Raw genomic sequence first — 230,686 nt, forward strand, 5'->3', positions numbered from 1 at the left:
GTCGATGCCGGAGGAGGGCACGTCGGCGTGCAGGGTGCGCGGCAGGACGCCGTGCCGCATCGCCTGCACCATCTTGATCACCCCGCCGACGCCCGCCGCGGCCTGCGTGTGACCGATGTTGGACTTCAGGGAGCCCAGCCACAGCGGCAGATCCGCCCCGCGGTCCTGCCCGTACGCGGCCATCAGCGCCTGCGCCTCGATCGGGTCGCCCAGCCTGGTGCCCGTGCCGTGCGCCTCCACCGCGTCCACGTCGGCGGCGGTCAGCCCGGCGGCATCCAGGGCCTGCCGGATGACCCGCTGCTGGGAGGGGCCGTTGGGGGCGGTCAGGCCGTTGCTGGCGCCGTCCTGGTTGACGGCGGAGCCGCGGACGACGGCCAGGACGCGGTGTCCGTTCGCCACGGCGTCCGAGAGCCGTTCCACGAGCAGCATGCCGACGCCTTCGGCGAAGCCGGTGCCGTCCGCGCCCTCGGCGAAGGACTTGCAGCGGCCGTCGACGGCCAGCCCGCCCTGCTTCATGAAGTCGAGGAACATCACGGGCGTGGACATGACCGTCGCACCGCCCGCGAGGGCCATCGTGCACTCGCCGCGCCGCAGGGCCTGTACCGCCAGGTGCAGGGCGACCAGGGAGGAGGAGCAGGCGGTGTCCACGGTCACCGCCGGGCCTTCCAGGCCCAGCGTGTACGCGATCCGGCCCGTGGCCACGCTGCCCGCGCTGCCGTTGACCAGGTAGCCCCGGAGCTCCTCGGGGACCTCGCCGGCGCCCGTCCCGTAGTCGTGGTACATCAGCCCGGCGAAGACGCCGATCCGCTGCCCCTTCACCGACAGCGGGTCGATGCCCGCCCGCTCGAACGCCTCCCACGAGGTCTCCAGCAGCAGCCGCTGCTGGGGGTCCATGGCCTGCGCCTCGCGCGGGGAGATCCCGAAGAAGTCCGCGTCGAAGCGGTCCGCGTCGTACAGGAACCCGCCCACCGGGTCGTGCCCGGTGGGCGAGTAGGCCGCGCCGACGTTCCAGCCGCGGTCGGCGGGGAAGGCCGACATCCCGTCCCCGCCGGAGGCGACGAGCTCCCACAGCTCCTCGGGCGAGGTGACACCGCCGGGGAAGCGGCAGCCCATCCCCACGATGGCGACCGGCTCGCCCGCCGCGGCCTCCGCCTCCCGCAGGCGCCGCCGCGTCTCCTGGAGATCGGCGGTCGCCTTGCGGAGGTAAGTGCGGAGCTTCTCCTCGGTGTCTGCCATCGCGGAGCCGATCCCCGTTCCTGTAGTAGCCGTCGTCCGGGCCGGCTACACGTCGCTGTCGATCAGGGCGAACAGCTCGTCGTCGCTGGCGGATTCGATGCTCACCGGGGTGTCTGGATTCTCACTTGAATCGGCCGAGAGGATCGAGAAGGAAGCCGTCGAGACCGCCGTGGGATCCGCTCCGGATCCGGCGTACTTCGCCGCCAGCTCCCGAAGCCGGGCCACGATGCGCGACCGGTCCCCGTCCGTACCGGAAACGGAGGACAGCAGGTCGTCGGCCAGGCCGAGGCCGGCCAGCACCCGGTCGGCGGACGGCCGCCTGCTGCGGGCCAGCTCCTGGCCCAGGTGCGCGGCGAGCGCCAGCGGCGTCGGGTGGTCGAAGGCGAGGGTCGCCGACAGCCGCAGCCCCGTGGCTCGATTCATTCGGTTGCGGAGCTCCACCGCGCTCAGCGAGTCGAACCCGAGGGCCTTGAAGGCCTGTTCCGGTTCGATCTGCGCCGCCGAGGCGTGCCCGAGCACCGCGGCGACCTGCCCGACGACCAGCTCCACCAGCCGCTCCGTCCGCTCGGCCTCCGGGAGGCCCGCCAGCCGGTCGGCCAGCGCGGGACCGGCCGCCTCCGGCGCGGCCCCGCCGGACCCGGCCGCGCCGAGCCCCGCCCCGTCGGCCGCCGCCCGGCGGGCCGGGACGCGCACCAGGCCGCGCAGCAGCGCCGGCAGGGTGCCGGCCGCCGCCCGCTCCCGCAGGGCCGCGGTCTCGAGTCGCAGCGCCAGCACCAGGGACTCCCCGGTGCCGTGGGCGGCGTCGAAGAAGGCCAGGCCCTGCGCGGAGGACATCTCGGCGATGCCCGCCCGGCCGAGCCGGCGCACGGCCGTCTCGTCCAGGTGCCCGGTCATCGCGCTGCGCTCCGCCCAGAATCCCCAGGCCACGGACGTGCCCGGCAGGCCGGACGCCCGCCGGTGCGCGGCGAGCGCGTCGAGGAAGACGTTCGCCGCCGCGTAGTGCGCCTGCCCGGAGGTGCCGAAGGTGCCGGCGGCCCCGGAGAACAGGACGAACTCCGCCAGGTCCAGGTCGCGGGTGAGCTCGTGCAGGTGCAGTGCCGCGTCCACCTTCGGGCGCAGCACGGCGTCCGCCCGCTCCCCGGTGAGGGAGGTCAGCACCCCGTCGTCGAGGACCCCGGCGGCATGGATCACCGCCGTCAGCGGCTGCGCCGCCGGTACGGAGGCCAGCACGGAGGCCAGCGCGGCCCGGTCGGCGGTGTCGCAGGCGACGACGGTGGCCGTGGCCCCCGACCCGGCGAGCTCGTCGACCAGTTCGCGGGCGCCGGGCGCGTCCGGGCCCGACCGGGTGGTCAGCAGCAGGTGCCGCACCCCGTACGAGGCCACCAGGTGGCGGGCGACGAGCCGGCCGAGGGTGCCGGTGCCGCCGGTGATCAGGACGGTGCCCTCGGGGCCGTAGCCGGCGCTCTCGCGTCCGCCGGCCGGGCCGTCGAGGCGGGCCAGACGGGCGGCGCGCACCGCGTCCCCGCGCACCGCGAGCTGCGGCTCGTCCCCGCCGGCCGCCGCCGACAGGGCGGCGGACAGGGCGCCGGGGGAGGCCCCGGCGGTGTCCACGAGGACGATCCGGCCCGGGTTCTCGGTCTGCGCGGAGCGCAGCAGCCCCCACACCGGGGCGTGCACGAGGTCCCGTACGGGCTCGTCCGCGCCGGCCGCCACGGCTCCTTCGGTGACGACCACCAGCCGGGCCCCGGCCAGCCGTTCGTCCGCCAGCCAGTCCTGGAGCAGGCCGAGGGCCGTGCGGACCGCCGCCCGTACGGCGTCCGCCGTGACCGGGCCGGCCAGGGGAGGCAGCGGCAGCAGCACCGCGTCCGGTACGGGCGCGCCCGCGCCGAGCGCGTCCCGCAGGGCGGGCAGGCCGGAGTACCGGGCGGGCCGGGCGGCGCCGGCGGCGGCGACCGCCTGCGCCAGGGCCCCGGCGGTGTCCTCGTCCCCGAGCAGCGCCCAGGCCGTGCCGGGTTCCGCCTGCGCGGGACCGGACGGGCTCCAGTCCAGCCGGTACAGCGGGTCGGCGGTGCGGTCGTCGCGCAGCTGGGCGTCCGTCACCTCGCGCAGGACCAGGCTGTCCACGGAGACGACGAGCCGCCCGTCCCGGTCGGTGAGGGTCACCTTGACCCCGTCCTGCCCGGCCGGGGTCAGCCGGGCCCGGACGGCGCCCGCCCCGGTACGGGCCAGCCGTACGCCCGTCCAGGCGAAGGGCAGCCGGCGGCGGCCCCCGCCCTGGAGGAACGTGCCGTGCAGGGCCGCGTCGAACAGCGCCGGGTGCAGGCCGAACGCGCCCGCACCGCCGGGCAGTTCCGCCGGCAGCTCCACCTCGGCGAAGACCTCCTCGCCGCTGCGCCAGGCGGCGCGCAGCCCGCGGAAGGCGGGGCCGTACTGGTAGCCGGCCCCGTCGAAGGCCCCGTACAGGGCGTCGAGGTCCACCGGCTCGGCGCCGTCCGGCAACCAGCCGGTGTCGGGGGCTTCGCCGCCGTCCGCCTCCGGGGTCAGGACGCCGGTGGCGTGCCGCAGCCACGGCCCGTCGGCGTCCGCGCCGAGGCGCGAGTACACCGCGAGGGTGCGCCGGCCGTCCCCGTCCGGGGCGCCGACCGCCAGGTGCAGCTCCACGGAGCCCTGCTCGGGCAGCAGCAGCGGGTTCTCCAGGGTGAGTTCCTCCACGGCCGGGCAGCCCGCCCGCTCGCCGGCGTGCAGCGCCAGCTCCACGAAGGCCGTCCCCGGCAGCAGCAGCGTCCCCGAGACCCCGTGGTCGGCGAGCCAGCCGTGGGTACGCGTGGACAGCCGGCCGGTCAGGGCCAGTCCGCCCGAGTCCGGCAGGGCACCGAGCGCGCCCAGCAGCGGGTGCCCGGCCGGGGCCAGGCCCAGCGCGGCGGCCGCCTCGGCGGGGGAGCCGCCGCGGGAGGTGTCGAGCCACAGCCGCTGCCGCTGGAACGGGTACGTCGGCAGCCCGGCGTGCGCCGCCCCGCCGGGGCCGGCCGGGAACAGGCTCGCCCGGTCCACGGTGCCGCCCTGCACGTGGAGTTCGGCCAGGGAGGCCAGCAGCCGGGCCCGGCCGCCCTCGCCCCGGCGCAACGAGCCCACCGCGACGACGGGGGCGCCCGCGTCGGCGGCGGTGTCCTGCACCCCGGAGACCAGCACCGGGTGCGGGCTGACCTCGACGAAGAACCGGTGGCCGTGCTCCAGCAGCAGCCGGGTGGCCCGTTCGAACTGCACGGTGCCGCGCAGGTTCTCGTACCAGTAGTCGCCGGTCAGCCGGGTGGTGTCGACCGGTTCGCCGGTGACCGTCGAGTAGAACGGGATGTCGGCCGCCTTCGCGGTGACCGGGGCGAGCAGCGCGGCGAGTTCCGCGCGGATCTCCTCCACGTAGGGGGAGTGGGAGGCGTAGTCGACGGGGATGCGGCGGGCCCGCACGCCGTCGCGTTCGCACGCCGTCAGCAGCTCCTCCAGGGCCGTGGTCTCACCCGCGACGACCGTGGACGCCGGGCCGTTGACCGTGGCCACCGCCAGGACGTCGGCGCGGTCCGCGATCAGCGCGGCCACCTCGGCGGCCGGCCGGGACACCGACACCATCCCCCCGCGCCCGGCGATCGCCCCCAGGGCCCGGCTGCGCAGGGCCACCACCCGGGCGGCGTCCTCCAGGGAGAGCGCGCCCGCCACGCAGGCGGCGGCGATCTCGCCCTGGGAGTGGCCGACCACCGCGTCCGGGTGGACGCCGTGGGAGCGCCACAGCGCGGCCAGGGAGACCATCACGGCGAACAGCACGGGCTGGACCACGTCCACCCGCTCCAGCGGCGGCGCCCCCTCGGCCCCGCGCAGCACCGCGGTCAGAGACCAGTCGGTGAAGGCGCCCAGGGCCTCCTCGCACTCCGCGATCCGGGCGGCGAACACCGGCGACTCCTCCAGCAGCCGCGCGGCCATGCCCGCCCACTGCGCGCCCTGCCCGGGGAAGACGAACACGGTGCCGCCGTCGGCGGCCTGACCCCGCAGCAGCCCCGGCGCGTCCTCCTCGCCCGCGGCCAGGGCCGCCAGCGCGCCCCGGATCCCCTCCGGGTCCGCGGCCGTGACCGCCGCCCGGTGCTCGAACGCGGTGCGCGCCGTGGCCAGCGCGTGCGCCACCTGGGCCGCCGGCTGCCCCGGGTGCGCGTCGAGGTGCGCCGACAGCCGGGCCGCCTGCTCGCGCAGGGCCGCCTCGGAGCGCCCGTACAGCAGCCACGGCACCCCCTCGCCGCCCGCGGCGGGCCGGGACCCGCCGGCGGGGACGTACTGCTCCAGGACGGCGTGCGCGTTGGTGCCGCTGATGCCGAAGGCCGACACCCCGGCCCGGCGCGGGCCCGGACCCTCCGGCCAGGCGATGGTCCGCGCCAGCGGCCGGACCGCGCCCGAGGACCAGTCCACGTGGGAGGAAGGCGCGTCGTGGTGCAGGATCGCGGGCAGCAGCCCGTGTTCCATCGCCAGCACCGTCTTGATCACCCCGGCCACGCCGGCCGCGGCCTGCGGGTGCGCGATGTTCGACTTCAGCGAGCCCACCCACAGCGGGCGGTCAGCGTCACGGCCCTGCCCGTACGTGGCCAGCAGCGCCTGCGCCTCGATCGGGTCGCCCAGCCGCGTGCCCGTGCCGTGCGCCTCGACCATGTCCACGTCCGAGGCGTCCAGGCCCGCGTTGGCGAGGGCCTGCCGGATCACCCGCTGCTGCGCGGGACCGCTGGGCGCCGCCAGCCCGTTGCTCGCGCCGTCCTGGTTCACCGCCGAACCCCGGATCACGGCCAGCACCTTGTGCCCGTTGGCCTCCGCGTCGGAAAGCCGCTCCAGCACCACCATGCCGGCGCCCTCGCCCCAGCCGATGCCGTCGGCCGCGTCCGAGAACGGCTTGCAGCGGCTGTCGGGCGCCAGCCCGCGCTGCCGGCTGAACTCGATGAACATGCCCGGCGCCGCCATGATCGTGACCCCGCCCGCCAGCGCCAGCCGGCACTCGCCGTCCCGCAGGGCCTGCGCCGCCATGTGCACGGTCACCAGGGAGGACGAGCAGGCCGTGTCCACCGTGTACGAGGGGCCCTCCAGGCCCAGCACGTAGCTGATCCGGCCCGACACCACACTGGAGTGCTTGCCCGTCACCAGGTAGCCCTCGAAGCCCTCCGGCGCCTCGTGCAGCCGGGAGCCGTAGTCCTGGTAGCACATGCCGGCGAACACGCCCGTGGGGCTGCCGTGCAGGGTCGACGGGTCGATGCCCGCCCGCTCCAGCGCCTCGTACGACACCTGGAGCAGCACCCGCTGCTGCGGGTCCATGGCCTGTGCCTCGCGCGGGGAGATCCCGAAGAACGCCGGGTCGAAGTCGGCGGCGTCGTACAGGAACCCGCCCTCGCGGGAGTAGCTCTTGCCCGCCGCCTCCGGGTCCGGGTCGTACAGGTCCTCCAGGTCCCAGCCGCGGTCCTCGGGCAGGACGGACACCGCGTCCCGCTCGCCCGCCAGCAGCTCCCAGAACTCCTCCGGGGTGCTCACCCCGCCCGGGAAGCGGCAGCCGATGCCGACGATCGCGATCGGGTCGTCGTCGTGCCGCGAAGCCGCCGCGACCCCGGGGGCCGCCTCCCCGGCGGGCCGCTCCTGCGCGTCGTCCACCAGCAGGGTGCGCAGGAACGCGGCGAGGGCGTTCGGCGTCGGGTTGTCGAACAGCAACGTGGTCGGCAGCCGCAGACCGGTGGCGGCGGCGAGGCGGTTGCGCATCTGGACGACCGTCAGGGAGTCGAAGCCCGCCTCCTTGAACGCCCGCCCGGGTGCGACCGCCTCCGCCGAGGCGTGCCCGAGGACGACGGCGGCCTGCGCGCGCACCAGGTCCAGCACGGCCCGGTGCTGCTCGGCGGCCGTCAGCCCGGCCAGGCTCGACGCCAGTTCCGGCCGGTCGTCCGCCGCCGCGCTCCGGGCGCCGGCCAGCGCCGTACGGGCCTCCGCGATCTCGGCGAGCAGCGGGCTCGGCCGGGTCGCCGCGTAGCGGGGGGTGAAGACCTCCCAGTCGATGTCGGCGATCACGGGCGCGGCCTGCGCCCCGGCGACCGCCGGGGCCAGCGCGCGCACCGCCTGCTCGGCGGGCATGCCCGGGAACCCGGCGCGCCGGGTGTGCTCCCCGGCCGCGCCGGCCATCCCGCCGCCGTCCCACACGCCCCAGGCCACCGAGGTGGCGGGCAGGCCCTGGGCGCGGCGCAGCCCGGCGAGGGCGTCGAGGGAGGCGTTGGCGGCCGCGTAGGCGGCCTGGCCGCCGTTGCCGACGACGCCCATGACGGAGGAGAACAGGACGAACGCGTCCAGCTCCAGGTCCTTGGTCAGCTCGTGCAGGTGCAGCGCGGCCGTCACCTTCGGCCGCAGTACGCCGGCCAGCCCGGCCGGGGTCAGCGACTCGATCACCGCGTCGCCGAGGGCGCCCGCGGTGTGCAGGACGGCGGTCAGCGGCTCGTCGGCCGGGACCGTCGCCAGCACGGCCTCCAGGGCCGCCCGGTCGGCGGCGTCGCAGGCGTGGACGGTGGCGGGGACGCCGAGTCCGGCGAGTTCGGCGAGAAGTTCGGCGGCGCCGGGGGCGCCGGGCCCGCGGCGGCTGGTCAGCAGGAGCCGGCCGGCGCCGTTCGCGGCGAGCCAGCGGGCGAAGCGGGCGCCCAGGGCGCCGGTGCCGCCGGTGACCAGGACCGTGCCGCGCGGCTTCCAGGAGCCGCCGTCGCCGCCCGCCGTACGCACCAGGCGGCGGCCGAGGACCCCCGAGGCCCGCACCGCGACCTGGTCCTCACCCTCCCCGGCGGCCAGTACACCGCTCAGCCGGCGCAGCGCCGGCCCGTCGAGCTCCTCCGGCAGGTCGACCAACCCGCCCCAGCGGTCCGGGTGTTCCAGCCCGACGACCGCACCGAACCCCCACAGCTGCGCCTGCTCCGCGTCCGGCGCCGGATCCCCGGCGGCGGTGGCCACCGCCGAGCGGGTCGCCACCCACAGCGGAGCATCCACCCCGGCCCGCCCGAGCGCCCGCACCAGCGCCAGGGTGCCCGCCAGCGCGGCCGGCACCTCCGGGTGCTCCGGGTGGCTCCCGGACGCCAGCCCCAGCAGGGACAGCACCCCCTCCGGCCGCCCCGGCTCCCCGAGCGCCCCGGCCAGCTCCTCCGGGTCCGCGTCCGGGCCGACGGGCAGCAGGGACACCTCGGCGCCCCGGCCCAGCAGTTCCTCCCGCACCCGGGTGACGTCCGCCTCCGCGGCGCCCCCGTCCGGCACCGCCAGCAGCCAGGTCCCCCGCAGCGCCGGCCGGGCCGTGTCCCGCACCGGACGCCAGGCCACCCCGTAGCGGCGGCCGTCCGCCGCGGACCGCTCGCGCCCCGCCTCCCGCCACGCCGACAGCAGCGGCAGCAGCTCCTCCACCCGGGCCGCGTCGGCGCCCAGCGCCTCGCCCAGGGCCGAGCCGTCGCCGCGCTCCACCGCGGCCCACAGCTCCGCCTCGCGCGGGTCGGCGGACCCGGTGCCCCGGGCGGCGGGCGCCGCCTCGGGCCAGAACCGCTCGCGCTGGAAGGCGTACGTGGGCAGCTCCACCCGGCGCGCCCCGCCGAACAGCGGGCTCCAGTCCACCGCGACCCCGCCGGTCTGCGCCTCGGCGAGCGAGAGCAGGAACCGGCCGGTGCCGCCCTCGCCCCGGCGCAGCGTCCCCAGCACCAGGGCGTCCGGCCCGTCGCCGCCCGCGCCCGCGGACTCGACGGTCTCCTGGATCCCGGTGGTGATCACCGGATGCGGGCTGACCTCGACGAACACGTCGTGGCCGGTGCCCAGCAGCAGCCGGGTGGCCTCCTCGAAGCGCACGGTGCCGCGCAGGTTCTCGTACCAGTACTCGCCCGTGAGGCGGGTGGTGTCGATGGGCTCTCCGGTGACGGTGGAGCAGAAGGGGATCTCCGAGGCCCGAGGGGTCACGGGGGCCAGCAGCCGGGCCAGTTCCTCCCGGATCTCCTCCACGTGGTGGGAGTGCGAGGCGTAGTCGACGGGGACCCGGCGCGCCCGGATCCCGTCCCGCTCCGCCCGCTCCATCAGCTCGTCCAGGGCCGCCGAGTCACCCGAGACCACCGTCGACAGGGGCCCGTTGACGGCGGCCACGCCGATCCGCCCGTCCCACCGCGCGACCAGCGACCGGGCCCCGTCGACGGGCAGCGGCAGGAATACCATCCCGCCGCGCCCGGCGAGGGCGCCGAGCGCCCGGCTGCGCAGGGCCACGACCAGGGCGGCGTCCTCCAGGGAGAGCGCGCCCGCCACGCAGGCGGCGGCGATCTCGCCCTGGGAGTGGCCGACCACCGCGTCCGGGTGCACCCCGTGCGCCCGCCACAGGGCCGCGAGGGAGACCATCACGGCGAACAGCACGGGCTGGACCACGTCCACCCGCTCCAGCCAGGCCCCCTCGGTGTCCCGCAGGACCTCCGTCAGGGACCAGTCGGTGTGCGGGGCGAGCGCCTTCCCGCACTCGGCGATCCGGGCGGCGAACACCGGCGACTCGTCCATCAGCCGCGCGGCCATGCCCAGCCACTGCGAGCCCTGCCCCGGGAACACGAACACCGTCCGCCGCCCGGCCGTGGCACGACCGGTCACCACCCGCGCGTCGGCCTCGCCCCGGGCCAGCGCGTCCAGGGCCTCCAGCAGCTCCGCCCGGTCCGCGCCGACCACCACGGCCCGGTGCTCCAGCGCGGCGCGCGAGAACACCAGCGAGGCCCCGACCTCGGCGAGACCCAGCCCGGGAGCGGCCTCCACATGGGCGTGCAGCCGGGCCGCCTGCGCCCGCAGCGCCTCACCGCCGTGCGCCGACACCGGCCACGCCACGGCCGGGGGCGCGGGGACGCCGGCGACGGGAGCCCCGGGGGCCCCGGGCGTCTCGGGCGTCTCGGGGGCTTCGGGGGCCTGCTCCAGGATCAGGTGCGCGTTGGTCCCGCTGATGCCGAACGAGGACACCGCCGCGCGGCGCGCGGCACCGGTCCCGGGCCAGGCGACGGCCTCGGTCAGCAGCTCCACGCCGCCCGCCGACCAGTCCACGTGCGGGGTCGGCTCGTCCACGTGCAGGGTCTTGGGGAGCACCCCGTGCCGCAGCGCCTCCACCATCTTGATCACACCGGCCACGCCGGCCGCCGCCTGCGCGTGCCCGATGTTCGACTTGAGGGAGCCCAGCCACAGCGGCTCACCGCCCTCGCGGCCCTGCCCGTACGTGGCGAGCAGCGCCTGCGCCTCGATCGGGTCCCCCAGCTTCGTCCCCGTGCCGTGCGCCTCGACGGCGTCGACCTCGGCGGCGCTCAGGCCCGCGTCGGCCAGGGCCCGGCGGATGACGCGCTGCTGGGAGGGGCCGTTGGGGGCGGTGAGGCCGTTGCTGGCGCCGTCCTGGTTCACGGCCGAGCCGCGGACCACGGCCAGCACCGGGTGTCCGTTCGCCACCGCGTCCGACAGCCGCTCCAGCACCACCAGGCCGACGCCCTCGGCCCAGCCGGTGCCGTCGGCGGCCGCCGCGAACGCCTTGCAGCGGCCGTCCGCCGACAGCCCGCGCTGCCGGCTGAACTCCACGAACATGCCCGGCGTGGACAGCACCGTCGCCCCGCCCGCCAGGGCCATCGACACCTCGCCGCGCCGCACCGCCTGCGCCGCCAGGTGCAGCGCGACCAGCGAGGAGGAGCAGGCGGTGTCGACGGTGAGGGCCGCGCCCTCGAAGCCGTACGTGTAGGAGATGCGGCCCGAGGCCACGCTCGGGGTGCCGCCGGTCAGGGCGTAGCCCTCGGAGCCGTCCGACACCTCGTGCAGCCGGGACCCGTACTCCTGCGCCGTCGCCCCCACGTAGACGCCGGTGTTGCTGCCGCGCAGGGTGGACACGTCGATCCCGGCCCGCTCCAGGGCCTCCCAGGAGACCTCCAGCAGCAGCCGCTGCTGGGGCTCCATCGCGGCGGCCTCGCGGGGGGAGATGCCGAAGGCGGCGGCGTCGAAGCGGGTGGCGTCGTAGAGGAAGCCGCCCGAACGGGTGTACGTGGTGCCGGGGTTCGCCGGGTCCTCGTCGTAAAGGCCCTCCAGGTCCCAGCCGCGGTCGGCGGGGAAGCCGGAGATGGCGTCCGTGCCCTCGGAGACCAGGTTCCACAGGTCCTCGGGGGAGTTGACGCCGCCGGGCAGGCGGCAGGCCATCCCGACGATCACGACCGGGTCGTCGTCCTCCGGGCCGGCGGCGGTCCCGGGCGCCGGGGCCGGGGCGGTCTCCGCGGCGGGGGCGAACAGCTCGTCCGCGAGGTGGTGGCCGACGGCGGCCGAGGTCGGGTGGTCGAAGAGGAGCGTCGCGGGCAGGGGCAGCCCGGTCGCCGACGCGAGGGAGCCGCGCAGCTCGACGGCGGTCAGGGAGTCCAGCCCCAGGGACTTGAAGCTGTGCGCGGGGTCGATCCGGTGCGGGCCCGCGTACTCCAGCAGCGCGGCCGCGTGCGCACGGACCAGGTCGGTGAGCTCGCGCACCCGGTCGGCGTGGGCAAGGGGAGCCAGCCGCTCGCGCAGCGGATGCCCGGGCGCCGCCGCCGTCCCTGCGGCGGCCTCGTCGGCATCGGGTGCCGCGGCCCGGCGGGCGCCCTCCGCAGCCGCACCGGCGCCCTCCGCAGCCGCACCGGCGCCCTCCGCCGCCGTCGGGGCCGGGGTCCGGCCCGGACCCGAAGCCGGCGTCCGGGCCTGGTCCTGGGCCGGCTTCCCCGTGTGGCCTTGGGCTTGGGCGGCGGCCTCCCGGCCCTCACCGGCGACCGGGGTCCGGGCCGGTGCCTGGGCCGCAGCCGCAGCCGCAGCCGCAGCCGAGGTCGGTGCCGGTGCCGGTGCCTGGGCCGCAGCCTGGGCCTGGGCCTGGGCCTGGGCCTGGGCCGCAGCCGGAGCCTGGGCCGCAGCCGGGGCCGGAGCCGGGGCCGGAGCCGGGCCCGGGGCGGGTCCGTTCGGGGTGGCGTTGAGCCAGTGGCGTTCGCGCTGGAAGGCGTACGTCGGCAGGTCGCGGGCGGCCGGGCCGGCGGGGACGCCGAGCGGGAGTGCGGCGAGGGCGCCGTGGGCGTACAGGCCCGCGGTCGCCGTGAGCAGCGCCCGCGCCTCGTCGCCCTGGCGCCGCAGGGCGGGCACCAGGACGGCGGCGGCCTCGTCGGCGAGGCAGGCGCGGGCCATGGCGGTCAGTACGCCGTCGGGCCCCAACTCCAGGAAGGCGGTGGCGCCTTCGGACTCCAGCGTCCGGACGGCGTCGTGGAAGCGGACGGCTTCGCGGACGTGGCTGACCCAGTAGTCCGGGTGCGCGACCTCGTCCGTGACGAGGCCGCCGGTCAGGGCGGAGACGAAGGGGATGGCGGGCCGGCGGAAGTCCAGGCCCGCGACGGCGGCGCGGAACTCGTCCAGCATCGGGTCCATCAGCGGGGAGTGGAAGGCGTGACTGACCCGCAGCGCCTTGGACTTCACGTCCAGCTCGGCCAGCCGCCCGATCACCCCGGAGACCGCCTCCCGGGCCCCCGAGACGACGACGGCCTCCGGCCCGTTGACGGCGGCGATCGCCGTCCCCGGCACCAGCAGCGGCGTCACCCGCTCCTCGGCCGCCTGGACGGAGACCATGACCCCGCCCTCGGGCAGGGCCTCCATCAGCCGGCCCCGCGCGCCGACCAGTACGGCCGCGTCCTTCAGCGACAGCACCCCGGCGACGTGCGCGGCGGCGATCTCGCCCACCGAGTGCCCGCCGACGAACTCCGGGACCACACCCCAGGACTCCACCAGCCGGTACAGGGCCACCTCGACGGCGAACAGCGCCGGCTGCGCGGTCCCGGTCCGGTTCAGGGCCTCGGCGTCCTCCCCGAAGACCACCTCCCTCAGCCCGCCGCCCAGCTCCGCGCACACCGCGTCGAAGGCCTGCGCGAAGACGGGGAACGCCTCGTACAGCCCCCGGCCCATGCCGAGCCGCTGGCTGCCCTGCCCGGCGAACAGCACGGCCAGGCCCCCCGCCCCCCGCCCCGCGCGGCCCCGCACCAGGCCCGCCGCCCGCTGGTCCCGGGCCAGCGCGTCCAGCCCCCGGGCCAGCTCCTCGCGGTCGGCGGCGACGACCACCGCCCGGTGTTCGAAGGCCGTACGGGTGCCGGCCAGGGCCCGGCTCAGCCCGGCCGGCCCGGCGGCGGCCGCCGCGTCCCCGTCCAGCCAGTCGCGCAGCCGCAGCGCCTGCGCGCGCAGCGCCTCCGGCGTGGTGCCGGAGACCGTGTACGGGAGCGGGTGCGCGGCCGGTGCCTCCGGCGCGGCCGCCGGGACCTCGCGCGGGGCCTCCTCCAGCACCACGTGGCAGTTCGTCCCGCCCATCCCGAACGAGCTGACGCCGGCCACGAGCGGCCGGTCCGGCTCCGCCCACGGCCGCAGCCCGGTCACCACCTCCAGCCGCAGCTCCTCCAGCGGGATGTCCGGGTTCGGCGTCTCGAAGTGCAGGCTCGGCGGCAGCGTGCGCCGGCCCAGGCTCAGCAGGGTCTTGAGCAGGCCCGCGATACCGGCGGCGCCCTCCAGGTGCCCGATGTTCGTCTTCACCGAGCCGACGAGCAGCGGCCGCCCGGCCGGCCGGCCGGCCCCGAGGACCGCGCCCAGCGCGGCCGCCTCCACCGGGTCCCCGACCGCCGTCCCCGTGCCGTGCAGCTCCACGTACTGGACCGCGAGCGGGTCGACGCCGGCCCGCTCGTAGGCGCGGCGGAGCACGTCCTCCTGGCCCTCGCGGCTGGGCGCGGTCAGGCCCTCGCCCCCGCCGTCGTTGTTGACGGCGCTGCCCGCGATGACGCCGAGCACCCGATCGCCGTCGGCCAGCGCCCGCGCGAGGGGCTTGAGGACGACGACGCCGCCGCCCTCGCCGCGGACGAACCCGTTGGCGCGGGCGTCGAAGGTGAAGCAGCGGCCGTCGGGGGACAGTCCGCCGAACTTGGCCGCCGTGACGGTGCTCTCCGGGGCGAGCGCCAGGTTGACCCCGCCGACGAGGGCCACGCTCGACTCGCCGGTGCGCAGGCTCTCGCAGGCCAGGTGCACGGCGACGAGCGAGGAGGACTGGCCGGTGTCCACGGTCAGGCTAGGGCCGCGCAGCCCCAGCAGGTACGACAGCCGGTTGGCGAGGACGCTGCGGTGCAGGCCGGTGATGGTGTGCCGGCCGATCGACTCCGGGCCGAGCCGGTGGGAGAGGGTGGCGTAGTCGTCCCACATGGCGCCGACGAACACCCCGGCGTGCTCCCCGCGCAGCGCCGACGGAACGATCCCGGCGTGCTCCAGGGCCTCCCAGGCCAGCTCCAGGACGAGGCGCTGCTGCGGGTCCATGGCGGCGGCCTCGCGCGGGGAGATCCCGAAGAACGCCGGGTCGAAGGCGTCCACGCGGTCGAGGTGGCCGCCCCAGCGGCTGTTGGTGCGGCCGGGCGCGGCGGGGTCCGGGTCGTAGAAGACGGCGGGGTCCAGGCGGTCCGCGGGGACGGGGGTGACGGCGTCGGTCCCGTCCCCGAGCAGCCGCCACAGGGCCTCGGGGTCCGGGGCCTGTGGCAGACGGCAGGAGAGGCCGATGACCGCGATCCGGCTGTCGGCGGGTACCGCACCGCCGTTCGGGAGGGAACCGGGCGTGTGCTCAGCCATCTCAGCCATCGTCTTCTTTTCACCCATCCGTAGTGCGCGAGGTCGTGCGGGGGAGATGCTGCGCACCGCGGGTGGAGGCGGACTCAAGAGCGGCTGAATCAGGCCGCGCCCCGCGCTCAGGCGGTGCCGGTCAGCTCGCCCACGTAGTCCTCGCCCGCGATCGGCGCCCCGACCAGCGCGTAGGGGACGCCGAGGGCGTCCGCGAGCTCTTCGGCGTGCGGTTCCAGCCGTGCGCAGAGCCGGTCGAGGAGGGCGGGGACGCCCCGTACCTCGTCCGCGTCCAGCAGCCCCTCGGCCAGGTACCAGCCGTCGTGTTCGGCGAGCTGTTCCAGCGCGTGCAGCGCCAGCAGGTCCCGCAGGACCGCGGCCGCCTCCGGCCCGCTGACGGGATCGGATTCGGCCACCTCCCGCACCGCCTCGCGCACGGTGCCCAGCACCAGCCGGGCCGCGTGCGTCTCGGCCAGCCGCTCGGCCAGGTCGTACAGGCCGTTCCAGGCGTCGAAGGGGGCCAGCCCGCCCTCGGTGGCCTTGCGCAGCCCGTCGGCCAGCTCCTGGTGGAGGGTCCGTTCACGGACGGCGGCCAGCGTCTCCCACGTGGCGGGGTCCAGCAGGTCGCGGGAGCCCGCGGCGGGCGCCTCGTCGGCGGGCGGGGTGTAGGCGGTGCCGGCCAGCAGCGCCTGCGCCCCGTCCAGGAGCAGCATCTGGTTGTCGGCGGCGGCCGCGTTGAGCGAGTGCGCCAGCCCCTGGTAGTCGAGGAACCGGTTCGCGGAGAGGAAGCCGAGGGCGCCGCTCGCCGTACGGGCACGGGCGCTGACCCGCTCGGCGATCCGGTCGGTGACCACCTTCATCAGGAAGGTGGTGCGCACCGACCGCGGGGTCAGCGCCGGGGCCTCGGCCGTGGCGGTCGCGGCGGCGACCAGCTGGGCGACGTACGCCCCGGACAGCGCGCCGAACAGGGCCCGCTGCTGGTTGCGGTAGCGGATCACCGGCTGGTCGGCGGCGAACCGGCCGCCGGTGCGCCGCCGGTGGGCGTGGCGCACGGCGACGGCCGCGCTCGCTCCGGCCGTCGCCGCGAGGGCCACGACGGCGGCCTCCCACGCGAACCGGATCAGGCTCAGGGTGCGGCGGGCCCGGATCGCCGGGCTGCCGAAGGGGTCGGTGAAGCCGCCGTCGGCGGTGAGCACGGCGTTGTCACGCAGCCAGAACCGGTAGGGGACGCGCACCCCGTCGAAGGAGACGGCCGCGGCGTCCAGCGGCATCACCGGCGTCGGCGCCAGCGGCCGGACCTCCACGCCGGGCAGGGGCCCGTCCGCGTCGCGCAGCGGCACCAGGAAGCAGAACTCCCCGCACTCGGCGCCGTCCACGACCAGCTGGGCCAGGACCACCGCGAGCCGGGGCACGCCCTCGGCGGCCACGGCGGGCGGGAACTTCACCGCGGCCGGCTCCGGGGTGCGCAGCACGAACTCCTCGCGGGCGGCGTCGTACTCGGCGACGGTGCGCACGGAGGCGTTGCTGTTGCCGTGGCCCAGCTCCGTCATCAGCAGGGCCCCGACCCGCTCGGTCGCCGCGAGCTCCGTCAGCACGTCCGCCAGGTCGTCCCGGCCCGCCCCGAACTCGAGGACCGCTCCGGTGGTCATGCAGTGGTGCAGGAACATCGCGTAGAAGAGGGCCGGATCCGCCACGGCCGACCAGGCGAGGAGCGGGAAGAGCCGCTCGCGGTCCTGGACCAGGGGGACGCCGGAACCGCCCTCGCGCACACGGTCGTTGACCTGCCGCAGCCGCTCGTACGTCAGCGCGAACCGCTCGTCCCAGCCTCCGGAATCCGGCCGGGGACGGAAGACATCGGCCGAAAACACCTCCTCCAGGAACGCCTGCCGCTCCCGCGGGAACGCACCTCCCCGGAGAACGTCCGACCACGCCTGAGAGAACCGACCGCGCACTGTTTACCCCGCCCCGTGCCATGGAACCAATCGAAACGACGGGGAAGGTAACAAGGAACAGCCCAGGTCAGGGCGGTTCTCCGGCGGAGCGGGAGCCACCTCGGAGCCGTCCGAGAGCGCGCCGGGACACACCCTCGACGCGCCCTTGAGAGGCACTGGACCCCGAACCCCGTAGCGCACCCCCAAAACGGGCGCGGGCGGCGGGAGATGAGAGCATGCCGGGAAGGCTGGTCATGCGCTGGTCATGTGCTAGGAGACTGAAAGGTGTCATCAGCAATGGAGAATTCCGCCGACGGCGTGTACGACGTGGTCATCCTCGGTGGCGGTAGCGGGGGCTACTCCTGTGCTCTGCGCGCGACCCAGCTCGGACTGGACGTCGTCCTCATCGAGAAGGGCAAGCTGGGCGGCACCTGCCTGCACAACGGCTGCATCCCGACCAAGGCCCTGCTGCACGCCGGCGAGGTCGCCGACGAACTGCGCCGCAGCGAGTCCTACGGCGTCAAGGCCACCTTCGGCGGCGTCGACATAGCCGGCGTCCACGCGTACAAGGACGGCGTCATCGCCGGCCTCTACAAGGGCCTCCAGGGCACCCTCAAGGCGCGCAAGAACCTCACCCTGGTGGAGGGCGAGGGCCGCCTCGTCTCCCCGACCGAGGTCGAGGTCGGCGGCGTCCGCTACCAGGGCCGCCACGTCGTCCTCGCCACCGGCTCCCAGCCGCGCTCGCTGCCGGGCCTCGCCATCGACGGCAACCGGGTCATCTCCTCCGACCACGCCCTGTTCCTCGACCGGATCCCCGAGTCGGCGATCATCCTCGGCGGCGGGGTCATCGGCGTCGAGTTCGCCTCCGCCTGGAAGTCCTTCGGCGTGGACGTCACCGTCGTCGAGGGCCTGCCCCACCTGGTGCCGGCCGAGGACGTGGACATCTCCAAGTCCCTGGAGCGCGCCTTCCGCAAGCGGAAGATCAAGTTCGAGCTGGGTTCGCGCTTCTCCGGCGTCGAGTACACCGAGTCGGGCGTCCGGGTCTCCCTGGAGAACGGCAAGCAGATCGAGGCCGAGCTGCTGCTCGTCGCCGTCGGCCGCGGCCCGGTCTCCGCCGGCCTCGGCTACGAGGAGACGGGCGTCGCCGTCGAGCGCGGCCACGTCGTCGTGGACGAGCTGCTGCGCACGAACCTGCCCACCGTCTCCGCCGTCGGCGACCTGGTCCCGACCCTCCAGCTGGCCCACGTCGGCTTCGCCGAGGGCATCCTGGTCGCCGAGCGCGTCGCGGGCCTGCCCGTGACCCCGATCGACTACGACGGCGTCGCGCGCGTCACGTACTGCGAGCCGGAGATCGCCTCCGTCGGTCTCACCGAGGCGAAGGCCAAGGAGCTCTACGGCGAGGACAAGGTCGTCGTCAGCAAGTTCAACGCCGGCAGCACCGGCAAGAGCAAGATCCTCAAGACGGCGGGCGACGTCAAGCTCGTCCAGGTCGTCGACGGCCCGGTCGTCGGCCTGCACATGATCGGCTCGCGCATGAGCGAGCAGATCGGCGAGGCCCAGCTCATCTTCAACTGGCAGGCCCTGCCGTCGGAGGTGGCGAGCCTCATCCACGCCCACCCGACCCAGACCGAGGCCCTGGGCGAGGCCCACCTGGCCCTCGCGGGCAAGCCGCTGCACGTCCACGGCTGACACCGTGCCGCGCCGCCGCGGCTGATATCCGCCAGGAGACGGGCCGGGGACAACTCCCCGGCCCGTCCGGTGTTTTCGGGGCGAAGCGCTGGTACGCGGGCCGTACGGATGCCAGGATCACAACGCGCGCGGGCACGGGCCCGCCGGTATCCAGCCACCCTGCCCCAGTGAGGACGTATCCATGAGCCCGGAACACGGCGCGAACACGGAACACGGCGCGAACACGGAACATGGCGCGAACCCGGAACATGGCGCGAACCCGGAACACGGCACCGGCCCGGAACACGGCCCCGGCCCCGCCGGCGGGGTGAAGTCCGCCGGCGCCGACAGGGCGGCCGGCCCCCTGCTCGCCCTCTCCACCATCCTCATCGGCCTGATGGCGGGCCTCTTCTTCGCCTTCGACGTCTCGGTGATGCCCGGCCTGGCCGCGGGCGACGACCGGACCTACGTCACCGCGATGCAGCACTTCAACGCCGCCATCGACGGCAACGGCCTCTTCGGCACCGTCTTCGTCCTCGCGCTGCTCGCCACCGCCGCCGCGGCCCTCGTCGAGTACCGCAGGGGCCGACGTGGCCCCGCCGTGTGGGCGGGCGCGGCCGCCGTCGCCTACCTCGCCGTCCTGGTGATCACGTTCGCGGTGAACATCCCGCTGAACAACGAGCTCGCCGACGCGGGCGACGCGGCCAAGATGACCGGCTTCGCGGTGGTCGGCAAGTTCAAGGGCACCTGGGTCACCACGAACATCCTGCGCACCCTGCTCTGCACCGCGGCCCTGGCCGCCCTCGCCCGCGCCCTCCTCCTGCACGGCCGCGCCACCCCGCGCTGACCCCCTGCTACGGCTGCCCGTGCAGCGCCAGCGCCCACACCAGCAGCCCGAACGCCGCCGCGCACAGGACCGTGCGCCCCGTGTTCGCCCGCACCCACGGCCCCTCGAACGCCCGCCGCACGGCCGCCGGGTCGGCGATGTCCTCCACCGGTCCGGCCTGCGCCAGGGCGTTGTTCAGCGGGATGTTCACCCGGGCGGTGACCACCACCGCCAGCAGGTAGGCGGCGAACGCCCCCGCCAGCGGCGCCGTCGCGCCTCCCCCTCCGTCCCCCGCCAGTTGCAGGGCCAGGGCGAGCCCGGTGAACACCAGCGCACCCACATAGCCCAACAGGAACCAGCCGTTGAGGATCGCCACGTTGATCCGCTGCATCGCCTCGACCACCGTCCGGTCGCCGGAGGTCCGCAGACCCGGCATCACCGCCACCGTGAACCCGTAGAAGAGGCCGCTGACCAGCCCCGTGGTGATCGTCGCCGCGATCAGTGCCGCGAACCGTGCCGTTTCCATGCAGGTGTCCCCCTCGTGCCCCGCTGACGCGCGCCGTTGACGATCCTACGGTCGTGAACGCGCCACGCACCGTGACGACGACGCCCTTCGGCTCGGCACCGGCTCGGCACCGGCTCGGCACCGGCTCGTATCGGCTCGGCATCGGCTCGTACCGGCTCAGTAGGCGAGACGCCACCTCCTCAGGTACCCGGTGTCCGGGTACCCTCCCGCCTGGGCCCGCACGCCCGCCCCTGACGCTGGAGAGGAATCAGACGTGACCGACCCGAAGCAGAGGCTGGATGTACTGAGGGCCGACATCGAGCGTCGCAACCCCGCCCAGCCCGAGTTCCACCAGGCCGTACGCGAGGTCCTGGACACCCTGGCGCCCGTGTTCGCCGCGCGTCCCGAGTACGCCGAGGCCGGCCTCGTCGAACGGCTCGTGGAGCCCGAGCGGCAGATCATCTTCCGGGTGCCGTGGACGGACGACCGCGGCCGGGTCCACGTGAACCGCGGCTACCGGGTGGAGTTCAACAGCGCGCTCGGCCCGTACAAGGGCGGCCTGCGCTTCCACCCGTCGGTGGACATCGGCGTGGTGAAGTTCCTCGGCTTCGAGCAGATCTTCAAGAACGCGCTGACCGGTCTGGGCATCGGCGGCGGCAAGGGCGGCAGCGACTTCGACCCGCACGGCAAGTCCGACGCCGAGGTCATGCGCTTCTGCCAGTCCTTCATGACCGAGCTCTACCGCCACATCGGCGAGCACACCGACGTCCCGGCCGGTGACATCGGCGTCGGCGGCCGTGAGATCGGCTACCTGTTCGGCCAGTACCGCCGCATCACCAACCGCTGGGAGGCCGGCGTCCTGACCGGCAAGGGCCAGGGCTGGGGCGGCTCCGAGATCCGCCCCGAGGCCACCGGCTACGGCAGCGTCCTGTTCGCGAGCGAGATGCTGGCGGTCAAGGGCGTCTCCCTGGACGGCCTCACCGCCGTGGTCTCCGGCTCCGGCAACGTCGCCCTCTACACGATCGAGAAGCTCCAGCAGCTCGGCGCCAACCCGCTGACCTGCTCGGACTCCCAGGGCTACGTGGTGGACGACAAGGGCATCGACCTCGCCCTGCTCCGCCAGATCAAGGAGGTCGAGCGCGGTCGCGTCAGCGAGTACGCCGCCCGCCGCGGCTCCTCCGCCCGCTTCGTGCCCGGCGGCCGCGTCTGGGAGGTCCCGGCGGACGTGGCCTTCCCGTCGGCGACCCAGAACGAGCTGGGGGCCGACGACGCCCGCGCGCTCATCGCGAACGGCGTCAAGGCGGTCTCCGAGGGCGCCAACATGCCCACCACCCCGGAGGCGGTCCACCTCTTCCAGGCCGCGGGCGTCGCCTTCGGCCCGGGCAAGGCCGCCAACGCGGGCGGTGTGGCGGTCAGCGCCCTGGAGATGTCCCAGAACGCGGGCCGCTCGGCCTGGTCCCGGGAGCGCGTGGAGGACGAGCTGGCGGGCATCATGCGCGAGATCCACCGCGTCGCCCACGAGACGGCCGCCCGTTACGACGCCCCCGGCGACTACGTGACGGGCGCGAACATCGCGGGCTTCGAGCGCGTCGCGGACGCGATGCTGGCCCAGGGCGTCATCTGACGCACCGTTCCTCTCGCTGACCCTGTTCGCCCCGTTCCCCTCGCCCACCGGGCCCGCACCCCCTGCCGGGGTGCGGGCCCGGTCCGGCCCGGTCAGCGGGCGAGCACGGCCGCGGCGGCCGCGACCACGAGCGGCACGGCCGCCGCGAAACCCGCGCGCGGGCGGTTGCCGGGCTCGACGAAGGCGGCGACGAGCAGCAGCACTGCCGCCGGGAGGAACACGAACATCCCGAGGACGACGCCGATCAGCGACCAGGCCAACAGGGCCGATCCGACGGCGAGACAGGCGCGGGCGAAGGCCTTCGGACGGTCCACGGTCAGAAGCGGGACGAGAGTCACGGCACCCGTGCCCATGGCGATCCAGAACAGGAAGCCGTGGGTCACGGCGATCCAGAAGCCCGCCCCGAGCACCGCGGCCACCACCCCGGCCACGGCCCAACCCCGCTGCCGAGCGGTCACGTTCTGCTTTTCGCTCACCGACGCCCCCTGTTTTGAACGCATTCAGCTGAACGCGTTCAAAGGTAGCTCATCCTCCGCCCACCGCCACCCCGGGCGGGACCTCCGGCGGGGCCTCCGGCGGGACCTCCGGCGGGACCTCCGGCGGGACCTCCGGGGGGACCTCCGGCGAGACCAGGCGCGCTCGGGCGCGGGTCCGGCCCGGCCACGTACCCTGGCCTCCCACCACCCCCAGGGAGTTACCGCGTGCTGACCGCCCTCGACGGGACCTACGGCGACCGCCCCGACGCCATCGCCGTAGCCGGCCGTACCGCCTCGTACGAGCAACTGCTGGGCGCCGCCCGCGCCGTGGCCGCCGACATCGCCGGCGCCCCCGCCTTCGCCGTCACCGCGACGGCCTCGCTCGAAACCGTCGCCGCCGCGGTCGGCGGACTCCTCGCCGGGGTGCCCTTCGTGCCGCTGCCCCCCGATGCCGGCCCCGCCGAACGCGAGCACGTCCTCCGCGACTCCGGCGCTGTCGAGATCACCGTCGACTTCGCCCGCCGCTCCGACACGACCCCCGGGCCCCGCACCACGAACCCCCAGGACCCGGCGCTCATCCTCTACACCTCCGGCACCACCGGCCCCCCGAAGGGCGTGGTCCTCACCGCCGACGCCCTCGCCGCCGACCTCGACGCCCTCGCCGCCGCCTGGCAGTGGACCGCCGAGGACACCCTCGTGCACGGCCTCCCGCTGTTCCACGTCCACGGCCTCGTCCTCGGCGTACTCGGCGCCCTGCGCACCGGAAGCCGCCTCGTGCACACCGGCCGCCCGACCCCGCAGGCGTACGCCGCCGCGGGCGGCAGCCTGTACTTCGGGGTGCCCACCGTCTGGTCCCGCATCGCCGCCGACCCCGCGGCCGCCGCCGCCCTGTCCGGCGCCCGCCTCCTCGTCTCCGGCAGCGCCGCGCTGCCCGCCCCCGTGTTCCGGGACCTGGAGCGCCTCACCGGCCACCGCCCCGTCGAGCGGTACGGGATGACCGAGACCCTGATCACCGTCAGCGGCCGCGCCGGCGGCGAGGTCCGCCCCGGCACCGTGGGCACCCCGCTCCCCGGCATCCGGACCCGCATCGCCGCCGAGCCGGGCGCCGACATCGGCGAACTCCAGCTGACCGGGCCCACCTTGTTCGCCGGGTACCTGGGCCGCCCGGAGGCGACCGCGGCCGCGTACACCGAGGACGGGTGGTTCCGCACGGGCGACATCGCGGCCGTCGACCCCGAGGACGGGGTCCACCGCATCGTGGGCCGGGCCTCCATCGACATGATCAAGTCGGGCGGCTACCGGATCGGCGCGGGCGAGATCGAGAACGCCCTGCTCGACCACCCCAAGGTGAGCGAGGCCGCCGTCGTCGGAGTCCCCGACACCGACCTCGGGCAGCGGATCGTGGCGTTCGTCGTCGCCGAGGGCGTCACCGGCGCCGAACTGACCGACTTCGTCGCCGCGCACCTGTCCGTGCACAAGCGCCCGCGCGAGGTCCGCTTCGTCGCGTCCATCCCGCGCAACGCGATGGGCAAGCCGCAGAAGAAGCTCCTCCTGACGGACGAAGCCCAGGGGACGGGCCGGTGACCGCGACCAATCCCTGGATCCGCCGCTTCCACCCCCCGGCCGACCCGCACACGGTCCCGGCTCCGGCCTTGGTCCCGGCCTCGGTTCCGGCTCCGGCCTCGGTCCCGGCTCCGGCCTCGGTCCCGGTCCCGGTCCTCGTCGTCCTCCCGCACGCCGGCGGCAACGCCTCCTACTACTTCCCGCTCTCCCGCGACCTCGCCCCGCACGCCGAAGTCCTCACCATCCAGTACCCCGGCCGCCAGGAACGGCTCTCGGAGCCCTGCCCCGACACCATCGCCGGACTCGCCGACGGGGTGGAACGGGCCCTGGCGCCCTGGCGGGAACGGCCCCTCGTCCTGTTCGGGCACAGCATGGGCGCGGTCCTCGCGTACGAACTCACCCGCCGCCTGGAGGCCACCGGCGCCGGCCCGCGCGGCCTGATCCTCTCCGGCCGCCGCTCCCCGCTGGTGGCCCGGCACGACGACTTCCACACCCGGGACGACGACGCCCTCCTCGCCCACGTCCAGGCCCTGTCCGGCACCGACGCGGGCCTGCTGGCCGACCCGGAGCTGCGGGCGATGATCCTCCCGGCCCTGCGCAGCGACTACCGCGCCGTCGGAACCTACCGCCACGAGCCGGGACCGCCGCTGCGCACCCCCGTCAGCGTGCTCTGCGGGGAGTCCGACCCGCGGACGAGCGTGGCCGAGGCCATGGGCTGGCGGGAGCTGACGGAGGGCGCCTTCACGTTCCGGGGGTTCCCCGGCGGGCACTTCTACCTGGCCGCCCAGCACGGGGCGGTGACGGCCGCCATCGCCGAGGACCTGAGGGGGTTCACGGGGGTGCGGTGACGGTGGTGTCAGGGCTGTCAGCGCTGTCAGCGCCCTGACAACGCCCTGACATCGGTCCATCGTGCCGGAAAGGCCGTAGGCAAGGCCGAAACGCCTCAATACATTGACGCGCATGGACCAAACGACTGGCGAGTCCAGCATCGACCAACGCGCCCTCGTCGCGGCCTCCGTCACCGTCGCCCTGTGGGCCTCCGCATTCGTGTCCATCCGCGCCTCCGCGGAGCACTACGGCCCCGGCGCGCTCGCGCTGGGCCGCCTCCTGACGGCTTCGGTCGCGCTGGGCGCCGTCCTGCTGGTCAAGCGGGTACCGCTGCCGCCCCGCCAGGCCTGGCCCGGGATCCTGGCGTCCGGGGTGCTGTGGTTCGGGCTGTACATGGTCACGCTGAACTGGGGCGAGCAGGGCGTCGATGCCGGCACCGCCGCCATGGTCGTCAACATCGGCCCGATCGTCATCGCCCTGCTCAGCGGCTGGCTGCTGAAGGAGGGGTTCCCACCGATGCTGCTGGCCGGCATGGGCGTCTCCTTCGCCGGGGCCGTGGTCGTGGGCATGTCCACCTCCAAGGGCGGCACGTCCTCCCTCACCGGGGTGCTGCTCTGCCTGGTCGCCGCGCTCGCCTACGGGGCCGGGGTGGTCTCGCAGAAGCCCGCCCTGCGGCACGCGGACCCGATCCAAGTCACCACGTACGGCTGCTTCGTGGGCACGGCCTGCACCCTGCCCTTCGCCGGCCAGCTCCTGACGCAGCTGCCCCGGGCTCCTCTGTCGGCCACCCTCAACATGGTCTACCTGGGCCTCTTCCCGACCGCCCTGGCCTTCACCACCTGGACCTACGCCCTGTCCCGCACCACGGCGGGCAAGATGGGCGCGACGACGTACGCGGTCCCGGCGGTCGTCGTCCTCATCGCCTGGTTCGCCCTGGACGAGATCCCGGGCGGGCTCACCCTCCTGGGCGGCGCGATCTGCCTGACGGGCGTGGCCGTCTCCCGCAGGCGGTCGAGGGGAGTGGCCCGGGCGGCAGTGGCGGCGAAGTAGCGGAGCCACGGCGGCCCGGTCTCAGAGAGGGGTTGGGGGTTTCCCGTCAGTCTCATCGTCCTTCCGCGTCGGGCCACCCTGTCAAGGGCGCTCCTTCGTCGCGTCGCTCCGCGATCGCCTTCGGCGACCCTTGACAGGGCGACCCGCCGCGAAAAGCCGAAGACTGCCGGGAAACCCCCAAAAGGACGGCACGGTCGTACCTGAGACATCCGGCGGGATCAGCGCCCCTTCGGGGTCGTCGGGGGCCGCCTCGCCAAGCATCCGGGCCGACGAGGCAGTTCCTCGGGGCCGCGATCCGCAACAGATCGCTACGCGCTCCTCCCGTCTCAGCGTCCGACGGCGGTCTTGGCCCGCTGCCCGCGCCCAAGGCCAATGGGACCGGCATCCGGGGCCGGTGGGCGCCCCAGATCGCTACGCGCTCCTGATTTCTCGGCGTCCGACGACCGTCCGGGGCCGCTGCCCGCGCCCAAGGCCGACGGGATCGTCATCCGGGGCCGGTGGGCGCGGCAAATCGCTACGCGTTCCTGATTTCTCGGCGTCCGACGGCCGCCTGGGCCCGCTGCCCGCACCAAAGGCCAACCAGACCGGCATCCGGGGCTGGTGGGCGCCCCAGATCGCTACGCGCTTCCCACTTTTCGGCGTCCGGCGGCGGTCTTGGGCTGAGGGCTGATACCCGCAGTCGAGGACGATCAGGACGGCATTTCGGTCAGCTGTCGCCGAACCGGCGAGCCACGCGTTCCAAGCGGCTGCGGTGGCTCTCCCACCAGGACGGGTCCTGCGTCGGCAGGCTGTTCTTGGCCTGCGCTACGCCGACGGATCCGTCGATGAGCTCACGCACGATGTCGGCGTGGCCGGCGTGGCGCTGGGTGTCTGAGATCACGCGCACCAGGACGTGATGCAGTGTCACCGCGCTGCAGTCCTCCGGCCACCACGGGACGTGGCCGACGGCGTCGAGCGTCAGTGAGGCGATCGTGACGTCGGAATGCTCCCAGGCCCGCCGGTAGAGGGCGACGATGTCCTCGCGCGACTCGTCCTCGGCTGCCCACATGTCCGCGTTGGGTTCGGCGTCCTGCGTGTACCACCAGGCGGGTGGCGCGTCGCCGAAGAACGGTCGGCCGAAGGTGTCACCGAAGTACCCCAGCTCGACACCGGCGGTGTGTTTGACCAGCCCCAGCAAGTTCGTACCGGTGGGGGTGAGCGGGCGGCGGACGGCGTAGTCCGAGAGGCCTTCCAGCTTCCAGACCAGGGCCTCCCGGCCCTCCTGGAGGTAGCGGAGGAGTTCGGTCTTGGGGTCGTGTGCGGTCATGCCGACGAGCCTCCCACCCGGCACTGACAGCCGGGCTGTCACATCCGCCGTTCGGCATCCGTCAGTGAAGCAACACCGACCAACGGACGGAAGGACAGCACGATGCTGACCAACCTCATGTACGTCACCCTCTACGTCAGCGACCAGGACCGCGCCCTGCGCTTCTACACGGAACAACTCGGCCTGGAGAAGCGCATCGACTACCCGGGCCCTGACGGCCGCTTCCTCACGGTCGCGGCCCCCGGCAGCCCGGTCGAGATCATCCTGTGGGCGCACGGCTCGGCCGCGGGACAGCCGGCCGAGGTCCAGGCGGGCGGAACGCCCGGGCCGGTCATCCTCGAGTCGGACGACCTGCGGGAGGACTTCAAGGTCTTCCGCGACCGCGGGGTGAGCTTCGACGGGGAGCCGGTGGACTACGGGTTCGGCATCCGCGTCGAAGCGCTGGACCCGGACGGCAACCAGATCTCGCTGCGCCAGCGGGCAGCCGGCTGATGGAGATCGATTCGGTGATCGCGCGCCAGAACGTCGACGACCTGGAAGGGGCCCTCCCCTTCTACGAGCGGCTGACCGGCCGCAAGGCCGAACGCTTCGCGTTCGCCGGTGTCCACCTGGCGAGCGTGGGCCCCTTCCTCCTCTTCTCCGGCCCGGAGGAGGCGGTGCGCAGGACCGCCTCCGTCAGCGCCACCCTGACGTCGGAGCGGCGAAGTCCACGCGACCACGGGACGGCTTGTCGTCGGCGGGAGTGACGGAGACGCACCCCGACGCGGCCAACAGGCCGGGCCCTGCCGGCCGAGTCGGCCTACCACTACGGGACCTTCTTCGACCTGTTCGACGTGGGCGACGAGTACAAGCCCTTTCCGGTCGTGGACGGCTCGAACGCCGGCGCGGGGTTCGTCACTGCGAAGATGCTGGAGCGGTCCGAGCTCGGCCAGGCACACGCCGACGCCGCCCGGGAGCTTGCCGAGGAACTCGTCCGGGGGCAGATCTCCTTCATGCTCCAGGCCGGGTACTACCTCATCGTCAACCAGCGCCGCTTCTTGCACGGCCGCGAGGCCGGTGCGCGGCGCTAGATGCGCGAATTGCTCACTGACTGCCACACAGCGCCGGCCAGGGCCCGCGTCGCCCGCGGGACCGACAGGTGCTCGTGCTCGCGGTACAGGGCCCAGTTGTATTGCACGAGCGACAGCTTGTTGGAGGACAGCGATCCGGCCTGCTGGGCCCGGTACACCGCAAGCGGCTCTGCCAGGCCCTGGGCGTCAGCGCCGTCCCGCATGATCGACAGCCACAGGGCGTAGTCCTGGCGCTTGCGCATCTGCGGCATCAGCCTCGTGCCCAGGACATTGCGGTCGTACATGGCGGTGAGAGCACCGATGTGGTCTTGGACCAGCATCGCGCGGTAGTCCACGTGCTGCCGCGCACGGACCACCCGCCCGTTCGGGACCCAGTCGGTGCTCTCGCCGTCGTAGTCGGCGTCCATCTTGAAGTACGAGGTGAACGTGAGGGGCGCAGTGGCCTCCGCAGCGAAGGCGAGCTGCTTCTCGGTCTTCTCCGGGAGCCACATGTCGTCGCTGTCGAGAAACGCGATGTAGTCCCCGCGGGCCCGCTCCATCGCGAGGTTCCGGGCCCGGCCCGCACCGCCCTGCTCCGGCGCCCGCTGCGGCAGGACGCGCTCGTCCTCCTCGGCGAACTCGCGGAGCAGGTCCATCGAGCAGTCGGAGGACTGGTCGTCGGTGATCAGCAGCTCCAGGTCGCTGTGGGTCTGCGTGAGCACCGACCGGACGGCTGCGCCGAGGGTCGCTGCCGAGTTGTACACGGGCATCACGACAGACACCAGGGGCACAGCGCTTCTCCTTGCCAGGTCAGGAACGACGGTCCATTCAAGCACCGCCATCGAGTAGGAGCTCCCCATGAAGGTTGTTGTCGCTGGTCAGGGCTATGTAGGACTGCCGCTGGCCGTACGCGCCGCAGAGGCGGGTCACCGTGTCGTCGGCTACGACGTGGACCCAGACCGCGTCCAGCGGCTCGCCGCCGCAGAGTCATACGTCAAGGACGTGGCCTCCTCGCGGCTCCGCGCGGTGCTGGACAGCGGAGCCTACTGCCCGACCGCCGACGCCGCCGCGCTGGCCGGCTTCGACATCGCGGTGATCACCGTGCCGACCTCGCTGCGGGACGGCATCCCCGAATGTTCTCCGACTTCTGGCCGCCGTCCGGGGCGAAGGTCATCACCTCCTCGCGGGTGGGGGTTGTGAGGCGGTCGCGGATCTGGTCGAGCCCAACCAGTTGCTCCACCCCGGGGGCGGCTGGTGGCGGGGCGCAGCTGAGCGTTATCCGGCGATGAGTTCGGCGGCGGCGCGGGAGGCTTCGATGCGCATCCGCTGGGCGGCGGGTTCGGCCTGCCGGCGGGCCATCAGGATCTCCATGCCGATGTCGGGCGACACGGCGCGCAGCTCGCCGCCCCCCAGAAATCTTCCGTACATGTGTCCGGGGAGTCATTTCACAGCGTGATCCGCCTGATCCGCGCGGCCGGTCGGGCTGGCTGTGCCGGGATGGCTGGACGGTTCCGTCCGGGGCCCGAGCTGTCCAGGTCCGCTCTCTGTATGTGAATCGCCCGGTTCGGCACGCTCGTTCCCGGTACCTCGTTCATGTCTTCCTCCAGGGGCCCGCTGGCTGCCCCGAGCCGCCTGGCGATGCCCGTGAGCCGCTCCTGGCCGCCGCCGTCGCCGAGGGGGGATCGAGCACGTCAGCATCCGTGCCGGGGCCGGGTCGAACCCGGTGCTGGGGGTATTCCGCTCGTCGGCTGCCTGGAGGACGCCGAGGACCGCGCGGAGGCGTTCTGCCGCAGTGCGGTGACTCTCGTGCCGGCGCTGGCGGGCCAGCGGGTGCAGCGCGCACGAGTGCCGCTGGTCGCCGCCTTCTACAAGCGGCTCCTGACCGTTCCGGCCCCACTGGCCGGAACGGTCCAGGGACGGTTCCGTCCATCTGAAAGCCCTTTCACGCACGCTGAGATGCGACGAAGCTAGCGATCGCCGCCAGGGAGCACCGCTTCCGGACGGCAGACCGGACGAAGCGCCACCGCGGGAGGCGCGCCGGATTCCCTGTGCCCACGCCCTCTCCTTTGAAGGACACTGCCGTGCTTCGTACCGCTCTCGCCGAGGCTGCCGCGGTCGCCGGACTCGCTCTCGCCACCGCCGCCCTCGTCCGCTCCGAGGCGTTGGCCGCCGGGACCGATGCCGATGCCGGTGCCCCGACCGTTGTCAACGCCACCGCGGTTACGCGGATCACCGTCACCCCGGCGGACAACATCATCCGGGGCTGACCGTCCGGCCGACGACGCGTCGCCTCGCCCGCCGGCCTGCTCCTGCGGAATCGGCGTGGCCGTCGCTCCTGCTCCACCAGCCCGTGCCTTGGTGCCGCCAGGCCGGACGGTCCGCCACGGCGCGCGCCGGGCCTCGACCCTCCCGTCGGCCGGGCGGCGAACCGCCCGCCGGACCACGACCGACCCTTCCACCTCCCAGTTCTCACACAGGAGTACTTGCCATGTCTGCGTCCATCTCCCGTCGTGGCGCCGCTCTCGCCCTCGCCACCGCGATCGTGCCGATCAGCCTGGCCTTCGGCGCCTCGTCGGCCCACGCCAGTGTCGGCTCGAACATCGTGGGTATCGCCCAGGCCAACAACTACAAGATGGCCTGCTCGACCAACAGCGCCGGTACCACCGGCTTCTACTCCAGCTGCACCGGCAACGGTGGCCGGTCCGAGAACTGGTGCGCGGACTTCACCAAGTGGGTGTGGGCGCAGGCAGGGGTCAACGTCTCGGGCCTCACCCCGGCGGCCGGCAGTTTCGGCCAGTACAACGGCGGCCTGCACAGTACCCCGCACGTCGGCGACGCGGTCGTGTTCAACTATGACGGCGCGGGCTACGCCGACCACGTCGCCATCGTCGCGGAGGTCGGCAACGGCACCATCAAGACGATCGGCGGCAATGAGGGCGGCCAGAGCGGCAACTGGGCCGCGACGTCACGTGTCCGGCTCGACGGGCCGTACAACTCGGCGCTCGGCTACAGCTCCTACATGGGCCAGCGGATCAGCGGCTACGTCTCCCCGATCGGCGGTGTCGACAACACCCCGGCACCTGCCCCGGCCCCAGCCCCGGTGGCCAAGGACGTCACCAACCTGTTCGCCATCGGCTCCGGCGGCACCGTCTTCAACGCCGGCGGCGACTTCGTCTCCGGCGCATGGACCGCGTTCCAGCAGGTGCCCGGCAACAGCGGCATCAAGAAGGTCTCCGCGGTTCAGATCGGCACCGTCGTCCACCTGTTCGTCATCGGCTCCGACGGGACCGTCTACACCGCCGACGGCGACACCGCGACCGGCACCTGGAGCACCTTCCAGGCGGTACCGGGCAACAGCGGCATCGACCAGATCACGGCGACCGCTGTGGGCAGCACCGTCCACCTGTACGCGGTCGGCTCCGACGGGACCGTCTACACCGCCGACGGCAACTACGCGACCGGCACCTGGAGCAGCTTCCAGCAACTGCCGGGCAACAGCGGCATCAAGCAGATCACGGCGACCGCTGTGGGCAGCACCGTCCACCTGTACGCGGTCGGCTCCGACGGGACCGTCTACACCGCCGACGGCAACTACGCGACCGGCACCTGGAGCACCTTCCAGCAACTGCCGGGCAACAGCGGCATCAAGCAGGTCGCCGCCGTCACCACCGGTACCACGGTGCGCCTGTTCGCGGTCGGCTCCGACGACCGGATCTACAACGCGGACGGCAACTACGCGTCCGGTACGTGGAGCACCTTCCAGCTCCTTCCGGGCAACAGCGGCATCAAGCGGATCACCGCCAACGCCGTGGGCAGCACCGTCCACCTGTACGCGGTCGGCTCCGACGACCGGATCTACAACGCGGACGGCAACTACGCGTCCGGTACGTGGAGCACCTTCCAGCTCCTTCCGGGCAACAGCGGCATCCAGGAGATCTCCGCCACCTCGGTCCTGTGATTGCGCAGGGCGGTCCCGCACCCGGGACCGCCCGCCACGGCCGCCGCCGCAGCCGCCGGCCCGGCCACCGGCACACGCCGGCTGCCGGGCCGGCCCGGGGACCGACGCCCGGGCCGGCCCGGAACCCCGTCACTGACACCCCCCCCGCAATCCGCTCACGCGGTTGCGTGAACCGTGGCCGCCCGCACCCGCGTTCCGCGTGCCGCGCTTCGTGCTCCGACCCGAGACCCAGGAAGAACGTCATCCTCATGAGCAAGCACTTCCCCAAGTTCCTGCCCGTCGCCGTCGCCACCGCCGCTCTCCTGGCGCCCCTCGTGGTCACGGCCACCTCCGCCCACGCCGCCCTCCAGCCCGACCGTTCCTGCGGAACCGTCACCGACGCCGACACTGCGGCCGCCGCGAGCCTCAACACCGTTCTCACCGGCAAGCTCGCCCATGCGATGACCGCATACCGGGTCTCGTGCGCCCGTGCCATCGTCACGGCCACCCGCGCCCACGACCTGTCCGACCAGGCCGCCGTCATCGCCGTCACCACCGCGATCGTCGAGTCCGAGCTGCGCAACAACCCGAACGTCCTCAACTACACCAGCGTCGGGCTCTTCCAGCAGCAGACCTGGTGGGGCAGCTTCGAGGAGCGCCTGGACCCGGCATACTCCACCAACGCTTTCCTGGACGCGATGCTCCGGGCCTACCCCAACGGCGGCTGGAAGACCCAGCCGGTGGGCGTCGTCTGCCAGAAGGTCCAGGTGTCGGCGTTCCCCAGCGCCTACGAGCCCCAGGCCGCCGATGCCCAGCGCATCGTCGCCGCGATGACGCCCACGCCCGCTCCGGCGCCCGCATCGAAGGCGCATGTCAGCACGGTCGGTTCGGACGGGGCGATGTACACCACCGACGGCGACTACGCGGGTGCCGGCTGGTCCGGCCGCTGGGTGCCGGTGGGCGGCTCCGCGCTCAAGGCGGTGGCGAGCGCGGTGACCGGCAACACCATGCACATGTACGCGCTCGGTTCCACCGGCCGCGTCTACACGATGGACGCCGACTACACCACCGGTCAGTGGAGCGGCACCTGGACGGAGGTGCCCGGCGGCGCGGACGGCGCCACGGCCTTGACCGCCACCACCATCGGCAACCGTGTCCACCTGAACATCATCGGTTCGGACGGCGCGCTCCACACCACCGACGCGGATTACGCGGGCGCGGGCTGGTCGGGCAGCTGGGTGGCGCTGGGCGGCTCCGATCTCAAGGCCCTCGCCAGCACCGTCACCGGCAACACCATGCACGTGTACGCGCTCGGTTCCACCGGCCGCGTGTTCACCATGGACGCGGACTACAGCACGGGCAAGTGGAGCGACGCCTGGACGGAGGTGCCCGGCGGCGCGGGCAGCGCCACCGCGATCACCGCGGTCGCGACCGGCAACCGTGTCCACCTGAGCATCATCGGTTCGGACGGCTCCCTGTTCACTACCGACGGCGACTACGCGGGTGCGGGCTGGTCGGGCAGCTGGGTGGCCAAGGGCGGCTCGGGCCTGAAGGCCCTCGCCAGCACCGTCACCGGCAACACCATGCACATGTACGCGCTCGGTTCCACCGGCCGCGTCTACACGATGGACGCCGACTACACCACCGGTCAGTGGAGCGGCACCTGGACGGAGGTGCCCGGCGGCGCCGACAACGCCACCGCCCTCACCGCCAGCACCACCCGCTGACACCCGCTCCACTGCGCCACGGCGGATCACGGCCGAGCCGGTGACCGGCAACGGCAGTGCCCCACCGGGCCCGCCACGCACCCGGCGGCCGCGCGCCGCCGGGTGCGAAGGACGGCGGCGGGGGCCACTGCCCGTTCCCCGCGGTCTTCCGGTCTTCACCGGCATCCCGGCCCGGCGCATCCGGGCCTTCTCCTTGTGCTGCGAAAGGGGAAGGACCGGGTACGCGCCGCCTCCGGGGCGGGTGGTCGGTCAGCTCAGCCCAGCTCAGGTCGTCGACGTCCTATTCGAAGTCGTCGCCGGGGAACCCGCCATACCCGCCGCCGTTGGAGTAGCCGGCCAGGGCATCGCCGATCACGGCGCGCATCTCGCCCTCGTTCTCGGCCAGGGCCAGGGCCAGGGCCGCGGCCTGCTCGGGGTATGGCGCGCGGCCGCCCCCGGACGGTAGTGGTGCTACTGGTCGGTGGCGCAGTCTGGCCGGCCTCGACGTAGCCGCCATCCGCGAACAGCACCTCCAGAGCCCAGCCGTAGGCGCCGCATCCGGCGGCCCGTCTGGTCGGCGGTGAGGTTCTCGACCTTGCGCTGACGGCGCATCCACGCGCCCACCGCGTAGGACTTGTCCGGCCGATCACGTCGGACTCCTCGGCTTTACGGCTCGGGAATGACGGTCAGCCGAAGGCGATCGACGCCGTCGAAGTCCTCTGTCTGGACTTCGACGGCTGAGGTTGCGAAGCGAAGGGTGAAGCAGGGGTCTGCATCGATGAGCTGTTTCAGGTTCTCGCGGACGCCGTGGTCGAGAGGGGGCGGGCGAGAACACTGCGTCCCACTCGTCCGTGTTGGCGGCGGCCGTCGCTTTGATCGGGATTCGAGCCAGGCAGGTGGACGGTTGGCCCACCACTCCAGATGCGCCTTCTTCTCGTAGCGGCCCATTCCCCGAGCGTAGACGCCGCTACTCCCCTTCTGGGCTGCTCGTTGTTCCGGGAATGGGGCGGGGTGATCTGAGTGATGCCGAGTGGGAGCGGCTGCGGCCGTTCCTGCCGGTCAGTAACGGGCGTTGTGGCAGGTGGCCGGATCACCGGCAGGTGGCGGGATCACCGGCAGGTGATCGACGGGATTCTGCACAGGGTTCGGACCGGGGTTCAGTGGCATGACCTTCCGGAACGGTTCGGGCCGTGGAAGACGGTCTACGAACGGCACCGGCTGTGGTCGGCGGACGGGACATGGGAGCGTCTGCTCCAGCAGGTTCAGGCCGCGGCTGACGCGGTGGGTGAGCGTCCCAGAACACCGGGACGAAACGCCGTGGCACAGCCTGCACGCCCCCTTGGTGGAGGTGGTGCGGGAGGTGAAGGCTTGGGCCGCTCGCGCGGCGGCTTCACCACCAAACTGCACCTGAACGCGGACGGCCGCTGCCGCCTGTTGTCCTTGATCGGCACGCCCGGCCAGCGGGCGGATTGCACGCAGTTCAAACCGGTGCTGGAGAAGATCCGTGTCCCGAGGTCCGGGCCGGGCAGGCCCCGCAAGAAGCCGGACAGCGTCGCCGCCGACAAGGCATACAGCAACGGACCGTGCCGCGAGTGCTTGCGGCGACGGGGCATCCGGCACACGATCCCGGAGAAGACCGACAGCCAGGCCGCCCGCCTCCGCAAAGGGCGGAACACGGTCGAACGGGCTATCAACCGGCTGAAGCAGCACCGGGCGGTAGCCACCCGCTACCACCGCCACTGCGGCAGCTCTAACGATTGGCTCCGCACATGATCGACGGGAATGCTCCGTGGCACTGATCTGGCAACGTTCCGTGCTGCCGCAGTCCCGGATCCGCACCTCACAACAGCCATCGAACCCCCGCTATGCGGGGCGGAGAAGGGGATCGATCTCTGCCAGGCTCTCGTACAGCCGACGGGCTCCCCGGGCAACACGATCGTCGGTGTCGCCCAACATCTCCTCGCAGAGCCGCAGCGCCTCGTCGAGGTCGTCCGAGAAGATGCTGAAGACATCGTAGATTGCGGTGTGGATGTAATCGGCGTGGTTGTCGTTGGCAACTGCCAGTGCGGACGCGACTATCGTCAGTCCAGCCCTGTCCTTTCGCCGAAGCAAGCCCTCCGCGGTCCACCGGGTGACGAAGGTGTCCCCACTGTCGAGCACAAGCCCCAGCAGCGGCTCAACGGCCTCCGGCATCTCGGCGAACCCTGCCAGGCTGTGACCGGCATCCGCGCGGTCACGCCAGTCATCGCTTCGCCCGAGTTCGCCAAGCGTCGCGACCACCGCGCGCCGCAGGTCACTGTCCACAGATGAGCCCGTGCCTTCCCACAATTCCGGTCAAAATATCACCGAGGCGCCCTACCGGATGATCGCCAGGACAAGTCCTAGTGTCCTGAGTCTTAAATTTCCATATAGTTGAGGCATGACGCGCCCGGGACCGAAGCTTGCGCCGCTGGATTTGACTGATGCTGAGCGATCAGTGTTGGAGGGGTGGGTGCGGCGGCGTAAGTCCGCGCAGGACATGGCGATGCGGGCCCGTGTGATCCTGGCCTGTGACGATGTCGGGGAGGACGGCTTTCCCGTGTCGACGCGTGCGGTGATGGAGCGGGTCGGGGTGTCCCGCGACACCGTCTCGAAGTGGCGTAAGCGTTTCCTGGCGGACCGTCTCGACGGGTTGTCGGACGAGCCGCGTCCGGGCCGGCCCCGCACGGTGATGGACGAGCAGGTCGCCGATCTGATCGCCCGGACGCTGGAGTCGAAGCCGGAGAACGCCACGCACTGGTCGACCCGGTCGATGGCGAAGAAGACCGGGCTGTCGCAGTCGACCGTTTCCCGGGTGTGGCGGGCTTTCGGCTTGCAGCCGCACCGGTCCGAGACGTTCAAGCTATCCACGGACCCGTTCTTCGTCGACAAGGTCCATGACGTGGTGGGGCTGTATCTCGATCCGCCGGAGCGGGCGCTGGTGCTGTGTGTGGACGAGAAGTCGCAGATCCAGGCGCTGGACCGGTCCCAGCCGGTGCTGCCGATGATGCCCGGGGTGCCCGAGCGGGCCAGTCACGACTACGTCCGCGCTGGCACCACCACGCTGTTCGCGGCCTTCGACGCGGCCACCGGCAAGGTGATCGGGTCCCTCCACCGCCGGCACCGGGCCGAGGAGTTCAGGAAGTTCCTGAACAAGCTCGACAAGGAGATCCCTGCCGGACTCCAGGTCCACTTGATCTGCGACAACTACGCGACCCACAAGACCGCGGCGGTCAAGAAGTGGCTGCTGGCCCATCCCAGGTTCCACATGCACTTCACGCCCACCAGCTCGTCCTGGCTGAACCTGGTCGAGCGGTGGTTCGCCGAGCTGACGAACAAGCGGATACGGCGAGGAGTCCACAAGTCGGTCCAGGCGCTGGAGAAGGACATCCGCACCTGGATCGACTCATGGAACGAAGACCCCAAGCCGTTCATCTGGACCAAGACTGCCGACCAGATCCTCGAATCCCTCGCCTCGTACTGCCGACGAATTACCGACTCAGGACACTAGCAGTGCTTTGTTAGGTGGTGTCGTAGGGCTGCCATGGGACGGTTTGTCGGCAGGTGGGGCAGGTGCCGGTCCAGGTGGCGATGAGGTGTTGGAGGAGGTCCAGGGCCTGGTGGAGGGTCAGGCCCTGGCAGGGGCTTTTGGGCAGGTCCGCTGTTCGGTGAGGAACAGATGGGCGGCGGTGACGAGGGTGACGTGCCGGTGCCAGCCGGTGAACGAGCGGCCCTGGTTAACCGGTGCGCCGAGGCGACTAAAATCGCCAAAGTGAATCCCTGATGGCGCTTCAGGCGGAGATCAGCGGTGGTCCAGGGTGTAGCCGTACCGGAAAAGCGGTCCGCGCACCCGGCCCAGGAGGGCCACCATGCGGTCGAGGGCGGCCGACTCGGAATCGGACCGGACGAAGAGGTAGAGCTCCAGGCCCTCCGCGACGGTTTGGACGGTGAGGTGTTCGAGTCCTTCGGGCGGTCTCGCGTGAGCCCAGATCAGGTCCTCGACGACCGGGCCGATCGAGCTATCGGGTCGGGTGCCCGGGCCGGCCAGACGAGCGAGTAGAACCCGCATGCAGGTCAGTCCCAACCGATGACTTGAGAGGGCGAGCCTCCTCCGATGACCTGCGAGGACACGGCAAGGCCGGCCTGTGTGCCGGCGCCGGTCACGGCGAATGCGGTTGAAGCGCCGGCGAGCGGAAGCAGGGCGGCGAGGGCGGCGGTGGCGATCACCGAAGCGGTGCGGAGCATGGCTGTCCCTCAGGGTGGAATGGCGTAATGGGCCGAAGTGGGCCCGGCATCCGGGATCGGGAGTGCTGCGCTCCCCGTCGTCCCGGTGATCACGATCCTGCCAGCCCGGCGACCTCCGGAGGGCGGGTGTGAGCTGTCAGCGATGGGCCGGGCCGCTTTATGCCACCCACGCGGGTCAGCGATTATGATCGCCACGACCGAAGGTTCACCGACGCCGACATCGGGGCTGGGGGATGCGAAGTGCTGGATGTGTTCGGAGTGGACTCTCGCGCAGAGGCCGTCTACCGGGAGATGCTGGAGGGGACTCCCGGTGGAGTCGCCGAGCTCGCGACACGGGCTGGAACCACCGAGCCGGAGGTGCGGGAGGCACTCGACCGACTGGTCGGACTCGGCCTGCTGACTCCGTCTCGGGAAGCCGCCGGCGGTCTACGCGCCGTCAGCCTGGAGGCAGGGCTGGAGCATCTGCTGCGCCGGCAGGAGGAGGAACTGGCCAAGCGGCACCACGCGCTGGTGGCAGGCAAAGCTGCCGCGGCTCGGGCCATCGCCGAGTACTCGGCCCTGCATCCCGACGCCGATCGGCAGGGCAATGAACGCCTCCTCGGCCTCGACGCCATCCAGGCCCGCTTGGAAGTCCTCACCCGGCGGCTCAGCGAGGAGTGCTTGTCGATCATCCCGGGCCGCGCCCAGTCCGCGGCGAGTCTCGAGGCCTCTCGGTCCCTGGACGAGCAGGCCCTGAACCGGAAGGTGCGGATGCGTGCCGTCTACCAGGAGAGCAGCCGCAACGATCCAGCGACGTTCGAGTACGCCCAGTGGACCACCGAACGCGGCGGGGAGGTCCGCACGACTCCCGTCCTGCCCGGCCGCCTCCTGGTCTTCGACCGGACCACGGCCCTCGTCCCGATCGACCCGGACAACTCCCGTCTGGGTGCCCTGTGCACCACCTCCCCGGGCATCGTGGCCACCATCGTCGCACTCTTCGAGCAGACCTGGGAGGCGGCCGTTCCGCTCGGCGCGGTGCGGAGCCGGGACCCCGAGGACGGCATCGACCAGACAGAACGGGAACTGCTGAAGCTGCTGGGGTCAGGCATGACGGACGAGGCCGCGAGCAAGCGCCTGGGTGTGTCGGCGCGTACGGTGCGTCGGCAGATGTCGGCGCTGATGGAACGGCTCCAGGCGGCCAGCAGGTTCGAGGCCGGGCTGAAGGCGGCCCAACGCGGTTGGCTGTGATACCGCGTCGCCTCAAGCCTCACGCACGCGCACGTACTCCGGTGGATACGGTCGGAACCGTCCATCCTCCGGCCCGCTACGTCCCCGACCCACTGCTGGCGAGCCCCCGGTAGGCGTCCGCGACGGCGAGCATCCAGACGATCTCCTCGCGCGAAGAGCGGCCGCCGGCGGTGGCGTCGAGAACGGCGGGCGCTGCGGGAGCGGCGAGGTTCCGTGCCCGGTTCCGCACGGCCGTACGCAGCCAGCGGGCTTCGACGCGGGCACGGGGCTCCACCGGATCGATGACCATGTCGGTGGTCCCGGGACCACCGGGGGCCTGGGAGTCCTCCCGCAGTACCAGGGCCGCGTCGCGGATGGCGAAGACGCGGTGCGCGAGGTCGACGGAACGGTCGCCGAAAGTCAGCAGGTCGCGCAGCCGACCGCTCGAGGTTCCGAGGACCACCTGCGGCACGGCCGCGGTGACGTCCGCCCAGAGGGGGTGGAGCCGCCACAGCGCGTACTGGTCGCGCAGGTAGCCGACCAGGACGCGGGCGGGCGGTATGGAGACGCCCAGCACGAACAGGACGATCATGACGGCCGGCAGGAGTTCGCAGACCGGATCGGTGAGGGGAACCGGCTTCCCGTCGGCGTCGAGCTGTGTGGCGTCTCCGCGGCTCAGAACGAAGTAGACCCGGTACAGCGTGTAGACCAGGCCGGTGGCGCTCGCCATCGCCATACAGGTGACCCCGACGCGCAGTGGACCAGGCGAAACGCTCGCGCGGTTGGACCAGAAGAGGACGGCTGCCTGCATGGCGGCGACCGCGAAGACCGTGTTGAACACGCCCAGGTAGAGCTCGACCCCGGGAGCGCCGTAGTGCGCGTCGATGCCGAACGCGCCGTCGTAGTCGTGTGGGAGGGCGAAGACGAACAGCAGGGTGAGTACGACGGCGGCGGCACCGGTGAACAGCAACCTCCCACGCACGATGCCGGTCCGTCGCGGCCCGCCGCGGACGGTCTGGACGTACTCCAGCAGGAAATACGCCGCCGCCACTCCGGTGAGGTGCTTGACCAGCAGTGTCACGTCCCGGATGCCGGTCAGGTCCGCGAGTGCGTTCTCGACCGACGCCGGCCGGACGCTGACCCCGACGGCGATCGCGGTGAAGCTCCCCCAGAGTGAACGGTTCGCCCTCCCGGCGAAGGCCGATGGGGTCCGCCACAGCACGACGCCCCAGGCGAGTACGGGCATCAGCCAGGTGAACAGCGGGCGCATCAGGGGGACCTCCGTCGGCGTGGGCGCACGGGGTGCGCGAGGGTCTCGGCCAGACGGCCGGAGACGGGGCTCAGCTCGGCCACTGCGCCGACCAGCCCGGCCAGCAGCAGCGCGAGCATCTCGGCCTCCTGCTCCTCGGCCGTCTCATAGCTGGTCCGGCCCGCGCCCAGGACCTCGGCGACCAGCTCCGGGGTCAGGTCGGGCAGCAATGCGGCCAACCGGGACAGTTCGAGGGACCCGCTGTGGCCGCAGAGGACGTGGCCGAGCTCGTGAAGCTTGATCAAGTCCTGATGGGCCGGGCTGGTGCGCTCCTCGTAGTAGACGACGTCGATGCTCGGAAGCGCGATCCACAGGCCGCAAGGAAGGTCGGTACCGAGGGCGGGCAACGGTTCCAGGACGATCGGGCGCCCTCGGAGATCCTCCAGCAAAGCGCGGAAGTCCTCGACGGTGAAGGGATCGGGCAGGTCCAGCTCCGCGAGCCGCTGCTCGCAACGCCGGCGCAGGCCGCGGGGAAACGCCATGGGGAGAGCATTCTTTCGGACGTGGCAGCGAGTACTGGGGTACAGACGGGCGCGGACCTCAAAGGTCGGGCACCAAGGGGACGAGAGCCCAGCTCATGTCCCGTCGGCCCGGCCCTCTTCATGCCCGGCTGCACGGTTTTCGACCTGGCGGAGGTTGTCGGCGAGGGCCAGGAGCACCCTCAGGCTGCCGTTCGAAAGCGTGGAGGCCCGCTGGACCAGGCTGACCACCCCGTCATTTCCCAGGGCCTGCCGCAGCTCGCCGACCCTCTCTAGCTGTTCCAGTTGCTCATCCACCACGGCGGCGGTGGCATCGTCCAGGAAATAGCTCGCGCCGGCGCTGATGCCGAAACCCCGGCCCAACCAGTCGAGTGTCTCCACCGTGGGGTTGGAGGCCTGGCCCTTCTGGTTCAGGCCGAGGTGCAGGTTGCGGATGGTGTCCCGCGAGATGACGTCCCGGCCGGCCAAGCGGTTGATCCGCTCGGCGAGTTCCCGGTAGGCCGGAGGCCGCCCACCGGACCTGGCCGCCTCCCGCGCGATGAGCCGCTCCACCTTTTGGGCGATCGCCGAGGCACGGTCGGGCGGCTGGTCCGGCCCGCCGGTAGCTGCTGCCTTCACCTCTGTGCCCTCCTCCAACCCCGCCACAATACCGGACACCCCACGCCCCATCCGGAGGCAGGACGTCCGTGCACGGCCGGCCCCCTTTGGCCCGCAGGACGACATCGCCCGGTGGAGCCGGCCGAAGGTGTCGATGAGCTGGGGGCGGATGGCCAGCATCCTGGAGAGCTTGGCGGTGAGGTCGCTGCCGACGTAGCCAGTGGCCGCGTCGACGGTCTCCTGGCAGAGGCTTTTCTGCTCGGCCCAGCGGGCAGCTTTCCAGAGGGCGCGGCCGAGTCCCACCCTGAAGTGACACCCTCGTCCCAGCGCTAATTCCGGCCACCGAGCCGAATCTTCCCTGGCGTAGTGGCTGCACCACGAAACAGGGATCGGGCACCACCACGTTGCAGCGCGACGCCCACGAGGGTGACGCACCCCCCACAGGGTGCGGCCACCCTCTGCTCGTTCCGACCATCGCAGTGACGCCACCCGCACCACCCGCAAGGCTTGCTGCCCCGACCAGACCCACTCCACCAGCCGGCACCCGGCACCGCGACCGATCCATCGCGGAGAACGGCAGATACCGCCAGGACAGCGGCCCCCCTACCACTGGACGACGCCCGAGATACGGCCGCCGCGCACGTCCCCCCGCGGCCCAGTCGAACAAGACGGACCTTCGGTGAGTGCTGAGACGGGCCATCACCTGACAGCCCGCCTAGGCCTGTCTGACAATTCCCGCCCCGCCCAGCCCCGCCCCTCAGACCGCCACCACGTTTGCCACCGCCGTGGTGCGACTTGGTGTACGTGGCCGCGGCGATGCGCTCGTCACCGGTGAGGTCGGCGAGATCGCATCCGTAGAGGGTCGCGAGCCGGATGCGCATCGGCAGGCGGGGCATCCCGATGGCACCTGTCTCGATTCTCTTGACTCACTCCGATGAGTGGCCGACGAGGCCGGCGGCGGCGGGCCGGGTCGCCCTGCTCTGTCCCTCGCCGTGCGGGCATGCGGACACTCCGTTCCTGGCCTCGGCTTCGGCATGCAGCAAGCTACTCCCGTTCGGCGAACTCGGGTCGCAGTCCCGGGGTTTGGGATTTCCCCTGTTCAGCGGTTTCGCTACGCGCTCCTGTCCTTTCGGTGTCAGGTGCCTGTCCTGCGTTGTCCGTTACGTTCCGGCTGATGATGGCCACGGACGTCACCGCGGTTCCGGCCTTCCCCCACGCACTGTCCTTGAGCGTCACGGTGCGCTCGCCGAGCAGGCGCAGGCTGTTCTTGTCGAAGATCCACTCGGTGCGCTCGCCGTTGTGGACGCGTGCGATGGCGACGCCTGAACGTCCAGCGGCATCCGTAGCCTCAGGTACCAGAACGACGCCAGGGATGCGGGCCGCAGCCCGGTAGAGGGCTGCGCCCACTCCAGGCGGCGCTTCGACGGTCCGGAGCAGATCACCGATGGCTACGAAGGCCTCCTGATCGGGACCGGTCGTCGATCCGGAGTCGCCGCCGTGGTTGAGGCGCGTGTCGCCGTAAATCACTTCCAGCAGTTGGCCGGGATCGGTTGGAAGAGTCTCCAGGAAGCGGTACGTGGGGCCGTTGATGGTGACTTTCCCCTTGTTCGGCGCCGGATCGGTCTTCTCGCCCTCGTGGTTGCGTGTGAGCGTGCCGGCTGATCCGTCGACGGAGACCCAGCGCTCGGCGGACTCGTCTGTGCGAGCGGCCGTCATGCCTCCGCCCTTGGCTTCCGACAGGGCGGTGGAGTACCCCTTCGTCCTGGTGTACAAGAACTGTCCGTCGCGGACGCTCGGAGCAGGAGCCGTCTGGGCCGCAAGGGCTACACGATCCAGCAGCTGGACGGCGGCCGGCTCGGGTCGAGCTGTAGCGGGTTGGTGGTTGGAGCCCCCAACGGTGAGGGTCACTGCCAGGGCGGCAGCGCAGGTCGCGGCACCTGCCGCCAGGAACAGGGCCATTCGATGCCGGGATCGCACCCGAACAGGCTGAGAGTCGTTCGAGATCTCGCGCAGGACGTGCTCCTTGATCCGGTCGTGGCCGTGGAAAGGCAGATCGGCGTTGGAAAGGCCGGGCAGACTCCGGGTGATGTCCGCGCGACCGTTCGAGTCGAGTCGTGCGCCGTCGGAGGAGTTCACAGGCTTCCTTCCCGTGTGGCTTGGGATGCAGGGAGACGTCTCGAGTCCGGCGGCTCGGCGAGGTAAGAGGCGGTGAGCTTCTGGAGGCGGGTCCGGGCGCGCGAGAGCCGGGATCGCACAGTGCCGACCGATGTTCCACATGCCTGCGCTACCTCCGCGTGACTGAGGCCAGACCACACGGAGAGAAGAAGAACCTCACGATCCGCGTGCCGCAGCCGACTCAGAACCGCCAAGGCGGCTGAGGCTTGTGCCGCGTCGGCGATGCGGGACACGACCGCATCTGCCACGTCGGGAACGGTGCCGGGCGGTGGCAGGCGGGCTATCGCGTCCCTGTGCCTCCGTGCGGCTCGGCGGGAGTTGCGGATCACGTTGGTGGCGATCCCGAAGAGCCAGGCCCGATGGCTGGCAACCTGATCGAACGAGTCGCGGAGCCGCCATGCCTCAAGGAACGTGAGGGAGACGATGTCGTCGGCCCCGGCATGGTCAGCGGTCATGCGGATGGCATGCGCGTACACGGCGTGCGCGTGAGCGTCATAGATTTCCGCAAACAGTTGGTGGTCCACACTGCGTAGTGTTCGCAGAGCGCACCCCGTTGCATGTGGTTTGCGTCACATGTCTGACGGTGTTGTGGGTGGTCGACGTGTGCCGCAGCCGTCAGGGTCGCGGGCCCGGGCCTGGAGCGCGGCCGGGCAGGCACTCAGCGGGACTTCGGCTTCGGGAACGCGGCTCGCAGGGGCGGGGTGCGCATCGTGAGGGCGATGCGGAGGGGCGGGAGGACGCAGGCGGTTTGTAGCGCCGCGTACCACCACGGGCAGACGCCCGGGATCAGGTCGACGCCGGTGATCGCGATCGGGAAGACGACCGTGAGGGTGCGCAGGCGGTCGTAGGCGCGGCGGGAGCCGTGGGCGGTGGCGAGGGTCAGGCGGTGGAGGAGCACCGCGATGAAGGGGAGCAGGACCGCCCGGGTCCACATGAACGGGTTCACCATGTGGCCCGTGCTCGCGACCGCGACGACCGCGAGGAGGGCGGCGGTGCTGAGGGCGGCGTACACCTTGACGGCGGTGCGCGTCGTGGCGAAGGCGGTCTGGGCGGCGGGGGTTTCGAGGAGGGCCGGGGTGGTGGGGGCGGTGGTGGTCGGCGGCGTGGTGTTCGCGTTGGTTTCCATGGAGGGGACGCTACGGAGCGGCCGTACGGCACGGTATCGGCCTGGGCCCACAGGGGGGTGGGGGTAGCCCCACTCCCTGCCCGAGCTGGGGGTTCGCGGGACGTGGGCGGTGCACAGTGGGGGAGTGGGGTAGTCGAGCGAGGACGAGGGGGAGGCATGGGGCGTACGGGGGCCTGGGTGGTGCGGGCCGGGGTCGGGGTGGGGCGGGCGGTCGTCGCCGTCGGGGTCTGCATGCCGGTGCCCCTGGTGTGGGCCGCCGCGGTGGGGCTGGGGGTGTGGTGCGGGGCGGAGCATCCGTGGTCGTGGATCGGGCCCGCCGTCATCGTGTGCGCGGGCCCGCTCGCCCTGGCGCAGAGCGTCTGCCGGGCCGTTCGGGCGCTCGTCGCGCGGTGGACCGGTGCCGCGATACCCGGCGGGTACCGGGAGGCCGGGCCGGTGATGCAGCTGTCCACCGGGTACTGGTGGAACGGCTTCAGCTACGAACGCAGCCGCCGCGACGCCGTCATGGACCAGCGGATGCGCCTGTGGTGGAGCGACCCCGCCACCTGGCGGGACCTGCGGTTCGCCGTCATCGCGCCCTTCACCGCCGGGCTGGTCGCCGCCCTCCCGCCGGCCGCGCTCGCCGTGGCGGTCCTCGGGCTGGCCGGCGTCGGGCCGGCCGGGGCCGGGACCGCCGCCCGCCTGACCGGGGCCGGCGCGCTGGCCGTGGCCGTCGGCGCCGCCCCGTACGCCTGGCGGTCCCTGCACCGGGTCGCCGTCCGCTTCCTCGGCCCCTCCTCCGCGATGCTGCTCGCCGAACGCGTGGACGAGCTGACCTCCCAGCGCGCCGACGCCACCGTCGCGCAGGCCGCCGAGATCCGCCGCATCGAGCGGGACCTCCACGACGGCGCGCAGGCCCGCCTCGTCGCGCTCGGGCTCTGCCTGGCCACCGCCGAGGCGCTGATGGACCGGGACCCCGGGCAGGCCAAGGCGCTGATGCGGGAGGCGCGGGCCGGGGCCACCGCCTCGCTGACCGAACTCCGCGAGCTCATCCGGGGGATCAGCCCGCCGGTCCTCAGCGAGCGCGGCCTCGTCGACGCCGTGCGCGCGCTCGCGCTGGACGTCCCGCTCGACGTGGCCGTCAGGGCCGACGGCCCGCTGCGCCTGGACCAGCCGATCGAGTCCGCCCTCTACTTCGGCGTCGCCGAGCTCCTCACCAACGCGGTCAAGCACGCCGGGGCCGGCCGGGCGCACGTCTGCCTCGTCCGCGACGAGACGGGCATCGTCGTGGAGGTCGAGGACGACGGCCGCGGCGGGGCCGACGTCCTCCCCGGCGGCGGCCTCGCGGGCCTGCGCCGCCGCCTCGCCGTCTTCGACGGCACGCTGGTGGTCACCAGTCCCCACGGCGGCCCGACCCGTGCCAGGATGGTGGTGCCATGCGCATAGCCGTAGCCGAAGACCTGTACCTGCTGCGCGACGGGATGGTCCGCCTGATCGAGGCGTTCGGGCACGAGGTGGTGGCCACGGCCGCCACCGGGCCCGAGACCCTCGACGTCCTGCGGACGCACCGCCCGGACGTGTCCGTCGTCGACGTCCGCATGCCGCCGACGCAGTCGGACGAGGGCCTGCGCGCGGCCCTCACCGCCCGCGCCGAGATCCCCGGGCTGCCCGTCCTGGTCCTCTCCCAGCACGTCGAACAGCTCTACGCCCGCGAACTGCTGGCGGACGGCACCGGCGGGGTCGGCTACCTGCTCAAGGAGAGCGTGTTCGACGCGGACCAGTTCATCGGCTCCCTGGAACGGGTCGCGGCGGGCGGCACCGCCATGGACCCGGCCGTCATCGCGAAGCTGCTGTCGGGCAGCGCCCCCGACCGCGGGCTGGGGCGCCTCACCGAGCGCGAGCGCTCCGTGCTGGCCCTGATGGCGGAGGGCCTGTCCAACCACGCCATCGCCCGCCGCCTGTTCCTCAGCGAGGGCGCGATCAGCAAGTACACGACCTCCCTGTTCGGCAAACTCGGCATCACGGACGACGACGACACCAACCGCCGCGTCCGCGCCGTCCTCACCTACCTGAACGCTGCGTGACGCGTCGTCGAGGCGCTACTTCTGCACGGTGTAGCGCAGTTGGGCGAAGCCGCCGACCTCGGTGGCCGAGTCCAGGCGGAGGGGTACGTCCTCGGTCAGCTCTCCGAAGAGCCGGTGACCGGCCCCGATCAGGACCGGGGCGACGCTGATGACGAACGCGTCGACGCGCCCCGCGCGGACGAAGCTCTGGACGAGGCGTCCGCCGTCGGGGTAGACGTGCTTGATCCCGCGCCGGTCTAGGTCGGCGAGGAGTGCGTCCATGTCGCGGTAGACGGTGATGCGCGGGTCGGCGTCCTCGGGAAGGGTGGTGCTCAGGACGCCCACGTGGCGGTCGCCGTAGTGCCAGTTCTCCTCGCCGAAGCCGATGACCTTCTCATAGGTTCTGCGGCCCATGACCACGGCGTCGACCGAGTCGAGGAACGCGAAGAAGCCCAGGTCGCCGGCCTTCTCACCGCGTGAGGTCAGCCATTCGATGTCGTCGTCGGGGCGGGCTATGTATCCGTCGAGGCTGGTGCCGATGAAGACGGTGGCGCTGAAGGGCAAGAGGTCCTCCGGAGCAGGTGGTCGAGGTCGTCGTGGAGCAGGCCCGCGGGATCGCCTTCGCCGGTGAGGGCCCAGCGCAGCAGGGAGCCGTCGGAGGTGACCTTCACGGCGCGGGCGAGGCGCGGCACGTCGGTGCCGGCCGGGAGCTCGCCTTTCGTCACGGCTTCGGCGAGCAGCTCTCGCAGCGCCGCGTCCACCGCGTGGGTGTGGGCGGCGGCGTGGACGCGGAACTGGGGGTCGGACAGGTCGAGTTGGAGCATGCCGAGGTGGTTGGCCAGCTCCTCGGGGGTGGACATGCGGCGGGCGGACTCGTCGGCCACCGCGTGCAGTGCCGCCAGGGGCGAGTCGTGCGCGGCCCGCGCGTTGCGGTACGGCGCGGCGGCGTTGGCGGCGGCGTCCGCGGCGAACGCCAGGAGCAGGCCCCGCTTGGAGCCGAAGCGCTGCGACAGGGTCGCCGGGGAGACGCCCGCCTCGGCGCCGACGTGCGCCAGGGTGAGCCTGCCGGGGCCGTGGGCGCCGATGGCGCGGCCGGTGGCGGCGAGGATGTCGGCGTCGCTGGTGGTGCGTGGTCGCGGCATCGGATCCTCCTCTCGTGCTGTCGTGGCTGCCGACTTTAGCACGTTAGTAAATGGCGGTTCATTTATTAACGAGGCCAGCCGGCCGGCCGGGTCAGGCGAGGCCGTCGACTCCCCGCCTACGACTACCTCCCGTCACACCACGAACGTGGCCTCGTTGCGCCCCAGGAGGTACCCGAGCTGTAATCGGTTGTGTGCGCCGAGTTCCTGCTTGATGGCCGCGATATGGGCCTGGAGGGAACGCTCGCTGATCCCTATGCGGCGTGCGATCGCCTTGTCCGAGTAACCTTCCACCAGCAGCCGGCTGATCGACTCCCGGATCGCCGGGACGACCTCGTCGGCTGCCTTCGCGGCGTGCAGGGGGACGAAGGGAAAGGGTTTCGCCCGGTCCCAGGCCTTGTCGAACGTGTCGCGGAGAAATCGTACGATGGTCGGTTCGGTAATCGAGATCGCCGTGGTACGGTCCTCGTTCGCGGAAATGAAGGCGACGTCGTCCACGATGATCAAACGGTCGAAGAATTCCTCGAGCGTCCGGACCTGGGCCCCGTATTCCGTGACGGCGCGGACGTATTCCTTCGTCGCCTCGTCGAATCTCGTGGTGTGCTGATACAGGGTCCGCATCGCGATCCCCGCCGAGATTTGCCGGCGTACGGATTCCAGCGCGTCCTTCAGCACCGCGCTCGGCCGTGCCCCGTCGGGCTGCGCGGTGAGGATGTCCCGCCGGACCGAGCCCAGGGCCTCGTTGATCGCCGTCGAGATGCTGCCCAGGCCGTGCAGGTACCGCACGCCGGGCCCGACCACCTCCTCGGCCGGGGCCGCCGCGGCGGTGGCCGCCGGGGCGGGGAGTGCCGCCTGCTGCGCGGCTTCCTGCGCCAGCAGGCCCAGGTGCGTTGCGAGTTCCCGCAAGAAGGCCTGCGGTTCCCCCGCCGCGGCCCTGCACAGCTCCTCAGGTGCACCGCTCTGTGCGGTTTTGACGTATTTGACTACGTCCACTACCCACCCCTGTCTGTCCGGTATGGAGCTGTTTGCTGCGGTTGAGACCCCGTGGGTTCCCGCAATGCGTAAACCGGAGCCATCGTAGGTCTAGTTCCTCTCGAGCGGGCAGGGGAGATTTGGTCTCACCGCAGGAACGAACACCGAGAAGGCGCCCCGGAGATCGAGACCACCCGGATACCGCCTCGGTTTGGCGTTCCTGGAATGTCCGAACGCGAAACGACTCGAGGGGACTGGGCAAAATGGGGAAGAACCGCATGGTGACTCGTCCGGCCAACCGTGTTTCGGGAATCCGCGGACGCGTGGTTCTCGCGACGGCCGGCGTGGCCCTCGGGCTCGGCGCGGCGGTCGCAGGTCTCGCCGTCCAGGCCGCCGAGGGCGGCTCCCCCGCCGGCTCGGCCAGCCACCTGCGTTCCGGCGACGTCGGCTGGAACCTGGTGAACCCGCACGTCGTCGCCGGTGAGAACGGTGAGGCGGGCGACGTCGGGTGGAACAACCCGCAGCCCGCCACCACCCCCGCGCCCACCCCGAGCTCCTCCGACGACGTTGGCTGGAACTGATCGCCCACCGACGCCCCGTCCTGCACTGCATCCCCTCCCGCCACTGACCGCCCGGCAAAGGAATGGCTGATCCTCGTGGTTGCCTCACCCTGGTTCCTGACCTCCGAGACCGCCGCGGGACTTGACTCCGACGCCGTCCGTGTCTACTGCTTCGCACACGCCGGCGGGAACCCCCGCACCTTCCTCGGATGGCAGCCCGCCCTGGAGCCCGACGCCCTGGTCGCGGCCGTCTGCCCGCCCGGCCGGGGGCACCGCTTCCGCGAACCGGCCCCGGCCTCCCTCGCGGCCCTCGCCGACGGCGCCGCGGCAGCCATCGCCCGCACCGAGGACCGCCGGGGCAGCCGGGCCCTGCCGCCCTTCCTGCTCTTCGGCCACAGCTTCGGCGCCGCCCTGGCCTTCGAGGTGGCCCGCCGCCTCGACGGCGTACCCGGCCTCGCCGGCCTCGTCGCCTCCGGGTGCGCGGCCCCCTCCCTGCTGCCCACCCCCCGCGTCGTGGAGACGGCCCGCCTGGAGGGACGCGCCTTCGCCGAGGCCGTCGGCTTCTTCGGCGGGCTGCCGCCCGAGGTGGTGCGGGACGAGGCCCTGCAGGAACTCCTCCTGCCCCACCTCAAGGCCGACTTCCGCATGGTCGCCGCCCACCGCCACCGCCCGGGCCCGCCGCTGACCGTCCCGGTCACCCTCCTCAACGGCACCGACGACCCGCACGTCAGCCCTGCCGCGCTCGACCCCTGGTCCCGGGAGTGCGCCGCCCCGCCCGAACGCCACTGGGCGGCCGGCGGCCACTTCTACTTCGAGGACCGGCCGGACGCCGCGACCTCCCTCCTGCGCTCCCTCGCACACACGGCGGCGGCATCGGCCAAGGTGACGAAGCCGGCCGCCTCCCGACCGACCGTCCCTGGTGATCAGTACGTTGAGCTGATCTGACGGCCCGCCCGACGTACGACGGCACCCCTGCGAGGACCCCTCATGAACCACACCCGCCCCAGCGCCGACCCCGCCGCCCGACTCCGGCGCGGCGAAGCCTTCCGCGCCCTGCACGCCGGCCCCGGCCCCTTCGTCGTCCCCAACCCGTGGGACGCCGGCACCGCCCGCATCCTGGCCTCCTTCGGGTTCGCCGCCCTCGCCACCACCGGCGCCGGCCTCGCCCACAGCCTCGGCCGCCCCGACGGCAGCAACCAGCTCACCCGCGCGGAGCTCCTCGCCAACGCCACCGCCATCGTGGACGCCACCGGACTGCCCGTCACGGCCGACCTGGAGAGCGGCTTCGGCGAGCGCCCCGAGGACGTCGCCGAGACCATCCGCCTCGCCGCTCAGGCCGGCCTGGCCGGCGGTTCGATCGAGGACGCCACCGGCCGCGACGAGGACCCGCTGCGCCCCCTCGACGAGGCCGTCGAGCGGGTCGCCGCCGCCGTGGAGGCCGCGAAGGGGCTCGACTTCCCCTTCACCGTCACCGCCCGCGCCGAGAACTTCTTCCTCGGCCGCCCCGACCTCGACGACACCATCCGCCGCCTCCAGGCGTACGAGGCCGCGGGCGCCGACGTGCTCTACGCCCCGGCGCTGCCCGACGCCGAGGCGATCCGCGCCGTCTGCGCCGCCGTCTCCACGCCCGTCAACGTCCTGATGACCGGCGCCCTGAAGCTCTCCGTCGCCGAACTCGGCGCCCTCGGCGTGCGCCGGATCAGCACGGGCTCCGCCCTCTCCCGCGCCGCGCTCGGCGCCCTCACCCGAGCCGCCCGCGAGATCACCGGGTCGGGCACCTTCGGCTTCGGCGCGGACGCCCTCCCCTATGCGGAGGCCAACGCCCTCCTCGCCGCCCCGCCCGCCGGCCCCGCGCCCGCACCCGCCGCCGCCCCCGTGTCCGCCGCCCCCGCCCCGAACGCCCCGTCCGCCGCCGACCGAGAGAGCGATCCGGCACCGTGAGCCTTCCGCACGCGACACCCACCGCCCCGGCCGCGCCCGCCGCGCCCGCCGGCCCGGGGGCCCGGCAGGCCCCCGCCGCCGTCCACCTGTCCGCGCCCCGCTACGTCCTCGGCGAACTCCGCTGCGACCACACCACCATCGAGGGCCTGCGCGAGCGGGCCCGCCGGTTCGGCATGCCGCCCCGCGCCGAACTGTGGGGCTGGGGCTCGGTCCACCGCACGGCCAAGTCCCTGGAGACCCTTGCCGCCGAGACCGCCCGCGCCACCCTCGACGGCGCGGGCGCCGCCCCCGCCGACGTGGACTGCCTGATCCTGTGCTCCACCCGCTTCCCCGGCGGCCCCCGCACCCACGGCGCGTTCGTCGAGAACGTCATGGCCGCCACCGGGCTCGGCACCGCCGCCTTCACCGGCCTCACCCTCGGCCGCTGCGCCAACCTCCTCGCCGGCATCCGCACCGCGCAGGCGTACGTGGCCTCCGGCATGCACCGCACGGTCATGGTCGTCACCGCCGACCGGGTCACCGACGAATCCGTCCGCATGGAGAACTTCGCCCTCTTCAGCGACGGCGCCGCCTCCTGCCTGATCAGCGCGGACCCGCTCGGCCCCGACGCCTACGAGGTCGTCGCGGGCGCCGGCGCCCAGGATCCGGCCGGGCTCGACTGGTCCAACGAGATCAGCTCCGACCTGGCCCGCGAGGTCAACCGGCAGATCCTCGACGAGGCCGGCATGAAGACCGGCGACATCCTCGGCGTCCTGCACGCCAACCTCTACAAGCCCCTGGTCGTCCTCAAGGAACGCCAGGCCGGCTTCACCCGCGAGCAGCTCTTCCTCGACAACATCCCCCGCGTCGGCCACTGCTTCGCCGCCGACCCGCTGATCAACCTGGTGGACCGCGCCCGCGCCGGGGCCCTGAAACCCCACGGGCACTACCTGCTGGCGTCGAGCGTCCCGGGCGTACGGATCGCCGTCCTGCTCCGCGCCCTGCCGACGGCCGCACACCCCCGGGAAGCCCGGCCCGGCGCCGCCGCCGACGGCACCCCGGAAGCCCGGCCCGGCGCCGCAGCCGACGCCACCGCCACCGCAGACGCCGAGCCCGCCCGCACCGCGCCCGGCATCCCGCCCGGCACCCCCTCCGACGCCACCGCAGCCGCACCCGAAGGATCCCCCGCATGAGCGCGCCCCTCACCCCCGACGAGGACACCTCCCTCGACATGGCGCGCAGCTTCCCCGCGCCCGCCTACACCCTCCCCGACCTGACCACCTCCCTCCCCTCCGGCCCCTTCGAGGCCTCCCCGCAAGGCGCCGCCGAGGCCGCCCGGATCACCGCCGGGCCGCCCGCCGGGCTCTTCCGCCGCCTGATCGCCGATCAGGAGAGCGAGGCCGTCCTGCTCTCCGCCCGCCGCGTCCTCGCCGCCTTCCTGACCCCGGCCGACGAAGAGGACGAGTACCGGACGGACGGCCCCGGGCCCGACGCCGACGCGGACGCCGTCGCCGCCCACGTCCTGGCCGTCCGCGCCGAACTCGCCGCCGTCCTCGGCCCGCTGCGCACCCACCCCGACCCCGAGGTCCGCACCGCCGTCCTGCGCCAGCGCGCCCCCCTCGCCCTGACCGGCGGCTGCTGGCTCGACACCCTCTCCCAGGCCGCCACCCAGCCCGCAGAGATCGTCGGCCGCCTCTTCGGCCAGCACTGGCTGCTCCAGGGCGAGGGCACCTCCGAGGCCGGGCTGCTCGGCCGCCGCCGCCGGGCCCTCATCGGCCACGGGATCCACCTCCCCGGCGTGGAGTCCGCCGCCTTCCTCGACGCGGCCGGCGCCCGCCCGCTCACCGCCCTGCACGGCGCCTTCCACCTGGCCCTGTCCCGGCTGCCCGCCTCCTTCCTCCCCGAGGTCGTCGGCGTCCACTACGCCGCCCACGCCCTCGGCCTCGACGAACTCCTCCTCGGCACCGAGCCGATGCTCGCCGAGAGCGACGTACGGCCCGTCCTCGCCGCCTACCTCGCCTTCACCGAGGACTCCCCGACCGGCCCCGCCGACCGCCGCCGCGCCCTGGCCGCCGTACGCCTCCTGCTGCGCCTGGAGCGCGAGCACACCGCCGCCCTCGCCGAACTCGCCGCCTGGCACGACGGGCTGTCCCTGGACGCGAAGGTCGCCCGGATCGTCGAACGGCACGCCCCGCACGCCGGCCGCCAGCACGGCGCCGTCCGCCTGGGCACCCGGCGGCTCACCGACTGGCTCGACACCGGCGACCTCGACGCCGCCGCCTTCGTCCGCGAACTGCGCGGCTCCCGCCAGCTCAAGCCCGCCCGCGACGGCGGCCCCTGCCGCTTCCTGAAGGCCGTCAAGTTCGGCGGGCCCATGTTCGGCATCTTCGACGAGACCGAGGCCGCCGTCCTCACCGCCTGGGCCCGGGCCGTCGCCGACGGCGAGCCCGCCGGAGCCGGCCTCACCCCCCTCACCGCCGGGGACGCCACCGCCCGCGTCTGGAGCGGGCGGCTCGCCGCCGCCGACCCCGCCGACGTCCTGGTGGGCGAGCCCGAAGGCCCCGAGGACCACCGCCGGTTCTTCCACCGGCTCGTCAACTTCGAGCACCACCCCAGCGTCCTGCCGCTCGCCCGCGCCCGCGCCGAGGCCGGCCTCGCCGAGGCCGAGATCCTCTTCGAGCACGGCGCCGAGGGCCTGCTCACCGACGCCTCCTGGTTCCCCTACACCCCCGAGGCCCTGCTGGAGCGGGTCGAACGGATCTACTGGGACAAGCTCGTGGACCCGTACGAGCCGCTCACCGAGATCCCCTCCCGCGACGAGGTGGTCTTCGAGCAGTCCACGTACGCCCTCGGCAGCCTCATCGACGGCACCTGGGCCCACCGCGTCGGCAACCTGGGCCGCCGCGGCCGCCGCAGCGACGACATGCTCTTCGCCATCTACGCGGACGAGATGGGCCGCGGCGACACGGCCAAGAACCACATCACGCTCATCCACAAGGTCCTGGCCAGCATGGACATGGACCTGCCGCACATCCGGCAGGAGGCCTTCCTGCACCAGGGCGAGCTGCCGGACCACCTGTACGGCTTCTCCGTCCACCAGCTCTGCCTGTCGCTGTTCCCCGACAGCCTCTACAACGAGATCCTCGGCTACAACCTGGGCATCGAGATGTTCGGGCTCGGCGCGCTGCGGATGCACGAGATCCAGAAGCTGCGCCGGTACGGCCTCGACGCCTCCTACGAAGAGGCCCACCTGTCCATCGACAACTTCTCCGCCGGCCACGCCCGCCAGTCCGCCGACATCGTCGTCGCCTACCTCGACGAGGTCCGCCACCTCTCCGGCGAGGAGGCCGTCCAGCGCGAATGGCGGCGGATCTGGCGCGGCTACGCCTCCTTCGCCTTCTTCATCGAACACGCCCTGGTCAAGCGGGTGCGCGCGGCGGCGTCCGAGGACGCGGGCGCCCCCGCCGAGCTGGTCATCTGAGGAGCCGGACCATGGAACCCACCACGAGCTTCGACCCCGAGGTGCTCGCGCTCCCCTTCTACGAGGACTCCCACCGCCGCCTCGCCGCGGCGGCCGGGACCTGGTGCGACAGCAACCGCGTCCTGTGGGAGGAGGCCCGCGCCCTCTCCCCGGACGACGCCGGGCGCCGCCTCGTGCGCGCCCTCGGCACGGCGGGCTGGCTCTCCGAACTGGACCCGCGGGGCGTCCCGGTGGACGACTTCCGGGCCGTGTGCCTGCGCCGCGAGGCCCTTGCCTACGCGGAGGACCTGGCCGACTTCGCGTTCTCCGTCCAGGCGCTGGCCGCCACCCCGCTGCTGCGCTTCGGCAGCGAGGCGCAGCGCCGCCGGTACCTCCCGGGGATGGCCGCCGGAACCCTGGTCGGGGCGTTCGCGGTCTCCGAGAAGGAGGCCGGGTCCGACCTGGCCTCGGTCGGGCTGGAGGCCGTGCGTGCGCCGGACGGCTCGTACGTGCTCAGCGGCCGCAAGGCGTGGATCGCCAACGGCACCATCGCGGACGTGTTCGTGGTCATCGCCCGCACGGGGGAGGGCCCGGGCCCGCTGGGGCTGTCGGCGTTCCTGGTGCCGGCCGCCACGCCCGGACTGCGGGTCGAGCGGGTCGACGCGATCGCCCCGCGCTCCTTCGCCCACCTCGCCTTCGAGGACTGCCGGCTGCCGGCCGACGCGGTGCTCGGGCGGCCGGGGAAGGGGTTCGTGGTCGCCCTGGACCTGCTGGAGCGGTTCCGCACGACGGTCGGCGCGGCCGCCCTCGGCTTCGCCCGGCGCGCCTTCGACACCGCGCTGGCGCACGTGCTGGCGCGGGAGGCGTACGGGGCGGTGCTCTTCGACCTCCAGCTGGTCAAGGCCCGGCTCGCCGACATGGAGGTCCAGCTGAACGCGGCCTCGCTGCTGGTGGCCCGGGCCGCCTGGGAGACCGACCGGGGCAGCCGCCGCTTCGCCCGGCACTCCAGCATCGCCAAGGTCCACGCCACCGAGGCCGCGCAGGAGGTCGTGGACTCGGCGGTGCAGCTGCTGGGGGCTGCGGGGATCGTCCGGGACTCCGTCACCGAGCGGCTGTACCGGCAGATCCGCTCCCTGCGCATCTACGAGGGCACGTCGGAGGTGCTGCGGATGGCCATCGCGGGGTCCCTGGACATGCGCAGGGCGGCCCGTGCGGCCCCTCTTTGCGCCTAGGTCGTCTCTTTCGGATCTTGCCGGGCGGCGCGGGCCAGGCGAGATCCGGAAGAGACGGCCTAAACCGGCGCCGCTCTCGCGGAGTCGGTCGCCCGCCGTCGTGGTCACTCGATTGATGGTTGCGCGGTTCGTCGCTTTCACACTGCGCAGCCCGTACCAGAACCGTTCAGCAAGGAGTCACAGTGAGCGCCACCAGCACCGTCGAGCCCACCCCCGTCGAGGCGGTCCGCCTCGCGGACCCCTACCCCTACTACGCGCGCCTGGTCGCCGAGCGCCCCTTCGCCTTCGACGAGGCGCTGGGGGCGTGGGTGGCCGCCGACGCGGCCGCGGTGCGCGCGGTGCTGGGCGGCGGCGCGCTGCGGGTGCGGCCCGTGGCGGAGCCGGTGCCGGCCGGGATCGCGGGGACGGCGGCGGGGGAGGTCTTCGGCGAGCTCGTACGGATGACGGACGGTCCGGCGGCGGCCCGGCTCAAGGGGGTCGTGGCGGAGGCCCTGGCCCGCGCCGACCTCGGGCAGGCCGGCGCGCTGGCCGCCCGGTACACCCGGGAGGAGCTGGCGCGGGGCGGCGAAGTCCCGTACGAGGAGCTGATGTTCGGGGTCCCGGCCCGGGTGGTGGCCACCCTGTCGGGCCTCACGGACGGCGCCGACCGCGAGGCGGCCCGCGCCATCGGCGACTTCGTCCGCTGCATCCCCGCCTCCGCGACGCAGGACGACCACCGCGCGGCGGCAGCAGCGGCCGTCCGCCTCCGCGAACTCCTGGGCCCGCCCCTCGCCTCGGCCTCGGCGGCCCCGGTGGCGGGCCGTGCCCCGGCCCCGGGCAGGGCCGGGGCGTCCGCCGCCGGAACCGGGCCGGACGCGGGGATGCCGTCCCCGGCCCCCTACCCCGCCGGCCGGGCGAACGGGCTGCTGCGGGAGCTGGTGGCCGCCGCCGAGCGGGCCGGCTGGGAACACCCGGGGCCGCTGCTGTCCAACGCCATCGGGTTCCTCTCCCAGACCTACGACGCCACCGCCGGCCTCATCGGCAACACCCTCGTCGCCCTCGCCCGGGGCGCCGGCGCACCCGACACCGGGGCGCTCGTGCGCGAGGTGGTCCGGTACGACGCGCCGGTCCAGAACACCCGCCGCTTCGCCGCCGAACCGTTCGCCCACGCCGGCTCCACCGTGGAGCCCGGACAACAGGTCCTCGTCCTCCTCGCCGCCGCCAACCGCGACCCCGCCGTCAATCCCGACCCCCACGCACTCTCCCCCGGCCGGGTGAATCCGGTCGTGTTCACCTTCGGCGCGGGAGCCCACCGCTGCCCGGGCGGGGAGCTGGCCACGGCCCTCGCCACCGCCGTGGTGGCGGAGCTGCGCGCGGCAGGCTGGAGCACCACAGCGACCCCCGCCTACCGCCCTCTGGCGAACGCCCGGATCCCGCTCCTCTAGGGGGGTCGCGAAAGTCCCGCACGGCACCCACGGCGCAGGACTTTCGCAACCCCCCGCGCGAGAACGTCCAGGACGCAGCCCCCGCCACCGCGATCAGGCCGGGGGTCACCCACCCCCATGCCTCCAGACAGGACAAACCGCAACATGTCAGACAGCACTCACCTCTGGATGCGGCACGAGGCCCGCCGTACGGAACGCCGCGCCCCCCTCACCCCGCAGGACGCCGCCCGCCTCGTCGAGGCCGGGATCCGCATCACCGTCGAGGAGTCGGCGCAGCGCGCCTTCCCCCTCGCCGCCTACACGGCCGCCGGCTGCGCCACCGCCCCCGCCGGCTCCTGGCACGAGCAGGCCCCCGACGACGCGTACGTCCTCGGCCTGAAGGAACTCCCCGCCGGCCCCGGCGCCCCCGCCCTGCGCCACCGGCACATCTACTTCGGCCACGCCTACAAGGGCCAGGCCGGCGCCCGTGAGCTGCTGGCCCGCTTCACCGCCGGCGGCGGCGCCCTCCTCGACATGGAATACCTCACCGACGACTCCGGCCGCCGCGTCGCCGCCTTCGGCTACTGGGCAGGCTACGTCGGCGCCGCCCTCGCCGTCCTGCACCACCGCCGCGCCCTCACCACCCCGCTGGTCCCCACCGACCGCCCCGCCCTCGACGCCCTCCTGGCCTCCACCGCCACGGCCGGCGACACCACCACCGCCCTCGTCATCGGCGCCCTCGGCCGCTGCGGCCGCGGCGCCTGCGACGCCCTCGTCCAGGCCGGCCTGGAACCCACCCGCTGGGACCTGCCCGAGACCCGCGCCCTCGACCGGGCCGCCCTCCTCGGCCACGACCTGCTCGTCAACACCGTCCTGACCACCACCCCCGTCCCGCCCTTCCTGACCAAGGCCGACCTGGACGAAAGCGCCCGCCGCCTCTCCCTGGTCTGCGACGTCACCTGCGACGTCACCTCCGACTGCAACGTCCTGCCCGTCTACGACGAAACCACCACCTGGGACGCCCCCGTCCGCACCCTGCGCGACGGCGACCGCCCCCTCGACCTGATCGCCATCGACAACCTCCCCTCGCTCCTCCCCGTCGAGGCCGCCACCGCCTTCTCCGCCGAACTCGCCCCGCACCTGCTGCGCCTGCCCGAGTGGGACGGCGTGTGGGCCCGCGCCCTGCACCGCTACCGGACGGCCGTCGAAACCCAGGAGGCACCCCTTGTCATCTGACTTATCCGCCCCCGCCGCCCCCGCCGCGGCCCCCGCGTCCGGCACCGTCCACTGGATAGGCACCGGCCTGTCCACCGGCCGTTCCGGCCTCTCCCTCGTCTGCGAGCGCGCCCGGCGGGTGGTCCTGTGGGACCGCACCGCCGAGCGCGCCGCGGCCCGCCTGGCCGCCCTCGGCCTGGCGGGCCGCGCCGAGGTCCGCGCCCTCACCCCCGCCGCCCTGGCGGCGGAGACGGGCGCGGGCGACGTCCTCGTCTCCATGCTCCCGGCCGCCGAGCACGCCCCGCTGCTCGGCCTGGCCGCCGACCGCGGCGCCCACTTCGCCTGCACCAGCTACACCTCCCCGGAGCTGGCCGAACAGGCGCAGCGGGCGGCCGCCCGGGCCCGTACCGTCGTCCTCACCGAGGCCGGACTCGACCCCGGCATCGACCACCTCATGGCCCACGACCTCGTCGCCCGGGCCCGCGAGGCGTTCGGCCCCTCCCCGGCGACCGCCGTGTTCACCTCGTACTGCGGAGGCCTCCCGGCGGTCCCCGGACCGTTCCGCTACCGCTTCAGCTGGGCCCCGCACGGGGTCCTCGCCGCCCTCGCCGCCCCGGCCCGCTACATCGAAGCCCGCGCCGAGGTCACCGCCCCCCGCCCCTGGGAGGCGACGGCCCCGCTGACCCTGGCGGGCGAGGAGTTCGAGGCCTACCCCAACCGCGACAGCCTCCCCTTCGTCGCCCAGTACGGCATCCCGTACTACTGGCACCTCGACACCTTCGTCCGCGGCACCCTGCGCAACTCCGGCTGGCGCACCGCCTGGAAGGAGGTCTTCGACACCGTCTCCGCCGGCGACCCCGACGCCGTCCGCGCCCTGGCGTACGAGCTCGCCGCCCGCCACCGCGCCGGCCCCGCCGACCGCGACCGCGTCGTGCTGTCCGTCTCCCTGGAGCTGCGCACCAGGTCGGGCGAGCGCTGGCGCGGCTCCCGGCTGCTGGACCTCACCGGCGGACCGGACGAGTCCGCCATGGCCCGCTGCGTCTCCCTCCCCGTCGCCTACGGGGTCACGCGGATCCTGTCCGGCGCCCTGCCCGCCGGGCTGAACCGGGCCGCCGAGACCCCCGGCGAGGCCTCGCGGTGGCTGTCGTTCCTCGGCGCCCACGGACTCGCCGGCCGCTACGAGGAGACCGCCCCCGCTCCCACGGGAGCACCGGCGTGACCGTCTGACGACCCACCCCACCCCTCCCTCACCCCACTTCCCCCTCACCTCAGCCACCGCACAACGAACGAGAGGTTCCGAACCATGGGGCACGAGAGCTTCCGGCCGGGCATCACGCACTTCCGCTGCGTGGGAGTCGGCGTGGGCCCGGCCAACCTCAGCCTGGCGTCCCTGCTGCACAGCAGGCCGGACGTACCCAATCTCTTCCTCGACCGCAAGGAGTCCTTCGGCTGGCACGACGGCCAGCAGATCCCCGGCACCAGCCTCCAGGTCTCCCAGTTCAAGGACCTGGTCAGCCTGGCCGACCCCGCGAACCCCTTCTCCTTCCTCTCCTACCTGCACGCCAAGGGCCGGGTCTACCACTTCCTCAACGCCCGGTTCGACGACGTGCCCCGGCTGGAGTTCCGCAACTACCTGGCCTGGGCCAGCCGCAACAACGAGAACGTCGTCTTCGGCGAGGGAGTGGAGGAGGTCGACTTCGACGACGGGCTCGGGGCGTTCACGGTCCGCACCGCGCGCCGCACGGTCACCGCCGAGAACGTCGTCGTCGGCGTCGGCAGCCGCCCCTGGGTGCCTCCGCTCGGGGAGCACCAGCTCGGCCCCACCCAGTTCCACGTCAGCGACTACATGGCCAACGCGCAGGACGTCGGAGGCAAGCGGGTCGTGGTCATCGGCGGCGGCCAGTCCGGTGCCGAGGCCTTCCTCGACCTGATCTCCCGGGGCGGCTGGGAGCTGCCCCGCCGGGTCTCGTGGATCTCGCGGCGCGCGAACTACCTGCCGATCGACGACTCGCCCTTCACCAACGACTACTACATGCCCAGCCACGCCGACTACTTCTACGGACTGCCGCGCGAGCGCCGCCACTCGCTGAACTCCCGCAACGTCCTCAGCAGCGACGGCATCTCCGAGTCCACGCTGCGCGAGATCTACCAGGGCATCTACATGCACCGGTTCGTGGACGGCAACGAGGACCTGGTCGCACTCCACCCGGGCCGCGAGGTCTTCGACGTCCGGCCCGGCCCCTTCGGCGGCTGGGAGGTCCGCGCCCGGCACACCCAGGAGACGGAATCCGTCGAGAAGTTCGAGACCGACGTCGTCGTCTGGGCCACCGGCTACCGGCCCGCCGCCACCGACTTCCTCGCCCCGCTCGCCGGGCGCCTGGAGCGGGAGGGCGAGGAACTGCGCGTCGACGAGGACTACGCCGTCCGCTGGGACGGGCCCGCCGACCGCCGGATCTTCGTCCAGAACGGGGTCCGCGGCCAGCGCGGCCTCGCCGACCCCAACCTCAGCCTCAACGCCTGGCGCAGCCGGCGCATCGCCGACCGGCTGTGCGGCGTACGCGGGGACGAGCAGCTCGCCTCCTTCATCGAGTGGTCCTCCAAGACCTCCCAGGACGAACGGTGGACCGCCTGATGACCACGGACCGCACCGGAACCTGCCGCCCCCTGACCACCGACCCCGAGGCCCACCCGGCCGCAGGTCCCGCCCCGGCCCCGGCGCCCGCACCCGCGGCTGCCACCCCGGCCACCACCCCGTCCACCCCGGCCGCCACCCCGTCCGGGCCTGCGGCCGCCGCGCCGGCCGACCCCACCGCCGCCCCCGCCTACCGCTCCACCGCCCGCCACGCGGGCGGGCCGGCCGGGGCCCGTACCGACGTCGCCGTGGTCGGCGCGGGCATCCTCGGCGTGCTCGTCGCCCGCGAGGTCCTCTCCCGCGACCCCTCCGCCACCGTCACCGTCCTCGACCGGGACATGATCGGCTCCGGCGCCACCCGCCGCTCCGCCGGACTGCACTTCCCGCGCGGGGCCGACGAGACCGTCCGCGCCCTGGCCGCCGAGAGCGAGCGCTTCTACGCCGACCTCCACACCGCCCGCCCCGACCTGCCCATCCACCCCCTCGGCATGACCGTCCTCGCGCCCGAGTCCGCCGAGGAGGCCCTGCGCGAGACCTACCTCCCCGAGGCCAAGCTCCGCTGGACCGGCGACCTGCCTTCCTGCGTCCCCGCCCTGCCCAAGGACTTCGGGGCCTGGGAGGGCGACGGCTGCCAGTACGCCGACGTCCACACCCTCACCCAGCTCCTCGCCGCCGACCTGCGCCCCGCCGTCTCCTTCCGCGAGGGCGTCGCCGCCCTGACCGTCGCCGCCGGACCCGGCGGCGCCCGCCTCACCCTGAGCGGCGGCGCCACCCTCACCGCCGGGCACGTCGTCCTCGCCCCCGGCCCCTGGCTGGCCGAGCCCGCCTGGCGCGAGCTCGTCGCCCCGCTGCGGGCCCGGGTCAAGAAGGTCGTCGCCCTGCACGTGGAGACCCCGCCCGCCCCCGGGGACCGGGCCGTCGTCCTGCACGAGGAGGACGCCTTCCTGCTGCCCGTCCACCACCGCGGCCACTGGCTGTTCAGCTACACCTGCCCCGAATGGGACGCCGACCCCGCCACCGTCGACCCGGCCCTCACCACCGCCCACCTGCGCGAGGGCCGCGCCCTGCTCACCCGCTACGCCCCCGCCCTGGCCGCCCACTGCCGGTCGGGCCGGGTGTTCTGCGACGCCTACGGACCCGACGGCAGGCCCCTGGTCACCGCCCTCGACCCCTACGGCCGGCTGGTCTTCGCGGGCGCAGCGGGAGGCTCCGGCTACCGCCTGGCCCCGGCGCTCGCCGCCCGCGCCGCCGACCTGATCCCGTCCCTCCCGTCCCCGCGAAAGGCCACGACATGATCATCGCGCGTTATGACGACGACGTGCTGGAGCAGGCGTTCGGCATCGACATGAGCGGTGTGGAGGGCTTCGGGACCGGTGCCGGCTGGGGCCGGGTCGCCCCCGGCCGGGCCACCGACGACCACCACCACGACGAGACCGAACTGTTCGTCATCGTCTCCGGCCGCGGCGAGTTCCTCATCGACGGCGAACGCCACGAGGCCGTCCCCGGCACCGTCGTCCTCTTCGAGCCCTTCGAGTCCCACGTCCTGCGGAACACCGGCCCGGAGAACCCCACGGACGCCGGCACCGACCTGGTCTTCTTCACCCAGTACTGGCGCGACGCCCAGCGGGCCGCCGACGCCGCCTCCGCACCCGTGCGCACCGGCTTCGGCGACCGCCCCGTCTTCGTCTTCTCCACCCCGCCCACCCCCAACGGCGACCTGCACCTGGGCCACCTCGCCGGCCCCTACCTCGGCGCCGACGCCTTCACCCGCTTCCAGCGCATGAACGGCACCGAGGCCTACCACCTCACCGGCAGCGACGACTACCAGAGCTACGTCCTCGGCGCCGCCCGCCAGGGAGGCCGCACCCCCGCCGAGACCGCCGCCCACTACAGCGCCGAGATCGCCGAAACCCTGCGGCTGATGGACATACCCCTCGACCAGTACACCGTCACCGACCAGGACCCCGGCTACCGCGACGGGCTCAAGGACTTCTTCAGCCGGCTCGTCGCCTCCGGCGAGATCGCCGTCACCGCGCACGAAGCCCTCTACGACGCCCGCACCGGCGCCTACCTCTACGAGGCCGACGTCACCGGCGGCTGCCCCGGCTGCGGCGCCGCCACCTGCGGCAACCTCTGCGAGGAGTGCGGCGAACCCAACACCGTCGCCGACCTCGCCGACCCCCGCTCCACCTCCACCGGCAGCGCACCCCGCCCCGCCCCCGCCGCCCGCTGGACCCTGCCCCTGCACGCCTACGCCGGCGACGTCCGCGCCCACCACCGGCGCGGCCGCGTCCCCGCCCGGCTGCGCGAACTCGCCGACCGGCTCTTCCGCCGGCCCGCCCTCGACCTCCCCCTCACCCACCCCTCCGACTGGGGCGTCGAACCCCGCGAGGACGACACCGACGGGCAGGTCATCTGGGTCTGGCCCGAGATGAGCTACGGGTTCCTGCACGGCATCCAGTCACTGGGCGCCCGACTCGGCCGCCCCTGGCGGGCCGCGGAGCCCTCCGCCGACTGGAAGATCGTCCACTTCTTCGGCTACGACAACAGCTTCTACCACTCCGTGCTCTACCCGGTCCTCTACCAGCTCGCCCACCCCGGCTGGACCCCCGACATCGACTACCACGTCAACGAGTTCTACCTGCTGGAGGGCGAGAAGTTCTCCACCAGCCGCCGGCACGCGATCTGGGGCAAGGAGGTCCTCAGCCCCGACACCGTCGACGCCGTCCGCTACTTCCTCGCCGCCACCCGCCCCGAGGGCCTGCGCACCGACTTCCGGCGCGCCGCCTACGAGGCCACCCTCGCCGACACCCTCGTCGGCACCTGGCAGCAGTGGCTCAACGACCTCGGCGCCCGCGTCGCCAAACACCACGGCGGCCGCGCCCCCGACGCCGGGAACTGGACCCCCGAGCACACCGCCTTCCTCGCCCGCCTCGGCACCCGCCTCGACGCCGTCACCGGCGCCCTCGGCAACGACTCCTTCTCCCTCACCCAGGCCGCCGCCGAACTCGACGGCATCGTCCGCGACACCGTCCGCTTCACCCGCGCCGAAGGCCTCCTCACCGACACCCCCGGCTGGGAGGACGAGAACCGCACCGCCGTCGCCCTCGAACTGGCCGCCGCCCGCCTCCTCGCGCACGCCGCCGCCCCCCTCATGCCCCGCTTCGCCGCCCGGCTGGCCGCCGCCCTGGACCTCGAAACCCCGCGCACGTGGCCCCGTACCGTCGAACTCCTCACCCCCGGCGCCGCCGTCGACCTCTCCGACGCCGTGTTCTTCCAGCCCTCCCCGGCCGCGCAGCGGGCGCAGGGCGCCGACGCGGCCGAGCCCGTCCTCACCCCCTGGCTCACCCAGGTCGCCCGCACCGCCCTGCGGCTCGGCGCCGACGAGCCGATCGCCCACCGCACCCTCACCCAGCTCGCGGCCGGCTCCCTCCAGGCCGTCACCGTCCAGTACCAGATCCTCGACGCCCTCGACGTCGACCTGTCCATGGACGAACTCCTGCACGGCGGCACCCTCGCGGAACTCGCCGCCGTCATCGCCGAGCGCGCCGAGCCCGCCGCCGTCGCCGCCCTGACCTCGGGGGAGGCCCGATGAACCAGCACCGCCACATCCTGCGCGAGATGGCCGAGCGCGGGCTGACCGTCACCCTCGCCGACGGCGACCTGCGCCTGACGGGCAACCGCGAGCGGATGGACCCAGAGTTCATCGCCCGCGTCAGAGCCGCCAAGCCCGCCCTCGTCGCCCACCTGGAGCGCGAGGCCGACCACGGCCCCGGCTTCCCCCTCACCCCCCTCCAGCGCAGCTACTACCTCGGCCGCAGCGGGGTGTTCGAGGTCGGCGACGTCTCCAGCCACGTCTTCCACGAGATCGAGGGCGACTGGGACATCGACCGGCTCCAGTCCTCCCTCGACACCGTGATCGCCGCCCACAGCGGCCTGCGCTCCCGCTTCCTGTCCGACGAACGCCAGGCCACCGAGTACGGCGACCACGCCCCCCGCATCGGCGTCCTCGACCTGCGCTCCCACACCCCCCGCCAGCAGGACGCCATCCGCGCCCAGCTCCGCGAGATGCGCTCCCACCAGGTCCTGCCCGCCGACCAGGCCCCCCTGATCACCGTCGACGCCACCATCCTCGACGACGACCGGATGCTCCTCCACGTCGGCCACGACGGGCTCGTCATGGACGGCATCAGCATGTTCCTGTTCTTCCGCGCCTGGTGGCACGCCTACCAGAGCCCCGGCGCCGACCTCCACGAGGAACTTCCCTACGAGGACTACCTCACCGCCCTCGAAGCCGCCCGCGACAAGGCCCCCGCCCACCGCTCCCGCGCCTACTGGCTGGACCGCGCCGACGACCTCGCCCCCCACCCCGACCTGCCCCTGCGCACCAGCCCGGCCGCCCTCACCGAGACCCGCTTCACCCCGCGCCGCGTCACCCTGGAGCGCACCGCCTGGACCGCCCTCAAGGACCGCGCCGCGACCGCCGGCCTCACCCCCTCCGCCCTGCTGCTCGCCGCCTACGCCGAAACCCTCGCCACCTGGGGCGCGGGAGAGCGGTTCACCCTCACCACCACCATCGCCCACCGCCCGCCCGTCCACCCCCGGGTCTTCGAGGCCATCGGCCAGTTCTCCGACACCCTCCTCGTCGAGGCCGAGGTCGACCGCCGCCTGACCTTCGCCGAACGCGCCCAGCTCCTCCAGGCCCGCCTGCACACCGACATCGACCACCGGCACTACTCCGGCGTCGAGTTCCTGCGCGAACTCGCCGTCCGCCGCGGCGGGATCACCGGTGCCCGCATGCCGTACACCTTCAACAGCGCCATCGGACACGTCAGCAGCGAGGTAGACGGCTCCGCCCTGGAACTCTTCGGCAAGGAGGTCTACACCGTCAGCCAGACCCCCCAGGTCTGGCTCAACGCCTTCGCCATGGAGCAGCACGGCGCCCTCGTCGTCCAGCTCGACGGCATCGACGAACTCTTCTGCGAGGGCCTTCTCGACGACCTCGCACACGGCTACCGCACCCTCCTGGAAACCCTCGTCGACGAGAGCTCCTGGCAGCGCCACTCCTTCGACCTGCTGCCGCCCGCCCAGCGCGAGCGCCGCGCCGCCGCCAACGACACCGCCGTCGCCCTGCCCGACGAAATGCTCGGCGACGCCATCGTGGCCCGTGCGGCCCGCACCCCGGCCGCGCCCGCGATCCTCACCTCCGACCGCACCGTCAGCTACGGCGAACTCCTGCACCGGGCCGCCACCGCCGCGACCTGGCTGCGCGCCCAGGGCGTCGGCCGCGGCGAACTCGTCGGCCTCGTCTGCCACCGGGGCCCCGAACAGATCGTCGGCATCCTCGCCACCGTCCTCGCCGGAGCCGCCTACCTGCCCGTGGACGCCGCCCTGCCCGCCGCCCGGCAGGAGTACATGCTCACCGACGGCAAGGTGCGCTGCGTGCTCACCAACTCCGGCCGGCCCTCCGACGACACCGTCGCCGCCTTCGACCTCACCCGCCCCTGCTCCGGCCGCGCCGAACTCCCCGACCGGCTCCCCGGCTCCCACCCCGACGACCTCGCCTACGTGCTCTACACCTCCGGCACCACCGGCGCCCCCAAGGGCGTCATGGTCAGCCACCGCAGCGTCGCCAACCTCGTCGCCGACTGCCAGAGCCGCTTCGGGATCACCGCCGAGGACCGGTTCATGGCCGTCAGCGCCTTCCACTTCGACCTGTCCGTCTGGGACGTCTTCGGCGCCCTCTCGGCCGGCGCCGCCCTCGTCATGCCCGACCGCGACAAGGCCACCGACCCCGCCCACTGGCTCGAACTGTGCTGGCTGTACGGGGTCACGGTGTGGAACTCCGTCCCCGCCATCGTCGGCCTGCTGCACGGCCAGGCCCGCTCCGACGGCGACGTACCGCCCGGCCTGCGGCTGGTCCTGATGAGCGGAGACCGCATCCCGCCCGCCCTGCCGGCGCAGCTGCGCGAGCTGATGCCGGGCCTGGAGGTGGTCTCCCTCGGCGGCCCCACCGAGACCACCGTCTGGAACGTCCTGCACCCGGTGGGCGAGGACGAGGACGGTTCCTCCTCCATCCCCTACGGCCGCCCCAACTCCAACAACCGCGCCTACGTCCTCGACTGCCACGGCCTCGACGCCCCCGACTGGGTCACCGGCGAGATCACCGCCGCCGGCACGGGCCTGGCTCGCGGCTACTGGGGCGACCCGGAGCGCACCGCCGAACGCTTCTACGAGGACCCCGTGCGCGGCGAACGCCTGTACCGCACCGGCGACTTGGGCCGCTACCTGCCCGACGGCAGCATCCAGATCCTCGGCCGCAGCGACTTCCAGATCAAGATCAACGGGTACCGGATCGAGGCCGGCGAGGTCGAGACCCGCCTCGCGGCCCTCGCGGAGATCGGCCGGGCCGTCGTCGCCCCCCAGGGCAACCGCCTCGTCGCCCACCTCGTCCCCTCCGGCGGCCACCGGCCCCACCTGGCCGAGATCCGCCAGGCCCTGCGCGCCGACCTCCCCGACTACATGCTCCCGGCGGCCGTGCTCTGGCACGAAGAGCTCCCCCTGACCCGCAACGGCAAGGTGGACCGCGCCCGGCTGGCCGAACTCGCCGCCCAGGCGCCCACCACCGGCCCCGCCCGGGGCGGCAGCGCCCCGGCCACCCAGGCGGAGAAGATCCTCTGCGACATCTGGTCCACGGTCCTGCGCCGCCCGGACGTCGGCGCCCTGGACACCCTGACCTCCCTCGGCGGCGACTCCATCGCGGCGGCCCGCATCCTCACGGCCACCCGCAAGCGCTTCGGCACCACCCTCACCCTCGACCAGTTCGCAGAACTCCCCACGGTCCGCGCGATGGCGGCAGCCCTGATGCCGAAGGGTTCCTGATGCCCCCCACCCAGCCGAAGCCCCCCGAGGGCCCCCACCCAACGGCCACCCGACCGCCGACGCCGGCCCCCCAGGGGCGCGGGGAACTGCGCGCCCAGCCACAGCCGACCGGCACCCGACCGACGACCGCACCCCCGGCGGTACCGGAGACGATCCGCCGGATCGTCGACGGCCCGCCCCCGGCGACCGGCCACATCCACGTCGCCAGACTGGACGGCACCCGCACCATGCCCCTGCGCGAGCTCCACGCCCGCGCAGCCCGCCTCGCGCACCACCTGCGGAGCACCCACGGCACGGGCCCCGCCCACCGCATCGGCATCCTCGCCGCCAACAGCCTGGAATGGGTGCTCCTCGACCTGGCCGCCCTGCGGCTCGGCGCGCAGACCGCCGGCCTGGAACCCGGCAAGTTCACCCCCTCCGCCGACCTCGCCGACCGCTACGACCTGCACCTCCTCTACACCGACCAGGACACCGGCGCGACCCCCGGGGTCCTGCCCATGGAAGGGATCCTGGCGCTGACCGACCCGGACCCCGACGCGGAGGCGCCGCCGCTCCCACCCGTCACCTGGACCACCGAAGACGTCACCACCATCAAGTTCACCTCCGGCAGCACCGGCATCCCCAAGGGCCTCGGCGCCACCGCCGGCAGCATCGACAGCTCCCTCACCGCCGTCCAGGAGATCTTCGAACACACCCCCGACGACCACCTCTTCGTCTTCCTGCCCCTCTCCCTCCTCCAGCAGCGCTACTGGGTCTACTCCGCCCTCCTCCACGGCCACGACGTCACCATCACCACCTACGAGGCCGCCTTCGCCACCTTGCGCCGCGTCCGCCCCACCGTCGTCATGGGCGTCCCCGCCTTCTACGAGTCCGCCCGCCGCCAGATCACCGCCCGCCTGCGCCGCACCCCCGGCCAGGACCCGGCACACGCCGCCCGCGCCCTGTTCGGCGACCGGATCCGCTACCTGTGGACCGGCTCCGCGCCCGCCTCGCCCACCGTGCTCCGCTTCTTCAACGACGAGGCCCGCCTGCCCCTCTACGAGGGCTACGGCCTCAACGAGACCTGCATCGTCACCAAGAACCACCCCGGCGCCCACCGCGAGGGCAGCGTCGGCCGGGCCGTACGCGGCAAGGAGGTGCTCATCGGCGAGGACGGGGTCATCAGCGTCCGCAGCACCCACCCCGTCAACAACCACTACGCCTACGCCCGCCCCGGCGACTCCGAGAAGGTCTTCTCACCCGACGGGACCGTCCGCACCGGCGACCTCGGCCACCTCGACGAGGACGGCTACCTCTTCGTCCACGGCCGTGCCGACGACGTCATCGTCCTCGACAACGGCAAGAAGGTCATCGTCCGCCCCATCGAGGAACTGATGCGCGCCGACCCGGCCATCGCCGAGTGCGTGCTGTTCAGCCCCACCCAGACCGACCTCGTCGCCGTGGTCTCCCCGGCCACCGCCCCCGCCGACCACCGGGCCATCGCCGCCCGCCTGGCCGCCGTCAACGCGGCCACCACCCCCGACGAGCGCATCAGCCGCGTCCTCGTCGCCGACCCGCCGTTCAGCATCGAGGGCGGCCTGCTGACCTCCCAGTACAAGCCGAAGCGCCCCGACATCCGGGCCGCCTACCACGCCCCGCTGCACTCCCAGGAGGCCGGAATCCATGCCTGACACCACCCACACCACCGACACCACCGACACCACCGACACCGCCCTCGAGGACGCCGCCCGCGACCAGCTCGCCCTCGTCCTGGTGCCCGAGGTCCCCGCCGAGGAGATCGACCCGGACGCCGACATGGTCGCCGCCTACGGACTGACCTCCCTCAACAAGGTCCTCTTCCTCACCGAGGTCTGCGAGGAGACCGGCGTGGACCTCGCCCACTTCACCGAGCACGACCTCGCCGACATGAAGACCCTCCGCGACGTCACCGCCGCCCTCGCCCGCCACCACCACGCCACCGCCACCGCCACCGTCACCGCCACCGGAGCCTGAACCATGAGCTGGACCGAGCACGCCGCCGCCGTCCTGGAGAACGACCGGGTGCGCCTCACCCCGATCACCGGCGCCGACCGCGAGGGCATCCGGGCCGTGGCCATGGACCCCGGCATCTGGCGCTACTTCGTCGCCGCCGTCGAGACCGACGCCGACTTCGAGGCCTTCTTCGACGCCTGCCTCGCCGACCACGCCGCCGGCCGCCGCACCGTCTTCACCATCACCGACAAGGAGTCCGGCCGCACCGCCGGCAGCATGAGCTTCGGCAACATGGCCGAGGCCGACCGCCGCCTGGAACTCGGCTGGTCCTGGCTCGGCCGCGACTTCCGCGGCCGCGGCGTCAACCACTGGGCCAAGGCCCTCCTGCTGGAGCACGCCTTCGAGGTCCTCGGCGCCGAACGCGCCGAGTTCAAGACCGACGTCCTCAACGTCCAGGCCCGCCGCGGCCTCGTCAACATCGGCGCCACCGAGGAAGGCGTCCTGCGCAGCTTCAACTACATGCCCGGCGGCCGCCGCCGCGACGCCGTCTTCTACAGCATCCTGCGCGCCGAATGGCCCGCCGTCCGGGCGCACCTCGCGCGCGGCCCCAAGAAGGCCGTCCCGGCATGAACGACCCCGCCGCCGCAGGCCCCGGCATCAGCCACATACGGGCCTGCGGCACCCCGTACGAGATCGGCCGCGCCCACGGCGCGGCCCTCGCCGCGCCCCTGCGCGCCTTCCTCGACGACGGCCTGGCCCGCCTCAACCACCTCGTCCCCGAGCCCCTGACCCTCCGCGCCCTCCTCCCGGCCGTCACCGCCCACCGGCGGGCCGTCACCGACTGCCTGCCCGACCTCGCCGAGGAGGTGGCCGGCCTCGCCGACGGCGCCGGCACCTCCGAGGACGAGGCCTGGCTGCTCCAGCTGCGCCGCGAGATCCTCGGCTACTCCAAGATCCGCACCGGCGGCGACTGCACCACGTACGCCCGCACCGGCCCCGGCGCCGGCCCGCCCGTCCTCGCCCAGACCGTCGACCTCAACGGGGACCTCGACACCCACATCAGCGTCCTGGAGATCGCCCGCGCCGGCACCGCCCGCCGCTCCCTGGTCCTCAGCTTCGCCGGCCTGCTGGGCTACCTCGGCCTCAACAGCGACGGCCTCGCCGTCGGACTGAACCTGGTCCTCGGCGGCACCTGGGGCCCCGGCGTCCCCCCGTACCTGGCCATCCGCCACCTCCTCGACACGGCCGCCGACACCGGCCAGGCCCTCAAACTCCTCGCGGACCTCCCCCTGGCCAGCTCCCGCTCCCTCATGCTCTGCGACCCCGAGCGGGCCCTGTACGTGGAACACCTCGACGGGGACCTGCGCGTCACCGAGGCCGCCGCCCCCGGCGCGCTCGCCCACACCAACCACTACCTCCACCCGGACTTCGCCCCCGCCGACGAACTCAACGTCTTCGCCCGCAACTCCTCGCTGCGGCGCCTGCGCGCGGCCACCGAAGGCCTGGCCGCCCTCCCCGCCACCGCGACCCCCGAGGACCACCTGGACCTGCTGTCCCGGCCGCCGCTGCGCGTCCCCGGACGCGGGGACATCCGTACCGAACGCACGGTCGCCGCGGCCGTCATGCTCCCCGCGGCCGGCCGCCTCCACCTCCGCCCGGGCGACCCCGCACGCTCCCGCACCCGCGTCTTCGGCCTGTAGGCGCAGGCCGCACGACCGGGACCGGGGAGGGCCGTGCCAGAGAAAGGAGCACCATGGACGCATGGCTGGTCGACCTCGACCAGGTCGCCCCCCAGGACATCAGTGCGCACTATCCCGAGGGCCTGACCGAGGAAGAGCTGCGGCGCGGCGCCGAGTTCGTCCACGCCCGGGCGGCCCACCGCTTCTTCCGGGCCCGCCTCACCGTCCGCCGGCTGCTCGCCGAACGGCTCGGGATCGCCGCGCACGACCTGCGCATCGCCTACGACCCGGCCGGCAAGCCCTACCTGCCCGACCAGCCCGGCACGCACGTCAGCTGGTCCCGCTCCGACGGGCTGCTGCTGCTCGGAGCCACCGAGACCGGGCCCATCGGGGTGGACGTGGAGCTGGTCCGCCCGGCCACCAGCAGCCTCGACGTGCTCGCCTTCGTCTACCCGGGGGTGCCGGACGGGGTCGGCGCCGGCACCTTCTTCCACGCATGGACCCTGCTGGAGGCCGCCGTCAAGGCCACCGGGCGCGGACTGGCCGACGGCGCCCGGGAGGTGGACCTGGCCTTCGGGCCGGACGGCTCGGTCACCTTGCGCGGGATCACCGGGCACGGCCCCCTGCCCTGGCACGGGCACACCGCGCTCCAGCCCACCCGGCAGGACTGCCCGTGGGCGATGACCGCGTTCGTGTCCCGGGAGCTGCCCCCGGTGACGGTCCTGACCTGGCCGGACCGCGCCGACGACCTCGTACGGTCACCGGCGCGGTCGCGGGCGCTGCCCCCGGCCGGCTCCCCGGCGGGGAGCCCGGCCGAGGGGATCAGGCGGCGCTGACCACCGGCGAGCCGTCCGGGGCGATCGCCGAGAAGCCGGTGTACGGGACCAGCGCGGGCGGCACGGTCACCGAGCCGTCCGCACGCTGGTACTGCTCCAGGACCGCCACCAGGGTGCGGCCCACCGGCAGCGCCGAACCGTTCAGGGTGGCCGCGAAGGCCTTGCGCCCGTCCCGGCCGCGCACCCGGATGCCGGCCCGGCGGCCCTGGAAGTCGCCGCAGTCCGAGCAGGAGGAGATCTCCCGGTAGGTCCCCTGGCCCGGCAGCCACACCTCGATGTCATAGGTGCGCCGGGCCGCGAACCCGAGGTCCCCGGCGCGCAGTTCCACCACCCGGTGCGCCAGGCCCAGCCGCCGCAGGGCCGTCTCGGCGTGCCCGGTCAGCAGCTCCAGCTCCTCGGCGGACCGGTCGGGGTGGCAGATCCGCACCAGCTCCACCTTCTCGAACTGGTGCAGCCGCACCAGCCCGCGGGTGTCCCGCCCGTACGAGCCGGCCTCCGCCCGGTAGCAGGGCGTGAACGCGGTGAGGGCGAGGGGGAGCTGGTCCTCCTGAAGGGTCTCGCCCCGGTAGAGGTTGACCAGGGGGACCTCCGCCGTCGGGATCAGCAGCAGGTCGCGGTCGGCGGCGTTCGTCAGGAACAGGTCGTCCTCGAACTTCGGCAGCTGCCCGGTCCCGGTCATCGTCTCCCGGCTGACCAGGTGCGGCACCCCGTGCTCGGTGTAGCCGTGCTCGGTGGTGTGCAGGTCCAGCAGGAAAGCGGCCAGCGCCCGTTCCAGCCGGGCCCCCGCCCCCCGGGTCACCGCGAAGCGCGAGCCCGACAGCTTGGCGGCGCGCACCGGGTCCAGGATCCCCAGCCGGGTGCCGACGTCCACGTGGTCGCGCGGCTCGAACTCGAAGCCCGGCACCTCCCCCCAGACCCGCCGCACCACCGGCGGGTCCTGCTCGGTCCCGTCCGGCACGTCGGCGTACGGCCGGTTGGGGACGGTGGGCAGCAGCGCCCTGAGCCCGTCCTCCACGCCCTTGAGCTCCTCCGACACCGACCGCAGCCGTTCCCGTGCCTCCTGGAGCCGGGCCCGGGCGGCCGCGTCCGGCGGCCCGCCGACCTTCGCCGAGCGGTTCTGCTCGGCCCGCAGCTTGTCCCGCTCGGCGATCAGCCGGGCGCGCCGTTCGGTCAGGGTGCGCAGGGCGTCCCGGTCCAGGAGGTAGCCGCGGCGGGCCAGATCGGCCTCCGCCTCCTCCTGGAGCAGACTGTGCGGGTCGTGCATGACGGCTCCTCGGTCTCGTTACGGGATGTCCTGCGGTCGCGGTACGTCATGGGCGGCGGCGGCGATCGCCCGGTACCGCTCGGGCGCGCGGGCCCGCAGCCACCAGCCGTAGCCGAGCCCGCCGAGCGCGGCGGCGGCCATCAGCCAGGGGATCCGGTTGACCCACACGGAGTCGGTCCCGGTGACCAGCGCGAAGTTGTCCAGCAGCAGCCACAGCGCGCCCCCCAGCCCGGCCAGGGCCAGCACCGGGGCCAGCCGGGTCCGCCACCAGTGGGCCTCGGGGTGCCGCCGGAAGAACACCAGCACCGCCACCGCCACCGCCGCCTGGAGGGCGACGATCCCCACGGTCCCCAGGGCCAGCATGGTCGTCGCCAGGGTGGTGTACGGGTGCGCGCCCGCGAGCGCGAACAGGCCGCACACGGCGGCCGTGGCCACCGACAGCACCACGCTCGCCCGGTACGGGGAGGCGTGCCGCGGATGCACCCGGGCCAGGGAGGCCGGCAGCACCCGCTCGCGGCCCAGGACGAACAGGTACCGGTTGGCGGCGGTGTGCAGCCCGAGCAGCGCGCCGAACAGGCTGGTGCAGAGCAGGACCTGCATCACGCCCGTCGCGAAGCCGCCCAGGTAGTCGTCGGACAGCCGGAAGAACAGGTCCCCGAGCTGCTTCCCGGCGGTGCCGGCCACCCGGTCCGCGCCGATCGCCCCGACGGCCGCCCAGCTGATCAGCGCGAAGAACACCGTGATGAGCACGACGGACGCGTACGTCGCCACGGGCACGCTCCGCTTGGGGTCGCGGCTCTCCTCGCCGTACAGCGCGGCCGCCTCGAAGCCCACGTACGAGATCAGGGCGAACATCAGCGCCACCCCGAGCCCCGGGGTGAAGACCGTGCCCGGGGCGAAGGTGGTGGCGGGCAGGGTGTCCGCGCCGTGCCGTACGCCGATGGCCAGCGCGAGCAGCCCCAGTACCGCCACCTCGGTGACCATCAGCACCGCCAGCAGGCGGGCGCTGAGGTCGATCCGCCGGTAGCCCATCACGGCCGTCAGGGCCAGCGCCGCGCCCGTCCACACCGGCCAGGGCACCGGCAGGCGGTGGGCGGTGGCGACGAGTTCGGCGAAGTACCCGAAGGCCCCCGCCACCCCCGCGACGGCCGCCGTGTAGGCGACGACGGCCGTCAGCCCGCCCGCGACAGCCAGGGGCCTGCCCAGACCCTGGCCGATGTACGTGTAGAAGCCGCCCGCGCCCACCACGTGCCGGCTCATCGCCGCGTACCCGACGGAGAAGCACAGCAGGATCAGCCCGGCGAGGGCGAACGTGGCGGGCACCCCCGCCCCGTTGCCGAGGGCGTAGGCGAGGGGCACCGAGCCCACCACCCCGGACATGGGGGCCGCCGCGGCGACCACCAGGAAGACGATCCGGGGGGTGGTCAGGGTCCGCCGCAGCCCGGGACCGGCGGCGGTGTCCGGGCGCTCCGCGGTTCTCGCGGGAATCGTGGAGGTCACCGCGACTACCTCGGGTGGGTGCGGATCAGGTCGACGGCCTCCGGGATGCCCATGTACGGCAGCCGGACCTCCGCCATGTCGTCGGTCCACCGTTCGGCGAGGTCGTAGCGCTCCTTCGGGGTGGTCTCCAGCAGCTTGCAGCCGGGGAACACCTCGTAGTCCTCCAGCAGCTCGGCGTGGGCGAACATGCCCTGCTGGAACAGCTCCTCGCGCTCCAGCACGAACTCCTCCGACGGCAGCTCGTCCCACAGCTGCCGGCCGCGCCGGATCAGCTCGATCAGCCGCGGCCGGTACGAGGGATTGCGCGCGAGGTGCTCGCGGACGATGGAGCTGCCGACCGTCAGGTGGCGGATCTCGTCGATGGAGGCCCCGCGGGCGATCTCGGCGGCCGCCGGGTCCAGCAGCGTCCACTTGCGCTCGCTCAGCTCGGCCGCCGGGGCGAGCACGCCCTCGATGACGATGGTGAACACCGCGACGGCGCCGATGAAGTCGCCCTCGTCGCGCACGACGGTCGTGGCGAACTCGGCGATCGGGTTCAGCACCCGCCGGGTGTAGTCGGTGCCCTGCTCCCGGATGAACTCCAGCAGCCCGGCCTCCGGCACCCCGAGGTCGACCAGGTGCTTGCGGAAGATCATCGCGTGCCGGGCCTCGTCGACCACCTGCGTGGTGAAGAACTCCTGCTCGACGACGCCGGGCGCGCCGATGACGTAGTGGGACAGCACGTTCACGGCACGGGACTCGGCCAGCGACCGGTTGCCCAGCTCCAGCACGAGCGCCTCGCGCAGCGGGCCCTCCTCGCGCATGTGCGCCGGGGTGACCGCGTCGTGCCCGGCTTCGGCCCGCCCGCGCAGGGTCCCCTGCGCCACGGCCGACAGCCAGTACCCCAGGTCGCACTCCTCGGCCGTCAGGGTCATCTCCTGGGCGCCGTCGAGCAGGTTGGGCGCGCGGTCCCAGTCGGCCTCGACGGGGATCTGCGGAAGGGTGGTCATCACACAACCTCACGGGGGGAAGCGGGAACGGAGACGGAAGAGGCGGGGGTGACGCAGGCGCTGTGCATGCGCCCGGCGAAGCTGAGCATCGGGGAGTCGACGGTGTGGGAGCCGCCCGTGACCTCGGCGAGGAGCATGTCGTGGTCGCCGACCTGGTGCCAGCCGAGCACCCGGCAGGCCATGTGGGCCAGGCTCCCGCCGATCAGCGGGGCCCCGGTGAGCGGATCGGTGGACCAGTCGAACCCCTCGAACTGGGCGTCGCCGAGCGGGCGCTGCGGATTGGCGAAGCGGCGGGCCACGTCCTGCTGGGCCGAGCCGAGGACGTTCACCGAGAAGCGGCCGGCCCGGCGGACCATCGCCGCGAACGTCGAGGTGGGCCGCAGGCACGCGCCCAGGACCAGCGGGTCGCGGGACAGGGTGACCACGGCGCTGGCGGTGGTGCCGTGCCGCACCCCGTCACGGCTGACCGTCAGCACCGTCACGCTCGACGCCAGCCGCCGCAGGGCCAGGCGGGCCGCGTCGGGGTCCTCGTACCCCTCGGCGGACGCCGAGGGCGAACGGTCCGTCAGCCAGGCGGGATAGCGGCTCACCGGTTCACCCCGACGGCCGGGGCGGCGGCGGTCGCGGCGATGGTCGCCGGGTGCTCGTCGTACGGCAGCGGGACCGGGCCGTCGGTGGCCGAACGGCGCCTCAGCATGGCCGTCAGCTGGTGCACCAGCGGGGTGTCCTCCGGCTCGAAGGGCAGCCCGAACGGCTTGAGGAAGTTGCCGAAGACCCCGCGGTCGCCGAAGACGTGGAACGGCAGGGCCAGCAGCGCCCACTCGGGCCCGATCAGCCACATCCACAGCAGGCCGACGGCGGCCACGCTCAGCAGGCTGTGCATCGAGTTGTACAGGACGTAGTACGCCTTGTGGATCCGCTGGTCCGGGCTGCGCCGGTAGGCGATCGCGCCCGGGATGTAGCCGATGAGGTCGATGTAGAGGAACAGGCCGATCGCCGCGAACCAGTTGATGTCCATGAAGTGCCACAGGATGAACCCGATCGTCACGGCGAACGCGACCAGGTACTCCAGGCGGTGCAGGTTGAAGGTGACCGGCGATTCCACCGGGTTCTTGATGTCCATGAAGGGTCCTCACTGCGGGGGGCCGGCCGGGCGGGCCGGGGGGGCGGGCCGGGTGGGCCGGGGCTACGGGGCGCCGGCGGCGGGTCAGGACAGGCGCAGCGGGCCGCCGGCGAAGTACTCGGCCAGCTCCGCGGCCACGCTGGCGCGCGACGGCGGGTGGAAGGCCAGGGCGCGCACCGCGGAAGCCAGGTAGGCCACCTCACCCGAACGGATGTAGGCCATCCCGCCCAGCATCTCCACGGCCTGGTCGACGGTCTGGGAGAGCAGGTCCTGCGTGGCGTAGCGGGCGGTGAGCACCGCCGCCACCGCCTCGTCGCCACCCGTGCCGTCCTCCAGCGAGCGGGCCGCCCCCTCCACGAGGGAGACCGCCGCGTCCATCCGCACCGCCAGCTGCGCCCGCTCCGGGGCACTGCCCCGCCCGCCGGCCAGCACCTGCGCGACCAGGGCGGACGCGGCGCCGACGTACGAGGAGGTGGCGAGGAGTTCGAACCAGGTGAACCCGGCGGTCTGGAGGTCGTCGAGCCGGTCGGCGTCCTCGGGGGTGCTGTGGATGACGAGGTCCTCCGGGACCTCCACGTCGGTGAGCCGGACCTCGTGGCTCTGCGAGGCGGCCAGCACCGGGGTGGCCCAGAACGGCCGGGTCGTGACCCCGGGGGAGGAGGCGGGGATCAGCATCAGCGCCAGCGCGGAGCGCCCGTCCTCCTCCGTCACCTGCACGCTGGCCGTCAGCACGTCCATCGAACCGGAGAGGCTGCACGGCTTCTTCGCCCCGTTGACCCGGTAGCCGCCCGGGGTGCGTTCGGCGACCACCGACGGCGCCAGGATGTTCTGGTCGGTGCGCCCCTCCGCCCAGCCGGACGCCAGCAGCAGCCCGTCCGAGGCCACCGCGGACATCAGCTTCAGCTGGGCCGGGGTCAGCCGGCCCGTGGCCTGCGCCAGCCGGAACAGCATCGCCACGGTGAAGTGGTGCATGGTCGTGGCCACGCCCAGGGAGGGCGAGAGCGAGGCGATCGCCCGCTGCACCCGCACCGCCTCCAGCGGACCGGCGGCCGCACCGCCGTAGGCGGCCGGCACGAGCAGCCCGGGACCGCCGTGCTTGCGGTACAGCTCCAGCACCGGGCTGTCCGCGCCCTCCCGGGCGCTGAGCGGCAGCTCTTCGAGTGCGTCGAGAAGACCTGCGTGGAATTGCTCGCAGATCCCGCGCGCTGTCGTCAGGGAACGCATCGCCGTGTTCTCCTCGGGCTCTCTCGGATTTCCCGTCCGAACCGCCGGGTATTCCCTGCGATCGGAAACTCGAATGTGCGAATGAGAGTCTTCCATTCCCTGTCTGACTGAGGCCTGACGCCCATCTGACCAGCGTTTTCAACTGACTTGGCCCTGACGGAGGGCTGACCTGGGGCGGGACCGGCCTTGTGGTGCCCGGCGCCCCGTGCCATAAGTAGCCGTAGTGCCGCAGTGCTGCCCCGAGAATGGATTTCACATGACCGGAACGATTCTGGAGACGGACGTCGCGCTCGACGCCATCCGGCAGTACGCGGACGCCGGAAATCCGAGCGCGTATTTCGCCTTCAGCGACGGGAACAGTTATTTCCGGCTCCCGGACGGGCCCGGAGTGATCGTCTACCGGCCCGTCGGCCGCTACCTCGTCCAGTTCGGCGGCCCCTTCGCCCCCTTCACCCCCGCCGGCCCGGACGGCCCCCGCGCCCGCCTCCTCGCCGCGTTCCGGGACTTCGCCGCCGGACAGGGCCGCGAGATCGTGTCCGTACAGCTCCAGGGAGCGGACGCCGACATCTACGTCGACCAGGGCTTCACCGTGAACCAGATGGGCGCCTCCTACGCCGTCGACCTGGAGACCTTCACCCTGGCCGGCACGAAGTTCATGCAGCTGCGCAACAAGATCTCCCGCGCCCTGCGCAGCGGCCTGGAGATCAAGGAGGTCGCGTACGAAGACCACGCGGCCGCGATCGCGGAACTCGACACCGCCTGGCTCTCCACCAAGGGCGAGGGCGTCAAACCCCTGGAGTTCCTGGTAGGCCAGACCGGCGGCCGCTACCAGCACCTGCGCCGCCTCTTCGCCGCCGTCCGCGACGGCGAACTGATCGGCTACGTCTCCTACGCCCCCGTGTACGGGCCGCAGCCGGGCTGGATGCACGACCTGAGCCGCCGGCGGCCCGACTCCCCGCCGGGGGTGATGGAAGCCCTCAACAAGGCCGCCATCGACGTGTTCACGGCCGAGGGCACCCGCTGGCTGCACTTCGGCTTCACCCCCTTCACCTCCCTGACGGCCCCGCAGTTCCCGGGCCACAGCCTGGGCTTCCACTGGTTCATGGAGCACCTCTGGGAGCACGGCGCGCACATCTACCCGGCGCGCACGCAGCTGGAGTACAAGCAGAAGTGGGCGCCCTCCGCCGTACTGCCGGAGTACATCGCCTTCCAGCACGGCGCGAGCCTGCCCGCGCTGGTCCACGTCTTCCGCGCCTGCAACGCGGTCTGAGAGGGAGGTCGTACGTGATGCCGTCCGACGAGATCGAGACCCAGGGCCTGCTGGTCGTGGACCGCTTCCAGGCCTGCGCGGCCGCCCCCGACGACCTGGAGGCCGCCCGCCTGTGCGACGCGGACCTGGCCCGCCTGGACGCCCTCCTGCGCGCGGCCGGGAAGTAGCACCCCGCGCGAAGGGGCCCCGCCGGCTCGGCCGGCGGGGCCCCTTTCCCGTGTGCGCGCCGCGGAAGGGCGCAACGGAGGGGGTGGTGGGGAGGGAGCTCCCCACCACCCCCTCGGGCGGTGTCAGCGCAGGGCCGGGCGGGTGGTGATCAGGGTGCCGGCCGGGCCGCGGACCAGCATCGGGCGCCGGCGCAGGGCCGGCTGCGGGCCGGACGGGGCGAAGACGTGGGCCACCAGCAGGTCCTGCACGGCCGGGCCGTCCGGGCCGGCCCGCAGCTCGTGACCGTCGTAGGCGATCACCCGCCGGTCGAACAGCAGCCCCTGCCCCGGCCCGAGCTCGGCCTCCAGCAGGGGCACCTGCGGGCCGGCGCCGTACAGGCGGGACCGGCCCGTCCCGCCCCCGGTCCGTCCGGCCACCGCCACGAGGGCGAACTCGCAGGCCCCGGGCACCGGTCCGGGCAGCCGCACCGGGACCGTCTCCCCGGCGGGCGCGACGGTCCGCACCCGGTGCAGCTCGATCAGCCGGTCCGCGTGGACGTCCAGCCAGGGCCCGCACAGGGCCCGCCGCAGCAGGGCCGAGAGCCCCGCCGCGAGCCCCCGGTCCGTGCCGCCGTCCCCGGGCGGGGACGCGTACGGGAGCACGGGCCGGAACAGCCAGTCGTCGTCGGCCGTCCAGGACATCCGCAGCCTCAGGACCTCCGGCCGCGGGTGGTCGCGGAAGGCCGCCGCGACCACCCCCGGCACGGGGTCCAGCCCGACGAGCGCGTAGCCGTGCTCCCGTGGGGACACGGCTCAGCCCGCGGCGACGGGAGTGCGCTCGGCCGAGAGCCGGGCCAGGTCCAGGCGCTCGTCGAGGTGGCGGGCGGAGGAGTTGGCGCGCCACAGCGCGCCCCGGGCGATGCCCCGGCGCATGTAGGCGGTGCCGGCGCTCGGGATGACCACGTTGTGGAACCAGCCCGCCGCGTGCTGCGAGTCGATGGTGATGTGCAGCCGGTGGTAGGTGATGCCGACCTCCGGCAGGCCCAGGCGCTCCCAGGCGCGGACGACGTTGCGGAACCGGTCGGGGGCCAGCCACTCGGTCATGCCGAGGAAGCCCACCGCCTCCGGGTACAGGTGCCGGTAGCGGCACAGCAGCACCGCGAGGTTGCCGGAGTGCAGGTCGGTGGTGGTCATGGCGGCCTCGAGGTCCTGGTCGCGGACGTCGAAGACCTCGTAGATCTTGTTGAAGAGGTGGGTGTGCACGGCCTCGGGGTCGCCGTTGCCCATCTCGTCCCAGTAGTTGGCGGCGATCTCCATCTTGCTGGCGCCGGCGGTGCCGATCTGCATCATCGCGAGGAAGTCGTCGAAGCGGCCGTCGATCAGCGACTCCTGGATGACGTACGTGCGCAGGTCCTCCTCCCGCGCCTCGCGGTTGATGAACTCGGTGTAGTAGGGGTGCTTGAAGGCGCGGTGCCCCCGGACCCGGCCCTTGAGCCAGGACAGGAACGCCTTGGGCTCGGTCGGCGCGGACTCCAGCAGGCCGGGCTCCAGGTGGGCGTCCTCGGCGGCGAGGGTGGCGTTCTCCAGCAGCCGGGTGACCTCGTGCAGCAGGACCGAGCCCTCGGCGCTCGGCCGGTCGGGGATCTGCATCACGGTCTGGTAGATGCGCGAGAGCAGGAGCTGCTGGTGGTAGTGGGCCTCCTCGCGGCCGGGGCCGGCGACGGCCGCGGCGTTGAGGTCGGTGACGGCCTCGACGATGCGGGCGCGCTCGCCCAGGTACTTGGCGTCGATCTCGTCGGCGTCGACGGCCAGCCAGGACGAGATCTCGTCCACGAGCGCGGCGGAGTCCGTCCTGCGGAGCACGGGAGCGGTGTGGTGGTCGCTGCTGGGCAACTGCGTCTCCATGTCTGTCGGGGTCGCTCGGGAGGCGACGTCAGTTCGGCTCGCGCCGGGCTGGGATGGGCAGGGGGGCGGATCCGTCGACGGGACCCCCGGGGCGGAAGGGGCCGGCTGGGCCGTGAAGGCCCGTGGAGGCCCGTGGAGGCCCGTGAAGGCCGTGAAGGCCGCGAGGGGCCGGATACGGCCGCTCCGCGGGTCCGAAGAAGACGGGACGGGATGGGACGGACGCTGACGGGAGGCCCTGTCGGGCGGCGGTCCGGGCGGCGCCGCATGCCAAAGACACGCGCATCCCTGGTATCGGTTCGGGATGCGCGTGCCTGGGATGAGCACCTGCGGAGAGGGCAGGATTCGAACCTGCGTGGGCAGAGCCCGTCCGGCGAAGAGCCGGACCCCATTCGGCCGCTTTGGGTACCTCTCCATCGGCCTTTCGTGCCCTCAGCTTGGCACGCGGCGGCTGACACGGGACTGATGGATATCTGAGACCGTAAATTCCCGCGCCGTCCCCGATCGGTCAGGGCCCCATCAGCGCCGGCTGGGATAGTGAAGGGCGATCGATCCCGACCTGATAGCGACTTCACGTACACAGGGAGTTCCCGTGACCGCCGAGACCGTCGAGACCGCCCCCGAGACCGCCAAAATCGCCGTTTCCCGCCTCTACAACGACGAGAACGGCGAATCGCATTTCATCGACGAGACGCTGGAGGTGACGGCCCTCAATTTCGCCCCGCCCGCGCCGTCGCTGTTCGTCTCCGAGGGCATACCGGCCAAGCAGGCCGTGTACCTGTACATCCCGGCCGGCTGGTTCGGCGACTTCCACCCGGCGCCGCGCCGCCAGATCATGACCCTGGTCAGCGGCAAGATGGAGTGCGGCGTCAGCGACGGCACCTGGCGCACCTTCGTGCCCGGCAACACGCAGCTGGTCGAGGACACGGTGGGCAAGGGGCACGCGACGAAGGCCCTGGAGGACTGCGTGATGATCGTGTCCCAGCTGGCCGACTGACGCATCATCACCTCACGGAAAGGGCCCGGGCCTTCAAGGCCCGGGCCCTTCTCCTTCTCGACTGTCAGCCCTTGACGTAACCGAAGCTCTCGACGAGCTTGCCGCCCTCCAGGCGGTGCACGTTCACCCCGCGCACGAAGTCCTTCGGGCCGCCGCCCCAGCGCAGCGTCCAGCGGCAGACGGAGCGCTCGCCGGCCACCCAGACGTCCTCCACCTCGAAGGTCATGTGCTCGTTGCCCGCGATCGCGGTCCAGAACTGCAGACATTCGTCATAACCGACGTGCTTGGTCCCGTCGGGGGCCGGCCCGGAGTTCTCCAGGCGGCAGTTCTCGCCGAGGATGTCCTTCAGCAGGCCGGGGTCGTGCAGCTGGAATGCCTGGTTGAACTGTTCGATAACCTTGCGGGTCTGCTCGTCGGACATCGGAACTCCTCAAGTCTCATGACTCGGCACGGATGGTGGACCGTAGGACGGGGCGGATCGGCCGGACCGGCCGGACCGGCCGGGGCCACAGGAGAAAGTAATACAGTCCAACGGCCCTCTGTCCAAGGTTTTGGAAGTTCCGGCCATTTGAGTCAGTCGCACGTCAGTGCCGGCCGCCTAGCTTTGTACTATGACCACAGCAGACAGTGCGCCTCTCGCATTGGCCTATCAGCAGGCCACCGAATATCTGACGGGCCTCGCCGAGCGGCCGGTGGGTGCCACTGCCGGCTCCGAACAATTGCTGAAAATGTTCGGTGGCCCGCTGCCCGCCGGACCGTCCGACCCGGCCGGGACCATCGAGGTCATCGGCCGCGCGGTGGCCGAGGGCGGCATCCCGACGGCCAACGGCCCGCGCTACTTCGGCTACGTCACGGGCGGCACCCTGCCGGTGGCGATAGCCACCGACTGGCTCGTCGCCGCCTACGACCAGACCGCCAGCCTCTACAACCTCTCCCCGGCCATCGCCGTGGCCGAGGACGTGGCCGCCCAATGGGTCCTCGAACTCCTCGGCCTGCCCGCGCACGCCTCCGTCGGCTTCCCCACCGGCTGCACGATGGCCCACCTGACCTCCCTCGCGGCCGCCCGCCACAAGCTCCTGGCGGAGGCCGGCTGGGACGTGGAACGCGAGGGCCTGGGCGGCGCGCCGGAGGTGGCCATCGTCGCGGGCGCCCAGCACCACATGACCATCGACCTCGCCGCCCGCTACCTCGGCTTCGGCACCGCCCGCATCCGCAACGTCCCCGTGGACGCCAAGGGCCGCATGATCCCCGCCGAACTGGAGCGGACTCTTTCCTCCCTCACCGGGCCGGTGATCGTCTGCGCCCAGATCGGCGACGTCAACTCGGGCGCCATCGACCCCGTCGGCGAGATCTGCGACATCGCGCACCGCCACGGCGCCTGGGTCCACGTGGACGGGGCCTTCGGCCTGTGGGCCGCCGCCAGCCCCAGGCTCCGCCCCCTCGTCGACGGCGTGGAACGGGCCGACTCCTGGGCCCTGGACGCCCACAAGTGGCTCAACGTGCCCTACGACTGCGGCATCGTCGTCATCGCCCACCCCGAGGCCCACCGCGCGGCCATGCTCAACGAACGCGCCGGCTACCTCCCGCCGGGTACCGACGGCGAACGCGACGCCATCGAATGGGTCCCCGACTTCTCGCGCCGCGCCCGCAGCCTCCCCGTCTGGGCGGCCCTGCGCACCCTGGGCCGCGAGGGCGTCGCGGACCTGGTGGAACGCTGCTGCGACCACGTCCGGCACTTCGCCGAACGCCTCTCGGGCGTGCCCGGCGTCGAACTCCTCAACGACGTCGTCCTCAACCAGCTCCTGGTCCGCTTCGGCGACGACGACGAGACCACCCGCAGGGTCATCGCCCGCATCCAGCGCAGCGGCGTCTGCTGGTTCGGCGGCACGCTGTGGGAGGGCCGGGCGGCGATGCGCATCTCGGTGGTCAACTGGCGCACGACCCGCGAGGACGTGGACCGCAGCGCGGACGTCATCCTGAACTCCCTCACCGCAGAACTCACCCCCTGACCCCCAGGCCACCCCCCACCCCCCGGCCGGGCCCGAACCCCCGGGCCGGGCCGGGGCGGGTGCTCGAACCGGGGTCAGACCTTCTCGACGCTCACGCGCGGGTGTCCGGTGGTGAGTACGGAGATGTCCTCGACGTCGGACGTCAGGATCGTGACCCGGCCCGGCTGGGCGGCCAGGGCAGTGGCGCACAGCATGGCGTCGATGGCGTACTTGTGGCCGTGCAGGCCGGCGGTGCGCAGCAGGGTGGCAGCGGACTGGGCGATGGCCTGTGTAACGGGCTCGACCCGCAGCCGGGACAGCGTCCACCCCAGTGCTGCGTCGTTGATCCGGGGGTGGATCACCTCCACGAGAACCGCAGCCGATGTGATCACCGGAAGATCGGCTTCACGGGCTGCGGTGAGCCACGCTTGGACCTCCGGGCCGCGTTGCACGGCCTGGGCCAGGCCCTCGCTGTCCAGAACCAGCGCACCGCTCACGCTGCCGCCTCGGCCCCCGAGGATGTGCCGCCGGTGAGTCTGGCACGCTTGGCGGCCACGGCCTCGGGGTCGGCGGGCCCGTTGACACGCTCGAAATCTGCGATGAGCTCGTCCAGGTTGTCGCGTTCGATCTGCCGCTGGGCGGCCCTCTCCAGGTATGCGGACACGCCCCGCTTGCCGACCCTCTCCCGGATGGCTTGCAGGGTGCCGGCGGTGAGGGAGACGGAGATGCCGCTGCTGGGGCCGTCGCCGGGCGGGAAGTCGGTGTCGTCGTCAGCCATGACACGATTATGGCATTTCGAATGCCATACGGCGAGCTGCGCATCCGGGGTGCGTCCGGCCGTGAGTTCACCACCGCCGTCGGCAACGTCGAGCCGCCTGGTCATGCCCCCGCCCACCGGGAGGCGCCGCACGGTGACGCGCGGCCCGGGCTACGCGGCGGCGGCTTCCCAGGTGAAGCCGTCGGGGTCGGTGAAGGTGGCGGTGGTGCTGCCGAGGACGATGCGGTGCGAGCCCGTGCCCTCGACGGGGACGCCGAGGTCCTTGGCCAGGGCGCTGCGCTTGTACAGGGCCAGCTTGACGGGGCTTGAGTGGGTGGGGGCGAACTCCGTGTACTTGGCGCCGAAGCTCTTGGCGACGGTCAGGCCCCGCTCGACGTAGAACTGGCGGGTGGCTTTCACGGCCTCGACGCCGAGGAGCAGGATCAGGTCGTCGATCCGGTTCGTGTCGGGGCCGGTGTCCTTCTTCTCGGAGGTGGCGATCTTCCAGATCGTGCCGTCCGGGGCCTGGACGACGCCGCCGTAGCCCCACAGGGACTTGGCGGTGGGCTTGAGGACGGTGGCACCGGCGTCCACGGCCGCGCCGAAGAAACCGTCGACGGTGGCCGGGTTGGCCACCGTGAGGCCCAGGGTGAACCCGCGGAATCCGGTGGAGGGGGTCTGCGAGGGCCGTAGGTGGATGTGGGTGTCCACGCCGAAGGCGGTGTAGAAGTGGCGGGCGGCCTCGACGTCGTCCACCTCGAGGGTGACGGAGGCGAGGGACGTGGGGGCGGTGGTGGGAGTCGTGGTTGCCATGGCCATCACGCTACGGGCGGCACCGCGGCCGGGGCTTCTCGGATCCTGACCATCCCTACTGGAGGTCCGGCTCCTCGCAGCGGGCGACCCATGAGGCGAAGGGTTCCGTCGGGGACGTGCGGCCCGCCAGGTAGGCGCGGGTGACGCGTTCCACGTAGTCGGGGAGGTCCGCCGCCGTGGTTTTCAGGCCGCGGAGCTTGCGGCCGAAGGCGCCCTCCTGGTCGGCGGCGAGGGAGAGGGTGCCGCCCAGGTGGATCTGGAAGCCTTCGACCTGGCGGCCGTTCTCGTCCGCGACCAGCTGGCCCTTCAGGCCGATGTCGGCCACCTGGGTGCGGGCGCAGGAGTTGGGGCAGCCGTTGAGGTTGATGTTCAGGTTCGGGAGGGCCGGCTCGGACGCCAGGCGCTTTTCCAGTTCCGCCACCAGGGTGGCCGCGCGTTCCTTCGTTTCGACGATCGCCAGCTTGCAGTACTCGATGCCCGTGCAGGCCATCGTGTTGCGGCGCCAGGGGGAGGGGCGGGCCTGGAGGCCGATCTCGGCCAGGGCGGTGATCAGGGGTTCCGGGTCGGCCACGTCCAGGACCAGGAGCTTCTGGTACGGGGTGAGGCGTACCCGGCCACTGCCGTGGGTCTCCGCCAGGTCGGCCAGGGCCGCCAGCTTCGTGCCCGAGAGGCGGCCGGCGAGGGGGGCTGCGCCGACGTAGGACAGGCCGTCCTTCTGGGGGTGTACGCCTATGTGGTCGATCGGGGCCGGCGGGAGCGCGGGGGCCGGGCCGTCCTGGAGGGGGCGGCCCAGGTACTCCTCCTCCAGGACGCGGCGGAACTTCTCCACCCCCCAGTCGGCGACGAGGAACTTGAGGCGGGCCCGCCCGCGCAGCCGCCGGTAGCCGTAGTCGCGGAAGAGGCGGGCCACCGCCGCCCACACGTCCGGGACGTCGGCGAGGGGGACCCACACCCCCACGTGCTGGGCGAGGATCGGGACGGTCGAGAGCCCGCCGCCCACCCACATGCCGAAGCCGGGGCCGTGCTCGGGGTGGACCGCGCCCAGGAACGCCAGGTCGTTGATCTCGTACGGGACGTCCGCCAGCCAGGACACGGCCGACTTGTACTTGCGCGGCAGGTTGGACAGGGACGGGTCGCCGATGTAGCGGGCGGCGATCTCCCGTACGGCCGGAGTGGCGTCCAGGACCTCGTCCGCGCCGACCCCCGCCACCGGACTCCCGACGATCACGCGCGGGCAGTCCCCGCACGCCTCGGTCGTCGACAGGCCGGCCTCCTCCAGCCGCCGCCAGATCGCCGGCACGTCCTCGATCCGGATCCAGTGGAACTGCACGTTCTGCCGGTCCGTGATGTCCGCGGTGTTGCGGGCGAAGCGCATCGAGACGTCGGCGACGGCCCGCAGCTGGGCGGCGTCGAGGGTGCCGCCGTCGCTGCGCACGCGCATCATGAAGTGCTCGTCCTCCAGCTCCTCCGGGGAGAGCGAGCCGGTCTTCCCGCCGTCGATGCCGGGCTTGCGCTGGGTGTACAGCCCCCACCAGCGCATCCGGCCGCGCAGGTCGTCGGGGTCGATGGAGGCGAAGCCCTCGCGGGAGTAGACCCGTTCGATGCGTTCCCGGACGAGGAGGGGGTCCTCGACCGCCTTGAACTCCTCGTTGGCGTTGAGGGGGTCGTACTCGCCCAGCGCCCACTGCCCCTCCGGACGCTGGGCGGCGGCGGGGCGCGCGGTTCTGGCGGTCCGGACCGGCGGCGCGGCGACTGTTTCCGTCATGGTCCTGCTCCTTGTCGGGTCGGGGGCGTACCGGGCGTACCGGGCGTACCGGGGCGTCGGGGCCTCGGGGGGTGGGCGTCCGGCGTCCGGAGTCGTGGCGTCGGGGCCTCGCGTCGTCAGGTGGTGCCGAGGGCCGCTACCGGGACGATCATTCCGCTGGGCAGCCAGTTCGCGGATCCGCCGTGGTGGTGGCCGCCCCCGGCGGAGCCGTCCGGCGCGGGGCCGCCCCCGCTGCCCGGTACGTACAGCACCGCCGCCGCGTAGAGCTTCGCGGGCGCCGGGCCCGCCGCACCGCGGGCCGTGCGCCAGGCCTCGTACCCGGCGGCGCTGGGCACCTCGCCCGGCAGCCGGTCGCCCAACGCAACGGCGTACTCGACCGCGGCCGGGCTGTTCGGGGCGTAGCGCAGCGGGATGAGCTGGCCCGCGCTGGGGGAGAGCAGCGGCGCGGTCAGCAGCCAGGGCGCCAGGTAGGTGCCCTCGGCGACGGTGCGGCCGGCCTCGACGTCGTGGACGGCGGCGTCCGCACCCGCCCAGCCGGAGGTGACCAGCAGCGGGCGGCGGGAGGAGGCGTCGGGGGCCTGCACGGAGAGGCCCGCGCGGGCGGCGGATGCGCGCACCTCGGCGGCCGCGGCCCGGCCGCGCGGGGAGTCGTCCTCGACGAGGGAGACGGCCCGGGTTCCGCGTCCGGCGAGGAAGCCGACGGTCTCCCGCAGCGCGGCCGCGTCGGCGGCCGGCAGGGCGTCGGACGGGCAGCCGGCCGGGGCCTTCGCGCTGCCGCCCAGCACCGCGCCGGCGGCGGCGCTCGCGCACTCCGGCCCGTCGGCGCCGCGCAGCCCGGCCGGGGCCGGGGCGGCACTCGCGCGGCCGGTGTCCACCGAGAGGGGAGCGGCGGCCCCGCCGGCGGAGACCCACACCTGCCCGGGCCCGGCCGGCAGTTCGACCGGGATCCAGGTCAGGGCCGACCCGGGCCGGGGCCCGCCCTTGGCGAGGCGGTCCCGGCCGGTGCCGGCGGAGGCGTCGGGGGCGGCGACGGCCACCAGGTTGAACCCGGGCCGGTTCGGCACCACCAGCACCGGCACCTGCTTGCCGCCGAGGCCGACCGAGCCCAGCACCGGCCCCCCGGACGCCCGGGCCGCGGCCCCGCCGGCCGGCGTCCCCAGGCTCCCGGCCAGCGCCGCGCACGCCACCGCCGCGGCGAAGTACGCCGTGGCGGCGGAGCGGCGGGCGAGCAGCCGGGTGCGCAGGAGCAGCAGCACGCCCAGCGCCAGGGCGGCGGTCAGGACGACCGCCGCCAGGAGGACCGCGTTCACCGGCGGACGACGCCGTCGCTGACCACGAACAGCACGCCGTGCGGCTGCGCGTCGCCGTAGTCGCCGTGCGGCCACGACGCCCGGTTGAAGCCGACGCACGGCTTGCCGGTGTTCTCGTCGCGGAAGGACCGGTCGAGGGTCACCCGGCCGCGCCGGTCGAGGTCGAACATGCACACCCGGTGGTCGCCGCCGCCGCCGAAGGAGCCGGCGACGAAGTAGTTGGCCACCGCGATCCGGCTGACCTGCGTGGTCTCCCGGTACACGCCGTCCGCGCCGCGCTTGAAGTTGTCCATGGCACCCCAGTGCGGGCCGCCGGAGCTGACGTCGCGGATCGGGACGGTGCTCACCAGCTCCGGGCAGTCCCGCTCACGGCCGCCGCGGCTCGCCTCGGCGAGCTCGTCCACGGAGCACTTCGCGCCGTTCCCGGCGGCGAGGAGCTTTTGGATGTCCAGCACGTAGACCATGCCGGTCGTCTGCTCCAGGGGCTTGCCGTACGGCACCGACTGGCCCATCACCGTGTGGAACAGGAACCGGTCGTCGGGGCTGACGGCCAGCCAGCTGCCGTTGTCGCCGCTGCCGGTGATCTGCCGGTCGCCCTGGAAGGTGCGGTAGGCGGTCGTGTCGTCGAAGACCTCCTTCCACTGCGGAGCGGGCGCGGTGATGTCCGGGGTGTAGAAGACGGCGCCGCCGGCCATCGAGGAGACGAACGCCCCCTTGTGCCCGGGCCGGTTGGTCAGTGCCGTCTCCATGACCACCCGGGACTCGCGGAAGAAGGCCCGCGGCTCCTGCGCCCCGCGCGGCCCGTCGGCGACCTTGGACACCGACTTCAGCACCGGGTCGTCGCGCTTGGTGATGTCGAAGACGCGGACGGTCTGGCGGGCCAGGTTCTCCTTGAGCGCCGAGTCCGGCGTCATGAAGTTGCGGGCCTCGGCGAAGTCGCTGGCGACCATGACGTTCAGGTCCTCGCGCACCGCGATGCCGTGCGGGTTGGCGCAGGTCGCGGCCGGCAGCGCCGGGACGTTGCCGCACTGGGCCGGGTCCTCGCCCGCCTCGGTGGCGGCCGGGATCTCCGCGAGGGTCCTGCCGTCCTTGCCGATGCGGACGATCTCACCGGGGGAGCCGGCGGCGCCGTTGCCGACCCGCACCTGGCCGTTCGTGTAGGTGCAGGGGCCGGTGACGTTCGGGCCGCCCATGTACGTGCCGTACGCGGTGCCGTCGCCCAGCACCTGGTAGGCGTCGGGGAGGGTGCCGCAGGGGGTGTCGGCGGCGGTGTTGACCCCGGCGATGGTCAGCGCGGGCAGGGCCTTCGCGTCGAAGACGAAGGTGGTGTCGCCCATGATGCCGCCGGCGTAGATCCGGTCGCCCTTGTGCCACACGTACTGCATGTGGTGCGGCTCGTTGCCGTTGTTCGGGCCGACGGTGACGGTGTTGGCGACCTTGCCGTATGTGGGGGAGTCCGGGGTCGCGTCGATGACCGTCAGGAAGTCCGGGGCGGGCTGCTTGGCCGGGCCGGACCAGACGAGCATCCACTGCCGGCCCGGGCCGCCGGCGGGGGCCACCAGGTGGTTGGTCGCCGAGTAGGTGACGCCGTCCGAGCCCTGGAAGGTGGAGGTCCAGGTCTCCGGCGTGCCGGCGGCGGCGGGTTCCGCCGCGGTGAGCATGGAGGCGGTGAGTCCCACCGCCGACAGACAGAGTGCGAGGCGGCGTATCAGCCTTCCTCGGCGCGGTCCTTGCAGGCTCATTTATCCGGGTGCCTCTCCGAGGATATCGGGCAGAAAGTGGGGGGAAATCGGCAGGCTCTTTCCGTCACTCTCGCAGAGAGGCGCTGGCGGTCCGCTGATGAGCCGCTTACCGGGTCCTGACCACGCCCCATAAAACCCCCGGAATCAAAGAAACATGCAGGTAGAGAGGGTACGGTGAATGCTTCGTCCGGAAAATGCCCCCGATCAGCGGACGGTCAGTGCTTTATGTGTCGGCATTGCTAATCTCGGCTCAGAGAATTCCTGACCGGTTCGCCGCGTTCCCCTTTCGAAGGAGCCGCCGGGTGACGATGACCCAGGCACACGGAGACAGGAAAGAGCTGGCCGAGCGGGCGGGCCGGGAGCTGGAGGACGCCTCCGCGCTGGAGATCCTCACCTGGGCCGCGGAGACCTTCGGTGCGAAGCTCTGCGTGACCTCCTCGATGGAGGACGCGGTGGTCGCCCACCTCGCCTCCCGGGTCATGCCGGGCGTGGACGTGGTGTTCCTGGACACCGGCTACCACTTCGAGGAGACCATCGGCACCCGCGACGCGGTCGAGGCGGTCATGGACGTCAACCTCCTCACGCTGATGCCCTGCCAGTCGGTCGCCGAGCAGGACGCCCAGTACGGGCCGAGGCTCCACGACCGCGACCCGGACCTGTGCTGCGCGCTGCGCAAGGTCGGCCCCCTCGACGCGGGCCTCGCCGGCTACGAGGCGTGGGCGACGGGCCTGCGGCGCGACGAGTCCCCCACCCGGGCGGACACCCCGGTGGTCGGGTGGGACGAGAAGCGGGGCAAGGTCAAGGTCTCGCCGATCGCGCGGTGGACGCAGGAGGACGTGGAGGCGTACGTCGCCGAGCACGGGGTGCTGACCAACCCGCTGCTGATGGACGGCTACACCTCCGTCGGCTGCGCCCCCTGCACCCGCCGGGTCGCCGAGGGCGAGGACGTACGGGCCGGCCGCTGGGCCGGCCGCGGCAAGACCGAGTGCGGACTGCACGGCTGATGACCCGACGTACGGAGACGGAGCTGATGAGCGTGAGCGGCCAGGGGGCGACGGTGTGGCTGACCGGTCTGCCCAGCGCGGGCAAGACCACCATCGCCTACGCGCTGGCGGAGCGGCTGCGGGGCGAGGGCCACCGGGTGGAGGTCCTCGACGGCGACGAGATCCGCGAGTTCCTCTCCGCCGGTCTGGGCTTCAGCCGCGAGGACCGGCACACCAACGTGCAGCGGATCGGCTTCGTCGCCGAACTCCTCGCGAGCAACGGCGTCAAGGCCCTCGTCCCGGTGATCGCCCCCTTCGCCGACAGCCGCGAGGCCGTCCGCAAACGGCATGCGGCCGAAGGCACCCCGTACCTGGAGGTCCACGTCGCGACCCCGGTCGAGGTGTGCTCCGAGCGCGACGTGAAGGGCCTGTACGCCAGGCAGGCGGCGGGCGAGATCTCCGGCCTGACCGGCGTCGACGACCCGTACGAGGCACCGCAGACCCCCGACCTCCGCATCGAGTCGCACACGCAGACCGTCCACGAATCCGCCGCGGCGCTGTACGCGCTGCTCGAACAGAGGGGCCTCGCGTGACCACCGTCATCCCCATCCGCAGAGCCCCACGGGCACTGGACCACCTGGACTCGATGGAGTCGGAGGCGGTGCACATCTTCCGCGAGGTGGCGGGCGAGTTCGAGAAGCCGGTGATCCTGTTCTCCGGCGGCAAGGACTCCATCGTCATGCTGCACCTAGCGCTGAAGGCCTTCGCCCCCGCCCCGGTGCCCTTCGCCCTGCTGCACGTGGACACCGGCCACAACTTCCCCGAGGTACTGGCCTACCGCGACCGCGCCGTCGCCCGGCACGGTCTGCGCCTGCACGTGGCCTCCGTCCAGGAGTACATCGACGCCGGCATCCTCCAGGAACGCCCCGACGGCACCCGCAACCCCCTCCAGACCCTCCCCCTCACCGAGGCCATCCAGCAGCTGGGCTTCGACGCCGTGTTCGGCGGCGGGCGCCGGGACGAGGAGAAGGCCCGCGCCAAGGAGCGGGTGTTCTCCCTGCGCGACGAGTTCTCCCAGTGGGACCCCCGCCGCCAGCGCCCCGAGCTCTGGCAGCTCTACAACGGGCGCCACGCGCCCGGCGAGCACGTCCGCGTCTTCCCGCTGTCCAACTGGACCGAGCTGGACGTCTGGCAGTACATCGCCCGGGAGGGCATCGAACTGCCGGAGATCTACTTCGCGCACGAGCGGGAAGTCTTCCGGCGCAACGGCATGTGGCTGACCGCCGGCGAGTGGGGCGGCCCCAAGGACACCGAACCCGTCGAACGCCGTCTGATCCGCTACCGCACCGTCGGTGACATGTCCTGCACCGGCGCCGTCGACTCCGACGCCGCCGACCTGGACGCCGTGATCGCCGAGATCGCCGTCTCCCGCCTCACCGAGCGGGGCGCCACCCGCGCCGACGACAAGCTGTCCGAGGCCGCGATGGAAGACCGCAAGCGCGAAGGGTACTTCTAGCCATGGACGACGTGGACGACGTGGACGAGATGGACGACACGACGACGACGCTGCGCTTCGCGACCGCCGGTTCCGTGGACGACGGCAAGTCCACCCTGGTCGGACGCCTCCTGCACGACTCCAAGTCGGTCCTCGCCGACCAGCTGGAGGCCGTCGAGGCCGCTTCCGCCCGGCGCGGCCGGGACGCCCCAGACCTGGCCCTCCTCACCGACGGCCTGCGGGCCGAGCGGGAGCAGGGCATCACCATCGACGTGGCCTACCGCTACTTCGCCACCGCCCGCCGCCGGTTCATCCTCGCCGACACCCCCGGGCACGTGCAGTACACCCGCAACATGGTCACCGGCGCCTCCACCGCCGACCTCGCCGTGGTCCTCGTCGACGCCCGCAACGGCGTCATCGAACAGACCCGCCGCCACGCCGCCGTCGCCGCCCTCCTGCGCGTCCCCCACGTCGTCCTCGCCGTCAACAAGATGGACCTCGCCGGATACGAGGAGGGCGTCTTCGCGGAGATCGCCGAGGAGTTCACCGCCTACGCCTGCGCCCTCGGCATACCGGAGATCACCGCCATCCCCGTCTCGGCCCTCGCCGGGGACAACGTGGTCGAGCCCTCCGCGCACATGGACTGGTACGGCGGCCCCACCGTCCTGGAGCACCTGGAGACCGTCCCCGTCGGCGACGCCCTCACCGCCCCCGCCCGCTTCCCCGTCCAGTACGTGATCCGCCCCCAGACCTCCGAACACCGCGACTACCGCGGCTACGCGGGCCAGATCGCCTCCGGCGTCCTGCGCGTCGGCGAAGCCGTCACCGTCTTCCCCTCCGGCCGCACCAGCGTCATCGAGGCGATCGACGCGCTCCGCCCCGGCCTTGGACCGCTCACGGCCGTCGACACCGCCTGGGCCCCCCAGTCCGTCACCCTCCGCCTCCGGGACGAGGTCGACGTCTCCCGCGGCGACCTCATCGCCCCGGCCGCGGCCGCCCCCGCCACCACCCAGGACGTCACCGCCACCGTCTGCCACGTCGCCGACCGGCCCCTCAAGCCCGGCCAGCGCGTCCTGCTCAAGCACACCACCCGCACCGTCAAGGCGATCGTCCGGGAGATCCCGTCCCGGCTGGCCCTCGACGACCTCTCCCAGCACCCCGACCCCGGGAAGCTGTCCGCCAACGACATCGGCCGCGTCGTCCTGCGCACCGGCGAACCCCTCGCCCTTGACGCCTACGCGGACTCCCGCGCCACCGGATCCTTCCTCCTCATCGACCCGTCCGACGGGACCACCCTGACCGCGGGCATGGCCGGCGAGGCCTTCACCGAGACCGAAGGGACCGTCTGACGATGTCCCCACCGCGCCGCCCGCGCCGCCGACGCCCCCGCCCGGCCGCCCTGCACGTCCTCCTCCTGGCCTGCGCCGCCGCCCTCGCCTCCTGTGGCTACGGATCCCGGGCCGACCAGGTCCCCGCCGCCGCCCAGGCCCCGGCGGGCGCGGCCGGCACGAAGCTCTCGGCACGCTCCGTGACCCTCGGCTACTTCCCCAACCTCACCCACGCCACCGCCCTGGTCGGCATACGGGAGGGCCTGATCGGGCGGGAGCTGGGCGGGGCGGCCCTGAAGACCACCACCTTCAACGCGGGCCCCGCCGAGATCGAGGCCCTGAACGCGGGCTCCGTCGACATCGGCTTCATCGGCCCCTCGCCCGCCGTCAACGGCTACGCGAAGTCCAAGGGGCGCAGCCTGCGCATCATCTCCGGCTCCGCTTCCGGCGGCGTCCGGCTCGTCGTGAACCCGGAGAAGATCAAGAGCCCGGACGACCTCAGGGGCAAGAGGATCGCCACCCCGCAGCTCGGCAACACCCAGGACGTGGCCTTCCTCGACTGGATCGCGGCCCGCGGCTGGAAGGTGGACGCCGCCAGCGGCAAGGGCGACGTCTCGGTCGTCCGCACCAACAACACCGTCACCCCCGACGCCTACCGCTCCGGCTCGGTCGACGGGGCCTGGGTGCCCGAGCCCACCGCCTCCAAACTGGTCGCGGAGGGCGCCACCGTCCTGCTCGACGAGGCCGACCTGTGGCCGGACAAGAAGTTCGTGATCACGAACGTGGTCGTCTCGCAGAAGTTCCTCAGGGAGCACCCGGACGTGGTCGAGGCCGTCCTGCGCGGCACCGTGAAGACCAACGAGTGGATCAACGCCCATCCGGACGAGGCCAAGGCCTCCGCCAACGCCGCCCTGGCGTCCCTCACCGGCAAGGCCCTGGAACCCGAGGTCATCGACCGGGCCTGGCCCTCCCTCCTCGTCACCGACGACCCCCTTCCCGCCACCCTCCGGGCCCAGTCCGCACACGCCGTCGCGGCCGGACTGCTGGAGGACCCCGACCTGAACGGCATCTACGACCTCGGACCGCTCAACCGGGTCCTCGGCTCCCTGCACAAGCCCCCGTTCCCGGCCCCCGACGACCAAGGGAGGTGAGCCGCGGTGGCGACCGCACTCATCGACGCGGAGAACACCACGGCGCTCACCCGGGCCGTCCGCACCCGGCACCTCTCGAAGTCCTTCCCCGGCCCCGCCGGCCCCCAGCCGATCCTCGACGACATCAGCCTGGACGTCGCCCCCGGCGAGTTCGTCACCCTCCTCGGCGCCTCCGGCTGCGGCAAGTCCACCCTCCTCAACCTGATCGCCGGCCTGGACACGCCCACCTCCGGGTCCGTCACCACCGGGGGCCGCCCGGCGCTGATGTTCCAGGAGCACGCCCTGTTCCCCTGGCTGACGGCCGGGAAGAACATCGAGCTGGCGCTGCGGCTGCGCGGGGTGGCCAAGGCCGACCGCAAGCCGGAGGCCGAACGGCTGCTGGAGCTGGTCCGCCTCGGCGGCGCCCACGGCAAACGGGTCCACGAACTCTCCGGCGGCATGCGCCAGCGCGTCGCCCTCGCCCGGGCCCTCGCCCAGGACAGCCGCCTCCTCCTCATGGACGAGCCGTTCGCGGCCCTCGACGCCATCACCCGCGACGTCCTCCACGGCGAACTCACCCGCATCTGGGAGGAGACCGGAGTCTCCGTCCTCTTCGTCACCCACAACGTCCGCGAGGCCGTCCGCCTCGCCCAGCGCGTCGTCCTCCTCTCCTCCCGCCCGGGCCGGGTCGCCAGGGAATGGACCGTCGACATCCCCCAGCCGCGCCGCATCGAGGACGCCGAGGTCGCCGACCTGTCCCTGGAGATCACCGAACACCTGCGAGGGGAGATCCGCCGCCATGGCCGGCACTGACCTCAGCCCCCGGCACCCCAGGCCCCGGGACGCCGGCCCCCGGCCCGCCGCCAACGAGCTGGCCGGACTGGACGCGCTCGACGCCCACCACGGCACCGGCCGGACTCCCCTGCGCCGCGTCCTGGTGGCCAAGGCCCTGCCCCCTGCGCTGGCCGTCGCCCTCGTGCTGACGCTCTGGCAGGTCCTCGCCTCGGCCCACGTCACCGACGACTACGTGCTCCCGCCGCCCGCCGCCGTCTGGGACAGCCTCGCCGACCTGTGGTTCAAGGGCACCCTCTTCGACGTCGTGTGGACCAGCGTCTGGCGCGGCCTGTCCGGGTTCCTGCTCGCCCTGGCCATCGGCACCCCGCTCGGCCTGCTCGTCGCCCGCGTCCGCCCCGTACGGGCCGCAATCGGGCCGATCCTGTCCGGCCTGCAGTCCCTGCCCTCGGTGGCCTGGGTGCCTCCGGCGGTGCTCTGGCTGGGCCTGGACGACTCGATGATGTACGCCGTCATCCTGCTCGGTGCCACCCCCTCCATCGCGGGCGGCCTCGTCTCCGGCATCGACCAGGTCCCCCCGCTCCTGCTGCGGGCCGGCCGCTCCCTCGGCGCCACCGGACTGCGCGGCGCCCGGTACGTGGTCATGCCGGCCGCGTTCCCCGGCTACCTGGCAGGCCTCAAGCAGGGCTGGGCCTTCTCCTGGCGCTCCCTGATGGCCGCCGAGATCATCGCCAGCTCCCCCGACCTCGGCATCGGCCTGGGCCAGTTGCTGGAATCCGGCCGGGAGACCTCCGACATGGCCCGGATCTTCCTGGCCATCGGCCTGATCCTGCTCGTCGGCGTCGCCGTCGAGCTGCTGGTCTTCGGCCCGCTGGAACGCCGGATGCTGCGCGGCCGCGGCCTGCGGACCTGACACGGGAGGCGGCAGGGGCCCGGGCGCGCGGCGGTCACGCCGCGAGGGCCCGGGCCTTCGCCATGGCCCCGTCGTAGCGCAGCAGCACCAGCCGGACGAGTTCCGGCGCGGTGCCCAGCACCCCGCCCAGGACGTCCGCCCCGCCCGCCCCGGCACCGGCCGCGATCCGGTCGGGGAGCCGGCCCGGGGCCAGTACGAAGGGGGCCACCGCCACCCGCCGTACGCCCTCGGCTCGCAGCGCCCGGACGGCGTCCCCGGTAGCGGGGAACAGGCCCGCGGAGGCGAAGGCGGGGCGTACGGCGCGCCAGCCGGTGCCCTGCCAGGTGCGGGCGATCCCCGCGAGCACGGCGGCCGCGCCGGGGTCGGCGGTGCCGGCGGCCGCGAGCACGACGCCGGTCGTCGCGCGGTCGTGCGGGCCGAGTCCGGCCTCGTACAGCCGGCGTTCCAACGCGGCCGTCAGCAGCGGGTGGGGGCCGAGGACGGGGGCCTGCCGCACGAGGAGGGGGGCCGGGGCGGCGCGCAGCGCCCCGGGCAGGTCGTGCCTGGCGTGGAAGGCGTGGCTCAGGAGCAGGGGCTGGGCGACCACCCTGACCGTACCGCCCTGCGCCATTCTGGCCAACTCCCCAGGTACGGAGGGGGAGTCGAAGTCGAGGAAGGCCGTGCCCACCCGCAGTCCGGGCCTCGTCGACCGGATCCGCCGGGTGAGTGCGCGCACCGTCGCCGCGTGCCGGGGGTCACGGCTGCCGTGCGCGACGAGCAGCAGGTGCTCGTCCATCTCCGGGCTCTTCCCTAGCTCGCGACGAGGGCCGGAACCGGCCAGTAGGGCTCGTCCTGGAGCAGCATCGGGTCGTGGGTGAGGATCGCCCGCTCGTACTGGCTCAGCACCGGGGAGGGCTCGATGCCCTGGGACTCGATCATGTTGTGCCGGCACTGGCGGTAGACCGTCAGCGCGTCGAGCTGGCGGCCGCAGCGGTACAGGGCCCGCATGAGGAGCATGCAGAACTGTTCGTGGTTGGGGTTGCGCGAGTAGAGCTCGGTCAGTTCCGGGAGTATCCGCTCGTGCCCGCCGGTGCGCAGTTCGAGGTCGTAGAGCAGGATGAGCGCCGAATTCCTGGCCTCCTGATATCTCGTGGAGGCGGTCTGGCAGATCGGGCCGCCGGTCAGTCCGCCGAATACCGGGCCGCGCCAGCGCGAGAGTCCCTCGCGGAGGTCGGCGATGTCCTGGCGGAGTTCGGGAAGGCTTTCGTTCCCCGTCCGCGCGTGGACGGCGTCCACGGTGTCGAGGAAGAGGTAGGCGTCGAGCTCCCACCGGTCGAAGAGGAACAGGTAGCCGGAGGTGCTCGTCACCACGCGCGAGCCCTCCCGCTCGGGCTCGACCGCCGCCAGGGTCCTGCGGACCCGGCTGACCTGCGCCTGGAGGGCGTTCTCGACCTTGTTGGGGGGTGTGGTGCCCCAGAGTTCGAGGATGAGGGAGTCGACCGTGACGAGGGATCCGCCGGCCGCGAGCAGGGCCGCCAGGAGCGTCTGCTGCATGGCGCCGCCGAGCCGTACGGCGACCCGCTGTTTGACGATTTCCATGGAGCCTAGGACTGAGAACAGCAACACAAACATCTCCCCGCGAGATGGAAAGAGAACGGTGTCGTGTGCACTGGCGCCGGGTGATCGATTCGATTCCGGAAGCGAACTCGACATGCTCTGGAAACTTAGTGGACCGATCGGTCCCGACCGTACTTGGTCGGGCCGGAGCGTGTCAATGAAGCCCCGGAGCCCCCGCGGATCCGCCCCGGACATGCGAAAAAGGCCGTGCAGCACACCGGGCGCCGGATGCGGGGGATCCAATGGGTGCGCCGGAGGTGCTGCACGGCCGATCAGGGGGAGGAGGGGACGCCGCGGTGGCGGCGCCCCCTCCGGTCGGTCGGTCAGGCGGCGGCCTTCTGCCGGTGGCGGGCGGCGCCCGCCAGGGCGACGACGGTCACGGCCAGGGTGATGGCGGTGACGGTCCACAGGCCGGCCCGGTAGGGGGCGATCCCGCCGGTGCTGAGCGAGAAGACGGTCGCGGTGAGGGCGATGACCACACCGTTGCCGATCTGCGCGCCGGCGTTGAACAGGCCCGAGACCAGGCCCTGCTCGTCGGGCGCGGCGGTGCCGACGGCGGCGATGTTCAGCGCCGGGTAGACGGCGGCGAAGCCGAGGCCGCCGAGCAGCTGCTGGGCGAACAGGGTGACCAGCGGGTCGACCTGACCCATCAGCAGGACCCAGCCGAGGTAGCCGATGCTCAGCAGGACCAGGCCGCCGGTGGCGACCGGCCAGGCGCCGTACTTGGTGACCAGCGCGGCGCCGTAGCGGGCGGTGCCCGCGGTCAGCACGCCGCCGAGGAGGAAGGCGAGTCCGGCCTCCAGCGGGCTCCAGTGGAGCTGCTCCTGGTAGTAGAGGGTCAGGACGAACTGGAAGGAGACGTAGGCGCCGAAGAAGAGCATGGCGACCAGCGCGCGGGTCAGCTGGCCCTTGCGGAAGACGGCGAGCGGGACCAGCGGCGCCGGGTGGCGGCTCTCGACGAGGGCGAACAGGGGGAAGAGGACCGCGGCGGCGATCAGCGAGCCGATGGTCTGGGCGTCGCCCCAGCCGTCACTGGCGGCCCGGCTGAGTCCGTAGACCAGGGCCACCGCGCCGGCCGTGACCGTGACGGCGCCGAGGATGTCGAGGCTGCCGCTCTTGCCCTTCTCCTGCTGAGAGGGGACCACCGAGGCGGCGAGCAGCGCGACCAGCAGGCCGGCCACGGCCGGGGCGAAGAGGACGAGCCGCCAGGAGACGCCGGCCATCAGGCCGCCGAGGATCAGGCCGAGGGAGTAACCGGCGGAGGCCACGGCCAGGAAGGTGCCGAGGGCGCGGTTGCGTGACTGCTCGTCACGGAAGGCGTCGAGCAGGATCGCCATCGCGGCGGGTGCGGTGATGCCGGCGCTGACGCCCTTGAGCAGTCGGGCCACGACCAGGACCACGCCGTTGTCGGCGATGCCGCCGAGGACGCTGGCCACCACGAACACGGCCAGCCAGCCGATCAGCAGCTTCTTGCGGTTGTAGAGGTCGGCCAGCCGGCCGCCCAGCAGCAGGAACCCGCCGAAGCCCAGCGCGTACGCCGAGACGACCCACTGGAGGGCGGAGGTGGTCATGCCCAGGTCCGCCTGGACCAGGGGGAGGGCGGGTCCCATGCTCGCGATGTCCATCGCGTCGAGGAACTGCACCGCGCACACGACCAGGAGCAGCAGCGGCAGGCTTTTCACCATGGGGGCCGGGGGCGTCACCGCCCGTGCGATGGGCGGGGAGGTCGGGGATGCCTCGGTCATGATCGGACTCCGATCGGAGTGTCGTCGGAAGCAGTGAGCGGTTCAGGGCTCTATGCGTGTCTCTGCGCAAAATGATGGACCGATCAGTCCAGGACTGATCGGTCCATTTCTAGCGCTCACAAACCCTGGTGTCAAACGTATGCTGGGATCCGCGGGGGAGAGGCGAAGGAGTTGAGACATGGCGCGCACACCGGCACCAGGTACGAGGCGGCGGATCCTGGAAGCCTCGGCCAAACTCTTCGGTGAGCAGGGGGTCCGGGCCGTCGGCATGCAGCAGGTGATCGACGCGACCGGGGTCGGAAAGAGCCTGCTCTACCGCGAGTTCGCCAGCAAGGACGACCTGATCGCGGCCTGGCTGCGCGAGAGCGACGCGCAGTGGTGGGAGCAGGCCGAGCAGATCACCGCCCCCCACAGCGGGGACCCGGCCCGCCAGATCCTCGCGCTGATGGAGTACTTCCAGGACAGCGTCAGGGACCCCGACTTCCACGGCTGCATCTACTACAACACCTCCAGCGAGTTCCGCGACCCCGCGCACCCGGGCCGCCAGGAGGCGAAGCTGCACCTCAAGGGCCTGCGCAACTGGTGGCGCGACAAGGGCGCCCAGGCCGGCGCCGAGGACCCCGACGCCCTGGCCGACACCCTCATGCTGATCGTCGGCGGCACCCTGGCCAACGGCGAGGTGCTCGGCGAGGCCGGCCCCGCCCGCATGGCCCTGGCCACCACCGAGCTCGTCCTGCGCCAGTACTGCCCCAATTCCCTGACGGCCGCCACCGCCTGACCGGAGGCCCCCGCCCGCATCGGGGGCCCCGCGGCAGACGCCTGCCGCGGGGCCCCCGTACGGCCCCTCAGGGGCCCGTGGCACCGGTGCGCGTCGGCCGGGCGTGGCGGACCGCCACGCCGTGCTCCTCGTACCCGTCGTTGTAGACGAACGACGAGGGCATCCGGTCGTGGAACTGGTAGTCGGCTTGAATTCGACCGTCCTCGGCGAGCACGAGGATGTCCTGGCCGGACATCTCCATCTCGCCCGTGGCCGCCGTGACCATCACCCAGTTGAACCGGACGACGTCGTGGTGGCCGGTCGCGTTGTGCGAGGACCGGAACTCGTACCCCATCGGACCGTACACCTCGTGCGTGTAGGCCAGCTGGTCCAGCAGGGCCGCGTGGCCCCGGATGGGGTCCTTGCGGTAGAAGACGTAGACGCAGTCCGGCGCGTACATCGCATGGACCATGTCGCGACGGCGCCGCGGGTCCTTCTCGTTCCACAACGCGACGTAGCGCGCGAGGAGTTCGTTGGGTCGGGGCAGCATGAAGGGGTACCTCCGGGATTCTCCTGGGACGCCGCCCGCTCAGTCCGCCGCGGCGTACCGCGGCAGCAGCTGGGCCAGGTCGGCCGTGATGGCGCGGGCGTGGGTCCGCAGGTAGAAGTGGTCCCCGGGGAAGGTCCGGCACCCCAGGAACTCCGGAGTCCGCCCGGCCCACGACCGCATGGCCTCGGGCGCGAGGAGCGGGTCCCCGCGCCCGGAGTAGGCGACGACGGGACAGCCCACGGCCGCCCCGTCGTCCGAGAAGTCCGCGCACACCGCCCCGTCCGCGCCCATCGCGCGGACCGCCGCCGCCAGCAGCTCCGGATCCTCCTCGACCTCCGGCGGCAGCCCGCCCAGCACCCGCAGCGCCCCCAGCGGACACGCCACCAGGTCCGGCGGCGCCGTGAACCCCAGCGGCGCCCACCCCGACACGGCGAGCAGCGACGGCGCCGGCAGGCCCCGCCGCTCCAGCTCCACCGTCAGCCGGTAGCCGAGCAGCGCCCCCATCGAGTGCCCGAACACCGCGTACGGGCGCTCGTCCAGCTCGTCCGACACCACCCGCGCCAGGGCCTCGGCCAGGGGGCCGAGCCGGGTGTACGGGGCCTCGCGGCGCCGCTCCTGACGGCCCGGCAGCTGCACCGCCTGGCAGGCCACCGACGCGGGCAGCTGGCCCGGCCACGCCCGGTACATCGAGGCGCCGCCCCCGCTGTGGTGCAGCAGGAACAGCCGCACCTCGGCGTCCGGATCGGCCTCCGCCGGATGCAGCCACCGCGTGGCGCCCTGGACCTCGGGCAGCGGGCCCGCGCGCACGGGCACCTGTACCGTCTCCACGCGACTACGCCGCGCGGGCCGGGTCCGCGGCAGCCGCCTCGAACCGCTCCCGCAGCACCCGGCGCAGCACCTTGCCGGTGGGATTGCGCGGCAGTTCGGCGACGAGGTCGTACCCGGTGGGGATCTTGAACCCGGCGATCCGGCCGTTCAGGAACCGCAGGAACTCCCGCGGGGCGGTCCCTGCGGCCTCCGGCCGCAGCACCACCGCGGCGCGTACGGCCTCACCCCAGTCCGGGTGCGGGACCCCGTACACAGAGACCTCCGCGACCGCCGGATGGGCCCGCAGGGCATTCTCGACCTCCGTGGGATAGATGTTCTGACCTGCGACGATGATGGTGTCGTTGACCCGGTCGGCGAGGAACAGGTAGCCGTCCTCGTCCACATGGCCCATGTCGCCCATCGACAGCCACTCCCCGGACTCCCCGGACAGCGCCTGCGCGGTCACCTCCGGCAGCCGCCAGTAGCCGAGGAAGCGCGCCGGGCTGTGCACCACCACCCGGCCCACCTCGCCGGCCGGCAGCGGCCGGCCCTCCTGGTCCAGGATCCGCAGCGTGACCCCCGGCACCGCCCGGCCCGCGGAACCCAGCACCCGGCTGTCCGCCGTGTGGTCCTCCGGCGCCAGAACGGTCAGGAAACTGCCCGCCTCCGCCGAGGAGTAGCCCTGCGCCAGCGCGCAGCCCAGGACGTCGATGCAGGTCAGCAGCAGCTCGCGGTCGATGGGGGAGCCGCTGTAGACCACCTTGCGCAGGGAACGGAAGGTCTCGCGGGTCGTGCCCCGCTCGGCCAGCATCATCCGCAGCATCGCGGGCGCCGCCCACAGGGTGGTGATCCGGTGCCGTTCGATCAGCCGGGTCGCCTCGTCGGCGACGAACTGGCGCATCACCACCGTCGTCGCGCCCGCGTTGAAGGCGTGCATGAACCAGCCGAACCCGGCCGTGTGCAGGCCCGGGAAGCAGCTCAGCCCCCGGTCCTCGGGCCGCCAGTCGATCCAGTCCACCCCGGCCGCCCGGGTGTCGGCGATGAAGGTGAAGAAGGTCCGCTGCGCCAGCACCACCCCCTTCGGCAGCCCGGTCGTCCCGCTCGTGTACAGCTGCGCCACCGGATCGTCGAAACCGGCCGCGCCGGCCGTCGGCGGCTCGGTGTCCGGCAGGCCGGCCTTCCAGTCGAGGAACCCGCCCGCCACATGGCGGTCCGAGTCCATCTCCACGACCTCGCGCAGCCCCGGCAGCACCGGCCGCAGCTTGTCCACCAGGGGTCTGAACTCCCGCTCCACGAAGAGGAGTTGTGCCTCCGAGTCGCGCAGGACGTGCTCGACCTCGCCGACCGTGAGCCGCGAGTTCACCGGCACCAGCACCGCGCCGCTCTTCGCGCAGCCCAGCGCCAGGTCGTAGTAGCGCTCGGACTCCCGGCCCAGATAGCCCACCCGCGATCCGGCCGCGAGCCCCGTGGCCAGCAGCGCGTGCGCGGTGCGGTTGCTCTCCCGGTGCAGCTCCCCGTAGGTGAGCGCACGGTCCTCGCACACCACCGCGGGCTGGTCGGGCCGGGTCCGGGCGTGCAGCGCCGCGCGGGCGGCGAGGGTCCGGTCCTCCGTACGGTTGTCCATGGGTTCGTTTCCCTTGTCGGTCGCTCGGACGGTTGAGGGGGCCACGGCGGCCGAGGCGTTCCGCCGTGGCCCCGGTTCGGGGGGGGAGGGCAGTTCAGGCCGCGGCCGGAGCCGGCGCCGCCCCGGCCGCCAGCCGCACGGACAGCAGCTCGGCGAGCTCCTCCACCGACGGGTGGTCGAAGACCGCCGACGACAGCAGCGGGATCCGCAGCCGCGTCTGGAGCTGGTTCTTCAGCACGATGGCCGTCAGCGAGTCCACGCCGAGCTCCAGGAAGCTCGCCCGGGTGTCGATGTACTCCGGGTCGTCGACCGCCAGCAGCGCCGCGACCGTCGCACGGATCAGGGCCACCATCGCCGTCTGCCGCTCCTCCGGCCCGGCCGCCGCCAGCGCCTCCACGTCCACCGGCGCCGCCGAAGCCGCCGCCTGCGCGGTGCGTTCGGCGGCCGCCGCCTCCACCGGGCGGTCCGGGAGCCGGGTGAAGCCCATGCCGGACAGCTCCATCACCGGCCGGCCGTCCTCCTCCAGCAGCAGCACGTCCAGGGTGAACGCCGGGTCCGTCCGCTCCGGGTCCTCGGCGCGCGTGACCCGGGCCGCCGAGCGCAGCACCTCCCCGCGCGGCTTCTTGAAGGCGCGCAGCCAGCCCACGCTGGTGGCCACGTACCGCTTGCCGTCGTCGGTGAGCGCCGCCAGGCCGTGCGTGGACCCGTCCAGCAGCGGCGGGGGCAGCAGCTCGGCCCGGGACACGTCCCCGCCCGCGAGCTGGGTCACCGCGAAGTCCGGGCCGTACGAGGTCACCGAGCGGGCCCGCAGGAACTGCGGCCCGTACTCCAGCCCGGCCTCCGCGTACGCGGCCTTCACCTCCGCGCCGTCCATCACCCGCGAGGGCTCCTCGCCGTCCAGGGCCCCGGTCAGCGCCAGCAGGGTCCGGGCCGGGCCGCCGAGGCCGCTGCCCGCGTAGTCGGCCTCGGCCGCGATCGAAGCGGTGGCGTGCAGCCGTTCGGCGCCCTCGGGCTCGTCGCCGCCCCGGCTGGAGACCTCCACCTCCAGCCGCCCGTCCGGCCCGGGGCGGACCCGGGTCAGCAGCAGCGTCGGCCGGTCCGACAGGAACAGCGCCTCGTGGAAGCGGACGTCCTCCACCGCCCGGCCCGTGTCGCCGTGGACCTCGTCCTGCACGGCGAGCAGCAGCTCCAGGTAGGCGGCGGCGGGCAGGAAGACCTGGCCGCCGATGGTGTGGTCGGCCAGGTACGCCGGCTGCCGGGCGCTGATCCGCGCCGTGAACTCCCGCCGCCCGCCGTCCCGTCCGCTCTCCCGCCCGAGCAGCGGGTGCCCGTCGCCGCCGGCCCCGCCGCGCCCGGCGGGCCGGGCCGGGAGCCGGTACTCGCGCCGGTCGAAGGCGTAGCCGGGCAGCGGGATCCGCCGGCCGGGCCGGCCCGCGTACACCTCGCCCCAGGCGATGTTCAGCCCCGCCGCGTACGCGCCCGCCAGCGCCGACTCCAGGGCGGCGCCGGTGCTGTCCTTGGAACGGAGGCTGCACAGCCAGCGGTGCTGCTCCTGCGGCACGCTCCGCCGGGCCAGCGAGGTCAGCGCCGAGGACGGGCCGACCTCCAGGAACACGTGCCGGCCGCGCTCGGCGATGGTGCGCACCCCGGCCGCGAACTCCACCGTCTCGTTGACGTGCCGCACCCAGTACTCGGGCGTGGCCAGCTCCCGCGGATCGGCGATCCGGCCGGTCAGGTTCGACACGATCGGCAGCTGCGGCTCCCCGAAGGCGATCCCGCGCAGCACCTCGGCCAGCGGCTGCGACACCTCGGCCATCAGCGGTGAGTGGAACGCCGCCGACACGTGCAGCTCGGTCACCGTCCAGCCCGGCCCGCGCAGCGCCTCCACCGCCTCGGCCAGGGCGTCCGCCGCGCCCGAGACCACCACCTGCTGCGGCGCGTTGACCGCCGCCACCGCCAGCTGCGGCCACGCCGCCAGCCGCTCCCGCACCTCCTCCGCCGGCGCCGACACCGCCGCCATCCCGCCCGGCGCCGACACCGACTCGATCAGCCGGGAGCGGGCGGCGAGGAACGCGACCCCGTCGGGCAGGGTGAACAGCCCGGCCACCGTCGCCGCGACGATCTCCCCGACGCTGTGCCCGATCAGCACGCTCGGCCGCACCCCCCACGACAGCCACAGCCGCGCGAGGGCGTACTCCAGGGTGAACAGCGCCGCGTGCGTGAAGGACGTACGGGCCAGGGTCTCCTCGGCGTCCGGCACCTCCCCGAACATCACCGCGGCCACCGACCGCCCCAGCAGCGGGGCGAACAGCGCGTCGCACTCGTCCACGCAGGCGGTGAAGACGGGGAAGCGGCCGTACAGGGCCCGGCCCATGCCCACGTACTGCGAACCGGAGCCGGTGAACAGGAGGGCCGTCTTGCGGAACGCGTCGGGCTTGCCGTCCCCGCGCGGCGGGGCGCTCCACCGCTCCAGGTGCCCGGCCAGCTCCCCGGTGTCCCGGACGGCGGCCGCCGCCCGGTACCGGAAGTGGGAGCGGCCCGTGGCCCGGGTACGGCACAGGTCGGCGAGGGAGGTGTCCGGGTGCTCGGCGAGGAAACGCGCGTACCGCTCGGCCTGGAGCCGCAGCGCCGGGCGCGACTTGGCGGAGAGCGTGAACACCTGCCCGCCCTCCTCCGGCACGGGAGCCCCCTCGGCCGGCACGGACGCGGGCGGCTCCTCCAGCACCGCCACCGCGATGGCCCCGGCGACCCCGAACCCGTTGACGGTCGCCCGGCGCACCGGCGCCTTCCACGGCCGTTCCTCGGTCGCCACCGTGATCGGGTACGTGTCCCACGGGATCCGCCCCGACAGGTTCCGCCACACGTGCGGGAAGAAGGCCCCGGCGCGCATCTGCGTGATCACCTTGATCACCGCGCCCAGCCCGGCCGCCGGCTCCATGTGCCCGATGTTGGCCTTCAGCGAGCCGATGACCAGCGGGTCCTCCCGGTCGTGGGAGGCGCCGAACACCCCGTTGACCGAGCCCATCTCGATCGGGTCGCCCAGCGGGGTGCCCGTCCCGTGCGCCTCCACGTACTGGATGTCGCCCGGCTCCAGCCGCGCGTTCGCCAGCGCCGCCCGCATCACGGCCTCCTGCGCCGTGCCGTTGGGCGCGCTCAGGCCCGCGCTCTCCCCGTCCTGCCCGATCGCGGTCCCGCGGACCAGCGCCAGCACCCGGTCCCCGTCCGCCAGCGCGTCCGACAGCCGCTTGAGGACCAGCACCCCGCAGCCCTCGGCGCGCGCGTAGCCGTCGGCGCTCTCGTCGAAGGTCTTGCAGTGCCCGTCCGGGGCCAGCATCTGCGCGTGCGAGAGGATCACGTACGAGCGCGGGTTGTGCAGGGTGTTCACCCCGGCGCACAGCGCGATCCCGCACTCCCGGCGCCGCAGCCCCTCCACCGCCAGGTGCAGGGCCGTCAGCGACGCCGCGCACGCGGTGTCCGTCGTCAGGCTCGGGCCGCGCCAGCCCAGGAAGTACGACAGCCGCCCCGACAGCGAGTACGCGCCGAGCCCCGTCGTCAGGCTCCCGTCCAGCTGCTCGTCGGACAGCCCCTCCAGCTCCAGCGCGAAGTCGAGCGGCGAGGCCCCCACGTACACCCCGCCGTCGCCGTGCCGAAGACCCGCCGGATCGATCCCGGCGTCCTCCAGGGCCTCCCACACGGTCTCCATCAGCAGCCGCTGCGCGGGGTCGATGAACGGCGCGTCCTTGGGCGGAATGTTGAAGAACTGCGCGTCGAACGCGTCGATACGGTCGAGGAAACCGCCCGCGACGGCCGTGATGCCGTCCTCGGCCACCTCCGGGACCCAGCGGTCGCGCGGCAGCGGCCCTATTCCGGAACGCCCCTCGCGCAGGAACGCGTCGAGATCGGATATCGCATTGTTCCCCCCGGGCAGACGCATTCCGATACCGACCACGGCGATCGGCTCGTGCTTTTCCGAACGGAAACGCCTGAGCTCCTCCTGCTGCCGGCGGACGGTCTCCTCCGCGGCGTCGAGCCTTTCCTGCAATTCCGGATGTCCCGGCATGGCCGCCGTTCCCCTCTCGGTTCTCAGTTCGCGTCGAAGACGTCGGCCAGCACGTCCGAGGCCAGATAGTCGGTCAGCCGCTCGACCGTGGGCTGGTTGAACAGGGCCGTACTGCTGATACCCCGCCCCAGCTGCTCCTCCAGCCGCTGCTTGACCATGGTGAGCAGCAGGGACGTCATGCCGAGCTCGAAGAAGCTGTCCTCCAGGGGCAGCTCCTCGTCATCGGGCATGAGCAGCGCCTTCTTGAATTCCGCGACGACGATTTCCTCAAGGACCGTCCGGCGTTCCGTCCGGGGCGAGGACGTCAAGAGTTCTGTCATACCGGCCGAGTGAAGCACAGGCCGTGTGACGACCGGCTGACGCCGATCTGACGTGCAAACCCGCCGAACTCCGTCAGTTCAGCGTCAGCAGCGCCGTGGGAACCTCGGAAGCGCAGTGTGAGATCCGGCGGTGGAGGAGCCAATCATGCAGACCGAGGCAAGGGAAGAACTGCGGGCCAACGGATATTCGTTGCTGCCGGCCGACCGGCTCGTCATCGACGCCGAATTGCGGCAGCACGTGAAGGAACTGGCCGCCGAATGGGAGAACCTGGAGACGGACCGCTACCTGAAGGGCGGATCCCGCTTCCGCGAGCGCGCCTACGACCGCTTCTTCTTCGTCCCCCGCACCGGAGAGGTCCGGCTGCGCCCGCACCGCCCCTACTTCCAGTCGATGAACGCCAACGACTACGCCGGCGGCATCGACCGCGACGTGGCCCCGCTCAGCCGCACCACGCTGGCCAACCCGCTGCTGACCCGGCTGCTGCGCGCCGACTTCGAGAACTTCCCCGTCCCCGAGGAGTCCTGGCTGGACGACCCCTGGGACGTCCAGTGCCACCAGTTCCGCATCATCAGCACCCCGGACGAGACGGGCGAACCCACCCCCGAGGGCCCGCACCGCGACGAGGTCGACTTCGGCGTGATCCACCTGATGGGCCGCTTCAACGCCGCCGGCGGCGAGTCGCAGGTCTACAGCCTGGAGCGGGAGCTCGTGGCCGAGTTCTGCCTGACCGAGCAGATGGACACGATGTTCTGGTCCGACGGCCAAATCCTGCACGCCGTGCGCCCCATCCACCCGGTGGACCCGACGAAGGCGGCCGTCCGGGACGTGCTGATCATGGGCTACAAGCACGAGCCGGAGCTGCGCCGCGAAGAGCAGGGCGCTGCCTGACATGGTGACGAAGACCGGGATCCGCCGTGTCGACCGGGTGGTCATCCGTTTCGCGGGTGACTCGGGTGACGGTATGCAGCTGACGGGTGACCGTTTCACCTCGGAGACGGCGTCCTTCGGCAACGACCTCTCGACGCTGCCGAACTTCCCCGCCGAGATCCGTGCCCCTGCCGGGACCCTGCCCGGGGTGTCCTCGTTCCAGCTGCACTTCGCGGACCACGACATCCTGACCCCGGGTGACGCGCCGAACGTGCTGGTCGCGATGAATCCGGCCGCGCTGAAGGCGAACATCGCCGACGTGCCGCGCGGCGCGGAGATCATCGTGAACACGGACGAGTTCACCAAGCGCCCGATGGCCAAGGTCGGCTACGACACCTCGCCCCTGGAGGACGGCTCCCTCGACGCCTACAACATCCACCAGGTCCCGCTGACCACTCTGACGGTGGAGGCGCTGAAGGATTTCGGTCTCACCCGTAAGGAGGCCGAGCGCAGCAAGAACATGTTCGCCCTCGGTCTCCTGTCGTGGATGTACCACCGTCCGACGGAGGGCACGGAGAGCTTCCTGCGCCAGAAGTTCGCGAAGAAGCCGGAGATCGCCGAGGCGAACGTGGCGGCGTTCCGGGCGGGCTGGAACTTCGGGGAGACGACGGAGGACTTCGCGGTCTCCTACGAGGTCGCCCCCGCGACCAGGGCCTTCCCCACCGGCACGTACCGCAACATCTCGGGGAACCTGGCCCTGTCCTACGGGCTGATCGCGGCGGCCCGCCAGGCGGACCTGCCGCTCTACCTGGGCTCCTACCCCATCACCCCGGCCTCGGACATCCTGCACGAGCTGAGCAAGCACAAGAACTTCGGGGTGCGGACCTTCCAGGCCGAGGACGAGATCGCCGGCATCGGCGCCGCGCTGGGTGCCGCGTTCGGCGGGGCCCTGGGCGTCACCACCACCTCCGGCCCGGGTGTGGCCCTGAAGTCCGAGACCATCGGCCTGGCGGTCTCCCTGGAGCTGCCCCTGCTGATCGTGGACATCCAGCGCGGCGGTCCCTCCACCGGTCTGCCGACCAAGACCGAGCAGGCCGACCTCCTCCAGGCCATGTACGGCCGCAACGGCGAGGCCCCCGTCCCCGTCGTCGCCCCGCGCACCCCGGCGGACTGCTTCGACGCCGCCCTGGAGGCCGCGCGCATCGCCCTGACCTACCGCACCCCGGTCTTCCTGCTCTCCGACGGCTACCTCGCCAACGGCTCCGAGCCCTGGCGGATCCCGGACGTGGCCGACCTGCCGGACCTCGGCGTGCAGTTCGCGACCGCCCCCAACCACCAGCTCGCGGACGGCACGGACGTCTTCTGGCCGTACAAGCGGGACCCGCAGACCCTCGCCCGCCCCTGGGCCGTCCCCGGCACACCGGGCCTGGAGCACCGCATCGGCGGGATCGAGAAGCAGGACGGCACGGGCAACATCTCCTACGACCCCGCCAACCACGACCTCATGGTCCGCACCCGCCAGGCCAAGATCGACGGCATCGAGGTCCCCGACCTCGACGTCGACGACCCGGACGGCGCCCGCACCCTGGTCCTGGGCTGGGGCTCCACCTACGGCCCCATCACCGCCGCCGTCCGCCGCCTGCGCGCCGGAGGAATCGCGATCGCCCAGGCCCACCTGCGCCACCTCAACCCCTTCCCCGCCAACCTCGGCGAGGCCCTGAAGCACTACGAACGGGTGGTCGTCCCCGAAATGAACCTGGGCCAGCTCGCCACCCTCATCCGCGCCCGGTACCTGGTGGACGCCCGCTCCCACACCCAGGTCAACGGCATGCCGTTCAAGGCCGAGGAGCTCGCCGCGGCCCTGAAGGAGACCATCGATGCCTGAGGCACTGACCCTGATCCCCAAGGCGGAGACCCCCCTGGCCGCCAAGGACTTCAAGTCGGACCAGGAGGTCCGCTGGTGTCCGGGCTGCGGTGACTACGCCGTCCTCGCCGCCGTCCAGGGCTTCATGCCCGAACTCGGCCTCGCCCGCGAGAACATCGTCTTCGTCTCCGGCATCGGCTGCTCCTCCCGCTTCCCGTACTACATGAACACCTACGGGATGCACTCCATCCACGGCCGCGCCCCCGCCATCGCCACCGGCCTGGCCACCTCCCGCCGCGACCTCTCCGTCTGGGTCGTCACCGGCGACGGCGACGCCCTCTCCATCGGCGGCAACCACCTCATCCACGCCCTCCGCCGCAACGTCAACCTCAAGATCCTCCTCTTCAACAACCGGATCTACGGCCTCACCAAAGGCCAGTACTCCCCCACCTCCGAACTCGGCAAAATCACCAAATCCACCCCCATGGGCTCCCTCGACGCCCCCTTCAACCCGGTCTCCCTCGCCCTGGGCGCCGAAGCCTCCTTCGTCGCCCGGACCATCGACTCCGACCGCAAACACCTCACCGAGGTCCTGCGCCAGGCAGCCGACCACCCCGGAACCGCCCTCGTCGAGATCTACCAGAACTGCAACATCTTCAACGACGGCGCCTTCGACGCCCTCAAGGACAACGACCAGGCCGAAGAAGCCCTCATCCGCCTCGAACACGGCCACCCCATCCGCTTCGGCACCGACCAGACCAAGGGCGTCATCCGCAACCAGCAGACCGGAGACCTGGAAGTCGTCACCGTGACGCCGGAGAACGAGTCGCAGATCCTGGTCCACGACGCGCACGCGGCGACCCCCACCACCGCCTTCGCCCTCTCCCGCCTCGCCGACCCCGACACCCTCCACCACACCCCCATCGGCGTCTTCCGCAACACCGACCGGCCCGTCTACGACACCCTCATGGCCGACCAGCTCGACACCGCCGTCGAGCGCTACGGCAAGGCGGACCTAGGAGCACTCCTCACCGGCCCCGACACCTGGACCGTCGCCCGCTGAGCACCGCGCGGCCAGCGTGCGCAGGGCGGCCTCGGACGGAGAGCCCGGCTCGGCCGTGTAGGCGATCAGGCTGATGTCCGGGTCGGCGGCGGACCGGAAACTCTCGAAGGTGAGGGCGAGCTCGCCGACGGCCGGATGCCACATGAGGTAGTCGCCGGTGATCCGGTCGGCCACCTCCCGCTCCGCCCACAGCGCACGGAACTCGGGGCTGCGGTGCTCCAGTTCGGCGACCAGCGCGGCGAAGGCCGGGTCGTCCGGGTGCCGTCCGTGGTCGCGGCGCAGGTAGGCGACCGCGTTGCGGGCCTTGGCTTCCCAGTTCACGTAGCGGGCGCGGACGTCCTCGTCGAGGAAGGCCAGCCACGCCGTGTTGCGGTGTTCCGGCGCCACCGTGGCGAGGGAGGGGCCGAGCAGTTCGGCGTAGAGCCGGTTCCAGGCCAGCAGGTCGGTGCGCCGTCCGACCAGGTAGGCGGGGACGTCGGACATGGCGTGGAGCAACCGCAGCTGCCCGGCGCTCGGCGTCTGCGCGGCCGGCCCCGCCGACGTCCGGCGGCCCACCGCGCGGGCCAGGTCGTGCAGGTGCGCGCGCTCGGGGTCCGTGAGGCACAGGGCGTCGGCCACCGCGTCGATGACCCCGTCGGAGACCTTCTGGTTGCGGCCCTGCTCGAACCGCACGTAGTAGTCGACGCTCACGCCGGCCAGCTGCGCCAGCTCCTCCCGCCGCAACCCCGGCACCCGGCGCCGCTCGCCGTACCCGGCACCCAGCCGGGTCTCCTCGGGCTTGATCCGGGCCCGCCGCGAGCGGAGGTACGCACCGAGTTCGGCCTTGGCGTTCATCCGCCCATCCTAAGAGGGCGTGCAGTCCGGCACCGGGCCGCCGGCCGCCGGGCAAATCCGTTGGCGCCGGGAGCCTTCGGGTAGCTCCGGTCCACCCCTGTCGGGGCGGGAGGCTCCCGGAGAGGGGGTACTGCCGGACCCCCGGTTCGCCGGTCCCAGGGCCGAGCTCCGCCCTGGGCATCCGGTCGTCGCGGCGGAAGGATCTCCCTTGTCACCGCAACAGCGAGACCGACCGCCTGAGGAGGCATCCGTCATGACCCTGACCGTCATCGCCGCGTTCGAGGCCAAGCCCGGCCGTGAGGACGACCTGCGCACCGCCCTGGAGGCCATGATCGAACCGTCCGTCGCGGAGGAGGGCTGCCTGGCTTACGAGCCGTACGCCGACCCGAACCGGCCGGAGCGGATGGTGATCGTCGAGGAGTGGGCCGGGCCGGAGGCACTGGAATTCCACTTCACCACCCCGCACTTCCGCCACGTGGCCGGGCTCTTCGACGACCTGCTCGCCCGACCGGTGTCCATTCGCTACCTGACCACCACGACCCCCGTGGCCCTCCCGACCCCGTGACCCACCGCCCGCCCGTCACCCCGGCCGCGGTTGCGGCACGGACGACATCCAGGGCGTCATCCGGTCCTTTCTGGTCAGGGTCTCCAGGAGGCGGGTGGCGAAGGGGGCCGGGTGTTCGGCGCAGCCGACGTGGCCGCCCGGGAACTCCGTGAAAGGGGCGCCCGTCAGGGCCGAGAGGCGGGCCGCGGGGCCGTAGAGGGCGGGGATGGCGCGGGAGTCCTCGCCGGCCGCCAGTACGAGGCGGTCGGCGGCGGTGCGCAGGGCGGGTACGTCGGGGGTGGCGGACGTGAACGGGACCAGGACGTGTTCCAGGAAGAACGGCTGGTTGGCGTACATGCGCGGGGCCATCTCCAGGATCTCCGGCGGCAGTTCGGCGGGTTCCTGGCGCTCGGGGGTTCCGCCCAGGCCCTGGGCCATGTGGGCCATCCCCGCGGCCGGGCCCTGCGTGCGGGTCAGCTCGCGGACCTCGGCGAAGAGGGCCCGGTGCGGGGCGGGGTCCGGCAGGACCTCCACCAGCGGCGGCTCGTGCGCCACCACCCGGCGGACCCGCTCCGGGTGACGGGCCAGCAGCCCGAGCGCGGCGACGGCACCCGCGCTGCAGCCGAGGACGTCCGCCGGTTCGCCGGGGGAGACCAGGTCCAGGATCCGGCGGGCGTCGTCGGCCCAGTCCGCCACCCGCTGGTCGGCGGCCGGGCCGTCGAGGGTGCTGCGGGACTGGCCGCGGGGGTCGTACGAGACCACGGTGCGTCCGGTTGCGGCCAGGGCCGGGGCCATGCCCGCGAACAGGCCGGCGTCCGCCCCACCGCCGGGGACGAGGAGCAGGACGGGGCCGGTGCCGCGCCGCTCGTAGTACAGGGTGGCTCCGGGGACGGCGAGCGTTCCGGTGGTGGGCGCCGTGGTGGGTGTGGTCGTGGGTGTGGTGGTCATCGTGGTTCCCCCTTGGTGGTCGGCGGCCAGTTCTCCAGGGCCACGTGGAGTGCGTCGAGGCCGCGTGCCCAGGACGTCCGGACCTCGCGGGAGTGCCCGAAGGCCCCGCTCAGCTCCAGGTGGACGTAGCCGTGGAAGGTGGCGCGCAGCAGCCGGGCCGCGTCCGTCAGGTCGGGGTCCTCCAGCCCGTAGCCGCGCAGCATCCCGTAGGTCAGCTCCACGCTGCGCAGCAGCCCGGCCGAGCCGGCCACCTCCTCCGGGTCGAACCGCATCTGCGAGGCGGCGTAACGGCCGGGGCGTTCCAGGGCGTACTCCCGGTAGGCGTCGGCGAACGCGACCAGCGCGTCCTTGCCCGACCGCCCTGCGACGGCGACCGCGATCCGCGCGGTCATCTCCTCGCCCGCCAGCAGTGCCACCCGCACCCGCAGTTCCCGCAGGTTGCGGACGTGCGAGTACAGGCTCGCGTCCTTGACGCCGAACCGCCGGGCGAGCGCGGACAGGGACACCTTCTCGATCCCGGCCTCGTCCGCCATCTCGGCGGCCGCCTCCGTGAGCCGTGCGGCGTTGAGTCCTGCGCGCACCATGCGGCGCCTCCTTGTGGCCAAGTCTCTGGCTGGTTGCTCTAGGTAGAAACCTAGGGGGTCTAGGTTTTGGTGTCCAGCCGGTTTCCCACCGCCGACGGGACGACGGGTCGGCGGGACGGCTATCGGGGGGCCGGTTCGGCGGCGTAGTCGCGCAGGGTGATGTTCTCGGCGGCCTTGCGGGCGATCTTCGCGGCCATGTCCTTGCCCGGCAGGTACGGCATGACCTTGTAGTAGCGGTTGAGGAAGGCACCGAGCAGCCGGCTCTCGGGGACCATCAGCTTCGCCACCCCGTCGCCCATCTTCTGGCAGCCCTCCGCGTACGCCCGCATCTCCCGCTCGTAGCGGGCGAAGGCGGTGCGGTGGTCGCCGCGCGCGGCGGCGAGCTCCCCGGCGAGGACGTACGCGCCGACCAGCGCGAGCCCCGAGCCCATGCCCGACAGGGAGGACGGGCAGTACGCGGCGTCGCCGAGCAGGGCGACCCGGCCGCGCGACCAGCTGTCCATGCGCACCTGGCCGACGGAATCGAAGTAGAAGTCCGGGGCGTGGCGCATCTGCTCCAGCAGGTGGTCGCTCTGCCAGCCGTTGCCCGCGAACTGCTCGGCGAGCAGCTGCTGCTGGCGCGTCACGTCGCGGCGGTCGAGGTCCAGCTGTGGCGAGCCGAAGTAGAAGAGGGCCTTGGCCTCCGTGTTCTCACGGGCGCTGTACATCGCCACCAGCCGGCCGGCGGTGCGGTAGGCGTGCCCGGTGCGGTCGAGGCCGAGGTGGTTGGCGGTGGTGAAGATGGCGCAGTAGACGCCGAGGTGCTTGACGTAGCGCTCCTCCGGGCCGAAGGCCAGGCTGCGGGTGCGGGAGTGCAGGCCGTCGGCGCCGATCACCAGGTCGAAGCGGCGGGGTGCGCCGCGCTCGAAGGTGACGTGGACCCCGTTGGCGTCCTCGGCGAGGGAGGTGACGGAGTCCCCGAAGACGTACTCGGTGTGCTCCTTCGTCGCGTCGTAGAGGATCCGCGCCAGGTCGCCCCGGAGCACCTCCAGGTCCCCGGCGAACAGGTCGGCGGGGAGCTTCGCCTGCGGCTTGCCCGCGCTGTTGACGTACGACATGGAGCCGGTGCCGGTGCGGGCCGCCCGCAGGGCGTCCAGGATGCCCATGCGGCGCAGCACCGTCAGGTGGGCCTCGCCGCGGAAGTCGACGGCGTAGCCGCCGTCGCGCAAGGCGGGGGCCCGCTCGACGATGGTGGGGGCGAAGCCGTGGCGGTGGAGCCAGTAGGCCAGTGCGGGGCCGGCGACGGACGCGCCGGAGATCAGGACGGTACGGGCGGCGGTGTACGGGGCGGTGTTCGCGGCGGCGTAAGGGGCGGTGTTCGCGGCGGTGTTCGCGGCGGTGTACGGGGCGGTGTTCGCGGTGGTGTTCTTCATGTGCCCCAGCGTGCTCGGGGGCGCTCACCGCGCGGTCACCACCGGCTCACCGCCGTCCTGCCGCTGCCTTGCCGCCGGGGAGGAGGGGCGTGGCATTCGTCCGTCCTGGTCATGGTGCCACCCGTGTGCCATAGTGGCGCCATGGATCTGAGGCCGTACGTAGAGAACCTTCGGCACGAGCTCGCCGTCGCCGCCGACGCGGGCGGGGACGAGGCCCGCGCCCTGGCCGGACGGCTCACCGCCCCGCTGGAGTCGGCCACCCGGCTGACGCTCCTGAACGCCCTGTCCGACGCGATGGACGAGGTCACGCGGGACCTGGCGCCGGGATCGGTCTCCGTACGGCTGCGGGGCCTGGATCCGGAGTTCGTCGTCAGCCTCCCGGAGACCGAGCCCGTCTACGAGGAGCGCCCCTCCGCCCCGGCCGCACCCCCGGCCCCCGTCCTGCCCGAGGGCGAGGACGGCGGGACGGCACGGATCAACCTGCGCCTGCCCGCCCACCTCAAGGTCCGCGCCGAGGAGGCGGCGGCCCGCGAGGGGATCTCCGTCAACTCCTGGGTGGTCCGCACCCTGTCGGCGGCCCTGTCCGACGCCGCCGCCGAGCAGCCCGCGGGGCTGCGCCGCACCCGCGCCGGCCAGAGCTTCACCGGCTGGGTGCGCTGACCCCGGGCCGCCCGGCCGCCGCCCCAGCACCCCCTCGCCCGCCCGACCGGCGGGAGCCCGCACCACGTCATGAGGATCGGACCCCCATGCTTACCTTCGAGACCCCCGCACCGCTCGCCGTGTCCGTCGAGATCGAGATGGGATCCGTCCGCCTCACGGCCGGGCAGCGGACGGACACCGTCGTCGAGGTGCTGCCCGCCGACCCCGGCGACCCGGAGGACGAGCGCGCGGCCCGGGAGAGCAGGGTCGACCACGCCGACGGCACCCTCACGGTGCGCGGTGCCCGCAAGCGCCTCCCGTTCGGCCGGATCGGCTCGGTCGAGGTGTGCGTCGAGCTGCCGGCCGGCTCCCGCGTCCGGGCCGCCACGGGCGTGGGCCCCCTCGTCCTGGAAGGGGCCTTCGGGGAGTGCGTCCTGAAGTCCGGCGCCGGGGACATCCGGGTCGACGGGGCCGGCCCGGTCGTGCTGCGCACCGGACACGGCGACGTCCGCCTCGACCGCTGCACCGGCGACGCCGAGGTCCACGGCGCCGGCCGGATCCGCATCGGCCGGGTCGACGGCGCGGCGACCGTCAAGAACGTCAACGGGGACACGGAGATCGGCGAGGTCACCGGAGACGTACGGGCGAACAGCTCCAACGGCTCCATCACCGTCGACCGGGCGCACGGCTCCGTCGAGGCCAAGTCCGCGAACGGCGCCATCCGCGTCGGCGAGCTGGCCCGCGGCAGGGCCGACCTCCAGACCGCCGCCGGCCGGATCGACATCGGCATCCGGGGCTCCGTCGCCGCCTGGCTCGACGTCACCTCCCGGCTGGGCAAGGTGCACAACTCCCTCGGCCCCTCCGCGGGCCCCGAGGGGTCCGAGGGCGTGGTGGAGGTGCGGGCCCGTACCGGCATGGGCGACATCGTGATCAGCCGCGCCGCCTGAGCGACCCCCCGGGCCGGCTTGCTGAGGGGTGTCCCCAGTTCGTCGCCAGGTTGCTCAGATCGCCGTCAAGTCCGTCTCAACCCCCGCGGGGGGACACCCCCGCGTGCCTAGTCTGGCCAGCCGGAAGGCCGTGACGTGACGTGCCGGGTGGCCCGTCGAGGCGCAGGGGGATGATGCGAGATGTCGGGCGTCCGTACCGAAGAAGAACGGCCCACCCGGGCGCACCGCGCTCCCGGGACCCGCAGGGTGACCCTCAGCCAGCTGCCCTGCCTGGAGGCGCTGACCAAGTCGGGCATGACCTTCTCGCCGGCCATGCCGCAACGGGCCTGGGAGGAGATCGGCAGCCAGCTGCGGGAGCTGGCCAGCTCCTCCGCCTGGTGGATGGGCGACTGGCTCCTGTTCGGGGAGAACGCCTACAGCGGCCGCTACCGGGAGGCCGTCGGCCGGACCGGGCTCGACTACCAGACCCTGCGCAACTACGCGTGGGTGGCCCGCCGGTTCGAGCAGCACCGCCGCCGCGACGCGCTCAGCTTCGCCCACCACGCGGAGGTGGCCCGGCTGGCCCGGCCCGAACAGGACTACTGGCTGCGGCGTGCCGAGGAACAGCGCTGGTCGCGCAACGAGCTCCGGCGACAGCTCCGGGCGGGCCTCGCCGAACAGCACGGCGGGGCCGCGGCGGAGCCGGCGGGCGAGGAGGCCACCCTGCGGATCGCCCTGCCGAAGCCGGACCTCGACCGGCTCCTGGAAACGGCGGCCGCCTGCGGGCTGAGCCTGAACGAATGGGCGGCCCACGTCCTGCAGTCCGCCGTCAGCACCGGCACCCGCCCCGGACTCCCCGCCCCCGCCGCCCCGGCCTAGCGGCCGGCCGGGACCGGGTTGTCCAGGGTGAGGGCCGTGCAGCGGACCCCGCCGCCGCCCTTGCGGAGCTGCGCCGTGTCGAGTTCCACCACCGTGGCGCCCCGTTCGCGCAGGGTCGCGGCGAGTCGCGGCGCGCCGGTGGTCATCGTCACGGTCCTGCCGTCGCTGATCAGGTTGAGGGCGAAGGCCCGGGCCTCCTCGGTGCTCACCTCGATGAGTTCGAGTCCGAGGGAACGCAGCACGCCGACGCTCTCCGGCTCCAGCGCGCCCGGGTAGTAGGCGAGCGTGCCCTCGTCGATCACGGCCACGGCCAGGTCCAGGTCGTACCACTCCTCCCCGGCCGTGCGCAGCGGCACCACCTGGTGGCCGGTCAGGTCCGCGAGCACGTCGTGCATCCGGCGGTCCGTGCGCTGCCCGTGGCCCGCCAGCAGCAGGTCCCCGCAGGCCAGGGTGTCGCCCTGGCCGCTGAAGGAGTACGGGGCGTCGAACACGTCGATGCCGTTCTCCTTCAGCCAGGACCGGAAGTACGGGATCTCGGCGGCACGGGCGGCCGGCGGGTCGCCCAGCACGGCGCGGTCGCCGCACACCCAGGCCCCGTTGGCCGTGTACACCATGTCGGGGCACTCCGGGGCGGACGCCATCCGGTGGACCGTGCGGCCGGCCGCGAGGTGGGCGGCGGCGATCGCGTCGTGCTCGGAGACGGCGGCCCGGGCGTCCGGCTGGACGCTCGTGTCCATGTACGGGTTGATGACGTAGTCGATGCGGAAGTGGGTGGCATCGGACATCAGCAGTTCGGTGTTCATCCATGGGCTCCAGGGGCGGGGTTGAGGGGCCTGGGGTGGGGGGCCGGGGTGTGAGGGGGCCGGGGTGTGAGGGGGCTGGTCCGGACGGTGGCAGACCCGGGCGGACCCGAGCGGAACGGAAGGCGACCAACTGGTTGTGTCCGCCCGGCCCGGACGCGTCACCGGGCGCCGGCGGTGCGCGGACGCGGCGCGGCTCCGCGCTCCACGGCCGCACACCGGGCCCGGTCCGCCGCCGTGCCCGGCGGCCCCCGGGTCCCGCGGGACCGGGTGGAGCGCCCGCCGGCGGCGGTCCGGAAGCGGCCGGGGGCGGGCGCCGTCGCGTTCGAGCATGGCAAGCGCGGCCTCGATCGGGCAATGCCCCCGCCCCCCGCCCGAGCCCCACTGTCCCGCCGGCGGGACGGCCACCCCCGCCCGGCCCGAGGGCCGTTCAGCCGAGCGGAGCCGGTTCGGGGAACGTCGGGCCCGGGGCCCGAGCCCCCGCGCCCCGCACGATCAGCAGCTCGCACCCGGCGCGGCCCGCGGCCCGCGGTCCGGAGCCCGGGGCCGGAGGTTCCCTGGGCCCGGGGCCCCCTGGGTGCGCGGCCCGGGACACGCGAGGGGGGCGAAATGGGGGATGTGTCCGCGAACTGGGCCTTCGGCAACGGGTGAACGGTGCGCCGTGGGCATCACCGGTGGGGGGCGCGGTTCCGGGGCGGGCGGGGAGGTCGCCGGACGGTCGTCAGGGGGTGTGGGTGGTTACCAGGTCGACGACCTCCTGCGGTAGGCCCAGCAGGCGGAGTGCCTCCGGGGAGGTGCCGCCCACCACGGCCGCCGCCGACGCGGCGGCCTCCGCGTAGCGGGCGCGGGCCGCCGGGCTGTCTCCGTTCGACTCCGCCACCCGGCCCAGCCCCGCGAGGGCCCGTACGCGGCTGCCCGCGCTCTTGACCCAGTGCGGGTCGATCCGCTCCAGGGCCTCCGTGTACAGGTGTCCGGCCCGCGCCGGGTCCCCGTCCCGCAGGGCCAGGTCCCCGAGTCCGCGCAGGGCCGCCGCCAGGGCCGCGGAGCCCCCGGCCCGGCGGGCGAGGGAGGCGGCCCGGGCGTAGTCGGCGGCGGCCGCCGCCGGGTCCCCGGCCACGAGCTGGTCGGCCCGGTTGACCAGCAGGTCGGCGCTGTCCTCCAGGGCGCCGAGCCGCTCGGTCAGCGCCAGCGCCTCGTCGAGCAGCGCCACCGCCCCGGCCCGGTCCCCGCGCGCCCCCGCCACCCCGGCGAGCGCGTCCAGGACCAGCGCCGTGCCCCAGCCGTCGCCGGCCGCCCGGAACCCCTCGGCGGCCTCGGCGAAGGCCCGTTCGGCGGCGGCCGCGTCACCCGTCCCGAGCGGCCCGAACCCGGACACGTACGCGGCGACCGCCCGGACCCACGGCTCGGGGTGCCCGCGCTGCGCCGACACCAGGGCGAACGCGTCCAGCGGATCGGCCTCGGTGGCGTTGCGCAGCATCCACACCAGCAGCACCACCGGGTACCGCCCGCCGCCCCCGCCCGCACCGTCCCGCGCCCAGGCGGCGGCCAGCAGCCGCCCGGCCCGCTCCCGGTGCCGCCGCCACGGCGCGAGCCCGCCGGGCCCGGCCGCCGCCAGCAGCACGCACGCCGCGAACTCCTCGCCCAGCCCGGCCGGGGGAGCGTCCCCGACGGCGTCGAGCACGGCCGCGGCCCGCGCCGCGAGCGACCCGGACACCCCGCGGATCCACAGGTACGCCGAGGCCGCCGCCAGCAGTTCCAGCGCCGTCTCCCAGCGGCCCTCCCCGGCCGCCCAGGCGAGTGCCGCCTCCAGGTCGCCGTGTTCGGCCGCCAGCCGCTCCAGCCACTCCGGCTGCCCCGGCCCCCGCAGCCGCGGCTCGGCGGCGCGGGCCAGCTCCAGCACGTACCGGGCGTGCGCACCGCCGGTGGCCGAGGTCTCGCCCGCCTCCCGGAGCCGTTCGGCGCCGTACGCGCGGACCGTCTCCAGCATCCGCAGGCGTCCGCCCGCCAGTTCCAGCAGGGACTTGTCCACCAGGGACTCCAGCACCTCGGGCTCCAGGACCTCGGCCTCCGGCAGCTCCGAGTCCGGGGCCGCGCCCCCCGCCCGGCAGACCTCCAGCGCCGCCCGGGCCGTCGCGCCCGCCGGGAACACGGTGAACCGCCGGGCGGCCCGCTGCTCCTGCGCGGAGAGCAGGTCCCAGCTCCAGGCGACCACCGCGCGCAGCGTGCGGTGCCGTTCACCGGCGCCGCGGTTGGCCCGGGCGGCAGCCATCCCGAGCCGGTCGTCGAGCCGCTGCGCCAGGTCCTCCACGTCCATGGTGCGCAGCCGGGCCGCCGCCAGCTCGATGGCCAGCGGCAGGTTGTCGAGCGCCGCGCAGATCCGCTCCACCGGCTCCGCCGCCGCCGCGAATCCGCGCCGCACCGCCGAGGCCCGTTCCGTGAACAGCCGTACGGCCGCCGCGTCGTCGAGCGGCCGCACCTGCCACAGGTGCTCACCGATGACGGAGAGGGGTTCCCGGCTGGTGGCCAGGATCCGCAGCCGGGGGCAGAGGGCCAGCAGGCGTCCCGCCAGCGCGGCGGCCTCTTCGGCCACGTGTTCGCAGTTGTCCAGGACCAGCAGCAGCACCCGGTCCGCCAGGGCCGTCGCCAGCCGCTCCACGGGCCCCTGTCCGCCGCCGTCGAGCCGGAGCCCGTTCTCGCGCAGCCCGAGCGCCGCCAGTACCGCCCCCGGCAGGCCGGCGCCCTCCCGCAGCGGGGCCAGCTCCACGAAGCACACGTCGTCGGCGGCCACCCCCGCCGCCTCCACCGACAACCGCGTCTTGCCCACCCCGCCCGGCCCCACGAGCGTCACCAGCCGGGCCACCCGCAGCAGGTCTGCCACTTCGGCGACCTCGCCGGATCGGCCCACGAACGAGGTCAGCTGCGCGGGCGGCCGGACCTGCGCGGGGGAGGGGTCGGACTCCAGCAACTCCCGGTGCAGGGCGACCAGTTCGGCCGAGGGACCGCTGCCGAGCTCGTCGGCCAGCCGGCTGCGGGTCTGCTCGTACGCGGCCAGCGCCTCGGCCTGCCCGCCCTCGGCCGACAGGGCCCGGATCAGCAGGGCCGCCAGGCGCTCGCGCAGCGGGTGGCGGGCGGTCAGCTCCCGCAGCTCCGCCACGGCCTCCCGGTGGCCGCCGAGCCGCAGATCGGCCTCGATCCGGTCCTCGACCGCCCCGAGCCGCAGCTCCTCCAGCCGGGCCGAGGCCGTCCGGGCGGTGTCGCCCTCCGTCAGGTGCGCCAGGTCGGCGAGGGCCGTCCCGCGCCACAACTCCAATGCCCCGCACAGGAGTTCCACGGCACGTACGGGGTCGTCGGCGGCCAGCGCGGCCCGCCCCTCGCGGGCCAGCCGCTCGAACCGGCCCGCGTCCACGTCCTCCGGGTCCACGGCGGCCCGGTAGCCCGCCCCGGCCCGCTCGATCACGGCCGGCCCCAGCGCCGCGCGCAGCCGGGACACCTGGGACTGCAGGGCGTGCGCCGACACCGACCCGTCCGGGGCCAGTTCGTCCGCCAGCCGCTCGGCGCTCACCACCTCCCGGGGGCGCACCAGGAGCAGGGTCAGCAGGGCGCGCCGGGCGGGTCCGCCGAGGGGGACCTCGGTGCCGTCGTCGCGCCGGGCCAGAGTCTCGCCGAGGATGGAGAACCGCATGCCGGTGATTATCCACGGCAGTTGATCAGCCGACGGTCTGCCCGAGGGTCTGCCCACGGTCTGCCCGACGGTCTGCCCGACAGGCCTGATCAGCCCAGGGGGCCGAGCCAGGTGCCCCCGGAGACGTCCACGGTCTGGCCGGTCATCCACCGCCCCTGCGGCCCCGCCAGGAAACCCACCACGTCGGCGACGTCCTCCGGCTCGCCCAGGCGCCCGAGCGCCGTGATCCCCTCCAGTGCGGCGACCACCTCGGGGACGGCCGTGTAGCCGGCGGTCATGTCGGTGCGGACGGCGCCCGGCGCGACGGTGTTCACCGTGATGCCGCGCCGGCCGAGCTCGTTGGCCAGCGAGGGAGCCAGTGCCTCCAGCGCCGCCTTCGTGACGGTGTAGCCGATCTGGCTGGTGACCGCGAAGCGGCTGGCCGTCGAGCCCATGTTGACGATCCGCCCGCCGTCGTTCAGCAGCGGCAGCGCACGCTGGATCACGAAGAGCGGGGTGGTGACGTTGACCGCCAGCAGCCGGGCGAACTCCTCCTCGGTGACCTGGGCGATCGAGCTTCCCGAGCCGATGCCGGCGTTGTTGACGAGGATGTCGAGCCCGCACCCGCCCAGCCCGGCGGTCAGCCCCTCGAACAGGGCGTCCACCGCCCCCTCCTCCCCGAACCGGGCCCGGACCGCGAAGGCGAGGCCGCCCGCCCCCTCGATCAGCGCCACCGTCTGCTCGGCCGCCTCCTCGTCGCGGCCGTAGTGGACGGCGACCAGGGCCCCCTCGGCTGCCAGCCGCAGCGCCACCGCCCGGCCGATTCCCCGCGAACCGCCCGTCACCAGCGCCGTCTTGCCGTTCAGCGTGCCCATGGCCTGCTCCTCGTACCGGCCGGACCCGTGTGGTCCGGCGATGTGAACAAGGTCGCCGGAGCCGCTCACCGCCCGCTCACCGCCCGCTCACCCCTGCTCACCCGTGCTCACGCACGCTCCCCCGTCCCCGGTGGAGCGGCGGTGGTGCCATGGTGGCGCCTGTCTGGAGTCCTCTTGATCCACGGGTATTTCAGGGTTACCGGGGGAATCATCTGCCCGGATTCGCGGGCCTTTGGCGCCATGTGGCGCAGTCTTGGCGTCGAACGCTGCGCCTTTATGGCTCCCGATAGCGCCAATCATGTGCCATAGTGGCGCCATCGGTCGGGCCTGGTGCCCGACGGGACCGCTCGTCCCCTTCCTCGCCGCACTCACGGGAGTCTGTTGCGCCATGGCCACCTTCCTTTACAAGACGGGCCGCTTCGCCTTCCGGCGGCGGGGCCTGGTGACCCTGCTGTGGCTCGCCGTCCTCGTCGCCGTCGGCCTCGCCGCCTCCACCGCCCCGCCGCCGCCCGCCGACACCTTCTCCATGCCGGGCACGGAGTCGCAGCGCGCCTTCGACGTGCTCAAGGAGAAGTTCCCGGCCGCGAGCGCGGACGGCGCCACCGCCCGCGTGGTGGTCCGCGCGCCCGCCGGGCAGACGCTCTCCGACCCCGCGCAGCAGGCCAAGGTCGAAGGCCTCGTCGCCGCGCTCGCCAAGGCACCCGGCGTGGTCTCGGCCTCCGACCCCTTCAAGACCGGCACGGTCAGCAAGGACGGCACCACGGCCTACGCCGTGGCCGCGTACAAGCTCCCCGCCCTCAAGCTGACCGACGAGGCGCACGACGGCCTCGACGCGGTACTGGAGAAGTCCCGGGCCGACGGCCTGACCGTCGAGGCCGGCGGTGACGCCGTCAAGGTCGAGGCCGCCATGGGCGGCGCCGAGGGCATCGGCATCCTCGTCTCCGCCGTGGTCCTGCTGCTCACCTTCGGCTCCCTGGTCGCCGCCGGCATGCCCCTGCTCACCGCCGTCATCGGCGTGGCCGTCGGCAGCGCCGCCGTCACCGCCCTCGGCAGCACCCTCGGCCTGTCCGCCACCACCTCCACGCTGGCCATGATGATCGGCCTCGCGGTCGGCATCGACTACGCCCTGTTCATCATCTCCCGCTACCGCGCCGAGGTCTCGGAAGGCCGCGACCGTGCCGACGCCGCCGGCCGCGCCGTCGGCACCGCCGGCTCGGCCGTGGTCTTCGCCGGCCTGACCGTCGTCATCGCGCTCGCCGGACTCGCCGTCGTCAACGTCCCGATGCTCACGAAGATGGGCCTCACCGCGGCCGGCACCGTCGTCATCGCCGTGCTCATCGCGGTCACGCTCGTCCCCGCGCTCCTCGGCTTCGCCCCCGTCAAGGTCATGCCCCGCCTGGAGCGGAGGGCCATCCAGGGCAAGCCGCTCACCGCACGGCTCCAGCGCCGGGCCGACCGGCTGGCCGCGCGCACCAAGCCCAACCTGGGCACCCGCTGGGCGCAGTTCGTCGTACGCCGCCCCCTGCTGGTCCTGGCCGTCGGCGTCCTCGGCCTCGGCGCCCTCGCGATCCCCGCCGCCAGCCTCCAGCTGGGCCTGCCCGGCGAGGGCACCATGGCGCTGGACACCACCCAGCGCAAGGCCTACGACATGCTGTCCGAGTCCTTCGGGCCCGGGTTCAACGGCCCGCTGACGGTCACCGTCCAGGCCAAGGACGCGGCCGCCGCGGCCGGCCGGGCCGGCGCCGAACTCGCCAAGGTCCCGGGCGTGGCCACGGTGACCCCCGCGACGCCCAACGCCGCCGGAGACACCGCCGTCCTCAACGTGGTCCCGTCCTCGGGGCCCACCGAGCACCGGACCGAGGAACTGGTCACCACCATCCGGGGGATGGCGGGCGCCATCGAGGCGGACACCGGGGCCGAGATCCTGGTCACCGGCCAGACCGCCCTCTTCATCGACTTCTCCCGCACCCTGGACGAGGCGATGCTGCCCTACCTGGGCCTGGTCGTCGGCCTCGCCTTCCTGCTCCTGGTCCTGATCTTCCGTTCGCTGCTCGTCCCGCTCAAGGCGGCCCTCGGCTTCCTGCTGTCGGTCTCCGCCGCCCTCGGCGCGGTCGTGGCCGTCTTCCAGTGGGGCTGGCTCGCCGACGTCCTCGGCATCGAGCAGCCCGGCCCGGTGATGAGCACCCTGCCGATCTTCATGATCGGTGTGGTCTTCGGCCTGGCGATGGACTACGAGGTCTTCCTCGTCACCCGCATGCGGGAGGCCTACGTCCACGGGGCCCGGCCCACCGAGGCCGTGGTCACCGGCTTCCGCTACGGCGGACGGGTCGTCAGCGCCGCCGCGATCATCATGACCAGCGTCTTCTCCGGCTTCATCCTGGAGACGAACGACTTCGTGAAGATGGTCGGCTTCAGCCTCGCCGCCGCCGTCCTCTTCGACGCCTTCGTGGTCCGCATGGCGCTGGTCCCGGCCCTGTTCGCCCTCCTCGGCCGGTCCGCCTGGTGGCTGCCCCGCTGGCTCGACCGGCTGCTGCCGAACATGGACGTCGAGGGCGAGCGGCTGAACCGGACGCACTCCGTCCAGGTCGCGAAGGGCGGCCCGGCGGCCCCGCACCCCGCCCACCGGGCCGAGGCCGAGCACGACTACTCGGCCTGAGCCCCGCCCCTGCACCCGCACCCGCACCGAAGCCCGCGCCCGTGCGCCGGAGGATCCGCTCCTCCGGCGCACGGGCGCGGCGCCGTGAAAACGCGTGGCCCGCCGCCTCCGGCGCCGCATACGCTCCTGCCGACCGCAGCGCCGAGACCCGTTCACGAGGAGCCCCGTGGCCACCAGCGCGAAGATGCACGCCGACGAGGCCGACACGGACGAGGCCCTGGTCGGCGCGCTGATCCGCGCCCAGTTCCCCCGGTGGGCCGGCCTCCCCGTCACCAGGGTCGTCTCCGCCGGAACGGACAACGCCATGTACCGGCTCGGCGACACCATGGCCGTGCGGCTGCCCCGGATCCCGGGCGCCGCCGCCGACGTGGCCAAGGAGAACCGCTGGCTGCCGCACCTCGCGCCGCACCTGCCGCTGGAGGTGCCCGAGCCCCTGGGCCAGGGCGTCGCCGCAGAGGGATTCCCGTACCCGTGGTCGGTGTACCGCTGGCTGGAGGGCGCGGACCTGTTCGGCGAACCCGTCACCGACCCGCACGAGACCGCCGTCGCACTCGGCCGGTTCGTGGCGGCCCTGCGCGGCGTGGACGCGACCGGAGCGCCGGTGTCCTTCCGCGGCGGCCCGGTCGCCACCCGCGACGAGGCGGTCCGCGCCGCCATCCGCGACCTCGGCGCCGACGGGACCCACGACGCGGACGCCGCCACCGCCCTCTGGGAGGAGACCCTGCGGCTCCCGCAGTGGGAGGGCGCGCCCGTCTGGCTGCACGGCGACCTCCTGCCGGGCAACCTGCTGGCCCGGGGCGGCCGGCTGCGGGCCGTCATCGACTTCGGCGGGGTGGGCGCGGGAGACCCCGCCTGCGACACGATGGCCGCCTGGACCCTGCTGACGGCCGGGACCCGCGAAGCCTTCCGCGAGGCGGCCGGGGCGGACGAGGCCACCTGGACCCGCGGCCGCGGCTGGGCGCTCTGCTTCGGCCTCACCGCCGAGCACTACTACCGCGAGACCAACCCCGCCCTCGCCGCCGTCGCCCACCGCACCACCGCGGAAGTCCTCGCCGACCACCGCCGCACCGGCTGACTGGGGGATCCGGGAACTCCCCGGCCCCCGCGCACGACCACCTCGGCATGACCGACTTCGACCGACGGCACCTGCTCGCGGCCACCCTCACCGGCGGCGCGGCCCTCGCGGCCGGCGGGACCGCCGCGGCCCCGGCGACGGCGAGCCCCGCACCGGCCGCCGTCCCCAGGCCCGCGGCCGCGCGCCCCGCCCCCGCGCCCGGCCCCCTGCGCGTCCACCTCGTCGCCTTCGACGGCGTCGAGGAACTCGACCTCTTCGGCCCCCTGGAGGTGTTCGCCCTCGCGGCGGCCCTCGGCCGGCCGGTGGTGCCCACCCTGGTGACCACCGGCCGCCCGGGCCGCGTCCGCGCCTCCTTCGGCACGCAGATCGAGGTACCGGGCCGCTGGGACCCCTCCTCCGCCGACGCGGTCGTCGTCCTCGGCGGCGGCTACCGCAAGCGCGACGGCGCCGGGGTCTGGGCCGAGATCGACAAGGGCACCCTCCCGCAGGGCCTGCGCCGGGCCGTCCGGCCAGGCCTCACCCTGGTCGGCGTGTGCACCGGCGTCTTCCTCCTGCACGCGGCCGGGCTGCTCGACGGCCGCCCCTGCACCACCCACGTCCGGGCCAAGCAGGACCTGCGCGACCTCGGCCACGACGTCCGCGACGCCCGCGTGGTCGACGACGGCGACCTCGTCTGCGCGGGCGGCGTCAGCTCCGGCATCGACGCCGCCCTGTGGCTCCTGGAACGCGAACTCGGCCCCGAGGCCGCCTCCGGCGTGGAGACCCTGCTGGAGTTCGAACGCCGCGGCACCGTCCTGCGCACGGCGTAGCAGCCGCCGCCAGCCCTGAGCTCGGGCCGCTAGTAGTGCTTTGTTAGGTGGTGTCGTAGGGCTGCCAGGGGACGGTTTGTCGGCAGGTGGGGCAGGTGCCGGTCCAGGTCGCCAGGAGGTGTTGGAGGAGGTCCAGGGCCTGGTAGAGCGTCAGACCCTGGACGGGGCTTTTGGGCTCCTCCGCTGTTCGGTCAGGAACAGGTGAGCGGCGGTCACGAGGGTGACGTGGCGGTGCCAGCCGGTGAAGGACCGGCCCTCGAAGTGATCCAGCCCCAACGCTGTCTTCAGCTCTCGGTAGTCGTGCTCAATCCGCCAGCGGGACTTCGCCAACCGGACCAGGTCCTTGGCGGGAATGTTCGCCGGCAAGTTCGAAATCCAGTACTTCACCGGTTCCCTCTCGCCCTCGGGCCATTGCGCGATCAGCCAGACGAGCGGGATGGTTCCATCGGGAGCGGGCTGGGGTCGGCGGCCCGCGAGGCGGACCCGCAGCAGCACGAAGTGCGAGCGCATCGCCGCCTTCGAGCCCTTGCGCCAGGTCACGGCCCGGCCCCGGTGGCGTCCCGCGGCCAGCACGTGATCGCGTAAGGGGACGGGCCGGGTGCGGTAGCGGGGCAGCGGCCTGGGGCCGAGCCTGCCATGGGCGGGCTGGTGCGGCACCGCTTCCTCGCCGTGGGCGGTCATCTCGCCCTTGACCTGCAGGACGTAGGCCAGGCCCCGCTCCTCCAGACCGTGACGGAAGTAGACGTTCGCACCGTAACCGGTGTCCGCGACCAGCGCGGCGGGCCGCAGGCCGATCCCGGCGAGTTCGTCGAGCATGTCCAGCGCGAGCTCCCACTTCGGACGGTGGTGCTCGCTCTCGGGTATCCGGCAGGCCCGCCTGCGTGCCTCCGCTTCGGGTACGTCCCACGACTGCGGCAGGAACAGGCGCCAGGACAGCGGGCACGAGGCCGTGTCCGAGGCAGCGTGGACGCTGACGCCGATCTGGCAGTTGCCGACCTTGCCCAGGGTGCCGGAGTACTGCCGGGCCACTCCGGGCGAGGCCTTGCCGTCCTTGGGGAAACCGGTGTCGTCCACCACCCACACCTGCGGCTGCACCGCCCGCACCGCCCGCCAGGCCAGCCGGGCCCGCACCTGATCGACCGACCAGGTCGACGACGTCATGAACTGCTGCAACCGCTGATGATCCACCCCGAGGCGTTCGGCCATCGGCTGCATCGACTTGCGTCGGCCGTCCAGCAGCAAGCCCCGCAGATACAGCTGCCCCTTCTCCAGCCAGTCCGGCCGCACCAACGGCGCGAACACCTCGGAAGCGAACTCCTCCAACCGACCCCGCACCGCCGCAAGCTCCCCAGCCCTCATACAGCCAGCGAACTACCAGACACCCGACGTGACAAGACCGGCTAACAAAGCACTACTAGTAGCGCTGCTGTCCGCCGGTCTCGGTGTCGAAGGTGTAGAACCGGTGGTGGTCGAGCATGTCGGCCGGGGTCACGTTGTTCCACGGGCTCAGGACGGAGCGCAGGTCCACCACGTTCGCCGTCCGGGTGGCGGGCAGGTAGCCCGACTTCGGGTTCTTCGCCTGCCACTCGGCCCACAGCTTGTCGATGAAGGCGTGGTGCAGCCAGAACACCGGGTCGTTGGGGGAGGCGGCGGAGGTCATCTGGCCGCCGACCCACACGTGCACCCGGTTGTGCAGGTTGACGCCCCGCCAGCCCTCCAGGGCGTTGCGGAACCCGCCCGAGGCGCTGTTCCAGGGCGCGGTGTCGTACACGGGAATGGCGATCACGGAGTCCACGTCGGCGCGCGTCGGCAGCTGCGGGGTCCCCGAGCCGAGGCCGCGCCGCAGGTAGGTGCGGCGGTCCACGCCGACCGTCAGCACCCACTTGCCGTTCTGGACGCCGAAGGGGCCGTCGAGCACCTGGCCGTCGCGCCCCCGGCTGGTGCCGCCCATGAAGTCCGAGGCCCACAGGGAGGAGTTGGCCGTGCGGTCCACGGTCCAGTCCCAGTAGGGGAGGGAGACGTTCTTGTCGATCCGCTGGAGCGCGGCCTCGAAGTCCAGCAGGAACCGGCGGTGCCAGGGCAGGAACGACGGGGAGCGGTGGCCCACCCGGTCGCCGAAGTCCGAGTCGTTCAGCAGGTACCAGTTGTGGGCGTTGACGTAGCGGTCGTAGACGCCGGTCCGCTTCAGTTCGAGGACCGCGTTGACGAAGGCGCGCTTCTCGTCCGGGGTGAGGGTGGCCTGGTTCTTGCGGACGGTCACAGCTTGGCTTCCTTGGCGGTGAACGGGACGAGGTCGGCGCCCTGGAGTTCGCGTACGGCGGCGCGGGCGGCGGATATGGGGTCCGGGAAGGACTCGTAGTGGTTGACGACCGTGACCCAGCTGCCGTCGGCGTTGGGCATGACGTGCAGGTCGTTGCCGTCGATCTTGACGGTGGGCATCGGCATGCCGTGGTGGCCCGGGCCCACGCTGATCTGGATGCGGTGGCCCTGGTAGGTCTCGTCGATGGTGCCGGTGGGCAGGGAGACGGGCGCTCCGGACGGGCCCGCCGCCCCCGGGGCGCCGGAGGCCCCGGCCGCCGGGGCGGGGGACGGCTTGGACGAGCAGGCGGCCAGTCCGATGGCTGCGGCCACGCCGGAGCCGAGCCCCAGCGCCTGCCGACGAGTGATCATGTTCATGGCTTGAATAGGTATCAGAAGCCTTCGAACGCCAGATCGGTGGCCCGCGCATCCACCTCCCGGGGGCGGGTGGGGGCGCCGGGGCAGTGGGGTGTGCAGGCCGTCATCTTACGTGGCCATGACAGCATGTTCCGGCCACGGCAAGACCGCCCCGGCGTGTCGTCAGGACTGGCGGCTCCAGCGCTGTGAGGCGTCCCCGTCGCACGAGGCCGTGTTCAGCCCGCCCCCGAAGCCCAGGTCCAGGCAGGCGCCGGCGGAGTCGCGCAGGGTCCCGCCCGGCCCCGACCGCCACAGCCGGCCGACGTCCTGGGCGCAGTCGCCCACGAAGACGGCCTGGTTGGGGCCGTTGGAGTACAGGCACTGGCCGCTCTGCTCGTTGACGAGCTTGAAGCTGCCGTCCGGCCTGCTCCGCACGGCCCACCGGGCGGAACCGTCCCCGCAGTCGCCGGAGTCCGAGGCGCCGAAGACCTGGGTGATGCACTCGCCGTTGTTCCCGTTGCGGTAGCGCCCGGCCCCGGTGGCCGGAGGCGGTGGGGCCGGTGTGGACCCGCCCCCGCCGGAGGGGTTCGCACCGCCCGCGGCGTTCCCCGTCCCGGGGGCCGGGCCGGTGCCGGTGCCGGGTCCCGTGCCGGGGGCGGGGCCCGGGCCTCCGCCCTGGGGCGCGCCCGCCGCGCCCTGCCCGGTACCCCCGGGGGCCTGCCCGCCCGGGGACGGCGCGCCCGGCGACGGCGGACCCGACGGGGTGGCGCCCGGGGCCGGAGCGGAGGCGGAGGCCGACGCCGGGGCCGAGGGGCCGCCCGGAGCGGGGACGGACGCCGCCCCGCTCCCCTGGGGCGCGGCCCCGGCCTCCGCCTTCGACGGCGGGGCGGAGGCGAACGGCAGGTTCTGGATGGCCAGCGTCGTCCCGCTCGCGACCACGACCACCGGAACGACGGCGAGGAGCACCCGGGCGCGCCGCCCGCGCCGGGCCGGCTCACCGCCACCGCTCCCGGCCGCCTGCACCGGTTCCGCCTGCGCCGGTTCCGCCTGCGCCGGTTCCGGCTCCGGTTTCGCCTTCGGCTCCGGTTCCGGCTCCGGCGTCCCGGGCCCCTTCCCGCCGAGCGGGAGGGTCGGCACGTCGACCTCCTGCACCCGCTCCGCGAACGCGGCCCGCTCCGACAGCCGCCCGGTGACCGCCTCCGGCCACAGCGGACCGCCCTCGGGGACGTGCCGGGAGGCCCGCTCCAGCAGTTCGGCGGCGCCGGGCCGGTCGCCGGGGTCCTTGGCCAGACAGGCCCCGACCAGCTCGGCCAGTTCCGCGTCCAGCTCCCGCAGCGGCTCCAGCCCGGGCTCCTCGTGCACGATGCGGTACAGCACCCCGTGCCCGGACTCCTCACCGAACGGCGGCCGCCCGCACGCCGCGTACGCCAGGACCGACCCCAGCGCGAACACGTCGGTGGCACCGCTCAGGCCCCGCGCCCCCGAGGCCTGTTCGGGCGCCATGTACGCGGGCGTGCCCACGACCATGCCGGTGCGCGTCAGCCGGCTCTGCTCGGCCGCCCGGGCGACGCCGAAGTCGATGAGGGTGAGCCCGTCGAGGGTCAGCATCACGTTCGACGGCTTGAGGTCCCGGTGCACCATGTCCAGCGCGTGCACCGGCGCCAGGCTCGCCGCCGCCTCCCGCAGCAGCCGCCACAGCGACGGCGCGGGCAGCGGGCCGCCGTGCACGTCCAGGGCCTCGCGGAGGGTGAGCCCGGGTACGTAGGCGGTGGCGAACCACGGGGGCCGCGCGGTGCGGTCGCTCGCGAGCAGCGGCGCGGTGGCCTCGGCGGGCAGCCGGGCGAGGTTGTCCAGCTCGTGCCCGAACCGCCGCACGAAGTCCTCGTCCTCGCCGACGACGGAGGCCAGCAGCTGCTTGACCGCGACGTACCGGCCCTCCGAGACCCCGAGGAACACCCGTCCCATGCCGCCTGCCCCGAGCCGTCCCGCCAGCGCGATCTCCCCGATCCGGCGCGGGTCCTCCGCCTCCAGCGGCGCGGCCCCGCTCCCGTCCAGCTCCACCACGTCAGCCCCAATGGGATCGAGATCAGTTCCCCCGGAAAGCTACCCGACGCCTCCGCCGCGGCGACAGCGGCTCCCGCGCCGACTCCCGCCCCGCGCACGCCAGTTCGCCCCGCGCCGGGGGCGCGCACCCGCCGGTGCGGGTAAGCGCGCCGGTGCCGGGGACCTGACCGGTGACTGACAGCACAGCCCCCGCCCCCGCCCGCCCGCAGTCCGCCCCCGGGAGCCCCGCCATGCGCTGCCACCGCCCGCGCACCCTGCGCGCCGCCCTCTTCCTCCTCCTGCTCGCCCCGGCCCTCCCCGTGGCCCCGGCCCACGCCGCCGCGGCCGGGCCGCCGCTGCGCGTGGTCACGTACAACATCTGCGGCAACATGTGCGCCGCCGCCCCGTACGACGACGACGCGCGCCTGGACAGCGTCGTCGCCCAGGGGGCGGCCACCGGATGGAACGCCGACCAGCTGTTCCTCCAGGAGGTCTGCGAACCGCAGTACGACGAGATCCTCGCCCGGCTGGCCCCCGAGGGCTTCCACGGCCACTACGGCGCCACCCTCTCCGGCCTGCCCAAGGTCTGCGGCGGCCACCCCTACGGCAACGCCGTCCTGGTACGCGGCACCGTGACCGCCACGGCCGACCTGGACCTGACCGTCGGCGGCGAGTCCGAGCCCATCCGGGTGCCCTGCGTCCGGGGCGTCCTGCACGGCCTCGCCAACTGGGCCTGCTCCGTGCACCTCTACTGGGACGACGGCACCCGCGCCGCCCCCGAGGCGCGCCGGCTCGCCGCGCAGGCCGGGGCCTGGCGGGAACAGGGCCTGCCCGTCCTCCTGGCGGGCGACTTCAACCACTCGCCCCGCACGCCCTCCACGGACCCCTTCTACTCCGGCGGCTACGTCGAGGCCGACGCCGCGGAGCACCCCACCTTCGGCGCGAAGAAGATCGACTACGTGTTCTTCGGCTACCCGGACCTCACCTCCCGCGGGGCCGAGGTCCTGCCGCTCGACCCGGCGGTCTCCGACCACCGCATGCTGCGCGCCGTCGGCGGCAGGAACTGAAAATGGGCCGGGGAGGCTCCACAGAATTCGCCGGTGATGCCATGATCGGGACCGGCGGAATTTCCCCGCACCACCCCGCCGGAGAAAAGGACGGAGATCCGCCGTATTCACCGGCGGATCGTGGGCGGCTTGAATTGGAGTGGAATGATGAGCAGTAACCCGTTCGACGATGCCGAGGGCCGGTTCCACGTGGTGGTGAACGACGAGCTCCAGCATGCGCTGTGGCCCTCGTTCGCCGAAGTGCCCGCCGGCTGGCGGGTCGTGTTCGGCGAGGAGAGCCGTGAGCGGTGCCTCGCCTACGTGGAGGAGCACTGGAGCGACCTGCGGCCGCGGAGCCTGCGCGAGGCCATGGACGCCGGCGCGGCCTGACCGCGCGGGGCGGGCCCGGGCCCGGGGCGGGCGCCTCCGCGGCTCTCGGGGCCGCCCCGGCACCCCGGGCCCACCGGCACCCCGGCCCCGTCCCGGCGTCGCCGCCTCAGGCGGCCGAGGGTGCCTCCTCCGCGTGGCGCCCCAGCTCCCGCTGGGTGCGCCGCAGCACGATCGAGTCGGCGATCTCGCCGCTGCGGATCGCGATGTTCGACAGGAGGGCCGACGTCAGGCCGTGGCTGTGCTCGGTGCCGCCCTGGAGGTAGACCCCGCAGGTCAGCCCCGAGGTGGCGACCAGGCGGTAGTCGCGCTCCACCCGGTGGCGGCCCGCCGCGTCCCGCTGGAAGTGCCGGTCGAACTCCTCGCCGAGCAGCCGGGCCGGGTCCAGGCCGTCGTAGCCGCTGGCGAACACCAGCGCGTCGACCGCCAGCTCCTCCCTCCGGTCGTCCAGCAGCGAGCGCAGCACCACCCGCGCCCCGCTGTCGGAGCCCGCCACCGAGTCGACCCGGGTGAGGTTGCGGAAGTGCAGCCGCTGGACGCCGCTCACCTGCTCGTCGTACTGGCGCTGGTAGAGGGACCGGATGACGTCGGCGTCGACCACCGAGTAGTTCGTGTTGCGGTGGTAGCGCCAGAACGCGTCCCGCGCCCCCTCGGTGCCGAAGTAGTACTCGTCCACCGTGTCCGGGTCGAACACCTGGTTGGCGAAGGGGGTGTCGTCGGCCACGGAGTAGCCGTAGGACGGGATGACCGCCGTCACCCGGGCATGGGGCAGCGAGTCGTGGAAGAACCGGGTGACCTCGGCCGCGCTCTGCCCGGCGCCGACCACCGCCACGCTCTTGAGGGAGGCCCGGTCCTGGGCGTTGAACCGGGTCAGGAACTCCGAGCTGTGCCACACCCGTTCCCCGGCCGTCACGCCCTCCGGCAGGCGCGGCACCAGCCCCGTGGAGACGACCACGTTGCGGGCCAGGACCACCCGGCTCGCGCCGTCGCCGGAGCGCACCTCGACCTCCAGCAGGTCGGGGGCCCGCAGCCCGGCGCCGGTGACGGGGCGGATCGCGGTGACCTCGCAGCCGTAGGTGACCTGGTCGCTCAGGCCGGCGGCCGCCCACTCCAGGTACTGGTGGAACTCCTGCCGGGTCGGGATGAAGCTCTGGTTGTTCACGAACTGCACCAGCCGGTTCGAGGCGTGCAGGTACGAGACGAAGCTGAACCGGGACACCGGGTTCCTGAAGGTCGCCAGGTCCTTGAGGAACGAGATCTGCATGGTCGCCGACGGCAGCAGCATGTTCCGGTGCCAGCCGAACGTGGGCTGCCGCTCGAAGAAGTGGGACCTGACCGGATGCTGCGGGGCGCTCGCCCCGTGCTCCTTCAAGGCGATGGCGAGCGACATGTTCGACGGGCCGAACCCGATGCCGACCACGTCGAGGATCTCTTGGATCTCTTGGTCGCGCCTGCCCGTTATGCCCATAGGAAATTCTCCCCCTTGCGTCTGGAAAACTCGGCCGGTGGCCCGAGAGACCGTTCTGAAGTGTTGCCCGGAGAGCGCGCCGAGGCAACTCGAAGAGTGCCTGAAAGCCGTTCGACGGCTTGTCCGTATGCCCCGTGGCCGAAATCGTTGTCCTGTCGACGGGACGCCGGTATGGTCGGCCGGGATTTCAGAAGCCAATTGCCGAAAGGGTGAATCCGGGTGTTCGTGCCGAGCTTTTACCGTGAACCGGACGGTTCGTGGATGGTGGACCTGGTCCGGGGCAATCCCATGGCGCTCGCGGTGGCCAACGGCAGCCCCGAGGACGGTCCGTTCGCCACCCACCTCCCGGTCATCTTCGATCCCGCGACCTCCGGCGACCGGCCCGGCGGGCTTCTTCCGGGCGCCCTGCTGCTCGGACACATGAACCGGGCCAACCCGCACTGGGCGGCCCTGGAGACGGGCGGTGTCCTGCTGCTGACCTTCACCGGCCCGCACTCCTACGTCTCGCCCACGGTCTACGCCAAGACCCCGGCCGCTCCGACCTGGAACTTCACCTCGGTGCACGTCCGGGGCGTGGTCGAGAAGATCGAATCGATCGAGGAGACGCTGGAGGTGGTGCAGTCCACCGTGCGCGCCTTCGAGGGGACGTTCGGCGACGGCTGGGACATGACCGGCTCGCTCGACTACTTCAGGAAGATCGTGCCCGACGTGGGGGCCTTCCGGTTCACGGTGACCGGAGCCGAGGGCATGTTCAAGCTCAGCCAGGAGCAGCCGGACGAGGTGCGCGAGCGGGTGCGCGAGTCGTTCGGGCAGAGCGGGTGCGCGTACAAGCGCGAGACCGCAGGCCTGATGAGCCGGCTGCCCTGACGAGCCGGCCGCCCCGGGGCGCCGCCGGGCCGCGCCGGGGCCTCAGGCGCTGACGGCCTCCTTGTGCTCCTCCCGGTCCGCCCGTTCCTCCAGGGCGCTCGCGGCGGCGCTGTCCAGGGTGGCCATCACCCACTGCTCGAAGTCCACGCCCTGCTGCTGCGCGGCCTTGTGCCACCACTGCACGCGGCTGCCGGGGACCTCCAGCCGGCGGCTCGGCTCGGCGGAAGTACGGGGCGGCTGCCCGCCCTGGCGGGTGGCGCGCAGCGCGCCGCGCAGCTGCTTGGTGGTCCACTGCCGCTGCTCGGCCCGGTCGAGCCAGAGTTCCTGCTCCCCGGCCGGCAGGGAGGCCAGCTCGGCGTGGTGCTGGAAGCTCAGGGCGGGCCGGCGGCGGGAGAGGTCGAAGCGTCTGGAGACCCACGCGTAGTTGCGCAGGGTCTGGTAGGAGAGGCCGGCGGCGCGGATCCCGCGCTGGTAGCGGTCGGTGTAGTGGTCCTTGCCGTACTTCAGCCAGTCGCCCAGCCACCAGCAAGAGGAGTCGAGGACACCCACGAGCTGGTGCCCGGCCCGCTCCCACTCGTCGTAGCCGATCCCGGCCGGTATCTGGAGGCCGACCTTGGTCGTGAGCACCTGGGCCCGGCGCGGCGCGGCTCCGGTCGTGTGCGGCTGCCAGGACGGGGGTTGTGGGGGAGGGGCCGCGGGACTGCCGTGCGACGCAGCGGTGTGACCGGCCTGTGGTGCCATCGTGCCTCCAGGAGAAGGGGCGTACACAACCGGCCAGAACTGTTGCGGGGCGGGCTGGAGCGTTGCCGGAGCAGCGTTCGAACCGCACGGATGCCAGGGGTTTCACGGATTCCACGGGTTCCAGGGCCCGGGGGTTCCACGGATTTCACGGACGACAACCACGAGAGGGGCAAGACGATGCGGAGAAGACCGAGAGCCGCGGTGGTCGCACTGGCGGCGGCCGCCCTGCTGGCCACCGCCTTCACCGGGTCCGCCGCCGCGCGGGACGAGGCTCCCCCGGCGGCCGGCCACCAGGCGACGCAGCGCGCGATCGAGGCGGCCGTCGCCGCCGGAGTCCCCGGCATCGCCGCCGAGGCGCGCGACGCCGGGGGAGTGTGGAAGACGGCGGCGGGCGTGGGCGACCGGCAGACGGGGGCGCCGCGCGGCAAGAACGACCGGTTCCGTATCGGCGGCATCACCAACACCTTCGTCGCCACCGCCCTCCTCCAGATGGAGGCGGAGGGGAAGCTGAGCCTCGACGACAGCGTGGAACGGTTCCTGCCCGGCCTGGTGACGGGCAACGGCAACGACGGCCGGGCCATCACCGTACGCCAGCTCCTCAACCACACCAGCGGCCTCTACGACTTCCTCGCCGACGCGCAGTACGCCGCGACCTACCTCAGCGGCGACGGCTTCCTCCAGCACCGCTACGACACCCTGACGCCCGAACAGCGCGTGAAGGTGGCCCTCTCCCACGAACCGCCCTTCCGGCCCGGCGCCCGCCACTGGTACTCCAACACCAACGACGTGCTGGCCGCGCTCGTCCTGGAGAAGGCCGCCGGCCGGCCCTACGCGGAGGAGGTGCGCAGGCGCATCATCGAGCCCCTGGACCTCAAGGCGACCTCCAACCCCGGCACGAACTCCCTCCTGCCCCGGCCCAGCGCCCGCGGCTACTCCCGGCTCTTCGCCGACCGGCCCGAGCGGATCGACGACGTCACCGAGGCGAACCCCTCGCAGAGCTGGGGCAACGGCGACATCATCTCCAGCACGGCCGATCTGAACCGGTTCTACGAAGCCCTCATGCGCGGCCGCCTGCTGCCCCCGCAGCAGCTGAAGGAGATGAAGACCACCGTCGACAACCCCGACTTCCCGGGCGCGTCCTACGGACTGGGCATCGAACGGCTCACCCTGGGCTGCGGCACCACCCTCTGGTACCACGACGGCGGCGCGCTGGGATGGATCTCCCTGGCCGCCTTCACCGAGGACGCCCGCCACCAGCTGACGTTCAACTACAACGCCAACTGGGGCGCGGAGACCATCCTCCCCGTCGTCACCGCCGAGTACTGCCCTCAGGCCGTCGCCCGCGGCAGCGTCCCTCCGGTCAACTCCTCGAACCGGCACAGCAGTTGACGCTGCTCCCGCTGTAGCCGCTCGATGCGGTCCTGCAGCCGGGCGATCTCCTCCATCAGCGGCAGCGCCGCGTCCCCGGCCGTCGCGGCCGCCCCCACGGGCACCGGCGCGACCGCCGGCGGCGGGCCGGACGGCAGGGAGCGGGCCTCCGGGCCGAGGGCCGGGTCGTGCTGGAGGATCGCCTGCATCAGGCGGCGCAGGGCCGGGCCCGGCTCGACCCCGAGGTCGTGCACCATCCGGTGGCGGGCCCGCTCGTACACGCGCAGCGCCTCCGCCTGCCGGCCGCACCGGTAGAAGGCGACCATCAGCAGGTCGTAGAACCGCTCCCGCATGGGGTGGTCGGTGGTGAGCACCATCAGCTCGCCGGTGATCTCGCCGTGCCGCCCGGTGCGCAGGTAGGCGTCGTACATCATCTCCAGCGCGGTCAGCCGGTGCTCCTCCAGCTGCGCCGCCCGCCCCGCGCAGATGTCACCGAGCACGCTGCCCTCCAGGGCGGGGCCGCGCCACAGCGACAGGGCCCGGCGCAGCAGCTCACCGGCCCGCCCCGGGTCCTCGTGCAGGATCCGCCGGGCGGTGTCGGTGAGCTGCTGGAAGCACGCCGCGTCCGTCTCCACGGGGCCCTGCCGCAGGGTGTAACCCCGCGAGGTCGTCACGATCCACGGCTGCCGCGCCCCCCGGTCGGCGTCCGGGCGGCCCTCCCGCCCGCCCTCCGGGCCGGACAGCAGCCGGCGCAGCCGGGCCACGTGCACCTGGAGCGCGTTCTCCGCGTTGACGGGCGGCTCTTCGCCCCACAGCTCGTCGATGAGCTGCCGCACGGAGACGTGGTGCCCGGCCTTCACCACCAGCGCCCCCAGCAGCGCGCGCTGTTTGGCGCCCGTGGGCAGGAGGTGCAGGCCGGCCTCTTCGTCCCGGACCTCCACCAGACCGAGAATGCGGAACTGCATGTCTTCTCCTCGCACGGGCGGGCAACGCAAGGGTCAGGAGGAGCGCGCCGCGCCCGCCGCGTCCAGCGCGGCGGTCGCGTCCCGTTCGATCCGCCGCAGCAGCGGCCGCGGATCGTCCTGGAAGTAGAAGTGGCCGCCGTCCAGGACCCGCAGGCCCAGGAAGCGCTCGGTGTACGCCCCCCAGCCGGCCATCCGCGCCGGCGAGGCGTGCGCGTCGCCCGCGCCGGCGTAGGCCGAGAGCGCCACCGGCAGCGGGTCCGCCCCGGGATCGGGACGCCACTCCTCCACCAGGCGCAGGTCGGCCCGGATGACCGGCTCGAACACCGCCCACAGGTCGGGGTCGTCGAAGATCCCGTCGGGCGTCCCGCCCAGCAGGTTCAGCCGGGTCCGCAGCTCGGCGTCGGGCAGCTCGTGGTACGGCTCCGGCGGACCGGCGGGCTGCGGCGCGGTCCGCGCCGAGACCCCGACCCACACGGGCAGCGGCAGGCCCCGCCCGGCGGCCCGGCGGGTCATCTCGTACGCGACGAGAGCACCCATACTGTGGCCGAAAAGGGCATACGGGCACGTGAGTTCGGACTCGATGTGCTCCAGCAGGAAGTCGGCGAGGCGGCCCGCGTCGTCCAGCGGCGCAAGGTCGAGGAGGAAGCCGTGGCCCGGGGCGTCCAGCAGCCGCACGTCCCAGGAGTCCGGCAGTCCGGCGGGCCAGCGGCGGTACGGCAGATGGGATCCGCCCGCGTGGTGTAGGACGAACAAGCGCAAGGCAGGACGTGTGCTGTCCATCTCTCTCCCTCGGTCGGGCTGCGCACCCCCGCACCATAGGGCTGCGCCCGGTCGGCGGGGTGCGCACATCAGGTGGCCTGTGCCGCAGGTGTGGCGGCTCTCCAACGATCCTCAGGCGGCGCGCCCCGGGCGCCCCGCGAAAGCCTGCGCCCGCCCTCCCGAGCGGGACTCGACCGTGTCTCAAAAGGGCGGTGGCTACAGTGGGCGCCGAGTCGGACCGGCACCGCGGGCTGCCCGGCCCGAACGGCATCCGCGGTCCCGCCCGCACGGCCAGTACGCCGCACCCACCGCTCGATCCGGAGCTCCGGGCGCCCTCCAGAACGACGCCGACCGGCGCATCCGGCGCGCGCCCTCCCGCACCTTCGGCCTGACGGTCTTTCTTCCCTAGTCACCCCATGACAGTTAAGGAAGTGTCACGTGAGCACGAACCCCTTCGACGACGGGGACGGTCGCTTCCACGTCCTGGTCAACGACGAGGACCAGCACTCCCTGTGGCCGGTCTTCGCCGACGTGCCCGCGGGCTGGCGCGTCGTCTTCGGCGAGGCCGACCGGGCCGCGTGCCTGGAGTACGTCGAACGCAACTGGACCGACCTGCGCCCCCGCAGCCTGCGCGAGGCCATGGCGGCGGACTGAGACACCGGCGCCCGGGCACACACTCTGAGTTGGGGGATGAAGATCGTGAGCGGCGCTGCGAGAACCACGGGCAGCTACCGTGCCCGCCCTGCGGGCCACGGCGGCGGGCCCGCCCAAGGCGATGTGGTCCTGTCCTTCGCGGGACCACAGGCCGAAGTGCGCAAGACCGGGATGATCCTCCCGGCGAACCTGCCGGAGCGGTCCTGGGAGCAGATCGGGACCAACCTGCGCGAGCTCGGGAACTCCTCGGCCTGGTGGCTCGCCGACTGGCTCCGCTTCGGCGAGGCCACCTACGGGTGGCGGCGCTACAAGGAGGCGATCGAGCGCACCGGGCTCGACTACCAGACCCTGCGCAACTACGCGTGGGTGGCGCGGCGGTTCGACCACCACCGCAGGCGCGACGGCCTCAGCTTCGCCCACCACGCCGAGGTGGCCCGCCTCTCCCCGCCGGAGCAGGACTACTGGCTGCGCCGGGCCGAACAGCAGAAGTGGTCGCGCAACGAGCTGCGCCGGTCGGTCCGCGCGGGCCTCGCCGCGCAGAACGGCACGGCCGGCCTCCCCGCGGGCGGGGGTGACGCGCCGCCCGGGGCGGCCCGGCCGGCCGGCCCGGCGGCCGTGGGGCAGCGCTGCCCGCAGGTCACGAAGCTCACCATCGAGCTCTCCGCCGACCAGCTCGAACACCTCTCCCGGGCGGCCGCCGCACACGGCCTGCCCGTGGACAAGTGGGTGACCCGGCTGCTGGAGAGCGCCGACCGGAAGACCGCCGACCTCAAGTCCGCCTAGCGGAGCGGACCGCCCGCACGCGCGCCGGGCAGGTCCCGTCCGTGGTGCGCCGGCGGCCCGTCCCGCCGGACACCCCTCACACCGGAGCCAGTTGATGATCCTTCAGGGAAAGCGGGTCGCCCTGCCCCCGAACCCCGTCGTGCACCGACGGTTCGAGGAGCACGCGCGGGCCACCCCCGACGCCGTCGCCGTCTTCCGGGCCGGCGAACGGACGACCTACGCGGAGCTGGACGCGCGGGCGAACCGGTTCGCGCACCACCTCGCCGCGCGCGGAGTGGGGCGGGGCGCGAAGGTCGGCGTGTGCCTCGACTACTCGGCCGACCTGCTCGTGGCCGTCCTCGGCACGCTCAAGGCGGGCGCGGCCTACGTCCCCTTCGACCCGGCCTACCCGCCCGCCAGGCTCCGGCTGCTGCTGGACCAGGTCCCCGGCCTCGCCCTGATCGTCGCCTCCCCGGCGACGGCCGGACTGATCGGGCCGGCGCCCGTCGAGGTCACCGGCTTCGAGGAGCTGTCCGAGCGGCTGGCAGCGCTCCCCGCGACCGCCCCCGCCGCCCAGGTCACCGGCGACGACCTGTGCTACGCGGTCTTCACCTCCGGCTCGACCGGCACGCCCAAGCTGACCGCCGTGCGGCACGAGGGCTGGTTCAACCTGATGAACTGGCTGCAGCTCGAGTACGGCCTGCACCAGGGCTCGCACAACCTGGTCGTCAGCGCCTTCGGGTTCGACCTCTCCCAGCGCGCCCTGATGACCCCGCTGTTCTGCGGCGCCACCCAGTACTTCACCGCGAGCCGCAACTTCGACCCCATGCTCGCCTACCGCATGCTGGGCGAGCACGACATCCGCACCGTCCACTGCGCCTCCAGCACGCTGTACCTGCTGGTGGACTGGGAGACCGCCCGCGGCGGCGACGCGCTGACCCGGCTCGACTACGTGCTCTTCGGCGGCGAGGCCCTCAAGGCCGAACGGCTCACCGACTGGGCCCGCCGCGAGGGCAACACCTGCACCCTGCTGCACCAGTACGGGGTCGCCGAGTGCACGGACGTCGCGACCTCCTACGACCTCGCCGGGTACCGGCCCGGCGCGGACGCGGCCGCCCCGGTCGGCCGCCCGGCGTACAACACCGGCATCCACCTCCTCGACGAGGGGCTGCGCCCGGTCGCGCCGGGGGAGCAGGGCGAGATCTGCATCTCCGGGACCGGCGTCGGCGCCGGCTACCTCGGCGGCGCCGGACCCGAGAACGCGAAGTTCACGACGGTCGAGGCCGACGGGAAGCCGCTGCGCCTGTACCGCACGGGCGACCGCGGCCGCGTGAACGCCGACGGGGACCTCGTCGTCCTCGGCCGGATCGACGCACAGGTGAAGGTGCGCGGCATGCGCATCGACCCCGCCGACGTCGAACGCGCCCTCGGTCGGCTCGCCGGGGTCCGCGAGGCCGCCGTGGCGGTCACCCGCACCGCCGCCGGCGAGGCCGAGCTGTCGGCGTTCGTCGTCCCGGCGGGTCCCGACCTCGCCGAGGACGACCTGCGGGCCCGCCTCCTGGAGGACCTGCCGCGGAACATGGTGCCCGCCAGGTTCACGAACATCGCGCGGATCCCGCTCAGCCCGCACGGAAAAGTGGACCGCGCGGCGCTCGCCGACGCGATAGCGAGAGGACAGTGATGATTGCCGACGGTGTCCGCGCCATCTGGTGCCGGGAGTTCGAGCGCGACGACATAGGGCCCGACGACGACTTCTTCGCCCTGGGCGGCCAGTCCCTGATCATGACCAAGATCCAGGGCGCCTACATCGAGGAACTCGGCGCGGAGGTCCCCATGGACCAGATGTTCCTCAATCCGACGATCGCGTCGATCTCCGCCTACATCGAATCCCACCGGTAAAGGGGAGAAGACCGTGGACGACTACGACGTCATCGTCACCGGGGCCCGCTGCGCGGGCTCGCCGACGGCCATGCTCTTCGCCCGGCGCGGCTACCGCGTCCTGCTCCTGGAGAAGGCCCGCTTCCCGCAGGACACGCTCTCCTCGCACTACATCCACATGCAGGGCGTGGCCCTCCTGAACCGGTGGGGACTACTCGACCGGATCCGCGAGTCGGGCGCCACGCCCATCACCCACGAGCGCTACGAGGGCCCCGGAGTCCGCGTCGACGGCTTCTCCCTCCCCATGGACGGGCTGACCACCACGTACGCGCCGCGGCGCTACGTGCTCGACCCGATCCTCGCGGCCGGAGCCGTGGAGGCCGGAGTGGAGTTCCGGGAGGGCTGCGCGGTGAACGACCTGCTCTGGGAGGACGACCGGGTCGTCGGCGTGCGCTACACCACGCCCGGCGGCGCCGAGGCCAAGGCCCGGGCACGCCTGGTCGTCGGCGCGGACGGCATGCGCTCGCTCGTGGCCCGCAAGGCGGGCGCCCCCTACGTCATCGAGCACCCCCGGGCCACCTGCGTCTACTACAGCTACTGGTCCGGCGTCCCCTCCAGCTTCGAGCTGTACGAGCGGCCGGGGCGCTGGGTCGCCGCCGTCCCCACCAACGACGACCTCAAGCTGATCATGACGTACTTCCCGCAGGCCGACTACAACGAGGTCCGCAAGGACGTCGAGCCCGCCTACCTCGAAGCCGTCCGCAGCACCGCCCCCGACCTGTACGAGCGGATGCGCGGCGGCCGCCGCGAGGAGCAGATGTTCGGCACCGGCCACCAGGAGAACTTCTTCCGCAAGGCCTACGGGCCCGGCTGGGTGCTGGTCGGCGACGCGGTCAACCACAAGGACTCCATCACCGCCCGCGGGATCACCGAGGCCTTCGTCCAGGCCCAGTCCCTCACCGACCTCGTCGGGGACGCGCTGCACGAGGACGCCGCGCTCAGGCGCGCCCTGCGCCGCTACGAGAACGAGCTCGGCAACGAGGCCCACAGCCAGTACCAGGGCGCCCTCAACGTGGCCGAACTCAAGCCCGAGGGGCGCACGGACATGCTGCGCAAGCTCGTCGGCCACCAGGAGCACATCGACCGGTACTTCTCCACCCTGTCCGGCGCGATCTCGATCGACGACTTCTACAACGAAGAACTCTTGACCCTGCTCGACCAGAGCTGAGCGACGACCGACCTGCTCCCTGGTTCGCCGAATTTGGAGACACAATGATCCCGTTGTCGTTCGCGCAGCGCCGGCTGTGGTTCGTGGACCGGTTCGAAGGTCCTTCCCCGACCTACAACGGCGCGTTCGCCCTGCGGCTGACCGGTGAGCTGGACGCGGGCGCCCTCGAAGCGGCGCTCCGCGACGTCGTCGACCGGCACGAGGTCCTCCGCACGGTGATCGCCGAGGGCGACGACGGGATCCCGCACCAGCGGGTCCTGGCGTCCGGGGAGAAGCCCGTCACCCTGCCGGCCGTCGAGACGGCACCGCACGAGCTGGCGGAGGCGGTCGACCGGGCGGCCAAGGAGACCTTCGACCTGGCCGCCGACGCCCCGATCCGCGCCACCCTCCTGCGGACCGGCCCCCGCGAGCACACCTTCGTGCTGGTGGTCCACCACATCGCCCTGGACGGGGAGTCCCTAGGACCGCTGCTGCGCGACCTCACCGAGGCGTACGCGGCCCGCAAGGAGGGCGCCGCCCCGGCGTGGGAGCCGCTGCCCGTCCAGTACGCGGACTACACCCTCTGGCAGCAGGACGTGCTCGGCGACGAGTCCGACCCCGGCAGCCTGGCCGCCGGACAGCTGGCCTACTGGCGCGAGGCGCTGGACGGCATGGCGCAGCCGCTGGCCCTGCCGACGGACCGCCCGCGCCCGCAGCGCACCAGCCCCGACGGCGGCCTGGTCCGCTTCCCCGTCGGGCCGGAGCTGCTGGCCGCCGTGGAGAAGCTGGCGGCCGAGCAGGACCTCACGGTGTCCATGGTCATGCACTCGGCCCTCGCGGTGCTCCTGCACCACCTCGGCTGCGGGGACGACATCCCCATCGGCGCGCCCATCGCCGGCCGCACCGACGAGGAACTGCGCGACCTCGTCGGCTTCTTCGTCAACACCTGGGTGCTGCGCGTCGACCTCTCCGGCAACCCCACCTTCCGCGAGCTGCTGCGCCGGGTCCGGGACCGGGCGCTGGCCGCCTACGACAACCAGGACATCCCCTTCGAACGGCTCGTGGAACTGCTCAACCCCGACCGGTCCATCGCCTACCACCCCTTCTTCCAGGTGATGCTCGCCTGGCAGGAGCCCCTGGGGGAGCTGGAGTTCCCCGGCCTCCAGGCCGAGGCGCAGACGCTGGAGACCGGAACGGCCAAGTTCGACCTGTTCTTCAACATGATCCCGGACGGCTCCGGCGGGGCGGGCGTCCGGCTGGAGTACGCCACCGACCTGTTCGACCGGGCCACCGTCGAAACCCTCGCGGCCCGGTTCGTGCGCGTCCTGGAGGCCCTGGTGGCCGGCTCGGACCGCACCGTCGGCGCCGTCGACGTACTCGACGAGGCCGAACGCGACCGCCTGCTGGGCCGTTTCAACGACACCGCCACGGAGCTGCCCGCACTGACCGTCCCGCAGCTGTTCGAGGAGCAGGCCGCCCGGACGCCCGACGCCCCGGCGCTCGTGTGCGACGGCCGCACGCTGACCTACCGGGAGCTGGACCGGCGGGCCGACGCCGTCGCCCGGGAGCTGGTCCGGCGCGGCGCCGGACCGGAGGACCTGGTGGCGCTGGCGCTGCCGCGCACCGAAGAACTCGTCGCCGGCCTGCTCGGCATCCTCAAGTCCGGCGCCGGCTACGTCCCGCTGGACCCGCAGTACCTCGCCGGACGGGCGCGGACCGTGCTGAGCGAGGCACGCCCGAAGCTGGTGCTGACGGACACCGCCACCGCGCGGGAGCTGCCGCCGCACGAGATCCCCGTCCTGTGCGTGGACGACCGCGCCGCCTGGGCCCCCGCCGACAGCGGCCCGATCGCGCCGCCCGCGCCGGACAACCTGGCGTACGTGATGTACACCTCCGGCTCCACCGGCAAGCCGAAGGGCGCGGCGATCACCCACCGGGGCGTGGTCAACGGCGTACGGGAGCTGGTGCGCGTCCTCGACGTGGAGCCCGGCTGGAAGATGCTCTGCGGCACCTCCGTCAACTTCGACGTCTCGGTCTTCGAGCTGCTGACCACCCTGTCCACCGGCGGCACCGCCGAGCTGGTGGACAACGCCCTGGCCCTCGCCGAGCGGGACGCCTGGGACGGCCACGTCCTCAGCGGGGTCCCCTCGGTCCTCGGGGAGCTGGTGGGCCGGCTGGACAAGGCGCCCGAGGTGCGCAGCGTCGTCCTGGCCGGCGAGGTGCTTCCGGCCCGCCTGGTGCGGCAGCTGCGCGAGGCCCTGCCCGGCGCGCAGATCGTCAACTCCTACGGGCAGAGCGAGAGCTTCTACGCCACCGCCTTCTCCCTCCCCGCGGCCGAGGAGTGGGCCGGGGGAGAGGTCGCGCCCATCGGCACCCCGCTGGGCAACATGCGCGCCTACGTGCTGGGTCCGGGACTCGCCCCCGTGCCGCAGGGCGTGGTCGGCGAGCTGTACGTGGTCGGCGCCTGCCTCGGCCGCGGCTACCACGGCCGCCCGGGCCTGACCGCCGAGCGCTTCGTGGCCAGCCCCTTCGGCCCGCCGGGCGAGCGGATGTACCGCACGGGCGACCTCGCCCGCTGGGACGCCCGCGGCCGGCTGGAGTGCGTCGGCCGCGGTGACGGCCAGGTGAAGGTGCGCGGCTTCCGCATCGAGACCGCCGAGGTCGAGGCGGCGCTCACCGCGCACCCCGGCATCAGCGAGGCCGTGGTCATCGCCCGCGAGGTGCCGATGGGCGGGAAGCGGCTCGTCGCGTACGTGGTGCACACCGGTGAGGGGGCCGTCGGCGACGACGGGGCCGGCGGCATCGGCGACGTGGACGTGCAGGCCGGCGCCTCGGCCGCCGAACTGCGCAAGTTCACCGCGGCCCGGCTGCCCGACTACATGGTGCCCTCGGCCTTCGTGGCCGTCGGCCGGCTGCCGCTCGGTCCGACCGGCAAGCTCGACCGCGCGGCGCTGCCCGAACCGGAGTTCCTGGGCGGGGCCTACCGGGAGCCCCGCACCGAGGCCGAGAGGATCATCACCGCGGCCTACGCGGACGTGCTCGGCGTCGACCGGGTGGGCGTGGACGACGACTTCTTCGCCGTGGGCGGCGACAGCCTGCGCTCGATCCAGGTCGTGGCCCGGGCCCGGGCCCGGGGCCTGGACCTCACCACGCGGGAGATCTTCGAATGCCGCACCGCGGCCCGGCTGGCCGAGGCGGCCGCCGACCGCCGGGACCGGGTGCCCGTCCTAGCGGAGCTGGAGGGCGGTGGGGTCGGCGCGCTGCCGCTGCCGCCGGTGGCGCGGCACGTGTTCGAGCACGGCGGCGGGCTGAACCGTTTCGCCATGTCGCTCGTCGTGGACCTGCCCGAGGGCATCGACGGGGCCGCGCTCGCCGCCACCCTCGACGCCGTGCTCGACCGGCACGACCTGCTGCGCTCCCGGCTCGTGCGCGACGCGGACGAGCCCACCCTCGTCGTACGCCCCGAGGGCACCGTCCGGGCGGCGGAGCTGATCCGCCGCGTCCCCGTCACCGGCGGCTGGGACGAGCCCGCGGCCCTGGAGGCGGCGAAGGCGGAACTGGAGGCCGCGGCGGACCGGCTCGACCCGGCCGCCGGGACCATGGCCGACTTCGTCTGGTTCGCCGCGGACTCCGGCGAAGGCCGGCTCCTGCTGGTCCTGCACCACCTCGTGGTGGACGGGGTCTCCTGGCGCATCCTCGTGTCGGACCTCGCCGAGGCCTGGCAGCAGGTCCGCGCCGGCCGCACGCCCGCCCTGCCCGCCGTCGGCACCTCCGCCCGCCGCTGGGCGGCCGCCCTGGAGGACGGGGCGATCTCCCCGGAGCGCGAGGAGGAACTCGACCACTGGCGCGACGTGCTGGAGTCCGCCAACCTCCCGCTGGGCGAGCGGGCGTTCGACCCGGCCGCGGACACCATGTCCACCCTCGACACCGTGCGGGTCCAGCTGCCCGCCGACGTCACCGAGGCGGTGCTGACCCGGCTCCCCGCGGCGTTCCGGGCCACCGGCACCGACGTGCTCCTCGCCGCCCTCGCCCTCGCGGTGAACCGCTGGCGCGGGGACGAGCGTTCGACCCTGGTCCGGCTGGAGGGCCACGGCCGCGAGGAGGACGCCGTCCCCGGCGCCGACCTCTCCCGTACCGTCGGCTGGTTCACCAGCATGTATCCGGCGAAGGTGGACGTGGGGGGCGTGGACCTGGCCGACGCGCTGGCCGGCGGCCCCGCGGCCGCCGCCGCCGTCAAGCGGGTCAAGGAGCAGCTGCGCGAGGTCCCCGGCAAGGGCCTCGGCTACGGGCTGCTGCGCTGGCTGAACCCGGAGACCGCGGTCCAGCTGGAGGAGTACGCCGCCCCGCAGATCGGCTTCAACTACCTCGGCCGGATCTCCGACGCCGACGTGCCCGAGCACCTGCGCGGCCAGGGCTGGGCCCCGTCCGAGTGGTCCTCCGAACTCGTCCCGATGCCCGACCCGGACCTCCCCGCGCTGTCCGCCCTCGAGGTCAACTCCGTGGTCACCGACACCGACGGGGGCGCCCGCCTCCAGACCGTCTTCATGTTCCCCACCGGGGTCCTGTCCCGCGAGCGCGCCGCCGCACTGGCCGACCTGTGGGTGGAGGTGCTGCACGGCTTCGCCGCCCACGCCGCCCGCCCCGGGGCCGGCGGCCTCACCCCCTCCGACGCCCCCCTGGTCACCGTGCAGCAGCGGGAGATCGAGGAGTGGGAGGAGCGCTACGGGCGCCTCGTCCAGGTCTGGCCCCAGGCCCCCGGCCAGTCCGGCATCCAGTTCCAGGCGGCCCTCGCCGACGGCACCTTCGACGTCTACCACATGCAGTTCGTGCTGCACCTGTCCGGACCCGTGGACCCCGCCCGCATGCGGGCGGCCGGACAGGCCCTCCTGGACCGCTACCCCAACCTGCGCTCCGCGTTCCTCGCCGCCGCGGGCGGCGACCCGGTCCAGGTCGTCGCCGAGCACGTCCCCGTGCCCTGGCGCCACCTCGACCTGACCGGCCGCACCGAGGCCGAGCAGGACGCGGCCCTCGACCGGGCCCTCGCCGACGACCGCGCCGACCAGCTCGACCCCACGCGGCCCCCGCTGTTCCGCCTGGCCCTGCTCACCTGCGGGCCCGAGCGGGCCAAGCTCATCGTCACGGCCCACCACACCCTGTTCGACGGCTGGTCCTCGCCCCTGGTCATCAAGGACCTGGTCCGGCTGTACGCCGGCGACGGGGAACTCCCCGCGGTCCGCGGCTACGGCGACTACCTGGCCTGGCTGTCCCGCCAGGACCGGGAGGCCTCGGCCGCCCGCTGGCAGCAGGAACTCGACGGCTTCGAGCAGCCCACCCTCGTGGCCGCCGACCGCACCGCCGAGGGCGAGGCCACCGCCCTCGGCCGCGTCGAGGTCCCCTTCTCCATCGACCAGGGCCGCGAACTCGCCCGCCGCGCCGCCGGACTCGGCGTCACCCTCAACACCCTCCTGCAGGGCGCGTGGGCCGTGGTCCTCTCCAAGCTGACCGGGCAGCACGACGTGGTGTTCGGGGCCGCCGTCAACGGCCGCCCGGCCGACCTGGCCGGATCGGACGAGATGGTCGGCCTGTTCATCAACACCCTCCCGACCCGCGTCCGCTGCCGGCCCGGCGACACCCTGGCCCGGGTCGTCACCGACCTCCAGGACCGGCAGATCTCCCTCCTCGACCACCACTACTACGGCCTCGCGGACATCCAGCGCGGCGTCGGACTGCCCTCGCTGTTCGACACGATCGTCGTCTTCGAGAACTACCCGATCGACCGCGAGGGCATCGTGGAGGCCAACGAGTCGGCGGGCCTGACCATCGACGCCATCCGGCCCTTCGCCGGCTCGCACTACCCGCTCACCCTCAACTCCTCCGACCCCTACCTGCGCCTCTCCCTCGACTACCAGACCACCCTCTTCGACCGCGAAGCCGCCGAGGCCGTCGCCGGCCGGCTCGTGCGGGTGCTGGAGCAGATCCTCGAAGACCCCGAGACCCCCGTCGGCGCCGTCGACGTCCTCTCGGCGGACGAACACCACCGGCTGGTCGAAGGCGTCAACGACACCGCGCACCCCGTCGCGGACGACACCCTGCCCGGCGCCTTCGAGGCCCAGGTGCGGCGCACGCCCGACCGGGTCGCGCTGATCGGCGAGCACGAGACCCTCACCTACGCCGAGTTCAACCGCCGCGCCAACCGCCTCGCGCACTGGCTGATCGAACGCGGCGCGGGCCCCGAGCGGCTGGTCGCCGTCCGGATCCCGCGCTCCGTCGACCTGATGGTGGCGATCTACGCCGTGGTCAAGGCCGGCGCCGCCTACGTGCCCGTCGACACCGAACTGCCCGAGGACCGGGTACGGCTCGTCCTGGACGTTGCCGACCCGCTGCTCGTCCTCGACGCGGACCTCCCCGACACCGGCGGCCACCCGGACACCGACCCGGCGCCCGCGCTCACCCCGGACCACGCCGCGTACGTCATCTTCACCTCCGGCTCCACCGGCCGCCCCAAGGGCGTCCAGGTAGCCCACCGGGCGATCATGAACCGGCTGCAGTGGGGCCTGTCCCACTTCGGCGTGGGCCCCGAGGACCGGGTGCTGCTCAGCACGACCGCGAGCTTCGACGTCTCGGTACCGGAGATCTTCGCCCCGCTCCAGACGGGCGCCGCCGTGGTCGTCGCCCGCCCCGACGGGCGCCGCGACCCCGCCTACCTCGCCGACCTGATCCGCCGCGAACGCGTCACCGGCGCCGACTTCGTGCCCTCCCTGCTGGAGGCCTTCGCCGCCGAGCCCGCCGCCAAGGACTGCGACAGCCTGCGCTGGATCGAGGTCGCTGGCGAGGCCTTCCCGCCCGCCCTGGCCAACAAGGTCGCCGCCCTCCTGCCCGGCCTCGGCGTGTACAACCTCTACGGGCCCACCGAGGCCTCCGTCGAGGTCACCGCCCACCGCCACGTACCCGGCGCCGCCCGGGTGCCGATCGGCGCACCCGTGTGGAACACCCGGGTGTACGTGCTCGACGCGGCCCTGCGCCCCGTCGCACCCGGAGTCCCCGGCGAGCTGTACCTGGCCGGCACCGGCCTCGCCCGCGGCTACCTCGGCCAGACCGCCCTCACCGCCGAACGCTTCGTCGCCTGCCCCTACGGCGAACCGGGCGGCCGGATGTACCGCACCGGCGACGTCGTGCGCTGGAACGCGGACGGCCAGGTCGAGTACATCGGCCGGTCCGACTTCCAGGTCAAGCTCCGCGGCTTCCGCATCGAGCTCGGCGAGATCGAACAGGTCATCGCCGCGCACCCCGACGTCGAGACCGCCGTCGCCCTCGTCCGCGAGGACCGCCCCGGCGACCAGCGCCTGGTCGCCTACGTGGTGCCCGCGGCCGGCCGCACACCCGGCCGGCTGGACCCGGCCGCCCTCGGCGACCTGGCCCGCGAGCACCTGCCCGCGTACATGGTCCCCTCGGCCGTCGTCCCGCTCGACGCACTCCCCTCCACCCCGAGCGGCAAGCTCGACCGCAAGGCGCTCCCGGCACCCGACCTCCCCGCCCGGGCCGAGCCCGGACGGGGCCCGCGCAACCCGACCGAGGAAGCCCTCTGCCGGCTGTTCGCCGAGCTGCTCGGCGTGGACGAGATCGGCATCGACGTCGACTTCTTCGACCACGGCGGCCACTCGCTGCTGGCCACCCGGCTCACCGGCCGCATCCGCAACGCCCTCGACGTCGACGTGAAGGTCACGACGGTGTTCCGCAACCCCACCGTCGCCGGGCTCGCGGAACGGATCGCGGAAGCGGCCGAGTCGACGTCGAACCGCCCCCAGCTGCGCCCCCGACTGGGCCAGATGACCGTATCGGAGCAGGCCCGATGATCCCGCTGTCCCACGCGCAACGCCGGATGTGGTTCCTCCACCGCCTGGAGGGCCCCTCCGCCACCTACAACATCCCGTTCGTCCTGCGCCTGGACGGGCCCCTGGACACGGGCGCCCTGGCCGCCGCCGTGCGGGACGTGGTCGCCCGGCACGAGAGCCTGCGCACCCTCATCGAGGAGGACACCGACGGCACGCCCCGGCAGCGGATCCTCCCGCCCCAGGAGGCCGACCCGGGGCTGCGGGTGACCGACGTGGCCGCGGACGACGTGGACGGGGCGCTGCGCGCGGCCGTCGCCGAGCCCTTCGACCTGGACACCGAGCTGCCCCTGCGGGCGACCGTCCTGCGGACCGCCCCGCAGGAGCACGTCCTGGCGTTCGTCTTCCACCACATCGCCGCGGACGGCGCCTCCATGGGACCGTTCCTGCGCGACCTGATGGAGGCCTACGCCGCACGCCACGCGGGCGGCGAACCCGGCTGGGCGCCGCTCGACGTGCAGTACAAGGACTACACGCTGTGGCAGCAGCAGCTCCTGGGTGACGAGGACGATCCGCAGAGCATCGCGGCCGCCCAGCTGGAGCACTGGCGCCGCGAGCTGGCCGACGTGCCGCAGCCGGTCACCCTGCCGCTGGACCGGCCCCGCCCGGCGGTCGCGAGCCACCGCGGCGGACACGTCTCCTTCGAGCTGGAACCCGAACTCGTCGCCCGGCTCGGCAAACTGGCCGCCGAACACGGCGCCACCGCCCCCATGGTCGCCCAGGCCGCGCTCGCGGTGCTGCTGCAGAAGCTGGGCGGCGGCGAGGACGTCACCATCGGCAGCCCCATCGAGGGCCGCACCGAGGAGGCCCTCGCCGACCTGATCGGGTTCTTCGTCAACACCTGGGTCCTGCGCGCCGATCTGTCGGGCAACCCCACCTTCGGCGACCTGCTGGAGCAGGCCCGCGACAAGGCCCTCGCCGCGTACGACAACCAGGACGTCCCCTTCGAACGGCTGGTGGAGCTCATCGGCCTGGACCGCTCCACCTCCTACCAGCCGCTGTTCCAGGTGATGCTGGCCTGGCAGTTCGTCTGGCCGGAGATCCGGATGCCCGGGCTGCGGGTCACCCCCGTCGCCCTGGGCACTGACACCGCCAAGTTCGACCTGTTCTTCAACATCGTCCCGGACGCCACCGGCCGCGCACACGGCCGCCTGGAGTACGCGGCGGAACTCTTCGACCACGCCACGGCCGTCGCCGTCGTCGACCGCTTCGTGCGCATCCTGGAGCAGGCGGTCGCCGACCCCGCCCTGCGCCTCGCCGACCTCGACGTCCTCGACGCCGACGAGCGGGACTGGCTGCTGCGCACCGCGAACGACACGGCCGAACCGACCCTGGAACCGGGCCTGGTGGAGGCCGTGGCCCGGCAGGCCCGGACGGCACCGGACGCCCCCGCCGTCATCGGCGAGGACGCCACGCTGACCTACGCCGAGCTGGAGGAGCGGGCCGGCCGGCTGGCGCACTGGCTGACCGGCCGCGGGGTGCGGCCCGAATCCCTGGTGGCCGTCCGGCTGCCGCGCTCCGCCGAACTGGTGGTCGCCCTGCTGGCGGTGCTGAAGACCGGCGCCGCCTACGTGCCGGTCGACCCCGACCACCCGCAGTCGCGCATCGAGTACATCCTCGCGGACTGCCGCCCGGCGCTCGTGCTCGACGCCGACGCCCTGGCCGCCGCAGCTCAAGAGGGAGCAGCCCCCGGTGCCGCGCCCCTGCCGCGGGTCTCCCCGGACAACACCGCGTACGTCATCTACACCTCGGGCTCCACCGGCAACCCCAAGGGCGTCGCCGTCCCGCGCGGCGCGCTGGACAACTTCCTGGCCACGATGGGCCGCCGGGTCCCGCTGACCCCGGCCGACCGGTGGCTCGCGGTGACCACCGTCTCCTTCGACATCGCGGCGCTCGAACTGTACCTGCCGCTGGTGAGCGGCGCGGCCGTCGTGCTCGCCGGGAAGGACACCCTCGCCGACCCCTCGGAGACCGTCGCGCTCCTGCGCCGCCACCGGGTCACCGTGGCCCAGGCCACCCCGGCGTTCTGGCAGATGCTGCTGATGCACGAGCCGGACGCCGCCACGGGCCTGCGGGTCCTGACCGGCGGCGAAGCCCTCCCGGCCCGGCTGGCCGAGACCCTGGCCGGCGCCGCCGCCGAGGTGTCCAACGTCTACGGCCCCACCGAGACCACCATCTGGTCGACCATGGCCCCCGTCGAGGCCGGCACCGGCGTGTCCATCGGCTCACCCATCGGCAACACGCAGGTGTACGTGCTCGACTCCCGGCTGAACCCGGTCCCGCGCGGGGTCCAGGGCGAGCTGTACATCGCCGGCGACGGACTGGCGCGCGGCTACCAGGGCCGCCCGGACCTGACCTCCGAGCGGTTCACGGCCTGCCCCTTCGGCCCTGCCGGCGCCCGCATGTACCGCACCGGCGACCTGGTGCGCTGGTCCGCCGACGGCCGGCTGGAGTACGTCGGACGGACCGACTTCCAGGTGAAGGTCCGCGGCTTCCGCATCGAGCTCGGCGAGATCGAGAACGCGCTGGCCGGGCACCCCGGCGTGGCCCAGGCCGTGGTCGTCGTGCGCGAGGACCAGGAGGGCGACAAGCGCCTCGTCGGCTACGTGGTGCCCGACCCGGACGGCGCCGCGGCCGACGCCGACGCCCAGGTGGACGAGTGGCGCCAGGTCTACGACGACACCTACGCCGGCTCCGGGGACGAGGCGCTGGGCGAGGACTTCGAACTGTGGACCTCCTCCTACGACGGCGAGCCGATCCCGCGCGAGCAGATGCGTGCCTGGCAGGACGCCGCGGTGGCCCAGGTCCTGCGGTACGCGCCCCGGCGGGTGCTGGAGATCGGCGTCGGCTCCGGCCTGCTGCTGGCGAAGATCGCCGGCGAGGTCGAGGAGTACTGGGGCACCGACATCTCGGCCACCGTCGTCGACCGGGTCCGCCGGCAGGCCGAACAGGCCGGCCACGGCGCGCGGGTCCGGCTCAGCGCCCAGCCCGCGGACGACGTGTCCGGGCTGCCCCGCGGCACGTTCGACACGGTCGTCCTGAACTCGGTGGTCCAGTACTTCCCGAGCGCCGGCTACCTCGACCGGGTGCTGTGCGAGGTGATGGAACTCCTCGCGCCCGGCGGCCGGGTGGTCGTCGGCGACGTCCGCAACGCCGCGACGCTGCGGATGCTGCTCACCGCGACCCAGCGCGCGGCGCACCCGTACGCGGCCCCCGAGGAACTGCGCAGCCTGGTGGAGAAGGCGCTGTTCGCCGAACGGGAGCTGGTGGTCGCCCCCGAGTGGTTCACCGCCTGGGCGCAGGAGCACGGCGCCGCCGCGGACATCCGGCTCAAGGCGGTGCGGGAGCACAACGAACTGTCCCGCCACCGCTACGAGGTCGTGCTGCACAAGGACCCGGCCCGGGTGTTCGACCTGGCCGGCGTCCCGGCCGTCCCCTGGAGCCGGCAGCAGGACGGCGGCCTCGGGGAACTCGCCCGGGCCGTGGACCAGGAGGGCCCGCTGCGGGTGACGGGCATCCCCAACGCGCGGCTGGACGGGGAGGCCGCGGCGGCCGTCGCGGCGGGAGTCCTCCCCCCGGCGCCGGCGCCGGCCGCCGGGGCCGCCGACCCGGAGGAACTGCGGCGCGCGGTGCGCGGCCTCGGCGCCGACGCCCTCGTCACCTGGTCCGGCGAGGACCCCCGCCACTTCGACCTGCTCCTGCTGCCCCCGGGCCGGGACGCGGCGCGGCCCGTCGTCGGCGCCTTCGCCGCCGCGGCCGGCGGCGCGGGCGGCCGGATCCGGGCGAACGACCCCTCGCTCGCCACCTCGATCGGCCCGCTGCTGGCCCGGCTCCCCGAGTACCTGCGCGGACACCTGCCGGACTACATGGTGCCCACCGCGATCGTCCCGCTCGCGGAGATCCCGCTGACACCGAACGGCAAGCTGAACCGCCGGGCCCTGCCGGTACCGGACTACGCGCAGGTCTCCACCGGCCGGGGGCCGCGCAACGCGCGCGAGGAGACCCTGTGCGCGCTGTTCGCGGAAGTCCTCGGCCTGGAACGGGTCGGCATCGACGACGACTACTTCGCCCTCGGCGGCGACAGCATCCGCTCCATCCAGGTCGTCGCCCGCGCCAAGGCCCGCGGCACGGTCATCACCGTGCGGGAGATCTTCGAGCACCGCACCGTCGCCCGGCTCGTGGAACTGGCCGACGCGCGGGACGAGGAGGGCCCCGCCCTGCCCGAACTGCCCGGCGGGGGCACCGGCCGGGCCCCGCTGCCCCCGCAGGCCCACCGGCTCCTCGCACACGCCGGCGCCCTCGGCCGGCCGCACACCTCCACGGTGCTCACCCTGCCCGGCGGCGTCGGCCACGAGGAGCTCGTCGCGGCGGTCCAGGCCGTCCTCGACCGGCACGACGTCCTGCGCGCCCGGCTCGACCGGGCCGAACCGGGCCTGCTCATCGAGCCGCCCGGCAGCGTGGACGCGCGCGGACTGCTGCGGGAGGTCCCCGGCGGCGACACCGGTGAGGACGCCGTGCGCGCCGAACTCGCCGCGGCCGCGGGCCGCCTGGACCCGGACGCGGGCGTGCTGACGCAGTTCGTCCGGCTCACCGCCGCGCAGGACGCCCAGGACGGCGGCCGGCTGCTGGTCGTCGCGCACCGCCTGGCCGTGGACCGGGTGTCCTGGCGGATCCTGGTCGCGGACCTGGTCCGCGCCTGGCAGCAGGTGCGCGAGGGCCGGACCCCCGCCCTGCCCCGCACGGGCACCTCCTACCGCCGGTGGGCCCACGCCCTGGCCGAAGCCGCGCCGGCCCCCGGGCAGCAGGCCCCGTACGAGGAGGAGCCGCCCTTCGGCACCCGGGAAGCGCACGGCGCCGACGCTGCGGACCGGGTGCGGGTGCGCGTACCGGCGGAGGTCACGACGGCCCTGCTGGACCGGCTGCCCGCGCTGCTGCGCACCGGCGCCGAAGACGGCCTGGTCACCGCGTTCGCCCTGGCACTGGCCCACTGGCGCGCCGCGCGCGGCCTGCCCGCGGCGCCCGTCCCGGTCCGGCTGGAGGGGCAGGACCGGGCCGCGCACCGGGTGCCCGGCGCCGACCTGACCCGCACGGTCGGCCCGTTCACCCCGGTGTTCCCCGCCCGGCTGGACCTGACCGGCCTCGACCTCGCGCAGGCGCTCGCCGCGGGACCGGCCGCCGGCCGGGCCCTGAAGGCCGTCAAGGAGCAGGTCCGGGCGGCGGCCCTCGTCCCCGCCCCGGCCCCCGCACCACGCATCGGGTTCACCTACCTCGGCAGGCCCTCCGGCGCGGAGCTGCCCGAAGACCTCCGCGGCCTGGGCTGGGCCACCGACCCCGCCCACCCGGACCTGGACGCCGCCCCCGACGCCGGGCTGCCGCCGGTGTCCGGCCTGGAGATCGAGGCCGTGGCCGCCCCCGGCCCCGGGGGCGAGGAACTGACCGCCGCCTTCACCTTCCCGGCCGGGACCCTCTCCCGCGAGGAGGTGACCGAACTGGCCCTGCTGTGGGTCCGGGCCCTCACCGCCCTCGCCCGGTACGCCGCCACCCCCGGCGCCGGCGGGCTGACCCCCTCCGACGCGCCCCTGGCCGGCGTGACCCAGGAGGAGATCGACACCTGGGAGGCCCGGTACGGACGGCTGGCCGAGATCCGGCCGACCACCCCGACCCAGTCCGGGATGCTCTTCCACACCCAGCTCGCCGGCACCTCCTTCGACCCCTACCACAACCAGCTGGTGTTCCACCTCTCCGGCGAGGTCGACCCCGGCCGCATGCGCCGCGCCGGACAGGCCCTCCTGGAGCGCCACCCGGGCCTGCGCGCCGCGTACGTCGCCCGGGCCGACGGCGACCTCGTCCAGGCGGTCCCGGCCGAAGGGGTCACCCTCCCCTGGCGGTACCTCGACCTGACCGGAACGGGGGAACCCGTACGCACCGAGGAGTTCGAACGGTTCCTCGCCGAGGACCGGGCCGCCCACTTCGACCTGGACGCCCCGCCCCTGTTCCGCCTCTCCCTGGTCGTGGTGGAACCCGGCCGCGCCGAACTCGTGATGACCTCCCACCACGTCCTGTTCGACGGCTGGTCCACGCCCCTGCTGATGCGGGACCTGCTGCTGCTCTACGGCTCCCGCGGCGACGCCGCCGCCCTGCCCGCGGCCCCCGGCTTCGACGCCTTCCTGTCCTGGCGCGCCCGGCAGGACACCGAGGAGTCCCTGCGGGCGTGGACCGCCGAACTCGACGGGGCCGACGAGCCCACCCTGCTCGCCCCCGGCTCCGAGGGCGTCGGCGAACAGGGCGTCGCCCAGCTCGACGTGGACCTCCCGGCCGAGGAGGCGCGCGCCCTCGCGGCCCGCGCCGCCGAGCTGGGCGTCACCGTCAACACCCTGGTCCAGGGCGCCTGGGCGCTGCTCCTCGGCCGGCTCACCGGCCGCCGGGACGTGGTGTTCGGCGCCACCGTCTCCGGCCGCCCGCCCGCCGTGCCGGACGTGGACGCGATGGTCGGGATGTTCATCAACACCCTTCCCGTGCGCGTCGCGTACGCCCCCGGCGACACCCTCGCCGACATCCTCACCCGGCTCCAGGACCGGCAGGCCGGCCTCCTGGACCACCACCACCTCGGGCTCACCGAGATCCAGCAGTCCCTCGGCCGGCAGTCCCTCTTCGACACGCTGTTCGTCTTCGAGTCCTACCCGGTCGACCGCGAAGGACTCGGCGCCGCGAGCGCCGCCGCGGACGGCATCGCCTTCACCGGACTGCGCCCGGCCACCGCCACCAACTACCCGCTGGCCCTGATGGCGGCCGTCGACCCGCACCTCCAGCTGATCTTCCAGTACGCGCCGGGCGTCTTCGGCCGGGAGGCGGTGGAGGTGATCGCGGCCCGCCTCGTGCGCGTCCTGCGGCAGCTGGCGGCCACCCCGGAGCTGAAGGCCGCCCAGCTGGAGGTCCTGGACCCGGCCGAACGCGAACGGCTCCTCGCCGGCCTCAACCCCACGGCCGCACCGGCCCCGGACGACACCACCGTCCCCGGCCTGGTCGAGGCGCAGGCCGCCCGGACCCCGGACGAACCCGCCCTGGTCACCGAGGACGAGACCCTCACCTACCGCGAGCTGGACTCCCGCGCCGACGCCCTGGCCCGGGTGCTGGCCGCGCACGGGGTGGGCCCGGAGTCGCTGGTCGCGCTGGCCCTGCCCCGCTCGGCGGAACTGGTCGTCGCCCTCCTCGCCGTCCTGAAGGCGGGCGGCGCCTACCTGCCGGCCGACCCCCGCTACCCGAGCCGGCGCCTGGCGGCCATCCTCGCCGAGGCCCGGCCCCACCTGGTCCTGACGGACTCCGCCACGGCCGCGGCCCTGCCGGAGCACGAGGCCCCCGACCTCCTCCTCGACCGGCTCGCCCCGGCCGCGGACGACGGCAGCGCCCCGCCGCCCCGGATCCACCCGGACCAGCTGGCGTACGTGATGTACACCTCCGGCTCCTCCGGGAAGCCCAAGGGCGTCGCCATCACCCACGCCAACATCGTGGGCGGCGTCCGCGAACTCGCCCCCGTCGTCGGGATGGAACCCGGCAAGAGACTCCTCGCGGGGACCTCCGTCAACTTCGACGTCTCGGTGTTCGAGATCTTCACCACCCTCGCCGCCGGCGGCATCGTCGAACTGGTCCGCGACGTCCTGGTCCTGGGCGAGCGGAAGGAGGGATGGAGCGGCGCCGTCGTCTCCACGGTCCCCTCCGCCTTCGCCGAACTCCTCGACGCCATCGCCGGCCGCACCGAGGTGGAGACGGTCGTCTTCGCCGGGGAGGCCCTGCCCTCGGCCCTGGCCGAGACGGTCCGCGCAGCCTTCCCCGGCGTCCGGGTCGTCAACGCCTACGGGCAGAGCGAGTCGTTCTACGCCACCGCCTTCACCGTCCCCGCCGGCGGCGGGGGCCGCTCCGGCAGCGCCCCGGTCGGCGCCCCCCTCGCCACCATGCGGGCCTACGTCCTGGGCCCCGACCTGGCACCGGTGCCGCAGGGCGCGACCGGCGAGCTGTACGTCGGCGGCAGCCTGGGCCGCGGCTACCAGGGCCGCCCCGGACTGACGGCCGACCGCTTCGTGGCCGACCCCTTCGGCCCGCCCGGCGCCCGCATGTACCGCACCGGCGACCTGGCCCGCTGGAACGCCGAGGACCAGCTGGAGTACGCGGGCCGCGGCGACGCCCAGGTCAAGGTGCGCGGCTTCCGCGTCGAACCCGGCGAGGTCGAGGCCGCGCTCACCGCGCACCCCGCCGTCGCCCAGGCGGCCGTCGTCGCCCGGCCGGGCCCCGGCGGCGGGCAGCAGCTCGTCGCGTACGCCGTCCCGGCGGGCACCCTGACCGCCGAGGAGCTGCGCCGGTCCACCGCCGAGCGGCTGCCCGACTTCATGGTGCCGTCCGCCTTCGTGCTCCTGGACCGGCTGCCGCTGATGCCCAACGGCAAGCTGGACCGGGCCGCGCTGCCCGAGCCGGAGTTCACCGGCGCCCCCTACCGCGCACCGCGCAGCGCCCGCGAGGAGGCCCTGGCCGCGCTGTTCGCCGAAGTGCTCGGCCTGGAACGGGTCGGCATCGACGACGGCTTCTTCGAGCTCGGCGGGCACTCCCTGCTCGCCACCCGGCTGATCAGCCGCGCCCGCGCCGAGCTGGGGCTGGAGATACCCATCCGCAAGATCTTCGACCTGCCGACCGTGGCCGCGCTCGCACCGTGGCTGGCGGAATCGGCCGCCGCGCGCCGCCCCGGTCTGCGCCGGATGTTCGTATGAGGAGTGAGGCAATGATCCCGCTGTCCTTCGTGCAACGTCGCACATGGTTCCTGCACCAGCTGGAGGGTGCGGAGACCTGGAACATCTCCTCGGCGTTCCGGCTGACCGGGCGACTGGACCAGGAGGCCCTTCTCGCGGCGCTCGGCGACCTGGTCGACCGGCACGAGATCCTGCGCACCGTCTACCGGACGGACGAGGACGGAGAGCCCCACCAGCTGATCCTCCCGCTGGAGGAGGCCCTGGAGCAGGTGGCCGTTCCGGTCACGGACGTGGCGCCCGAGGGCGTGTCCGCCGCCGTCGACGAGACCGTCGCGCACTGGTTCGACCTGGAGAAGGAGATCCCCCTGCGGGCCCGGCTGCTGCGCAGCGGCCCCGAGGAACACGTCCTGGTCCTCGTCATCCACCACATCGCCTCCGACGGCAGCTCGGGCGCCCCCCTGGCCCGGGACCTGGCCACCGCCTACAACGCGCGCCGGGCCGGGCGGGCGCCCGGCTGGGAGCCGCTGCCCGTCCAGTACAAGGACTTCACCATGTGGCAGCGCGAGGTCCTCGGCGACCTCGCCGACCCGCAGAGCCTGGGCGCCCAGCAGGTCGCCTACTGGCGCCGCGAACTGGAGGGCGTGCCGCAGCCGCTCGACCTCCCGCTGGACCGCCCCCGCTCCGTGGAGGGCGGCACGGACGGCGACGCCGTCCCCATCCCCGTGGCCGCCGAGGTCATGGCCGGGCTGCAGAAGCTCGCCGACGGGCGCGGACTGACCATGTCGATGGTCATGCAGGCCGCCCTCGGCGTCCTGCTGGGCAAGCTCGGCGGCGGCGAGGACATCCCCGTCGGCACCCCCATCGCCGGCCGGACCGACGAGGCGCTGAACGACCTCATCGGCTGCTTCGTCAACAACCTCGTCATCCGCATGGACCTCTCCGGCGACCCCACCTTCGCCGCCCTCCTCGCCCAGGTCCGGGACAAGGCGCTGACCGCCTACGAGAACCAGGACGTGCCCTTCGAGGTGCTGGTCGAACAGCTCAACCCCGACCGCTCCGCCGCCTACCGGCCGTTCTTCCAGGTGATGTGCGGCTGGCAGAACACCGAGAGGTGGTCCCTCGCGCTCGACGGCCTCGACGTCGAATACCGCCAGGCCCTCCTCGCGACCACCCAGGTCGACGTGTTCTTCAGCATGACCACCGACGAGACCGGCGCCCTGCGCGGCGACATCTCCTACGCCACCCACCTCTTCGACCGGGACACGGTCGAGGACATGGCCGCCCGCTACGCCCGCGTCCTGCAGCAGCTCGCCGCCGACCCGCAGGTCCGGATCAGCGAGGTCGACGTCCTGGTCGACGGCGAACGGGACCTGCTGCTGACCGAGGTCAACGACACCGCCGCACCCACCCTCGACGGCGGCCTGGCCCAGGCCCTGCGTCGGCAGGCCGAAGCCGCCCCCGACGCCCCCGCCCTCATCGCCGAGGAGGAGACGCTCACCTACCGCGAGCTGGAGGCCCGCTCCAACCGGCTCGCGCACTGGCTCGTCGGCCGCGGGGTGCGTCCCGAGTCGCTGGTCGCCGTCAGCCTGCCCCGCACCGCGAACCTGCCGGTGGCCCTGCTCGCCGTCCTCAAGGCCGGCGGCGCCTACATCCCCATCGACCCCGACCACCCGCGCTCGCGCACCGAGTTCGTCCTCGGCCAGGCGAAGCCGGCCCTCGTCCTCGACGCCGACACCCTGGCCGCCGCCGACTGGGAGCACTGCCCGGACACCCCGCCCGAGGTGGACGTCCGCCCCGACAACACCCAGTACGTCATCTACACCTCGGGCTCCACGGGCACCCCCAAGGGCGTGGCCGTCCCGCGCGGCGCGGTCGCCAACTTCCTGGCCGCGGCACGGAGCCGGTTCCCGCTGACCGCCGCCGACCGGATGCTGTTCAGCACGACCGTCTCCTTCGACATGGCCAACACCGAGCTGTACCTGCCGTTCGTCTGCGGCGCCACCATGGTCCTGGCGAAGAAGGAGACCGTCACCGACCCGTCGGCCATGACGGCCCTGCTGCGCCGCCACGCGGTCACCGTCGTCCAGGCCACCCCCGGCTTCTGGCAGATGCTGCTCGCCCACGAACCGGACGCCGCCAGGGGCCTGCGCATCATCACCGGCGCGGAGGCCGTCCCCCTCCGCCTCGCCGAGACCCTGGCCGAACAGGCCGCCGAGGCCGGCAACTGGTACGGCCCCTCGGAGACCACCACCTGGTCCACCACCGCGCCCCTCAAGGCCGGCGCGGGCAGCGTCTCCATCGGCACACCGATCGGCAACACGCAGGTGTACGTGCTCGACGCGCGGCTGCGCCCCGTCCCGCGCGGGGTCCAGGGCGAGCTGTACATCGCCGGAGACGGACTCGCGCGCGGCTACCAGGACCGTCCGGACCTGACCGCCGAACGGTTCGTGCCCTGCCCCTTCGGCCCCGCCGGCGCCCGCATGTACCGCACCGGCGACCTCGTGCGGTGGAACAAGTCGGGGTCCCTGGAATACCTCGCCCGCACCGACCACCAGGTCAAGGTCCGCGGCTTCCGCATCGAACTCGGCGAGATCGAGCACGTCCTCGCCGGACACCCCGACGTGGCGCGGGCGGCCGTCGTGGTCCGCGAGAACCGCCAGGGCGACCGGAGCATCGTCGGCTACGTGGTCCCCGGCGCGGACGCCGCCGGCCCCGCCGAACTGCTCCCCGAGCTCACCGCGTACCTGCGCGGACGCCTCCCCGACTACATGGTGCCCTCCGCGCTGGTCCCCCTCTCCGAGATCCCGCTGACCCCCAACGGCAAGCTCGACCGGCAGGCCCTGCCCGACGGGCCCGCCCCCGCCGCGGCCGGCGGGGCGCCGCGCAACTCCCACGAGGAGAGGCTCGCCGCCGTCTTCCGCGAACTGCTGGACCGGGAGCACGTCGGCGTCGACGACGACTTCTTCGCCCTCGGCGGCCACTCCCTGCTGGCCACCCGGCTCAGCGTCCGCATCCGCAAGGACTTCGACGTCGAACTGCCGCTCAGGACGATCATCAAGTTCCCGACGGTGGCCGAGCTCGCCGCCCTGCTGCTCGCCGGAGCCGTCCCCGACGAGGTCGCCGACCCGTTCGGCGTCGTCCTGCCCCTCAACAGCGACCCCGGCACGGGGAAGAAGCCCCTGTGGTTCTTCCACGGCGGAGGCGGCCTGGGCTGGGCCTACTTCAGCTTCGTCACGCACGTGCAGGGCCGGCAGGCCTACGCCCTGCAGTCGCGCGGCGCCGACGGGCGGGCCCCGCTGGTGGAGTCCATCGAGGAGATGGTCGACCACTTCATCGAGGAGATGCTGGCGGTCCAGCCCGAGGGCCCCTTCAACCTGGTCGGCTGGTCCTACGGCGGCACCCTCGTCCAGGCCGTCGCCGCCGGCCTCGACCGGCGCGGCCACGAGATCGCCCTCACGGCCGTCCTGGACTCCCAGCCGGGCGGCCAGGGCTGGTCCGACATCCACCGCGACAAGACGGTCGAGGACTACCGCGACGAGCTCGAGGACTTCTTCGGCCAGTACATCGGCACCGGGAACCAGCAGGAGTTCCTGGACAACATGTCGAAGGTCCTCGCCAACAACACCAACCTGATGATGGATTGGGAATCCCCCGTCTACAACGGCGACATCGTCTTCTTCCACGCCACCCTCAAGGACGAGCGGTACGCCCACCTGTGGCGCCCCTACGTCCTGGGCACCATCGAGGAGTACGACGTGGCGGCCACCCACCACGAGATGAACCTGCCCGGACCCGTGTCCGAGGTCTTCGAGGTCCTGAACGCGAAGCTGGCGGACCTCGCATGACGAACCCGGCGAACCCTGCAACCGATGATCGGAGCTGGTCGCGATGACAACGACCACCCTGCTGTGCGTGCCGTTCGCGGGAGCGGGCCCCTCGTTCTTCCACCCCTGGCGGGAACTGGCCGCCGACCGGTGGCGCGTCACCTCGGTGGAGCTGCCGGGCCGGGAGCGGCGGATCCTGGAGGAGCCCTACCGCAACGTCCAGGAAGCCGCCAAGGGCGTGATCGACGACGTCGTCGCCGACCTCGGCGAAGGGGCCCGGACCGTACTGTTCGGGCACAGCCTGGGCGCGGTCCTCGCCTACGAGCTGGCCCACCTGCTGGGCGCCCGCGGCGTCCACGTCGAACGGCTGGTCGTCAGCGGCTCCCCCGGCCCCTGGACCCAGCGCGAACGGCGCGCGGCGGGCCTGCCCGACGAGGAGTTCCTGGCCAGGGTCGAGGAGTTCGCGGGGTTCCGGCACGAGGCCCTGGACCACCCGGAGATGCGGGAGCTGATCCTCCCCGTCCTGCAGGCCGACTGCGAGATGCACGAGAGCTACGTACCGAGCACCGACGTACCGCTGGCGGTGCCGATCTGCTCGCTGCGCGGCGCCGACGACGGCCTGGTCAGCGCGCAGGAGGCCCGCCAGTGGCAGGCGGCGACCACCGCCGCCTTCACCTGGGCGGAATTCCCCGGCGACCACATGTACCTGGTCGACGCCGGCCGCGAGGTCCTCGACCTGATCGCGCGGCAGTCCCTCTGATCAGCAGCGATGCGCTCCAGCGCCGTGTCAGCAGCGTGACAGGTCGATGACAGGCCCGAAGAGGAAAGTGGAGGCATGAGAAGCTCAGCGATCGCAGTTTCAGGGCTGCGTAAGGCATACGGTGACAAGGTCGTGCTCGACGGCATCGACTTCGACGTCGCCGCGGGATCGGTCTTCTCCCTGCTCGGCCCCAACGGGGCGGGCAAGACGACGACGGTCAACGTCCTGACGACGTTGATGAAAGCCGACGCCGGCACCGTGCGGGTCGCCGGGTACGACGTGGCCGCCGAGACCCGGCAGGTGCGCGGCGCCATCGGCGTGACCGGCCAGTTCGCCGCGGTCGACGAGCTGCTGACGGGCCGTGAGAACCTGCAGCTGATGGCGGACCTGAAGCGCGTGCGCGACGGCGGCAGCCTGGTCGACGGGCTGCTGGAGCGGTTCGACCTGGCGGAGTCCGCGGACAAGCAGGCGTCCACCTACTCCGGCGGCATGCGCCGCAAGCTGGACCTGGCGATGACCCTGGTCGGCAAGCCGCAGGTGATCTTCCTGGACGAGCCGACGACGGGTCTCGACCCGCGCAGCCGGCGCACCATGTGGGGCATCGTCCGCGAACTGGTCGCCGAGGGAGCCACCATCTTCCTCACCACCCAGTACCTGGAGGAGGCCGACCAGCTCGCCGACCGGATCGCGGTCCTCAACCAGGGCCGCCTGGTCGCCCAGGGCACCCCCGAGGAGCTCAAGCGCCAGATCCCCGGCACGCACGTCCGTTTCCGCTTCGCCGACCTCGCCGGACTCGACGCCGCGGCCCGGGTCCTGCTCGAGGCCACCCGCGACGAGGAGGAGCTGACCCTGCGCGTGCCCGGCGACGGCGAGACCCGCTCGGTGCGGGCTCTGCTGGACCGGCTCGACGCGCACGGGATCGACGCCGAGGAGTTCTCGGTGCAGCGCCCCGACCTCGACGACGTCTTCCTCGCCCTGACCGACCAGTCGGCGGGCGCCCAGAACACCAGCAAGGAGGCGATCGCACAGTGAGCACGGTCTCGACGCCGTTGGCCGACTCGGCGATCATGCTGCGCCGCAACCTGAAGCACACCGTGCGCAACCCCGTCACGGTCTTCAACGCGGTCCTGTTCCCCATCATCATCATGCTCATGTTCGTCGGGGTGTTCGGCGGCGCCTTCAGCGTCGGCGAGGACTACGTCGACTACGCCACGCCCGGCCTGCTCGTGATGGCCATCAGCTACGGGCTCGGGGCGACCGCCACGGCGGTGAACGACGACATGACCAAGGGCATCATCAACCGCTTCAAGGTCATGGACGTCTCCCGCGGCGCCATGCTGACCGGGCACGTCGTCATCACCTCGGTGCGCTGCCTGGTGGCCTGCGCGGCCATCGTCGGCGTGGCCTTCGCCATGGGCTTCGACCCGGCCGCGAGCGCCCTCGACTGGCTCGGCGTCGTCGGCGTCATCGTGCTGCTGAGCTTCGCGGCCGGCTGGCTGACCGTCGCCACGGGCCTGGCCGCCAAGACCGTGGAGTCCGCGGGCCTGGCCACCGTGCCGCTGATCATGCTGCCGTTCCTGAGCACCGCGTTCGTCCCCGCGGAGACCATGGGCACGGGCATCCGGCAGTTCGCCGAGTACCAGCCCTTCACCCCCATCATCGAGACGCTGCGCGGGCTGCTGAACGGCAACCCCTCGGGCGGCGACGCCCTCGCGGCCGTCGCCTGGTGCGTGGGCCTCGCCCTCCTCGGGTACGTCTGGGCGGTCTCCACGTTCAAGAAGCGGGCGTGAGCCCGGCCTGAGAGCCGCCACGACGACGGCGGCCGCCGGGACCCGGAGGGGGTCCCGGCGGCCGCCGTACGCGTTCCCCGCACCGGCGGGGCGCCGCCTCACCCCGCCAGGGCCGGACCGAACCAGGTGGTCAGGGCCGCCCGCAGCGCGGCGAGGTCCGGCTCGGCGCCGGCGTCCGCCGCCCAGGCCACGTGCCCGTCGGGCCGGATGAGCAGCGCCGCCGGAGCGGGCACCTCGCCGACCGGCGGAACGGGCCACAGCTCCTCCTCGGCGCGCGCCGCGACGAGGTCGACGCGCCCGGCCCAGCCCGCGGCGACGCCGGCCAGGCCGGCCCGGCCGGACAGGTCGAGCAGGACGGGCCGGGCGGCGTGCAGCAGCTGGTAGACGCCGATGACGCCCTCGTCCGTCTTGAGGTCGGCGTCGAAGACCCGGCGGCCCTCCATCGGATGGTCGCCGCCGGCCGGGTAGCGGACGTCCAGCGCGGTCAGCATGTGCCGCAGGACCCGGTTGACGTCGTCGAAGACCATGAGCGAGCCGAACACCTCGCGCAGCGCGTCCGTCGCGGCGCCGGGGCGGGCCAGGGCCGCCTGGGCCCGGGTGTTGTGCAGCACGCGCTCCCCGACCGGGTGGCGCTCGTCGTGGTAGCTGTCCAGCAGGCTCTCCGGCGCCTGGCCCCGGACCACCGAGGCCAGCTTCCAGCCGAGGTTGACCGCGTCCTGCACCCCCATGTTCAGCCCCTGGCCGCCGGCCGGGAAATGGATGTGCGCGGCGTCGCCCGCCAGCAGCACCCGCCCCGCCCGGTACCGGTCGGCCTGCCGCGCGGCGTCGTTGAACCGCGAGACCCACCTGGGGCTGTGCATGCCGAAATCGGTGCCCGCGACCCTGACCAGGGACTCGCGCAGCTGCTCGAACGTCGCCGGCTCGTCGCGGTCCGCGACCCGGTCGTACTCGGAGGTGATCACCCGGTACCAGCCCGGCTCGAAGGCGATCGCCGAGTAGTCCCCGCCCGCGGTGCGCCGCACCCACACGTAGTCCTCGGGCAGGCCGGGCAGTTCCACGTCCCCGATCAGCGCCGTCATCGTCGCGTCGGTGCCGGGGAAACCGATGCCGGCCAGCTTGCGCACCGTGCTGCGCCCGCCGTCGCAGCCGACCAGGTAGCGGGCGCGCAGCTCCGCCGCCCCGTCCGCCGTGTCCAGCCCGACCGTCACCCCGTCCGCGTCCTGGCGGACCGCGCTGACCGCGGCCGACCGGCGCACCTGCACGCCGAGCTCGCCGGCCCACTCCTCCAGCAGCCGCTCCACGGCGGACTGGAGGATCATCAGCGGATAGGGGTGCCTCGACTCGGACTCGTCGAAGTCCAGATAGAGGCCGGAGAAATGCCCGACCGGCTGCGGTTCGCCCTCCGCCAGGAAGCGGTCCAGGATCCCGCGCTGGTCGAGTACTTCCAGGGTGCGCGAGTGGATCCCGCCGGCCCGGGACTCGCCCGTACGCCCGGCCAGCCGCTCGACCACCACCACGTCCACGCCCGCCAGCCGCAGCTCGCAGGCGAGCATCAGGCCCGTCGGCCCGGCGCCCGCGACGACCACGTCCGCGTCCGTACCCGTATGCCCCACGTCGTTCCCCCTCGTTCGACTGCGCCTCTAACGACGTTGAATCACCATCACGTTCACTGAACGCGAATCAGCCGGTCAAGGAACGCCACTGCCGGGGCGGGGCAACCCGTGGGCGGACTTCCGCTGTCCCGCCGGCGGGACGGTCCCCGGGAAAGGACCGGCCGGCGCACTCTCAACCCCACCGGCCGGCGAGCGCCGGGACACCGCCGAAGCGGTGTGGCCGGACGGGCATCCACGCGAGACTCGGTCCGGCCGTTCGAGGAAGTGTCTCGCCGGCGGGACGGCGCGGCCGGGGGACCCCCGGCCGTCGGAGGAAGGACAGACGGGCAATGGGATCGTTGGGACAGGAAATCGCGGAGCTCTGGGGACAGCACCTGGGCGGCCGTGAGGTCGGTGTGGACGACGACTTCTTCGCGATCGGCGGCAATTCGCTGAGCGGCATCAAGATCATCGAGCGGGTGTCGGAGCAGTACGGCGTCCAGCTGTCCGTGCGCGACTTCTACCTGGCGCAGACCCCGGCCCGGGTCGCCGAACTGATCGAGCAGGAGAGGACCGGGGCGTGAGGCTCACGCCGGGTCCCGCGCGCGACGTCGACCTCGCCGGCGTCGACCTGTTCGACCTGGACCTCTACACCTGCGGCGATCCCCACCCGGTCTGGGACGTGATGCGGGAGCGGGCGCCCCTGCACCACCAGGTCCTGACGGACGGCCGGGAGTTCTGGTCGGTGACCCGCTACGAGGACGTCCGCCGGGTCCTGTCCGACCACCGCGAGTTCACCTCCGAACGCGGCACCGTCCCCACCCACCTCGGGACGGACGACCCCGCCGCCGGCGTCCTGATGACCTCCACCGACCCGCCGCGGCACACCGAGGTCCGCCGGCCGCTCGGCTCCAAGCTCACCGCGCGCGCGGTCCAGGTCTGGGAGGACCGGATCCGCGCCACGGTCGTGCGCTTCCTCGAACCCGCCCTGGACGGCGCCGTCTTCGACCTCGCCGAGCAGGCCCTGCTCCTGCCCGCGCTGGTCACCGGCCCGCTGCTCGGCATCCCCGAGAAGGACTGGGAAGAGCTCGTCCGGCTGACCGCCATGGTGACGGCCCCCTCCGACCCGCACTTCCTCCTCGGCAGCGAGGCCGCCACCCTGGCCATCTCCCACCACGAACTCCTCACCTACGTCCGGGACTGGGCCAGGACCCACCGGGCCTCCGGCCAGGAGGACGAGAGCCTGCTCCACCACCTCACGAGCGTCCGCCCGGGCGGCGAGGCGCTGTCCGACGAGGAGATCGCCCTCGACGGCTACAGCATCCTGCTGGGCGCCAACGTCACCACCCCGCACACCGTCTCCGGCACGGTCGACGCGCTCATGGAGCGCCCCGCGCAGTACGCCAAGGCGGCGGCCGACCCGACCCTGGTCCCCAACCTCGTCGAGGAGGGCCTGCGCTGGACCTCGGCCGCCTGCAACTTCATGCGGTACGCGGTGGGCGACGTCGAGATCGCCGGCGGCACCGTCCCGGCCGGCGGCGCGGTCGTGGCCTGGATCGGCTCGGGCAACCGGGACGCCTCCGTCTTCCCCGATCCGCACGCCTTCGACATCACCCGGGCCGGCGCCAAACGCCACGGCGCCTTCGGCTTCGGACCGCACTTCTGCATCGGCGCCCCCCTCGCCCGGATGACCCTGCGTGTCTTCTTCGAGGAACTGCTCGCACGCTTCGAATCCCTCGAACCGGCCGGTGAACCGCAGCACCTGCGGTCGTACTTCATCGCCGGAATGACCCACCTGCCCCTCGTCGGCAAGAAACGGCGGACCCCATGACCTCCGGCACCCCCACCGCCGCGCCCGCGGGCACCGCCGCCACCTCGCCGTGGTTCGTCCGGCCGCCCTCCGCGGACGCCGCCGCCCGGCTGTTCTGCTTCCCCTTCTCCGGGTCCGGGGCCTCGGCCTTCAGCGCCTGGCCCGCCGCGATCGAGGGCGCCGAGGTCTGCCCGGTGCAGTTCCCCGGCCGCGAGAACCGGCTGGCGCACCCCCACTACGGCACCTACGAGGAGCTTGCCGACAGCCTGGCCGACGCCCTCGCCCCGCACCTCGACCGGCCGTACGCGGTCTTCGCGCACTGCGCGGGGGCGATCCCCGCCTACGAGACCGTGCTGCGCCTCGCCGAGCGCGGCCTGCCCGGCCCGCGGTGCCTGTTCGTGTCGGGCCAGCCCGCCCCGCACGACGCCGCCCGCGACCGGATGCTCGGCCTGACCGAGCCGCAACTGCGCGCCGAACTGGAGTCGTTCGTGCGCGGCCGCGGGCTCGAACCCCGCCCCGACATGATCGACCTGGGCATGTTCGTCCTGCTCCGCGACCACGCCGCCGCCGGCGCCTACCGGCGGACCGAGGCGGCCCCGGTGGACTGCCCCGTCGTCGTCCTGCACTGGCGCGACGACACCGACGTGAGCGCCGAGGACCTGCAGGGGTGGCGCCGGTACGCGGACCGGGTCGAGTTCCGGGTGGTCGGCGGCGGCCACTACGGCTTCATGGACGCGCCCGGGGACCTGCTGGCCGCGCTGTCCCCGTCCTCCTGGCGCTGACCCCAGCGGCCGTCCGTCCACCCCCGTCCCAGCGATCTGCCGAGAGAACCGGAAGGGAACGTCTATGAGTGGCGCAGCCGCCGACATCGCCGTCGTCGGGATGTCGTGCCGGTTCCCCGGCGTGAACGGCCCGGGCGCGTTCTGGCGCCTCCTGCTCGACGGGGAGTCGACCGTCGGCGCCTTCCCGGCCTCCCGGCCGGCCGGACCCGGCCGCGGCTCCCACCCGGACGCGGCCGTCCTGGAGCGGGGCTCCTTCCTCGACTCCATCGACGGGTTCGACGCCGCCTTCTTCGGCACCGGACCGGCCGAGGCCGCCGCCATGGACCCGGTGCAGCGGCTCGGGCTGGAGCTCGCCTGGGAGGCCGTCGAGGACGCCGGCATCCCGGCGGACACCCTCGCCGGCCGCGAGATCGACGTCGTGGTCGGCACCGCCCCGTCCGGGTACGACCTGCTGCGCAGGCTCTCCGGCAGCGACCGGGACGACCACTACGCCGCCCTCGGCGCCAACGGGGCGATGATCGCGAACCGGATCTCCGCCCTGTTCGACGTCCGCGGCATGAGCTACTGCGCGGACTCGGGCCAGTCCTCCTCCCTGGTGGCGCTGGCCCTGGCCTGTGAACGGATCCGCGCCGGCGCCGTCGACGCGGCCCTCGCCGGCGGCGTCCACCTGATCGCCGACCCGGAGGCGGGAGCGGCCCTCGCCAACCTGGGCGCCCTCTCGCCCGACGGCCGCTGCTTCACCTTCGACGCCCGGGCCAACGGCTTCGCCCGCGGCGAGGGCGGGGCGTTCGTGCTGCTCAAGCGGCTCGACCTCGCCCTGGCCGACGGCGACCACGTCTACGCCGTGGTCCGCGGCTGGGGGGTCGGCAGCGGCGGTGCCTCCACCAAGATGCCCGACCCCAGCCCCGCCGGGCAGGCCGCCGCGGTCCGGGCCGCCCTCGCCCGCGCGGACGTCCCCTTCGACACCGTCGACTACGTCGAGGCCCACGGCACCGGCACCCGCATGGGCGACCCGGCCGAGGCGGCCGGCCTGCGCGAGGTGTTCCGGGAGTCGGGCCGCAGCCGCCCCCTGGTGATCGGCTCGGTGAAGACGAACGTCGGCCACCTGGAGCCGGCCGCCGGGATCACCGGCTTCGTGAAGGCGGCCCTCTGCCTGGACCGCGCCCATCTGGTGCCCAGCCTGGGCTTCCGCTCCCCGAACCCCGCCATCGAGGACTTCCACGAGCACTTCGAGGTGCTGGGGGCCGCCCGCCCCTGGCCGGACGTTCCCGGCCGGCCGCGCCGGGCGGGGGTATCGGCGTTCGGCATGGGCGGCACCAACGCCCACGTGATCCTGGAACAGGCGCCCGAGGTCCCCGCGTCCCGGGTCCCGGTGCCCCGGGTTCCGGCGCCGCCGCGCCCGGCCGCCGACGGGGCCCCGGCCTCCCGCGTGCTGCCGTGGGTGCTCTCCGCCCGCTCGGAGCCCGCGCTGCGGGAACAGGCGGCCCGGCTGCGGGACCTCGTGGCCGCGGACCCCTCGCTCTCCCCGGCCGACGTCGGCCACTCCCTTGCCGCGACGCGGACCCGGTTCGAGCACCGGGCGGTGGTCCTGGGCGCCGGCCGGAGCGAGGCCCTGGAAGCCCTCGGCCTGTTCGCGGCGGGCGGCGACCCGGCGCGCGTGGTGCGCGGGACGGCCGGGCGGCCGGCGGGCCCGGTGGTCTTCGTCTTCCCCGGCCAGGGCTCGCAGTGGCAGGGCATGGGCGCACGGCTCTACGAGGAGTCGGAGGTCTTCGCGCACTCGGTCGACGCCTGCGCGAAGGCCCTGGCACCGCACGTGGACTGGTCGCTGGTGGACCTGCTGACCGGAGCGGAGCCGGCCGCCCTGCTGGAGCGGATCGAGGTCGTCCAGCCGGCGCTGTTCGCCATGCTGGTGTCCCTGGCCCGGGTGTGGGGCTCGCTGGGCGTGACCCCCGACGCGGTCATCGGCCACTCCCAGGGCGAGATCGCCGCCGCCCACGTGGCGGGCGCCCTGACGCTGGAGGACGCGGCCCGCATCGTGGCCCTGCGCTCCCGGCTGCTCTCCGAGGTCGCGGGGCAGGGCGCCATGGCCGGCCTCCTGCTGCCCGAAGGCCGGGTGCGGGAGCTGCTGGGGCGGTGGGGCGGCCGGCTCGGGATCGCCGCCGTCAACGGCCCCAACTCCACCACCGTCTCGGGTGAGACCGAGGCCGTCCGGGAACTGGTCGCGGCCTGCGAGGCCGAGGGCGTCCGAGCCCGCCTGATCAAGTCCACCGTGCCCGGCCACTCGCCGCTGCTGGACCGGTTCGAGGCGGAGCTGACGCGGGGACTGGGCCGGATCACCCCGCTGCCCGCGACCGCGGCGATCCACTCCACCGTCACCGGCGGCCCCGTGGATCCGGCGGAGCTGGACGCCGCCTACTGGTTCCGCAACCTGCGGCGGACCGTCCGGTTCGAGGCCGCCACCCAGAGCCTGCTCGCACGGGGGCACGACACCTTCGTCGAGATCAGCCCGCACCCCGTCCTCCAGGTGGCGGTCGAGGAGACCGCCGACGCGCTGGGGGCCTCACCGGTCGTGGTCGGCACCCTGAACAAGCACGACGGGAGCACCGGCAAGGTCCTGGAGTCCCTGGCCCACCTGCACGTACGGGGCGTCCCGGCCGACTGGGAGGCGGTGTTCGCCGCCGGCCGGCCGCGCCGGATCGCCCTGCCGACCTACCCCTTCCGGCGGCGGCCGTACTGGCTCACCGCGCCCGGGGAGGAGGCCGGCGCCGACGGATCCGGCGCGGGCGCCGCGGCGGCGGCGGAGCTGGGCACGGAAGCGGCGGTGCTCGCGCTGGTGTGCGCCGAGGCGGCGGCCCTGCTGAGCGCCGCCCGGGGCACGGACCTGACGGGCGCCGCACTCGCCGCGCGGGCGGCGCAGCCCTTCAAGGACCTGGGGCTGGAATCCGCGACGGCGGTGGCCCTGCGCAACCGGCTCGCGGCCGCGGCCGGCGTACGGCTCCCGGCCACCGTCGCCTTCACCCACCCGACCCCCCGCGACCTCGCCCGCCACCTGTTCTCCCTCCTCGCACCCGAACCGCCCGCGACGGGGCCGGAGTCCGGGGAGGAGCCCCGGCAGCCCGAGGAACCCGAGGGCGTGGCGGCGGCGGAGAAAGCGGGCCCGGACGGCCTCGGCGACGACGACCTGTACGAGCTGATCGACCGCGGCTACGTGTAGCCGCTCCTGTACTGCTGAGCAACGGTTTGGGGGAGGCCCTGGTGGAGGATGTCGACAAGCTCCGGTCCTACTTGCGACGCGCCGTCGGTGACGCGCGCGAGCTGCGCGAGCGGGTGCGCGAGCTGGAGGAGTCTGCCCGCGAGCCCATCGCGGTCGTGGGCGTGGGCTGCCGCTTCCCCGGCGGGGCGGCCTCCCCCGAAGCGCTCTGGGAGCTCGTCCGCGACGGCGTGGACGCGATGGGGGAGTTCCCCCGGGACCGCGGCTGGGACCTGGAGGCGCTGTACGCCGAGGACCCCGGCGCGCCGGGCACGACGTACGCGCGCGCGGGCGGCTTCCTGCCCGGCCTCGCCGAGTTCGACGCGCCGTTCTTCGGCATCAGCCCGCGCGAGGCCCTGGCGATGGACCCCCAGCAGCGGCTGATGCTGGAGACCTCGTGGGAGGCGCTCGAACGGGCCGGCATCGACCCCGCCGGACTGCGGGGTTCGGCCACCGGGGTGTTCACCGGGATCTACTCCGTCGACTACGGCCCCCGGATGGGCGGTGCGGCGGCCGGCGAGGTGGAGGGCTACGCCCTCGCGGGGACCTACACCAGCGTGGCCTCGGGCCGGGTGGCGTACGTCCTGGGCCTGGAGGGCCCCGCGGTGTCGACCGACACCGCCTGCTCCTCCTCCCTCGTCGCCGTCCACCAGGCCGTGCGCTCCCTGCGTTCCGGGGAGTGCTCCCTCGCGCTGGCCGGCGGGGTGTCCGCCATGCCCACGCCGGGCGTGCTCGTGGAACTCGGCCGCCAGCGGGGCCTGTCGGCCGACGGCCGGTGCAAGGCGTTCGCGGACGCGGCCGACGGCACCGGCTTCTCCGAGGGCGCGGGCGTGCTCGTCCTCGAACGCCTCTCGGACGCGCGGCGGGCCGGGCGCCGGATCCTGGCGGTGATCCGCGGCTCCGCGGTCAACCAGGACGGGGCGTCCAACGGGCTGACCGCCCCCAACGGGCTCGCGCAGGAGCGGGTCGTGCGCGCGGCCCTGGCCGACGCCGGCCTGACGGCCGCCGACGTGGACGCGGTGGAGGCGCACGGGACCGGCACGACGCTGGGCGACCCCCTGGAGGCGGAGGCCCTGATCGCAGCCTACGGACAGGACCGGGAGCCGGGCCGCCCGCTGTGGCTGGGGTCGCTGAAGTCGAACATCGGCCACACCCAGGCCGCCGCGGGCGTCGGCGGGATGATCAAGATGATCATGGCGATGCGGCACGGGATGCTGCCCCGGACCCTGCACGTGGACCGGCCCTCGCGGCACGTGGACTGGCCGGCCGGCGCCGTCGAACTCCTCACCGAGGCCCGCCCCTGGCACACCGCCGGGGGACGGCCCCGCCGGGCCGGGGTGTCCGCGTTCGGGATCAGCGGTACCAACGCCCACCTGATCCTGGAGCAGGCCCCCGAGGAGGAGGCCGGGCCCGGGACCCCGCAACGCCCGGCCGCCGCCCCGGCGTCCGTGCCCTGGGTGCTGTCCGCCCGGTCGCCCGAGGCGCTGCGGGAACAGGCGCTGCGGCTGCGCGAGCACCTGGCCGCACACCCGGAGCTGACGGCCGCCGGCGTGGGACACGCCCTGGCCGCCACCCGCTCGCTGTTCGACCACCGCCAGGTGCTCGTCGGCGCCGACCGCGACGCCCTCCTCGCCGCCCTCACGGCCGCCGCGGCCGGCGACGGCGACGGCGGCGCGGTGTCCGGCGTCGCCGGGCCCGCCGGCCGGACGGTGTTCGTCTTCCCCGGCCAGGGCTCCCAGTGGGTCGGCATGGGCCGCGAACTGTGGGAATCCTCCCCGGTGTTCGCCCGCCGGATGCGCGAGTGCGCCGACGCGCTGGCCCCGTACGTCGACTGGTCCCTGCCCGACGTCCTCGGGGACGAGGCGGCCCTGCAGCGGGTGGACGTCGTCCAGCCCGTGCTGTGGGCCGTGATGGTCTCGCTGGCCGAGGTGTGGCGCTCGTACGGGGTGCTGCCCGACGCCGTGGTGGGCCACTCGCAGGGGGAGATCGCCGCCGCCTGCGTGGCGGGCGCCCTCTCGGTGGAGGACGCCGCCAAGGTGGTGGCGCTGCGCTCCCGCGCGATCCTGGCCCTGTCCGGGCGCGGCGGGATGGTCTCCGTCGAACTCCCGGCCGAGGCCGTGCGCGCCCGCCTCACCGACGGGCTGTCGGTCGCGGCCGTCAACGGGCCCTCGTCCGCGGTGGTCTCCGGCGACGCGGCCGAACTGGACGCGCTGCTCGCCGCCTGCGAGGGCGACGGGATCCGCGCCCGCCGCGTCCCGGTCGACTACGCCTCCCACAGCGCGCACGTGGAGGAGATCCGCGGGGAACTCGGGCGGCTGCTGGAGGGACTGCGGCCGCGCACCGCGCAGGTGCCCTTCTTCTCCACGGTCACCGCCGGATGGCTGGACACCACCCGCCTGGACGCCGGCTACTGGTACACCAACCTGCGCCGGACGGTCCGCTTCGAGGAGGCGGTCCGGGCCCTGGCCGGCGAGGGCTTCCGCTTCTTCGTCGAGGCCTCCGCCCACCCGGTGCTGACGGTCGGTCTGGAGCAGACCCTCGACGACGCGGGCGCCGACGCCCTCGCCGTCACCACCCTGCGCCGCGGCGACGGCGGCCTCGCCCGCTTCCACCGGTCGGCCGCCGAGGCCTTCGTCGCCGGAGCCCCGGTGACCTGGCGCAGCGCCTTCCCCGACCGGGAGGGCCCGTGGACCGAACTGCCCACGTACGCCTTCCAGCGGCAGCGCTACTGGCTGGACGCCCCGGCCGAGACCACCGCCGCCGCCACCTCCGACCACCCGCTGCTCGACGCCGTCATCGAACTGCCCGCAGACCTCGACACCGGCACCGGCACCGGCACCGGCAGCGGCGGCGTGGCGGGCAGTGGGCGGCTGTCCCTCGCCCGCCACCCCTGGCTCGCCGACCACGTGGTCCACGGCGCCGTCCTGGTGCCCGCCGCGGTCCTGCTGGAACTGGCGCTCTGGGCGGCGCACCGCGCGGGCGGCGCCGCCGTCGGCGCACTCACCCTGGAGAGCCCGCTGGTCCTGCCCCGCACGGGCGAGCGCGAGCTCCGTGTGACCGTCGACGCCCGGGGCGCGATCGGCGTCCACTCCCGGGGCGAGGGCGAAGCCGGCTGGACGCGCCACGCCTGCGGCGCCGTTGAGAACGACCCCGCACCCGGCCGCCTCGACGGCGCGTCCGCCGCCTGGCCCCCCGCCGGGGCGGCCGCCGTCCCCGTCGAGGAGGAGTACTCCCGGCTGGCCGCTCTCGGAATCCACCACGGCCCCCTGTTCCGCGGCCTGCGCGCCGCATGGCGCGCCGAGGACGCCCTCTACGCGGAGGTGGAGCTGCCCGCCGCCGACGGCGCGGGCGGCCGCTACCGCCTCCACCCGGCGCTGCTGCACGCCGCGCTGCTCCCGGCCGGCCCCGCCGGGATCGTCGACGGCTCCCGTCCCGTGGCCTGGCTGCCCCTGAGCTGCACGGGCCTGCGCGCCGGCCGTGCCGAATCCGGTCCCGGCGCACTGCGCGTACGGCTGGCCCCGGCCGGGGAGAACACCCTCTCCCTGACCCTCGCGGACGCCACCGGAACCCCCCTCGGCGGCATCGACGCGCTGACCCTGGCGCCCGCGGACGCCGCGGAACTGACCGCGCTGGGCTTCGACCGGCAGGACTCCCTGTTCCGGGTGGACTGGACCCCCCTCGCGCTCCCCTCCGCCCCGGACCGGTACGCGGTGCTGGGCGCCCCCGACGGGATCCCCGCCGCCCCGGCGGACGGCGCAGAGGCCCACACCGGCCTGGACGCACTCGCCGCCTCCGGCGCCCCGGTGCCCCCCGTCGTCATCGCGGGCACCGGAACCGGCACCGACACGGCCACCGCCACCACCGGCGGACCGGACCCGGCCGCGGCCGACACCCCCGCCCGCGTCGCACGGACCCTCCACCACCTGCTGGGCCGCACCCGGGACTGGCTCACCGACGACCGGTTCGCCGGCTCCCGCCTGGTCCTCGTCACCCGGAACGCGACCGGTGACGGCCCGGAGGCCCCCACCGACCCCGCCGCGGCCGCCGTCTGGGGCTTCGTCCGCACCGCGCAGACCGAGAACCCCGGCCGCTTCACGCTCGTGGACACCGACGGCACGCCCGCCTCCCTGGCCCGCGTCCCGCAGGCGGCCGCCTCCGGCGCGCCGCAGATCCGGATCCGGGCCGGCGAGGCCGCCGCTGCGGCGCTGGCCCGCACCCCCGCCTCCGGCGGCCCGGACGGCGTCCCCGCCCTCGGATCCGGCACCGTACTGATCACGGGAGGCACCGGCGGCCTGGGCGCGAAGCTGGCCCGGCACCTCGTCGAACGGCACGGCGTGCGCCGGCTGCTCCTGGCCGGCCGACGGGGCCCGCAGAGCCCGGCGGCGGCCGGGCTGCGCGAGGAACTGGCCGCGGCCGGAGCCCACGTCGAGGTCGCGGCCTGCGACGTCGCCGACCGCGAGGCCGTCGCCCGGCTCCTCGCCGCCGTGCCTTCCGAGCACCCGCTGACCGCCGTCGTCCACTGTGCCGGGACACTGGCCGACGGGGTCGTGGAGGCGCTGACCGGGGACCGGCTGGACACCGTCCTCGCACCGAAGGTGCACGGCGCCTGGCACCTGCACGAGCTGACCCGCCACCTGGACCTGTCCGCCTTCGTGCTGTTCTCCTCGGTCGCGGGCGTGCTCGGGACGGCCGGACAGGCCAACTACGCGGCGGCCAACGGGTTCCTCGACGGCCTCGCGCGGGCCCGCCGGGCCGAAGGGCTGCCCGCCACCTCCCTGTGCTGGGGTTTCTGGGCCGACCGCAGCGAGATGGTCGCCGGCCTCGCCGACACCGACGTCGAACGGCTGCGGCGCCAGGGCGTGCTGCCGCTGGCCTCGCGGGACGGGCTCGCCCTCTTCGACCTGGCCCTCGCGCTGGACGAGCCGGTCCTGGTCCCGGCCCGGCTGGACCCGGCGGCCCCCGGCGCGGCCTCGCCCCTGCTCGCCGGCCTCACCGCGGCCCCCGCCGCCCCCGGCGCCCCGGCGGCCGCGGAACACACCGGCCCGGACCTGGCACAGCGGCTGGCGACGCTGGCGCCGGACGAGGCGCAGGCGCTGCTCCTCGACGCGGTCCGCACCCAGACCGCCCTCGTCCTCGGCCACCGGGACACCGCCAGGATCGGCCCGGCCGCGGCGTTCAAGACGCTCGGGATCGACTCGCTCACGGCGCTGGAACTGCGCAACAAGCTGTCGGCGGTCACCGGCCTGAAGCTGCCCGCCACGCTCGTCTTCGACCACCCCAACCCGGCCGCCCTCGCGGGGTTCCTGCACGCGGGCCTCACCACCGGCCCCGCGGGCGACGCGGCCCCGCCGTCCCCGGCCGGCTCCCTGGCCAGGGAGATCGAACAACTGGGCGCCCGGCTGGAGGAGGCCTTCCTGCGGCTCGACGCCGACGACCGGACCACCCTTTCCACTCTGCTCGGCGAACTGCAGGGCCGAGTCCGCGCGATGGCGGGCGCCGGGGCACCGGTCGCCATCGTCGACCAGATCACATCCGCCTCAGCGGGGGAGCTCCTCCGGCTGCTGGACCAAGAGCTCGGCTAGGGGAGAGCGATGACGAACGACAACGGCGCCGAGGTCCTGGAATACCTCAGGCGGACCTCGATCGAGCTGATCGAGACCCGCAAACGCCTCCAGGAGCTGACGGACGCCGCCGCCGAACCCATCGCGGTGGTGGGCGTCGCCTGCCGCTATCCGGGCGGCGCAGGATCCCCGGAGGACCTGTGGGAGCTGGTGCGGACGGGCGCGGACACCGTCTCGGAGTTCCCGCGGGACCGCCACTGGGACCTGGAAGGGCTCTACGACCCGGACCCCGACCGGCCCGGCACCTGCTCCACCCGCTCGGGCGGGTTCCTCGACGGCGCCGGGGACTTCGACGCCGAGTTCTTCGAGATCAACCCCCGCGAGGCGCTGGCCGCCGACCCGCAGCAGCGGCTCCTCCTGGAGACCTCGTGGGAGGCCCTGGAACGGGCCGGCATCGACCCGCACACCCTGCGCGGCAGCGCCACCGGCGTCTTCGCGGGCCTCGCCTACTTCGGCTACGGCAACCACCACTTCACCCCCGAGGCCATCTCGGGCTACGCGCAGACCGGCTCCCTGCTCAGCGTGGCGTCCGGCCGGGTGTCGTACGCGCTGGGCCTGGAGGGCCCGGCCGTCTCCACCGACACCGCCTGCTCCTCCTCGCTGGTGACGGTGCACCAGGCCGTGCAGTCGCTGCGGCAGGGCGAATGCGGCCTGGCCCTGGCCGGCGGGGTCACCGTCATGGCCACTCCCCAGGTGTTCCGGGAGTTCGCCCGCCAGCGCGGCCTGTCGGCCGACGGCCGGTGCAAGGCGTTCGCCGACGCGGCCGACGGCACCGGCTTCGCCGAGGGCGTCGGCATGCTGGTCCTGGAGCGGCTTTCCGACGCCCGTCGCAACGGGCGCCGCATCTGGGCGGTCATCCGCGGCTCCGCCGTCAACCAGGACGGCGCCTCCAACGGGCTGACCGCCCCCAGCGGCCCCGCCCAGCAGCGGGTGATCCGGGCCGCGCTGGCCAACGCCCGCGTCCAGGCCGGGGACATCGACGTCGTGGAGGCGCACGGCACCGGCACCACCCTCGGCGACCCCATCGAGGCGCAGGCCCTGCTCGCCACCTACGGGCAGGAGCGGGAGCCCGGCAGCCCGCTGTGGCTGGGCTCGCTGAAGTCGAACATCGGCCACACCCAGGCCGCCGCCGGCGTCGGCGGCATCATCAAGATGATCATGGCGATGCGGCACGGGATCATGCCCAGGACCCTGCACGTGGACCGCCCCTCGACCCACGTGGACTGGTCGGCCGGCGCCGTCGAACTGCTCACCGAGGCCCGGGAGTGGACCACGGCGCCCGGCCGTCCCCGGCGGGCCGGGGTGTCCAGCTTCGGCGCCAGCGGCACCAACGCCCACCTGATCCTGGAGCAGGCACCCGAGGAGGAGGCCGCCCCCGGGACCGCCCCGGGCAACGCCCCCGAGTCCGCCCCCGGGTCCGACGTCCTGGGCGCGGCCGGTCCGCTGCCCTGGGTGCTGTCGGCCCGCTCGGAGCAGGCCCTGCGGGCCCAGGCCGAGCGGCTGCGCGCCTTCGCCGCCGCCGACCCCGACGCCGACCTCGCGGGCATCGCCGCCTCCCTGGTGTCGGGCCGGGCACGGTTCGAGCACCGCGCCGTCGTCCTCGGCCACGGCCGTGACGCGCTGCTCGACGGCCTCGCCTCCCTCGCCGGGGGCGCGGAGAGCCCCGCCGTGGTCCGCGGCACGGCCGCCGAATCCGGCGGCACCGCCTTCCTGTTCCCCGGGCAGGGGGCGCAGTGGACCGGCGTGGCCCGCGAACTGTGCGCGGCGTTCCCCGTGTTCGCCCGGACCCTCGACGAGGTCTGCGCCCGCTTCGACACCCACCTCCCCTTCGCCCTGCGGCCCCTGCTCCTCGCCGACGAGCCCGAGGGCGCCGACCGCACCGACGTCATGCAGCCCGCCCTCTTCGCCCTCCAGGTCGCCCTCTACCGGACCCTGACCCGGTACGGCCCGCGCCCGGACCGCCTGATCGGCCACTCCGTCGGCGAGATCGCCGCCGCCCACGTGGCCGGGGCGCTCGACCTGGACACCGCGACCCGGCTCGTGGCCGCCCGCGGCCGCACCATGCAGGCCGTCACCGAACGCGGCGCCATGCTGGCCGTCCGCGCCCCGCAGGCCGAGGTGGAGCGGCTGCTCGACGGGTGCGCCCGCGTCGGGATCGCCGCCGTCAACGGCCCCGAGTCGGTGGTGGTGTCCGGACTGCGCGAGGAGGTCCACGCCCTGCGCGACCGGCTCCTCGCCGAGGGCCGCTCCGCGAAGCTCCTCCCGGTCGACCACGCCTTCCACTCCCCGCTGATGGACCCGGTCCTGGAGGAGTTCGCGGCGGCCCTCCCGGCCTTCCCCGACGCCGACGCCGACGGCGGACCGGCGGTCCCGGTCGTCTCCACCCTCCTGGGCCGCGAGGCCACCCTCCGGGAACTGCGGTCGCCCGCCCACTGGGTCGACCACGTCCGCGCGCCCGTGCGCTTCCACGAGGCCGTGGAACGGGCCCGCGCCGCCGGGGCGGACGTCTTCCTCGAAGTGGGCCCCGGCCCGACCCTGGCGGGCCTCACCAAGGACGCCTTCGCCGCCGGGGGAGTGGACGCGCTGGTCGTGGCCTCCGCGCGGCGCGGCCGCGGCCCGGCGGAGGGCCTGGCCGGGGCGCTGGCCGCCCTGCACGTCCGGGGCGCCGCCGTGGACTGGGCCGCCCTCACCGGCACCCGCCCGCACGTGGACCTCCCCACGTACGCCTTCCAGCGGCAGCGCTACTGGCTGGACTTCCTGGCCGGGGCCGCCCCGGCGGACGTGGCCTCCGCCGGCCTGTCGGACCCCGGCCACCCCCTGCTGGGCGCCGTGGTGGACCACCCCGGCACCGGCGAGACCGTCTTCACCGGCCTGTGGTCCCTGCGCACCCACGGCTGGCTCGCCGACCACGCGGTGTTCGGCTCGGCCGTCGTCCCGGCGACCGCCTACCTGGACCTGGCCCTGTCGGCGGGCGCGCACGCCGGCTGCCCCGCGGTCGCCGAACTCTCCCTGGAAGTCCCCCTGGTCCTGCCCGACGAGGGCGAGGTGCAGGTGCGGGTCGTCGTCGGCGCGGCCGACGGGACGGGACACCGCTCCCTGGACGTGTACGCGCGCCCCGCCGGGGACGGCGCGGCCGACGGCGGCTGGACCCGCCACGCCCTGGGCACCCTGGCACCGCACGAAGCGGCACCGGCGCCCGGCCCGGACGGGGGCGGCCGGGACGTGGCCGGCCGGGACGCGGCCGGCCGGCCCCTGTCCGTCTGGCCCCCGGCCGGCGCCGAACGGCTCCCCTTCGACGGCCTCTACGACTCCCTCGCCGACCGCGGCTTCGACTACGGCCCGGCCTTCCGCGGACTGCGCGAGGTCTGGCGGCGCGGCCAGGACCTCTTCGCCCTCGCCACCCTCCCCGAGGAGGCCGCCGGGGGCGCCTTCGCCCTGCACCCGGCGCTCACCGACACCGTCCTGCACGCCGTCGTCGCCGGCGGGGTCATCACGGTCACCGACGAGCAGGGCTGGATGCCGTTCTCCTGGTCCGGCGCGACCCTCACCGGGCCGTGCGGCCCGACCGTCCGGGTCCGCCTCACCCCCGCCGGCGAAGGGACCGTCTCGCTCACGGTCGCCGACGAACAGGGCCGCGAGCGCGCCCGCGTGGAGGCGCTGACCTTCCGCCCGGCCACCGCCGAGCAGGTGCGCGCCGCCCGCGGCGGCCCGCAGCACCCGCTGTACGCGGTGGAGTGGCGTCCGGTCCCAGCCGCCCCGCAGGACGGCGCGCCCGGCCCGTGGGCCGTGCTCGGCTCCCGGGACGGCCGGGCCGCCCGGCTCGTCGCGGCGGGCGACGGCGCGGCCGCCCTCCACACCTCCCTCGGCGAACTCCCCGCCGACCCGAACACCCCGGGCCACCTGGTGTTCTGCCTGGACGACCAGCACGGCGCGGGCGAAGACGTCCTCGCCTCCACCGCCGCCGCCGGCGCACGCGTACTGGGCCTGCTCCAGGCGTTCCTCGCCGACGAACGGCTCGCCGCGACCACCCTGGTGGTCCTCACCCGCCAGGCCTTGGCCACCGCTGCCGGCGAGGACGTCGGCAGCCTCCCCGGCGCCTCCGTGTGGGGCCTGGTCCGCTCCGCCCAGACCGAGCACCCCGGCAGGTTCCGCCTCGTCGACACCGACGACGCCGACACCTCCTGGGCCGCCCTCCCCGGCGCCCTGCGCCTGCCCGACGAGCAGCTGGCGGTCCGCGACGGCGCGTACCTCGTCCCCCGGCTGGCGCCGGCCCCGCCCGCGGACGGACGCCTCGAACCGCCGTCGGACGGCCCCCACCGGCTGGGCATCCCGCAGCGGGGCACACTGGAGAACCTCACCTGGGTGCCCTGCCCCGAGGCCGAGGCGCCCCTGGAGAGCGGACAGGTCCGCATCGCCGTCCAGGCGGCGGGCCTCAACTTCCGCGACGTCACGATCGCCCTGGGCCTCATCGACCGGACGGCCTTCGACGCCGGGCTCGGCAGCGAGGGCTCCGGCGTGGTCCTGGAGACGGCGCCCGACGTGACCGCCTTCCGGCCCGGCGACCGGGTGACCGGCATCTTCCCCGGCGCCTTCGCCCGGGTGGCCGTGGCCGACCACCGCCTGCTGGCGGCGGTCCCCGACGGATGGAACCACGCCGAGGCGGCGTCCGTACCCAGCACCTTCCTCACCGCCTACTACGCCCTCTTCCACGTGATGCGGCTGAAGAAGGGCCAGCGCATCCTCATCCACGCCGCGGCCGGCGGCGTCGGCACGGCCGCCGTCCAGCTGGCCCGGCACGTCGGCGCCGAGGTCTACGCGACCGCGAGCCCCGCCAAATGGCCCGCCCTGCGCGCCCAGGGCCTGGACGACGCCCACCTGGCGTCCTCGCGCGACCTGCACTTCGTACAGAAGTTCCTCGACTCCACCGGCGGCCGCGGGGTCGACGTGGTCCTGAACTCCCTCGCGCACACCTTCGTCGACGCCTCGCTGCAACTCCTCCCGCACGGCGGCGACTTCATAGAGATGGGCAAGACGGACATCCGCGAGCCCGGGCAGGTCGCCGCCGACCACCCCGGGGTCCGCTACCAGGCCTTCGACCTCTACGGCTCGGCCGGCCCGGACGCGCTCCAGGAGATGTTCCGCGAGGTCATGGCCCTGTTCGCCGACGGCCGGATACGGCTCGGCCCGGTCGCCGTGCGCCACGTCCGCGACGCGCGCGCGGCCTTCCGCGAGATGAGCCAGGGCCGCCACACCGGCAAGCTGGTCCTCGAACTCGGCGACGGCTTCGGCGGCGGCACCGTACTGGTCACCGGCGGGACCGGCGGCGTGGGCTCGCTCGTGGCCCGGCACCTGGCCGCGGAACACGGCGTCCGGAGCCTGCTGCTGGCCAGCCGCCGGGGCCCGGCGGCCGACGGGGTGCCCGAACTGGTCGCGGAGCTGGAGGCGGCGGGCGCCGCCGTCCGGGTCGTGGCCTGCGACGTCGCCGACCGGGACGCCGTGGCCGCGCTGCTCGCCGACATGCCGGCCGGGTACCCGCTGACCGCGGTGGTCCACGCGGCGGGCGTACTGGCGGACGGCACCCTCGCGTCGCTGACCGCCGACGGCCTGCGCGAGGTGCTGCGCGCCAAGGCCGGCGGTGCGCTCCACCTGCACGAACTGACCCGGGACCACACCCTGTCGGCGTTCCTCCCGTTCTCCGCCCTCGCCGGCACGCTCGGCACCGCCGGCCAGGCCAACTACGCCGCCGCGAACGCCTTCCTGGACGCCCTGGCCACGCGCCGCAGGGCCGCCGGGCTGCCCGCCACCTCCCTGGCCTGGGGCTGGTGGGAACAGAGCAGCGCGATGACCGAGGGCCTGGACCGGGCCGACCTCACCCGGCTCCGGCGGATGGGCATCGCCCCGATGCCCACCCCCGAGGCCCTCGCCCTGTTCGACGCGGCGTGCGCGCGGGGCGAGGCGGTCCTCGTCCCGGCCCGGGTCGACCTCGCGGGCCTGCGGAGCAGGCCCGCCGGGGAACTGCCGCCGCTGCTGCGCGGCCTCGCCGAAACCGGACGTCCGCGCCGGGGCGGGACGGGCACCGCCCAGGACGCCGGCCCCTCCGGCCTGCCCGCGGGCCTGGCGGCCCTGCCGGCCGAAGAGGCGCGGACGGCTGTCCTGGACTGGCTGCGCGACCAGGCCGCCGTCGTCCTCGGCCACCCGGCCGGAACCTCCGTCGACGCCGACCAGCCCTTCACCCAGCTCGGCTTCGACTCGCTGACCGCCGTCGAACTGTGCAACCGCCTGGCCGCCGCGACCGGGCTGCGCCTGCCCTCCACCCTCGTCTTCAGCTACCCCACCCCGGGCGAACTGGCCGGACACCTCCTCGGCCTGCTGACCCCCGCGGCGCCCGAGGACGCCGGCGCCGGCGCGGCCGCGTCACCGGAGCGGGACGCGGAGGTCCGGGAGGTGCTGCGGACCGTCTCGGTCGACGCGCTGCGCAGGGCGGGCCTCCTGGAGGCCGTCCTCGCCTGCGCGGCCCCCTCCGGGCCGGAGGCCGCACCCGGGGCGGCGCAGGAGGCCGCCGCCGCGGAGGACGCCGGCCCGCGGGAACTCGCGGGCATGGACCTGGACGCGCTGCTCGACCTGGCCCTCGATGAGAAGAGGTAGTGACATGACCAACGCCGAGGACCGGACGGCGGAGGGCTCGGACCGGGTCCAGCGGGCGCTGCGCACCCTGCTGGAGGAGCGCGAACGCCTCCGGCAGGAGAACGACGCCCTCAGGGCAGGCCGGGGCGAACCCGTCGCCGTGGTCGCCATGGCCTGCCGCTACCCGGGGGGCGTGTCCTCGCCCGAGGAGCTGTGGGAGGTGGTCCGCGAGGGCCGCGACGTCGTGGACGCCTTCCCCGCCGACCGCGGCTGGCGCGACGTGTACGACCCGGACCCCGCCGCCCCCGGCAGCGCCCACGTCCGCCACGGCGGGTTCCTGGCCGACCCGGCCGGCTTCGACGCCGAGTTCTTCGGCATCAGCCCCCGCGAGGCCCTTGCCACCGACCCGCAGCAGCGGCTGCTCCTGGAGACCTCCTGGGAGGCCTTCGAACGGGCCGGCATCGTCCCCGCCGACGTCCGCGGCACCGACGTCGGGGTCTTCACCGGGGTGAGCTCCACCGAGTACGGGTGGCGCTTCCTGGAGGCGGGCCAGAGCGAACTGGAGGGCTACCTGCTGTACGGCAGCTCGCTGAGCGTCGCCTCCGGACGGGTGGCGTACGAACTGGGCCTGACCGGGCCGGCGGTGTCCCTGGACACCGCGTGCTCGTCCTCGCTGGTGGCCCTGCACATGGCGGCGCAGTCGCTGCGCGCGGGGGAGTGCTCGCTCGCGCTGGCGGGCGGGGCGCTGGTGATGTCCTCGCCCGCGGCCTTCGTGGAGTTCGCCCGTCAGGGCGCGCTCTCGCCCGACGGCCGCTGCAAGGCCTTCGCCTACGGGGCGGACGGCACCGGCTGGGCCGAGGGCGTCGGCGTCCTGCTGCTGGAGCGGCTGTCCGACGCCCGCCGCAACGGCCATCCCGTGCTCGCCCTGCTGCGCGGCTCCGCCGTCAACCAGGACGGCGCCAGCAACGGCCTGACCGCGCCCAACGGCCGCGCCCAGGAGAAGGTGATCCGGCGGGCCCTGGCCAACGCGGGCGTCGCGGCGTCCGAGGTGGACCTGGTCGAGGCGCACGGCACCGGAACCGTCCTGGGCGACCCCATCGAGGCGCAGGCCCTGCTCGCCACCTACGGCCGCGACCGTGACCGGGACCGCCCGCTGTGGCTGGGCTCCCTGAAGTCGAACATGGGCCACGCCCAGGCCGCCGCCGGGGTCGCCGGGGTCATCAAGACCGTGATGGCCCTGCGCCACCGCCACCTGCCGCGCACCCTCCACGTGGGCGAGCCGTCCCGGCACGTGGACTGGTCCTCCGGCGGCGTCGAACTGCTGGTGGAAGGCCGGGAGTGGACCCGGCCGGACGGTCCGCGGCGGGCCGGGGTGTCCTCGTTCGGCGTCAGCGGCACCAACGCCCACGTGATCCTGGAGGAGGCCCCGCACGAGCCGGCGCCGGAGCCCGCCGAAGGCCCGGAGGTCGCCGGCGGACTGCTGCCCTGGATCCTCTCCGGCAAGAGCGCGGCCGCCCTCCAGGGCCAGGCGGCCGCCCTGCGCGCCTTCCTCGCCGCCGATCCGCAGGCCGACCTCGCCGCCGTCGGCGCCTCCCTGGTGGCGCACCGGTCGCGGTTCGAGCACCGCGCGGTGGTGCTGGGGCGCGGCCGCGAAGGGCTGCTGGAGGCGCTGGCCGCGCTGGCCGAGGGCGCCGAGTCCCCCGCGGTGGTGCGCGGGGCGGCCGCCAGGCCCGGCGGAACCGTGTTCGTCTTCCCCGGGCAGGGGTCGCAGTGGGTGGGCATGGGCCGGCAGCTGTACGCCGCCTTCCCGGTCTTCGCCCGGCACCTGGACGCGTGCGCGGACGCCCTGTCCGAGTGGGTCGACTGGTCGCTGCTCGACGTGGTGCGGGGCGCGGCGGGGGCGCCGTCCCTGGACCGGGTGGACGTGGTCCAGCCGGCCCTGTTCGCCATGATGGTCTCCCTGGCCGGCCTGTGGCGCTCCTGGGGCGTGGAACCGGGCGCGGTGGTCGGGCACAGCCAGGGCGAGATCGCCGCCGCCTGCGTGAGCGGCGCGCTGTCCCTGCGCGACGCCGCCCGGATCGTCGCGCTGCGCAGCCGGGCCCTGGTGGACCTGATCGGGCACGGGGGGATGGCGTCGGTCGCCGAGTCCGCGGACGTGGTGGCGGAGCGCATCGCCCCGTGGAACGGCCGGCTGAGCGTCGCCGTCGTCAACGGGCCCCGCTCGGTGGTGGTGTCCGGGGAGCCGGACGCGCTCGACGAGTTCGTCGAGAAGACGAGGGCCGACGGGGTCCAGGCCCGCCGGATCGCGGTGGACTACGCCTCCCACTCCCACCAGGTGGCCCGGGTCCGCGACCAGGTGACCGGCCCGCTCCTCGGAGTGAGCCCGCAGCCCTCGCAGGTCCCCTTCTGCTCCACCCTGTACGGGGAGTTCATCGACACCACGCGGCTGGACGCCGACTACTGGTACAACAACCTGCGCGAAAAGGTACTTTTCGAACCCTCCGTCCGGCGGCTCGCCGAGGACGGCTTCCGGGTCTTCATCGAGATGAGCCCGCACCCCGTGCTGACCGTCCCGGTGCAGGAGATCGTCGAGGACCTGGACGACGCCCTGGTGCTGTCCTCGTCCCGCCGGGACCGCGACGAGGTGGAATCCGTGCTCGGCTCGCTGGCCGGACTCCACGTCCGCGGCGGCTCCGTGGACTGGACCGCCCTGTTCGGGGAGCGCCGGCGGGCGGACCTGCCGACGTACGCCTTCCAGCGCCGGAGGTACTGGCTCGCCTCCGCGCAGCCGTCCGCGGCGCCCGCCGCGGAGGTCCCGGCGGCGGAGCCGGCCGGGGACGAGGAACACCTGGTCCCCCTGCCGGAGCGGGTCGCCGCCCTCGGTGAGGAGGACGCGCGGGCCCTCGTGCTCGAACACGTCCTGGAGAAGGTCGCCGTCGTCCTCGGACACGCCTCCAGCGCCTCGGTCGACCCCGACCAGGAGTTCAAGGAGATCGGCTTCGACTCGCTGCTGTCGGCGGAGCTCAGCAAGCGCCTGACCGCCTCGACCGGACTGAAGCTGCGGGCGAACCTGGTGCTGCGCCAGCCCTCGCCGCGGCGCATCGCCGGGCACATCGCGGACTCCCTCACCACCGCCGGAGCCCGGTGACCCGACGGCGCCCGGGCCCGCCCGGGGGAGTGTCCCGCCGGCGGGACACTCCAGGCCCGGCAGTGTCCGTCCCGCCCGGCAGCCAGGTGTCTTGAACGGCCGAACCGCTTCCCCGAAGGTGGGGGTGATCCGCGAGTTCCGCCGATTCCCGGGCCTGTCTGCTGAGGGGTTGATCTGTGTGCCTTCGTTCGGTGTGTCGTCCGCGCACGAAGGGATGTGGCGGGCGCAGAAGATGGCGCCCGACACGCCCAACCATGCGCTGACCATGTGGGACGTGGCCGGCGCGCTGGACGGGGAGGCCATCGCGTCCGCGTTCCGGCACGTCATGGGCGAGGCGGAGGTCCTGCGCGTCAACTTCGTCGACGAGGGCGCCGGACTGCGGCTGGTCCCCCGGGACCTGGGGGACTGGCAGCCGTTCCTGCTCGACCTCAGCGCCGCGGCCGACCCCGAGCGGGCGGCCCGCGAAGCCCTGGCCGACCTGGTGCGCCAGCCCTTCGACCTGGAGCGGGACCTGCTGTTCCGGCTCGGCGTGGTCAGGCTCGCGGCGGACCGCTCCCTGCTGGTGATCGCCTACCACCACCTCATCTCCGACGGCTTCGGCGCCGGCGGCCTGCTCTCGCGCCGGCTCGCCGAGGTGTACACCGCGCTGGTGCGCGGGGAGGCGGTACCGGAGCCGGCGCACCCGTGGGACGCGGAGTCCTTCGCGGCCGAGGCGGTGGAGTACCGCGCCTCCCCCCGGTTCACCGAGGACAGCGCCTTCTGGCGCGACTACCTCAAGGACGCCCCCGCACCCGCCCAGGTCCCCCGCGTCGCCCTCTCCGACGCCCAGCGTGCCGCCCTGTCCGAGCCGCTGAGCAGCGCCGACCGCTGGTCGGAAGTGGCCGAGACCATCGGCATGGTGAGCCGGACGCTGACCGTCCCGCGCGCCGAGGCGGACACCTGGACCGAGGCGGCCCGGTCCATGGGCGTGTGGACCTCGCAGCTGCTGACCGCCGCCGCGGCCGTCTTCCTGCGGCACCGCTGCGACCGGCCCGAGTTCCTCTTCTCGCTGGCCGTCAGCAACCGGGTCGGCGTGGCCAGCAGGACGCCCGGCCTGGCGGTGAACGTGGTTCCGGTCCGCGCGAAGGTCCCGCTCGGCGCCACCTTCGCCGAGGTCGCCGAGGCCCTCGCCGACGAGACCTACGAGATCTTCGACCACACCGCCTGCCACTACTCGGACATCCAGCGCGCCGCCGGAACCGTGCTGAGCGGCCGCGGCAGCTTCGGCGCCGTCGTCAACGTCGTCGAGTTCGCGGAACAGCTCCACTTCGGCGACAGCCCGGCCCGCTACTCCGGCGCGACGACGGGCACCTTCGAGGAACTGTCGATCGGCGTCTACACCGACGGCGGCGCCGACAGCGACCTGTACATCCGCCTCGACGCCCCCGCCGGCCTCTACCACCGCGCGGAACTGCGGTTCATCGGCGAGGAGCTGATCGCCCACGTCCGCGCCGCCGTGACCGGCGCCGAACGGCCCGTCGGCGCGCTGGCAGTCCCGGCCGGCCCCGGCCGGGACCAGGAGCCCGCGGCGTCGGACGACAGCGGCGCGGCCGTGGCGGAACTGACCATTCCGGAGCTGTTCGCCCAGCAGGTCCAGCGGGACCCCGACGCGCTCGCGCTCGTCTCCGGAGACCTGGCCCTCTCCTACCGCGAACTCGACGCCCGCGCCTCCCGCCTGGCCGCGGCCCTGCGGCGGCTGGACGTCGGCCCCGAGAGCGTCGTGGCGGTCGCGCTGCCCCGGTCGGCGGACCTGGCCGTCGCCCTGCTGGGCATCGTGAAGGCCGGAGCCGCCTACCTGCCGCTCGACCCGGACGCCCCGGCGGAGCGGACCGCGCAAGCGGCCGCCGCCTCGGCGCGCCTCCTGCTCACCGGCGCGCCCGCCGGCCTCCCGGACGCCCCCGGCCTCCCGGTGCTCGTCCTCGGGGAACTCCTCGCGCAGGCCGGCGCCCCCGCACCGCAGGACGCGCCCGCCCCGCACCCGGACGGCCTGCTGGCCGTACTGCCCGGCTCCGCACCCGCCGGCGGGGCCGCCGTCGCCCTGACGCACCGCAACCTGGCGCGGTTCGTCCGGGGCCGCGGCGGGCAGACCGGGCGCGCCACCGTGCTGTGGCACGCCCCGCACACCGGGGGCACGCTCGCCCTCGACCTCTGGGCGCCCCTGCTGGGCGGCGGCCGGGTGGTCGTGGCTCCCCCCGGCGAGCTCGACGTCGACGCCCTCGCCGGGGCGTGCGAGACGGACGGCGTCTCCACGGTGTGGCTGCCCGCGAGCCTGTTCTCGGCCGTCGCGGCGGACCGCCCCGAACGCCTCGCCGCACTGCGCGAGGTGTGGACCGGCGGTGACCGCGTCCCCGCGGCCGCGCTGCGCCGGGTCCGCGAGGCCTGCCCCGGCCTGACGATCGTCCACGGCCACGGCCCCGTGGAGACCACCGTGTCCGCCGCCCGCCACGTCCTGGCCGCGGGCGAACCGGTGCGCCACGCGGGCGCGGCCGGCCGCCCGGCGGACGGCGCCGCCCTCCACGTGCTCGGGCCGGGCCTCGCGCCCGTCCCCGTCGGCGTCGTCGGCGAGCTGTACGTGGCCGGCCCCGGTGTGGCCCGGGGATACCCCGGGCGGCCCGGGCTGACCGCCGGGCGCTTCGTGCCCTGCCCCTACGGCCCGCCCGGCACGCTCATGTACCGGACCGGGGACCGGGTGCGGTGGGGCGGCGACGGCCTCCTGGAGTACGTGGGCGGGGACGGCACCCGGGCCGAGGTGCGCGGCGTCCGGGTCGAACTCGCCGAGATCGAGGAGGTGCTCGCCGAGCACACCGGGCTGGCGGGCTCGGCGGTGGCCGTCCGGCAGGACGGCAGCGGCCGGCAGCAGCTCGTGGCGTACGTGGTCCCGGTGTCCGGCCGGACCGTGTCGGCCGAGGAACTGCGCCGGTTCGCCGCCGGATGGCTGCCGGAGTCCCTGGTGCCCGCGGTGTTCACCGTGCTCGAACGCCTGCCGCTGACGGCCGACGGGAGGCTGGACCGGGCGGCGCTGCCGGAGCCCGAGACCGCGGGCGGGACCTACCGGGCCCCGCGCAACGACACCGAGCGCGTGCTCGCCAAGGCCTTCGCCGAGGTGCTGGAGCTCGACCGGGTGGGCATCGACGAGGACTTCTTCGACCTCGGCGGCAACTCCCTGCGGGCCATCCGGCTGGTCGGCCTGATCCGGGCGGAGCTGAACCAGGAGGTGTCCATCCGCAGGCTGTTCGCCGCGCGCACGGTCACCGGCCTGTCGGACATGTGGAAGGACCTCTCCCAGTCCAGCCGGCCGAGTCTGCGCAGGCGGACGAGGGACGGCGCGGTCCTCTGAAGGCCCGGGCCGCCGCGCCCTGCCCGGGCGCGGCGGCGGTACGCCGGACGGGCCGTGGGATCCCGAAGCATCCCACGGCCCGTCCGTCTTCTCGCGGCCCGTGGTGTCAGAAGGCGCAGGCCCGGGCGAGCAGCCCCTCGGTGACGGCTGAGGCGACCGGGCCCAGCTGCTCGTCGAGGTAGAAGTGGCCGCCGGGGAAGACCTCCAGGGCGCACCCGCCCGTGGTGTGCTCCCGCCACGCCCAGGCCTCCGCGACCGTCACCATCGGGTCCCGGTCCCCGACCAGGGCCGTCACCGGGGCGGAGAGCGGCCGGCCGCCGCGCCAGGCGTAGGTGGCGACGGCCCGGTAGTCCGCGCGCAGCGCCGGCAGCACCATCTCCAGGACCTCCGGATTGTCCAGCAGGGCCTGGTCGGTGCCGCTCAGCGTGCGCACCTCGGCCAGCACGTCGGCGTCCTCGTAGTGCAGGTAGTGGGCGCCGGAACGGGAGTCCGGCGCGCCCCGCCCGGAGACGAACAGCCGCTGCGGGCCGGGCAGCGCGGCCCCTTCCAGGCGGCGGGCCGTCTCGAACGCGACGAGCGCGCCCATGCTGTGCCCGAACAGGGCGTAGGGCCTGCCGGGATCCGCGGCCAGGGCGCGGGCCAGTTCCCCGGCCACCGCCTCGACCAGCGGCTCCAGGTCCGTGAACGGCTCCTCGCCGAACCGGTCCTGACGGCCCGGGTACTGCACGGCGACCACGTCGAGCTCCCCGGCCAGGGCGTGCGCCAGGGGCTTGTACGCGGTCGCGGAGCCCCCCGCGTGCGGGAAGCACACGAGCCGCGGACCGCGCCCCGCTGCCGTGGAGTAGCGCCGGAACCAGGTGCTGTTCACCGTCGTGGTGTCCCTTCGTCTGGCGGTCGCGCGTCCCGCGCGTCCCGCCCCGTCAGACCGTTTCCGGTGCGAGCGTCCGCCGCCCCGCCCTGCGGCCGGGGCCCGCGGAGGCGTGGGCGAGGGCCGGTTCGGCCGCCAGTACGGCGGCCAGCCGGCGGACGCCCTCGCGGATCCGCTCCGGCGTGGGGTAGCAGTAGGACAGCCGCATCCGGCGGCTGCCGAGCCCGTTGGTGTAGAAGCCGGTGCCCGAGGCGTACGCCACCCGCGCGGCCACCGCCCGCGGCAGCATGGCCCGGGTGTCCACGCCCTCGGGCACCTTCACCCAGACGTAGAAACCGCCCTCCGGCTCGGTCCACGTGCATCCCGGCGGCAGGTACTCCTCCAGGGCGCGGAGCATCGCGTCGCGGCGCTCGCGGTAGTTCTCCCGGAAGGTCTCGATCTGCCCCCGCCAGTCCTGCGTGGCCAGGTAGCGCGAGACGATCATCTGGTTCAGGGTGGGCGGGCACAGCATGGCCGACTCCGCCGCCAGCACCAGCTTCTCCCGCACCGGGTGCGGGGCGAGCACCCAGCCGACCCGCAGGCCGGAGGCGAAGGTCTTCGAGAACGAGCCCAGGTAGACCACGTTCTCCGGGTCCATGGAGTGCAGGGCGGGGCGGGTGCGGCCGTCGAAGCCGAGCAGGCCGTACGGGTTGTCCTCGACCACCAGCACGCCGTACGCGCGGCAGATCTCCAGGACCTCCGCGCGCCTCCCGACCGCCAGCGTCACCCCGGACGGGTTGTGGAAGTTCGGGACCGTGTACAGGAGTTTCACCCGCCGGCCGGCGTTCCTGGCCTGCCGCAGCGCCGCCCGCAGCGCCTCCGGCACCAGCCCGTGCTCGTCCATGGCCACGTGCGCCACCTCCGCCTGGTACGCGGCGAAGGAGCCCAGGGCGCCGACGTACGAGGGGCCTTCGGCCACCACCACGTCACCGGGATCGCAGAACAGCCGGGCGACCAGGTCCAGGCCCATCTGCGAGCCGACCGTCACCACGACGTCGTCCGGGCGGCCGGTGATGCCCTCCAGCGCCATCACCCCGCAGATCTGCTCCCGCAGCAGGGGCAGGCCGTGGGCCGAGGCGTACTGGAGCGCCGTCAGGCCGTGCTCGGCGACGATCCGCGAGGTTTCGGCCGCGAGCGTCTCCAGCGGCAGCGCGGCCAGGTCCGGCATCCCGCCGGCCAGCGAGACGACCTCGGGCCGGCTGGCGACCGCGAACAGCGCCCGGATCTCCGAGGCCGTCATGCCCGCGGTACGAGCGGCGTACCGGCCGACGTGCGGGTCGGGGCCGCCGCGGCCGTCCTGCGGACAGTGACCCATCGCGTCTCCCCACGTCGTCCGGCCCTGGCGGCCAGCATCGGAGCCCCCGCTCGTGACCTGCTCAATTCCCTCTCGCGGGATGGCCGGAAGCAGCTCTTGCCACCCTCCGTGAACACCGGTCTATACAACCGTCTTGAACAAGTGTAATAGACGTGCGTATAGTCGATCTCGGCAAGCCCGCCCCCACCCGACCGAGGGAGCCTCGACATGAACACCACCGCCACCACCGTGCAGCCCACCCGCGCCACCCTGACCGTCGACGGCCGCGCCCTCTCCTACCTGGACTTCGGCGGCACGGGCCGGCCCCTCGTCGCCCTCCACGGCCACCTCTCCGAAGGCGCCTCCTTCACCGCCCTGGCCGCCGCCCTCGGCCCCGAGTGGCGGGTGATCGCCCCCGACCAGCGAGGCCACGGCGACTCCGACCGCGCCCCCGAGTACACCCGTGCCGGCTACCTCGCCGACCTCCTCGCCCTCCTGGACCACCTCGGCATCGACCGCGCGGTCTTCCTCGGCCACTCCCTCGGCGCGGTCAACGCCTACCACCTGGCCGCCGAACGCCCGGAGCTGGTCGAGGCGCTGATCAACGTCGACACCGCCGCCGACCTGCCCGACCACGGCGCCAGCCCCCTCGCCTTCGTGCTGGACTTCCCCTACACGGCGCCCACCCGCGAGGAACTGGCCGCCTCCTGCGGCCCCCTCGCCGCCGTCCTCGGGCCCGTCCTGCGCCCGTCGGCCGACGGCTCCGGCTGGCGGCTGCCCTTCCACCCCCAGGACACCGTCGACTCCGAGACCCTGGTCCACGGCGACCACTGGCGGCAGTGGCTCGCCACCGACTGCCCCGCCCTCCTGGTCCACGGCCTGCGCAGCCAGGTCCTCCCCGAGGAGCAGGCCCGGGCCATGGTCGCCCGCCGCCCCCACACGGCCTACCGGGCCCTGGACGCCGACCACTTCCTCCAGCAGGCCGACCCCGAGGGCTTCGCCGCGGCGGTCCGCGCGTTCCTCGCCACCCTCTGACCCGGAGTCCGGAGCCCGGAGTCCGGAGCCCGGAGCCCGGAACCCTGCACCCGCAGCCCCTGACCCGGCCTCACCACCGCCCGCCCCCCGGCCCGTTCGAGCCGGGGGGCGGCGGCATGCGTACGACGAAAGCCCCTTGCGCACACCGTTCCTCTCTGCGTACGGTGTTCGCATCAAGCCACGCCGTACGCCACCCGGGCGGCGGCACCGCCCGCGAAGCCGAGAGGGAACCACCCATGGAAACCCGCAACCCACGCCGCTGGTGGATCCTGATCGTGCTGTGCCTGAGCTCGCTGGTCCTCGTCGTCGACTCCATGGCCCTGACCGTCGCGGTCCCGTCCATGACCGCCGACCTCGGCGCGAGCGCCCAGGACACCCAGTGGATCCTCGACTCCTACGTCCTGGTGTTCGCCGGCCTGCTGCTCACCTCCGGCAGCCTCGGCGACCGCTTCGGCCGCCGCCGGATCATGCTGATCGGCCTCTTCCTCTTCGGCGCCGCCTCACTCGCCGCGACCTTCGCCGCCAACCCCGCCGAAGTGATCGCCGTGCGCGTGGCCATGGGAGTCGGCGGGGCGCTGATCATGCCCTCCACCCTGTCCATCCTCATCACCGTCTTCGACGAGGACGAGCGGCCGAAGGCCATGGCCGCCTGGGGTTCGGTCTCGATGCTCGGCCTGGTCGGCAGCCCCGTCCTCGGCGGCGTCCTGATCGACCGGTTCTCCTGGCAGTCGATCTTCCTGATCAACGTCCCGGTCGTCGCCCTCGCCGTCGTCGCCGCCCTCACCCTGATGCCGGAGTCCAAGGGCCCCTGGCAGAAGCCCGACCCGCTGGGCGCCGTCCTGTCCGTCACCGGCATGACCGCCCTGGTCTGGTGGATCATCGAGATCCCGCAGCACGGCGCCTTCGCCGGCCGGTCCGCCGTCACCCTGGCCGTGGCCGTCGCCGCCCTCGTCGGCTTCGTGGTCTGGGAGAACACCACCGCGTCCCCGATGGTCCCCCTCGTCCTCTTCAGGCACCGCAACTTCAGCGGCGGGTCCCTCTCCCTGACGCTCGTCCAGATCGGCAACGGCGGCCTGCTGCTGGTCCTCACCCAGTACCTGCAGTTCGTCCTCGGCTACTCGCCCCTCAAGGCGGGCCTCGCCTTCGTGCCGCTGGCCGTCGCCGCCCTCATCGGCAACGGCGCCGGCGCCGGGCTCGCCGCCCGGATCGGCAACCGCCCCCTGATCCTGGCCGGCATGCTCGTGATGGCCTCCTCGTTCGCCCTCCTGGCCACCGTCTCCGCCGACACCGGCTTCGCCGTCCCGGCGGTCGCCCTCGGCCTCCTCGGCCTCGGCGCCGGTCTGGCCATGCCGGCCGCGGTCGGCGCCCTGATGGGCACCATCCCCGAGGAGCAGGCGGGCGTCGGTTCGGCCCTCAACGACACCATCCAGCAGGCCGGCACCGCCCTCGGCATCGCGATCCTCGGCTCCCTGCTCACCAGCGGCTACGCGGCGAAGATGCCGGCCGACGCCCCCGCCGGGGCCCGCCACTCGCTCGCCGGCGCCCTGGCCGCCGCCCCCGGCGACAGCGCCCTGCTGCGCACCGCCCGCGAGGCCTTCACCTCCGCGATGGCCACCACCTTCACCATCGGCGCCGCCGGCCTCCTCGCCGCCGCCCTGCTGGCCACGGTGGTCATGCGCGACAAGAAGCAGCCCACCCCCACCTCCACCCCCACCCCCGCCCCCGCCCCGGAACCCGAACCGGCCGCCTGACCCGCCCTCCTGACACCCCCTCCCGACACCCGGAGGCCGGCACCCCACCAGGGGCGCCGGCCTCCGGCGCGTCCCCGCCCGCCCGGCGAGACACAGGTCACACCCCCACCCCTGTCACAGAACACCGGCCCGCGGCGTCTGGTGGGCGTATCCACGAACGCACCACCGCGAAGGAGCGGCACACCATGGACGCACGGCTCGACTACTTCACCAGCGCCACCGCGGGCAAGGCCCTCAAGCACGTCACCTCGGCCGGCAGGGCCGTCAAGGAATCGCCCCTGCCGGTCACCACGCAGGAACTCGTGGCGCTGCGCGTGAGCCAGATCAACGGCTGCGCGGTCTGCATCGACATCCACACCAAGGAGGCCGCCGCGGCGGGCGAGAGCGAGGTACGGCTCCACCTGGTCGCCGCCTGGCGCGAGGCCACGGTCTTCACCGAGGCCGAACGCGCCGCCCTGCGGCTGGCGGAGGAGGGCACCCGCATCGCGGACACGCCCGGCGGCGTCGGCGACGAGGCGTGGGCGCAGGCGGCCGCGCACTACGACGAGGAGCAGCTCACCGCGCTCGCCCTGCTGATCTCCTTCATGAACATGGTCAACCGGCTGAACGTCATCGCCCGCCGCCCGGCCGCCGGCGACTACACGGCGGGCCAGTTCGCCTGACCACCGCACCACCCCCGACCACGACCCGCTCAGCCCCGCACCCTCGCCATGGCCCCCGGCGGAAGATGACGGGCCACCACCTCCAGGGCACGGGCGACCTCCTGGAGGTGCAACGCCGCCGATGCCGGCGCCCCGTCACCGGGGCGGCGGCGTCGGCGCGGCGCGTTGGCGGCTCAGTCCGGCGGGTGTGCGGCGAGCCAGTGCCGCGCGATCTGCTCGCGCGTGGCGACCCACCCCCCGCCCAGTTGCGCGACGTGCCGCAGGAATCCGTCGAGGGCCCGGATCCGCCCGGGCCGCCCGATGATCCGGCAGTGCAGGCCGACGCTCATCATGCGCGGCCGGTCGGCCCCCTCCGCGTGCAGCGCGTCGTAGGTGTCGACCAGGTACGCGAGCATGTCGTCCGCGGTGGTGAACCCGTGCACGATCAGGAACTTGAAGTCGTTGGTGTCGAGGCTGTACGGCACCACGAGCTGCCGCTGCCCGCCCGCGTCGGCGTAGAACGGCAGGTCGTCGGAGTAGTCGTCGGAGTCGTACAGGAACCCGCCCGCCTCCGCCACCAGCCGCCGCGTCCGGGAACTGGTCCGCCCCGTGTACCACCCCACGGGCCGGCGCCCCACGAGCCGTTCGATGGTGGCGGCCGTCCGCGCGATGTCGGCCCGCTCGGCCTCCTCCGGCACCTCGCGGTAGTCGGTCCACCGCCACCCGTGACCGGCCACCTCCCACCCCGCGGCCCCCATCGCCAGCGCCGCGTCCGGGTTGCGCTCCAGGGCCTGCCCCACCGCGAAGACGGTGAGCGGCGCACCGTGCGCGGAGACGGTCCGGTGCACACGCCAGAACCCGGCCCGCGCCCCGTAGGCGAACATCGACTCGGCGTTCAGGTCCCGCCCGCCCTCCACCGGCGGCGCGCCCACGATCTCGTGCAGGTACCCCTCCGAGCCCGCGTCCCCCTCGAGGACGCTGCGCTCGCCGCCCTCCTCGTAGTTCAGCACGAGGCTCACGGCGACCCGCGCCCCTCCGGGCCACCCCGCATGCGGCGGCTGGGCCCCGTAACCGACGAGATCACGCTCAGTCCCGGACACGCCCCGCACCCTACCGCCGCCCACGGGAATACCCCGGCGACACCCTCCGTTCCCGGGTATAGTTGAATTCTAAACAACCTCGGAAGGGGAGCGGGCATGGCCATGCAGTTCGGGATCTTCACCGTCGGCGACATCACCACCGACCCGACGACCGGGCGGGCACCCGGCGAGCACGAGCGCATCAAGGCCATGCTCGCCATCGCGCAGAAGGCCGAGGAGGTCGGCCTCGACGTCTTCGCCACCGGCGAGCACCACAACCCGCCGTTCGTCCCCTCCTCGCCGACGACCCTGCTCGGCTACATCGCCGCACGCACCGAGAACCTGATCCTCTCCACCTCCACGACGCTGATCACCACCAACGACCCGGTGAAGATCGCCGAGGACTTCGCGATGCTCCAGCACGTCGCCGACGGCCGCGTCGACCTGATGCTGGGCCGCGGCAACACCGGCCCGGTCTACCCCTGGTTCGGCAAGGACATCCGCGACGGCATCGACCTCGCCATCGAGAACTACGCCCTCCTGCGCCGCCTGTGGGACGAGGACACCGTCACCTGGAAGGGCAAGTTCCGCACGCCGCTCCAGTCCTTCACCGCCACCCCCCGCCCCCTCGACGGCGTCGCCCCCTTCGTCTGGCACGGCTCCATCCGCTCGCCCGAGATCGCCGAGCAGGCCGCCTACTACGGCGACGGCTTCTTCCACAACAACATCTTCTGGCCCGCCTCCCACACCCGGCAGATGGTCAACCTCTACCGCGAGCGCTACGCCCACTACGGGCACGGCACCCCCGAGCAGGCCGTCGTCGGCCTCGGCGGCCAGGTCTTCATGCGCCGCAACTCCCAGGACGCCGTCCGCGAGTTCCGCCCGTACTTCGACAACGCCCCCGTGTACGGCCACGGACCCTCCCTGGAGGAGTTCACCTCCCAGACCCCCCTCACCGTCGGCTCGCCGCAGCAGGTGATCGAACGCACCCTCGCCTTCCGCGACTACGCCGGCGACTACCAGCGCCAGCTCTTCCTCGTCGACCACGCGGGCCTGCCCCTGAAGACCGTCCTGGAGCAGATCGACCTGCTCGGCGAGGAGGTCGTCCCGGTCCTGCGCAAGGAGTTCGCGAACCTCCGCCCCGCCGGCGTCCCGGACGCCCCCACCCACGCGGCCCGCGTCGCGGCCGCGGCCGTCCGGACCGGCCCCGCCACCCCCCACGAGGAGACCCGCGCATGAAGCTCGTCGTCGTCTCCGCGGGCCTGAGCACCCCGTCCTCGACCCGCCTGCTCGCCGACCGCCTCACGGCCGCGACCCTCACGGCCGCGACCCTCACGGCCGCGACCCTCACGGCCGCGACCCTCACGGCCGCGACCCTCGCGCCTGCCGGCCCCGCCCATCCGGACCTCGACGTGCACGTCGTCGAAGTGCGCGAGCTCGCCACCGACATCGCCCAGCACTTCACCACCGGCTTCCCGCCCGCCCGCCTGGCCGCCGCCCTCGACGCGGTGGCGGCCGCCGACGCCCTGATCGCCGTCACACCGGTCTTCGCCGGCTCCTACAGCGGCCTGTTCAAGTCCTTCTTCGACCTCCTCGACAAGGACGCCCTCACCGGCACCCCCGTGCTCCTCGGCGCGACCGGCGGCACCGCCCGGCACTCCCTGGTCACCGAACACGCCCTGCGCCCCCTCTTCTCCTACCTGCGCGCCCTCGTCCTCCCCACCGCCGTCTACGCCGCCTCCGAGGACTGGGGCGGGGAGGGCCTGGCCGGGCGCATCACCCGCGCGGGCACCGAACTGGCCCGCTTCCTGACCCCCGCCCCCCACCCCGCGGCCCCCGCCTCCGCCTCCGCCTCCGCCCCGGACGTGGACACCACCGCCGCGGTGGCCGCGCCCCGTTCCCCGACCGGCGCGATCACCTCCCTGCCGTCGACGGCCGCCGCCACCCTCACCCCCTTCGCCGAGCGCCTGGCGGCCCTCGGGGTGCAATAGCGGCAGCCGGGGCCACGGCATGGGCCGTCGGGGTGAGGAACAAACGATCCAGCACCGACAAGGGGTTCTGGACCCACGCCGGACGGCGCAAGCATGCCGCTGACCGACGGGAGCGGCCGGCACCACCACGGGCGCTCCCTCACCCCACCCACCCCGTGAGGAAGTGGTGCACCGTGGCCCTGACGACTGCGACGATCGCCGCGGAGCTGGAAGCGGCCGGCAAGGTCGGAGACCCGAAGGCCGACGCGCTCGTCTCCGACCTGATCGACAACAAGGAGATCGACGGCGTCAACGCCCTGTTCCGCACCATCGGCACCCTCAAGCCCGGCATGGACCTGTCCACCCTCCCGCCCCGCCTGGCCGAGTTCCTGAAGGAGGCGGCCGCCCCGCCGCCGGACTGGTCGGAAGCGGACGTCAAGGCCGCGGAGAGCTTCTTCGCGCACCACCACGGCGAGGTGTCCATGCTCCAGGGCACCGTCGGCCTCATCGGCACCTACCTGTCCCCGACCGGCGCCTTCACCCTCCGCTCCACCGGCCGCCTCGGCGGCGTCGAAGGGCCGGGCCGGCGACTGTCGCAGTCCTCCCGCCTCTTCCTCGACATGGGCGACAAGAACGCGATGCGCGACGGCAGCCTGGCCGCGAACGTCACCAAGGTCCGCCTGGTCCACGCCTCGGTCCGTCAGCTCCACAAGAAGAGCGGCGAATGGGACTACGCGAAGTGGGGCGAGCCCGTCTCCCAGAAGTACACGACCGGCGCCGCGTGCGTCTTCTCCACCCAGATCGTCCAGGCCATGGAACGCCTGGGCATCGACGTCTCCAAGGACGACGCCAAGGGCTTCATGTGCGCCTGGCACTACGTCAACCACTACCTCGGCACCCCCGAAAAGTGGCTGCTGCCCAAGGACCCCGACCTGGTCCAGGCCCTGTGGAACCAGGAACGCGACAAGGAGTGGAAGAAGACCGACGACGGCGTCTTCATGACCAAGCAGGCCATCGACTTCTACAAGAAGTTCTACCCGCCGGGCGTCCACGACGCCTTCGTCGCGATGGTCCGCCACGCCCTGACCGACAAGTACGCCGACATGGCCGGCCTCCCCAAGAGCGTCCTGGGCACCGCGGCCGGCCCGCTCTCGGCGGCCAGTGGCGCCGTCAGCGGCATCGGCGGCGGCCTCCTCGGCGGCACGGCGCAGAAGGCGACCGGCGTCAACCCGTACAAGGAGATCGTCGGCATCGCCTCCAAGGGCTTCAACGAGGTCCAGCGGTTCGCCCTCACCCACGACCAGGACGACCAGCCCCAGATGCACCAGGAACTCCACGACAACCGCTGACCTCGCCCGACACCCGCCCGCAGCGCACGCTCCCACCGTGCCCTGCACCACCCCGGGCCCGCCGTGCCCTGCAGGCTCCAACCCGGCCGCGCCGCCCATCCGGGGGCCGCCCCCAACCCGGGCCCGCAGGGCCGACTACAGCCGGCCGGCGGCGCATCCAGCGGCGCATCCAGCGACGTGTCCAGCAGGGCGACTACAACCGGCCGAGCAGCGCGTCCAGCGGGCCGGGCAGGAGCGCGGGATCGAGGGCCCCGGCCAGGAGCTGTCCGTAACGGATCTTCCGCCCCTTCTTCGTCCCGAGGAAGCGCCGCATCCGGTCCTGCGGGCTCCGCCCCCGCTGAGCGGGCTGGCGGGTGAACGTCTGCCAGGGCGTGAGCTCCCCCTCGGCCTCGACGATCTCCTCCACCCGCGCCACCCCCAGCGCCCGGATCAGCTCCTCCTCCAGGTCCTTCACACAGGCGAAGACCTCCCGTCGGGGCGCCCCGACGCGCTCCAGCGCACGGTCGTAGAAGGGCCGTTCCTGCTCGTCGCACAGCCCGGTGAGGCGCAGCCCCAGCCCCGGCGGCCCCAGGAGCGCGGCGTAGCGCCCGACGTTCATCGCCCCGCCCATCGACAGCACGCAGACCCCGTCGGCCCCCAGGTCCCGGCCGAGCCGCCCGGTCAGGGCCTCCAGTGCGGCGAGGTCACTGGGCCCCTCCACCAGCACCACGCCCCGCACCCCCGAGGCGGCCTCCACGAGGCCGCCCCCGTCCCCGCCGGCCACCGACCGGGCCACCGCGTCCCTGAACTCCCCCATGTCCGCCATGGCCCGATTCTGCTCCGCCCCCCGCACCTCCGGCACGGAATTTCCTCCCGGCGGGGCGGGACGCCGCACGGCACGGACCTCGGGATTTCCCGGGAACGCCCCTCAGCCGGCCGGCCCCACGGCGCGCTTGTAGTACCGCCATGGGAACCATCCCGCACCCACCGGGATCCACCCCTCCGACTCCAGCCGCCGGTGCCGCGCGGCGGAGGGGAGGGTGACCCGGCAGTGCTCCCAGGGGTGGCCGGACGCCTCGACCTCGTGGAAGAAGGGCCCGTAGCCGACCATGTGCCAGCCGTCCCGTCCGGCCTCCTCCAGGGCGGCCATCTCGTTGAACGCGGTCAACCCGCTGAGCGTGCGGCGCTCCGGGGCGCCCGGCCCCCCGGCGGCCGGTGCGGCCGCGGCCTTGCTCGCGAACCGCTGCTGGGCGGCCTGGCGGCTCACCCCCAGCACCCGGCCCACGGTGTCCCAGCTGTGGCCCGCGGCCCTCGCCCCCTGAACCGCCTCGCGCAGCAGCCGGCTCGCCTCCTCGGCGCCGACGCGCGAGGCGTCCAGCAGGCGCAGGTACCCGCGGGCGTCGTGCTCGTGCTCCAGCGACTCGGCGAGCCCGTCGGGCGCCGCGAGCACGGCCGCGGCGATCCCGTCCCGGATGCGGTCCATCTCCGCCGGCTCCAGCAGCGGCCCCTCACTCATCGGCACAGCCCGTGCAGCGGCTCGAGCCCGTCAAGTACAGCCTCGTCAGCGGCCCCACGCCCCGACCGGGCGGCAACCCGGGCCCCGGCCCAGGCCATGGACGCGCCAGGGGAAGAGCCCCGCGACGCCTTCAACTTCAAGATCATCATGCGTCAAGGAAACCTTGACGCCCCCCATTTGTCAAGAATCCCTTGACGCCGGCCGCCGGCCGCCCGACCCTGGGCGAACCGCGGCCGTCACGCGCGGCTCAGCCGGACGCCGACCAGGCGAGCAGCATGCGCAGGGCGTCGTGGTCGCGGGTGCCGGGTTCGGCGGTGTAGGTGATGAGGGCCTGGTCGGGGTCGTCGGCCGCGCGGAGGGTTTCGTACGCCAGCTCCAGCTCGCCGACGACCGGGTGGCGGAAGCGCTTGCGCCCCGAGGTCTTGTCCTGCACGGGATGCTCCGCCCACCACCGCCGGAACTCTTCACTCCGCATGGACAACTCACCGATGAGACGCGCCAGTTCCGGGTCCTGCGGCCGGCGCCCGGCCTCCAGGTGCAGGTAGGCCACGTTCTCGCGGGCGCAGCCGCTCCAGTCCGCGTACAGCTCGCGGGCCGCCGGGTCGAGGAAGGTGGTGCGGGCGATGTTGCCCCCGCCCGGGCCGCCCGAGGCGCCGAAGTCGCCGAGCAGGGCGCTCGCCGCCGCGTTCAGGGCCAGCACGTCCATCCGGCGGCCCATCACCATCGCGGGCACGTCGCGCAGTTCGCCGAGCAGCAGCCGCAGGACGGGCCGCACCCGCTGGGCGCCCGTGCCGGGCGCCGGGCGGGCCGGGTGGGCGAGCTGGTGCAGGTGCCGGGTCCCGTCCTCGGTCAGCCGCAGCGCCCCGGCGAGCGCGTCGAGGACCGCCGCCGACGGGTTGGCCACCCGGCCCTGTTCCATCCGCGTGTAGTACTCCACGCTGACCCCCGCGAGCCGCGCGATCTCCTCCCGGCGCAGCCCGGCGACCCGCCGCCGGCCCCCGTAGTCGCGCAGCGCGACGTCCTCGGGCGTCAGACGGGAGCGGCGGGTACGCAGGAAGTCACCCAGACTGGTCGCGGCGGCGGCCGCCGGCGGGTTCACGGTCATCCCCCGATTGTGCCCCCCGCCCCGCCCCCCAGCCTGGCCCTCCCAGGACCAGGAACCCCGGCGGCGTCCCGAGCCGCCACCGGCCATGTCCCTGGCGCGCGGAGGGGCAGGTTCAGGCCAGATCGCGGACGTTTTGTGAATGGCCCCTTCCGGCACTAGCGTTCGAGCCGTCGGAGGGGACCTCGTGCCGCTCCGCCACGCCACGGTGCCGTTTCGACAGGGGCGAGTGGGCAGGGGGCCCACCTGCGCCCACGGCCCCGCCCCCTCCGAGAACAAGCCGCTCCCCGAGGGGGAGCGGCGGATTGCGCGTCGCTCCATGGCTCTCGTCTTCGACGGTGTGAGGTTCCGGTACGGCCGGCAGACCCCGGTGCTGGACGCGTTCGACCTTACGGTCGACGCGCCGGCCACCGTGCTGCTCGGCCCCAACGGTGCCGGCAAGTCGACCCTGATGGCATTGGCGGCCTCCCATCTGCGCCCGGCCGCCGGCACGGTGGCCTTCGGCCGGAGCCGGCCCGACCGGCGGCGCGGCCTGGCCGGATACCGCAGACGGGTCGCCTGGATACCGCAGCACATCACGCCCGTGCCAGGACTCACCGTCCGCGAGCAGGTCGCGTACGCGGGCTGGCTCAAGGGCATGCCGCGGGGCGCGGCGTGGGAGGCGTCCGCCGCGGCGCTCGGGCGCGTGGGCCTGACGCCCCTCGCCGGCCGCAAGAGCCACCAGGTCAGCGGCGGGCAGCTGCGTCGCATGGGCATCGCCGGGGCCCTCACCCACGACAGCGAGCTGATCCTGATGGACGAGCCCACCGCCGGGCTGGACCCGCAGCAACGGCAGGTCTTCCGCGACCTGGTGTCGCAGCTGTCGGGGTCCGTCAGGGTGCTGGTGTCCACACACCAGACCGAGGACCTCTCCGAGCTGTACCAGCAGGTCGTGGTGCTCGACCAGGGCACCGTACGGTTCCAGGGCGGCCCGGCCGAGTTCCTCACCCTCGCGCCGGCCGGCGCCGCCGACGGGCGGGAGCGGGCGGAGGCCGCCTACGGGCGGCTCGTCGGACAGGAGGTCTGAGCCGTGAAGCCGTGGACGCTCCTGCGTTCCTCCTCCGCCACCGTCCTGCTGCCGGTACTGCTCTGCTTCATCGTCCTCCTGCTCCGCGACACCATCACGATGACCGTCACGGCGGGCTACGGGCCCTCCGTCCTCGGCCGGGCCACCTACGCCCTGCCCTTCGCCATCGCAGCCTGTGCGGCAAGCGCGGCCTGGGAGGGGGCACGGCTGCGGCGCGGCGGGGTCTTCGGCCAGGCACCGGCGCGCGGCCGGCTGGGCATCGTGCTCCCGGTGCTGGTACCGGTGTGGCTGATGGGGGTGTTGGGACTTCTGACGTCCCTGGCTGTCTCGGTGGTCGCCACCGGGGCCGCCCCCGCCCCCTCGCATCTCGGGATGCTGGGCGCCGACGGACTCCTGCTGGCCGCCGCCACCCTGACCGGGTACCTCGCCGGCCGCCTCCTGCCCGGCGTCGTCGCCGCGCCCGTCGCCCTGACGGCGGGGTTCTGCCTGGCGGCCTTCCCGGTGTCGATGAGCAGCGGCTGGCCGAGGCAGCTGGTCGCCGCGGCCTTCTCCGAATGCTGCTCGCTCGACTCCGTGATCGATCCCCGGGCCGTCTGGGCGCCGGTGGCCTTCGCGGGCGGGCTGTGCGCCGCGGCGCTGCTGCTCGTCCACCGGCCGACGCTCCGCAACCGCGCCGTCGCCCTCCTGCTGGCCGCCGCCGGCACCGCGGCAGCGCTCCCGCCGGCCGTCGGCCTCGGCTACTCCCCGGTCACCGCCCGCGACGAGTCGGAGCTCGTCTGCGATACGGGCGGACGGCCCGAGGTCTGCCTGTGGCCCGAGGTCGCGGCCGACGGGCAGGTAGTGGCGCAGACCCGCACCTTCGCCGCCCGGCTCGAACAGGCGGGTGTGCGGCTGCCCCCCACCCTCACCGACGCCCGCGACCTCGCACCGGGCGAGGCCCGTCTCGGCATCAAGAACCGCCCGCGGGACGCCGAGGACATCGCATACGCCCTCGCCTCCGCGGTCCTGCCGCCCGGCGGTCTGCCCGAATGCGCCCGGATCACGGGCCGGTTCCTCGCCGCTCCGGCCCTCGTCCCGCTGTCGGCCTGGGTGACGGCGGTCGCCCTGCAGTCCCCGCCCAGGTCCGGGCAGATTTCGCCGGACGACGCGGCCCTCCTCCAGCAGGTCCTGCGCGCGCCCCGTGAACAGCAGCTGGCCTGGTACGAGTACAACCGCCAGGCCCTCACCACCTGCGACCAGCCGGCGCGGCTCACGCTCCCCGGGGGCGCGGGATGACCTGGTGGCTCAAGTCCCGGGGCGTCCTGGCCCTCGGGGGCTGGACGCTCCTGACGACCCTGGCCGGCCTGGTCTTCGGCGGCATCGAGCTCCCGCTGCCCGCACTCACCGGTGCCTCGGGGCGGTTCCTCCTGGCGGGGCTGCTCCCGGTGGTGCCGGCCGTCCTCTGGCTCTCCGGCACCGGGCGCGCGGGACCCCGTACGGAGGCCACGGCCGTCCGGCCCGTACGGCGCTGGGACACCGCGCTCGCGACGGCCCTCGCGGCCGCCGTCCTGGCCGTCACGCTCCTCGGTCACGCCGTGGGCGCCGGCGGCACCGCGCTGGCCGTCGGCCGCAACACCCTCGTGTTTCTCGCCCTCGCCCTGACCCTGGAGCCGCTCCTCGGCCACCGGCCCGCAGCCCTCGCCATCGGAGCCTTCCCCCTGCTCTGCGCGGCCGCCGGCCGACGCCCGCGCGGGCTTGGTACGGAGCCGTGGGCACTCCTCCTGCCACCCGGCGAATCCCCCCGTGCCTTCGCCGCCTCGCTGGCCCTGCTGGCCGCGGCCGCCCTCTTCGCCCTGGTCCGGCCGGTGCGCGGAAGATGACCGCGCCAGGGCAGCCGAGTCCAGCCGTTCAGGGCATGGCGGCCCGTTCTCGGGGCGGGTGTCGGGTGGAAACCCCGGAGCTCTCCCGGGGTGCGTGCAGCAAGATGGCGCGGTGAACCCAGCGCTGCTCGGCCTCGCCGTGAATCCCGCCCTGCCGTGCCGCCTCGTCGACCAGCTGATCCATGCCGCGGACGAGGACCTCGCCGGTGAACTGGCGCTCCGCGCGGACCTGAACCGCGCTCAGGTCCGCGCGCTGGCGGGCCGGTCCGAGGGGGTCGCCGTCCAGCTGGCCTACAAGGGGTGTCTGCGGCCGGAGGACGTGGATCCGCTCTCCCAGCCGCTGGCCGCGCTCGCCCTGCTCGACGAGGGGGCCGGTCCGTCCGAGTGGGCTCGGCACTTCGCCGCGGATCCGCTCGTGCGGCACCGGGAGAAGCTGGCCGAGTGCCGCGGGCTCCCGCAGGACGTGGTACGCGTGCTCGCGGACGATCCCGACGTCAGGGTCGTCACCGAGCTCGCCCTGTGGGCGCCGCCCCGATGGGCCGCCGAGCTCGCGCACCATCCCCACGCGGCCGTCCGCCGGTCGGTCGCGGGCAACGAGGCGACGCCGCCGCAGCTGCTGGCGGCCCTGCTGACGGGCGAGGGCCTGCCTCCGCTCCGTGGCTGCCGCGTCTGCGACCAGGAGGAGGTGCCGTTCGTCCACGCCGGGGACTGCCCGCGTACCGACTGCACGCTGATGTCCGGGGACGCCTGCGACGGATCCCACCAGTCCGCCGTGCACGAGATCCGGTGGCAGGCCCTCCACAACCCCGCCACCCCGGCCTCGGCCGTGGCCCGGTTCGCCGACCATCCGTCGGCCCTGCTGCGCGAACCGGTCGCCGCACGCGAGGGCCTTCCGCAGCCGGTCTACGACCGGCTCGCGGCAGATCCGGTGCCGATGGTCCGTGCGGTACTGGCGCAGAACCCGTCGATCGACGAGACCCTGATGCGCAGGCTGGCGGAGGACCGCGGCCACGACGTGCAGCGCTCCCTGGCCCACCACCCGCACCTGCCGCTGGACCTGCTGGCGCGGCTCGCCGCCACGGTCAGGCCCGGCCCCGTACCGCTGCCCCGGATCGCCTCGGCCACACCGGCGGAACTCGCCGCCCTCGCCGCTTCGGACGACGCGGCCCTGCGCATGCTGGTCGCGCGGCGCCGGGACCTGCCGGACGGGATACGCGACGCGCTCGCCCGCGACCGCGACGCGAAGGTGCTGTGCGCCATCGCCCCCCACCCCGGTCTCACCGGGACACAGCTCCTGGCCCTGATCGACGGCCACGGCACCCGCGTGGCCCTGAAGGCCGCCGACAACCCCGACGCGACGGCGGCCGTCCTGGAACGCCTGGCCCGGCAACCGGGGCCCGCACGACGGCACTTCCTCGCGATCGCCCGCCATCCCAACGCTCCGCTCCCCGCCCTCCTCGCCTGCCTGACGGACCCGCGGGCCCGCCCCGTCGCCGCCGCGCGTCCGGAGCTCCCCGGCTCCGCCCTCCTGGACCTGCTGGCCGACGAGGACCCCCGTGTGGTGCAGGCGGCGGCCGCCAACCCGTCCCTGCCCGCGGAGTCGATGCGGGCGCTGCTGCCCTGAACCAGGGGCTCGGACGGGGCAGCGCACTCCAGCCGCCGCCCCCGGAGAGCCCGGCCAGGGCCCCCGTGGGGCAGGCGGCCGCAACGCACTGAGCGGCCGCGCGGTGGTCACCGCGCGGCCCGCTCGGTCACGAACGCGTCAGGAACGCGGCTTCACCAGCGCGACGGCCTCGATCTCCACCAGCTGGTCGGGGAAGGCCAGGTCGCTGACACCGAGGATGGTGTCGGTCGTGCGGTGGTTGCCGTTGTACTCCTTGTGCAGCCGCGCGGCCGTGTCGAAGTTCTTGCGCAGGTCCTTGGTGTAGATCTTCATGCTGATGATCTGGCTGCGCGGGATCTTGTAGTGCGCGAGCACCTTGTCGAGGTTGGCGAACGACTGGCGCACCTGCTTCTCGAAGTCGCCGACGCCCACGATGTTGCCGGCCGCGTCGTGCGACAGCTGCCCCGAGATGTAGATGGTGTCACCGGCTCTGATCGCCTGCGAGTACCCGTAGGAGTCCTCCCACGGCACCCCGAACCCGAAGTGGTCCCAGCCCTTGCGCGACTGGTCCTGTGCACTCGCTCCCTGCGGGCCCACGACGGCGACCATCACGGCCACCAACGCGGCCACCGTGGCGGCGATACCGAACTTGCGCCCTGACTTGGCCATTTGCTGCGTCCTTTCGTCCCCAGTGGAGCTTGGCGTGACGACGTTTTCACAGGGCGAGCGAGAATCCCTCGAAGCGGAATCGAAGTCCGGTCGCGACCCGCCACGCGGACCGGGGCAAATTGGCCGGAGCCGGAAGAGGGGGACAGGATTCCGGCCGGGTGCGGATCCGTCGGCGGCCGTGGTTCTCCACGCCGCCGCCGTCCGGGGCGACGTCCACCGGCCGGCCGTGCGAACATCCCCGGATGAATGCCGACGACGCGCCCGTGCGCGGTCCCGTACTGGTCGTGGGCGGCACGGGGATGCTCGCCGGGGTGGTGGGCGGGCTGGTCCGCGAGGGGCTGACGGCGGTGGTCGTCTCCCGGAAGCCGCCCGGGCCGGGAGCCTTCGGGGACCTGGGTACCGCAGGCGGCCGGCTGCTGCCAGTGAGCGCGGACTACACCGATCCCCTCGGCTTCGCCGCGGCGCTGCGCCGGGTCGCGGCACGGACCGGGCCCTTCCGGCAGGCCGTGCTGTGGGTGCACGCCCACGGCCGGCCCCACGCCCATGCCGCCGTCGCCGCCGCCCTGGCGGACGGCGCGTCGGTGCTGGAGGTGCTGGGCAGCGCAGCCGCGGCGCCCACGGCCCCCGCGCCCCGGCCGCCCGAGGCCCTGGGCCGCGCCCGCCACCGTGCCGTGGTCCTCGGGTTCACCGGCCCGGGCGCGCACACCCGGTGGCTGGACCATGGGGAGATCAGCGGGGGCGTACTGGCCGCCCTGAGGACCCCGCAGAGCGACGACGGGCCGTACGTCGTCGGACGGGTACGGCCGTGGGAGGACCGGCCGTCGGCGTGACGGCGGTGACGGCGGTGACGGCGGTGACGGCGGTGACAGCGGCGACGGCGCTGACGGCGCGCGCCGTCCCGCCGGGCCCGAACGGCCCCCGGCCACCCACACCCCCACCCCGCAGAAAAATCCGCGTGCTCCCACCCACCCCCCGGGTATCTTGCCTTGTCCTGAACAGGACAGAGAGGTCTTCCAGCATGAGCAGCACCACGTCGTCCCTGCCCGAGCGGATCGAACTGTCGGGGGAGGGGCTCGTGCTGCGCGACTGGACGGAAGGCGACCTGGCCGCGATGCCCGGGCTGTTCGACCACCCCGACATCGCGTACTGGACGCCGATCGTCTCGCCCTTCGACGAAGCGGCCGCCCGCGCCCGGCTGGTGCGCGACCGGGAGCTGCGGCAGGAGGGCACGACCATCCTCCTCGCCATCACCCTCGACGGCGGCGCACCGCTCGGCGAGATCATGCTGCGCCGCGCCCCCGAAGGCACGGAGATCGGCTACGCCGTGGGTCCGGCACACCGTGGGCAGGGGCTGGCCGCCCGCGCCGTGCGGGTGATGGCCGCCTACGCGTTCGAGCAGTGGGGCGCGCAGCGGGTGATCCTGGAGCTGGAGGCCGAGAACGCCGCCAGCGTCGCCGTCGCCGGGAAGGCCGGCTTCAGGCTGCTCGACGTGCCCCTGATCACGGGCGAGGAGAAGGGCCGCCCGTACGTCCTCCAGACCTGGGGCCTGGACCGGCCCTGACCTGACCTGACCATCGTCACGGGCCGGCGGCCGGCGCCGGCGGATCACCGCCTCCACCCCTCGCGTCACCGTTGCGCCTGTCCGCGCCCCTTCCCCGGCGGCCTCGACCGGTCCGGACGCCCGGCCGAAAGGGTGCTGGCCGGCCCGGCCGAAGGGGTGCTGGTCGCGGCGATCTCGATGAGCTGGACCTCCATCTCGTCGGCCTGCGCCCGCAGGATGCTCGCCACCGTCCGCATCGTGTCCTCGTCCAGACGGACCGCGGTCGTCCGGCCTTCCGGCGTCCAGGTGGCCTCGTCGGACTGCGCGTGCAGATCGAAGGTCCGTGCCATGTCGCGGAGGATCGCGGTGACGTCCTGGGCCGCCACGTAGAACTGCCCGTCGGCGCCGCGCCGCACGAGGGTCTCGGCGTCCGTGTGCCGCCGGCTCATCTTCCTCACCCCACTGAGATCACGTCCCACCAGGCGGTGCGCCTCCGCCCGGTCCCATCTTGCTCCCCCCGCGTGCCGTCCGCGAAAGGGTCCGGGGAGCTGGCGCGTCGGAGCGGCGCAGCGCCGACGCGAACCCTTTCACACCCTCCCGGGCCGCCGCGGCCCGATCACCCGGGCGCCCCGCCGCCGACGAGTGCCAGCTCCCGTGCCGTCAGGGGCGGCCCGTCCAGCGGCGGGTACCGCGGCCCCCGTACGGCTCCCCACAGGACGCGCGGGCTGACGAGCGAGGTCAGCGGAGCCTGGAGCGAGGTGACGTCCGTGAGGTCCTCCACCATGCTGAACCTCCCGCAGCTCGTCCTCACCAGGCGGTCCACGTACCGGGCCAGGACCCTGTCCCGGAGGCCGGGAGCACCGCCCTGGACCTCCGGGTAGAACACGTCCTGCCCCATGGCCAGCTCCCAGGCCGAGTCCACCGGCTTCGCCATGGCCCTCTGGACGCGCCGTGCGAGGCCGGAGGCGTCCACACCGCGGGCCTCGACCTCCGCGCGCAGGACGGCGGCCGTCTGCGCGGCGACGGACATGCCGTGCCCGTACAGGGGGTTGAACGCCGCGAGGGCGTCGCCCAGGACGACGAACCGTTCCGGCCAGCCCCGCACCTGCTCGAAATACCGCCGCGTATTGCGCGTGCTCCTGCTCAGCGACACGCCGGTGAGGGGTTCGAGGCGGGAGATGATCTCCCCGACCACGGGGTGACGCAGTCCGAGCGGGAACGCCGCGAAGTCCTCGGCGTCCCCCGTCGGTGCACCGGCCCTGGTTCCCGTCTCCGTGACGATCCACCGCCCGTCCTCCACGGGCAGGATGCTCGCGCTCTGCCCGGGGCGCCCGCTGCGGGGATCGGACTGCACGCTGACGATGGGGAATCCCGCGGCTCCTTTCGGGGCCCGGAAGACCCGCGTCGCGTACACCAGCCCGAGGTCCAGGGAGCGCTCGGGTGCGGGAGGCACCCCCAGTTCCTCCAGGTGGCGGGGCGCCCGCGAGGCGCGGCCGCTGGCGTCGACGACGAAGTCGGCCTCCAGGACATGCTCGTGGCCGGCCCGCTCGCGCACCCGCACCCCGGTGACGCGGGACGGGCTGCCGGTCAGGCCCTCGGCCCGGGTGTGCGGCAAGGCCGTGACGCCCTCCCGGCCCAGGACGTGGTCGCGCACGACCGAGTCCATGAGGTCGCGGCTGCACCCCAGGACGAAGTGGGTCTCGCGGTCCCAGCGCCTCAGCCAGCCCTGGGAGGTGAGCGCGACCATGCCCGTGGGGGTCGGGATCCGGTTCGCTCCGGCGGCCAGCCAGCACTCGGTGATCCCGGGCAGGACCGCCTCGGCCGCCCGTACGCCGCCGCTCCAGAGCATGTGCGCGTGCCGTGCCTGGGGGAGCCCCTTGCGGGGGAGCGGGCCGTCGGGCAACTCGTCGCTCTCGACGACGAGTACCTCGTCGACCGCGCCCCGCAGCGCGGCGGCGGCCAGCATTCCCGCCGAGCCCCCGCCGATGACGACCGCGCGCCGGCGGACCGTCCGGGCGCCGGTGCCGCGCGGACCGTTCATGACACGGCCTTCTGCGGCGCCGCCGAAGGTCCGTGGCCGTCCCTCCCGTGGCCGCCCCGACCGTGGTCGCCCCGCCCGCGGCCGTCCCGCCCGTGGCCGGCGGCCGGGCCCCCGCGGCGGGGCGCAAGGACCCGTACCGCGTCCGAAAGGCGCACGAGTTCGTCCTCGCTGTCGATCAGGCTCTGGACACTGCCGCCGTCGGCGGCCGCGCCGGGACGGGTGTTCAGGGAGCTGTTCAGGGAGCCGAACGCCGCGATGACCAGCGCGGCGTGCGCCACGGCCTCCCCTTTCAACGCGCCCGGCCCGGCCGCGGGTTCAGGCGCGTCCGCCACCGCGACCGTATCGAGGTAGGGCGCGAGGAGCCGCAGCCCGTCCCGGATGTCGCACGTCCGCCGCAGGTGGCGCCTGCTCAGCGAGGACCACGGGGGGATGCGTACGAGCTCGTACGGGACGACCGCGCGGATGATCTCCCACAGCGGCCCCAGCCGGTGGTACCGCGACCACTGCCTCGACTGCCTGCGCAGGCTCTCGCCGACGGCGGGAAGGGCGAACCCGACGCACTGGAGCAGCGAGGAGAGAGCGGCCAGGGAGGGGGCCACCGTCGTGCTGATCCCGTCCCAGTCGTGGCCGGTCCAGCGCGCGCCCACGGCGAGGAGCTTGCCCACGGTGTAGCCGAGGCCCAGGACCCCTCCGGCCCCGATGAGGACGAGCCCGGTGCGCAGCAGACCGGTCACCTCCTGTGCCCAGCGCCGGCACAGGACCGACAGGACGGCCGTCGCCGCCGCGTGGGCGACGAGATAGAGGACGATCATCTCGCGGAGGTACGGGGTGGTGGAGTAGTACGTGTCGAAGTCCTGGAGGCGTTCGTCGGGCGCGTCGCCGAGGGCGAACAGGGCGAGCAGCGCCACGATCACCGTCCCGTAGGCCCCGGCACACCACAGGACGGCCGCACGGCGCCGTTCCTCGGGCCCGCCCTGCCAGGTCAGCATCAGGTTGATGACGGCGGCGCTCCCGGCGGTGACGACGGCGTAGACCAGCGGAGCCGAGAAATTGGCGACACCGGTGAGCGCGTTCACCTCGGACACCGTCGGCGGCGCGGCGAAGAAGAAGACCACGGCGCCGAGGGGGATCACCACGCCCACGGAACGGACCAGCGGATCACGCCAGTGCCGCACGAGCCCGGGCACCCTCAGCGCGAAGGAGACGAGCAGCAGGAGGGCGGGGAGGTAGTAGTAGACGCTGCTCAACGCGCGGCCTCCGCGGCTCGCGGCCTGCCGGCGGCCCGTTTCGTGGTGTGCGCGAGCGCCTGCGAGATGCGGATCAGGTCGCGGTCCTTGCCCGCCGGTTCCTGAAGGGTCCTCGAAGAGGCGATCACCCGTCCCTCGGGGTCGGCGCGCATCGTCTCCACCGCGGCGAGGACCATGACCGCGTCCGCACCGGCCTCCGCGTGGGCGCTGGGGGCGCCGCCGGCGACGGCTTCGGCCAGTGCCCGCGCCCGGAGGCCGAGGTCGAAGTAGGGGTTGAGGGTGAGCAGTCCGTCGTGGATCAGCGATTCCCGCTGGAGGCGCCGTACGCCCACCGACGCCAGCAGTGGCACGCTGACCGCCGCCGGCGTCGGTACCAGCCCGCCCACCAGCTGCGAGAGGGGTCCGAGCCGCCGGTAGTGGGTCCAGTCCCGCCAGCGTCCCCGGAAGCGCCGTACGACGATCGGGAGCACCATGCCGATCGCGATGAGGGGGGCGGCCACCGAGGTGCAGGCCCGTGCCACCTCGGTACTGAGCACGTCCCAGTCCGCTCCGGCCCACCGTGCTCCCAGGGCGGTGAACTTGAGGACGCCGAAGCAGATCGCGAGTCCGTAGCCCGTCACCATGAGGGCCAGTCCCGCCCTCAGCTCCCCTCCCACGTGGCGCAGCCAGCGCCAGCACAGGGTGGCCATGACGGTCGACGCCGCGGTGTGGCCGACCAGGTAGAGGACGATCATCTCGCGCATGTAAGGGGTGTTGGCGTAGTAGGTGTCCAGGTCACGCAGCCGCTCGACGGGCGCCTGCGCGAGCGCGAACAGCACGGCGATGGCGGCGCAGAGCGTCCCGTAGGCCGCGATGCACCAGCGGGTCGCCCGCCGGATGCGTTCGGGGGACCCGCCCCGCCAGTTGATGACCAGCACGATCCCCGACGCCGCGCAGGCCATGGCCCAGAAGTAGTCGAAGGGGGCCGCGGCGTTCGGGATGCCCGTGAGCTCGTTGACTTTGGCGACCACGGGGACGGAGGTGAAGAAGAACACCCCCACGGCCGCCACGAGCATGGCCATGACCGCCCGGAGCAGGGGATCGCGCGGATTCCGCAGCAGGCCGGGAAGTCTGAGCAGGGCGGCCACGCCGCCGAGCACCGTGGGAAAGAGAACGGTCGGGTCCGGCACGCTCAGCCTCGGATCCCGTGGTTGCAGAGCGCCGCTTCTATCCGGCCGGAGCGGGTGCTCCGGTCGAGCTCGGGAGCATCGGGGACCGTCAGGAGGTGCCGTACGGCGTGTGCCAGCTCCAGCCCGTACCGTTCGGCCGCCTGCTCCTGCATCCGGTGCCTGCGGGCGGCGGTGCCGTCCTCCTCCAGCAGTACGGGACCCTTGCGGCCGGCTACCGCCAGCGCCGACGCGACCACCTGCCGCAGGTCGCCGTCGTGGTGGAGGAGACGGGCGGCCGCGGAGGCCTCGAAGGCGTGCTCGTGGCAGTGCCCGAGTTCCAGGTGGCGCAGCTCGTGCCCGGTGATGACGATCTGGTGCTCGCCAACGGTCCGCTCCTCGATGATGATCAGGTCCCGGTCCCCGATGTTGAGGGCGAGACCGCTGACGGTGCCCGGCGGGAAGGACGTGCTGCGGAACTCGATCTTCCGGCCCCGGCGCCGGCTCATGGCGTCGCAGAGCGCGAGGCAGATCACCTCGGCCGCCACCGGAGACTTCAGATGACCGAGCCCGCCCACCATGGCGCTGACGGACTGCCGTATCTCCCGCTGCTTGAACACACGATTCCCCAATGCCCTTTTCCGCGGGGGCAGGAACTCACACCCCGCGGATTCCACGCGACCGGCCCGTACCGTGCCGCACGACGGCCGACCGCTCGACAAGCTCCCCGCCCCGCGACGACCGGCGACGGGCCTTTCCCGAACCCCTGAGGCGTGCCGGGAGGCACGCTTCAGAAATGCTCGCCGGCCGGGCCGGACCTCTGCTCGGCCGCCTCCTCCTCCATGTAGGTGTCGAGCCACTCGAGCAACCTGGTGCGCCCCCGGTCGGGCAGCAGAGCCGCGCGCAGCGCGATGCCGTCGACGCCGTGCCGCTCGTAGAGGCTCGGCCGCCTCCCCGCCCCGGCCGCCGGGGCGTTGCGCTCGCTGTGCTCCTGGTACTCCCGCAGGAGTGTCTTCTCGACCTCGGCCAGGGCGCAGCCCAGAGCCTCGGCATCGTCCGACTGCAGGAACCCGGCCGGCCGGTTGAAGAACCGCTCCAGCCGTGAGCAGTGGTCCATGGTGGGGCGGCGGTCCCCGCAGAGCAGGGCCTGGACCTGCTGCCGGGAGATACCGCTCTGCCGTGCGATCTCCCCGTGCGAGAACTTCCGCCCGTTGTCCTTGCGGTAGGTCTCGTGCAGCAGGTCGAGTCGCTGCCGGAACCGCTCGTGGATGTCCGGCTCACCGGCCGCCCGCCCTTGCAGGAGCTCCCGGATGACCTCGACGGGAACCCCGCAGGCGTGGTTGAGCGCCTCCGTGCAGAGGACTTCTTCGCGGCTCCGGCCGAGCCTCGCCCCGAGGCAGACGATCCGTTCGACGGTCGCGGTCAGCTGGGGGAAGGCCGAAGGCCGGGAGGGCGGCGGCACAGGTGCTGTGGAGGAGCCTTCTGTCACCGGCTGGTCTCCCGGATCGACGCACACTGCTCTCCCCGGAGACATGGGCGGGGGAGAACTGTTACAGGGGTCCTTGCTCCGCCGATCCTGCCACACCTGTGGCAGTCGCACGACGGATCTTCGGCCAGCCTGCCACGGCGGTGGCAGAAACCTGCCGCCCACCGGTGCGCGCGCCGGGCGGAGGTGACGGGCGGGACGCAGGCGCGTCCCGCCCGCCCGTCACCACCTCGCCCTCAGTCGACGTCGAGGTGGTAGGCACCCGCCCGCGCGTCCGCGAACAGCGTGAACTGTACGTGCGGTGTGCCACTGCCCTCCTCACCGTCGCCGTCCATCTCGACGGGCTCGGCGTCCACCAGGACGTACTCGCCGTACCCGTCGAAGTCACCGGGCCCGTCCGCGACTCCGATGTGGATCGGTGTCTCGTCCGGCAGGTCCGCGAGAGCTTCACGCAGCCGCGCAGCGGTCCATACCTGCGGGGCGTGCTCGAACATGTCAGCCATGTACCGAAATTAGAACCACCACCGCCCACAGACGCGTTCGCCGCGCCGTCGCAACGCCTTCCATGACCCTGCCGCCTCCCGCCCTCCCCGTCCCGACCACACACCGGGCAAGACAAGGCCCCGCCTCCCCCGGGGTGCAGGGGAGGCGGGCCCGGCCGGGAGGCCCCCGCGTCAGACGACGGCGCCCAGCGGGGAGGCGAGGCCGGTGGCGGACCAGCGCTGGGGGTTGGTGCCGTTGCAGGGCCACAGCTGGAGTTGGATGCCGTTGTCCGTGCGCCCCTGCGGCAGGTCCATGCAGCGGTTGTTCATCGGGTTGTAGAGACTCCCGTCGGCCTGCGGCAGCCACTGCTGGGGGCCGGTGCCGTTGCAGGTCCACAGCTGGACCAGGGTGCCGTTGTTCGCCGCGTCCACGCACTTGCCGAGGACGCGCAGTTCGCCGTTCTCCCGGATCTCGAACTGCTGGGGGCCGGTGCCGTTGCAGTCCCAGATCTGGATGTGGTTTCCGTCTGCGGTGCCGCCGGCGCTGTCGTCGGCGCACTTGGCGTCGCTGACCCGGGAGACGAGGGCGGTCCCGGCGGCCGAGGGGACGGTGGAGTGGTTGTGGACGGTCAGGCCGCTGATCCGGCCGTCGAGGAAGGCGGCCGGCCCGCCCTGGGACTTGGAACGGCCGAGGACCAGTGGACCGGTGGCGTTCCAGGAGTTGGCCTTGGCGTGGTGACCGGTGGCGGCGAGGGTGCCGTTGACGTAGAGGGCGAGCAGACCGGTGGTGTCGTCGTAGCTCGCGGTGAGCTGTGTCCAGACCCCGACCTGCACCTTCGCGGCGGCATTGCGGACGTCGGCCTGGTCGTAGTTCCAGCCGTCGGCGTCGGTGCGGCCCAGGGCGAACCGCCAGGTTCCGTCGGGGTCGGACCAGATCGTGAAGCCGCTGGAGCGCAGGCCGTCCTGGCTGACGACGGTGCCGCCGGTCTTGTCGGTCCTCGCCCAGGCGGAGACGGTGAAGCTGCGGCCGGTGTCGAGGGCGGGGCCCGTGGCCATGACGGTTGCGCCGCTGCCGTCCAGGTCGACGACCTTGGTGGCCGTGCCGGCCACGGTGTCGTCGGCCCAGGTGGCGCCCGCTCCGGTCAGCGTGGCGTTGTTGCGGCCACGCAGGTCGGCGGCGGTGGTGCCGGTGCCTTCGTCGAGTTTCCAGGCGCCGGTGGAGATACGGGAGTCGCCCATGGTGCGGGCGCTGCCGAAGCCGGTGACCTTGCCTCCGGTGGCGGTGCTGTTCCAGGTCAGTACCCGGTGGCGGCTGTCGACGGCCCACAGGTCGGGCAGGCCGTCGGCGCTGGTGTCGCCGGAGGAGCCCATCACCGGGTGGGTGGTGGCGCTGACACCTCCGCCGATCCGGGTGCGCTTGGCGTGGTCGCCGAGGGCGGCCGGGTTCCCGGCGACGTTGGCGTACTGGAAGACCTCACCGGTGGTGTTGTCGCGCGCCCACAGGTCCGGCAGGCCGTCGCCGGTGGCGTCTCCCGGGGCGATGAGGGTGAGGTTCTCCCATCCGGAGGCGCTGAGGACGAGCACGACGGGGTCGCGGAGGGTTCCTGTCGAAGCCTTGCCCTGGAGCAGGACGAGCTGTGAGCCTCCCGTGCCGTTGCTCTCGACGGTCAGCAGGTCGTTGCGGGGTTCGACGCCCTGTTCGGGCAAGGCGTCGCCGACGGCGAGGATCTGCTTGACCCGGCTCCAGTCCTCGGCGTACTCCGTGCCGCAGGGCCGTCCGGTGGTGGCCACGGTGCAGTCCTCAGCGTAAGGGCGCTGCACGGTCGTGGCATGGGCGGCGGTGTAGTAGAGGCCGTGGTTGGCGGCGAGACCGCCCTGGGTGAGGGAGTTGCGGTAGAGCTTGAGCTGCCCGTCTCGGTAGGCCCACAAGTCGTCGATGCGGATGCCGTTGCCCCCGCGGTGGGTGGTGAGGGTGCCGTTGCCCCAGCCCTTCCCACCGGGGCTGTTGGCCACGTCGGAAGCCAGGACGCCGCCGGCTGCGGGGTCGGCTGCCGTGGGGTAGACCACGAGGTCACCGCTGTCGGCCGGCGCGAGGAAGTCGACGCGCTCGTCGCCGGTGATGTCACCGAGCACCGTCTTGGCGTCCGGGTCGTCCGGAGCGTAGAAGGTGTACGTCTGCTGTTGCGAGCGGTTGCCCGCGCGGTCGACCGCCTGGACCCGCAGGACGTTGGTACCCCAGGCCGTGGGGGTGAGGGGGATGGAAGCGCTGCCGTCGGCGGTCGGGCCGGCGCGGTTGGCCCCGCCCGTGGGGATGGCCGAGTTGAAGGCCCATTCGTAGTACAGCACCCCGCTGGCGGCGTCGGCGGACTTCACCGTGAAGGTGCCGCCCTGGCCGATGTGCCGGGTGGACCCGGGGAGGGTGCCGGAGGGCGGGTACTCCGCCGATGACACGACGGGAACGGACGGCGGCTCCGTGTCCAAGGTGAAGGTGCAGCCGCTGACCCATGCGGAGTCCATGTCGCCGTCATGGGCTGCGACCCGCCAGGAGTAGGTGTGTCCGTCGGAGAGGTTCGTCGGATGGACCGAGGTCCAGTGGGTGCCGGTGGCCTCGCCGACGCGGCCGCTGTCGTAGACGAGGGCGCCACCGGCGGTGTCGTTGACGTAGAACAGCGCCGAGACCGGCTGGTTGTCCGGGTCCCCGATCCAGGCGCCGACGCTCAGTCCCGCAGAGGCCGTGGCGCCGACCCAGCCGCAGCCGTTGCCGTTCGCGTTCTGCGGAGCCGGGTTCATGCCGACCGCCCACGGGGCGTACGGCGCGCGGTTGTACTCGACGTAGAGGAACGGCAGGTTGTTCTTGTTCCGGGTGAAGCGCTTGAAGGAGTTGTTCGAGCTGCTCCGGGACTCGTCCGAGGCGAAGAGGCCGTAGGTGAGGCTGCCGCGCCACTCGTTGGCGATGAGGTGGTCGCGTACGTCCCACTCACCGAGGGTGGTCGCATCGGGGCAGCCGGGGCCGCCGGCGCTGTTGAGCGCCGTCGTGCGCAGGACCTCCCAGTCGCGGGGCTGGGTGTTCCAGGTGATGTTGGAGAGCAGGGGTTCGGTGGAGTGCAGGTCCACGGAGTAGGTGCGGCTGCAGCCGGCGTCGGCGGCGTAGGACTGGGTGGCGAAGAAGGAGGCCTTCTTGATGCTCTTGTCCCGCAGGTCACCGGTGTCGACCTGGACGTAGTACCGCTCCAGGCCGATGCGCGAGCGCCAGTGCTGGTAGCCGACGCCGGGGTCGTAGGTGTCGCCGTAGTCGTCGTAGTGGATCTCCGCCGGGTAGGCCTCCTGGACCCAGGCCCAGTGCTGCGTCCCGCGGTTGGTGGGCTGCCAGGCGGGGTCGATGAAGACCGGGAAGGTGGTGGACGGGTCGGTCAGGAAGGTCCGGTCCGGGGTCAGGGCGAGCGAGTTCTTGCCGAGTTCGGTGCGCAGGCGGGCGACCTTGGCCGTGTCGGCGGGGCCTTCGGCGTCGGAGGCCGCCTTGGCCGCCTCCGGGGCCGGGGCGGGCTGCGGGACCTCACCGCCCTCGGCGCCGGCCCGGGCGGAGGAAGCGGATGCCTTGGAAGACGGCGCTGTGGGCGCGGACGGCTGACGGGCCGAGGAGGTCGAGTCCCACATCGTCGGGGCGGGCGCCTGGAAGACGGTACGGCCGGAAGCGTCGTCGGCCTTCAAGTCACCGGAGGGACCGGCGGAGACGGTGACCCCGTCACCCTCGAGGCCCAGGGTCAGCCGGGCCAGCTTCGGATGCCGGGCGGCCTCGGCCGACTTCACCACGAGGACTTCGGAGATCCCGCCGTTCTCCCCGGCCGTGACCTTGAGGTCCGTCCCGGGGGCGACCTCGCGGTAGACGGCGCTCCGCCCCTCCAGCACCGGTACGGGGAGGGGCTCGGGCCAGCTCAGGGCGAGCCGCTTGTCGTCCTGCTCCAGCGTGGCGAGCGGGCCCGTGCCTCCGCCGGAGAGGCTCAGGCCGCCGGTCGTGGCCTTCGGGCGGAGGGTGCCGTCGGGATCTTTGACCAGGGTCGCGTCCAGGTCGGCCCAGCTGCTGCCGCGCTTGGTGCGCAGCGGCATGACGCTGCGGCTCAGGGCCAGGGCCCCGTCGGGCAGGGCGACCACCGTGTCGGTCTCGGTCGTCGCGGCAGGGACGGGAACGGGCTTCCCGGTGCGCCGTGCCTCGGCCAGGGCGGCGTCCTCCCCGCGCTCCCTGTCGGTGGCCGGCCGTTCAGGAGGCTGTGAGGTGTTTCCCGCAGCCTGCTCCCCGGCGACGGCCGCGGCAGGGGCCGCCGCCTGCGCTCCGGAAACCGTCGTCACGGTCATGGCCAGTGCGACCAGCCCGGCCAGCGCGAGGGACCTCCCGGCCGGCCGTCTTCTTCTCGGCATGCCCCCCACGGCAGCCTCCCCGATGTGGTGGTGATTGGCATCTGGGCGCGAACGCTAACAGTTCCCGGTCGTCGCCCCATGCGCACTCGGATACGGAATTAAGAATTCCTGGAGGCTTATTCGAATAATCGTGACCAATCGCCTGACGAAAACAAGTCATCGCGTAAGCGAATGAATTATTTCCGGACAGGTTTTTCAAGTGGTGGTGTCTGCCGGGAAGTTCTTGTCCGCATTGATCCATATTTTTCGTTGTGCGAACGAGCTAGGCTCCCGGGTCAATTGCTCTGCTCGGCGACCGTGGGGGGCGTGCCGTGTCGGCACCGCATGATCTTTTATCGGCAAGGAGAAGCCGGGTGGTCCGGCGCCGCGTCACGATTCCTCTCTTGATCATCATTGCATTGATCTTCGCTACGGGAACGGCCGATGCCGCTTCCACATGGAAACCGAAAGACCCCACACGCTGGTCACCGGGGGCTCTGAGGAAAACCGATTCGGTCCGCGGCAGGAATGCCGGAAAGGCGGAATCGAAAGCTCCGTCGGGTGACCGGACCGGGCCCTGGAAGCCGCAGCCGGTGGCCTGGCCTCCGGCGTCCCAGGCCGAGGTCGATCTGGGTGCCACCCCCGCAACGGCGCCCCACCGCCCATCGTTCACCTCACTGTTCACCGCACCCGGGACAGCTCCCTCGGCCGGCGTCCCGACGTTCCCCTTCCGCGACCCCGGCCGCGCCGGCACCGCACCGGTATGGGTGGCCCCCTCAGGCAAGGGCACCCCGGACAAGGGCGCCCCGGGTACGGGCGTCCCGGGAGGCACGGGCAAGGCGTCCGTGCGGCTCGCCGACCGCACCGCCGCCGAACGGGCCGGAGTCACGGGCCTGCTGCTGGCCGTCCGCCCGGCAGCGGCAGCGGCACCGGCGGACGGCGCCCGGGTCAAGGTGTCGGTCGACGTCTCACCCATCGCCGGCGCCTTCGGCGGCGACTGGCTCTCTCGCGCCCGGCTGGTCGAGCTGCCCGAATGCGCGCTGTCCACGCCCGAGCGCGCCGAATGCCGTGCGCAAAGCCCCCTCCCGACCGCCAGGAACGGCGACCGGCCGGGTCTGCTGACCGCTGAGGTGCCCTTCGGCACGGCCGCAGCGGCGAACCCGGAAACCCCGCGGCCGGCCGCCGCCCAGGCCGGAGCCACCGTCCTCGCGGCGACGGCTGCCCCCGCCGGACCGGCGGGGACCTACACCGCCACCAGCCTCGCCCCGTCAGGAAGCTGGAGCAGCGGCGCCAACACCGGCGGGCTCTCCTGGAACTACCCGATCGCCGTGCCCGACGGCCTCGGCGGCACCAAGCCGGGCATCGCCCTCTCGTACCGCTCGCAGTCCGTGGACGGCCGCACCGCGGCCACGAACAACCAGGCGTCCTGGATCGGCGAGGGCTGGGACTACTCGCCCGGATTCGTCGAGCGCCGCTTCAAGCCCTGCGCCAAGGACGGCGAGGAGGGCTCCAACGAGCAGTGCCTCGCCGGTGACAACGCCACCTTCTCCCTCAACGGCAAGTCCTCCACCCTCGTACGGGACGACGCCTCCGGCACCTGGCGGCTGGAGGACGACGACGCCTCCAAGGTCGAGCGGCTGACCGGAGCGGCCAACGGCGACAACAACGGCGAGTACTGGAAGATCACGACCGCGGACGGCACCCAGTACTACTTCGGCGCCGGCCGCCGGCCCGGCAGCTCCACGGCACCGGCGACCAACTCCACCTGGACGACCCCGGTCTACGGGAACAACACCGGCGAGGAGTGCCACCAGTCCACCTTCGCCGCCTCCTGGTGCCAGCAGGCGTGGCGTTGGAACCTCGACTTCGTCGTCGACCCGCGTGGCGGCATGATCACCCACTGGTACGACACCGAGACCAACCACTACAAGCGCGGAGCCACCCCCTCGGCCCCCGACGGCACCCGCACCCCCTACATCCGCGGCGGTAACCTCACCCGGATCACCTACGGCTCCAAGGTGACTGACCCCGACACGGTCAAGCCGACGGCCCAGATCCTCTTCACCACCGCCGAACGCTGCCTGCCCGACGCCTCCTTCGACTGCGCCCCGGCCAAGCTGACCAAGGCCAACGCCACCCACTGGCCGGACGTCCCCTTCGACCAGAGCTGCACCGCGACGGGCACCTGCGAGAACACGGCCGCCACCTTCTGGACCACCAAACGCCTCACCACCATCACCACCCAGGTCCTGACCGGCAGCGGCGGCTACGGCGACGTCGACTCCTACGAGCTCAAGCACGAGTTCCCCAACCCCCAGGACGGCACCGCCCCCTCCCTTTGGCTGGCCTCCATCACCCGCACGGGCCATGACGGCACGGCGTCCCTGCCCACCCCACCGGTCACCTTCACCGGCCGCCTGATGAACAACCGGGTCGACTCGAGCGCCGACAACAAGCCCGCCCTCAACCGGCGCCGCCTCACCGGCGTGACCACCGAGACTGGCAAGGTCACCGACATCGGCTACGCCGACCCCGACTGCGCCCCCGGCAGCCGCCTGCCCACCGCCCAGGACACCAACACCACCCGCTGCTATCCCGTCTACTGGAACCCCGACGACAAGAGCCCGCTGGACCCCACCCTCGACTGGTTCCACAAGTACGTCGTCACCCGCATCACCGAGACCGACCCATTCGGCGGCTCCCGCCCCAGGGAAGTGCGCTACGAATACGTCGGCCCCGCCGCCTGGCACCGCGACGACGAGGAACTGACCGAGGACAAGCGCCGCACCTGGAACCAGTTCCGCGGCTACGAACAGGTCGTCACCCGCACCGGCACCGCCCCCGACCCCGTCTCCAAATCGGCCACGTTCTACCTGCGCGGCATGGACGGCGACACCAAGGCCGACGGCAGCAAGCGCACCGCGGTCTTCACCGGCATCTCCGGAAACACGCTCAGGGACTCGGACCCCCTCGCCGGCGCCGTCCGGGAGACCCAGACGTTCGCCTCGGACGGCGGCGAGCCCACCTCGGTGTCCCAGTCCGAACCCTGGCTCTCCACCGCCACCGCGACCCACGGCCGCGGCACCAAACTCCCCGCCCTCACCGCGCAGATGCAGCGCACCGGAGCCTCCGCCCACAAGGCGCTGCGCACGGACAAGACCTGGCGGACCACCTCACAGGCGACCACTTACGACACCGCCTACGGCATGCCGATCAAGACCCTCGACCGCGCCGACGGCCTGCCCGACACCTGCACCGCCACCTCGTACGCCCGCAACACCACGACGTGGATGCTCGACCGGGTCGCCGAGACCGTCCAGGTCCAGGGCGACTGCACGACGACCCCGAACGCGACGAACACCCTCTCGCGCAACCGCACCTCCTACGACGGCCAGCCCAACGGCACCCTGACCGGCCCCGGCCTGGCCACCACCACGGAGAACCTGGACCGCTTCGAGTCCGGGCAGCCCAAGTACACCACCGCCTCCACCGTCACCTACGACGCCTACGGCCGGATCACGAGCACCACCGACGCGGCGGGCGCCAAGACCACCACCGTCTACGAGCCGGCCACCCTCGTCCCCCCGGCCACGACCAAGGTCACCAACGCCAAGGGCTGGACCACGACCACCACGCTCCACCCTCTGCGCAGCGTCCCCGTCAAGACCGTCGACCAGAACGGCCGCACCACCGAAGGCGCCTACGACGCCCTGGGCCGCACGACCGCCGTCTGGCTGCCGGGCCGCGCCAGGGACGCGAGCGCGAGCACGCTCTACACGTACGCGCTCTCCAACACCACCACCAGCTCGGTCACCACGCAGTCGCTCAGGTCGGACCAGTCGTACGCGACGTCCATCGCCATCAACGACGCCTTCGGACAGCAGGTACAGCTCCAGACGGTAGCGCGGAACGGGGCGGCGGCCAGTCGCCTGATCACCGACACCGCCTACGACAGCCACGGCCTGGCCGCCAAGACCAGCCCGGAGTACATCAACAAGGACTCGGCGCCGGTCGCCACCCGCTTCGTCGCCGACGACAACACGGTCCCCGCCCAGACGGTGACGGTCTACGACGGCCTCGGCCGCGCCACCGACTCGGTATTCCTCTCCAAGGGCAAGGAGCAGTGGCGGACCACCACCGCCTATCCCGGCGCCGACCGCACCGATACCCTCCCGCCCATGGGGGACACCGCCACGAGCGCGATCACGGACGCCCGCGGCCGCACGGTCGAGCGGCGTACCTACAAGGGCCGCGACACACAAGGCGCATACGACACGATCCGGTACGCCTACTCCACGACGGGCGAGATGACCGGCCTGACGGACGCGGCCGGCAACACCTGGACCTACGACTACGACCCGCACGGCCGCCGCACCCGCTCGACCGACCCGGACAAGGGCGTCTCGACGACCACCTACGACGCGGCCGGAAGGATCCTCTCCACCCAGGACGCACGCGGCACCACCGTCTTCAGCACCTACGACATCCTCGGTCGCCCCACCTCCCGCAACCTCGGCGCGACCGACGGCCCCAAGCTGGCGACGTTCGAGTACGACACCCTGCTCCCCGGACAGCCCACCGCGTCCACGAGCTGGGTGAACGGCAAGGCCTGGCGCCAGGAGACCACCGGCTACGACATCGGGTACCGGCCCACCGGCACCAAGCTGACCGTTCCCGACGGCGAAGGCGCCCTCACCGGCACCTACACGCTCTCCACCAGCTACGACCCGGTCACCGGCCTGGAGCGCCGCACCACGC

166 protein-coding genes, 1 tRNA gene and 3 pseudogenes (2 of these 170 only partly in view) are annotated in these 230,686 nt (G+C 73.7%); 94 read left to right on the forward strand and 76 right to left on the reverse strand.

Annotated features, from left to right (window positions below):
• The 3 genes and pseudogenes from BX286_RS34550 to BX286_RS34585 all read right to left on the reverse strand — a co-directional run.
• Positions 1–1,215 (reverse strand): annotated as a pseudogene (locus tag BX286_RS34550) (type I polyketide synthase); its annotated part reaches 3,660 nt to the left of the window's first position; the annotation flags it as partial.
• A gap of 66 nt (positions 1,216–1,281) precedes the next feature.
• The gene (locus tag BX286_RS37955) at positions 1,282–14,892 is read right to left on the reverse strand and encodes a type I polyketide synthase (protein WP_315974789.1); all 13,611 of its coding nucleotides are present in this window, start codon (positions 14,890–14,892) and stop codon (positions 1,282–1,284) included.
• 116 nt (positions 14,893–15,008) lie between these two features.
• Positions 15,009–16,748, reverse strand: coding sequence for an acyl-CoA dehydrogenase (locus BX286_RS34585; protein WP_121017839.1), 1,740 nt, complete (start codon positions 16,746–16,748; stop codon positions 15,009–15,011).
• A gap of 360 nt (positions 16,749–17,108) precedes the next feature.
• Here BX286_RS34585 and lpdA point away from each other — a divergent pair, with 360 nt between their 5' ends.
• Positions 17,109–18,500, forward strand: coding sequence for a dihydrolipoyl dehydrogenase (lpdA, locus tag BX286_RS34590; protein WP_079432326.1), 1,392 nt, complete (start codon positions 17,109–17,111; stop codon positions 18,498–18,500).
• Between the two features lie 181 nt (positions 18,501–18,681).
• Entirely contained in the window at positions 18,682–19,326 is a 645-nt protein-coding gene (locus BX286_RS34595; RefSeq protein ID WP_121017840.1) for an anthrone oxygenase family protein, read from the forward strand.
• Between the two features lie 7 nt (positions 19,327–19,333).
• Here the strand turns inward: BX286_RS34595 and BX286_RS34600 are convergent, their stop codons facing one another.
• Positions 19,334–19,831, reverse strand: coding sequence for a DUF1772 domain-containing protein (locus BX286_RS34600; RefSeq protein ID WP_079432324.1), 498 nt, complete (start codon positions 19,829–19,831; stop codon positions 19,334–19,336).
• Between the two features lie 253 nt (positions 19,832–20,084).
• Here BX286_RS34600 and gdhA point away from each other — a divergent pair, with 253 nt between their 5' ends.
• Positions 20,085–21,434 carry an NADP-specific glutamate dehydrogenase gene (gene gdhA, locus BX286_RS34605; RefSeq protein WP_079432323.1) on the forward strand — a complete coding sequence of 450 codons (1,350 nt, stop codon included), beginning with the start codon at positions 20,085–20,087 and terminating at the stop codon, positions 21,432–21,434.
• A gap of 92 nt (positions 21,435–21,526) precedes the next feature.
• Here the strand turns inward: gdhA and BX286_RS34610 are convergent, their stop codons facing one another.
• Entirely contained in the window at positions 21,527–21,910 is a 384-nt protein-coding gene (locus BX286_RS34610) for a hypothetical protein (protein ID WP_123996015.1), read from the reverse strand.
• Positions 21,911–22,135: 225 nt separating this feature from the next.
• Here BX286_RS34610 and BX286_RS34615 point away from each other — a divergent pair, with 225 nt between their 5' ends.
• The 3 genes from BX286_RS34615 (at position 22,136) to BX286_RS34625 (ending at position 25,351) form a co-directional block, all read left to right on the forward strand.
• Positions 22,136–23,494 (forward strand): AMP-binding protein, encoded by a 1,359-nt coding sequence (locus tag BX286_RS34615; protein ID WP_079432321.1) that lies wholly within the window; start codon positions 22,136–22,138, stop codon positions 23,492–23,494.
• Positions 23,491–24,321 (forward strand): thioesterase II family protein, encoded by an 831-nt coding sequence (locus BX286_RS34620; protein ID WP_260338145.1) that lies wholly within the window; start codon positions 23,491–23,493, stop codon positions 24,319–24,321. Before BX286_RS34615 ends, BX286_RS34620 begins: the two co-directional genes overlap by 4 nt.
• A 112-nt stretch (positions 24,322–24,433) precedes the next feature.
• Entirely contained in the window at positions 24,434–25,351 is a 918-nt protein-coding gene (locus tag BX286_RS34625; protein WP_079432320.1) for a DMT family transporter, read from the forward strand.
• 706 nt (positions 25,352–26,057) lie between these two features.
• On the opposite strand, the gene BX286_RS34635 is transcribed toward BX286_RS34625, so the two are convergent.
• Complete coding sequence (locus BX286_RS34635) at positions 26,058–26,657, reverse strand: DinB family protein (protein ID WP_121017842.1); 600 nt, start codon at positions 26,655–26,657, stop codon at positions 26,058–26,060.
• A gap of 102 nt (positions 26,658–26,759) precedes the next feature.
• Here BX286_RS34635 and BX286_RS34640 point away from each other — a divergent pair, with 102 nt between their 5' ends.
• The 3 genes from BX286_RS34640 (at position 26,760) to BX286_RS34650 (ending at position 27,727) form a co-directional block, all read left to right on the forward strand.
• Positions 26,760–27,149: a VOC family protein gene (locus BX286_RS34640; protein ID WP_079432318.1), complete on the forward strand. Its 390-nt coding sequence runs from the start codon at positions 26,760–26,762 to the stop codon at positions 27,147–27,149.
• Positions 27,149–27,403: a hypothetical protein gene (locus tag BX286_RS38165; RefSeq protein ID WP_187344321.1), complete on the forward strand. Its 255-nt coding sequence runs from the start codon at positions 27,149–27,151 to the stop codon at positions 27,401–27,403. The genes BX286_RS34640 and BX286_RS38165 overlap by 1 nt, the downstream gene beginning before the upstream one ends.
• 87 nt (positions 27,404–27,490) lie before the next feature.
• The gene (locus BX286_RS34650; protein ID WP_121017843.1) at positions 27,491–27,727 is read left to right on the forward strand and encodes a hypothetical protein; all 237 of its coding nucleotides are present in this window, start codon (positions 27,491–27,493) and stop codon (positions 27,725–27,727) included.
• Here BX286_RS34650 and BX286_RS34655 read toward each other — a convergent pair.
• Entirely contained in the window at positions 27,724–28,497 is a 774-nt protein-coding gene (locus BX286_RS34655; RefSeq protein ID WP_121017844.1) for a glycosyltransferase family 2 protein, read from the reverse strand. The two genes, BX286_RS34650 and BX286_RS34655, sit on opposite strands and share 4 nt — an antisense overlap.
• 67 nt (positions 28,498–28,564) lie before the next feature.
• Here BX286_RS34655 and BX286_RS34660 point away from each other — a divergent pair, with 67 nt between their 5' ends.
• Positions 28,565–28,906: an NAD(P)-binding domain-containing protein gene (locus tag BX286_RS34660; RefSeq protein WP_398898912.1), complete on the forward strand. Its 342-nt coding sequence runs from the start codon at positions 28,565–28,567 to the stop codon at positions 28,904–28,906.
• Positions 28,907–28,981: 75 nt separating this feature from the next.
• Here the strand turns inward: BX286_RS34660 and BX286_RS37755 are convergent, their stop codons facing one another.
• Positions 28,982–29,134: a hypothetical protein gene (locus BX286_RS37755; protein WP_261993674.1), complete on the reverse strand. Its 153-nt coding sequence runs from the start codon at positions 29,132–29,134 to the stop codon at positions 28,982–28,984.
• A gap of 653 nt (positions 29,135–29,787) precedes the next feature.
• Here BX286_RS37755 and BX286_RS34670 point away from each other — a divergent pair.
• The 3 genes from BX286_RS34670 to BX286_RS34680 all read left to right on the forward strand — a co-directional run bounded on the left by BX286_RS34670 (position 29,788) and on the right by BX286_RS34680 (position 33,370).
• A complete protein-coding gene (locus tag BX286_RS34670) occupies positions 29,788–29,973 on the forward strand; it encodes a hypothetical protein (RefSeq protein WP_121017845.1) in 186 nt (61 codons plus the stop codon).
• Positions 29,974–30,194: 221 nt separating this feature from the next.
• A complete protein-coding gene (locus BX286_RS34675; protein WP_121017846.1) occupies positions 30,195–31,664 on the forward strand; it encodes a CHAP domain-containing protein in 1,470 nt (489 codons plus the stop codon).
• A gap of 248 nt (positions 31,665–31,912) precedes the next feature.
• Positions 31,913–33,370: a hypothetical protein gene (locus BX286_RS34680; protein WP_121017847.1), complete on the forward strand. Its 1,458-nt coding sequence runs from the start codon at positions 31,913–31,915 to the stop codon at positions 33,368–33,370.
• A gap of 280 nt (positions 33,371–33,650) precedes the next feature.
• Here the strand turns inward: BX286_RS34680 and BX286_RS36195 are convergent, their stop codons facing one another.
• Entirely contained in the window at positions 33,651–33,866 is a 216-nt protein-coding gene (locus tag BX286_RS36195; RefSeq protein WP_148710328.1) for a hypothetical protein, read from the reverse strand.
• A gap of 484 nt (positions 33,867–34,350) precedes the next feature.
• Here BX286_RS36195 and BX286_RS34685 point away from each other — a divergent pair.
• Positions 34,351–35,122 (forward strand): annotated as a pseudogene (locus tag BX286_RS34685) (IS5 family transposase).
• A gap of 90 nt (positions 35,123–35,212) precedes the next feature.
• Here the strand turns inward: BX286_RS34685 and BX286_RS34690 are convergent.
• Positions 35,213–35,653, reverse strand: a complete 441-nt coding sequence (locus BX286_RS34690; RefSeq protein ID WP_261993675.1) for a hypothetical protein — start codon at positions 35,651–35,653, stop codon at positions 35,213–35,215.
• 115 nt (positions 35,654–35,768) lie between these two features.
• Between BX286_RS34690 and BX286_RS34695 the strand changes: the two genes are divergently transcribed.
• Entirely contained in the window at positions 35,769–36,878 is a 1,110-nt protein-coding gene (locus tag BX286_RS34695; protein ID WP_100861852.1) for an IS630 family transposase, read from the forward strand.
• A 291-nt stretch (positions 36,879–37,169) separates the two neighbouring features.
• On the opposite strand, the gene BX286_RS34700 is transcribed toward BX286_RS34695, so the two are convergent.
• Both BX286_RS34700 and BX286_RS36865 read right to left on the reverse strand, forming a co-directional pair.
• Positions 37,170–37,436 (reverse strand): hypothetical protein, encoded by a 267-nt coding sequence (locus BX286_RS34700; RefSeq protein ID WP_148710329.1) that lies wholly within the window; start codon positions 37,434–37,436, stop codon positions 37,170–37,172.
• Positions 37,437–37,441: 5 nt separating this feature from the next.
• Entirely contained in the window at positions 37,442–37,612 is a 171-nt protein-coding gene (locus BX286_RS36865; protein ID WP_187344322.1) for a hypothetical protein, read from the reverse strand.
• A gap of 258 nt (positions 37,613–37,870) precedes the next feature.
• Between BX286_RS36865 and BX286_RS34705 the strand changes: the two genes are divergently transcribed.
• Positions 37,871–38,839, forward strand: coding sequence for a helix-turn-helix transcriptional regulator (locus tag BX286_RS34705; protein WP_261993676.1), 969 nt, complete (start codon positions 37,871–37,873; stop codon positions 38,837–38,839).
• Between the two features lie 76 nt (positions 38,840–38,915).
• On the opposite strand, the gene BX286_RS34710 is transcribed toward BX286_RS34705, so the two are convergent.
• The 6 genes from BX286_RS34710 to BX286_RS34740 all read right to left on the reverse strand — a co-directional run bounded on the left by BX286_RS34710 (position 38,916) and on the right by BX286_RS34740 (position 44,504).
• Complete coding sequence (locus BX286_RS34710) at positions 38,916–40,088, reverse strand: MAB_1171c family putative transporter (RefSeq protein WP_121017850.1); 1,173 nt, start codon at positions 40,086–40,088, stop codon at positions 38,916–38,918.
• The gene (locus tag BX286_RS34715; protein ID WP_121017851.1) at positions 40,088–40,609 is read right to left on the reverse strand and encodes a hypothetical protein; all 522 of its coding nucleotides are present in this window, start codon (positions 40,607–40,609) and stop codon (positions 40,088–40,090) included. Before BX286_RS34715 ends, BX286_RS34710 begins: the two co-directional genes overlap by 1 nt.
• 93 nt (positions 40,610–40,702) lie before the next feature.
• Positions 40,703–41,506: a hypothetical protein gene (locus BX286_RS34720; RefSeq protein WP_121017852.1), complete on the reverse strand. Its 804-nt coding sequence runs from the start codon at positions 41,504–41,506 to the stop codon at positions 40,703–40,705.
• Between the two features lie 741 nt (positions 41,507–42,247).
• Positions 42,248–43,339, reverse strand: a complete 1,092-nt coding sequence (locus BX286_RS34730; protein WP_121017853.1) for a CU044_5270 family protein — start codon at positions 43,337–43,339, stop codon at positions 42,248–42,250.
• Entirely contained in the window at positions 43,336–43,902 is a 567-nt protein-coding gene (locus tag BX286_RS34735; protein WP_261993677.1) for an RNA polymerase sigma factor, read from the reverse strand. Before BX286_RS34735 ends, BX286_RS34730 begins: the two co-directional genes overlap by 4 nt.
• Before the next feature lie 134 nt (positions 43,903–44,036).
• Positions 44,037–44,504, reverse strand: coding sequence for a hypothetical protein (locus tag BX286_RS34740; protein ID WP_079432315.1), 468 nt, complete (start codon positions 44,502–44,504; stop codon positions 44,037–44,039).
• Between the two features lie 156 nt (positions 44,505–44,660).
• On the opposite strand from BX286_RS34740, the gene BX286_RS34745 reads away from it, so the two are divergent.
• Positions 44,661–45,929, forward strand: a complete 1,269-nt coding sequence (locus BX286_RS34745) for a sensor histidine kinase (RefSeq protein WP_100864982.1) — start codon at positions 44,661–44,663, stop codon at positions 45,927–45,929.
• Positions 45,920–46,567 (forward strand): response regulator transcription factor, encoded by a 648-nt coding sequence (locus tag BX286_RS34750; protein ID WP_079432313.1) that lies wholly within the window; start codon positions 45,920–45,922, stop codon positions 46,565–46,567. Before BX286_RS34745 ends, BX286_RS34750 begins: the two co-directional genes overlap by 10 nt.
• A 15-nt stretch (positions 46,568–46,582) precedes the next feature.
• Here BX286_RS34750 and BX286_RS34755 read toward each other — a convergent pair whose 3' ends face one another.
• The 3 genes from BX286_RS34755 to BX286_RS34765 form a co-directional block, all read right to left on the reverse strand.
• Positions 46,583–47,110 carry a dihydrofolate reductase family protein gene (locus BX286_RS34755; RefSeq protein ID WP_100864981.1) on the reverse strand — a complete coding sequence of 176 codons (528 nt, stop codon included), beginning with the start codon at positions 47,108–47,110 and terminating at the stop codon, positions 46,583–46,585.
• Positions 47,059–47,688, reverse strand: coding sequence for a TetR/AcrR family transcriptional regulator (locus BX286_RS34760; RefSeq protein WP_121017854.1), 630 nt, complete (start codon positions 47,686–47,688; stop codon positions 47,059–47,061). The genes BX286_RS34755 and BX286_RS34760 overlap by 52 nt, the downstream gene beginning before the upstream one ends.
• A gap of 132 nt (positions 47,689–47,820) precedes the next feature.
• A complete protein-coding gene (locus tag BX286_RS34765) occupies positions 47,821–48,678 on the reverse strand; it encodes a helix-turn-helix transcriptional regulator (RefSeq protein WP_123996017.1) in 858 nt (285 codons plus the stop codon).
• A gap of 302 nt (positions 48,679–48,980) precedes the next feature.
• Here BX286_RS34765 and BX286_RS34770 point away from each other — a divergent pair, with 302 nt between their 5' ends.
• From BX286_RS34770 to BX286_RS34865, 18 genes are all read left to right on the forward strand, one after another.
• On the forward strand, positions 48,981–49,238 hold the full coding sequence (locus tag BX286_RS34770; RefSeq protein WP_100864979.1) for a hypothetical protein: 258 nt from the start codon (positions 48,981–48,983) through the stop codon (positions 49,236–49,238).
• Between the two features lie 75 nt (positions 49,239–49,313).
• Positions 49,314–50,162, forward strand: a complete 849-nt coding sequence (locus BX286_RS34775; RefSeq protein WP_237293437.1) for a thioesterase II family protein — start codon at positions 49,314–49,316, stop codon at positions 50,160–50,162.
• Positions 50,163–50,204: 42 nt separating this feature from the next.
• Positions 50,205–51,158 (forward strand): isocitrate lyase/phosphoenolpyruvate mutase family protein, encoded by a 954-nt coding sequence (locus BX286_RS34780; RefSeq protein ID WP_121017855.1) that lies wholly within the window; start codon positions 50,205–50,207, stop codon positions 51,156–51,158.
• The gene (locus tag BX286_RS34785; protein WP_261993678.1) at positions 51,155–52,330 is read left to right on the forward strand and encodes a 3-oxoacyl-ACP synthase; all 1,176 of its coding nucleotides are present in this window, start codon (positions 51,155–51,157) and stop codon (positions 52,328–52,330) included. Before BX286_RS34780 ends, BX286_RS34785 begins: the two co-directional genes overlap by 4 nt.
• A complete protein-coding gene (locus BX286_RS34790; RefSeq protein WP_261993679.1) occupies positions 52,327–54,618 on the forward strand; it encodes an iron-containing redox enzyme family protein in 2,292 nt (763 codons plus the stop codon). The genes BX286_RS34785 and BX286_RS34790 overlap by 4 nt, the downstream gene beginning before the upstream one ends.
• Before the next feature lie 11 nt (positions 54,619–54,629).
• Positions 54,630–55,829: an acyl-CoA dehydrogenase family protein gene (locus tag BX286_RS34795; protein ID WP_079432307.1), complete on the forward strand. Its 1,200-nt coding sequence runs from the start codon at positions 54,630–54,632 to the stop codon at positions 55,827–55,829.
• 182 nt (positions 55,830–56,011) lie between these two features.
• Complete coding sequence (locus BX286_RS37120; RefSeq protein WP_222842096.1) at positions 56,012–57,253, forward strand: cytochrome P450; 1,242 nt, start codon at positions 56,012–56,014, stop codon at positions 57,251–57,253.
• Between the two features lie 144 nt (positions 57,254–57,397).
• On the forward strand, positions 57,398–58,468 hold the full coding sequence (locus BX286_RS34805) for a saccharopine dehydrogenase (RefSeq protein WP_222842097.1): 1,071 nt from the start codon (positions 57,398–57,400) through the stop codon (positions 58,466–58,468).
• Positions 58,458–59,666, forward strand: coding sequence for a saccharopine dehydrogenase C-terminal domain-containing protein (locus BX286_RS34810; RefSeq protein ID WP_100864975.1), 1,209 nt, complete (start codon positions 58,458–58,460; stop codon positions 59,664–59,666). Before BX286_RS34805 ends, BX286_RS34810 begins: the two co-directional genes overlap by 11 nt.
• An 84-nt stretch (positions 59,667–59,750) precedes the next feature.
• The gene (locus tag BX286_RS34815; protein ID WP_079432303.1) at positions 59,751–61,079 is read left to right on the forward strand and encodes a lysine N(6)-hydroxylase/L-ornithine N(5)-oxygenase family protein; all 1,329 of its coding nucleotides are present in this window, start codon (positions 59,751–59,753) and stop codon (positions 61,077–61,079) included.
• Positions 61,079–62,374 carry an FAD-binding oxidoreductase gene (locus BX286_RS34830; protein ID WP_222842098.1) on the forward strand — a complete coding sequence of 432 codons (1,296 nt, stop codon included), beginning with the start codon at positions 61,079–61,081 and terminating at the stop codon, positions 62,372–62,374. Before BX286_RS34815 ends, BX286_RS34830 begins: the two co-directional genes overlap by 1 nt.
• Positions 62,371–64,674: a class I tRNA ligase family protein gene (locus tag BX286_RS34835; protein WP_121017857.1), complete on the forward strand. Its 2,304-nt coding sequence runs from the start codon at positions 62,371–62,373 to the stop codon at positions 64,672–64,674. The genes BX286_RS34830 and BX286_RS34835 overlap by 4 nt, the downstream gene beginning before the upstream one ends.
• Positions 64,671–67,961, forward strand: coding sequence for a non-ribosomal peptide synthetase (locus BX286_RS34840; RefSeq protein ID WP_121017858.1), 3,291 nt, complete (start codon positions 64,671–64,673; stop codon positions 67,959–67,961). The genes BX286_RS34835 and BX286_RS34840 overlap by 4 nt, the downstream gene beginning before the upstream one ends.
• Positions 67,961–69,631 (forward strand): AMP-binding protein, encoded by a 1,671-nt coding sequence (locus tag BX286_RS34845; protein ID WP_121017859.1) that lies wholly within the window; start codon positions 67,961–67,963, stop codon positions 69,629–69,631. The genes BX286_RS34840 and BX286_RS34845 overlap by 1 nt, the downstream gene beginning before the upstream one ends.
• Positions 69,624–69,953: an acyl carrier protein gene (locus BX286_RS34850; protein ID WP_121017860.1), complete on the forward strand. Its 330-nt coding sequence runs from the start codon at positions 69,624–69,626 to the stop codon at positions 69,951–69,953. The genes BX286_RS34845 and BX286_RS34850 overlap by 8 nt, the downstream gene beginning before the upstream one ends.
• A gap of 3 nt (positions 69,954–69,956) precedes the next feature.
• Positions 69,957–70,562: a GNAT family N-acetyltransferase gene (locus BX286_RS34855; RefSeq protein WP_079432298.1), complete on the forward strand. Its 606-nt coding sequence runs from the start codon at positions 69,957–69,959 to the stop codon at positions 70,560–70,562.
• On the forward strand, positions 70,559–71,632 hold the full coding sequence (locus BX286_RS34860; protein WP_121017861.1) for a C45 family peptidase: 1,074 nt from the start codon (positions 70,559–70,561) through the stop codon (positions 71,630–71,632). Before BX286_RS34855 ends, BX286_RS34860 begins: the two co-directional genes overlap by 4 nt.
• A gap of 53 nt (positions 71,633–71,685) precedes the next feature.
• Entirely contained in the window at positions 71,686–72,447 is a 762-nt protein-coding gene (locus tag BX286_RS34865; protein WP_100864971.1) for a 4'-phosphopantetheinyl transferase superfamily protein, read from the forward strand.
• Here BX286_RS34865 and serS read toward each other — a convergent pair.
• The 6 genes from serS to BX286_RS34895 all read right to left on the reverse strand — a co-directional run bounded on the left by serS (position 72,434) and on the right by BX286_RS34895 (position 78,547).
• On the reverse strand, positions 72,434–73,711 hold the full coding sequence (gene serS, locus BX286_RS34870; protein WP_121017862.1) for a serine--tRNA ligase: 1,278 nt from the start codon (positions 73,709–73,711) through the stop codon (positions 72,434–72,436). The two genes, BX286_RS34865 and serS, sit on opposite strands and share 14 nt — an antisense overlap.
• A gap of 18 nt (positions 73,712–73,729) precedes the next feature.
• Positions 73,730–75,211: an APC family permease gene (locus BX286_RS34875; protein ID WP_261993680.1), complete on the reverse strand. Its 1,482-nt coding sequence runs from the start codon at positions 75,209–75,211 to the stop codon at positions 73,730–73,732.
• 5 nt (positions 75,212–75,216) lie between these two features.
• Positions 75,217–76,200 (reverse strand): VlmB-like protein, encoded by a 984-nt coding sequence (locus BX286_RS34880; RefSeq protein ID WP_121017863.1) that lies wholly within the window; start codon positions 76,198–76,200, stop codon positions 75,217–75,219.
• A complete protein-coding gene (locus tag BX286_RS34885) occupies positions 76,200–76,790 on the reverse strand; it encodes a flavin reductase family protein (RefSeq protein ID WP_237293434.1) in 591 nt (196 codons plus the stop codon). Before BX286_RS34885 ends, BX286_RS34880 begins: the two co-directional genes overlap by 1 nt.
• Positions 76,787–77,323, reverse strand: a complete 537-nt coding sequence (locus tag BX286_RS34890; protein WP_079432293.1) for a hypothetical protein — start codon at positions 77,321–77,323, stop codon at positions 76,787–76,789. Before BX286_RS34890 ends, BX286_RS34885 begins: the two co-directional genes overlap by 4 nt.
• A gap of 84 nt (positions 77,324–77,407) precedes the next feature.
• Entirely contained in the window at positions 77,408–78,547 is a 1,140-nt protein-coding gene (locus BX286_RS34895) for an acyl-CoA dehydrogenase family protein (RefSeq protein ID WP_100864969.1), read from the reverse strand.
• A 256-nt stretch (positions 78,548–78,803) separates the two neighbouring features.
• Between BX286_RS34895 and BX286_RS34900 the strand changes: the two genes are divergently transcribed.
• The gene (locus BX286_RS34900; protein ID WP_079432291.1) at positions 78,804–79,817 is read left to right on the forward strand and encodes a bifunctional lysylphosphatidylglycerol flippase/synthetase MprF; all 1,014 of its coding nucleotides are present in this window, start codon (positions 78,804–78,806) and stop codon (positions 79,815–79,817) included.
• A 17-nt stretch (positions 79,818–79,834) separates the two neighbouring features.
• Positions 79,835–79,984, forward strand: coding sequence for a hypothetical protein (locus tag BX286_RS36870; protein ID WP_167747666.1), 150 nt, complete (start codon positions 79,835–79,837; stop codon positions 79,982–79,984).
• 123 nt (positions 79,985–80,107) lie between these two features.
• Here the strand turns inward: BX286_RS36870 and BX286_RS34905 are convergent, their stop codons facing one another.
• The 3 genes from BX286_RS34905 to BX286_RS36200 all read right to left on the reverse strand — a co-directional run bounded on the left by BX286_RS34905 (position 80,108) and on the right by BX286_RS36200 (position 82,280).
• Positions 80,108–80,773 carry a hypothetical protein gene (locus BX286_RS34905; protein ID WP_079432290.1) on the reverse strand — a complete coding sequence of 222 codons (666 nt, stop codon included), beginning with the start codon at positions 80,771–80,773 and terminating at the stop codon, positions 80,108–80,110.
• A 3-nt stretch (positions 80,774–80,776) separates the two neighbouring features.
• A complete protein-coding gene (locus tag BX286_RS34910) occupies positions 80,777–81,868 on the reverse strand; it encodes an iron-containing redox enzyme family protein (RefSeq protein ID WP_237293433.1) in 1,092 nt (363 codons plus the stop codon).
• Positions 81,869–82,195: 327 nt separating this feature from the next.
• Positions 82,196–82,280 (reverse strand) — tRNA-Lys (locus BX286_RS36200).
• Between the two features lie 177 nt (positions 82,281–82,457).
• Here BX286_RS36200 and BX286_RS34915 point away from each other — a divergent pair.
• Complete coding sequence (locus BX286_RS34915) at positions 82,458–82,862, forward strand: hypothetical protein (RefSeq protein ID WP_079432289.1); 405 nt, start codon at positions 82,458–82,460, stop codon at positions 82,860–82,862.
• 64 nt (positions 82,863–82,926) lie between these two features.
• On the opposite strand, the gene BX286_RS34920 is transcribed toward BX286_RS34915, so the two are convergent.
• Positions 82,927–83,283, reverse strand: coding sequence for a nuclear transport factor 2 family protein (locus BX286_RS34920; RefSeq protein ID WP_079432288.1), 357 nt, complete (start codon positions 83,281–83,283; stop codon positions 82,927–82,929).
• Positions 83,284–83,473: 190 nt separating this feature from the next.
• On the opposite strand from BX286_RS34920, the gene BX286_RS34925 reads away from it, so the two are divergent.
• Positions 83,474–84,871, forward strand: coding sequence for an aminotransferase class V-fold PLP-dependent enzyme (locus BX286_RS34925; protein ID WP_079432287.1), 1,398 nt, complete (start codon positions 83,474–83,476; stop codon positions 84,869–84,871).
• 74 nt (positions 84,872–84,945) lie between these two features.
• Here the strand turns inward: BX286_RS34925 and BX286_RS34930 are convergent, their stop codons facing one another.
• The 6 genes from BX286_RS34930 to BX286_RS34955 all read right to left on the reverse strand — a co-directional run bounded on the left by BX286_RS34930 (position 84,946) and on the right by BX286_RS34955 (position 91,174).
• Entirely contained in the window at positions 84,946–85,347 is a 402-nt protein-coding gene (locus tag BX286_RS34930) for a DNA-binding protein (protein WP_100864968.1), read from the reverse strand.
• Positions 85,344–85,628 carry a hypothetical protein gene (locus BX286_RS34935; RefSeq protein ID WP_079432285.1) on the reverse strand — a complete coding sequence of 95 codons (285 nt, stop codon included), beginning with the start codon at positions 85,626–85,628 and terminating at the stop codon, positions 85,344–85,346. The genes BX286_RS34930 and BX286_RS34935 overlap by 4 nt, the downstream gene beginning before the upstream one ends.
• Before the next feature lie 150 nt (positions 85,629–85,778).
• A complete protein-coding gene (locus BX286_RS34940; protein ID WP_187344323.1) occupies positions 85,779–86,426 on the reverse strand; it encodes a glyoxalase in 648 nt (215 codons plus the stop codon).
• Between the two features lie 49 nt (positions 86,427–86,475).
• Entirely contained in the window at positions 86,476–88,185 is a 1,710-nt protein-coding gene (locus tag BX286_RS34945) for a nitrite/sulfite reductase (protein ID WP_121017865.1), read from the reverse strand.
• Positions 88,186–88,301: 116 nt separating this feature from the next.
• Positions 88,302–89,495: a hypothetical protein gene (locus BX286_RS34950; protein ID WP_121017866.1), complete on the reverse strand. Its 1,194-nt coding sequence runs from the start codon at positions 89,493–89,495 to the stop codon at positions 88,302–88,304.
• Positions 89,492–91,174 (reverse strand): selenium-binding family protein, encoded by a 1,683-nt coding sequence (locus BX286_RS34955; RefSeq protein ID WP_237293432.1) that lies wholly within the window; start codon positions 91,172–91,174, stop codon positions 89,492–89,494. Before BX286_RS34955 ends, BX286_RS34950 begins: the two co-directional genes overlap by 4 nt.
• Before the next feature lie 371 nt (positions 91,175–91,545).
• On the opposite strand from BX286_RS34955, the gene BX286_RS34960 reads away from it, so the two are divergent.
• The 7 genes from BX286_RS34960 to BX286_RS34990 are packed head-to-tail and all read left to right on the forward strand — an operon-like array spanning position 91,546 to position 97,878.
• Positions 91,546–92,241: a phosphoadenylyl-sulfate reductase gene (locus BX286_RS34960; RefSeq protein WP_121017930.1), complete on the forward strand. Its 696-nt coding sequence runs from the start codon at positions 91,546–91,548 to the stop codon at positions 92,239–92,241.
• A gap of 26 nt (positions 92,242–92,267) precedes the next feature.
• The gene (gene cysC, locus BX286_RS34965) at positions 92,268–92,813 is read left to right on the forward strand and encodes an adenylyl-sulfate kinase (protein WP_100865026.1); all 546 of its coding nucleotides are present in this window, start codon (positions 92,268–92,270) and stop codon (positions 92,811–92,813) included.
• A 53-nt stretch (positions 92,814–92,866) separates the two neighbouring features.
• Entirely contained in the window at positions 92,867–93,736 is an 870-nt protein-coding gene (cysD, locus tag BX286_RS34970) for a sulfate adenylyltransferase subunit CysD (protein WP_261993694.1), read from the forward strand.
• A gap of 2 nt (positions 93,737–93,738) precedes the next feature.
• Entirely contained in the window at positions 93,739–95,064 is a 1,326-nt protein-coding gene (locus BX286_RS34975) for a sulfate adenylyltransferase subunit 1 (protein WP_261993681.1), read from the forward strand.
• 2 nt (positions 95,065–95,066) lie between these two features.
• A complete protein-coding gene (locus BX286_RS34980; RefSeq protein ID WP_100864962.1) occupies positions 95,067–96,194 on the forward strand; it encodes an ABC transporter substrate-binding protein in 1,128 nt (375 codons plus the stop codon).
• Positions 96,195–96,200: 6 nt separating this feature from the next.
• Positions 96,201–96,986, forward strand: a complete 786-nt coding sequence (locus BX286_RS34985) for an ABC transporter ATP-binding protein (protein WP_079432278.1) — start codon at positions 96,201–96,203, stop codon at positions 96,984–96,986.
• Positions 96,973–97,878: an ABC transporter permease gene (locus BX286_RS34990; RefSeq protein WP_079432277.1), complete on the forward strand. Its 906-nt coding sequence runs from the start codon at positions 96,973–96,975 to the stop codon at positions 97,876–97,878. Before BX286_RS34985 ends, BX286_RS34990 begins: the two co-directional genes overlap by 14 nt.
• 34 nt (positions 97,879–97,912) lie before the next feature.
• On the opposite strand, the gene BX286_RS34995 is transcribed toward BX286_RS34990, so the two are convergent.
• The 3 genes from BX286_RS34995 to BX286_RS35005 form a co-directional block, all read right to left on the reverse strand.
• The gene (locus BX286_RS34995) at positions 97,913–98,653 is read right to left on the reverse strand and encodes a sirohydrochlorin chelatase (RefSeq protein WP_121017868.1); all 741 of its coding nucleotides are present in this window, start codon (positions 98,651–98,653) and stop codon (positions 97,913–97,915) included.
• Between the two features lie 14 nt (positions 98,654–98,667).
• Complete coding sequence (locus tag BX286_RS35000; RefSeq protein WP_237293431.1) at positions 98,668–99,456, reverse strand: AfsR/SARP family transcriptional regulator; 789 nt, start codon at positions 99,454–99,456, stop codon at positions 98,668–98,670.
• A gap of 341 nt (positions 99,457–99,797) precedes the next feature.
• Complete coding sequence (locus tag BX286_RS35005; RefSeq protein WP_079432274.1) at positions 99,798–101,219, reverse strand: MFS transporter; 1,422 nt, start codon at positions 101,217–101,219, stop codon at positions 99,798–99,800.
• Positions 101,220–101,397: 178 nt separating this feature from the next.
• Here BX286_RS35005 and BX286_RS35010 point away from each other — a divergent pair, with 178 nt between their 5' ends.
• Positions 101,398–101,997 (forward strand): TetR/AcrR family transcriptional regulator, encoded by a 600-nt coding sequence (locus BX286_RS35010; protein ID WP_079432273.1) that lies wholly within the window; start codon positions 101,398–101,400, stop codon positions 101,995–101,997.
• Between the two features lie 67 nt (positions 101,998–102,064).
• Here BX286_RS35010 and BX286_RS35015 read toward each other — a convergent pair whose 3' ends face one another.
• The 5 genes from BX286_RS35015 to BX286_RS35035 all read right to left on the reverse strand — a co-directional run bounded on the left by BX286_RS35015 (position 102,065) and on the right by BX286_RS35035 (position 109,337).
• Entirely contained in the window at positions 102,065–102,526 is a 462-nt protein-coding gene (locus tag BX286_RS35015) for a nuclear transport factor 2 family protein (protein ID WP_079432272.1), read from the reverse strand.
• Positions 102,527–102,565: 39 nt separating this feature from the next.
• On the reverse strand, positions 102,566–103,354 hold the full coding sequence (locus BX286_RS35020; RefSeq protein WP_237293430.1) for a thioesterase II family protein: 789 nt from the start codon (positions 103,352–103,354) through the stop codon (positions 102,566–102,568).
• A gap of 4 nt (positions 103,355–103,358) precedes the next feature.
• Positions 103,359–104,957 carry a long-chain-fatty-acid--CoA ligase gene (locus tag BX286_RS35025; RefSeq protein WP_121017869.1) on the reverse strand — a complete coding sequence of 533 codons (1,599 nt, stop codon included), beginning with the start codon at positions 104,955–104,957 and terminating at the stop codon, positions 103,359–103,361.
• A 94-nt stretch (positions 104,958–105,051) separates the two neighbouring features.
• Positions 105,052–109,017 carry a type I polyketide synthase gene (locus BX286_RS35030; RefSeq protein WP_121017870.1) on the reverse strand — a complete coding sequence of 1,322 codons (3,966 nt, stop codon included), beginning with the start codon at positions 109,015–109,017 and terminating at the stop codon, positions 105,052–105,054.
• A gap of 23 nt (positions 109,018–109,040) precedes the next feature.
• On the reverse strand, positions 109,041–109,337 hold the full coding sequence (locus BX286_RS35035) for an acyl carrier protein (RefSeq protein WP_079432269.1): 297 nt from the start codon (positions 109,335–109,337) through the stop codon (positions 109,041–109,043).
• A 145-nt stretch (positions 109,338–109,482) separates the two neighbouring features.
• Here BX286_RS35035 and BX286_RS35040 point away from each other — a divergent pair, with 145 nt between their 5' ends.
• Genes BX286_RS35040 through BX286_RS35050 form a run of 3 tightly spaced genes read left to right on the forward strand, consistent with a single transcriptional unit; the run spans position 109,483 to position 113,132 of the window.
• Complete coding sequence (locus BX286_RS35040; protein ID WP_237293429.1) at positions 109,483–110,226, forward strand: 2OG-Fe dioxygenase family protein; 744 nt, start codon at positions 109,483–109,485, stop codon at positions 110,224–110,226.
• A gap of 1 nt (position 110,227) precedes the next feature.
• On the forward strand, positions 110,228–112,090 hold the full coding sequence (locus tag BX286_RS35045) for a 2-oxoacid:acceptor oxidoreductase subunit alpha (RefSeq protein ID WP_121017871.1): 1,863 nt from the start codon (positions 110,228–110,230) through the stop codon (positions 112,088–112,090).
• Complete coding sequence (locus BX286_RS35050) at positions 112,083–113,132, forward strand: 2-oxoacid:ferredoxin oxidoreductase subunit beta (protein ID WP_121017872.1); 1,050 nt, start codon at positions 112,083–112,085, stop codon at positions 113,130–113,132. The genes BX286_RS35045 and BX286_RS35050 overlap by 8 nt, the downstream gene beginning before the upstream one ends.
• On the opposite strand, the gene BX286_RS35055 is transcribed toward BX286_RS35050, so the two are convergent.
• Positions 113,085–113,966, reverse strand: coding sequence for a helix-turn-helix transcriptional regulator (locus BX286_RS35055; protein WP_121017873.1), 882 nt, complete (start codon positions 113,964–113,966; stop codon positions 113,085–113,087). The two genes, BX286_RS35050 and BX286_RS35055, sit on opposite strands and share 48 nt — an antisense overlap.
• 253 nt (positions 113,967–114,219) lie before the next feature.
• Between BX286_RS35055 and BX286_RS35060 the strand changes: the two genes are divergently transcribed.
• The gene (locus tag BX286_RS35060) at positions 114,220–114,531 is read left to right on the forward strand and encodes a putative quinol monooxygenase (protein WP_079432265.1); all 312 of its coding nucleotides are present in this window, start codon (positions 114,220–114,222) and stop codon (positions 114,529–114,531) included.
• 15 nt (positions 114,532–114,546) lie between these two features.
• Here the strand turns inward: BX286_RS35060 and BX286_RS35065 are convergent, their stop codons facing one another.
• From BX286_RS35065 to BX286_RS35075, 3 genes are all read right to left on the reverse strand, one after another.
• Positions 114,547–115,458: an alpha/beta fold hydrolase gene (locus tag BX286_RS35065; protein WP_121017874.1), complete on the reverse strand. Its 912-nt coding sequence runs from the start codon at positions 115,456–115,458 to the stop codon at positions 114,547–114,549.
• On the reverse strand, positions 115,455–116,042 hold the full coding sequence (locus BX286_RS35070; RefSeq protein ID WP_079432263.1) for a TetR-like C-terminal domain-containing protein: 588 nt from the start codon (positions 116,040–116,042) through the stop codon (positions 115,455–115,457). The genes BX286_RS35065 and BX286_RS35070 overlap by 4 nt, the downstream gene beginning before the upstream one ends.
• 119 nt (positions 116,043–116,161) lie before the next feature.
• The gene (locus BX286_RS35075; RefSeq protein ID WP_121017875.1) at positions 116,162–117,454 is read right to left on the reverse strand and encodes an FAD-dependent monooxygenase; all 1,293 of its coding nucleotides are present in this window, start codon (positions 117,452–117,454) and stop codon (positions 116,162–116,164) included.
• A gap of 141 nt (positions 117,455–117,595) precedes the next feature.
• Here BX286_RS35075 and BX286_RS35080 point away from each other — a divergent pair, with 141 nt between their 5' ends.
• From BX286_RS35080 to BX286_RS35090, 3 genes are all read left to right on the forward strand, one after another.
• Complete coding sequence (locus tag BX286_RS35080; protein ID WP_079432261.1) at positions 117,596–118,114, forward strand: toxin-antitoxin system HicB family antitoxin; 519 nt, start codon at positions 117,596–117,598, stop codon at positions 118,112–118,114.
• A gap of 86 nt (positions 118,115–118,200) precedes the next feature.
• A complete protein-coding gene (locus BX286_RS35085; protein WP_121017876.1) occupies positions 118,201–119,040 on the forward strand; it encodes a DUF4097 family beta strand repeat-containing protein in 840 nt (279 codons plus the stop codon).
• A gap of 246 nt (positions 119,041–119,286) precedes the next feature.
• Positions 119,287–119,898 carry an LmbU family transcriptional regulator gene (locus BX286_RS35090; RefSeq protein ID WP_269467135.1) on the forward strand — a complete coding sequence of 204 codons (612 nt, stop codon included), beginning with the start codon at positions 119,287–119,289 and terminating at the stop codon, positions 119,896–119,898.
• Here BX286_RS35090 and BX286_RS35095 read toward each other — a convergent pair.
• From BX286_RS35095 to BX286_RS35105, 3 genes are all read right to left on the reverse strand, one after another.
• Entirely contained in the window at positions 119,895–120,701 is an 807-nt protein-coding gene (locus BX286_RS35095; RefSeq protein ID WP_079432259.1) for a dimethylarginine dimethylaminohydrolase family protein, read from the reverse strand. The genes BX286_RS35090 and BX286_RS35095 overlap by 4 nt on opposite strands.
• Before the next feature lie 718 nt (positions 120,702–121,419).
• Positions 121,420–124,380 carry a BTAD domain-containing putative transcriptional regulator gene (locus BX286_RS35100; protein WP_121017877.1) on the reverse strand — a complete coding sequence of 987 codons (2,961 nt, stop codon included), beginning with the start codon at positions 124,378–124,380 and terminating at the stop codon, positions 121,420–121,422.
• An 89-nt stretch (positions 124,381–124,469) separates the two neighbouring features.
• Positions 124,470–125,234, reverse strand: a complete 765-nt coding sequence (locus BX286_RS35105) for an SDR family NAD(P)-dependent oxidoreductase (RefSeq protein ID WP_079432257.1) — start codon at positions 125,232–125,234, stop codon at positions 124,470–124,472.
• 388 nt (positions 125,235–125,622) lie between these two features.
• Between BX286_RS35105 and BX286_RS35110 the strand changes: the two genes are divergently transcribed.
• The 3 genes from BX286_RS35110 to BX286_RS35120 all read left to right on the forward strand — a co-directional run bounded on the left by BX286_RS35110 (position 125,623) and on the right by BX286_RS35120 (position 129,774).
• On the forward strand, positions 125,623–127,890 hold the full coding sequence (locus tag BX286_RS35110; RefSeq protein WP_121017878.1) for an MMPL family transporter: 2,268 nt from the start codon (positions 125,623–125,625) through the stop codon (positions 127,888–127,890).
• Between the two features lie 166 nt (positions 127,891–128,056).
• The gene (locus tag BX286_RS35115; protein WP_261993682.1) at positions 128,057–128,965 is read left to right on the forward strand and encodes an aminoglycoside phosphotransferase family protein; all 909 of its coding nucleotides are present in this window, start codon (positions 128,057–128,059) and stop codon (positions 128,963–128,965) included.
• Between the two features lie 47 nt (positions 128,966–129,012).
• On the forward strand, positions 129,013–129,774 hold the full coding sequence (locus BX286_RS35120; RefSeq protein WP_121017879.1) for a DJ-1/PfpI family protein: 762 nt from the start codon (positions 129,013–129,015) through the stop codon (positions 129,772–129,774).
• Between the two features lie 150 nt (positions 129,775–129,924).
• Here the strand turns inward: BX286_RS35120 and BX286_RS35130 are convergent, their stop codons facing one another.
• From BX286_RS35130 to BX286_RS35145, 4 genes are all read right to left on the reverse strand, one after another.
• Positions 129,925–131,133, reverse strand: a complete 1,209-nt coding sequence (locus BX286_RS35130; protein WP_121017256.1) for an IS701 family transposase — start codon at positions 131,131–131,133, stop codon at positions 129,925–129,927.
• Between the two features lie 55 nt (positions 131,134–131,188).
• Positions 131,189–132,034: a tyrosinase MelC2 gene (locus BX286_RS35135; RefSeq protein ID WP_079432254.1), complete on the reverse strand. Its 846-nt coding sequence runs from the start codon at positions 132,032–132,034 to the stop codon at positions 131,189–131,191.
• Positions 132,031–132,450, reverse strand: a complete 420-nt coding sequence (locus tag BX286_RS35140; RefSeq protein WP_079432253.1) for an apotyrosinase chaperone MelC1 — start codon at positions 132,448–132,450, stop codon at positions 132,031–132,033. Before BX286_RS35140 ends, BX286_RS35135 begins: the two co-directional genes overlap by 4 nt.
• Positions 132,451–132,612: 162 nt before the next feature.
• Positions 132,613–134,493: a serine/threonine protein kinase gene (locus BX286_RS35145; protein ID WP_079432252.1), complete on the reverse strand. Its 1,881-nt coding sequence runs from the start codon at positions 134,491–134,493 to the stop codon at positions 132,613–132,615.
• A 170-nt stretch (positions 134,494–134,663) separates the two neighbouring features.
• Here BX286_RS35145 and BX286_RS35155 point away from each other — a divergent pair, with 170 nt between their 5' ends.
• Together BX286_RS35155 and BX286_RS35160 are read left to right on the forward strand one after the other, a co-directional pair.
• On the forward strand, positions 134,664–135,539 hold the full coding sequence (locus tag BX286_RS35155) for an endonuclease/exonuclease/phosphatase family protein (RefSeq protein WP_123996019.1): 876 nt from the start codon (positions 134,664–134,666) through the stop codon (positions 135,537–135,539).
• 147 nt (positions 135,540–135,686) lie between these two features.
• Positions 135,687–135,908 (forward strand): MbtH family protein, encoded by a 222-nt coding sequence (locus BX286_RS35160; RefSeq protein ID WP_100865023.1) that lies wholly within the window; start codon positions 135,687–135,689, stop codon positions 135,906–135,908.
• Between the two features lie 106 nt (positions 135,909–136,014).
• Here the strand turns inward: BX286_RS35160 and BX286_RS35165 are convergent, their stop codons facing one another.
• Entirely contained in the window at positions 136,015–137,373 is a 1,359-nt protein-coding gene (locus tag BX286_RS35165; RefSeq protein ID WP_079432250.1) for a lysine N(6)-hydroxylase/L-ornithine N(5)-oxygenase family protein, read from the reverse strand.
• Positions 137,374–137,598: 225 nt separating this feature from the next.
• Between BX286_RS35165 and BX286_RS35170 the strand changes: the two genes are divergently transcribed.
• Positions 137,599–138,240 carry an FMN-binding negative transcriptional regulator gene (locus BX286_RS35170; protein ID WP_260338147.1) on the forward strand — a complete coding sequence of 214 codons (642 nt, stop codon included), beginning with the start codon at positions 137,599–137,601 and terminating at the stop codon, positions 138,238–138,240.
• Positions 138,241–138,282: 42 nt separating this feature from the next.
• On the opposite strand, the gene BX286_RS35175 is transcribed toward BX286_RS35170, so the two are convergent.
• Positions 138,283–138,867 carry an LmbU family transcriptional regulator gene (locus BX286_RS35175; RefSeq protein WP_079432248.1) on the reverse strand — a complete coding sequence of 195 codons (585 nt, stop codon included), beginning with the start codon at positions 138,865–138,867 and terminating at the stop codon, positions 138,283–138,285.
• A gap of 291 nt (positions 138,868–139,158) precedes the next feature.
• On the opposite strand from BX286_RS35175, the gene BX286_RS35180 reads away from it, so the two are divergent.
• Positions 139,159–140,370 (forward strand): serine hydrolase, encoded by a 1,212-nt coding sequence (locus BX286_RS35180; RefSeq protein ID WP_187344324.1) that lies wholly within the window; start codon positions 139,159–139,161, stop codon positions 140,368–140,370.
• Here the strand turns inward: BX286_RS35180 and BX286_RS35185 are convergent.
• Positions 140,310–141,314: a BTAD domain-containing putative transcriptional regulator gene (locus BX286_RS35185; RefSeq protein ID WP_100864944.1), complete on the reverse strand. Its 1,005-nt coding sequence runs from the start codon at positions 141,312–141,314 to the stop codon at positions 140,310–140,312. The genes BX286_RS35180 and BX286_RS35185 overlap by 61 nt on opposite strands.
• Positions 141,315–141,347: 33 nt before the next feature.
• Positions 141,348–142,073 carry an alpha/beta fold hydrolase gene (locus BX286_RS35190; protein WP_315974790.1) on the reverse strand — a complete coding sequence of 242 codons (726 nt, stop codon included), beginning with the start codon at positions 142,071–142,073 and terminating at the stop codon, positions 141,348–141,350.
• 438 nt (positions 142,074–142,511) lie between these two features.
• Here BX286_RS35190 and BX286_RS35195 point away from each other — a divergent pair, with 438 nt between their 5' ends.
• The 11 genes from BX286_RS35195 (at position 142,512) to BX286_RS35255 (ending at position 169,572) form a co-directional block, all read left to right on the forward strand.
• Positions 142,512–142,727: an MbtH family protein gene (locus BX286_RS35195; RefSeq protein ID WP_079432244.1), complete on the forward strand. Its 216-nt coding sequence runs from the start codon at positions 142,512–142,514 to the stop codon at positions 142,725–142,727.
• A 36-nt stretch (positions 142,728–142,763) separates the two neighbouring features.
• Positions 142,764–143,510 (forward strand): LmbU family transcriptional regulator, encoded by a 747-nt coding sequence (locus BX286_RS35200; protein WP_167747663.1) that lies wholly within the window; start codon positions 142,764–142,766, stop codon positions 143,508–143,510.
• A 94-nt stretch (positions 143,511–143,604) separates the two neighbouring features.
• Entirely contained in the window at positions 143,605–145,170 is a 1,566-nt protein-coding gene (locus tag BX286_RS35205) for an amino acid adenylation domain-containing protein (protein ID WP_100864942.1), read from the forward strand.
• Positions 145,170–145,388 (forward strand): acyl carrier protein, encoded by a 219-nt coding sequence (locus BX286_RS35210; RefSeq protein WP_079432241.1) that lies wholly within the window; start codon positions 145,170–145,172, stop codon positions 145,386–145,388. The genes BX286_RS35205 and BX286_RS35210 overlap by 1 nt, the downstream gene beginning before the upstream one ends.
• A 13-nt stretch (positions 145,389–145,401) precedes the next feature.
• Positions 145,402–146,595 (forward strand): NAD(P)/FAD-dependent oxidoreductase, encoded by a 1,194-nt coding sequence (locus tag BX286_RS35215; RefSeq protein WP_121017882.1) that lies wholly within the window; start codon positions 145,402–145,404, stop codon positions 146,593–146,595.
• A 44-nt stretch (positions 146,596–146,639) separates the two neighbouring features.
• Positions 146,640–154,427 carry a non-ribosomal peptide synthetase gene (locus BX286_RS35220; protein WP_121017883.1) on the forward strand — a complete coding sequence of 2,596 codons (7,788 nt, stop codon included), beginning with the start codon at positions 146,640–146,642 and terminating at the stop codon, positions 154,425–154,427.
• Positions 154,424–163,219 (forward strand): non-ribosomal peptide synthetase, encoded by an 8,796-nt coding sequence (locus BX286_RS37760; RefSeq protein WP_187344325.1) that lies wholly within the window; start codon positions 154,424–154,426, stop codon positions 163,217–163,219. Before BX286_RS35220 ends, BX286_RS37760 begins: the two co-directional genes overlap by 4 nt.
• An 11-nt stretch (positions 163,220–163,230) precedes the next feature.
• Entirely contained in the window at positions 163,231–167,043 is a 3,813-nt protein-coding gene (locus BX286_RS35240) for a non-ribosomal peptide synthetase (protein WP_079432238.1), read from the forward strand.
• Between the two features lie 43 nt (positions 167,044–167,086).
• Positions 167,087–167,782, forward strand: a complete 696-nt coding sequence (locus BX286_RS35245) for a thioesterase II family protein (protein WP_079432237.1) — start codon at positions 167,087–167,089, stop codon at positions 167,780–167,782.
• A 75-nt stretch (positions 167,783–167,857) separates the two neighbouring features.
• Positions 167,858–168,814 carry an ATP-binding cassette domain-containing protein gene (locus BX286_RS35250; RefSeq protein WP_079432236.1) on the forward strand — a complete coding sequence of 319 codons (957 nt, stop codon included), beginning with the start codon at positions 167,858–167,860 and terminating at the stop codon, positions 168,812–168,814.
• Entirely contained in the window at positions 168,811–169,572 is a 762-nt protein-coding gene (locus BX286_RS35255; protein ID WP_199848454.1) for an ABC transporter permease, read from the forward strand. Before BX286_RS35250 ends, BX286_RS35255 begins: the two co-directional genes overlap by 4 nt.
• A gap of 98 nt (positions 169,573–169,670) precedes the next feature.
• Here the strand turns inward: BX286_RS35255 and BX286_RS35260 are convergent, their stop codons facing one another.
• Complete coding sequence (locus BX286_RS35260; protein WP_222842099.1) at positions 169,671–171,185, reverse strand: FAD-dependent monooxygenase; 1,515 nt, start codon at positions 171,183–171,185, stop codon at positions 169,671–169,673.
• Positions 171,186–171,514: 329 nt separating this feature from the next.
• Here BX286_RS35260 and BX286_RS35265 point away from each other — a divergent pair, with 329 nt between their 5' ends.
• The 8 genes and pseudogenes from BX286_RS35265 to BX286_RS35300 all read left to right on the forward strand — a co-directional run bounded on the left by BX286_RS35265 (position 171,515) and on the right by BX286_RS35300 (position 195,775).
• Positions 171,515–171,748, forward strand: a complete 234-nt coding sequence (locus BX286_RS35265; protein WP_079432234.1) for a phosphopantetheine-binding protein — start codon at positions 171,515–171,517, stop codon at positions 171,746–171,748.
• Positions 171,745–172,995, forward strand: a complete 1,251-nt coding sequence (locus BX286_RS35270) for a cytochrome P450 (RefSeq protein WP_079432233.1) — start codon at positions 171,745–171,747, stop codon at positions 172,993–172,995. Before BX286_RS35265 ends, BX286_RS35270 begins: the two co-directional genes overlap by 4 nt.
• Positions 172,992–173,756: a thioesterase II family protein gene (locus BX286_RS35275; protein ID WP_079432232.1), complete on the forward strand. Its 765-nt coding sequence runs from the start codon at positions 172,992–172,994 to the stop codon at positions 173,754–173,756. The genes BX286_RS35270 and BX286_RS35275 overlap by 4 nt, the downstream gene beginning before the upstream one ends.
• Positions 173,757–173,820: 64 nt before the next feature.
• Positions 173,821–176,970 carry a type I polyketide synthase gene (locus BX286_RS35280; RefSeq protein ID WP_121017885.1) on the forward strand — a complete coding sequence of 1,050 codons (3,150 nt, stop codon included), beginning with the start codon at positions 173,821–173,823 and terminating at the stop codon, positions 176,968–176,970.
• Positions 176,971–177,011: 41 nt separating this feature from the next.
• Positions 177,012–182,588, forward strand: a pseudogene (locus BX286_RS35285) (SDR family NAD(P)-dependent oxidoreductase); the annotation flags it as partial.
• A 36-nt stretch (positions 182,589–182,624) separates the two neighbouring features.
• The gene (locus tag BX286_RS35290) at positions 182,625–189,272 is read left to right on the forward strand and encodes a type I polyketide synthase (RefSeq protein ID WP_398898924.1); all 6,648 of its coding nucleotides are present in this window, start codon (positions 182,625–182,627) and stop codon (positions 189,270–189,272) included.
• Between the two features lie 4 nt (positions 189,273–189,276).
• Positions 189,277–192,399, forward strand: a complete 3,123-nt coding sequence (locus tag BX286_RS35295; protein ID WP_121017888.1) for a type I polyketide synthase — start codon at positions 189,277–189,279, stop codon at positions 192,397–192,399.
• A gap of 178 nt (positions 192,400–192,577) precedes the next feature.
• Positions 192,578–195,775 (forward strand): AMP-binding protein, encoded by a 3,198-nt coding sequence (locus BX286_RS35300; protein WP_261993684.1) that lies wholly within the window; start codon positions 192,578–192,580, stop codon positions 195,773–195,775.
• A 106-nt stretch (positions 195,776–195,881) separates the two neighbouring features.
• Here the strand turns inward: BX286_RS35300 and BX286_RS35305 are convergent, their stop codons facing one another.
• Positions 195,882–196,643 (reverse strand): thioesterase II family protein, encoded by a 762-nt coding sequence (locus BX286_RS35305; RefSeq protein ID WP_100864929.1) that lies wholly within the window; start codon positions 196,641–196,643, stop codon positions 195,882–195,884.
• A 52-nt stretch (positions 196,644–196,695) separates the two neighbouring features.
• On the reverse strand, positions 196,696–197,997 hold the full coding sequence (locus tag BX286_RS35310; RefSeq protein ID WP_079432225.1) for a PLP-dependent aminotransferase family protein: 1,302 nt from the start codon (positions 197,995–197,997) through the stop codon (positions 196,696–196,698).
• 207 nt (positions 197,998–198,204) lie between these two features.
• Between BX286_RS35310 and BX286_RS35315 the strand changes: the two genes are divergently transcribed.
• The 3 genes from BX286_RS35315 to BX286_RS35325 all read left to right on the forward strand — a co-directional run bounded on the left by BX286_RS35315 (position 198,205) and on the right by BX286_RS35325 (position 201,424).
• On the forward strand, positions 198,205–199,011 hold the full coding sequence (locus BX286_RS35315; protein WP_079432224.1) for an alpha/beta fold hydrolase: 807 nt from the start codon (positions 198,205–198,207) through the stop codon (positions 199,009–199,011).
• 236 nt (positions 199,012–199,247) lie between these two features.
• Positions 199,248–200,762 carry an MFS transporter gene (locus BX286_RS35320; protein WP_079432223.1) on the forward strand — a complete coding sequence of 505 codons (1,515 nt, stop codon included), beginning with the start codon at positions 199,248–199,250 and terminating at the stop codon, positions 200,760–200,762.
• Between the two features lie 185 nt (positions 200,763–200,947).
• Complete coding sequence (locus BX286_RS35325) at positions 200,948–201,424, forward strand: carboxymuconolactone decarboxylase family protein (protein WP_079432222.1); 477 nt, start codon at positions 200,948–200,950, stop codon at positions 201,422–201,424.
• A 173-nt stretch (positions 201,425–201,597) separates the two neighbouring features.
• Here the strand turns inward: BX286_RS35325 and puuE are convergent, their stop codons facing one another.
• Positions 201,598–202,503: an allantoinase PuuE gene (gene puuE / locus BX286_RS35330; protein ID WP_121017890.1), complete on the reverse strand. Its 906-nt coding sequence runs from the start codon at positions 202,501–202,503 to the stop codon at positions 201,598–201,600.
• A gap of 102 nt (positions 202,504–202,605) precedes the next feature.
• On the opposite strand from puuE, the gene BX286_RS35335 reads away from it, so the two are divergent.
• The 3 genes from BX286_RS35335 (at position 202,606) to BX286_RS35345 (ending at position 205,801) form a co-directional block, all read left to right on the forward strand.
• Entirely contained in the window at positions 202,606–203,721 is a 1,116-nt protein-coding gene (locus BX286_RS35335) for an LLM class flavin-dependent oxidoreductase (protein WP_079432390.1), read from the forward strand.
• The gene (locus BX286_RS35340) at positions 203,718–204,473 is read left to right on the forward strand and encodes a CE1759 family FMN reductase (RefSeq protein ID WP_121017891.1); all 756 of its coding nucleotides are present in this window, start codon (positions 203,718–203,720) and stop codon (positions 204,471–204,473) included. Before BX286_RS35335 ends, BX286_RS35340 begins: the two co-directional genes overlap by 4 nt.
• Before the next feature lie 173 nt (positions 204,474–204,646).
• Positions 204,647–205,801, forward strand: a complete 1,155-nt coding sequence (locus tag BX286_RS35345) for an oxygenase MpaB family protein (RefSeq protein WP_237293422.1) — start codon at positions 204,647–204,649, stop codon at positions 205,799–205,801.
• Positions 205,802–205,994: 193 nt separating this feature from the next.
• On the opposite strand, the gene BX286_RS35350 is transcribed toward BX286_RS35345, so the two are convergent.
• The 3 genes from BX286_RS35350 to BX286_RS35360 all read right to left on the reverse strand — a co-directional run bounded on the left by BX286_RS35350 (position 205,995) and on the right by BX286_RS35360 (position 208,401).
• Positions 205,995–206,606: an ATP-dependent endonuclease gene (locus BX286_RS35350; protein ID WP_079432388.1), complete on the reverse strand. Its 612-nt coding sequence runs from the start codon at positions 206,604–206,606 to the stop codon at positions 205,995–205,997.
• A 102-nt stretch (positions 206,607–206,708) separates the two neighbouring features.
• Positions 206,709–207,296 carry a hypothetical protein gene (locus BX286_RS35355; protein ID WP_079432218.1) on the reverse strand — a complete coding sequence of 196 codons (588 nt, stop codon included), beginning with the start codon at positions 207,294–207,296 and terminating at the stop codon, positions 206,709–206,711.
• Between the two features lie 247 nt (positions 207,297–207,543).
• Positions 207,544–208,401 carry a helix-turn-helix domain-containing protein gene (locus BX286_RS35360; RefSeq protein WP_079432217.1) on the reverse strand — a complete coding sequence of 286 codons (858 nt, stop codon included), beginning with the start codon at positions 208,399–208,401 and terminating at the stop codon, positions 207,544–207,546.
• A gap of 316 nt (positions 208,402–208,717) precedes the next feature.
• Between BX286_RS35360 and BX286_RS35365 the strand changes: the two genes are divergently transcribed.
• The 4 genes from BX286_RS35365 (at position 208,718) to BX286_RS35380 (ending at position 212,947) form a co-directional block, all read left to right on the forward strand.
• Entirely contained in the window at positions 208,718–209,464 is a 747-nt protein-coding gene (locus tag BX286_RS35365; RefSeq protein WP_100864926.1) for an ATP-binding cassette domain-containing protein, read from the forward strand.
• Positions 209,465–209,467: 3 nt separating this feature from the next.
• Positions 209,468–210,739: a hypothetical protein gene (locus tag BX286_RS35370; protein WP_121017892.1), complete on the forward strand. Its 1,272-nt coding sequence runs from the start codon at positions 209,468–209,470 to the stop codon at positions 210,737–210,739.
• Positions 210,736–211,323, forward strand: a complete 588-nt coding sequence (locus BX286_RS35375) for a hypothetical protein (RefSeq protein ID WP_100864924.1) — start codon at positions 210,736–210,738, stop codon at positions 211,321–211,323. Before BX286_RS35370 ends, BX286_RS35375 begins: the two co-directional genes overlap by 4 nt.
• Positions 211,324–211,435: 112 nt before the next feature.
• Positions 211,436–212,947 carry a hypothetical protein gene (locus tag BX286_RS35380; RefSeq protein ID WP_121017893.1) on the forward strand — a complete coding sequence of 504 codons (1,512 nt, stop codon included), beginning with the start codon at positions 211,436–211,438 and terminating at the stop codon, positions 212,945–212,947.
• 138 nt (positions 212,948–213,085) lie between these two features.
• On the opposite strand, the gene BX286_RS35385 is transcribed toward BX286_RS35380, so the two are convergent.
• Complete coding sequence (locus tag BX286_RS35385; protein WP_261993685.1) at positions 213,086–213,595, reverse strand: RidA family protein; 510 nt, start codon at positions 213,593–213,595, stop codon at positions 213,086–213,088.
• Positions 213,596–213,837: 242 nt separating this feature from the next.
• Between BX286_RS35385 and BX286_RS35390 the strand changes: the two genes are divergently transcribed.
• Positions 213,838–214,425, forward strand: coding sequence for a short-chain dehydrogenase (locus tag BX286_RS35390; protein ID WP_148710330.1), 588 nt, complete (start codon positions 213,838–213,840; stop codon positions 214,423–214,425).
• A 188-nt stretch (positions 214,426–214,613) separates the two neighbouring features.
• Positions 214,614–215,156: a GNAT family N-acetyltransferase gene (locus BX286_RS35395; RefSeq protein ID WP_079432215.1), complete on the forward strand. Its 543-nt coding sequence runs from the start codon at positions 214,614–214,616 to the stop codon at positions 215,154–215,156.
• Between the two features lie 65 nt (positions 215,157–215,221).
• Here the strand turns inward: BX286_RS35395 and BX286_RS35400 are convergent, their stop codons facing one another.
• The 8 genes from BX286_RS35400 to BX286_RS35435 all read right to left on the reverse strand — a co-directional run bounded on the left by BX286_RS35400 (position 215,222) and on the right by BX286_RS35435 (position 225,949).
• Positions 215,222–215,584, reverse strand: a complete 363-nt coding sequence (locus tag BX286_RS35400; protein ID WP_121017895.1) for a hypothetical protein — start codon at positions 215,582–215,584, stop codon at positions 215,222–215,224.
• A 167-nt stretch (positions 215,585–215,751) separates the two neighbouring features.
• Positions 215,752–217,176, reverse strand: coding sequence for an NAD(P)/FAD-dependent oxidoreductase (locus BX286_RS35405; protein WP_121017896.1), 1,425 nt, complete (start codon positions 217,174–217,176; stop codon positions 215,752–215,754).
• On the reverse strand, positions 217,173–218,423 hold the full coding sequence (locus BX286_RS35410; protein WP_121017897.1) for an MAB_1171c family putative transporter: 1,251 nt from the start codon (positions 218,421–218,423) through the stop codon (positions 217,173–217,175). Before BX286_RS35410 ends, BX286_RS35405 begins: the two co-directional genes overlap by 4 nt.
• On the reverse strand, positions 218,420–219,562 hold the full coding sequence (locus BX286_RS35415) for an MAB_1171c family putative transporter (protein ID WP_187344326.1): 1,143 nt from the start codon (positions 219,560–219,562) through the stop codon (positions 218,420–218,422). The genes BX286_RS35410 and BX286_RS35415 overlap by 4 nt, the downstream gene beginning before the upstream one ends.
• 32 nt (positions 219,563–219,594) lie before the next feature.
• Positions 219,595–220,188: a toxin-antitoxin system, toxin component gene (locus BX286_RS35420; protein ID WP_100864916.1), complete on the reverse strand. Its 594-nt coding sequence runs from the start codon at positions 220,186–220,188 to the stop codon at positions 219,595–219,597.
• A 170-nt stretch (positions 220,189–220,358) separates the two neighbouring features.
• Positions 220,359–221,057 carry a helix-turn-helix transcriptional regulator gene (locus BX286_RS35425; RefSeq protein ID WP_261993686.1) on the reverse strand — a complete coding sequence of 233 codons (699 nt, stop codon included), beginning with the start codon at positions 221,055–221,057 and terminating at the stop codon, positions 220,359–220,361.
• 233 nt (positions 221,058–221,290) lie between these two features.
• Positions 221,291–221,557 (reverse strand): DUF6225 family protein, encoded by a 267-nt coding sequence (locus tag BX286_RS35430; RefSeq protein ID WP_079432209.1) that lies wholly within the window; start codon positions 221,555–221,557, stop codon positions 221,291–221,293.
• 171 nt (positions 221,558–221,728) lie between these two features.
• Entirely contained in the window at positions 221,729–225,949 is a 4,221-nt protein-coding gene (locus tag BX286_RS35435) for a LamG domain-containing protein (RefSeq protein WP_148710331.1), read from the reverse strand.
• 746 nt (positions 225,950–226,695) lie between these two features.
• Between BX286_RS35435 and BX286_RS35440 the strand changes: the two genes are divergently transcribed.
• Positions 226,696–230,686, forward strand: partial view of an RHS repeat-associated core domain-containing protein gene (locus tag BX286_RS35440; protein ID WP_148710332.1) — the 5' portion only. The gene runs 2,132 nt beyond the window's last position; only the first 3,991 of its 6,123 coding nucleotides appear in the window; the start codon lies at positions 226,696–226,698; its stop codon lies beyond the right edge, outside the window.

The sequence above is a fragment of the Streptomyces sp. 3211.6 genome (assembly GCF_003634815.1).
Taxonomy (GTDB): Bacteria; Actinomycetota; Actinomycetes; order Streptomycetales; family Streptomycetaceae; genus Streptomyces; species Streptomyces katrae_A.

Excerpts from the sequence above, each read along its gene's own strand:
- BX286_RS34805 (WP_222842097.1), top strand. The coding sequence starts at position 57,398 with ATGTCAGACAGCACTCACCTCTGGATGCGGCACGAGGCCCGCCGTACG.
- BX286_RS34740 (WP_079432315.1), bottom strand. The coding sequence starts at position 44,504 with ATGGAAACCAACGCGAACACCACGCCGCCGACCACCACCGCCCCCACC.
- BX286_RS35015 (WP_079432272.1), bottom strand. The coding sequence starts at position 102,526 with ATGCTGCCCCGACCCAACGAACTCCTCGCGCGCTACGTCGCGTTGTGG.
- BX286_RS35080 (WP_079432261.1), top strand. The coding sequence starts at position 117,596 with ATGGATCTGAGGCCGTACGTAGAGAACCTTCGGCACGAGCTCGCCGTC.
- BX286_RS35435 (WP_148710331.1), bottom strand. The coding sequence starts at position 225,949 with ATGCCGAGAAGAAGACGGCCGGCCGGGAGGTCCCTCGCGCTGGCCGGG.
- BX286_RS34640 (WP_079432318.1), top strand. The coding sequence starts at position 26,760 with ATGCTGACCAACCTCATGTACGTCACCCTCTACGTCAGCGACCAGGAC.
- BX286_RS35160 (WP_100865023.1), top strand. The coding sequence starts at position 135,687 with ATGAGCAGTAACCCGTTCGACGATGCCGAGGGCCGGTTCCACGTGGTG.
- BX286_RS34660 (WP_398898912.1), top strand. The coding sequence starts at position 28,565 with ATGAAGGTTGTTGTCGCTGGTCAGGGCTATGTAGGACTGCCGCTGGCC.
- BX286_RS34960 (WP_121017930.1), top strand. The coding sequence starts at position 91,546 with ATGACCCAGGCACACGGAGACAGGAAAGAGCTGGCCGAGCGGGCGGGC.
- BX286_RS34780 (WP_121017855.1), top strand. The coding sequence starts at position 50,205 with ATGAACCACACCCGCCCCAGCGCCGACCCCGCCGCCCGACTCCGGCGC.
- BX286_RS35010 (WP_079432273.1), top strand. The coding sequence starts at position 101,398 with ATGGCGCGCACACCGGCACCAGGTACGAGGCGGCGGATCCTGGAAGCC.
- BX286_RS35040 (WP_237293429.1), top strand. The coding sequence starts at position 109,483 with ATGCAGACCGAGGCAAGGGAAGAACTGCGGGCCAACGGATATTCGTTG.
- lpdA (WP_079432326.1), top strand. The coding sequence starts at position 17,109 with ATGGAGAATTCCGCCGACGGCGTGTACGACGTGGTCATCCTCGGTGGC.
- BX286_RS34595 (WP_121017840.1), top strand. The coding sequence starts at position 18,682 with ATGAGCCCGGAACACGGCGCGAACACGGAACACGGCGCGAACACGGAA.
- BX286_RS34695 (WP_100861852.1), top strand. The coding sequence starts at position 35,769 with ATGACGCGCCCGGGACCGAAGCTTGCGCCGCTGGATTTGACTGATGCT.
- BX286_RS34840 (WP_121017858.1), top strand. The coding sequence starts at position 64,671 with ATGAACCAGCACCGCCACATCCTGCGCGAGATGGCCGAGCGCGGGCTG.
- BX286_RS34635 (WP_121017842.1), bottom strand. The coding sequence starts at position 26,657 with ATGACCGCACACGACCCCAAGACCGAACTCCTCCGCTACCTCCAGGAG.
- BX286_RS34795 (WP_079432307.1), top strand. The coding sequence starts at position 54,630 with ATGGAACCCACCACGAGCTTCGACCCCGAGGTGCTCGCGCTCCCCTTC.
- BX286_RS35360 (WP_079432217.1), bottom strand. The coding sequence starts at position 208,401 with ATGACCGTGAACCCGCCGGCGGCCGCCGCCGCGACCAGTCTGGGTGAC.
- BX286_RS34675 (WP_121017846.1), top strand. The coding sequence starts at position 30,195 with ATGTCTGCGTCCATCTCCCGTCGTGGCGCCGCTCTCGCCCTCGCCACC.
- BX286_RS34710 (WP_121017850.1), bottom strand. The coding sequence starts at position 40,088 with ATGCGCCCGCTGTTCACCTGGCTGATGCCCGTACTCGCCTGGGGCGTC.
- BX286_RS34760 (WP_121017854.1), bottom strand. The coding sequence starts at position 47,688 with ATGCCGCGACCACGCACCACCAGCGACGCCGACATCCTCGCCGCCACC.
- BX286_RS34855 (WP_079432298.1), top strand. The coding sequence starts at position 69,957 with ATGAGCTGGACCGAGCACGCCGCCGCCGTCCTGGAGAACGACCGGGTG.
- BX286_RS34900 (WP_079432291.1), top strand. The coding sequence starts at position 78,804 with ATGACCGGAACGATTCTGGAGACGGACGTCGCGCTCGACGCCATCCGG.
- BX286_RS35250 (WP_079432236.1), top strand. The coding sequence starts at position 167,858 with ATGAGAAGCTCAGCGATCGCAGTTTCAGGGCTGCGTAAGGCATACGGT.
- BX286_RS34845 (WP_121017859.1), top strand. The coding sequence starts at position 67,961 with ATGCCCCCCACCCAGCCGAAGCCCCCCGAGGGCCCCCACCCAACGGCC.
- BX286_RS35375 (WP_100864924.1), top strand. The coding sequence starts at position 210,736 with ATGACCTGGTGGCTCAAGTCCCGGGGCGTCCTGGCCCTCGGGGGCTGG.
- BX286_RS35385 (WP_261993685.1), bottom strand. The coding sequence starts at position 213,595 with ATGGCCAAGTCAGGGCGCAAGTTCGGTATCGCCGCCACGGTGGCCGCG.
- BX286_RS35275 (WP_079432232.1), top strand. The coding sequence starts at position 172,992 with ATGACCTCCGGCACCCCCACCGCCGCGCCCGCGGGCACCGCCGCCACC.
- BX286_RS34625 (WP_079432320.1), top strand. The coding sequence starts at position 24,434 with ATGGACCAAACGACTGGCGAGTCCAGCATCGACCAACGCGCCCTCGTC.
- BX286_RS34880 (WP_121017863.1), bottom strand. The coding sequence starts at position 76,200 with ATGACCACCCTTCCGCAGATCCCCGTCGAGGCCGACTGGGACCGCGCG.
- BX286_RS35430 (WP_079432209.1), bottom strand. The coding sequence starts at position 221,557 with ATGGCTGACATGTTCGAGCACGCCCCGCAGGTATGGACCGCTGCGCGG.
- BX286_RS34850 (WP_121017860.1), top strand. The coding sequence starts at position 69,624 with ATGCCTGACACCACCCACACCACCGACACCACCGACACCACCGACACC.
- BX286_RS34700 (WP_148710329.1), bottom strand. The coding sequence starts at position 37,436 with ATGCGGGTTCTACTCGCTCGTCTGGCCGGCCCGGGCACCCGACCCGAT.
- BX286_RS35085 (WP_121017876.1), top strand. The coding sequence starts at position 118,201 with ATGCTTACCTTCGAGACCCCCGCACCGCTCGCCGTGTCCGTCGAGATC.
- BX286_RS35105 (WP_079432257.1), bottom strand. The coding sequence starts at position 125,234 with ATGGGCACGCTGAACGGCAAGACGGCGCTGGTGACGGGCGGTTCGCGG.
- BX286_RS37955 (WP_315974789.1), bottom strand. The coding sequence starts at position 14,892 with ATGGCTGAGCACACGCCCGGTTCCCTCCCGAACGGCGGTGCGGTACCC.
- BX286_RS34715 (WP_121017851.1), bottom strand. The coding sequence starts at position 40,609 with ATGGCGTTTCCCCGCGGCCTGCGCCGGCGTTGCGAGCAGCGGCTCGCG.
- BX286_RS35310 (WP_079432225.1), bottom strand. The coding sequence starts at position 197,997 with ATGGGTCACTGTCCGCAGGACGGCCGCGGCGGCCCCGACCCGCACGTC.
- BX286_RS35395 (WP_079432215.1), top strand. The coding sequence starts at position 214,614 with ATGAGCAGCACCACGTCGTCCCTGCCCGAGCGGATCGAACTGTCGGGG.
- BX286_RS34910 (WP_237293433.1), bottom strand. The coding sequence starts at position 81,868 with ATGGAGACGCAGTTGCCCAGCAGCGACCACCACACCGCTCCCGTGCTC.
- BX286_RS35005 (WP_079432274.1), bottom strand. The coding sequence starts at position 101,219 with ATGACCGAGGCATCCCCGACCTCCCCGCCCATCGCACGGGCGGTGACG.
- BX286_RS34890 (WP_079432293.1), bottom strand. The coding sequence starts at position 77,323 with ATGGACATCAAGAACCCGGTGGAATCGCCGGTCACCTTCAACCTGCAC.
- BX286_RS35220 (WP_121017883.1), top strand. The coding sequence starts at position 146,640 with ATGATCCCGTTGTCGTTCGCGCAGCGCCGGCTGTGGTTCGTGGACCGG.
- BX286_RS38165 (WP_187344321.1), top strand. The coding sequence starts at position 27,149 with ATGGAGATCGATTCGGTGATCGCGCGCCAGAACGTCGACGACCTGGAA.
- BX286_RS35400 (WP_121017895.1), bottom strand. The coding sequence starts at position 215,584 with ATGAGCCGGCGGCACACGGACGCCGAGACCCTCGTGCGGCGCGGCGCC.
- BX286_RS34945 (WP_121017865.1), bottom strand. The coding sequence starts at position 88,185 with ATGACGGAAACAGTCGCCGCGCCGCCGGTCCGGACCGCCAGAACCGCG.
- BX286_RS35325 (WP_079432222.1), top strand. The coding sequence starts at position 200,948 with ATGGACGCACGGCTCGACTACTTCACCAGCGCCACCGCGGGCAAGGCC.
- BX286_RS35320 (WP_079432223.1), top strand. The coding sequence starts at position 199,248 with ATGGAAACCCGCAACCCACGCCGCTGGTGGATCCTGATCGTGCTGTGC.
- BX286_RS34830 (WP_222842098.1), top strand. The coding sequence starts at position 61,079 with ATGACCACGGACCGCACCGGAACCTGCCGCCCCCTGACCACCGACCCC.
- BX286_RS34995 (WP_121017868.1), bottom strand. The coding sequence starts at position 98,653 with ATGGACGAGCACCTGCTGCTCGTCGCGCACGGCAGCCGTGACCCCCGG.
- BX286_RS35075 (WP_121017875.1), bottom strand. The coding sequence starts at position 117,454 with ATGAAGAACACCACCGCGAACACCGCCCCGTACACCGCCGCGAACACC.
- BX286_RS35365 (WP_100864926.1), top strand. The coding sequence starts at position 208,718 with ATGGCTCTCGTCTTCGACGGTGTGAGGTTCCGGTACGGCCGGCAGACC.
- BX286_RS35210 (WP_079432241.1), top strand. The coding sequence starts at position 145,170 with ATGATTGCCGACGGTGTCCGCGCCATCTGGTGCCGGGAGTTCGAGCGC.
- BX286_RS35335 (WP_079432390.1), top strand. The coding sequence starts at position 202,606 with ATGCAGTTCGGGATCTTCACCGTCGGCGACATCACCACCGACCCGACG.
- BX286_RS35065 (WP_121017874.1), bottom strand. The coding sequence starts at position 115,458 with ATGACCACCACACCCACGACCACACCCACCACGGCGCCCACCACCGGA.
- BX286_RS34865 (WP_100864971.1), top strand. The coding sequence starts at position 71,686 with ATGGACGCATGGCTGGTCGACCTCGACCAGGTCGCCCCCCAGGACATC.
- BX286_RS37755 (WP_261993674.1), bottom strand. The coding sequence starts at position 29,134 with ATGTACGGAAGATTTCTGGGGGGCGGCGAGCTGCGCGCCGTGTCGCCC.
- BX286_RS35180 (WP_187344324.1), top strand. The coding sequence starts at position 139,159 with ATGCGGAGAAGACCGAGAGCCGCGGTGGTCGCACTGGCGGCGGCCGCC.
- BX286_RS35315 (WP_079432224.1), top strand. The coding sequence starts at position 198,205 with ATGAACACCACCGCCACCACCGTGCAGCCCACCCGCGCCACCCTGACC.
- BX286_RS36870 (WP_167747666.1), top strand. The coding sequence starts at position 79,835 with ATGCCGTCCGACGAGATCGAGACCCAGGGCCTGCTGGTCGTGGACCGC.
- BX286_RS35240 (WP_079432238.1), top strand. The coding sequence starts at position 163,231 with ATGATCCCGCTGTCCTTCGTGCAACGTCGCACATGGTTCCTGCACCAG.
- BX286_RS35130 (WP_121017256.1), bottom strand. The coding sequence starts at position 131,133 with ATGAGGGCTGGGGAGCTTGCGGCGGTGCGGGGTCGGTTGGAGGAGTTC.
- BX286_RS34895 (WP_100864969.1), bottom strand. The coding sequence starts at position 78,547 with ATGCGTTCCCTGACGACAGCGCGCGGGATCTGCGAGCAATTCCACGCA.
- BX286_RS35165 (WP_079432250.1), bottom strand. The coding sequence starts at position 137,373 with ATGGGCATAACGGGCAGGCGCGACCAAGAGATCCAAGAGATCCTCGAC.
- BX286_RS34940 (WP_187344323.1), bottom strand. The coding sequence starts at position 86,426 with ATGGCCATGGCAACCACGACTCCCACCACCGCCCCCACGTCCCTCGCC.
- BX286_RS35185 (WP_100864944.1), bottom strand. The coding sequence starts at position 141,314 with ATGCAGTTCCGCATTCTCGGTCTGGTGGAGGTCCGGGACGAAGAGGCC.
- BX286_RS34975 (WP_261993681.1), top strand. The coding sequence starts at position 93,739 with ATGGACGACGTGGACGACGTGGACGAGATGGACGACACGACGACGACG.
- BX286_RS35205 (WP_100864942.1), top strand. The coding sequence starts at position 143,605 with ATGATCCTTCAGGGAAAGCGGGTCGCCCTGCCCCCGAACCCCGTCGTG.
- BX286_RS36865 (WP_187344322.1), bottom strand. The coding sequence starts at position 37,612 with ATGCTCCGCACCGCTTCGGTGATCGCCACCGCCGCCCTCGCCGCCCTG.
- BX286_RS34860 (WP_121017861.1), top strand. The coding sequence starts at position 70,559 with ATGAACGACCCCGCCGCCGCAGGCCCCGGCATCAGCCACATACGGGCC.
- serS (WP_121017862.1), bottom strand. The coding sequence starts at position 73,711 with ATGCACGACCCGCACAGTCTGCTCCAGGAGGAGGCGGAGGCCGATCTG.
- BX286_RS34815 (WP_079432303.1), top strand. The coding sequence starts at position 59,751 with ATGGGGCACGAGAGCTTCCGGCCGGGCATCACGCACTTCCGCTGCGTG.
- BX286_RS37760 (WP_187344325.1), top strand. The coding sequence starts at position 154,424 with ATGATCCCGCTGTCCCACGCGCAACGCCGGATGTGGTTCCTCCACCGC.
- BX286_RS35025 (WP_121017869.1), bottom strand. The coding sequence starts at position 104,957 with ATGGACAACCGTACGGAGGACCGGACCCTCGCCGCCCGCGCGGCGCTG.
- BX286_RS35100 (WP_121017877.1), bottom strand. The coding sequence starts at position 124,380 with ATGCGGTTCTCCATCCTCGGCGAGACTCTGGCCCGGCGCGACGACGGC.
- cysD (WP_261993694.1), top strand. The coding sequence starts at position 92,867 with ATGGAGTCGGAGGCGGTGCACATCTTCCGCGAGGTGGCGGGCGAGTTC.
- BX286_RS35390 (WP_148710330.1), top strand. The coding sequence starts at position 213,838 with ATGAATGCCGACGACGCGCCCGTGCGCGGTCCCGTACTGGTCGTGGGC.
- BX286_RS36195 (WP_148710328.1), bottom strand. The coding sequence starts at position 33,866 with ATGGCGGCTACGTCGAGGCCGGCCAGACTGCGCCACCGACCAGTAGCA.
- BX286_RS35110 (WP_121017878.1), top strand. The coding sequence starts at position 125,623 with ATGGCCACCTTCCTTTACAAGACGGGCCGCTTCGCCTTCCGGCGGCGG.
- BX286_RS35340 (WP_121017891.1), top strand. The coding sequence starts at position 203,718 with ATGAAGCTCGTCGTCGTCTCCGCGGGCCTGAGCACCCCGTCCTCGACC.
- BX286_RS35245 (WP_079432237.1), top strand. The coding sequence starts at position 167,087 with ATGACAACGACCACCCTGCTGTGCGTGCCGTTCGCGGGAGCGGGCCCC.
- BX286_RS35350 (WP_079432388.1), bottom strand. The coding sequence starts at position 206,606 with ATGGCGGACATGGGGGAGTTCAGGGACGCGGTGGCCCGGTCGGTGGCC.
- BX286_RS35355 (WP_079432218.1), bottom strand. The coding sequence starts at position 207,296 with ATGAGTGAGGGGCCGCTGCTGGAGCCGGCGGAGATGGACCGCATCCGG.
- BX286_RS35120 (WP_121017879.1), top strand. The coding sequence starts at position 129,013 with ATGACCGACTTCGACCGACGGCACCTGCTCGCGGCCACCCTCACCGGC.
- cysC (WP_100865026.1), top strand. The coding sequence starts at position 92,268 with ATGAGCGTGAGCGGCCAGGGGGCGACGGTGTGGCTGACCGGTCTGCCC.
- BX286_RS35050 (WP_121017872.1), top strand. The coding sequence starts at position 112,083 with ATGCCTGAGGCACTGACCCTGATCCCCAAGGCGGAGACCCCCCTGGCC.
- BX286_RS34990 (WP_079432277.1), top strand. The coding sequence starts at position 96,973 with ATGGCCGGCACTGACCTCAGCCCCCGGCACCCCAGGCCCCGGGACGCC.
- BX286_RS35000 (WP_237293431.1), bottom strand. The coding sequence starts at position 99,456 with ATGGAAATCGTCAAACAGCGGGTCGCCGTACGGCTCGGCGGCGCCATG.
- BX286_RS34600 (WP_079432324.1), bottom strand. The coding sequence starts at position 19,831 with ATGGAAACGGCACGGTTCGCGGCACTGATCGCGGCGACGATCACCACG.
- BX286_RS34790 (WP_261993679.1), top strand. The coding sequence starts at position 52,327 with ATGAGCGCGCCCCTCACCCCCGACGAGGACACCTCCCTCGACATGGCG.
- BX286_RS34980 (WP_100864962.1), top strand. The coding sequence starts at position 95,067 with ATGTCCCCACCGCGCCGCCCGCGCCGCCGACGCCCCCGCCCGGCCGCC.
- BX286_RS35060 (WP_079432265.1), top strand. The coding sequence starts at position 114,220 with ATGACCCTGACCGTCATCGCCGCGTTCGAGGCCAAGCCCGGCCGTGAG.
- BX286_RS34745 (WP_100864982.1), top strand. The coding sequence starts at position 44,661 with ATGGGGCGTACGGGGGCCTGGGTGGTGCGGGCCGGGGTCGGGGTGGGG.
- BX286_RS35045 (WP_121017871.1), top strand. The coding sequence starts at position 110,228 with ATGGTGACGAAGACCGGGATCCGCCGTGTCGACCGGGTGGTCATCCGT.
- BX286_RS34835 (WP_121017857.1), top strand. The coding sequence starts at position 62,371 with ATGATCATCGCGCGTTATGACGACGACGTGCTGGAGCAGGCGTTCGGC.
- BX286_RS34750 (WP_079432313.1), top strand. The coding sequence starts at position 45,920 with ATGCGCATAGCCGTAGCCGAAGACCTGTACCTGCTGCGCGACGGGATG.
- BX286_RS35280 (WP_121017885.1), top strand. The coding sequence starts at position 173,821 with ATGAGTGGCGCAGCCGCCGACATCGCCGTCGTCGGGATGTCGTGCCGG.
- BX286_RS34680 (WP_121017847.1), top strand. The coding sequence starts at position 31,913 with ATGAGCAAGCACTTCCCCAAGTTCCTGCCCGTCGCCGTCGCCACCGCC.
- BX286_RS34925 (WP_079432287.1), top strand. The coding sequence starts at position 83,474 with ATGACCACAGCAGACAGTGCGCCTCTCGCATTGGCCTATCAGCAGGCC.
- BX286_RS35140 (WP_079432253.1), bottom strand. The coding sequence starts at position 132,450 with ATGAACATGATCACTCGTCGGCAGGCGCTGGGGCTCGGCTCCGGCGTG.
- BX286_RS35095 (WP_079432259.1), bottom strand. The coding sequence starts at position 120,701 with ATGAACACCGAACTGCTGATGTCCGATGCCACCCACTTCCGCATCGAC.
- BX286_RS34935 (WP_079432285.1), bottom strand. The coding sequence starts at position 85,628 with ATGGCTGACGACGACACCGACTTCCCGCCCGGCGACGGCCCCAGCAGC.
- BX286_RS35055 (WP_121017873.1), bottom strand. The coding sequence starts at position 113,966 with ATGAACGCCAAGGCCGAACTCGGTGCGTACCTCCGCTCGCGGCGGGCC.
- BX286_RS35265 (WP_079432234.1), top strand. The coding sequence starts at position 171,515 with ATGGGATCGTTGGGACAGGAAATCGCGGAGCTCTGGGGACAGCACCTG.
- BX286_RS35070 (WP_079432263.1), bottom strand. The coding sequence starts at position 116,042 with ATGGTGCGCGCAGGACTCAACGCCGCACGGCTCACGGAGGCGGCCGCC.
- BX286_RS35295 (WP_121017888.1), top strand. The coding sequence starts at position 189,277 with ATGACCAACGCCGAGGACCGGACGGCGGAGGGCTCGGACCGGGTCCAG.
- BX286_RS34920 (WP_079432288.1), bottom strand. The coding sequence starts at position 83,283 with ATGTCCGACGAGCAGACCCGCAAGGTTATCGAACAGTTCAACCAGGCA.
- BX286_RS35035 (WP_079432269.1), bottom strand. The coding sequence starts at position 109,337 with ATGACAGAACTCTTGACGTCCTCGCCCCGGACGGAACGCCGGACGGTC.
- BX286_RS35030 (WP_121017870.1), bottom strand. The coding sequence starts at position 109,017 with ATGCCGGGACATCCGGAATTGCAGGAAAGGCTCGACGCCGCGGAGGAG.
- BX286_RS35200 (WP_167747663.1), top strand. The coding sequence starts at position 142,764 with ATGAAGATCGTGAGCGGCGCTGCGAGAACCACGGGCAGCTACCGTGCC.
- BX286_RS35405 (WP_121017896.1), bottom strand. The coding sequence starts at position 217,176 with ATGAACGGTCCGCGCGGCACCGGCGCCCGGACGGTCCGCCGGCGCGCG.